Source organism: Pectobacterium colocasium (genome assembly GCF_020181655.1).
Classification (GTDB): domain Bacteria; phylum Pseudomonadota; class Gammaproteobacteria; order Enterobacterales; family Enterobacteriaceae; genus Pectobacterium; species Pectobacterium colocasium.
Genome location: NZ_CP084032.1, coordinates 3,398,380 through 3,629,065, shown reverse-complemented (window position 1 = coordinate 3,629,065; position 230,686 = coordinate 3,398,380). Strand labels below are relative to the sequence as shown.

188 protein-coding genes, 6 tRNA genes, 1 other RNA gene, 2 pseudogenes and 1 riboswitch (2 of these 198 running past the window's edge) are annotated in these 230,686 nt (G+C 52.7%); of the genes and pseudogenes, 103 read left to right on the top strand and 94 right to left on the bottom strand.

Features of this window, described 5'->3' with window-relative positions; genetic code table 11:
• Both speE and LCF41_RS16405 read right to left on the bottom strand, forming a co-directional pair.
• A protein-coding gene (gene speE, locus LCF41_RS16410) for a polyamine aminopropyltransferase (RefSeq protein ID WP_225085495.1) crosses the window boundary here: on the bottom strand, positions 1-614 show its 5' portion. It extends 250 nt beyond the left edge of the window; only the first 614 of its 864 coding nucleotides appear in the window; it begins with the start codon at positions 612-614; its stop codon lies off the left edge, out of view.
• Positions 615-725: 111 nt separating this feature from the next.
• Positions 726-1,073, bottom strand: coding sequence for a YacC family pilotin-like protein (locus LCF41_RS16405; RefSeq protein ID WP_010280797.1), 348 nt, complete (start codon positions 1,071-1,073; stop codon positions 726-728).
• A 231-nt stretch (positions 1,074-1,304) separates the two neighbouring features.
• On the opposite strand from LCF41_RS16405, the gene LCF41_RS16400 reads away from it, so the two are divergent.
• Positions 1,305-2,990 carry an ABC transporter permease gene (locus LCF41_RS16400; RefSeq protein ID WP_225085494.1) on the top strand — a complete coding sequence of 562 codons (1,686 nt, stop codon included), beginning with the start codon at positions 1,305-1,307 and terminating at the stop codon, positions 2,988-2,990.
• A gap of 4 nt (positions 2,991-2,994) precedes the next feature.
• On the top strand, positions 2,995-4,080 hold the full coding sequence (locus tag LCF41_RS16395; protein ID WP_225085493.1) for an ABC transporter ATP-binding protein: 1,086 nt from the start codon (positions 2,995-2,997) through the stop codon (positions 4,078-4,080).
• On the opposite strand, the gene LCF41_RS16390 is transcribed toward LCF41_RS16395, so the two are convergent.
• Entirely contained in the window at positions 4,081-4,512 is a 432-nt protein-coding gene (locus LCF41_RS16390; RefSeq protein WP_225085492.1) for a GNAT family N-acetyltransferase, read from the bottom strand.
• Positions 4,513-4,679: 167 nt separating this feature from the next.
• Between LCF41_RS16390 and hpt the strand changes: the two genes are divergently transcribed.
• Positions 4,680-5,213, top strand: a complete 534-nt coding sequence (gene hpt, locus LCF41_RS16385; protein WP_172644812.1) for a hypoxanthine phosphoribosyltransferase — start codon at positions 4,680-4,682, stop codon at positions 5,211-5,213.
• A gap of 58 nt (positions 5,214-5,271) precedes the next feature.
• Here the strand turns inward: hpt and can are convergent, their stop codons facing one another.
• Positions 5,272-5,913: a carbonate dehydratase gene (gene can, locus LCF41_RS16380; RefSeq protein WP_010280785.1), complete on the bottom strand. Its 642-nt coding sequence runs from the start codon at positions 5,911-5,913 to the stop codon at positions 5,272-5,274.
• 138 nt (positions 5,914-6,051) lie between these two features.
• Between can and LCF41_RS16375 the strand changes: the two genes are divergently transcribed.
• The gene (locus LCF41_RS16375) at positions 6,052-6,984 is read left to right on the top strand and encodes an ABC transporter ATP-binding protein (RefSeq protein ID WP_225085491.1); all 933 of its coding nucleotides are present in this window, start codon (positions 6,052-6,054) and stop codon (positions 6,982-6,984) included.
• On the top strand, positions 6,981-7,751 hold the full coding sequence (locus LCF41_RS16370; protein ID WP_225085490.1) for an ABC transporter permease: 771 nt from the start codon (positions 6,981-6,983) through the stop codon (positions 7,749-7,751). Before LCF41_RS16375 ends, LCF41_RS16370 begins: the two co-directional genes overlap by 4 nt.
• Before the next feature lie 200 nt (positions 7,752-7,951).
• Here the strand turns inward: LCF41_RS16370 and panD are convergent, their stop codons facing one another.
• The 9 genes from panD to thpR form a co-directional block, all read right to left on the bottom strand.
• Positions 7,952-8,332, bottom strand: coding sequence for an aspartate 1-decarboxylase (gene panD, locus LCF41_RS16365; protein ID WP_180740744.1), 381 nt, complete (start codon positions 8,330-8,332; stop codon positions 7,952-7,954).
• Positions 8,333-8,349: 17 nt separating this feature from the next.
• Positions 8,350-9,204 (bottom strand): pantoate--beta-alanine ligase, encoded by an 855-nt coding sequence (gene panC, locus LCF41_RS16360; RefSeq protein WP_225085489.1) that lies wholly within the window; start codon positions 9,202-9,204, stop codon positions 8,350-8,352.
• A gap of 82 nt (positions 9,205-9,286) precedes the next feature.
• Complete coding sequence (gene panB, locus LCF41_RS16355) at positions 9,287-10,084, bottom strand: 3-methyl-2-oxobutanoate hydroxymethyltransferase (RefSeq protein WP_225085488.1); 798 nt, start codon at positions 10,082-10,084, stop codon at positions 9,287-9,289.
• A 149-nt stretch (positions 10,085-10,233) separates the two neighbouring features.
• On the bottom strand, positions 10,234-10,722 hold the full coding sequence (gene folK, locus LCF41_RS16350; RefSeq protein WP_225085487.1) for a 2-amino-4-hydroxy-6-hydroxymethyldihydropteridine diphosphokinase: 489 nt from the start codon (positions 10,720-10,722) through the stop codon (positions 10,234-10,236).
• A complete protein-coding gene (pcnB, locus tag LCF41_RS16345; protein ID WP_225088204.1) occupies positions 10,722-12,134 on the bottom strand; it encodes a polynucleotide adenylyltransferase PcnB in 1,413 nt (470 codons plus the stop codon). Before pcnB ends, folK begins: the two co-directional genes overlap by 1 nt.
• A 106-nt stretch (positions 12,135-12,240) precedes the next feature.
• On the bottom strand, positions 12,241-13,263 hold the full coding sequence (gene gluQRS, locus LCF41_RS16340; protein WP_225085486.1) for a tRNA glutamyl-Q(34) synthetase GluQRS: 1,023 nt from the start codon (positions 13,261-13,263) through the stop codon (positions 12,241-12,243).
• Between the two features lie 131 nt (positions 13,264-13,394).
• Positions 13,395-13,850, bottom strand: a complete 456-nt coding sequence (dksA, locus tag LCF41_RS16335; RefSeq protein WP_010280759.1) for an RNA polymerase-binding protein DksA — start codon at positions 13,848-13,850, stop codon at positions 13,395-13,397.
• A gap of 390 nt (positions 13,851-14,240) precedes the next feature.
• Positions 14,241-14,945 carry a DNA/RNA nuclease SfsA gene (gene sfsA / locus LCF41_RS16330; RefSeq protein WP_225085485.1) on the bottom strand — a complete coding sequence of 235 codons (705 nt, stop codon included), beginning with the start codon at positions 14,943-14,945 and terminating at the stop codon, positions 14,241-14,243.
• Between the two features lie 35 nt (positions 14,946-14,980).
• Positions 14,981-15,511 (bottom strand): RNA 2',3'-cyclic phosphodiesterase, encoded by a 531-nt coding sequence (thpR, locus tag LCF41_RS16325; protein ID WP_225085484.1) that lies wholly within the window; start codon positions 15,509-15,511, stop codon positions 14,981-14,983.
• A gap of 92 nt (positions 15,512-15,603) precedes the next feature.
• Between thpR and hrpB the strand changes: the two genes are divergently transcribed.
• The 5 genes from hrpB (at position 15,604) to fhuB (ending at position 25,046) form a co-directional block, all read left to right on the top strand.
• The gene (gene hrpB / locus LCF41_RS16320) at positions 15,604-18,084 is read left to right on the top strand and encodes an ATP-dependent helicase HrpB (RefSeq protein WP_225085483.1); all 2,481 of its coding nucleotides are present in this window, start codon (positions 15,604-15,606) and stop codon (positions 18,082-18,084) included.
• Between the two features lie 102 nt (positions 18,085-18,186).
• Entirely contained in the window at positions 18,187-20,664 is a 2,478-nt protein-coding gene (gene mrcB / locus LCF41_RS16315) for a bifunctional glycosyl transferase/transpeptidase (RefSeq protein WP_225085482.1), read from the top strand.
• 618 nt (positions 20,665-21,282) lie between these two features.
• A complete protein-coding gene (gene fhuC / locus LCF41_RS16310) occupies positions 21,283-22,080 on the top strand; it encodes a Fe3+-hydroxamate ABC transporter ATP-binding protein FhuC (protein WP_225085481.1) in 798 nt (265 codons plus the stop codon).
• Between the two features lie 16 nt (positions 22,081-22,096).
• Complete coding sequence (gene fhuD / locus LCF41_RS16305; RefSeq protein ID WP_225085480.1) at positions 22,097-23,023, top strand: Fe(3+)-hydroxamate ABC transporter substrate-binding protein FhuD; 927 nt, start codon at positions 22,097-22,099, stop codon at positions 23,021-23,023.
• The gene (gene fhuB, locus LCF41_RS16300) at positions 23,016-25,046 is read left to right on the top strand and encodes a Fe(3+)-hydroxamate ABC transporter permease FhuB (RefSeq protein ID WP_225085479.1); all 2,031 of its coding nucleotides are present in this window, start codon (positions 23,016-23,018) and stop codon (positions 25,044-25,046) included. Before fhuD ends, fhuB begins: the two co-directional genes overlap by 8 nt.
• A gap of 48 nt (positions 25,047-25,094) precedes the next feature.
• Here the strand turns inward: fhuB and LCF41_RS16295 are convergent, their stop codons facing one another.
• A complete protein-coding gene (locus LCF41_RS16295; RefSeq protein WP_225085478.1) occupies positions 25,095-25,685 on the bottom strand; it encodes a LysE family translocator in 591 nt (196 codons plus the stop codon).
• Positions 25,686-25,820: 135 nt separating this feature from the next.
• Between LCF41_RS16295 and LCF41_RS16290 the strand changes: the two genes are divergently transcribed.
• Positions 25,821-27,281 (top strand): aminotransferase-like domain-containing protein, encoded by a 1,461-nt coding sequence (locus tag LCF41_RS16290; RefSeq protein WP_225085477.1) that lies wholly within the window; start codon positions 25,821-25,823, stop codon positions 27,279-27,281.
• Positions 27,282-27,316: 35 nt separating this feature from the next.
• Here the strand turns inward: LCF41_RS16290 and LCF41_RS16285 are convergent, their stop codons facing one another.
• Together LCF41_RS16285 and hemL are read right to left on the bottom strand one after the other, a co-directional pair.
• Positions 27,317-27,940, bottom strand: a complete 624-nt coding sequence (locus LCF41_RS16285; RefSeq protein WP_225085476.1) for a glutathione S-transferase family protein — start codon at positions 27,938-27,940, stop codon at positions 27,317-27,319.
• Between the two features lie 174 nt (positions 27,941-28,114).
• Positions 28,115-29,395, bottom strand: coding sequence for a glutamate-1-semialdehyde 2,1-aminomutase (gene hemL, locus LCF41_RS16280; protein WP_225085475.1), 1,281 nt, complete (start codon positions 29,393-29,395; stop codon positions 28,115-28,117).
• Between the two features lie 253 nt (positions 29,396-29,648).
• On the opposite strand from hemL, the gene clcA reads away from it, so the two are divergent.
• Both clcA and erpA read left to right on the top strand, forming a co-directional pair.
• Positions 29,649-30,986, top strand: a complete 1,338-nt coding sequence (gene clcA / locus LCF41_RS16275; protein WP_250160559.1) for a H(+)/Cl(-) exchange transporter ClcA — start codon at positions 29,649-29,651, stop codon at positions 30,984-30,986.
• Positions 30,987-31,065: 79 nt separating this feature from the next.
• Complete coding sequence (erpA, locus tag LCF41_RS16270) at positions 31,066-31,413, top strand: iron-sulfur cluster insertion protein ErpA (protein ID WP_225085473.1); 348 nt, start codon at positions 31,066-31,068, stop codon at positions 31,411-31,413.
• A gap of 93 nt (positions 31,414-31,506) precedes the next feature.
• Here the strand turns inward: erpA and LCF41_RS16265 are convergent, their stop codons facing one another.
• The 3 genes from LCF41_RS16265 to mtnN all read right to left on the bottom strand — a co-directional run bounded on the left by LCF41_RS16265 (position 31,507) and on the right by mtnN (position 33,548).
• Positions 31,507-31,785 carry a hypothetical protein gene (locus LCF41_RS16265; RefSeq protein WP_225085472.1) on the bottom strand — a complete coding sequence of 93 codons (279 nt, stop codon included), beginning with the start codon at positions 31,783-31,785 and terminating at the stop codon, positions 31,507-31,509.
• 231 nt (positions 31,786-32,016) lie between these two features.
• Positions 32,017-32,847 (bottom strand): vitamin B12 ABC transporter substrate-binding protein BtuF, encoded by an 831-nt coding sequence (gene btuF / locus LCF41_RS16260; protein WP_225085471.1) that lies wholly within the window; start codon positions 32,845-32,847, stop codon positions 32,017-32,019.
• A gap of 2 nt (positions 32,848-32,849) precedes the next feature.
• Positions 32,850-33,548, bottom strand: coding sequence for a 5'-methylthioadenosine/S-adenosylhomocysteine nucleosidase (gene mtnN, locus LCF41_RS16255; protein WP_225085470.1), 699 nt, complete (start codon positions 33,546-33,548; stop codon positions 32,850-32,852).
• Between the two features lie 123 nt (positions 33,549-33,671).
• Here mtnN and dgt point away from each other — a divergent pair, with 123 nt between their 5' ends.
• The 7 genes from dgt to LCF41_RS16220 all read left to right on the top strand — a co-directional run bounded on the left by dgt (position 33,672) and on the right by LCF41_RS16220 (position 42,463).
• On the top strand, positions 33,672-35,183 hold the full coding sequence (gene dgt / locus LCF41_RS16250; RefSeq protein ID WP_225085469.1) for a dGTPase: 1,512 nt from the start codon (positions 33,672-33,674) through the stop codon (positions 35,181-35,183).
• Positions 35,184-35,372: 189 nt separating this feature from the next.
• Positions 35,373-36,830 (top strand): serine endoprotease DegP, encoded by a 1,458-nt coding sequence (gene degP / locus LCF41_RS16245; protein ID WP_225085468.1) that lies wholly within the window; start codon positions 35,373-35,375, stop codon positions 36,828-36,830.
• A gap of 232 nt (positions 36,831-37,062) precedes the next feature.
• Complete coding sequence (locus tag LCF41_RS16240; protein ID WP_225085467.1) at positions 37,063-38,220, top strand: CdaR family transcriptional regulator; 1,158 nt, start codon at positions 37,063-37,065, stop codon at positions 38,218-38,220.
• A 397-nt stretch (positions 38,221-38,617) separates the two neighbouring features.
• Positions 38,618-39,622 carry a sulfate ABC transporter substrate-binding protein gene (locus LCF41_RS16235; RefSeq protein WP_369987577.1) on the top strand — a complete coding sequence of 335 codons (1,005 nt, stop codon included), beginning with the start codon at positions 38,618-38,620 and terminating at the stop codon, positions 39,620-39,622.
• Between the two features lie 152 nt (positions 39,623-39,774).
• Positions 39,775-40,587 (top strand): sulfate ABC transporter permease subunit CysT, encoded by an 813-nt coding sequence (gene cysT / locus LCF41_RS16230; protein WP_010280704.1) that lies wholly within the window; start codon positions 39,775-39,777, stop codon positions 40,585-40,587.
• 12 nt (positions 40,588-40,599) lie between these two features.
• Positions 40,600-41,481 carry a sulfate ABC transporter permease subunit CysW gene (cysW, locus tag LCF41_RS16225; protein WP_225085466.1) on the top strand — a complete coding sequence of 294 codons (882 nt, stop codon included), beginning with the start codon at positions 40,600-40,602 and terminating at the stop codon, positions 41,479-41,481.
• A complete protein-coding gene (locus LCF41_RS16220) occupies positions 41,471-42,463 on the top strand; it encodes a sulfate/molybdate ABC transporter ATP-binding protein (RefSeq protein WP_225085465.1) in 993 nt (330 codons plus the stop codon). The genes cysW and LCF41_RS16220 overlap by 11 nt, the downstream gene beginning before the upstream one ends.
• A gap of 81 nt (positions 42,464-42,544) precedes the next feature.
• Here LCF41_RS16220 and LCF41_RS16215 read toward each other — a convergent pair whose 3' ends face one another.
• The 4 genes from LCF41_RS16215 to LCF41_RS16200 form a co-directional block, all read right to left on the bottom strand.
• Positions 42,545-42,979, bottom strand: coding sequence for a DoxX family protein (locus tag LCF41_RS16215; RefSeq protein ID WP_225085464.1), 435 nt, complete (start codon positions 42,977-42,979; stop codon positions 42,545-42,547).
• Positions 42,980-43,251: 272 nt separating this feature from the next.
• Complete coding sequence (locus LCF41_RS16210) at positions 43,252-45,507, bottom strand: TonB-dependent receptor (protein WP_225085463.1); 2,256 nt, start codon at positions 45,505-45,507, stop codon at positions 43,252-43,254.
• 30 nt (positions 45,508-45,537) lie between these two features.
• Positions 45,538-46,764, bottom strand: a complete 1,227-nt coding sequence (locus LCF41_RS16205) for an MFS transporter (protein WP_225085462.1) — start codon at positions 46,762-46,764, stop codon at positions 45,538-45,540.
• Complete coding sequence (locus tag LCF41_RS16200; protein ID WP_225085461.1) at positions 46,761-47,144, bottom strand: hypothetical protein; 384 nt, start codon at positions 47,142-47,144, stop codon at positions 46,761-46,763. Before LCF41_RS16200 ends, LCF41_RS16205 begins: the two co-directional genes overlap by 4 nt.
• A 149-nt stretch (positions 47,145-47,293) precedes the next feature.
• On the opposite strand from LCF41_RS16200, the gene LCF41_RS16195 reads away from it, so the two are divergent.
• Positions 47,294-48,247 (top strand): helix-turn-helix domain-containing protein, encoded by a 954-nt coding sequence (locus LCF41_RS16195; protein ID WP_225085460.1) that lies wholly within the window; start codon positions 47,294-47,296, stop codon positions 48,245-48,247.
• Positions 48,248-48,471: 224 nt separating this feature from the next.
• Here LCF41_RS16195 and LCF41_RS16190 read toward each other — a convergent pair.
• The 5 genes from LCF41_RS16190 to LCF41_RS16170 form a co-directional block, all read right to left on the bottom strand.
• Positions 48,472-48,599: non-coding RNA, RtT sRNA (locus tag LCF41_RS16190), on the bottom strand.
• A 46-nt stretch (positions 48,600-48,645) separates the two neighbouring features.
• Positions 48,646-48,721 (bottom strand) — tRNA-Lys (locus LCF41_RS16185).
• A gap of 7 nt (positions 48,722-48,728) precedes the next feature.
• Positions 48,729-48,804: transfer RNA gene (locus LCF41_RS16180), tRNA-Val, on the bottom strand.
• A gap of 67 nt (positions 48,805-48,871) precedes the next feature.
• A tRNA-Val gene (locus LCF41_RS16175) sits at positions 48,872-48,947 on the bottom strand.
• 58 nt (positions 48,948-49,005) lie between these two features.
• A tRNA-Val gene (locus tag LCF41_RS16170) sits at positions 49,006-49,081 on the bottom strand.
• 291 nt (positions 49,082-49,372) lie between these two features.
• Here LCF41_RS16170 and gltX point away from each other — a divergent pair.
• Entirely contained in the window at positions 49,373-50,788 is a 1,416-nt protein-coding gene (gltX, locus tag LCF41_RS16165; RefSeq protein WP_225085459.1) for a glutamate--tRNA ligase, read from the top strand.
• 235 nt (positions 50,789-51,023) lie between these two features.
• On the opposite strand, the gene LCF41_RS16160 is transcribed toward gltX, so the two are convergent.
• On the bottom strand, positions 51,024-51,776 hold the full coding sequence (locus LCF41_RS16160) for an alpha/beta hydrolase (protein ID WP_225085458.1): 753 nt from the start codon (positions 51,774-51,776) through the stop codon (positions 51,024-51,026).
• A 383-nt stretch (positions 51,777-52,159) separates the two neighbouring features.
• Between LCF41_RS16160 and LCF41_RS16155 the strand changes: the two genes are divergently transcribed.
• Positions 52,160-52,235 (top strand) — tRNA-Ala (locus LCF41_RS16155).
• Positions 52,236-52,282: 47 nt separating this feature from the next.
• Positions 52,283-52,358: transfer RNA gene (locus tag LCF41_RS16150), tRNA-Ala, on the top strand.
• Between the two features lie 176 nt (positions 52,359-52,534).
• On the opposite strand, the gene ung is transcribed toward LCF41_RS16150, so the two are convergent.
• A complete protein-coding gene (ung, locus tag LCF41_RS16145; protein WP_225088203.1) occupies positions 52,535-53,221 on the bottom strand; it encodes a uracil-DNA glycosylase in 687 nt (228 codons plus the stop codon).
• A 375-nt stretch (positions 53,222-53,596) separates the two neighbouring features.
• Here ung and grcA point away from each other — a divergent pair, with 375 nt between their 5' ends.
• Together grcA and LCF41_RS16135 are read left to right on the top strand one after the other, a co-directional pair.
• Positions 53,597-53,980, top strand: a complete 384-nt coding sequence (gene grcA, locus LCF41_RS16140) for an autonomous glycyl radical cofactor GrcA (protein WP_180743908.1) — start codon at positions 53,597-53,599, stop codon at positions 53,978-53,980.
• Between the two features lie 120 nt (positions 53,981-54,100).
• Positions 54,101-55,423, top strand: coding sequence for an IS4 family transposase (locus LCF41_RS16135; RefSeq protein WP_225085457.1), 1,323 nt, complete (start codon positions 54,101-54,103; stop codon positions 55,421-55,423).
• Positions 55,424-55,459: 36 nt separating this feature from the next.
• Here LCF41_RS16135 and srmB read toward each other — a convergent pair whose 3' ends face one another.
• Positions 55,460-56,785 carry an ATP-dependent RNA helicase SrmB gene (srmB, locus tag LCF41_RS16130; RefSeq protein ID WP_225085456.1) on the bottom strand — a complete coding sequence of 442 codons (1,326 nt, stop codon included), beginning with the start codon at positions 56,783-56,785 and terminating at the stop codon, positions 55,460-55,462.
• 134 nt (positions 56,786-56,919) lie between these two features.
• Here srmB and trmN point away from each other — a divergent pair, with 134 nt between their 5' ends.
• The gene (gene trmN / locus LCF41_RS16125; protein ID WP_225085455.1) at positions 56,920-57,666 is read left to right on the top strand and encodes a tRNA(1)(Val) (adenine(37)-N(6))-methyltransferase TrmN; all 747 of its coding nucleotides are present in this window, start codon (positions 56,920-56,922) and stop codon (positions 57,664-57,666) included.
• Between the two features lie 120 nt (positions 57,667-57,786).
• Here the strand turns inward: trmN and nadB are convergent, their stop codons facing one another.
• Entirely contained in the window at positions 57,787-59,388 is a 1,602-nt protein-coding gene (nadB, locus tag LCF41_RS16120; protein ID WP_225085454.1) for an L-aspartate oxidase, read from the bottom strand.
• 399 nt (positions 59,389-59,787) lie between these two features.
• Here nadB and rpoE point away from each other — a divergent pair, with 399 nt between their 5' ends.
• The 4 genes from rpoE to rseC are packed head-to-tail and all read left to right on the top strand — an operon-like array spanning position 59,788 to position 62,484.
• Positions 59,788-60,363, top strand: a complete 576-nt coding sequence (gene rpoE / locus LCF41_RS16115) for an RNA polymerase sigma factor RpoE (protein ID WP_005973561.1) — start codon at positions 59,788-59,790, stop codon at positions 60,361-60,363.
• A 59-nt stretch (positions 60,364-60,422) separates the two neighbouring features.
• A complete protein-coding gene (gene rseA, locus LCF41_RS16110) occupies positions 60,423-61,070 on the top strand; it encodes an anti-sigma-E factor RseA (protein ID WP_225085453.1) in 648 nt (215 codons plus the stop codon).
• Positions 61,070-62,035 (top strand): sigma-E factor regulatory protein RseB, encoded by a 966-nt coding sequence (rseB, locus tag LCF41_RS16105; RefSeq protein ID WP_225085452.1) that lies wholly within the window; start codon positions 61,070-61,072, stop codon positions 62,033-62,035. Before rseA ends, rseB begins: the two co-directional genes overlap by 1 nt.
• Positions 62,032-62,484: a SoxR-reducing system protein RseC gene (gene rseC, locus LCF41_RS16100; RefSeq protein ID WP_225085451.1), complete on the top strand. Its 453-nt coding sequence runs from the start codon at positions 62,032-62,034 to the stop codon at positions 62,482-62,484. The genes rseB and rseC overlap by 4 nt, the downstream gene beginning before the upstream one ends.
• 126 nt (positions 62,485-62,610) lie before the next feature.
• Here the strand turns inward: rseC and LCF41_RS16095 are convergent, their stop codons facing one another.
• Positions 62,611-62,823 (bottom strand): hypothetical protein, encoded by a 213-nt coding sequence (locus LCF41_RS16095; RefSeq protein ID WP_047710066.1) that lies wholly within the window; start codon positions 62,821-62,823, stop codon positions 62,611-62,613.
• Here LCF41_RS16095 and lepA point away from each other — a divergent pair.
• The 7 genes from lepA (at position 62,815) to acpS (ending at position 69,427) form a co-directional block, all read left to right on the top strand.
• Positions 62,815-64,614, top strand: coding sequence for a translation elongation factor 4 (gene lepA, locus LCF41_RS16090; RefSeq protein WP_180743915.1), 1,800 nt, complete (start codon positions 62,815-62,817; stop codon positions 64,612-64,614). The two genes, LCF41_RS16095 and lepA, sit on opposite strands and share 9 nt — an antisense overlap.
• A gap of 16 nt (positions 64,615-64,630) precedes the next feature.
• Complete coding sequence (gene lepB, locus LCF41_RS16085) at positions 64,631-65,596, top strand: signal peptidase I (protein ID WP_225085450.1); 966 nt, start codon at positions 64,631-64,633, stop codon at positions 65,594-65,596.
• 307 nt (positions 65,597-65,903) lie between these two features.
• Positions 65,904-66,584, top strand: a complete 681-nt coding sequence (gene rnc / locus LCF41_RS16080) for a ribonuclease III (protein ID WP_010280465.1) — start codon at positions 65,904-65,906, stop codon at positions 66,582-66,584.
• Positions 66,581-67,486 (top strand): GTPase Era, encoded by a 906-nt coding sequence (gene era / locus LCF41_RS16075; RefSeq protein ID WP_015841243.1) that lies wholly within the window; start codon positions 66,581-66,583, stop codon positions 67,484-67,486. Before rnc ends, era begins: the two co-directional genes overlap by 4 nt.
• A gap of 11 nt (positions 67,487-67,497) precedes the next feature.
• The gene (gene recO / locus LCF41_RS16070; RefSeq protein WP_225085449.1) at positions 67,498-68,235 is read left to right on the top strand and encodes a DNA repair protein RecO; all 738 of its coding nucleotides are present in this window, start codon (positions 67,498-67,500) and stop codon (positions 68,233-68,235) included.
• Positions 68,236-68,315: 80 nt separating this feature from the next.
• Complete coding sequence (gene pdxJ / locus LCF41_RS16065) at positions 68,316-69,047, top strand: pyridoxine 5'-phosphate synthase (RefSeq protein WP_225085448.1); 732 nt, start codon at positions 68,316-68,318, stop codon at positions 69,045-69,047.
• Positions 69,047-69,427, top strand: coding sequence for a holo-ACP synthase (gene acpS / locus LCF41_RS16060; protein WP_225085447.1), 381 nt, complete (start codon positions 69,047-69,049; stop codon positions 69,425-69,427). Before pdxJ ends, acpS begins: the two co-directional genes overlap by 1 nt.
• Before the next feature lie 18 nt (positions 69,428-69,445).
• On the opposite strand, the gene LCF41_RS16055 is transcribed toward acpS, so the two are convergent.
• Entirely contained in the window at positions 69,446-69,706 is a 261-nt protein-coding gene (locus LCF41_RS16055; RefSeq protein ID WP_180743920.1) for a YfhL family 4Fe-4S dicluster ferredoxin, read from the bottom strand.
• A 471-nt stretch (positions 69,707-70,177) separates the two neighbouring features.
• Here LCF41_RS16055 and pdeH point away from each other — a divergent pair, with 471 nt between their 5' ends.
• A complete protein-coding gene (pdeH, locus tag LCF41_RS16050; RefSeq protein WP_225085446.1) occupies positions 70,178-70,969 on the top strand; it encodes a cyclic-guanylate-specific phosphodiesterase in 792 nt (263 codons plus the stop codon).
• A gap of 787 nt (positions 70,970-71,756) precedes the next feature.
• The gene (locus LCF41_RS16045) at positions 71,757-73,271 is read left to right on the top strand and encodes a sensor domain-containing protein (protein WP_225085445.1); all 1,515 of its coding nucleotides are present in this window, start codon (positions 71,757-71,759) and stop codon (positions 73,269-73,271) included.
• Positions 73,272-73,313: 42 nt separating this feature from the next.
• Here the strand turns inward: LCF41_RS16045 and LCF41_RS16040 are convergent, their stop codons facing one another.
• From LCF41_RS16040 to LCF41_RS16030, 3 genes are all read right to left on the bottom strand, one after another.
• Positions 73,314-74,675, bottom strand: a complete 1,362-nt coding sequence (locus LCF41_RS16040; RefSeq protein ID WP_225085444.1) for an HlyD family type I secretion periplasmic adaptor subunit — start codon at positions 74,673-74,675, stop codon at positions 73,314-73,316.
• Positions 74,662-76,956, bottom strand: a complete 2,295-nt coding sequence (locus LCF41_RS16035; RefSeq protein ID WP_225085443.1) for a type I secretion system permease/ATPase — start codon at positions 76,954-76,956, stop codon at positions 74,662-74,664. The genes LCF41_RS16040 and LCF41_RS16035 overlap by 14 nt, the downstream gene beginning before the upstream one ends.
• Before the next feature lie 79 nt (positions 76,957-77,035).
• Positions 77,036-78,388: a TolC family outer membrane protein gene (locus LCF41_RS16030; RefSeq protein WP_225085442.1), complete on the bottom strand. Its 1,353-nt coding sequence runs from the start codon at positions 78,386-78,388 to the stop codon at positions 77,036-77,038.
• Between the two features lie 381 nt (positions 78,389-78,769).
• Here LCF41_RS16030 and LCF41_RS16025 point away from each other — a divergent pair, with 381 nt between their 5' ends.
• Together LCF41_RS16025 and LCF41_RS16020 are read left to right on the top strand one after the other, a co-directional pair.
• Positions 78,770-93,430, top strand: a complete 14,661-nt coding sequence (locus tag LCF41_RS16025; RefSeq protein WP_431191543.1) for an Ig-like domain-containing protein — start codon at positions 78,770-78,772, stop codon at positions 93,428-93,430.
• 59 nt (positions 93,431-93,489) lie between these two features.
• Positions 93,490-93,834 (top strand): tryptophan synthase subunit beta, encoded by a 345-nt coding sequence (locus LCF41_RS16020; RefSeq protein ID WP_225085441.1) that lies wholly within the window; start codon positions 93,490-93,492, stop codon positions 93,832-93,834.
• 119 nt (positions 93,835-93,953) lie between these two features.
• Here the strand turns inward: LCF41_RS16020 and lapD are convergent, their stop codons facing one another.
• A complete protein-coding gene (gene lapD / locus LCF41_RS16015) occupies positions 93,954-95,906 on the bottom strand; it encodes a cyclic di-GMP receptor LapD (RefSeq protein ID WP_225085440.1) in 1,953 nt (650 codons plus the stop codon).
• 9 nt (positions 95,907-95,915) lie between these two features.
• Entirely contained in the window at positions 95,916-96,605 is a 690-nt protein-coding gene (gene lapG, locus LCF41_RS16010) for a cysteine protease LapG (RefSeq protein ID WP_225085439.1), read from the bottom strand.
• Between the two features lie 143 nt (positions 96,606-96,748).
• On the opposite strand from lapG, the gene murQ reads away from it, so the two are divergent.
• From murQ to tadA, 3 genes are read left to right on the top strand one after another with little or no spacing between them, the layout of a single operon-like run.
• The gene (gene murQ / locus LCF41_RS16005) at positions 96,749-97,675 is read left to right on the top strand and encodes an N-acetylmuramic acid 6-phosphate etherase (protein WP_225085438.1); all 927 of its coding nucleotides are present in this window, start codon (positions 96,749-96,751) and stop codon (positions 97,673-97,675) included.
• A gap of 48 nt (positions 97,676-97,723) precedes the next feature.
• A complete protein-coding gene (yfhb, locus tag LCF41_RS16000; RefSeq protein ID WP_225085437.1) occupies positions 97,724-98,362 on the top strand; it encodes a phosphatidylglycerophosphatase C in 639 nt (212 codons plus the stop codon).
• A 49-nt stretch (positions 98,363-98,411) separates the two neighbouring features.
• Entirely contained in the window at positions 98,412-98,936 is a 525-nt protein-coding gene (gene tadA, locus LCF41_RS15995) for a tRNA adenosine(34) deaminase TadA (RefSeq protein ID WP_039508033.1), read from the top strand.
• A gap of 17 nt (positions 98,937-98,953) precedes the next feature.
• On the opposite strand, the gene mltF is transcribed toward tadA, so the two are convergent.
• Positions 98,954-100,462 (bottom strand): membrane-bound lytic murein transglycosylase MltF, encoded by a 1,509-nt coding sequence (mltF, locus tag LCF41_RS15990; protein WP_225085436.1) that lies wholly within the window; start codon positions 100,460-100,462, stop codon positions 98,954-98,956.
• Between the two features lie 216 nt (positions 100,463-100,678).
• Between mltF and purL the strand changes: the two genes are divergently transcribed.
• The 6 genes from purL (at position 100,679) to glnB (ending at position 110,929) form a co-directional block, all read left to right on the top strand.
• The gene (gene purL, locus LCF41_RS15985; RefSeq protein WP_225085435.1) at positions 100,679-104,566 is read left to right on the top strand and encodes a phosphoribosylformylglycinamidine synthase; all 3,888 of its coding nucleotides are present in this window, start codon (positions 100,679-100,681) and stop codon (positions 104,564-104,566) included.
• Positions 104,567-104,678: 112 nt separating this feature from the next.
• The gene (locus LCF41_RS15980) at positions 104,679-106,001 is read left to right on the top strand and encodes an IS4 family transposase (protein ID WP_225084889.1); all 1,323 of its coding nucleotides are present in this window, start codon (positions 104,679-104,681) and stop codon (positions 105,999-106,001) included.
• A gap of 695 nt (positions 106,002-106,696) precedes the next feature.
• Positions 106,697-108,133, top strand: a complete 1,437-nt coding sequence (locus LCF41_RS15975; RefSeq protein WP_225085434.1) for a sensor histidine kinase — start codon at positions 106,697-106,699, stop codon at positions 108,131-108,133.
• Positions 108,134-108,168: 35 nt separating this feature from the next.
• The gene (qseG, locus tag LCF41_RS15970; RefSeq protein ID WP_225085433.1) at positions 108,169-109,005 is read left to right on the top strand and encodes a two-component system QseEF-associated lipoprotein QseG; all 837 of its coding nucleotides are present in this window, start codon (positions 108,169-108,171) and stop codon (positions 109,003-109,005) included.
• Positions 109,002-110,339: a two-component system response regulator GlrR gene (glrR, locus tag LCF41_RS15965; RefSeq protein ID WP_225085432.1), complete on the top strand. Its 1,338-nt coding sequence runs from the start codon at positions 109,002-109,004 to the stop codon at positions 110,337-110,339. Before qseG ends, glrR begins: the two co-directional genes overlap by 4 nt.
• Before the next feature lie 251 nt (positions 110,340-110,590).
• Complete coding sequence (glnB, locus tag LCF41_RS15960) at positions 110,591-110,929, top strand: nitrogen regulatory protein P-II (RefSeq protein ID WP_015841221.1); 339 nt, start codon at positions 110,591-110,593, stop codon at positions 110,927-110,929.
• A 79-nt stretch (positions 110,930-111,008) separates the two neighbouring features.
• On the opposite strand, the gene pemA is transcribed toward glnB, so the two are convergent.
• The 3 genes from pemA to hmpA all read right to left on the bottom strand — a co-directional run bounded on the left by pemA (position 111,009) and on the right by hmpA (position 115,435).
• The gene (gene pemA / locus LCF41_RS15955; RefSeq protein ID WP_431191542.1) at positions 111,009-112,115 is read right to left on the bottom strand and encodes a pectinesterase PemA; all 1,107 of its coding nucleotides are present in this window, start codon (positions 112,113-112,115) and stop codon (positions 111,009-111,011) included.
• Between the two features lie 101 nt (positions 112,116-112,216).
• On the bottom strand, positions 112,217-113,875 hold the full coding sequence (paeY, locus tag LCF41_RS15950; RefSeq protein ID WP_225085431.1) for a pectin acetylesterase PaeY: 1,659 nt from the start codon (positions 113,873-113,875) through the stop codon (positions 112,217-112,219).
• A 369-nt stretch (positions 113,876-114,244) separates the two neighbouring features.
• Entirely contained in the window at positions 114,245-115,435 is a 1,191-nt protein-coding gene (gene hmpA / locus LCF41_RS15945) for an NO-inducible flavohemoprotein (RefSeq protein WP_225085430.1), read from the bottom strand.
• A gap of 361 nt (positions 115,436-115,796) precedes the next feature.
• On the opposite strand from hmpA, the gene glyA reads away from it, so the two are divergent.
• From glyA to LCF41_RS15910, 7 genes are all read left to right on the top strand, one after another.
• Positions 115,797-117,050, top strand: a complete 1,254-nt coding sequence (gene glyA, locus LCF41_RS15940) for a serine hydroxymethyltransferase (RefSeq protein ID WP_180741746.1) — start codon at positions 115,797-115,799, stop codon at positions 117,048-117,050.
• A gap of 394 nt (positions 117,051-117,444) precedes the next feature.
• A complete protein-coding gene (locus LCF41_RS15935) occupies positions 117,445-118,605 on the top strand; it encodes a 3-phenylpropionate MFS transporter (RefSeq protein ID WP_225085429.1) in 1,161 nt (386 codons plus the stop codon).
• A 44-nt stretch (positions 118,606-118,649) separates the two neighbouring features.
• The gene (locus LCF41_RS15930) at positions 118,650-119,309 is read left to right on the top strand and encodes a DUF1007 family protein (protein WP_225085428.1); all 660 of its coding nucleotides are present in this window, start codon (positions 118,650-118,652) and stop codon (positions 119,307-119,309) included.
• The gene (locus LCF41_RS15925) at positions 119,300-120,373 is read left to right on the top strand and encodes a nickel/cobalt transporter (RefSeq protein ID WP_225085427.1); all 1,074 of its coding nucleotides are present in this window, start codon (positions 119,300-119,302) and stop codon (positions 120,371-120,373) included. The genes LCF41_RS15930 and LCF41_RS15925 overlap by 10 nt, the downstream gene beginning before the upstream one ends.
• 118 nt (positions 120,374-120,491) lie before the next feature.
• Positions 120,492-121,619 carry an ABC transporter substrate-binding protein gene (locus tag LCF41_RS15920; protein ID WP_225085426.1) on the top strand — a complete coding sequence of 376 codons (1,128 nt, stop codon included), beginning with the start codon at positions 120,492-120,494 and terminating at the stop codon, positions 121,617-121,619.
• A gap of 404 nt (positions 121,620-122,023) precedes the next feature.
• Entirely contained in the window at positions 122,024-123,691 is a 1,668-nt protein-coding gene (locus LCF41_RS15915) for a methyl-accepting chemotaxis protein (protein WP_225085425.1), read from the top strand.
• 86 nt (positions 123,692-123,777) lie between these two features.
• Positions 123,778-124,110 carry a hypothetical protein gene (locus LCF41_RS15910; RefSeq protein WP_225085424.1) on the top strand — a complete coding sequence of 111 codons (333 nt, stop codon included), beginning with the start codon at positions 123,778-123,780 and terminating at the stop codon, positions 124,108-124,110.
• A gap of 123 nt (positions 124,111-124,233) precedes the next feature.
• Here the strand turns inward: LCF41_RS15910 and LCF41_RS15905 are convergent, their stop codons facing one another.
• From LCF41_RS15905 to suhB, 4 genes are all read right to left on the bottom strand, one after another.
• Positions 124,234-125,034, bottom strand: a complete 801-nt coding sequence (locus LCF41_RS15905) for an ABC transporter ATP-binding protein (protein ID WP_225085423.1) — start codon at positions 125,032-125,034, stop codon at positions 124,234-124,236.
• The gene (locus tag LCF41_RS15900) at positions 125,031-126,113 is read right to left on the bottom strand and encodes a FecCD family ABC transporter permease (protein ID WP_225085422.1); all 1,083 of its coding nucleotides are present in this window, start codon (positions 126,111-126,113) and stop codon (positions 125,031-125,033) included. The genes LCF41_RS15905 and LCF41_RS15900 overlap by 4 nt, the downstream gene beginning before the upstream one ends.
• Positions 126,114-126,119: 6 nt before the next feature.
• On the bottom strand, positions 126,120-127,238 hold the full coding sequence (locus tag LCF41_RS15895) for an ABC transporter substrate-binding protein (protein ID WP_225085421.1): 1,119 nt from the start codon (positions 127,236-127,238) through the stop codon (positions 126,120-126,122).
• Between the two features lie 169 nt (positions 127,239-127,407).
• Positions 127,408-128,211, bottom strand: a complete 804-nt coding sequence (gene suhB, locus LCF41_RS15890) for an inositol-1-monophosphatase (RefSeq protein ID WP_225085420.1) — start codon at positions 128,209-128,211, stop codon at positions 127,408-127,410.
• Positions 128,212-128,354: 143 nt separating this feature from the next.
• Between suhB and trmJ the strand changes: the two genes are divergently transcribed.
• The 11 genes from trmJ to sseB all read left to right on the top strand — a co-directional run bounded on the left by trmJ (position 128,355) and on the right by sseB (position 137,603).
• The gene (gene trmJ, locus LCF41_RS15885) at positions 128,355-129,080 is read left to right on the top strand and encodes a tRNA (cytosine(32)/uridine(32)-2'-O)-methyltransferase TrmJ (protein WP_225085419.1); all 726 of its coding nucleotides are present in this window, start codon (positions 128,355-128,357) and stop codon (positions 129,078-129,080) included.
• A 119-nt stretch (positions 129,081-129,199) separates the two neighbouring features.
• The gene (iscR, locus tag LCF41_RS15880) at positions 129,200-129,694 is read left to right on the top strand and encodes a Fe-S cluster assembly transcriptional regulator IscR (protein ID WP_180741757.1); all 495 of its coding nucleotides are present in this window, start codon (positions 129,200-129,202) and stop codon (positions 129,692-129,694) included.
• 282 nt (positions 129,695-129,976) lie between these two features.
• Positions 129,977-131,191 carry an IscS subfamily cysteine desulfurase gene (locus LCF41_RS15875; RefSeq protein WP_225085418.1) on the top strand — a complete coding sequence of 405 codons (1,215 nt, stop codon included), beginning with the start codon at positions 129,977-129,979 and terminating at the stop codon, positions 131,189-131,191.
• A 24-nt stretch (positions 131,192-131,215) separates the two neighbouring features.
• A complete protein-coding gene (gene iscU / locus LCF41_RS15870) occupies positions 131,216-131,602 on the top strand; it encodes a Fe-S cluster assembly scaffold IscU (RefSeq protein ID WP_005970177.1) in 387 nt (128 codons plus the stop codon).
• An 80-nt stretch (positions 131,603-131,682) separates the two neighbouring features.
• Entirely contained in the window at positions 131,683-132,006 is a 324-nt protein-coding gene (iscA, locus tag LCF41_RS15865) for an iron-sulfur cluster assembly protein IscA (protein WP_010307854.1), read from the top strand.
• 70 nt (positions 132,007-132,076) lie between these two features.
• The gene (gene hscB, locus LCF41_RS15860) at positions 132,077-132,595 is read left to right on the top strand and encodes a co-chaperone HscB (protein WP_225085417.1); all 519 of its coding nucleotides are present in this window, start codon (positions 132,077-132,079) and stop codon (positions 132,593-132,595) included.
• Positions 132,596-132,670: 75 nt separating this feature from the next.
• Positions 132,671-134,521, top strand: a complete 1,851-nt coding sequence (gene hscA, locus LCF41_RS15855; protein WP_225085416.1) for a Fe-S protein assembly chaperone HscA — start codon at positions 132,671-132,673, stop codon at positions 134,519-134,521.
• Position 134,522: 1 nt separating this feature from the next.
• Positions 134,523-134,858, top strand: a complete 336-nt coding sequence (gene fdx, locus LCF41_RS15850) for an ISC system 2Fe-2S type ferredoxin (RefSeq protein ID WP_225085415.1) — start codon at positions 134,523-134,525, stop codon at positions 134,856-134,858.
• A 21-nt stretch (positions 134,859-134,879) separates the two neighbouring features.
• Positions 134,880-135,080, top strand: a complete 201-nt coding sequence (gene iscX / locus LCF41_RS15845) for a Fe-S cluster assembly protein IscX (RefSeq protein WP_010280073.1) — start codon at positions 134,880-134,882, stop codon at positions 135,078-135,080.
• A 197-nt stretch (positions 135,081-135,277) separates the two neighbouring features.
• The gene (gene pepB, locus LCF41_RS15840) at positions 135,278-136,588 is read left to right on the top strand and encodes an aminopeptidase PepB (RefSeq protein WP_225085414.1); all 1,311 of its coding nucleotides are present in this window, start codon (positions 135,278-135,280) and stop codon (positions 136,586-136,588) included.
• Between the two features lie 220 nt (positions 136,589-136,808).
• Positions 136,809-137,603, top strand: a complete 795-nt coding sequence (gene sseB, locus LCF41_RS15835; RefSeq protein ID WP_225085413.1) for an enhanced serine sensitivity protein SseB — start codon at positions 136,809-136,811, stop codon at positions 137,601-137,603.
• 369 nt (positions 137,604-137,972) lie between these two features.
• Here sseB and LCF41_RS15830 read toward each other — a convergent pair whose 3' ends face one another.
• The 4 genes from LCF41_RS15830 to LCF41_RS15815 form a co-directional block, all read right to left on the bottom strand.
• A complete protein-coding gene (locus LCF41_RS15830; protein ID WP_225085412.1) occupies positions 137,973-138,761 on the bottom strand; it encodes a MurR/RpiR family transcriptional regulator in 789 nt (262 codons plus the stop codon).
• Positions 138,762-138,802: 41 nt separating this feature from the next.
• A complete protein-coding gene (gene sseA / locus LCF41_RS15825; RefSeq protein ID WP_225085411.1) occupies positions 138,803-139,672 on the bottom strand; it encodes a 3-mercaptopyruvate sulfurtransferase in 870 nt (289 codons plus the stop codon).
• A gap of 103 nt (positions 139,673-139,775) precedes the next feature.
• Positions 139,776-141,137 (bottom strand): 6-phospho-alpha-glucosidase, encoded by a 1,362-nt coding sequence (locus LCF41_RS15820; protein WP_225085410.1) that lies wholly within the window; start codon positions 141,135-141,137, stop codon positions 139,776-139,778.
• Positions 141,138-141,150: 13 nt separating this feature from the next.
• Complete coding sequence (locus LCF41_RS15815; RefSeq protein WP_225085409.1) at positions 141,151-142,731, bottom strand: PTS transporter subunit EIIC; 1,581 nt, start codon at positions 142,729-142,731, stop codon at positions 141,151-141,153.
• 359 nt (positions 142,732-143,090) lie between these two features.
• Here LCF41_RS15815 and ndk point away from each other — a divergent pair, with 359 nt between their 5' ends.
• The 11 genes from ndk (at position 143,091) to LCF41_RS15760 (ending at position 154,389) form a co-directional block, all read left to right on the top strand.
• Positions 143,091-143,519 (top strand): nucleoside-diphosphate kinase, encoded by a 429-nt coding sequence (ndk, locus tag LCF41_RS15810; RefSeq protein ID WP_015841195.1) that lies wholly within the window; start codon positions 143,091-143,093, stop codon positions 143,517-143,519.
• 241 nt (positions 143,520-143,760) lie between these two features.
• Positions 143,761-145,020, top strand: coding sequence for a dual-specificity RNA methyltransferase RlmN (rlmN, locus tag LCF41_RS15805; protein WP_225085408.1), 1,260 nt, complete (start codon positions 143,761-143,763; stop codon positions 145,018-145,020).
• Positions 145,021-145,212: 192 nt separating this feature from the next.
• On the top strand, positions 145,213-146,010 hold the full coding sequence (gene pilW, locus LCF41_RS15800; protein WP_225085407.1) for a type IV pilus biogenesis/stability protein PilW: 798 nt from the start codon (positions 145,213-145,215) through the stop codon (positions 146,008-146,010).
• Positions 146,000-147,007: a cytoskeleton protein RodZ gene (gene rodZ / locus LCF41_RS15795; RefSeq protein WP_225085406.1), complete on the top strand. Its 1,008-nt coding sequence runs from the start codon at positions 146,000-146,002 to the stop codon at positions 147,005-147,007. Before pilW ends, rodZ begins: the two co-directional genes overlap by 11 nt.
• 40 nt (positions 147,008-147,047) lie before the next feature.
• The gene (gene ispG, locus LCF41_RS15790) at positions 147,048-148,169 is read left to right on the top strand and encodes a flavodoxin-dependent (E)-4-hydroxy-3-methylbut-2-enyl-diphosphate synthase (protein ID WP_015841191.1); all 1,122 of its coding nucleotides are present in this window, start codon (positions 147,048-147,050) and stop codon (positions 148,167-148,169) included.
• A 137-nt stretch (positions 148,170-148,306) separates the two neighbouring features.
• Positions 148,307-149,581, top strand: coding sequence for a histidine--tRNA ligase (hisS, locus tag LCF41_RS15785; RefSeq protein ID WP_225085405.1), 1,275 nt, complete (start codon positions 148,307-148,309; stop codon positions 149,579-149,581).
• 13 nt (positions 149,582-149,594) lie between these two features.
• Positions 149,595-150,215, top strand: coding sequence for a YfgM family protein (locus LCF41_RS15780; RefSeq protein ID WP_015841189.1), 621 nt, complete (start codon positions 149,595-149,597; stop codon positions 150,213-150,215).
• A 10-nt stretch (positions 150,216-150,225) separates the two neighbouring features.
• Positions 150,226-151,407 carry an outer membrane protein assembly factor BamB gene (gene bamB / locus LCF41_RS15775; protein ID WP_225085404.1) on the top strand — a complete coding sequence of 394 codons (1,182 nt, stop codon included), beginning with the start codon at positions 150,226-150,228 and terminating at the stop codon, positions 151,405-151,407.
• 180 nt (positions 151,408-151,587) lie between these two features.
• Positions 151,588-153,075 (top strand): ribosome biogenesis GTPase Der, encoded by a 1,488-nt coding sequence (gene der / locus LCF41_RS15770; RefSeq protein ID WP_225085403.1) that lies wholly within the window; start codon positions 151,588-151,590, stop codon positions 153,073-153,075.
• 87 nt (positions 153,076-153,162) lie between these two features.
• On the top strand, positions 153,163-154,122 hold the full coding sequence (locus LCF41_RS15765) for an AEC family transporter (protein WP_225085402.1): 960 nt from the start codon (positions 153,163-153,165) through the stop codon (positions 154,120-154,122).
• A gap of 42 nt (positions 154,123-154,164) precedes the next feature.
• Positions 154,165-154,389, top strand: coding sequence for a zinc ribbon domain-containing protein (locus LCF41_RS15760; protein ID WP_225085401.1), 225 nt, complete (start codon positions 154,165-154,167; stop codon positions 154,387-154,389).
• Positions 154,390-154,397: 8 nt separating this feature from the next.
• On the opposite strand, the gene LCF41_RS15755 is transcribed toward LCF41_RS15760, so the two are convergent.
• The 3 genes from LCF41_RS15755 to xseA all read right to left on the bottom strand — a co-directional run bounded on the left by LCF41_RS15755 (position 154,398) and on the right by xseA (position 157,404).
• The gene (locus tag LCF41_RS15755) at positions 154,398-154,742 is read right to left on the bottom strand and encodes a protealysin inhibitor emfourin (RefSeq protein ID WP_225085400.1); all 345 of its coding nucleotides are present in this window, start codon (positions 154,740-154,742) and stop codon (positions 154,398-154,400) included.
• Complete coding sequence (locus tag LCF41_RS15750) at positions 154,739-155,782, bottom strand: M4 family metallopeptidase (RefSeq protein WP_225085399.1); 1,044 nt, start codon at positions 155,780-155,782, stop codon at positions 154,739-154,741. Before LCF41_RS15750 ends, LCF41_RS15755 begins: the two co-directional genes overlap by 4 nt.
• 227 nt (positions 155,783-156,009) lie before the next feature.
• Positions 156,010-157,404 (bottom strand): exodeoxyribonuclease VII large subunit, encoded by a 1,395-nt coding sequence (gene xseA, locus LCF41_RS15745; protein WP_225085398.1) that lies wholly within the window; start codon positions 157,402-157,404, stop codon positions 156,010-156,012.
• Positions 157,405-157,575: 171 nt separating this feature from the next.
• Here xseA and guaB point away from each other — a divergent pair, with 171 nt between their 5' ends.
• The gene (guaB, locus tag LCF41_RS15740; RefSeq protein ID WP_225085397.1) at positions 157,576-159,042 is read left to right on the top strand and encodes an IMP dehydrogenase; all 1,467 of its coding nucleotides are present in this window, start codon (positions 157,576-157,578) and stop codon (positions 159,040-159,042) included.
• A gap of 125 nt (positions 159,043-159,167) precedes the next feature.
• Positions 159,168-160,745, top strand: coding sequence for a glutamine-hydrolyzing GMP synthase (guaA, locus tag LCF41_RS15735; RefSeq protein ID WP_225085396.1), 1,578 nt, complete (start codon positions 159,168-159,170; stop codon positions 160,743-160,745).
• A gap of 95 nt (positions 160,746-160,840) precedes the next feature.
• On the opposite strand, the gene LCF41_RS15730 is transcribed toward guaA, so the two are convergent.
• Positions 160,841-161,179, bottom strand: coding sequence for an addiction module antidote protein (locus LCF41_RS15730; protein ID WP_225085395.1), 339 nt, complete (start codon positions 161,177-161,179; stop codon positions 160,841-160,843).
• A gap of 4 nt (positions 161,180-161,183) precedes the next feature.
• A complete protein-coding gene (locus LCF41_RS15725) occupies positions 161,184-161,510 on the bottom strand; it encodes a type II toxin-antitoxin system RelE/ParE family toxin (RefSeq protein ID WP_225088200.1) in 327 nt (108 codons plus the stop codon).
• Between the two features lie 382 nt (positions 161,511-161,892).
• On the opposite strand from LCF41_RS15725, the gene LCF41_RS15720 reads away from it, so the two are divergent.
• Complete coding sequence (locus tag LCF41_RS15720) at positions 161,893-162,108, top strand: helix-turn-helix domain-containing protein (protein ID WP_010279992.1); 216 nt, start codon at positions 161,893-161,895, stop codon at positions 162,106-162,108.
• 97 nt (positions 162,109-162,205) lie between these two features.
• Here LCF41_RS15720 and LCF41_RS15715 read toward each other — a convergent pair whose 3' ends face one another.
• The 4 genes and pseudogenes from LCF41_RS15715 to LCF41_RS15700 all read right to left on the bottom strand — a co-directional run bounded on the left by LCF41_RS15715 (position 162,206) and on the right by LCF41_RS15700 (position 166,105).
• Positions 162,206-162,769 carry a YcxB family protein gene (locus LCF41_RS15715; protein ID WP_225085394.1) on the bottom strand — a complete coding sequence of 188 codons (564 nt, stop codon included), beginning with the start codon at positions 162,767-162,769 and terminating at the stop codon, positions 162,206-162,208.
• A gap of 190 nt (positions 162,770-162,959) precedes the next feature.
• On the bottom strand, positions 162,960-164,417 hold the full coding sequence (locus LCF41_RS15710) for an SEL1-like repeat protein (protein WP_225085393.1): 1,458 nt from the start codon (positions 164,415-164,417) through the stop codon (positions 162,960-162,962).
• 105 nt (positions 164,418-164,522) lie between these two features.
• A pseudogene (locus tag LCF41_RS15705) lies at positions 164,523-164,894 on the bottom strand (helix-turn-helix transcriptional regulator); the annotation flags it as partial.
• A 5-nt stretch (positions 164,895-164,899) separates the two neighbouring features.
• On the bottom strand, positions 164,900-166,105 hold the full coding sequence (locus LCF41_RS15700; RefSeq protein WP_225085392.1) for an ISL3 family transposase: 1,206 nt from the start codon (positions 166,103-166,105) through the stop codon (positions 164,900-164,902).
• Positions 166,106-166,198: 93 nt separating this feature from the next.
• Between LCF41_RS15700 and LCF41_RS15695 the strand changes: the two genes are divergently transcribed.
• Positions 166,199-166,369 carry a hypothetical protein gene (locus tag LCF41_RS15695; protein ID WP_225085391.1) on the top strand — a complete coding sequence of 57 codons (171 nt, stop codon included), beginning with the start codon at positions 166,199-166,201 and terminating at the stop codon, positions 166,367-166,369.
• A 108-nt stretch (positions 166,370-166,477) separates the two neighbouring features.
• Here LCF41_RS15695 and LCF41_RS15690 read toward each other — a convergent pair whose 3' ends face one another.
• On the bottom strand, positions 166,478-167,608 hold the full coding sequence (locus tag LCF41_RS15690; protein WP_225085390.1) for a linear amide C-N hydrolase: 1,131 nt from the start codon (positions 167,606-167,608) through the stop codon (positions 166,478-166,480).
• Between the two features lie 482 nt (positions 167,609-168,090).
• On the opposite strand from LCF41_RS15690, the gene LCF41_RS15685 reads away from it, so the two are divergent.
• Positions 168,091-168,864 (top strand): DUF3750 domain-containing protein, encoded by a 774-nt coding sequence (locus tag LCF41_RS15685; protein WP_225085389.1) that lies wholly within the window; start codon positions 168,091-168,093, stop codon positions 168,862-168,864.
• A gap of 16 nt (positions 168,865-168,880) precedes the next feature.
• On the opposite strand, the gene LCF41_RS15680 is transcribed toward LCF41_RS15685, so the two are convergent.
• Positions 168,881-169,852: a LysR family transcriptional regulator gene (locus LCF41_RS15680; protein WP_225085388.1), complete on the bottom strand. Its 972-nt coding sequence runs from the start codon at positions 169,850-169,852 to the stop codon at positions 168,881-168,883.
• A 144-nt stretch (positions 169,853-169,996) separates the two neighbouring features.
• On the opposite strand from LCF41_RS15680, the gene LCF41_RS15675 reads away from it, so the two are divergent.
• The 3 genes and pseudogenes from LCF41_RS15675 to LCF41_RS15665 all read left to right on the top strand — a co-directional run.
• Entirely contained in the window at positions 169,997-170,383 is a 387-nt protein-coding gene (locus LCF41_RS15675; protein WP_225085387.1) for a VOC family protein, read from the top strand.
• Positions 170,384-170,455: 72 nt separating this feature from the next.
• Positions 170,456-171,223 carry a sulfite exporter TauE/SafE family protein gene (locus LCF41_RS15670; RefSeq protein WP_225085386.1) on the top strand — a complete coding sequence of 256 codons (768 nt, stop codon included), beginning with the start codon at positions 170,456-170,458 and terminating at the stop codon, positions 171,221-171,223.
• 52 nt (positions 171,224-171,275) lie between these two features.
• Positions 171,276-171,812, top strand: a pseudogene (locus LCF41_RS15665) (hypothetical protein); the annotation flags it as partial.
• 53 nt (positions 171,813-171,865) lie between these two features.
• Here the strand turns inward: LCF41_RS15665 and adhP are convergent.
• The 3 genes from adhP to ahr form a co-directional block, all read right to left on the bottom strand.
• Positions 171,866-172,876, bottom strand: a complete 1,011-nt coding sequence (adhP, locus tag LCF41_RS15660; protein ID WP_225085385.1) for an alcohol dehydrogenase AdhP — start codon at positions 172,874-172,876, stop codon at positions 171,866-171,868.
• Positions 172,877-173,125: 249 nt separating this feature from the next.
• Positions 173,126-174,049 carry a GGDEF domain-containing protein gene (locus LCF41_RS15655; RefSeq protein ID WP_225085384.1) on the bottom strand — a complete coding sequence of 308 codons (924 nt, stop codon included), beginning with the start codon at positions 174,047-174,049 and terminating at the stop codon, positions 173,126-173,128.
• Positions 174,050-174,202: 153 nt separating this feature from the next.
• Positions 174,203-175,222, bottom strand: coding sequence for an NADPH-dependent aldehyde reductase Ahr (gene ahr / locus LCF41_RS15650; RefSeq protein ID WP_225085383.1), 1,020 nt, complete (start codon positions 175,220-175,222; stop codon positions 174,203-174,205).
• A 161-nt stretch (positions 175,223-175,383) separates the two neighbouring features.
• A riboswitch (TPP riboswitch) is annotated at positions 175,384-175,480 on the top strand.
• A 36-nt stretch (positions 175,481-175,516) separates the two neighbouring features.
• On the opposite strand from ahr, the gene thiM reads away from it, so the two are divergent.
• The 3 genes from thiM to psiE all read left to right on the top strand — a co-directional run bounded on the left by thiM (position 175,517) and on the right by psiE (position 177,671).
• A complete protein-coding gene (gene thiM, locus LCF41_RS15645; protein ID WP_225085382.1) occupies positions 175,517-176,311 on the top strand; it encodes a hydroxyethylthiazole kinase in 795 nt (264 codons plus the stop codon).
• Positions 176,308-177,111 carry a bifunctional hydroxymethylpyrimidine kinase/phosphomethylpyrimidine kinase gene (gene thiD / locus LCF41_RS15640; RefSeq protein WP_225085381.1) on the top strand — a complete coding sequence of 268 codons (804 nt, stop codon included), beginning with the start codon at positions 176,308-176,310 and terminating at the stop codon, positions 177,109-177,111. Before thiM ends, thiD begins: the two co-directional genes overlap by 4 nt.
• 152 nt (positions 177,112-177,263) lie before the next feature.
• On the top strand, positions 177,264-177,671 hold the full coding sequence (psiE, locus tag LCF41_RS15635) for a phosphate-starvation-inducible protein PsiE (RefSeq protein ID WP_039486479.1): 408 nt from the start codon (positions 177,264-177,266) through the stop codon (positions 177,669-177,671).
• A gap of 28 nt (positions 177,672-177,699) precedes the next feature.
• Here psiE and yegS read toward each other — a convergent pair whose 3' ends face one another.
• The 12 genes from yegS to LCF41_RS15575 form a co-directional block, all read right to left on the bottom strand.
• Positions 177,700-178,599, bottom strand: coding sequence for a lipid kinase YegS (yegS, locus tag LCF41_RS15630; RefSeq protein ID WP_225085380.1), 900 nt, complete (start codon positions 178,597-178,599; stop codon positions 177,700-177,702).
• Positions 178,600-179,010: 411 nt separating this feature from the next.
• Positions 179,011-180,372: a prephenate-dependent tRNA uridine(34) hydroxylase TrhP gene (gene trhP / locus LCF41_RS15625; RefSeq protein WP_225085379.1), complete on the bottom strand. Its 1,362-nt coding sequence runs from the start codon at positions 180,370-180,372 to the stop codon at positions 179,011-179,013.
• A gap of 212 nt (positions 180,373-180,584) precedes the next feature.
• Positions 180,585-181,544 carry a glutathione S-transferase family protein gene (locus LCF41_RS15620; protein ID WP_225085378.1) on the bottom strand — a complete coding sequence of 320 codons (960 nt, stop codon included), beginning with the start codon at positions 181,542-181,544 and terminating at the stop codon, positions 180,585-180,587.
• Between the two features lie 171 nt (positions 181,545-181,715).
• A complete protein-coding gene (locus LCF41_RS15615; protein WP_225085377.1) occupies positions 181,716-182,267 on the bottom strand; it encodes a GNAT family N-acetyltransferase in 552 nt (183 codons plus the stop codon).
• 52 nt (positions 182,268-182,319) lie between these two features.
• Positions 182,320-182,928 (bottom strand): Vat family streptogramin A O-acetyltransferase, encoded by a 609-nt coding sequence (locus tag LCF41_RS15610; RefSeq protein WP_250160558.1) that lies wholly within the window; start codon positions 182,926-182,928, stop codon positions 182,320-182,322.
• Positions 182,929-183,012: 84 nt separating this feature from the next.
• Positions 183,013-183,741, bottom strand: a complete 729-nt coding sequence (gene baeR, locus LCF41_RS15605) for an envelope stress response regulator BaeR (RefSeq protein WP_225085375.1) — start codon at positions 183,739-183,741, stop codon at positions 183,013-183,015.
• 25 nt (positions 183,742-183,766) lie between these two features.
• A complete protein-coding gene (baeS, locus tag LCF41_RS15600; protein WP_225085374.1) occupies positions 183,767-185,134 on the bottom strand; it encodes an envelope stress sensor histidine kinase BaeS in 1,368 nt (455 codons plus the stop codon).
• A 7-nt stretch (positions 185,135-185,141) separates the two neighbouring features.
• Positions 185,142-186,542: an MFS transporter gene (mdtD, locus tag LCF41_RS15595; protein WP_225085373.1), complete on the bottom strand. Its 1,401-nt coding sequence runs from the start codon at positions 186,540-186,542 to the stop codon at positions 185,142-185,144.
• Between the two features lie 547 nt (positions 186,543-187,089).
• Complete coding sequence (gene mdtC / locus LCF41_RS15590; protein ID WP_225085372.1) at positions 187,090-190,170, bottom strand: multidrug efflux RND transporter permease subunit MdtC; 3,081 nt, start codon at positions 190,168-190,170, stop codon at positions 187,090-187,092.
• Positions 190,167-193,289, bottom strand: a complete 3,123-nt coding sequence (locus LCF41_RS15585) for an MdtB/MuxB family multidrug efflux RND transporter permease subunit (protein ID WP_225085371.1) — start codon at positions 193,287-193,289, stop codon at positions 190,167-190,169. The genes mdtC and LCF41_RS15585 overlap by 4 nt, the downstream gene beginning before the upstream one ends.
• Positions 193,289-194,524 carry an MdtA/MuxA family multidrug efflux RND transporter periplasmic adaptor subunit gene (locus LCF41_RS15580; RefSeq protein ID WP_225085370.1) on the bottom strand — a complete coding sequence of 412 codons (1,236 nt, stop codon included), beginning with the start codon at positions 194,522-194,524 and terminating at the stop codon, positions 193,289-193,291. The genes LCF41_RS15585 and LCF41_RS15580 overlap by 1 nt, the downstream gene beginning before the upstream one ends.
• A 248-nt stretch (positions 194,525-194,772) precedes the next feature.
• Positions 194,773-195,963, bottom strand: coding sequence for a NupC/NupG family nucleoside CNT transporter (locus tag LCF41_RS15575; RefSeq protein ID WP_284144964.1), 1,191 nt, complete (start codon positions 195,961-195,963; stop codon positions 194,773-194,775).
• Between the two features lie 263 nt (positions 195,964-196,226).
• On the opposite strand from LCF41_RS15575, the gene LCF41_RS15570 reads away from it, so the two are divergent.
• The gene (locus tag LCF41_RS15570; RefSeq protein ID WP_225085369.1) at positions 196,227-197,192 is read left to right on the top strand and encodes an aldo/keto reductase; all 966 of its coding nucleotides are present in this window, start codon (positions 196,227-196,229) and stop codon (positions 197,190-197,192) included.
• A gap of 387 nt (positions 197,193-197,579) precedes the next feature.
• Here the strand turns inward: LCF41_RS15570 and LCF41_RS15565 are convergent, their stop codons facing one another.
• The 6 genes from LCF41_RS15565 to LCF41_RS15540 all read right to left on the bottom strand — a co-directional run bounded on the left by LCF41_RS15565 (position 197,580) and on the right by LCF41_RS15540 (position 204,918).
• Positions 197,580-197,921 carry a glucose PTS transporter subunit EIIB gene (locus LCF41_RS15565; RefSeq protein ID WP_010301002.1) on the bottom strand — a complete coding sequence of 114 codons (342 nt, stop codon included), beginning with the start codon at positions 197,919-197,921 and terminating at the stop codon, positions 197,580-197,582.
• 146 nt (positions 197,922-198,067) lie between these two features.
• Entirely contained in the window at positions 198,068-200,128 is a 2,061-nt protein-coding gene (locus LCF41_RS15560) for a beta-galactosidase (RefSeq protein WP_225085368.1), read from the bottom strand.
• Positions 200,129-200,168: 40 nt separating this feature from the next.
• Positions 200,169-201,386, bottom strand: a complete 1,218-nt coding sequence (locus tag LCF41_RS15555; RefSeq protein ID WP_431191541.1) for a glycoside hydrolase family 53 protein — start codon at positions 201,384-201,386, stop codon at positions 200,169-200,171.
• 34 nt (positions 201,387-201,420) lie between these two features.
• A complete protein-coding gene (locus tag LCF41_RS15550; protein ID WP_181829074.1) occupies positions 201,421-202,269 on the bottom strand; it encodes a sugar ABC transporter permease in 849 nt (282 codons plus the stop codon).
• Positions 202,270-202,281: 12 nt separating this feature from the next.
• Positions 202,282-203,598 (bottom strand): carbohydrate ABC transporter permease, encoded by a 1,317-nt coding sequence (locus tag LCF41_RS15545; RefSeq protein ID WP_225085367.1) that lies wholly within the window; start codon positions 203,596-203,598, stop codon positions 202,282-202,284.
• Positions 203,599-203,685: 87 nt separating this feature from the next.
• Entirely contained in the window at positions 203,686-204,918 is a 1,233-nt protein-coding gene (locus LCF41_RS15540; RefSeq protein WP_225088198.1) for an extracellular solute-binding protein, read from the bottom strand.
• 494 nt (positions 204,919-205,412) lie between these two features.
• On the opposite strand from LCF41_RS15540, the gene LCF41_RS15535 reads away from it, so the two are divergent.
• Positions 205,413-206,495, top strand: a complete 1,083-nt coding sequence (locus LCF41_RS15535) for an ABC transporter ATP-binding protein (protein ID WP_225085366.1) — start codon at positions 205,413-205,415, stop codon at positions 206,493-206,495.
• Between the two features lie 502 nt (positions 206,496-206,997).
• Here the strand turns inward: LCF41_RS15535 and LCF41_RS15530 are convergent.
• Complete coding sequence (locus LCF41_RS15530) at positions 206,998-208,305, bottom strand: maltoporin (RefSeq protein ID WP_225085365.1); 1,308 nt, start codon at positions 208,303-208,305, stop codon at positions 206,998-207,000.
• A 470-nt stretch (positions 208,306-208,775) separates the two neighbouring features.
• On the bottom strand, positions 208,776-209,786 hold the full coding sequence (gene galR / locus LCF41_RS15525) for an HTH-type transcriptional regulator GalR (RefSeq protein ID WP_225085364.1): 1,011 nt from the start codon (positions 209,784-209,786) through the stop codon (positions 208,776-208,778).
• 528 nt (positions 209,787-210,314) lie between these two features.
• Between galR and galT the strand changes: the two genes are divergently transcribed.
• Both galT and galK read left to right on the top strand, forming a co-directional pair.
• Positions 210,315-211,355, top strand: coding sequence for a galactose-1-phosphate uridylyltransferase (galT, locus tag LCF41_RS15520; RefSeq protein WP_225085363.1), 1,041 nt, complete (start codon positions 210,315-210,317; stop codon positions 211,353-211,355).
• Between the two features lie 9 nt (positions 211,356-211,364).
• Positions 211,365-212,528 carry a galactokinase gene (gene galK, locus LCF41_RS15515; RefSeq protein WP_225085362.1) on the top strand — a complete coding sequence of 388 codons (1,164 nt, stop codon included), beginning with the start codon at positions 211,365-211,367 and terminating at the stop codon, positions 212,526-212,528.
• 42 nt (positions 212,529-212,570) lie between these two features.
• On the opposite strand, the gene LCF41_RS15510 is transcribed toward galK, so the two are convergent.
• From LCF41_RS15510 to mgtE, 3 genes are all read right to left on the bottom strand, one after another.
• Positions 212,571-213,008, bottom strand: a complete 438-nt coding sequence (locus LCF41_RS15510; RefSeq protein ID WP_225085361.1) for a type II toxin-antitoxin system HicB family antitoxin — start codon at positions 213,006-213,008, stop codon at positions 212,571-212,573.
• A 164-nt stretch (positions 213,009-213,172) separates the two neighbouring features.
• Entirely contained in the window at positions 213,173-213,355 is a 183-nt protein-coding gene (locus LCF41_RS15505; RefSeq protein WP_039515475.1) for a type II toxin-antitoxin system HicA family toxin, read from the bottom strand.
• Between the two features lie 115 nt (positions 213,356-213,470).
• Positions 213,471-214,949: a magnesium transporter gene (gene mgtE / locus LCF41_RS15500; RefSeq protein ID WP_225085360.1), complete on the bottom strand. Its 1,479-nt coding sequence runs from the start codon at positions 214,947-214,949 to the stop codon at positions 213,471-213,473.
• A 220-nt stretch (positions 214,950-215,169) separates the two neighbouring features.
• On the opposite strand from mgtE, the gene LCF41_RS15495 reads away from it, so the two are divergent.
• Both LCF41_RS15495 and LCF41_RS15490 read left to right on the top strand, forming a co-directional pair.
• The gene (locus LCF41_RS15495; protein ID WP_225085359.1) at positions 215,170-215,619 is read left to right on the top strand and encodes a MarR family winged helix-turn-helix transcriptional regulator; all 450 of its coding nucleotides are present in this window, start codon (positions 215,170-215,172) and stop codon (positions 215,617-215,619) included.
• Positions 215,620-215,803: 184 nt separating this feature from the next.
• Positions 215,804-216,229, top strand: a complete 426-nt coding sequence (locus LCF41_RS15490; RefSeq protein ID WP_137740329.1) for an organic hydroperoxide resistance protein — start codon at positions 215,804-215,806, stop codon at positions 216,227-216,229.
• Between the two features lie 214 nt (positions 216,230-216,443).
• On the opposite strand, the gene LCF41_RS15485 is transcribed toward LCF41_RS15490, so the two are convergent.
• The 4 genes from LCF41_RS15485 to ppk1 form a co-directional block, all read right to left on the bottom strand.
• Positions 216,444-216,659 (bottom strand): YfgG family protein, encoded by a 216-nt coding sequence (locus tag LCF41_RS15485; RefSeq protein ID WP_015841127.1) that lies wholly within the window; start codon positions 216,657-216,659, stop codon positions 216,444-216,446.
• A 233-nt stretch (positions 216,660-216,892) separates the two neighbouring features.
• Positions 216,893-217,081, bottom strand: coding sequence for a YjfB family protein (locus tag LCF41_RS15480; protein WP_180741824.1), 189 nt, complete (start codon positions 217,079-217,081; stop codon positions 216,893-216,895).
• A 230-nt stretch (positions 217,082-217,311) separates the two neighbouring features.
• Positions 217,312-218,847: an exopolyphosphatase gene (gene ppx, locus LCF41_RS15475; protein ID WP_225085358.1), complete on the bottom strand. Its 1,536-nt coding sequence runs from the start codon at positions 218,845-218,847 to the stop codon at positions 217,312-217,314.
• The gene (ppk1, locus tag LCF41_RS15470) at positions 218,847-220,919 is read right to left on the bottom strand and encodes a polyphosphate kinase 1 (RefSeq protein ID WP_225085357.1); all 2,073 of its coding nucleotides are present in this window, start codon (positions 220,917-220,919) and stop codon (positions 218,847-218,849) included. The genes ppx and ppk1 overlap by 1 nt, the downstream gene beginning before the upstream one ends.
• A gap of 217 nt (positions 220,920-221,136) precedes the next feature.
• Here ppk1 and LCF41_RS15465 point away from each other — a divergent pair, with 217 nt between their 5' ends.
• From LCF41_RS15465 to LCF41_RS15445, 5 genes are all read left to right on the top strand, one after another.
• Complete coding sequence (locus tag LCF41_RS15465) at positions 221,137-223,305, top strand: ABC transporter permease subunit (protein WP_225085356.1); 2,169 nt, start codon at positions 221,137-221,139, stop codon at positions 223,303-223,305.
• The gene (gene pstA, locus LCF41_RS15460) at positions 223,302-224,948 is read left to right on the top strand and encodes a phosphate ABC transporter permease PstA (RefSeq protein WP_225085355.1); all 1,647 of its coding nucleotides are present in this window, start codon (positions 223,302-223,304) and stop codon (positions 224,946-224,948) included. The genes LCF41_RS15465 and pstA overlap by 4 nt, the downstream gene beginning before the upstream one ends.
• A gap of 15 nt (positions 224,949-224,963) precedes the next feature.
• Positions 224,964-225,779: a phosphate ABC transporter ATP-binding protein PstB gene (pstB, locus tag LCF41_RS15455; protein WP_180741829.1), complete on the top strand. Its 816-nt coding sequence runs from the start codon at positions 224,964-224,966 to the stop codon at positions 225,777-225,779.
• A gap of 440 nt (positions 225,780-226,219) precedes the next feature.
• Positions 226,220-227,413, top strand: coding sequence for an IS4 family transposase (locus LCF41_RS15450; protein WP_225085354.1), 1,194 nt, complete (start codon positions 226,220-226,222; stop codon positions 227,411-227,413).
• Positions 227,414-227,515: 102 nt separating this feature from the next.
• The gene (locus LCF41_RS15445; protein ID WP_225085353.1) at positions 227,516-227,884 is read left to right on the top strand and encodes a YolA family protein; all 369 of its coding nucleotides are present in this window, start codon (positions 227,516-227,518) and stop codon (positions 227,882-227,884) included.
• Between the two features lie 45 nt (positions 227,885-227,929).
• Here the strand turns inward: LCF41_RS15445 and LCF41_RS15440 are convergent, their stop codons facing one another.
• Positions 227,930-228,397 carry a hypothetical protein gene (locus LCF41_RS15440; protein ID WP_225085352.1) on the bottom strand — a complete coding sequence of 156 codons (468 nt, stop codon included), beginning with the start codon at positions 228,395-228,397 and terminating at the stop codon, positions 227,930-227,932.
• 381 nt (positions 228,398-228,778) lie between these two features.
• On the opposite strand from LCF41_RS15440, the gene LCF41_RS15435 reads away from it, so the two are divergent.
• Positions 228,779-229,216: a helix-turn-helix domain-containing protein gene (locus LCF41_RS15435; RefSeq protein ID WP_201879045.1), complete on the top strand. Its 438-nt coding sequence runs from the start codon at positions 228,779-228,781 to the stop codon at positions 229,214-229,216.
• A gap of 109 nt (positions 229,217-229,325) precedes the next feature.
• Here LCF41_RS15435 and LCF41_RS15430 read toward each other — a convergent pair whose 3' ends face one another.
• Positions 229,326-230,686, bottom strand: the 3' portion of a protein-coding gene (locus LCF41_RS15430; RefSeq protein ID WP_225085351.1) for an L-serine ammonia-lyase. It continues 7 nt past the right edge of the window; 1,361 of the gene's 1,368 nt are visible here — the last part of the coding sequence; the start codon falls outside the window, past its right edge; its stop codon occupies positions 229,326-229,328.

The window sequence follows — 230,686 nt, the reverse complement described above, 5'->3', positions numbered from 1 at the left end:
CTACCGACGGCTTCATCCTGTTGCAGGAAACACACGCCATTCTGTGCAACGAAAATTCCCCCTTCGTTCAGGCAGCGGGCGCAGCCCTGATAGAAATCGGAAGTGAACAGACTTTCGCCGGGGCCGATAGGGTCGGTGCAATCGGAAATAATGACGTCAAACTTTTCACCGCACTGTCGGACGAAATTAACGCCGTCATCAATCACCAGATTAAAACGCGGGTCGTCATAGCTACCGGCGCTGTGATTGGGCAAGTACTGGCGACAGAACTCCACCACGCCCGCATCGATCTCCACCATCGTGATCTGTTCGACGCTATGGTGTCGGCTGACTTCCCGCAGCATACCGCCATCGCCGCCACCGATAATCAGGACGCGTTTGGCGTTGCCGTGTGACAGGAGAGGAACGTGGGTGAGCATTTCGTGATAGATGAATTCATCGCGCTCGGTGGTTTGCACCACGCCGTCGAGCGCCATGACACGGCCTAATGCGTCGTTTTCAAAAATGATGAGATCTTGATGATCGGTCTTCTCGTGATACAACACGCGATCAACCGAAAAATACTGGCCAAAGTTGGCATGCAGGGTTTCATACCAAATTTCTTTCTGGGACATGTTAGGGCTTCCTCCGCGATAACAGCCATGAAAATTGGCGCGCCATCATAGCCGACTCTTTTACCGCTTGCACGGTCAAATTTCAGTCAGCGCGGAGGAGGGGGAAGGGCGTTACTGTGCGTAGGAAAGTAAACCGAGCGAATTACGTGCCAGGGACTGGCATTTTTTCGGGGTCGGGATAGCGATTTTGCTCAGGTCGCGATAGCTGTCTTCGCCCATCGCGGTCATGTCGTAGGCGCTGTAGTTGCTGAGATCCCAGCGGTTCTGCTGAGCAAAGGCGACCAACGTCCGACGAATCTGCTCATTCGGCAGATCCTGATAGCCACAGTGGTTTTTCAAATAAACAAAGATCGCGGTCAGATCGGCAAGATCTTCCGCTTCAAATTCATTCAGCGCCTTGCTGGCGGAAGAGAAGCTCATCAGGCTTAGCAGGAGCAGAGCCAGCGCAGAGTTTTTCATGGTTGAACCTGTTCCAAATGTTGTCAGATGACGTTATCACAGATATCCCATGAGGTTCCAAGTTTTCTTATGGGAAACCTCCGATTGCGATAAAAAATAGCGGTGGAAGACGCGGGAAAATGAGAAGCGTAATACATTGAAATCGCTATTTTTTATTTTATTGCCGTTCGGTGATCAAAATCACCTCGTATTAATCGCAAGATTAAAGCGCATTTATCGCTGTTTGATACGATGACGCCGCCGTCAGGCTCTGTTATTAATAACAACGATCTCATCCAATACAGTTTTTATTCTATGATCTCCGGTGTCTGGCGCGTCAGTAGTTGGTTGTTGGCGGGACTGTTGCTGCTTCCTTTAGCAACGGTTTTCTATCAGGCTTTTTTCGCCGACGGGATGGGATTTACCCAACTGTGGCAAATCGGGTTGCCCACCTACCTGATACATTCCGCGGTTATCGTGCTGGGTACGCTTTTCTTCAGTTTACTGTTTGGATTGCCTTCAGCCTGGTTTATCGCCATGTACCGCTTTCCCGGCCATCATGTGTTGCAATGGGCGCTTTGCCTGCCGCTTGCAATGCCTGCCTTCCTGCTTGCCTATCTTTATACCGATGTATTACGGCATTTTTCGCTGTTGTTGCAAGAAGGGGGGCTGTCGATAGTCTCATCATGGGTAACATCACACATTGCTGGGCTACCTGTTTCACTGGGTTGCGTAAGCCTGATACTGGCGCTGGTGTTGTATCCCTATATTTATCTGCTGGTGCGTGAAGCGCTGGTAAAACAGCCTGCGAGCCTCATCTATTCTGCTCGTTTGCTCAATCAGACGCGCACTCAGGTATTTCGCCGCTTATGTTTGCCTCTTGCGCTGCCTGCGATCGCCTGTGGGGGCGCGCTGGTGGTTGTGGAGACGCTGGGGGATTATGGCGCCGCGTCTTACCTTGGTATTCCCACCATGACGACACAGGTGCTCGATATCTGGCAGAAGCAAGGCGATTTAGGCGCGGCTGCGCGTCTTGGTGTGTTGATTTTGCCCGCAATCTTTCTCTTGATGTTTCTGGTTAATGTCTGGCGTTGGAAGCAACGAATTTATCAGGCACATGCCACGACTTCCCCTGTAGTGCCGCCCGAGTTGAATGGGTGGCGTAGCAGGGTGGTTCGTGTCTACTGCTGGGGAGTCGTTTGTTTGTCTTTCCTGCTCCCGGTTCTGTATCTGCTCTTTCTGGCTCTCCGCCACATGATGTCAGTATGGGATATGGCGTTCCTCCACGCGGTGATGCATAGCCTGTTGGCGTCTGCCACGGCGACAGTCATCATTACACTGATGGCGCTGTCGTTTATTTTCTATACGCGCACGGCTGGGGTGTTTGCCAACCAGACGCCGGTTCGGCTGGTCAGCCTGAGTTTTGCCTTACCCGGCGCGGTACTGGCTGTCGGGCTGTTTACCTTGCTATCACTGGTAGATAGCGGGATTAACCTGCTTGCCCGCGCAGCGGGGTTACCTACCGCAGATGCGTTGCTGGCGGGGTCGCTGTTTATTCTCATCCTCGCCTATAGCGTTAAATTCGGGCGCCTGATGCTGGACAGCCTTGAGCGCAGCATGGAGGCCATTCCACGCTCACTGGACAGTGCGAGCCTTGTGCTAGGGGCTTCCCCCCTCAGCCGTTGGTCACGCGTGCATATTCCGCTGTTGCGTCGCAGCCTGTTTATCGGGGCGCTGCTGATTTTTACGGAAAGCATGAAAGAGTTGAATGTCTCATTGCTGCTGCGCCCTTTCGGGATTGATACGTTGGCAACCTATGTTTTCCGCTTTGCGGCGGATGAGCAGATTGCATCATTTGCCTTTCCTGCGCTGGTGCTGGTGGCGGTGGGGCTGATCCCTGTTTTCTGGCTGCATCGTGCACTGAATATAAAAGGATAATCACATGGCCGCGTCGATAGATATTCTGAGCGTTCAGGCAGTCAGTTGTACGTTGCAGCAGTCTCCCGTGTTGGAGAATATTTCATTTACCGTGCGTGGCGATGAGACGATCTGCCTGCTGGGTAAAAACGGCTGCGGTAAAACGGCGTTATTGCAGGTGATAGCGGGTTTGCTGCCGATTACTCAGGGTAAGGTCTTGTTGGAAGGTGAGCCCGTCAGCTCGCCGCAAGCGTATGTTTTGCCTGAGCTGCGCCAGGTTGGCCTGATTTTTCAGGACTATGCGCTTTTTCCGCATCTGACGGTGGAAGGCAATATTGCGTTTGGGTTATATGGCCGCCCTGAAAGTGAGGTAAAGCCAATCTGTGTGGAGATGCTGGCGCTTTTACAACTGGATGAGGTTGCCGCGCGTTATCCACACGAACTATCGAATGAACAGCAACAGCGTTTGGCGATAGCCCGCGCGCTGGCCTGTGAGCCGAAACTGCTGTTGCTGGATGAGCCATTTCCCGGTCTGGACAGCCAAACTCGCTATCGCCTGATCACCGAATTGCGGCAGGTTCTCAAACAGCGTCATGTTGCGGCGGTTTTCGCTACACACAGCCGTGAGGAAGCCTTTGCCTGCGCTGACCACTTGATTCTGCTGGATGAAGGGAAAATTATGCAGCAGGGCTATCCCTCTGAGCTGTATCATCGTCCGAATAGCCGTTTTGTGGCTGATTTCATGGGGAATACGAACTATTTGCCCGTGAAAATTATGAGCGACCACCAATGGCAGAGCCCATTGGGCGATCACCATGCGACACATCCACTCAATCAGCAAATTGATTCAGCGTGCGACTGGATGGTGCGCCCGGCTGATGTCGCACTGGCGCTTGACCCTGATGGTCCGGCGTCAATCGAAGATCGGCTGTTTATGGGCACATCAAATTTGTATCGGGTAAAGTTAGGGGAACTGATGCTGCTGGTGCAGACGGGTAACTGGTTTGAGCCAGGACAGCAGGTGCGTTTAAGCATTAAGACAGACCCTCCGGTCTTGTATCCGGCTTTACCCGCCGTTAGCAGTCCGGCTGGCGGCCCTGAAAAGCCATGATTACGCTTCGTGCAGGTCTGCTGCTGGCATGAGCCACGTGCTATTGTGCTTTTCAAACCCTAATTTCGGGTAGTAATCCACCGCCAGCGGCGCGGCCAGCAAAATGATTTTGCAGCCTTTTTCAAGCTGCTGGGCGGTTTGTTGAATCAGCTTTTTGCCTATTCCCGCATGCTGAAAGTCCTCTGACACTGCCAGGTCGGACAGATAGCAGCAAAAATGAAAGTCCGTCACGCTACGCGCAATTCCCACCAACGTTTCCCCTTGCCAGGCGGAAACCAGCAGGTTGGCATGTTTCAGCATACCTGCAATCGCTGTCTCGTCATCTAGTGGGCGACGTGGCCCTAATGAGGTTTTCGCCAACAGCTCAACGAACTGCTGGCTGGAAAGCGGGGCGTTCACTTTGTAGCAAACATCCACAGAGGGTGTGCTCATGATGTCTCCTTCGTGGTGTGGTTTCTGATATACTTCGCGCGCCTGGGCATTGCCCAGACTGATGTAAACGTTTGTGTGTTTAAACATCAGCGTTGGCGCATCATCGATAATGAGTCTGTCATTTGCCGATGGTGCTGAATACCTTACTTCAAAGAGTTATCAGTATGATGAAACATACCGTGGAAGTCATGATTTCTGAGCAGGAAGTGATGGCGCGGGTTACCGAACTGGGGCAACAGATCAGCGAACACTACCGTGATAGCGGCAGCGATATGGTGTTGGTGGGGTTATTACGTGGATCGTTTATCTTTATGGCCGATTTATGCCGGGCGATCGACGTCCCTCACGAAGTGGATTTCATGACGGCATCCAGCTATGGCAGCGGTATGAACAGTACGCGCGATGTGAAGATCCTGAAAGATTTGGATGAAGATATTCGCGGTAAAGACGTGTTGATCGTCGAAGACATCATCGATTCAGGTAATACCTTGAGCAAAGTGCGGGAAATTCTGCAACTGCGTGAGCCTAAATCGCTGGCTATTTGTACGTTGCTGGACAAACCGGAGCGCCGTGAAGTCGCGGTGAAAGTCGAGTGGGTTGGGTTCTCGATTCCTGATGAGTTCGTCGTGGGTTACGGCATCGACTATGCTCAACACTATCGCCACTTACCTTACGTCGGCAAGGTTGTTCCGCAGGAATAATGACAAGATAAAGCCGATGCCGTGAGCGACGCCCAGCGAGTGGGCGTCAGGCAGTGAATCAGGGCAGAGAGGAAATCGCGCGGCGATAACGCTGTTCCAGCGTCTCCCGGTTGGTCGCCGTCACTTCCAGATCGCGCAGACGGCCATCCTGAATGCCGTACACCCAACCGTGGATCGTGACTTTCTGCCCACGCTTCCATGCGGACTGCATGATAGTGGAGTGGCCGAGGTTATACACCTGCTCGACAACGTTGATTTCACAAAGCGTGTTCAGGCGCTGTTCGGGAGGCAATTCCCCCAGCAGAGAACTATGCTTGTACCACAAATCACGGATATGCAGCAGCCAGTTGTTAATCAAACCCAGTTCCGGGTTTTCCACCGCAGCCTGAACACCGCCGCAGCCGTAGTGGCCGCAAATGATGATGTGTTCGACTTCGAGAACTTCGACGGCATATTGCACGACAGACAGGCAGTTGAGGTCGGTGTGAATAACCAGATTGGCGACATTGCGGTGAACAAACAGTTCACCAGGCTCAAGGCTGGTCAGACTTTCCGCAGGTACGCGACTGTCCGAGCATCCAATCCATAGAAAACGGGGTCGTTGTGCCTGCGCCAGACGTTCAAAGTAGCCAGGATCCTCTTCCACCATCGTTTTAGACCAAAGCTGGTTGTTCGCGATGAGCGTTTCAATTTCTTTCATGAAAGTAAATGACCTGTAACAAACAAGGGGCAGTGGAGAGTAATATAAGGCAACACGCGTCGTTTGAAAAACGATAGTTTATCTCCATCATAACTTCGAACCTGTAGAACTCACTGATAATAAGGCAATCCATTTCTTATGACATATGCACTGGAACTGGCGCAATTAACCAAAACCTATCCGGGAGGCGTCAAGGCGTTACGGGGGATCGACCTGAACGTGGAAGCGGGGGATTTCTACGCGCTGCTGGGGCCGAATGGCGCGGGAAAATCCACGACGATTGGGATTATCAGCTCGTTAGTGAATAAAACCGCCGGTAAAGTTCGCGTCTTCGGCTATGACCTTGAGCTGGATAAAGTGAATGCGAAGCGCCAACTGGGGTTGGTTCCGCAGGAATTTAACTTCAACCCCTTCGAAACGGTATTACAGATTGTGGTTAACCAGGCGGGCTACTATGGCGTGAAACGTCAGGATGCCTTGCAGCGTGCGGAAAAATACCTGAAACAGCTGGATCTATGGGAGAAACGCAACGAAAAGGCGATGATGTTGTCCGGTGGGATGAAGCGTCGTCTGATGATTGCGCGTGCGTTAATGCATGAGCCTAAGTTGCTGATTCTTGATGAACCGACGGCGGGTGTGGATATCGAATTACGTCGTTCCATGTGGGGCTTCTTGAAAGAGCTGAACGCGCAAGGTACGACGATTATTCTGACGACGCACTATCTGGAAGAAGCGGAAATGCTATGCCGCAACATCGGGATCATCCAGCGCGGAGAACTGGTGGAAAATACCTCTATGAAGCAGCTGCTTGGCAAGCTGAAATCAGAAACATTTATTTTCGATCTGGCAGCGAAAAGCCCGCTGCCGCAGTTGGAAGGCTACACCTTCCGTCTGACGGACACGTCAACGCTGGAAGTCGATGTCATGCGTGAGCAAGGCCTGAATGCGTTATTCAGTCAGCTCAACGCGCAGGGGATAACGATATTAAGTATGCGTAATAAAGCGAACCGGTTGGAAGAGCTGTTTGTCACGCTGGTAAATGGGACAAGCGGTAAGGGAGAAAAGGCATGATGCATTTGTATTGGGTGGCGCTACAGAGTATCTGGGTGAAAGAAGTCACTCGATTTGGGCGGATCTGGATTCAGACGCTGGTGCCGCCAGTGATCACCATGACGCTGTATTTTATTATTTTTGGCAACCTGATCGGTTCACGTATCGGCGAGATGCACGGGTTTACCTACATGCAGTTTATCGTGCCGGGGTTGATCATGATGGCGGTGATCACGAACGCGTATGCCAACGTGGCCTCTTCCTTCTTCAGCGCTAAGTTTCAACGCAATATTGAAGAGCTGCTGGTTGCGCCCGTGCCGACCCATGTGATTATCGCGGGTTATGTTGGCGGTGGTATCGCGCGTGGCCTGTGCGTGGGCATTCTGGTGACGGCGGTGTCGCTGTTCTTCGTGCCGTTACATGTTCATGCCTGGTGGGTCATTGTTTTGACGCTATTGCTGACGGCAATGCTGTTCTCACTGGCGGGGCTGTTGAATGCGGTGTTTGCGAAAACCTTTGATGATATCAGTCTGATTCCGACGTTTGTGTTAACGCCGTTGACCTATCTGGGTGGAGTATTTTACTCACTGACGCTGCTGCCGCCGTTCTGGCAGGCGGTGTCTAAACTGAACCCGGTGGTGTACATGATCAGCGGCTTCCGCTACGGTTTTCTCGGAATTCAGGACGTGCCGCTGCTGTTTACGATGTCAGTGCTGATTGCCTTTATCGTGGTGTTTTATCTGCTGGTTTGGTGGCTGATTGAACGCGGACGTGGGCTGCGGACATAGTTTGTAAATGAGAAGGCGGTGGTAACACTGTGCCTGCCTTTTGGCGGACCGATTTAAGAAACGAAAACGGTAGTAATGGAATAGAAGAGTAAAGCGTCCGCGCCAGGGATGGCGCGGCTCGAGCTTACAGGGAGGTACTTGCAGCGTCTTTACGATCTATCCATTACTACCGCTCGGGTATTTCGTCAGACGTTTAGCGATTAGGCAACCTGAACCGGAATCGCTTTAGCCTGACGTTGCAGCTCGTTATCACCAGAGAAATAGGCCACTTTCGGGCTGTGGTTTCTGGCTTCCTCATCAGACATCTGCACGTAGGAGCAGATAATCAGTTTGTCGCCAACACAGGCAAGGCGAGCGGCGGCACCGTTTACGGAGATAATGCGTGAGCCTCTTTCGCCCACAATGGCGTAGGTCGAAAAACGCTGGCCGTTATCAACGTTGTAGATATCAATCGCTTCGTATTCCAGAATGCCAGCGGCATCCATAAAATCCTGATCGATGGCGCAAGAGCCTTCATAATGCAAGTCAGCCTGAGTCACTTTTACCCGGTGCAGCTTGCCTTGCAGCATGGTACGTATCATCGCTTTGTTACCTCGGTTCATACAGTCAAATCGACCTGGTGGTTATCAATCAATCTGGCCTTGCCTAACCAGGCAGCCATCAAAATCACAGCGCGCGTGCTGGCAGCGTTCAGCGGTTGTAGCGTATCCGCATCGCGAATAAACAGTTCATCAGGCGTAAAGCCTGCATCGCGCAACTTCTCTGCCGTTTGCTCCAGTAATGTGTCTATCTGGCGCTCGCCGTTGTCCAACTGCGCCGACAGATCCATCATCAACTGGTAAAGTTTCGGTGCCAACTGGCGTTCTTCGGCACTGAGATAGCCATTACGTGAACTCAATGCCAGCCCATCTTTTGCACGTACGATAGGGACGCCAATGATATCAATGTCATAGCCCATATCTCGGACGAGTTGCCGAATCAGCGCTAGCTGCTGATAATCTTTCTCACCGAAGCAGGCTAAATCTGGCTGTACCAGATTGAACAGCTTACTGACGATGGTAGCTACGCCTCGGAAATGGCCGGGACGGCTGGCACCTTCCAACATGGAAGATAGGCCAGGTACATCGACAAACGTTTGTGATTCCAGTCCATTGGGGTATACCACATCCGGGCTCGGTGCGAAAACCAGATCGGCTCCGCGACGGTTCAATTTCTCGCAGTCTTCCTGCAATGTCCGGGGGTAGCGGGCTAAATCATCTGGCCGCTCAAACTGCATGGGATTGACAAAAATGCTGACAATAACGATATCGGCACGTGCCTTGGCTTCATCGACCAGCGTCATGTGCCCGTCATGCAAGTTACCCATGGTGGGAACCAACGCAATGCGTTTCCTTTCCTGACGCCAGCGGCGAACTTCGCGGCGCAGCAGCAGAGGGGTTTCGATTATTAACACACCCGTACTCCTAAACAAAACAGCCTGATTAACGGAATGCTCGTTTTTAATGAAACGAGTGTTCTCAATGGAATGAATGTTCTCAATGAAATGAATGTTCTTCGGCTGGGTAGACACCCTGTTCGACTTCTTGTGCATACAAACGCACTGCCGAACGGATATCCCCCCCGCTTTGCGCCAGAAAGTTCTTGGCGAACTTAGGCGTGTTGTCACCGGTAATGCCGAAAGCATCATGCATGACCAGAATCTGCCCGTCGGTCACGTTGCCGGCGCCAATGCCGATCACCGGAATCGACAGGGCGTCTGTTACGCGTTTAGCCAGCGCAACCGGTACACATTCCAGCACAAGCAACTGTGCTCCCGCTTCTTCAAGCGCAAGCGCATCGGCCAGCAGTTGATTGGCATCGCTTTCGCTCCGGCCCTGAATTTTATAGCCACCGAAGATGTTAACGGACTGCGGCGTCAGACCCAGATGACCACAGACTGGCACGGCGCGCTCAGTCAGCATTTTTACCGTTGGGGCAAGCCAGCTTCCGCCCTCCAGTTTCACCATATTCGCACCTGCACGCATTAGCTCTGCGGCCTGGCTGAACGTTTGTTCTGGCGTGGCATAGGTCATAAAAGGCATATCGGAGAGAACCAGCGCCAGTGGGGCGCCGCGGCGCACACACTGTGTGTGGTAAACGATGTCGTTGGTGGTCACGGGTAAGGTGGAATCGTGGCCTTGCACGGTCATTCCCAGAGAATCACCTACCAGCATCACGCGAATGCCTTGTTCAAAAAATAGGCGAGAGAAGCTGGCGTCGTAAGCGGTAATCGTAGCGAATTTTCGCTGATCTTGTTTCCATTGGCGCAAGTGGGAGATAGTCGTCGGTTTCATGACGGTCTTCCTATGTCAATAGGGCGAAGAATTAAGGGGGACATTCTAATGTAAGCTGACGTGTAGCGATATACCCGTCATGCTTCAAGTTGCAGATGTGAGAGGTGTTGATAAGCGGGGCGGTCAGTTGGCCTCGCGATTCCGTCGGTTTATTGTCTGTCCCATAATGTCAGACCGTTGCGATCGACATGGGTTAGCCGCTGGGCAAGTGTTTCACCGTCAGGGAACGCCAGGTCTGGGGCGATTTCCGCCAGCGGGTAGAGCATGAACTCACGATTTTTCATATCGTAATGCGGTACGGTCAGGCGTTCAGTCTGGATCTCGTCATTGCCGAACAGCAGAATATCCAGATCCAACGTGCGCGGGCCCCAGCGGTGTTCCTTGCGCTCACGGCCTTGTTCCAGTTCGATGGCTTGTGTGCGATCCAACAGCGACTCGGCTGCAAGTTCGGTTTCCAGTTCAACGACGGCATTGAGATAGTCTGGCTGATCCTGCGGGCCGAGCGGGCGACTACGGTAAAACGAGGAGCAGCAAACGACGCGAGTATGAGGAATCGCGTCTAGCGCAGACAACGCCGCGCGTACCTGTTGCAAAGGCTGGGCAAGGTTGCTGCCCAGCGCCAGATACACGCGTGTCATCAGGCTTGATCTCGGCGTGCCGCTGCTGGTTTACGCGGTCGACGAGGACGGGAACGGCGGTGTGGTGTCGGGCCGTCATCCAGCGACTTCAGCATGTTTTGCTGACGCGGCGGCGCAGCAACCTGGAATTCCCCCCACCATTGCGCCAGACGCAGCAGCTCCTGATGGTTCTCGATTTCGGCACGCAGACAAAGCAAGTCATACGCGGCGCGGAATTTCGGGTGTTCCATCAGTTTATACGCGCGTTTCCCCTGACGACGGGACAGGCGCGTTTGCAGTTGCCAGATATCGCGGACTAAAGAGGTAATACGCTTAGGAATCGCCAGAGAACGGCACTGTTCATCCAGCACATCGTTCATCGCTAGCGAGAAGGCATCAAAGTAGGCCAGACCGCTTTCCTGAGCCAGCTTTTGTGCATGTTCAATCAGCGGATACCACAGCATGGCGGAGAACAAAAATGCCGGATTGACGCGCATATTGTTTTGCAGGCGCTGATCGGTGTTTTTCAGCACCTGTGCAACCATGCGCTCCAGCGTGGAATCGCCGTTTGGTGTGAAATAGCGACTCAGCAGCGGGAAAAGCGGCTGGAACAGCTGATATTCACACAGCATTTTATAGGTTGGGTAGCCATACCCTGACTGAAGCAGCTTCAGCGACTCTTCAAACATACGCGCCGCAGGGATATCGTGCAGCAGCGAAGCTAAACGAGGGATCGGTTCAGCGGTTTCCGGGCTGACTGTCATGTTCAGTTTGGCCGCGAAACGGACTGCGCGCAGCATACGCACCGGATCTTCACGGTAGCGCGTTTCAGGGTCGCCAATCATTCGGATGACACCCTGACGCAGGTCGTTCAGGCCACCGGTATAGTCACGAACGCTGAAATCAGAAATGCTGTAGTAGAGGCTGTTGATCGAGAAATCGCGACGCTGGGCGTCTTCTTCAACCGAGCCGAAAATATTGTCGCGCAGCAGCATGCCGCTCTGAGCCTGCTGAGAAGAATTCTTGGTTTCCTGCTGTTCCTGATGCTGATCGTGGTGACCACGGAACGTGGCAACTTCAATCACCTCTGGCCCGAACATGATATGGGCCAGACGGAAACGACGCCCAACCAAACGACAGTTGCGGAACAACTTGCGTACCTGATCGGGCGTAGCGTTAGTGGTGATATCAAAATCCTTTGGCTTTTTGCCCAGCAGCAGGTCGCGTACGCCGCCGCCAACCAGATAAGCCTCGTAGCCCGCTTTGTTCAGGCGATAAAGTACTTTCAGCGCGTTATCGCTGATGTCGCTGCGTGAAATAGTATGTTGGTCACGCGGGATGACCGTCAGGTTCTGACGCGTTTCCTCTGATTCGACCATTTCGTTCTCACGATTCAGTACTTTACGACAAAAATTAGCAACTCGGGAAAAGATAATACACCTCGATAGTGATGGATAAATCAACAGCACAGCATTGGCGTCGCCCCCCAAAGGGGCGGCTAAGGATGGCGCGCCATGAAAAATAGCGGCTAATCATAGCTCACCAATGTCCCTTTGAGAATGCTGATGTGATCGCGGACGCGTTTATTGCCGCCTGTAACGGGACGATATCAAGGGACCAGTGCGCGACAGACCATGCCAGCAGTGCGGAAAGCGTCATGTCTTGCGCGTTTTCCGGCAGCGGTTGATTCAGAAATTGCAGTGCGGCAAGTAGCACGGGACGCGGATCGCTGTTCGGCAGCGCCGGGGCATGATTCTGTTTGGACAGTTTATTTCCCTCTGTATTCAGCACCAGCGGCAGATGAACATAGGTAGGGATCGCGTAGCCCAATTGCTGATAGAGCGAAATTTGCCGGACTGTCGGTTCGATAAGATCGGCACCGCGCACGATCTCCGTAACTCCCTGATCGTTATCGTCGATCACGACGGCCAGATTATAGGCAAACAGCCCGTCACGGCGGTGGATAATAAAATCTTCCTGCGCGAGAGCCGTGTCGGCATGCAGGTCGCCACGCAATCTATCGTGAAAATGAAATACTGGCGTCGTCTGACGCAGGCGTAGCGCGGCGTTGTCGGCGGGCAGGTTACGCGTCCGGCAATAGCCGTCATAGTGTCCGCCTAACTGCTGAATACGGCTACGCGTACAGGTGCAGTAATAACTCATTCCCTGTTGTTGCAGTAGCTGAAGAATCTCACGATAACGCGCATGGCGCTGTGATTGGTAAACCACATCGCCATCCCAGTGCAGGCCGTAGTGTTCTAGCTGTGCGAGTATACGGGAGGCGGCACCGGGAATTTCCCGTGGCGGATCGATGTCTTCAATGCGTACCAGCCAGCGCCCTTGTTGGGAACGCGCCTGAAGATAACTACCCAGTGCGGCAATCAGTGAGCCAAAATGCAGATCGCCAGAAGGAGAGGGCGCAAAACGCCCGACATAGCGGTCGGTTTCAGTAAAGGGATTCACTTCAGGAGAAGAGGGCGTTTCGGTAAAGCTATTTTTCTCTGTAGAACTACTTTTCTCGGTAAAACGACTTTTTTGTGTAAAACAAGCTGTTCCAGACATAAGGGGTCGGTGCTATCTCGTCAGCGTTTTATCCAGACAAAAAATAGCGTGATGAACATCATTATTCATCAGCGGTAGTGTGCCTGAAGTCGGCCCCTGCGACGGGCAGGAGCCGATTCTGAGCAGGAAGATTATCCTGCCATTTGCTTTTCGCGTATCTCTGCCAGTGTTTTGCAGTCGATACACAGATCGGCTGTCGGACGTGCTTCCAGACGGCGGATGCCAATTTCGACGCCACAGGATTCACAGAATCCGAAATCCTCTTCTTCGATTTTCACCAGAGTTTTGGCGATTTTCTTGATCAGCTTGCGCTCACGGTCACGGTTACGCAGTTCGAGACTGAACTCTTCTTCCTGCGCCGCACGATCCACAGGATCAGGGAAGTTAGCGGCCTCATCGCGCATGTGCGATACAGTACGATCCACTTCATCCATGAGTTGGTTGCGCCATGCTTCAAGAATACGCTTGAAATGAGCGAGTTGAGCATCGTTCATATACTCTTCGCCCGGCTTCTCCTGGTACGGCTCTACTCCGGCAATTGCGAGAATGCTCAGAGAAGATGTCTTACGGTTTTGCCCTTCTTGCATGTTGCTTCTCCTACATAACACGACACGCATAATACCCTTTTATGCAGTGAAGTTGCGGCATTGTTGACCAGAACTTCAGCTATCTGGGTATATCGGCCCCAAAGGGGGAAAAAACAGGCCGCTATAAATAGCAGATGGAGATGGGGTTGGCAATGCTTCCTGACACCGGCCTGATAAAGTGTGAGGAACAACCTGCTTAACCCGTCATACTTCAAGTTGCATGTGCGTTGGCTACGTTCAGTCACCCGAATCACTTACTTGAGTAAGCTCATCGAGATTCCTTCTCTTGCCGCCTTCCTGAAACTCGAATTATTTAGGGTGTACATTAAATAATAAACAATGTGTTACGCCTTTGGTGGTACGTTCGGCGTGTTATGCAATGCTTGTACGTCATCCCAACAACGGTAGTTTGTGCGTCAATGTAATACCGTCAGGGCATAATGTGGAGCCGTAACATAAAATTTCAACCCCTGCCCGCCGCGCTTCTGTAAATAATTCCGCATAGCGTGAATCGATATGCCGGGCGGGAGAAACCTGCTGGATTCCTGAATGGAGCACGGCGAAAAACAGTACCGCGCGTTTTCCATTGGAAACCATCTGTTGCAGCTCACGTAGATGCTTCTGCCCTCTGAGTGTAACCGCATCGGGAAAGTAACCACATTCATGTTGCAATAATGTGACGGATTTCACCTCAATATAGCAGCCAATCTTACCCGGCGCCTGTAAAAGCAAATCGACTCGGCTATTTTCCGTACCGTATTTCACTTCTGTTTTTACGTCTGAATAGCCAGCCAGCTCTTCTATGCGATTTTCCAATAAGGCTTCGTACAATAATGTGTTGGCACGCAGAGTATTGACACAAATCCAGTGATTTTGTTGCGTTTCAGTCAGTTCCCAACTCTGCGGATACTTACGCTTAGGATTATCAGACGTTGAATACCAGACGGTATCGCCGGGCGTGGCACAGCCCGTCATCGCTCCCGTATTGGCGCAGTGCAGCGTGAGCGTCTCGCCTTCCGGGGTCACGACATCGGCCAAAAAGCGTTTGTAACGTTTAATCAACCGGGCAGGTTGTAAACGTGGGGTATAGTCCATGCGTATCCTATTCTATTGTTTATCCGCGTGGTCTCTTATTGAATAAATGACCAACTTTCCAACTGTTGATAGCGGGTTTTGCCATTATCGAAAAGTGATTCGTAAAGCGAAAAGTGCGTCATATCAACCTGCCAACTGAAGGTCGCGGCGGGAATCGCAACGGGACGAGTCGCGCCGCGTAGTAGCGTAATGTGTGGATGAAAAGGTAATGCCGTTTGATAACAGCCGTTGCGTGCGGCCTGGGAACGCAGCAGTTCTGCCAGTTGCAGCAGCCCGCGTGGTGCGCGGCGACAGCCCAGCCAGACTACGCCGGGTCGTGGCCAGTGTCCGGCGTCATCCAGCGTAAGGGAAAAAGTGGGTTGACGAATGCGGCCTGCCAGTGTCTGTAGAACCTGCGCTTTTTGTTCGCTAACGTCCCCCAAAAAAGCCAGCGTCAGATGAAGATTGGCCGCCGCGACCGGACGACCGGCTTCTGGAGCGAAGCGCTCGGCACGCCAGCGGATAATCTCTTGCTGTGTGGTTTCCGGTAGTGATAGGGCAAAAAACAGGCGGCGGGGGGCTGACATGGCGATCTCTCTGTTCTGATTCCATCCGATGCTACATTCATCATGATGCTACAATGCTCGCCGCTGAAAGTTAACCTTATACGGAGATGTCTGTGATTTTACCGCCCGTCAGCGCCGTGCTGGATGATGTCATAACGGCGCTACATACTGCGCCTCAGGTGCTGCTCAATGCCCCAACAGGGGCGGGAAAATCGACCTTGCTGCCGTTGCAATTGCTGCAACAGGGTAAGTTGAACGGGCGCATCATCATGCTGGAGCCGCGTCGTCTGGCGGCGAAGAGCGTAGCCTGGCGGTTGGCGCAGCAGCTCGGTGAGGAGCCGGGACAGACGATAGGTTATCGCATGCGCTCAGAAAGCCGCGTGAGCGACGCAACGAAACTGGAAGTTGTCACCGAAGGGATGCTGACCCGTCTGTTACAGCAGGATGCGGAGCTGCAAGGCGTGGCGCTGATTATCCTTGATGAGTTTCATGAGCGCAGCATACAGGCTGATTTGGCGCTGGCGCTGCTGCTTGATGTACAGCAAGGGCTACGTGACGATATAAAACTGCTGATTATGTCCGCGACGCTCGACAATGCGCGGCTGGCGGCGCTGCTGCCAGAAGCCGTTTGCGTGGTGTCTGAAGGCCGCAGCTATCCGGTTGAGCGGTGTTATGCACCGCTGAATAATCAGGAAAGGTTGGAAGAGGGCGTGGCGCGGCAGGTACGACGTTTGCTCAGTGAAGAAGAAGGGTCGCTGCTGCTGTTTTTGCCCGGCGTCGCGGAGATTCGTCGTGTGCAGGCGCTGCTGGAAAATAGCGTGTCGGGCGAGACGGATCTCTGCCCGTTATACGGTGCATTGACGCTGGCGGAACAGCAAAAGGCGATTCTACCTGCCGAACCGGGGCGCCGTAAGGTGGTGTTGGCTACCAATATTGCTGAAACCAGCCTGACGATTGAAGGTATCCGGCTGGTGATGGATAGCGGTCTTGAACGTGTCGCCAGCTTTGATGTGAAAAGTGGCGTCACCCGACTGGTGACGCAGCGAATCAGCCAGGCCTCTATGGTACAGCGCGCCGGACGTGCCGGACGCTTAAGCCCCGGCATTTGCTGGCACCTGTGCTCGCGTGAACAGGCAGAACGCGCAGCGGCGCAAAGCGACGCTGAGATACTGAACAGCGATTTAAGCAGCGTCTGGCTGGATTTATTACAGTGGGGCTGTACCGATGTGGCACAGTTAACCTGGCTGGATAGGCCTCCAGCCCCCGCGCTGTATGCCGCACGCCAGCTACTGCGTCAGCTTGGCATTACCGATGGACAGGATCGATTGACCGCAGAGGGGCGCAAGATCGCCGCGCTAGGTAGCGATGCTCGTTTGGCGACGATGTTATATGCCGCGTCACAGCAAAATTCAGATGCGCTGGCTACCGCCGGATGTCTGGCGGCGATACTGGAAGAGCCGCCGCGTAGCGGGTCGATCAATCTGGCCGATTGGCTGCATCGTCCGCTACCGCACTGGCTGCGGCGGGCAAAACAGCTGACGCGTCGTTTATCGACGGCTTCGGGGCGTATCGCTGATTTTGGACATATTGACAGCGGAGAAGCCGACTGGCTGCTGGCACTGGCTTTCCCCGATCGCATCGCCCGGCGGCGCAGTCAGGATGGGCGCTACCAGCTTGCTAATGGCAGCGGTGCGATGATGTCGGCTGATGACGCACTGTCGGGTACGGAGTGGTTGTTGGCTCCGGCGCTCTTACAGAATGATCGATTAGTGCAAAACAAGCAAAGCGCGGATGCACGGATCCTGCTGGCGTTGCCACTGGATATTGAACGGCTGGAACGGCTGTTACCGGGATTAATAAATGAACATAACGTGGTGCACTGGGACGAAGAAAAGGGTACTCTGCGCGCCAGCCAGCGCGACCAGATAGGTTGTCTGACGCTGCGAACGCGTCCGCTGAACAAGCCATCCGATGAAGCATTGCAGCTGGCGCTGTTATCCTGGATTCGGGAGCAGGGGATTGATGCATTAAACTGGGACGCTGCGGCGTTACAGCTCCGCGCCCGGCTACAGTGCGCCCACCAGTGGTTGCCCGAGGTTGACTGGCCGCAGGTGGATGATGACACGCTGTTGGCAACACTGGACATCTGGCTACAGCCGTCGCTGTCTGGCGTGCGTGACTTACGCGCGCTACACCAGATTAATTTGAGTGAGGCGCTACTGCGGTTGCTGGACTGGTCACTACGTCAGCGGCTGGATAGCGCATTACCCACGCACTACACGGCACCCGGCGGCAGTTGCCTGCCTATCGCCTATTATGACGATAAGCCACCGGTGCTATCGGTGCGGATGCAGGAAATGTTCGGTGAGCAGCAGAGCCCGATGCTGGCGGAGGGACGTGTCGCGCTGGTATTGGAACTTTTATCGCCAGCGCAGCGTCCATTACAGATTACGCGGGATTTAGCAGCATTCTGGCAAGGTGCTTACCGTGAGGTACAGAAAGAGATGAAGGGGCGTTACCCCAAGCATGTCTGGCCGGACGATCCGGCGAATACGGCGCCGACGAGGCGTACCAAGAAATATCAGAATCACTAATTTCAGACGTTTCCGCTTTCCCAAAAAAGGGGCTGGAAACAGAGTAGGCGGCTTGAGCGCACTGCAGATAGCCGTGAACAACCTGATGGAGAAGTTATTGTAATGTCTGGGGATGACCGCGAACCTATCGGACGCAAAGGGAGAGCGCCAAAACGTAAACCTGAACGCAAACAGGCCATACGACGTCGCAGGGATGACGACTATGATGATGATGACTACGATGATTATCAGGACGACTATGACGACGATGATGACGACGGCGACGAAACCATGACGCGTAAATCGCAGAGAAGGCGACGTTGGCTAGGACTGGCGATTAAACTGTTCCTGATCTTTGCCGTGGCGATGGCGATCTATGGTGTGTACCTCGACAGCCAGATCCGCAGCCGTATTGAAGGCAAAGTCTGGCAGTTGCCCGCTGCCGTCTATGGCCGCATGGTCAACCTTGAACCCGGCATGGCCTACAGTCAGAAAGAGATGGTTAGTTTGCTGGAAGGCATGCAATATCGTCAGGTAAGCCGGATTACCCGTCCGGGCGAATTTAGCGTGCGCGGCAACAGTATCGATATGCTGCGCCGTCCGTTTGATTTCCCCGATGGAAAAGAAGGGCAGATTCAGGCGCGTCTGACGTTTGCCAACGATCGCCTGTCGCAGATCCAGAATCTGGACAACCAGCGCAACTTCGGCTTTTTCCGTCTCGATCCGAAACTGATCACCATGATGCAGTCGCCAAATGGCGAACAGCGTTTATTCGTGCCGCGTTCCGGCTTCCCCGATCTGTTGGTTGATACACTGGTTGCGACCGAAGACCGCCATTTCTATGAGCACGACGGTATCAGCCTGTACTCCATTGGCCGTGCGTTTTTAGCTAACATCACGGCGGGACGGGCGGTACAGGGCGGCAGTACGCTGACGCAGCAGTTGGTTAAGAACCTGTTCCTGACTAACGAGCGTTCGCTGTGGCGTAAAGCGAATGAAGCCTATATGGCGTTGATCATGGATTACCGCTACAGCAAGGATCGTATCCTTGAGCTGTATCTCAACGAGGTGTACCTCGGTCAGAGCGGTAACGACCAGATCCGCGGTTTCCCGCTTGCCAGCCTGTACTACTTCGGCCGGCCAGTGAATGAACTGAGCCTCGATCAGCAGGCATTGCTGGTGGGGATGGTGAAAGGGGCGTCGCTGTATAACCCGTGGCGTAACCCGCAGCTTACGTTAGAACGACGTAATCTGGTGCTGCGCCTGTTGCAGAATCAGCAAGTTATTGATGCCGATCTGTACAACATGCTGAGCGCGCGTCCACTGGGTGTGCAGCCAAAAGGCGGCGTGATCAGCCCTCAGCCCGCGTTTATGCAACTGGTGCGTCAGGAACTGCAACAGCGGCTTGGCGACAAGGTTAACGATCTCTCTGGCGTGAAGATCTTTACCACGCTCGACCCGGTTTCGCAGGATGCGGCGGAAAAAGCGGTTGAAGTCGGGGTTCCGGCGCTGCGCGCAGGCCGTAATGTCAGCGATCTGGAAGCGGCGATAGTGATTGTCGATCGTTTTAGCGGCGAAGTTCGCGCGATGGTCGGCGGTTCTCAAACGCAGTACGCCGGGTTTAACCGTGCGCTACAGGCGCGTCGTCCCGTCGGGTCGCTGGCGAAGCCGCCGACCTATCTGACCGCGCTGAGTCAGCCGGATACCTATCGTCTGAATACCCTGCTGGCGGACGAGCCGCTGTCGATCAAACAGCCTAACGGACAGCTGTGGCAGCCGAAGAACTACGATCGTGAGTTCCGTGGCCGCGTCATGCTGGTTGATGCACTGGCGAACTCGCTGAACGTGCCTACCGTCAATCTGGGGATGGCCGTGGGGCTGAATCAGATTACGGAAACGCTGAAGCGTCTGGGTATTCCGGAAAACGTGATTCAGCCTGTACCGGCGATGCTGCTCGGTGCGATCAGTCTGACGCCGATGGAAGTGGCGCAGGAATACCAGACGATCGCCAGCGGCGGCAACCGTGCACCGCTTTCCTCACTGCGTTCGGTGATTGCGGAAGATGGGACAGTGCTGTACCAGAGCTTCCCGCAGGCTGAGCGAGCGGTCCCCGCGCAGGCGGCCTATCTGACGCTGTATGGTATGCAGCAGGTTGTTGAACGCGGTACGTCGCGTTCGCTGGCGGTGAAATTCCCGAATTATCATCTGGCGGCGAAAACCGGTACCACCAATGACCTGCGTGACAGCTGGTTTGCCGGTATCGACGGTAAAGAAGTGGCGATTAGCTGGGTAGGGCGTGATAACAACGGCCCGGCCAAGCTGACCGGGGCGAACGGTGCGCTGACGATTTACCGTCGCTATCTGGAAAACCAAACGCCGCTGCCGTTAATGCTGACGCCACCGGAAGGAATCACGACGATGACGGTGGATGCCAGCGGTAACTTTATCTGCAACGGCAGCAGCGCCGGGCGCGTACTGCCGGTCTGGACGGATAACCCGCAGGCGCTGTGTCAGGCGAGCCAGCCACAGTCTTCCGCACAGCAGGATCAGCAAGATGGAGAAGGCGTCGCCGATTGGATCAAACAAATGTTTGGTCAATAATCTATCGTTGCTTCAACTGGTTGCCGTCTCTTAGCTATATCTTATGCAGCCTGAGAGACGGTTTCGTGCGCTTACAATACGGTTATTTTATGCTACCGCGTAGCACGCGCCCGACACGAGGCGACTCAAACGCCGCCGCCCCGTGACCCCAGGCTTTCGGCGGAAATTATGCCGCTGACGCGGTACCTTCGTCTGTATCTGGCTTAGCGGACCGCTTGCGACACGTTCCCTACGTGGCGCAAGCTTTCGCCGCGTCCTGCGGCTCATCCGAAGCCAGCTACCTCCTCAGCATAATTTTTTACGCCTGACCACGGCAAAAACCGCGATACTTCTAGACTTGTGTATAAGGGACAGGATTAATTTGGGGGTATTTTTTTGTGCCTGCTATTTTGAGTCGAGCACCGCATCCTGCCTGAGACCGCTTTTCCTGACATGCCATTCTGTTGCTGACAGGTAAAAGTCTTGCGATTGGTATTCTGTTGCGCCTATCATGCTGCCTTTATCGTAATCATTATCGTTCTCTTTTAGCCCGGTTGTTACGCGGGGAATTCGAGAGTGACGGGTGTCGCGATCGCGGCTTACTCCTGTCCTTCAGTGACACTAAAAACCAAAAACGCTATGCAAAATCAAACTGTACTGCCTGATACCACCTTCAGACTGGACGAAGTCAGCTTTTCCGTCGCCGGACGCACGCTGCTACACCCGCTCTCTATCACGTTCCCCGTCGGAAAAGTGTGCGGTCTGATCGGGCACAACGGCTCAGGCAAATCGACCTTGCTGAAAATTCTTGGCCGTCACCAGCCTGCCAGCAGCGGAACCGCATTGCTGGGAGAACAGGCGACCGGAAGCTGGGACAGCAAATTATTCGCCCGTCAGGTTGCCTATTTGCCGCAGCAGCTTCCCGCTGCCGAAGGGATGACCGTGCGTGAGCTGGTGGCCGTAGGGCGTTACCCGTGGCATGGCGCATTAGGCCGTTTCGGCAGCGCCGATCGGGAAAAGGTCGAAGAAGCCATTACGCTGGTGGGATTAAAGCCGTTTGCTAACCGTCTGGTGGATAGCCTGTCCGGCGGTGAACGGCAGCGAGCCTGGCTGGCGATGACGGTGGCACAGGATAGCCGCTGCCTGCTGTTGGATGAACCGACCTCCGCACTGGATATTGCGCATCAGGTTGAGGTGCTGGCGCTGATTCAGCGTATGAGCCGCGAGCGCGGCATCACCGTCATTGCGGTGTTGCATGATATCAACATGGCTGCGCGCTACTGCGATCATCTGGTGGCGTTGCGCGGCGGAAAAATGATTGCGCAGGGTGAGCCTGTCACGTTGATGCAAGGGGACGTGCTGGAAGATATCTACGGCATTCCCATGGGCATTCTGCCTCATCCGGCGGGTGGCGCGCCGGTCAGCTTCGTTTGTTAACTCGGTTTTCCTGCTCATGATGCCTGAATTTTCTTCTTCTCCATCCTCTCCCGATCCGCTACGCCGTCGTTTGCTGACGGCGCTGCTATTGTCCCCGCTGGTGTATTCTGCGGCGAGCCGGGGAGCCACTGCCGCGTTTCCCGATTTAAACCGCATTGTGGCGCTGGAGTGGTTGCCTGTTGAACTGCTTCTGGCGTTGGGCATCACGCCCTTCGCGATTGCGGATAAACATAACTACAACCTGTGGGTGAAAGAGCCAGCGCTGCCTGAATCGGTGATTGATGTGGGGCTGCGTACCGAGCCCAATCTGGAATTGCTGACGCAAATTCGCCCGTCCCTGATTCTTTACTCTGAAGGCTACGGCCCTTCGGTCGCGAAAATGTCCCGTATTTCTCCGCTGCTGGGCTTTGGCTTCAGCAACGAACAGGGAAAACCGCTGACGTCGGCACAGGCGTCGGTCATGAAACTGGCCGATGCGCTCAATATGAAAGCGGCCGGAGAACGGCACCTGACGGAGCTGGCGCAGTTTCTCCAGCAGGAAAAAATCACGCTCCAGCCTTACACTCAGCGGCCTCTGTTGCTCATCACGCTGGTAGACAGCCGCCATGTGTTGGTGATCGGCAAGAACAGCCTTTTTCAGGAAGTGATGGATCATATAGGGATAGAGAATGCCTGGCGCAGCGAAACCAGCTTCTGGGGCAGTACGATTGTCGGCATTGAGAGCTTGGCTGAGATCGGCGATGCCAACGTACTCTGTTTTGAACACGGCGATAGCGCCATCAGCGCTCAGCTTGATAGTAATCCGCTCTGGCAGGCCATGCCGTTTGTGCGTAACCAGCGTTTGCAACGTGTGCCAGCTGTCTGGCTGTATGGCGGAACGCTCTCGGCGATGCGCTTCTGTCGCGTATTGAATCAGGCATTGGAGGCGAGAAATCATGGCTAATCCTCTGTCTGTTGGTTCCTCGCCCGCGCATCAACGCGTGAGTCATCCGCTGTTGCTGCCGGTGGTCGTGATCGGTTTTCTACTGATCGTGATTCTGGGTATGGGCAGCTACAATTTGCAGCAGCAATTACCGGTATCACAGTGGCTTGAAGGGCTGACTCAGCCCGTCTTGCACAATATGCAACAGCTTCTTTTTCATTACAGTCTGTTGCCACGCATGGTGCTGGCGTTGTTGATTGGCGCGGGGCTGGGGCTGTGTGGCGTGTTATTCCAGCAGGTTTTGCGTAATCCGCTGGCCGAACCGTCAACGCTGGGGATTGCCACGGGTGCACAGCTCGGGATCACGGTGGTAACGTTGTGGGCGCTGCCCGGCGGCATATGGATCCAGCAGGCTGCGGCGATGATCGGCGCGCTGGTGGTGGGGGCGTTGGTTTTTGGCGTCGCCTGGGGCAAGCGGTTATCGCCGGTGACGCTGATACTGGCGGGGCTGGTGCTGAGTTTCTATTGTAGCGCGGTCAATCAACTGCTGGTGCTCTTCCACCATGAGCAGCTTCAGGGCTTGTTCCTATGGAGCAGCGGCGTACTGAACCAGCAGAACTGGAACAATGTACAGTTTGTGCTTCCGCGTCTTCTGGTGTGCTTCTGCCTGGCGCTGCTGTTGATTCGCCCGCTAACGCTGTTGGGATTGGATGATGGCGTCGCGCGTAATCTGGGGCTTGGGCTGTCGCTGGCGCGTTTGAGTGCGCTGGGGTTGGGGATTTTCCTGTGTGCCCAGTTGGTGAATGCGGCAGGCATTATCGGTTTTATCGGCCTGTTTGCACCGCTGCTGGCGAAAATGCTGGGTGCACGGCGCTTGTTTCACCGCCTTTTGCTCGCGCCGTTGTTGGGGGCGCTGTTGCTCGGTGTCGCCGATCAGGGCGTTATCTGGCTGAGTCGTGTGTGGTTTGAGGTTCCAACGGGTGCCGCGACGGCGCTGATTGGTGCACCTCTTCTACTGTGGCTACTGCCGCGCCTGCGTAATAGCGGCCAGCCCGCGATGATCGACAGCAACAGCACGCCGACGGCTGAACGGCACCTGTGGGGAATATGGCTGGTACTCGGTCTTGTACTGTTGGGCATGGTGGTACTTGCGGCTCTGATGCTAGGGAAGAATGCTGAAGGCTGGCAGTGGGGCGGTGGCGATGTATTCGCGCAATTGCTTTCGTGGCGTTGGCCCCGGGTTCTGGCGGCGCTAACGGCCGGGGTGATGCTGGCGATCGCAGGAACGTTAATACAGAAACTGACGGGTAACCCGATGGGCAGCCCGGAAGTGCTGGGAATTAGTTCCGGCGCGTCGTTTGGCGTCATTATTTTGCTGTTCTTCGTTCCGGGCAATGCATTCGTATGGCTACTTCCTGCCGGTAGCGCGGGTGCGGCACTAACGCTGCTGATTATGGTGATTATCGCCGGACGCGGTGGTTTCTCGACGCAGCGTATGCTGCTGGCGGGGATTGCGCTGAGTATGGCGTTCTCCACGGTGATTGCGCTGCTGTTAGCCAGTGGCGATCCGCGGATGGGGACGGTGCTGACCTGGCTGTCAGGCTCAACCTACGCGGTCGAGCCGGCAGACGCAATACGCACGGCGGTGATTGCCGTTCTGCTACTGTTGATTGTCCCGCTGTGCCAGCGCTGGCTGCGTATTCTGCCGCTTGGTACCACAACGGCCAGAGCGCTCGGCGTGGCTGTCACGCCAGTTCGTCTATTGGTGTTGCTGCTGGCATCGGTGCTGACTGCGATGGCAACCCTGATGGTTGGGCCGATGAGTTTTGTCGGTTTAATGGCACCTCACATGGCGCGAATGCTGGGCTTTAACCGCGTGTTGCCGCAAATCGTCAGTTCAGCATTGATTGGTGGCGCGCTGATGGTGATGGCGGACTGGTTTGGTCGCATGATCCTCTTTCCGGCACAGGTTCCGGCGGGGTTACTTGCGACGTTTATCGGTGCGCCTTACTTCGTTTATCTGCTCCGCAAGCAGGTAAAATAACGATAACGCGGGCTGAGGCGGGAAGAAAAAACCGCCTCAACCGTGTGATTAGCGGGAGAGATTGATGGCTTCAGCCAGCATCCAGCATGTGGTGAGTAGCAGAGAAAACGCCATGACGCCGTTGAAGGCTTTCAGTTTCCACGGTTCCTGAAGATGTTTGCCGATGCGATCGCCGAGCGCTGCCCAGACTAAAACGCAGGGCAGATTGAGTGCCATAAAGGCGATGACCGTAGTGAAAAGGCCACCGCTGGCGGTATAAAGCAGAGCGATGTTGCTGGCCATTAGCCAGGTCTTCGGATTCACCGCTTGAAATAGCGTCCCTTGCAGTGCAGTCATCGGCTGTACTCGCCCTTGTAATTCCGGTGCTGATGAGCGCACGATTTTCCACGATAGCCACAGCAGATAGGCGCATCCCAGCACGGTAAGAGGGAGGCGAATGACGCTCATCCAGCTCAGCAGAAGTTCCAGAGCCACACCCATCAGTGCGGTTTGTATCCCACAGCCAATGGTAATGCCCACCATCATCGGTAATGTACGACGCAGGCCAAAATTGACGCCTGACGTTGCTAACAGCAGATTATTGGGTCCCGGCGTGATGGACATGACGGTGACGTAGCTGAAAAAAGAAGGGTCGAGCATGGTGTTATCCTGATGATGGGGAAGAACACTATGGTAGGCAGAAAAAAGAAATGGTTACAGATACACAAAACGATTATTGTAATGGGTACAAAATGCATTAATCCTTAACTGTACTCATTGGCTGGCGGGGGAACTGTGTCCATTATCGACTCACAAGAAAGTACGCTCTATCAACAGCTCGCGGAAACCTTCGCCACTGCTATTCATCAAGGGACGTTAGCGCCGGGAAGCCGCTTGCCCTCTATTCGTCGCGTCGCCGGATCGCATCAGGTGAGCGTGAATACGGTATTGAATGCCTGGCGTATCCTCGAAGATCGCGGGTTGATCGAAGCACGGCCGCAGTCCGGCTATTTTGTACGAGGACGTTTGCCGTCACTGACGGAAAGTAAGCCTCATCGTGCGCAGGTGATTGTGCCGGGCAGTGAGAAACTGGATCTGATTGATACGGTGTTTGCTGCTCAGACGCACCCGGATTACACCAACATTTCTCTGGCGTGCCCACAACATGCCGATTTCTATCCAACCGAAAAGATCAGCCGTATTACCGCTTCCTTGCTGCGGCGACAGCCTGAGCTGATTGGTCGCTATGCGTTACCGCCGGGCAGTGAACGGCTGCGGCGCGAAGTGGCGCGGCGAGCCATGGACTTGGGTATGACATTGACGCGTGAAGACATCACGATCACTCATGGCTGCATGGAGGCACTACAGCTGGCGCTGCGCACCGTCACGCAACCGGGTGACTGTGTTGGACTGGAAACGCCCACCTATTTCTATCTCTTTCCTCTGCTGGCCAGCCTGGGATTGAAAACGGTAGAAATTCCCACCGATCCGCAACGTGGCCTCGCGCTGGACGCGTTGGAATTGCTGCTGTCAGAAGGGCGGCTACAGGCGATTATCGCGATGCCGAATGCCCAAAATCCGCTGGGATGCAGTATGACACTGGCGGATAAAAAGCGGCTGGCAAAGCTGGTGAATGACTATCAGGTTCCGCTTATTGAGGATGGGTTATACAGCGAACTTCAATTTACCTGGCCGCTGTCGCCGACGGTGAAAGCCTTTGATCGCGAAGGGTGGGTGATTTACTGCTCCAGTTTCACGAAAACGCTGGCACCGGATTTTCGCATTGGCTGGATGGCGTCAGGCCGTTTCCGTGCCAAAGTGGCGCGGCTGAAAGCGGTATCGTCAATGGCGGAATCGGCGCTGCTATCGGAAACACTGGCGCAGTTTCTGGAGTCCGGCGGTTACGATCACCATCTGCGTACGCTGCGCCGTCGCTATGCCGCACAGATGGATGAGGCCCGTGGGCTGATCGCCCGACACTTTCCACTGGGGACACGGGCGACGCAGCCACAGGGCGGTTTTGTCTTCTGGCTGGAATTACCGGGCAATGTGGATGGTGTTGAATTGTTCCATCGCCTACTACAAGAGCAGATTTGCGTCACGCCCGGCGAGCTTTATACGCTGAGTGGCCGCTGTAAGCACGCGCTGCGGCTCTCGTGCTGCTACCCGTTTGATGAACGCTACACGTATGCACTTAAGCGCGCGGGGGCGCTGGCGTGTGAAATGAGCGGTATCGGGCCGGGTAGCGCAACGTAGTCCTATCCCTATGAACGTAGCTGAATAAACATCGCTTATGGCGTGCCGTTTCGTCCCCAGGTCAGGTAGCCTGCACGTGCGCTTAAGCGCTCATAGTAGGCACGGACGGCGGGATAGTCTGTGTGCTCTAGCGGCGTTTCATACCAGCGATTTACCGACAGCCCGATGGGAATGTCGGCCAGTGTAAAGGTGTCTCCAGCAACGTAGTGGCCGGTTCGCTCCAGTTGTTGATTCAAAATACCCATGGTGCGTGACCAAAGATTGCAGGAGGCGGCCAGCAGTTGCGGATCCTGATGGGCGGGAGACTGGCGTACCAGTGACATAAAGGCGTAACGCCATGAAGGATTGAGCTCATTGGCCTGCCAGTCGATCCATTGATCGATCGAAGCTCGGATGCGTGGATCTTGCGGGTAGAGCCAGGCTCCGTCCTTCGCATTGGCGAGGTAACGTATAATCGCGTTCGATTCCCACATGACGAAATCCTCGTCCTGAATAACCGGTATCATGGCATTGGGATTGAGCGCTAAAAATTCCGGTGATTGCGGTGACTGATAGCCCTCACCCCAATCTTCGCGGTCGAAGGAAATCGCCAACTCATCACACAGCCACAGCACTTTCCGAACGTTGATCGACGACGTGCGCCCTAGAATCTTTAACATGATCTCTCCGCTATTTTCAGGAACATAGACTTACTCATAACCAATTTGAGACGGCTTGTCATTCTCAAACGAGAATCCTGACGAAAAAAGCGGGGAGGGGAGTTCATGGAGGCTGAAACAACGGATGAATACGACGGCGTCAGTGTTAGTGAATGACGCCGTCGAGATGCGCTTTTACAGGCGTGAGAAGCAGCGCTGCGCGGCTTCGATGGTGCGTTCGATGTCCTGTGGCGTATGCGCCAGCGACATAAAGCCAGCTTCAAAAGCGGACGGTGCGAGATAAACCCCTTCTTCCAGCATCATGTGGAAGAACCGCTTAAAGCGTTCGACGTCGCACTTCATCACATCCTGATAGCAGGTGACGCTCTCTGCATCGGTGAAGAACAGGCCAAACATACCGCCCGCCTGATTCACGACCAGCGGAATATTTTCGGCTTTCGCCGCAGCCAGCAAGCCTTCTGCCAGCTGATTGGTCAACGCGGTGAGCTTTTCATGTACGCCGGGTTTCGCCACTTCCGTTAAACAGGCGAAGCCTGCTGCCATCGCAATGGGGTTGCCGGACAGCGTGCCTGCCTGATAAACCGGACCGGTCGGTGCCAGCGCTTGCATGACTTCACGCTTACCGCCGAATGCGCCAACGGGCATACCGCCGCCGATGATTTTCCCCAGACAGGTCAGGTCCGGCACCACGCCATAGTGTGACTGTGCACCTGCCAGTGCGACACGGAAGCCAGTCATCACTTCATCGATGATGAACAGGGCACCAAACTCGTCGCACAGGGCGCGCAGGCCGGGAAGGAAATCTGGCAGCGGTGGAACGCAGTTCATGTTGCCTGCGACGGGTTCGACAATGATTGCAGCGATCTCGTCAGGGTATTGCTCAAATGCGGCACGAACGGATGACAGATCGTTATACACGCAGGTCAGTGTGTGGCGAGCAAAGTCGGCCGGAACGCCGGGGGAGTTCGGTTGACCGAGCGTCAGCGCACCGGAACCGGCTTTCACCAGCAGGCAGTCGGCGTGGCCGTGGTAGCAGCCTTCAAATTTGATGATTTTGTCGCGGCCGGTGTAACCACGCGCCAGACGGATTGCGCTCATGGTGGCTTCTGTCCCGGAGTTGACCATCCGCACCATATCCATGCTGGGCACCAGGGAGGTCACCAGACGCGCCATCTGCACTTCCATCTCTGTCGGCGCGCCAAAGCTCAGGCCGCGTTCTGCGGCGGCGATCACCGCATCACGAATTGCCGGGTGATTGTGCCCCAGCACCATCGGACCCCACGACCCCACGTAATCAATGTACGCTTGCTCGTCAGCGTCGTAGAGATAAGCGCCATCAGCCCGTTCGATGAACAGCGGAGTACCGCCAACGCCGTTAAAAGCACGAACGGGTGAGTTCACGCCACCGGGAATAAGTTGCTGTGCCGCAGCATACAGGCTTTCAGATTTGTTCATTACGCGGTCCTGACTGGTCTTGATCGTAAAATGTAGGGGTATTCTAATGAACTGACCGCCGTTATGAAATCGCTGTGCGAATACCATTGAGTTTTCTTTGTTTTGCTCTGAGCGATCATGGGCACCATTACCTTAAAAGGAGTAAGATTGACTTCTCTCTTATTCTGATGTGGCAGTACGACCTGTGGTTAAATTATCTACCGCTTCCTCGTCTTCTTTCTCTGCAACGCGCAAAGCCGCAATAAAACAGTTTATGCGGCAGGATAAAACGCCCGTATTGATTTTACTGCTGGCAGCCGCTGTCGGCTCTCTGGTGGGATTACTCGGGGTCGCGTTTGAAAAAGCAGTCAATGGGGTGATGGCGCTTCGTATGACAACGCTTGCTGAATTCTCGGACCGCAGTTTTATCTGGGTGCTGGCGTTTGGGATTTCAGCGCTGTTGGCGCTATGCGGTTACTTTCTGGTGCGTTACTTTGCACCGGAAGCTGGCGGCTCGGGGATTCCTGAAATTGAAGGGGCGCTTGAAGAACTGCGTCCTGTGCGGTGGTGGCGCGTGATTCCAGTAAAATTCTTTGGCGGCATTGGAACGCTCGGCTCGGGTATGGTGCTAGGCAGAGAGGGGCCAACGGTTCAGCTCGGCGGTAATGTTGGTGGAATGATTGCCGATTTATTTCTCCGAAAACGACAGGAAGGGCGGCATACGCTTTTGGCCACGGGGGCGGCGGCGGGGTTATCCGCTGCGTTTAATGCGCCTCTGGCGGGCATTCTTTTTATTATTGAGGAAATGCGTCCTCAGTTTCGCTATAACCCTATCTCGATCAAAGCCGTCTTTATCGGTGTGATTATGTCGAGTATTGTCTTCCGCGTGTTTAACGGCGAGCGAGCGGTGATCGATGTCGGGCAGCTTGCTTCTGCGCCGCTGAGTACGCTGTGGCTTTATTTGCTGCTCGGCATGATCTTTGGTGTGGTTGGCGTGATCTTTAACCAACTTGTGTTGCGGACTCAGGCCGTTTTTTTACGCTTTCACGGCCAGCATTTATCTCGATTTTTACTGGTTGGCGCGCTGGCTGGTGGCATCTGTGGCGTACTGTCTCTGGTATTCAATGAGGCAACCGGCGGTGGTTTTGCGTTAATTCCTGCTGCGGCGGCCGCGCATTACAGCATTGGCATGCTGCTCGTTATTTTTGCCGTACGTGTGCTGATGACATTGCTGTGTTTTTGCTCCGGGGCTCCCGGCGGTATCTTTGCCCCCATGTTGGCATTAGGAACGCTATTAGGTGCGGCATTCGGTATGACGTCGGCGCTGCTGTTCCCTGATTATGCGATTGATGCGAGTACCTTTGCGATTGCGGGAATGGGGGCGCTGTTCGCGGCCTCCGTACGGGCGCCCTTGACTGGGATCGTGCTGGTGCTGGAAATGACGGATAATTATCAGCTGATTTTGCCGATGATAGTGACCTGTCTGGGGGCGACGTTGTTAGCTCAGTTCCTGGGAGGCAAGCCGTTGTATTCGTCCATTCTGGCCAGAACGTTACAGCGCCAATTACAGGCTGAGGCGGAGATAAATTCAACAACCGCTGTCAAATCTTGAACGTTTTCTCATCCTGCCGGATAATGAGCGTATGAATGTGGGTCTATCACCTGATAAGCCCTGAGTTGGGAGTAAAAATATGAGCGACGATATAGCAGCACTGCCTCTGCAATTTACTGATGCAGCGGCAAGCAAGGTGAAAAACCTGATTGCTGATGAAGAAAACCCAGAGCTGAAACTGCGTGTATATATCACGGGCGGCGGCTGTAGTGGCTTCCAGTATGGTTTTACCTTTGATGATCAAATCAACGACGGCGATATGACGATTGAGAAGCAAGGTGTGTCGCTGGTGGTTGACCCGATGAGCCTGCAATATCTGGTTGGCGGTGCGGTGGATTATACCGAAGGGCTGGAAGGTTCTCGCTTTGTCGTGACAAACCCGAATGCGAAATCCACCTGTGGCTGTGGTTCCTCTTTCAGCATTTGATTCTGCATTGCGGTTATTGACCGACTAAAAAATAAAAACCGTGTCCTGACAACAAGACACGGTTTTTTTATCGCAGGTGTGTTTTTACTGTGATTACCATTCGACCGTAATCAAACGCGTTTCCGTACCCTGCGTTGTTTTTGCCGCAGACGTCGAAAATTTTGCCTGATCGATCTGAATACGTGACTCCGTAATCTTAGGTTGTGGTACAGAGGCTACGTTACATGTCATTTGATATTGACCGGATTGAGGCGTTACGCCGCACGCCGGTTGTATGGTCAGTTGAGCGTTAATTTGCCCGCCCTGACTCCCTGCATATGCCGTGCTACAGGCCGCCATCAGTAAGCCCGCGTAAAGCAACGCATTTTTCATAGTTAAAGCTACCTGGTGTTAAAGGAACCGATACCGATTCAAAGTTTTCTCATTTCGTATTGCTTTGGCGTTATCGCCGGGTGGTAATCAACACCATGAGTGATGCCTATAATTCCACCGTTGCGTTCAGATTATCGGCAAATGTTGGCGAAATAAAAGCCTGCTAGTGTTACAACTTGTATACTAATGAAGCTATTGTTATCGGAATGATTTCACTGTGTTAATTAACAATCACTTCGTTGACGAAAATGTGGATCTTACTTCTGCCAGCTGAGAACAAATTTGCTGGGCTGCCAATAGCAAACGAGGGCTGCTGCGGCTAAACCAGTCTTCATTGACGGTCATCACTGGCACCGCTAATTGTGGCTGCCAAAACGCCTGCACGCTGGCAATCCTTTCTGGCGTCCCACCAACAATAATGGCCTGTGGCTGCCGCCTTAACACCTGTTCGCGACTGACCTGCGGCCAGGGCACCGGGCTGTCGCTAAAGACATTTTCTGCACCGCACAGTGAAACGATTTGGCTTTGCAGCGTCGCTTGAGAAGACGTAAACAGCGGCTGAGTGCCGAATTGAATGAATACCCGCAACGGAGCGGCATTATGCCTCTCGTTAGCGTGCTGGAGTTTGCCTATTTCTTGCTGAAAATCTGTCGCAGCTTGTTCTGCTTGCTCAGGATGGCGGCTGTAGGTCGCCAACTGCCTCAATGATGCAGGGATATCGTCTAACGTTTTCGCATCCAGATAAACGATGGGTATCGAGAAGTTGGCAAGTTGCTCCAGTGGTCGCTGCGGGTTGCCCTCGCGCCAGGCCAGAATCAGATCGGGCTTGAGGGCGAGGATTCGCTCCAAATTGATTCCCTGCCAGGAAGCCACCTGTTCCAATTTTTTCGCTTCTGGCGGGTAATCTGACCAGGCACTGACCGCAACCAACTGTTCGCCCATGCCTGCCGCATAGGCCATTTCCGTCGCGTGCGGTGCGAGACTAATGACGCGCTGCGGAATGGCGTAAGCGGCGGTGCAGAGCAGTAGCCCGGTTAGCCAGCAGAAGAACCTGACTGTCACGATTAGCGTGCGGCCAGCTTAGCCAGAATCGCTTCCACCATCCGCGTGGATTGCTGTGCCGCAACGCTCAGGAATTCATCGAAACTCAGGTGTGATGCTTTATCGGCTACATCAGAAATGGCACGCACCACCACAAACGGAACGGCGAACTGGTGGCAGACATGTGCGATTGCCGTTGCTTCCATTTCCACGGCAATGGCGTTCGGGAAGGTCGTGCGGATACGGGCTAATGGTTCTGCGCCATTAATGAAGGCATCACCGCTGACAACCAGACCGCGCACGGCGTTCAGTTGTAAATCGGCAATAGTTTCCTGTGCCAGCGCGATGAGTTTTTCATCGGCAGGGAAAGCGGCAGGGCAGCCCGCCATCTGACCGGGCTCATAGCCAAAGGCCGTGACGTCGGCATCGTGGTAACGAACTTCATCAGACACCACGATATCACCCACGTTCAAGCTAGGTGCCAGCCCACCTGCGGAACCGGTGTTAATGACGACGTCTGGCTTACTGTGTTCCAGCAGCAGCGTGGTGCCGAGTGCGGCGGAGACTTTACCGATACCCGATTTCAGCAGTGCGACTTCCACGCCGTTGATGTGTCCAGTGTAGATTTCGCAGCCTGCACGCTGGAAGGTCTGACGGTTTTCAATCCGATCGCGCAGTAGCGTTACTTCTTGTTCCATCGCGCCGATAATACCGACTTTCATAAGGTTCCCCGCAAATTCTGTTATAAATGGAAGGTGTGCATCACGGACGTTAGTCTATCATGGCTAGCGGGATGAGATGGAGTGTCCATCATTGTGCTGTAGCGGGATGACATGGAGAACTGTATGTCTGATATCGATTTCGCCAAAAAAATGAGCTTTCAGCGGCATTTCAGCCGACCTAAAACGGCTGACAGTGAATATGCGATTGTGCGCCAGTTTGAGAGCGATCGTGGTCGTATTATTAACTCCGCCGCCATCCGTCGCTTACAGCAAAAAACCCAGGTCTTTCCGCTGGAACGTAATGCGGCGGTCCGTTCCCGTCTGACCCATTCGATGGAAGTTCAGCAGGTGGGGCGCTATATCGCCAAAGAGATTTTGCACCGGCTGCAAGCTGATGGCCGGCTGGCATCGCTGGGTCTGGAAGACAGACAAACGCCATTTGAAAGCATGGTCGAAATGGCGTGCCTGATGCATGATATCGGCAATCCGCCGTTTGGGCATTTTGGCGAATCCGCGATTAACCAATGGTTTAGAACATTGCTGGATAGCCATTATCTGGACAATGAATCCCTGGAACGGGTCGATGACTGTAAAGTCCCTACGCTGCGGATGCAGCAGGACGGGTTGGACGAATTGCGTGGGCAAATCCGGCAGGATCTGAGCCACTTTGAAGGTAACGCACAGGCGATCCGACTGGTACACACGTTGCTGAAGCTTAATCTGACCTACGGGCAGGTGGCGTGTATTTTGAAATATACCCGTCCCGCATATTGGCACGGCGAACTGCCGGCGGATTACCACTATTTGATGAAGAAGCCGGGCTACTATCTGGCAGAAGAAGCGTTTGTCGCCAGACTGCGTGAAGAATTGGATATGGGGGAATTTCATCGTCATCCGCTGAGCTACATTATGGAAGCGGCGGATGATGTGTCCTACTGCATTGCGGATTTAGAAGATGCTGTGGAGAAAGAGATTCTCACGATCGAAGAGCTTTACGATCGCCTGCGTGAGAATTGGGGCGAGGGGGCAGAGAAAGACATCTTCGCGAAAACGATTGAACGTGCCTACAAAGAACGCGAGCGCTTTCAATGGCGTAGCCACGACGATCAGTTCTTCATGAATCTTCGCGTTTATACCGTGGGGCAAATGGTGCCGCATGCCGCGTTGCGTTTTATTGATAACCTGCCGGAGGTGTATGCCGGATCGTTCAATCAGGCGTTGCTTGAAGACGATAGCCCACAGAATCGCTTGCTAGGGATTTTCAAACGCGTCGCCTTAAAACACGTTTTTAATCATCATGAGGTTGAACAGTTGGAGCTACAGGGAGATCGCGTGATTCGCGGCCTACTGGATATTTATAGCCCACTGCTCGACATGCCCTATCAGGATTTCAGCCAGCTCGTTCGCGAAGATACACACAGGCGTTATCCGATTGAAACGCGGCTTTACCACAAGCTATCCAGCAAGCACTGTCTGGCTTATTGCGAAGCGGTTGCCGCGTTGGAAGCCTTGCCCGAAAGTGAGCGAATCGTCCGTGAGTATTATTATCGGGCGCGTCTGATTCAGGATTACATCAGCGGCATGACGGATTTGTACGCCTACGACGAATACCGCAAGCTGATGGCGGCAGATTAACGACGAACAGACGGCAATGGAAATCGCGAGTTTTGTAAAGCCGTTCAATATTTCCTTACGCTTCACGATCTTCCCCTTGGGAACATTGTTGGTCCATATTTATCTCATACAGCACGACCACTGAGTGTACCCGGTGTCGGGTACACGGGCCGTAAGACTCGCGTGTTGATTACTATGAGACATACTCCTATGAAAAGAAAATCACTGGTTTTGAGTGCGCTGGCGTTAAGTCTGGCGATGGCGATGGGCTCCACCACGGCGAATGCGGCTGAGTCAGCGGCGTCTGCCGCGTCATCGGGTCAGCTCCCTAGTTTGGCTCCCATGCTGGAAAAGGTCATGCCTTCCGTAGTGAGCATCTATGTGGAAGGGCATACCACCAATGCGGGCAATGCGGGAAAAGAAGGTATCCCACCGCAGCTTCAGCCATTTTTTGGTGAAAACTCGCCTTTCTGCCAGGACGGATCGCCGTTCCAGTCGTCGCCTGTGTGTCAGGGAGAAGGGGACGATGATGACAACGGCCAACAGCAACCAAAACAGGAAAATTTCCAGGCGCTGGGTGCAGGTGTCGTGATTAATGCGGAGAAAGGCTATGTGGTGACTAACAGCCACGTGGTGGAGAACGCCGATAAGATTCAGATTCGACTCAGCGATGGCCGTAAGTATGACGCCAAGATGTTAGGAAAAGATCCGCGTTCAGATATCGCACTGGTGCAGTTGAAAGACTTCAAAAATCTGACGGCTATCAAGGTCGCGGATTCTGACCAGTTGCGGGTCGGTGACTATACGGTGGCGATTGGTAACCCATATGGTCTGGGCGAAACGGCGACCTCGGGCATTGTGTCCGCGCTGGGGCGTAGTGGGTTGAATATTGAAAACTATGAGAACTTTATTCAGACCGATGCGGCGATCAACCGGGGGAATTCCGGTGGGGCACTGGTGAACCTGAATGGAGAACTGGTTGGTCTGAATACCGCGATTCTTGCGCCAGATGGCGGCAATATCGGGATTGGTTTCGCTATCCCCAGCAATATGGTGAAAAGCGTCGTGGCACAGATTGTCGAATTTGGCGAAGTGAAGCGCGGCGAGCTGGGCATTACCGGGACGGAGCTGAATTCTGAGCTGGCGCAGGCGATGAAAGTGGATGCCCAGCGTGGCGCGTTTGTAAGCCAGGTTCGGCCGAAATCGGCAGCCGATGAAGCGGGCATCAAGGCGGGCGATGTGATCGTGACGCTGAATGGAAAAGCGGTCAGCAGCTTCTCCGCGCTGCGGGCGCAGGTCGGATCGCTACCGGTGGGCAGCAAGGTGGATCTGGGGCTGTTGCGCGAGGGTAAACCGCTGACGGTTGAAGTGACGCTGCAACAAAGCAATCAGGCTCAGGTGGCTTCCGGTAATCTCTACTCTGGCATTGAAGGTGCCGAGCTGAGCAACACGCAGGTCGACGGTGAGAAAGGCGTCAAAGTGGATAACGTCAAACCCGGTTCCGCCGCGGCTAAAATTGGTCTGAAGAAGGACGACATTATTCTCGGGGTTAACCAGCAGGCGGTACAGAATATTGGCGAGTTGCGTAAAATTCTCGACAGCAAACCGGCAGTATTGGCGCTGAATGTGCGTCGTGGCGGCAGCACGATTTATCTGCTGGCTCAATAACCGCACCGCTCAGTACCTAAGCGGATAATTACCTTTTAAGACACCTTGTTACGTTGACCGATCGATCGGGCACTTAGGTGCTCGACCGTTTCCTGTTTTTTCATGAACGTGCTTTTGTGAGTTCTTCCACAGATTTAATCTAATTCCCGTTTCTTTGTTAATTTGCACAATGTGTGGCGCACCGTGTGGCGGTATGCTGGTGCAATTGTCAATGTTCCTCTCAGAGGTAAAAATGGCGTCGTATCATCTCAATGCCAAGATGGCACAGGATATTGTCGCGCGAACCATGCAGATCATTGATAGCAATATCAACGTGATGGATGCTCGCGGTAAGATTATCGGCAGTGGCGATCAGGAACGATTGGGGGAGTTACATGAAGGGGCTTTGCTGGCGCTCTCGCAGGGACGGGTTGTCGATATTGATGATGCCGTGGCGCGCCATCTGCACGGCGTACGTCCGGGCATTAATTTACCTTTGCGCATCGACGGTGAAATCGTTGGCGTTATCGGCCTGACGGGCAACCCCAGCCAGCTACGGCAATACGGCGAACTGGTCTGCATGACGGCGGAAATGATGTTGGAACAGGCGAGGCTGCTGCATATGCTGGCGCAGGATAGCCGCCTGCGCGAAGAGCTGGTACTGAACCTGATTCGCACCGACGATCTCTCCCCCGCCCTGATGGAGTGGGCGCAGCGCTTGGGCATCGATCTGAATAAGCCCCGCGTCGCGGCGGTGATCGAAGTGGACAGCGGGCAGCTTGGGGTGGATTCCGCTATGGCGGAGCTACAGCAGTTGCAAACGCTGCTGACCACGCCGGAACGTGACAACCTTATCGCTATCGTTTCGTTGACGGAAATGGTGGTGCTGAAACCGGCGCTAAATACCCACGGACGCTGGGATGCAGAAGATCACCGGCGTCGGGTGGATACACTGATGTCGCGCATGGCGGAAAGCAGCCGGCTACGGGTACGGCTGGCGCTAGGAAACTATTTTGCTGGCCCTGGCAGTATCGCGCGTTCTTATCGCACGGCACGTACGACCATGAGCGTGGGTAAGCAACGTATGCCCGCTCAGCGCTGTTATTACTATCAGGATCTGATGTTGCCCGTACTGTTGGACAGCCTGCGCGGCGGCTGGCAGGCAAACGAGCTGGTGCGGCCACTCTCGAAGCTGAAAGCAATGGATGGAAATGGTCTGCTGCGTCGGACGCTGGGTGCCTGGTTCCGTAATAATGTTCAGCCCGGTGCGACGGCGAAAGCGCTGTTTATTCATCGCAATACGCTGGAGTATCGTCTCAACCGTATCTCTGAACTGACGGGGTTAGATCTGGGGAATTTCGACGATCGTTTGCTGCTATACGTGGCTTTGCAACTCGATGAAGAAGAGTAGGGCCGAAAGAAACGGCGTTTACGCCCATCCTGACTCAAGCTGGTTTTCCCGCCGCACTCACCTGATGCCTTAGGGCATCAGGGCTATCCCATCTTCCCTCACAAAACGTCGTCAACGGCGACAAAATTGCTTAGATTGAAAACTATTACATAACCATTAACAATATAACGCGATAGCATAAATTATCGCGAAACAATATTTTTGCCCCCTCCCTATATCCACTATTGTCACTTCCATGTTGTCAGCCTGATATACCCGTCCTATTTCAAGCTGCATGCGCGCTGTGCAAAACGATCGCGTTTTGTCCTGCAAGTTGAATTATTTAATTTATTAATCAGTCACATCCGTCATGATTTTATCTGATACTTTCGAGCATTAGGGAGTGATAAGAATGTCAATACGTCGTCTGGGGTTATCTGTTGCTACGGCAGCACTGTTGTTTTCCGGTGTGGCCTCGGCGGCTACCGAATTATTAAACGTGTCTTACGATCCGACGCGTGAGCTGTATCAGCAATACAATGCGGCGTTTATTAAGCATTGGAAAGCGACCACCGGTGAAGATATCACCATCAAAAACTCGCACGGCGGCTCTGGAAAGCAGGCGCGTTCGGTGATTGACGGCTTGCAGGCTGACGTGGTGACGCTGGCGCTGGCTGGGGATATCGATGCATTAAATCTGAATCAACAGCTGATCGATCCTAAATGGCAGGCGCGTTTGCCTGACAACAGCACGCCTTACACTTCCACCATCGTTTTTCTGGTGCGTAAAGGTAATCCAAAACAAATCAAAGACTGGAACGATCTGGTGAAGCCGGGCGTTGAAGTCATCACGCCAAACCCTAAAACTTCTGGCGGCGCGCGTTGGAACTTCCTGGCGGCGTGGGCATATGCTAAAGCGCAACCGGGCGGCAATGATGAAACCGCACTGAAATTTGTGACTGAGTTGTATCGTCATGCGCCAGTTCTGGATACCGGTGCGCGTGGGGCAACCATTAGTTTTGTACAGCGTCAGTTAGGCGATGTGCTGCTGGCATGGGAAAACGAAGCGTACCTGTCTCTGCAAGAGCAGGGCGGCGATCAGCTGGAGATCGTCACACCGTCTCTGTCGATTCTGGCTGAACCGCCGGTTGCCGTTGTCGACAAAGTCGTTGAGCGCAAGGGAACGCAGAAACAGGCTGAAGCCTATCTGCAATACCTCTACAGCGACGAAGCACAGCGCATCATCGGTAAAAATTTCTACCGTCCGCGCAACGCCAAGATTGCCGAAGAGTTTAAAGATCAGTTTGCCCCTGTGAATCTGGTGACGATTGATAAGGATTTCGGCGGCTGGAAAGCGGCACAGGACAAATTCTTTAATGATGGCGGCGTGTTCGACGCAATCTTTAAAGAGATCAATAAGTAAGTTTTAACGTCTGACGGATTAAGGCCGCTATCACATAGCGGCTTTTTTCAGGTTAAAAGGCTGGCGAGAGCTGCCCTAAACCCTCTGTCAGGTAGCGCGTGTCGGCAAGCAGTTGTTGGCTGGGTAGTGAGTATGAAAATTAAAGGCACGGTATGTCACAGCGTTCTTCCTCAGTGATTCCCGGTTTCGGGCTAACGTTAGGGTTCAGCCTGAGCTATTTAGGATTAATTGTCCTCATTCCGTTGGCGGGGATGTTTTTATATGCCAGTCAACTAACGTTTGGGCAATTTTGGGATTTGATAACCAGCCGTCAGGTGCTTTTTTCCCTGCGGCTTTCGTTTGGTACGGCGCTGGCGGCGGCTTTTATTAACGGCATTCTCGGGACGTTACTGGCCTGGGTGCTTGTGCGTTATACCTTTCCCGGCCGTAAAGTGATCGATGCCATGATCGACATGCCCTTCGCTCTGCCAACCGCAGTCGCGGGGATTGCCCTGACGGCGTTGTATGCACCGAATGGCCTGATTGGCTCGCTGTTTCCGTTCAAAATTGCCTATACCGGTATTGGTATTACGCTGGCGCTTATTTTCGTGACGCTGCCTTTTGTGGTCAGAACGCTGCAACCGGTGCTTGCTGATATTCCTAAAGAAGTCGAGGAGGCCGCCGCCTGTCTGGGCGCGCGTCCGCTTCAGGTTTTCCGCCATGTGTTGCTGCCTGCACTGTTGCCGGCGTGGCTGACGGGTTTTGCACTGGCCTTTGCGCGCGGTGTTGGGGAATACGGCTCCGTGGTGTTTATCGCGGGGAACATTCCGTTTAAAACCGAAATCCTGCCGCTGCTGATCGTCTCCAAGCTCGATCAGTATGACTATAAAGGCGCTACTGGGATCGGCGTGTTCATGCTGCTGGTTTCTTTCATTATGCTGCTGCTGATTAACGTGTTGCAGCGCCGCATTCAACCGAAACTGTAAGGGCTGGTCGTCATGGAACAGGTTATTTCCGCTCAGGCCAGCGCGGCTAAAAGAAAAAAGCAGCCCGCAGCCTATTACATTCTGGTTTCACTGGCGTGGATCGTCTTTTTTCTGATTCTGGTGCTGCCGCTGATGATGGTGGTGACTCAGGGGCTGGATAAGGGGATCGATGCATTTTGGGACGCAATTACTGAACCGGATGCGATCTCCGCACTTAAGCTGACGCTGCTTGCGACCGTCATTTCCGTGCCATTGAACGTGGTGTTCGGGCTGGCGACGGCGTGGTGTGTGACGAAATTCGAATTTCGTGGCAAGAGCTTTTTGCTGGCGCTGATCGATCTGCCGTTTTCCGTTTCCCCCGTTGTGGCGGGGTTGGTTTATGTGCTGCTGTTTGGCGCACAAAGCAAGATTTATCCCTTCCTGCTTGAACACGATCTGCAAATTGTTTATGCCGTGCCGGGCATCGTGCTGGCGACGATTTTCGTCACGCTGCCTTATGTTGCCCGTGAGCTGATTCCGCTGATGGAAGAACAGGGGTCGCAGGAAGAAGAAGCCGCGCGTCTGCTGGGGGCGAACGGTTGGCAAATGTTCTGGCATATCACGCTGCCGAATGTGAAGTGGGCGTTGATCTACGGCGTGGTGCTGTGTACTGCGCGCGCGATGGGGGAATTTGGTGCCGTTTCCGTCATTTCCGGCCATATTCGCGGCTTGACGAACACGCTGCCTCTGCATATCGAAATTCTTTATAACGAGTACAACATCGTTGCGGCCTTCAGCGTGGCGATTCTGCTGCTGATCATGTCGCTGGTAGTGCTGTTACTGCGCCAGTGGAGTGAAGGTCGATTGACGAAGCAAATACAGAAACAACAGGAGTTGGCCAAAAATGAGCATTGAGATTCGCAATATTAATAAACAATTTGGCCAGTTCCGGGCGCTGAACGAGATTAATTTGTCGATCCACAGCGGCGAGCTGGTGGCGTTGCTGGGGCCATCGGGCTGCGGTAAGACCACGCTGCTGCGTATTATCGCCGGGCTGGAACAGCCGGATAGCGGCAGTATTATTTTCCACGGTCAGGATGTGTCCGTCCACGATGTGCGCAAACGCAACGTAGGGTTTGTATTCCAGCACTACGCGCTGTTTCGTCACATGACCGTGTTCGATAACGTCGCGTTTGGGCTACGCATGAAGCCGAAAAATATCCGGCCATCAAAGAGTGAAATCGAAAAGAAAGTGCATGAGCTGCTGAATCTGGTGCAACTGGACTGGCTGGGGGATCGCTATCCTGAGCAGCTTTCCGGCGGTCAGCGCCAGCGTATTGCACTGGCGCGTGCCTTGATCGTCGAACCGAGCATTCTGCTGCTGGATGAACCTTTTGGCGCGCTGGATGCCAAGGTGCGCAAAGAGCTGCGCCGCTGGCTGTCTCAGTTGCATGAAGATATCGATCTGACGTCGGTATTTGTGACGCACGATCAGGAAGAGGCGATGGAAGTGGCTGACCGCATCGTGCTGATGAATAAAGGCGTGATTGAACAAATCGGTACGCCGGCGGAGGTGTATAACAACCCTGCCAGCGAATTTGTTTACCATTTCCTTGGCGACAGCAACCGGTTGAAAGTGGCGCAGACGGAAGAGACGATTCTGTTCCGTCCGCATGAGGTGTCGCTATCTGTTCAGGCACAGGAAGGTTATCAGGCGGTGACGGTACGGGATATTCGTCCACTTGGTGCCTTAACACGTCTGTCGTTGAAGCTGGGTGAACAGTCAGAGCTGATTGAAGCGGAAGTCGCAAAAGATGATGCAAGCCTGAACGGACTACAGAAAGGCGATGTGATTCAGTTCAAGCCTAAGCGCTACAGCCACGATTGGGAAATTTGATGGGTAGATCGTAGAAATAAAAAACCCGCGAAATTCGCGGGTTTTTTGCTTTTATCGGAAATGCCTGCCGTATGGTAAGGATTAGCGATAAGCGGGATTAGAGGCAACAGAGTAACGGCCGCTGCCCACCAGCATGATGATAATACCAGCAAAGAAATAGAGTGCTTCCAGTTCCAGCGCCCAGGCGCCAACGTCGGTCAGGGTGAAGAATTTACCCGTGCCAACCATCAGCGTTGCCACAACCAGCGTCAGCGCGGCAATCAGGCCGGAAATACGGGTAAATACGCCCAGAATAATCAGAATCGGTGCAACGACTTCGCCCACGTAGACACCGTAAGCGATAAAACCTGGCAGGCCTGCGCCTTGCAGCATCTGTACGATCCAACCCACACCGTGCTCAATTTTTGCTACGCCGTGAAACAGCAGCAGAATACCCACGGTTAAACGCAGTAAAAGTTTACCTGCATCGGGATGATCGGTTAAACGCGTGAACCACTGATTCAACTGAGAAATCATACTAGACAACCTCGTGAGTTAGCGAAAAGTGCTAAAGTGCTATTGGATATAAGGCGGCAGTGTCGTCGATTTAACGCCTGAATAGAAAACAAATAAATTTGATATTTTCTGTCAAAAAATTAGGTGAAGCGCGTCAACCTGGATAAGCATCACACCGCGATTTTAGAGGGCTAACGATAGATGGGCGTTCAACACCCATCTATCGCTGATGTTTGAGAAGGCACGTAATGGCAGTGCAGAACATCACGCTGCCGTATCGGCTACCTTGCGTTTCAATAGTCAATCGAATACGTCAGAGCGAATGTGCGCCCTTGTGCTGGCAGACTGGAAAGTTTGCCATAGGTGGCTTCGGCCTGCTGGCTGTAGACGGTTTTATAGTCACGATTGGCCAGATTGTAGATGCCAAAGCCGACTTGGCCGCCCAACAACGGAGCATGCGCGATGAGGTCGAACACGGTATAACCCTGAATCTTGGCTGCTGGCGTGGAACGGATGCTTGAGCTGACAGCTGCGGATTTGGCGTCATTATAAGCGCGGTCGGTTCCGCCGACGGTCAGGGATTGCAGACGTAATCCGTATCCATCAGCGAATGTCCAGTCGCTGTATAACGTGGCTTTCAGCGGAGCGACTCGGAACGCGTTGAGTTCGCGCCATTTGCCAGCGGCGTCTTTATATTCGCCTCGGGTATAGGCAAGCGTGCCGCCAACATTCCAGCTTTCAGACAGCGGATATTGCAGGTTGCCTTCCATGCCCCAAATACGTTCGTCGGTATCGGCTACTGATACACTGTAGTCACGGTTGAACTGCACCACTTTATCGGACGTGTTGTAGAACGCAGTAACGCCAGCATTCAGGCCACGGTTATCCCTCATACGCCAACCGAGCTCATAGTTGTTGACTTTGATGGAGTCGATACTGTCGCCGTTAATGGTGAATGTCGCTGGTACGTCGCGCAACATGCGCTGTGTGTCGGGCAGGCTGAAGCCTTGAGAAAAATTGGTGAATAACTGATGAGTATCGGTCAACTGGTACACTAATCCCAGGTTATACAACGTTTCGCCGTGCTTCACTTGACCGCCTTCTAACTGCCTGGCCTGATAGCCAGCTACCCGATCTGCCGTGATGGCTTCGCTGTAAGGCGTTGAGGTGGAAACCTTGTTGCGGATGATCTCGTGGCGCAGACCCGCCTGTAGGTTAAGACGTTGAGTCAGCGCATAGTCCGATTGCAAGAATAGGCCGGTTTTGTCCACTTGAACATCCGGCCCCATGGCGTAACGGTTTTCGGCTTGATAACGCAAGCCGTTACTGGCGATGAAGGTGTTGATACCGTAGGACTGCCCACTCTGGCTGTCTTTTTCCTGTTCGTAGTCAAGACCATAGGTTAACTGTAGGTCACGTCCTGCCAGACTCAGGTTCTTTTGCAATGCGGTACGCACTCCCCAGACATCAATATCCGTATTTGATTGCATTGCTACATACGTGCTGCCGCCAGGCAGCGCTGAGTGTGTGACCGCAGAGACGGAAGGGAACCAGCGTGATTGCTCTTTGCGATAATAGGCCTCAGCTGTCAGTTGCTGACCGCCCAGTATGTCTCGATTCTGGTATTGGGTATTGAAACCGTAATGCCGGGTACGGGGTTGGTCGTCAAGTTGCAGCCCTTTGATGCCCTTGAGGCTCGGCTGAAACGTTGCGGGAGTGAACAGCGCGGCCAATCCAGGGCCATAATCGGGGCCGTAGTCGCTGTCTTGCTCATCATTGTAATACCTGAACGCGCCGCTCAACTGCTGGTTGTCATCCAGATTCCAGGTTAGTCGACTGTTGAAATCGAGACTGGTCGTGTTCTGACGATCGGTTTGGGCGATTTCCGGCCCGATTCGATCGCCGTGGGCATTGCGCATGTCCCCTTGTGAGGTATAGCTCAGTCCGGCAAAACCGCTGACGTCATCGTTATGGAAAGAGGCGGTTTGCGTACCGCTGTAAGCCAGATCGGATGTAGACGGCTTATCTACGCTTTTCAATCCAAACTGACTGCTGAAAGCATAAGGTTCATCATCGGCATTACGGGTGATGATATTGATTATGCCGCCCGTAGCACCCGCGCCATAGAGGCTTGTGGCACCCGATACGACTTCGACACGTTCGATCATTGTCGGTGAGATGCTGTTGAGCTGCCGCGAACCGTCACGCGAGCCGGTGAGTGGTACGCCGTCGATCATGACCTGTACCGTGCGTCCGCGCATGGTCATACCGTAGTTACTGGTGGTCCCGGAAGCGGTAGCCAGGCCAGGTACTAACTGACCGAGAATATCGGCAGTAGACCTGCCTGCGGAGGATTGTTTGGCGATATCTTCGCGTTCAATGCTGTAAACCGTCCCGGCGATGTCGGCAATGTTTTTCACCGAGCGGGCCGCCGTTACCGTCATGACATCGGTGTCCTGTACGGGAGGCGTATCGGTCTGTGCATACGCCTGCGCACTGATGGCCAGACTCAAGAAGGTTACCCGCGCGGGGGGCGCAAGATATCGCATAATGTCTCCTGAATAACTGAATGATAAGGGTTAAATGGTTTTGGTCAGATGTTGTCTGATGAGCGGTCGGCACAGTAGAACGCTAAGTAGCGACAGCACGCCGAGCAGCAGATAATAAGCGCCATAGCCCAGCCCTGCGGCGAGAAAGCCGGAAAGCGAACCGCCAAGGAAAAATACCAGAAGTTCAAAGCACACCAGCACGGTGAAGTCGGTGCCAGCCTGTTGACGGGAGCACAGGCGCATGAACAGCGCATAAAGGCTGGTCATCGCCATGTAGCGGATCGCCAGCATCACGATGACCAGCGTGCCGAGCCCAAACCCTGACATCATGGCTGAGCCGCTGTAGAGCAGCGCGGCGAGCAACAGATAGACGCCGCTGCGCAGCCAGCCAGCGCGAACCAGCAGTACGTCGGACGAGTAACGTTTGAGCGCCCATGCGGTGATGACAGCACTCAGCAACCCGACTCCCGCTCCCGCCACCGACATCAAAAGGCCGATTTCCACCAGTGTCCATTGCTGATCGACCAGCAGCGGAGTCAGCATTGCCATGGCGGGGGCTTCAACCAGTCGGTAAAGCAGAATGAGCAGTAAAGCCCAGCGTATTTCACGACGCCTGAACGTATTGGCGAAATTGGGGCGTTCGGATGCCGGGGATAGCCGCGGACGTTCATTAATCCAGGTGACGGCGATCATGGTCAGCGCAGTTAATACCGCCAGAGACAGCAAGGCGCTGCGCCAGCCGGACAATTGATACAACAGCAGGATGCCAGCTCCGCCGATCATGCTGCCCAGCGCCACGCCGATGCTTTGCGCCATGCTGCCAAGACGATGCTCGGATTCTGCCAGTGATTCCACCGTATAGCCGTCGATGGCGATATCCTGCGTGGCAGCCCAGGTCGAGATCCATAACCCAATCAGTACGAAGGGAAGCAAGCCATAATCCAATCCGGTGAACGCCAGAACCAATACTCCGCCTGCCAGTGCGAGTTGCGTCAGCCATAACCAGGTGCGACGACGCCCCAGCACAGGCAGATAATAACGGTCAATTACCGGTGCCCAGATAAATTTGCAGGCCCAGGGTAGATAAAGCAGTGAAAGCATGCCTATCCAGCGTAGATCTACTCCCTGGCTACGCAGAATGCTCGGTAGAGCGACGTTGTAGAAATACAGTGGCAGGGCATGCGCTAAATAGAGAATCACGATCGCCGTCAGCCCTAATCGGCCGATCGGCGCGAACTCACTCGCTCGTTTCATCATTCACCCATGCCCATCATGCGTTCAGCAATCCAGTGATAGCCACTGGACCTCTCAAGTGTGACGAAGTACGGCACGCCCCAGGTTCGGTGTAGGGCGGGGACATCCAGACGAGCCTGTTCGGCTGCGTCACGGGCAATGCGCACCAGACCACGGCAGTAGTGCTGAAACGCGGGTTTGTGCTGTCGATACCAGAATGCCTGAATGGATCGGTAATCGGGAGCGAACTCGGTGTGCGCTAGCGTGCTAGCGATGAAGAAAAAGGGTTGTTTCGATTCGAGAAGCTGCTCAATGCACGCCAGCCATTCACGTATTTCCTCTGCGCTGACACTCTCCTGAAACACCGCGTCGACCAGCGCGGTTTGTGTGACACGTAAAACCATGCGTTGTTACCCTTAAAATGAAAAATGTCACAGACCTTAGACAGTCGATTGCCGTCATGTTACAAATGAGAATACTTCTAATTCAAATCGTTCGCTTAGGCTAAAAAAAGAAAAAGTTAGGCGCGACGATATTTATTCAGGTACGTTTCATGCGTGTATTCACCTGCGACCAATTAAGTCAGGCAGCCAGTGAACAGGGAGGAAAGCTGCATTTCGGCCAGGAGTTGCCGAGCGACCAGCCCGTGTTGGCTGGTTGGCAGCGGATTCAGTCCTTGGGTAATGGTCTGGTACTGTATCTGAGCCAGAGTGAAGATTTGATCGATGCGTTTAGTCAGAATTTGCTGTCACCGGGAATTACTGCCGCGTTTCTGCTTCAGGGGCAAGCGGATGTGAGTCTGGCTGGTCAGCGTCTGCGTTTCGATGCTCATTCCGCCCGTCAGCGCGCAATGTTGGTTAATCTGACGGATAGCGATCAGTTTCAACGTCATTGGCAGGCGGGCAGACGGGAAACCAAGATCTGCCTGAGTTTCAGCCCTGCCTGGTTTGAACGGTTTGCCAACGAGAGTGGCCTGTGCAGCAGCAGTTTGCTGCAATTCAGGCGTGCGCACTGGCAAAGCCTGTCATGGCAACCCGCTCCGGATGTCCTGCAACGTGCCTGTCGGCTGGTTTTCGACGATCGGTCTCCGGTTTCGCTTATCCAGCGTTTGCAATGCGAGAGTTTTGCGCTGGATCTGGCGACGGATATATTACGGAGTATTGATGCGTCGCCCCAGCAAAAGCGTTTTGGCGCTCACCTTGAATGTTGCCTGATACGCTTGAAAGACTGGCTGGATAGCGGAGAAGCCGATCGCCTGAGTATCAGCCAGATGGCTAAGACGTTGGGGACTAACCCGGTTGATTTGCAGAATGGTTTTCGTACCCGTAACGGTATCACTATTGCTGCCTACCTACGTAAGCATCGGCTGGAACGAGCCTATCAGGCGCTCCACCGACATGCCGTGTCTGTCGATGAAGCGGCCGCGCTGGCGTGCTATGAACATGTCAGTAGTTTCAGCGCCGCGTTTAAGAAGCAGTATGGATTCCCGCCTTCACAGGTCAAATAGGGTAGGGGGCACCATCATGATGGTTGGGTGGCTCCCTATCTTCAATTATTTTTTCATTTTGATTTTGGTAATACATCAAAATAGGTGAGACGTGCAGGCTGATGTTATCGCTCGACTTGCCCTTCGCGTTAATGCGAACGAGGTAGTCTGGTTTGAAAAACAGATGAAACAGAGAAATAGAATATTTGATGGATTTACTTTAGAGAGGAATCACTTTGCGGAAGTGGTGGGTCGTGCAGGATGACTCGGCCTTTGGCCTCGCCCCTTTGGGGTCAACGCTGGCGCGTTGCTGTCTCGCTTCGCTCGGCTCGAACCTGAACGCAGCTTCTCACCTGCACGATACGTGCAATAGGTAATACTTAATGGATTTACTTCAGAGAGGAATCACTTTGCGGAAGTGGTGGGTCGTGCAGGATTCGAACCTGCGACCAATTGATTAAAAGTCAACTGCTCTACCGACTGAGCTAACGACCCGCAGAAGTGGTGGGTGATGACGGGATCGAACCGCCGACCCCCTCCTTGTAAGGGAGGTGCTCTCCCAGCTGAGCTAATCACCCACTTCTGAACTACATTTACTTCTTGATTTACTTCAACTTCTAATAAGAAGACCAGCTGGTATGAGATTGGTGGGTGATGACGGGATCGAACCGCCGACCCCCTCCTTGTAAGGGAGGTGCTCTCCCAGCTGAGCTAATCACCCAATCTCAAATCTTCTTACTCTACACAGCGAGACACTTTTACATAAACTTCGTAAAGAGTGGTGGGTGATGACGGTATCGAACCGCCGACCCCCTCCTTGTAAGGGAGGTGCTCTCCCAGCTGAGCTAATCACCCCCGCTGTGTGGAGTGGCATTATAGGGATCCTTGAATGTGAGTCAACGCTTTTTAAAACTAAAATGATTGTTCGTTGTAAAATTAGGCAAGGCGTCGTATTTATCGCCGCCAGTGCTGCATCCTTGCGCAATTTAGCCTGCTATCTTGTTATTTCCGCCAGAATAAAAGCACGGTCTGCATGTTACGGCGTTGAGGAATCGAAGCAGAGTGATAGAATGTTGCCCACTTTTGTTCTCTGAGCTTATGTCGGTCTGTGCCGACAGCCGTTGCGTAATAAGGCTGTAATCCCAAATGAAAATCAAAACCCGTTTTGCCCCTAGTCCTACTGGCTATCTTCATGTCGGTGGCGCTCGTACCGCGCTTTACTCTTGGCTGTTTGCCCGTCATCAGGACGGCGAGTTCGTGCTGCGTATTGAAGATACCGATCTGGAGCGTTCAACCCAAGACGCGATTGATGCCATTATGGATGGTATGAACTGGCTGAGCCTGAACTGGGATGAAGGCCCGTACTACCAGACTAAACGTTTTGACCGTTATAACGCGGTTATTGACCAGATGTTGGAAAACGGAACGGCATATAAATGCTACTGCTCTAAAGAGCGTCTGGAAGCGCTGCGTGAACAGCAGATGGAAAACGGCGAAAAGCCTCGTTATGACGGCCATTGTCGTGGTTCTCACGAGCATCATGCTGATGATGAGCCACACGTTGTGCGTTTCCTTAACCCGCAGGAAGGTTCGGTCATCTTCAATGACCGCATTCGCGGGCCGATCGAATTCAGCAATCAGGAACTCGACGATCTGATTATCCGCCGTACCGACGGCTCACCAACCTACAATTTCTGTGTCGTTATCGATGACTGGGATATGGAAATCACGCACGTTATTCGTGGTGAAGACCATATCAACAACACGCCGCGCCAGATCAACATTCTGAAAGCGTTGGGCGCACCGGTGCCGGAATATGCGCATGTGTCGATGATTCTGGGCGATGATGGCAAGAAATTGTCCAAACGTCACGGTGCGGTTGGAGTGATGCAATACCGCGATGACGGCTATCTGCCGGAAGCGTTGCTGAACTATCTGGTGCGTTTAGGCTGGTCATCTGGCGATCAGGAAATCTTCTCTATTGATGAGATGAAGTCTCTGTTCTCGCTGGACGCCGTCAGCAAGTCTGCGAGCGCTTTCAATACTGAGAAGCTGCAATGGTTGAACCATCACTATATTAACCATTTACCAGCAGAATACGTGGCAACGCATTTGTCATGGCATATTGAGCAAGCTGGAATTGATACCCGTACCGGACCGCAGTTGAGTGAATTGGTTGGCCTGTTGGGCGAACGTTGCAAAACGCTGAAAGAAATGGCGGACTCTTGTCGTTATTTCTATGAAGATTTTGCTGAGTTTGATGCCGATGCTGCGAAGAAACATCTGCGTCCGGTTGCACGTCAACCGCTTGAGCTGGTACGTGAGAAGCTGGCAGCGATTACCGATTGGACGGCGGAGAACATTCATCACGCCATTCAGGGCACGGCAGATGAACTGGATCAAGGCATGGGTAAAGTCGGTATGCCGCTGCGCGTTGCGGTTACGGGGGCAGGCCAGTCTCCGGGGGTTGACGTGACAGTGCATGCGATTGGTCAGCAGCGTTCGCTGGCGCGTATTGATAAAGCGCTGGCGTTCATTAGCGAGCGTGAAGCACAGCAGTAATCGCTGTCGCGTAGATAGCGTTATACAAAACGAACCCCGGCCTGAGAGTCTAATGCCGATCGTTTAAAGATCGAGATACCGGGGGCTACCACGGTGCGAGGTATCCCTGCGGGAACCTCATCACCGTGTTTCCCCCTAAATCCATGTTTAAGTGAACAGCATTAGGCCTGAGAGTCGGGGTTTTTTATTGTTTTATCTGAGAACCGTTTTATCTGAGAACGGTGCTGCCTGATAACTATTGACCAGCGATAGCGACTGCTTTGCCTATGGCATCTGGGATCACATCGCCGTGTCCTTTACCGCGGAACAGAATAAAGTCAGTTTTTGTGCCCTGTTCGTTGAGCTGCGCGACCAGCGTTTTTGCCCTTTCCACCATTTTTCTTTGGCTGAGTCGTTCTGCCCGCTTTTCATCGACCGGTTTACCCGCCTGCGTTTTCACAGGCTCATCCTCATTTTCCCCCGCTGTGACAGTAATTGATAACGGCGATGTGGAAAGCAGCGGCGTTCTGGCGGGAACCACAACGCCATTTCCCCACCAGATAGATGGGCTGGCGGCAACATAACGCTGGAAAGATTCGGTGTGGTTAAAAAGCGTATAGAGCGTAAACAGACCACCGAAAGAGTGCCCAGCCAGCGTTTGTTTTTGCTTATTGACGGCGTAGTTTGTTTCAACCCACGGTTTTACCGTGGATTGCAGGAATTGGTAAAACGCTTCCGCTTCGCCGCCCGCGGCAAAATCTGGGTCGGTAATGGTGGTTGGTGGCGTGTAGTCGCGCGTGCGAGCGGGAACATCGTAAGGTTTATCGATCGGATAACCGACCGCGACAATCAGCGGTGCCGCGCCGTTTTTTGCGTTATAGCTGTTTACGGCAACAGGAAACTGGGCATTGCCATCCAGCATATACAGAACCGGATAGCCACCTTCTGGTGCGGGGTGGCGGGGAAGTGCGATGAAAAGTCGATAAGCATGTTGCGCGTCGCTTTTCATCTCGACTTGCCTGATCTCAAATTGAGCTTTTGCGTGTTCGGTAATATCAGGAATGGTTGGCTGTGCCCGGACGGGCAAAATACCAGACGCTGATACTATCAGAGAGAATACAATCATAGGAAAGTAGCGCATGTGATGGGGCTTATAGTAGAAGGCAGAAGCGTAACGTAGAGTGATGATAATAAATCGCGTTATCGTTAGCAGCTTTTTATTGTGCTTATGATGGGACAACATCGAAATTGTCGTCTGTTTTTTCTCACCTTTGGCGTCTTTTTCAGCGGTTAATCGGATTACCGGATTTAGCCGTTGACACTGTTAATCGGGTTTCATATTATGCGACGCGTTCGCACAGTACTCGCCTTTACGGTGATGCTGTAAGATACGGGGCTATAGCTCAGCTGGGAGAGCGCTTGCATGGCATGCAAGAGGTCAGCGGTTCGATCCCGCTTAGCTCCACCAAACACTCCCTCTGTTTGGTTGATTATCACGAACATTCCACACGTTGTGGGGCTATAGCTCAGCTGGGAGAGCGCTTGCATGGCATGCAAGAGGTCAGCGGTTCGATCCCGCTTAGCTCCACCAAATTCTCTTATCCTTTCTTATTATCCCGTTATCTCGATCTATTCCGATTCAATCGACATGCTTAATTTGCTCAATACGTTTGTCAGTAATTGCGTGTGAGCGGTTCTTTGTGAATGTTTCCTTATAAAGGATCGCTGGTCGCCCTCGTGCTTTGAAGGCAACCAAACCGTTATCGCTTAGGCCTCTTCTGGAAGCCTTGGCGTCCAGTCTATTGGCGATAGCCCTTGCTGCTCGAGAAGCCGGTTAGCCTGCGAAAAATGTTTGCAGCCGAGGAAACCGCGGTGTGCAGACAGTGGAGAAGGGTGCGGCGATTTCAGAATATGGTGGCGCCGTTGGTCAATAATATTGCCTTTCTTCTGGGCATGCGAACCCCACAGCAGAAAGACCAGACCTTCCCGTTGCTCATTGAGTGCCGCAATCACTCGGTCGGTAAACGTTTCCCAGCCCAGATTAGCATGCGAATGTGCCTGCCCGGCTTCAACGGTTAATACCGTATTGAGCAGTAAAACGCCTTGCTCTGCCCAGCTTTGTAAAAAGCCGTGTCGTGGAATTTCAAATCCAGGGATGTCGTTCGCCAATTCTTTATAAATATTGGCCAGAGAAGGCGGAGCGGGTACGCCTGGACGGACAGAAAATGACAGCCCGTGTGCCTGATTCGGGCCGTGATAGGGGTCTTGCCCCAGAATGACGACTTTGACCTGATGCAGTTCGGTAAAGCGGAATGCGTTGAAAACATCCTTCTGCGGGGGATAGATAGTCTTACCCGCGGCACGCTCTTTTCCAACGAATTCAAGGGTATTGATAAAATAAGGCTGCTGCTTTTCTTGTGCCAGCACGTCATGCCAGGTGAGAGAGGTCGCCATCATGCACTCTTCTTTTACAGGTTTAATGGTGTTGTGGGTAGCTTACCGATCTATCGTGCCGAGGTAAAACCGTAACCGTCGTTCTCTGGATGAAAAGGGCTTTCTTTGAAAAAAAATTGAAAATTTACAAAAATATTTGCAACTTAGCGTTCTGGTAAAATTGATATAAAACAATAAATTGCCTTCGCGTGGCGGCATGGTGGGGTTTTAAAATTGATTTAAGTCAAGGATGCTTGGCTATCAGGCTGGTATATAAGAAGGCAGATACAAACGGTTTTATACGATCGTTACGAAATTCGTCAATTTTTACCGATAACGATGTTAACTAAATCAGTTTTAACTAAGACAATAACACGCCGTTTTACGGAGGCAATTATGGTTACGGGTATTCAAATCACCAAGGCTAACGACAGCGCGCTGATCAATTCTTTCTGGTTGCTGGACGAAGAAAAATCACAGGCGCGTTGCGTGTGTGCTAAATCAGGCTATAGCGAAGATCAAATCGTTCCAGTGAGCGATCTGGGTCAGATCGAATATCGTGAAATTCCGCTGGAAATCAAACCTGAAGTGCGTGTGGAAGGCGGTCAGCACCTGAACGTGAACGTTCTGCGCCGTGAGACGCTGGAAGATGCCGTTAAGCATCCAGAAAAATATCCACAGCTGACCATCCGTGTATCTGGCTATGCTGTGCGTTTCAACTCACTGACGCCAGAACAGCAGCGCGATGTTATCGCCCGTACGTTTACCGAAAGTCTGTAAGCTGTTGTCCAAGCATTAACAGAAAGGGAGCCGAGGCTCTAATGCCGATCGTTTAAGGATTAGTTGAACGATCCAGCCGTTGGTGTAAAAAAGGTTCATGACATTCATGGACCTTTTTTTATGCAACTTTCTCAGGCTCTTGGCATTATCAATCTTACTGCGCCGGAACAGATTCACACTCTGGCTGATCTCCTACCCGTTAGCATGATTGAACAGGCATTAACGCTCACTGATACCGTCACGCTGCGCAAGCGAAAACTCCCCCTTGAGTCCATGGTGTGGCTGGTTATTGGCATGGCCGTATTCAATCAGCGCCCTCTTTCCCACATCGTTAATCTCATGGATATCGCTGATCGCTCCGGCACCCCGTTCATCGCCCCCAGTTCAGTCATACAACGGCGGCAGACGCTCGGTGAGGCTGCTGTCAGAGAACTGTTTGATATCACACAACGACACTGGAACGAACAGGCTCAGCACCCACAATGGCATGGGCTTAACCTCTTTGCCGTCGACGGTGTGGTCTGGCAAACGCAGGATACACCGGAAAATGAGGCGGCCTTCGGCAAGGCCTCCAATCAGCACGGCGACAAGGGTTACCCGCAGGTGAGAATGGCTTGCCTGATGGAACTGAGCAGTCATCTGATAACCGCCAGTGCGTTCGGCCGCTACGATGTCAACGAGATGCGGCTGGCAGCAGAGCTGACCGGAAAAACACCAGATAACAGCATTACCCTGTTCGACAAAGGGTTTTACTCCGTCGGTTTACTGCATCACTGGCGAACAGCGGGGGAAAATCGGCACTGGCTGCTGCCGTTGAAGAAAAATACGCAATACGAAGTGATAAGCAAGCTGGGCAGGCAAGACAGACTGGTACGGATAAAGACATCGCCGCAGGCGCGTAAACAATGGGCGACGCTGCCGGAGAGCATCACAGCGCGGTTGTTAACGAAGATGATAGAGGGAAAAACGCGAGAGGTGCTTACGTCACTGACGGACCCGATGCGTTATCCGGCGGCGGAGGTGAACGCCCTTTACGCTCACCGATGGGAAATCGAGTTGGGATATCGCGAGGCGAAACAAGGCTTGCTGGGTAACAGGTGGCATTTACGGAGCAGACTGCCGGAAATGGTGAGGCAGGAGTTGTGGGGCGTGCTGCTGACGTACAATCTGGTGCGTTATCAGATGGTGAAAATGGCGTTTACGCTGAAAGGAGATTACCTGCCGTATCAGTTGAGCTTCAGCGGCGCCCTGACGGAAATCTGGCGATTACTTATCGGTCTGCCGGGTTCATCACCGGGTGCGATACCAGGACATCTGAAGCATTTTTATGAGCAGGCAATCTATCTGGTATTGCCGTTAAGAAGGGAGCGAAGTTACCCCCGAGAAATCAGGGGAAGACGAGCGAAATATCCGTTAAAAAACAATGCCGGTCACCTTAAGTGACCGGCATTAGCCGAGGCTCCCTTTTTTATATCACTATTATTCGCCTGACGGCTCATCGGCTTTCTGCGTTGGCTGACGACGCTTACCGATATTTTTGCTATCGCGATAGCGAACTTTCACCTTAACTTTTTCTTTTTCCTTCGCTTTCTTCTCTTTTCTCTGAGCCAGCACTTTTTTCGACGGTTTGCCCGTGGTTTTAGGGCTTGGTGCTTTGGTCGTTGGGCGAAGTTCATCAATGACGCGCGGTTTTAGCGGTTCATTCAGGTAGCGGCTGATTTTTCCCAGCAGCAGATGATCGTGCGCTTCGACGAAAGAGATAGCACAGCCTTTACGGCCCGCGCGGCCAGTGCGGCCAATACGGTGAAGATAAGTGTCCGATGTGCGTGGTAAATCGAAGTTGAAGACGTGGCTGACATCGTTAATATCGATGCCGCGTGCCGCCACGTCCGTAGCAACCAGCACGTTGACGCGCCCGTCGCTCAGGCGTTTGATCGCTTCGTTACGTTTGGCCTGCACCATTTCACCTTCGAGGTAGCAGGCGGTAATGCCCGCTTCACGCAGCCAGGCAACCAGTTCATGCACACGCTCACGTTTGCGCACAAAGACAATAGAACGCGTCACATCCGGCTGTTTTAGCTGATGGCAGAGCAGGGCGGTTTTGTGTTTGATGTCGTCGGCGCGGTAATACCATTGCAGAATTTTTTTGCGTTCCCGACGAGATGGATCGGATTCGATTTCAACCGGATCGTTGAGCAAACGCTCGGCGAAATCTTTGATCGCGTCCCCTTCCAGCGTCGCAGAAAAGAGCAGAGTTTGCTTACGCCAGCGGGTTTCCCCGGCGATGTGTTCAATATCCTGAGCGAAGCCCATGTCCAGCATTCTGTCCGCTTCATCCAGAATCAGCGTTTCTACTGCGCGGCAATCGAAGTTTTCTTCTTTGATGTATTGCAGCAGACGACCGGTTGTCGCGACGACGATATCCTGATTTTCACTGAAGACTTCAGCGTGGTTCATGTAGGCCACGCCGCCGGTGATCGTGGCGACATCCAGATGCGTGTGTGCCGCAAACGCGCGCGCCTGATCGGCTACCTGCATGGCGAGTTCACGGGTTGGCGTGAGGATCAGAATACGAGGCGGACCTGATTTTTTACGAGGGAAATCGATAAGATGCTGCAAAACAGGTAGCAGATAAGCGGCGGTTTTACCGGTTCCTGTCGGCGCAGAACCCAGTACATCGCGGCCTTCCATCGCCGGTGGGATTGCCGCAGCTTGAATCGCGGTCGGGCGTTCGTAGCCCATGTCACGCAGGGCGTCTAACAGGCTTTCATCAAGATCGAGCTCGGAAAAATTGGTTACAGTCATGGTCTACCTCTGTTTGGGGCGCCGATTATAGACGGATTGGCCGGGTTCTTCACCTGTTTAAGCAGACAACGGCGCTTTTCCTGTACTGACGTTTCACCTATGCTACTGCGGTTTGCGTTTGGAATCTTATTTTCATGAGTCATCAGGCTGATAATAAACTGACATTGCGTCGGGATGGATTTACCTTCAAGCAATTCTTTGTGGCGCACGATCGCTGTGCCATGAAGGTGGGGACCGACGGCATTTTGCTGGGCGCCTGGACGCCGGCGTCCTCGGCCACGCGGATCCTTGATATCGGTAGCGGTTCCGGTCTTCTCGCGCTGATGCTGGCGCAACGTTCTGAATCGCATGTTCGGATTGATGCCGTCGAACTGGATAGCGCCGCGAGTCAGCAGGCGAAGGAAAACGTTGCAGCTTCGCCATGGGCCGACAGAATTACGGTCTATGCTGAGGACATCGTGGGGTTTGCTGAGACACGAATCGCCGACTACTCCTTGATTATTAGCAATCCGCCTTATTTCCCGCCGGGGATCGCGTGCGGATCGGCTGAACGTGAGCAGGCGCGTTATACCACCTTATTAACTCATGATGCCCTGTTGCGCTGTGCGCATCAACTGCTGGCCCCTGAGGGGCTTTTTTGCGTGGTGTTGCCCGTTCAGGTTGCGGAGAAATTTATTCCGCTGGCACAGCAGCATAACTGGTACGTTCACCAGCAGCTTCGCGTATCTGAACAGGAAGATAAACCCGCGCACCGTGTTTTGCTGGCGTTGTCTCGTCAGACAAGAGAATGTGTGAATGCCTCGCTCGCAATTCGTGATGCAGAAAGACGTTACTCGACGGCTTTCCAACAGCTGACAAAAGATTTTTATCTCTTTATGTAACTCTTATTCTTTTATGTAAAAAGCAGACGCCTTGTTGCTGCGTCTGCCTTTGCTGAGCGAATAATTCTCTGTGAACGACGATTTTATAAACTCTGATTTTATAAACTATGTCTTTATAAACTACGGCACTAAAATGGTTGGCGTCGGCGCGTCGAACTGTTCTGGATAATCCAGGGTATAGTGCAGCCCGCGGCTTTCTTTTCTTTCCAGCGCGCAGCGGACGATGAGTTCGGCGACCTGCACCAGATTACGCAGCTCCAGCAAATTGTTGGAAATACGGAAGTGGGCGTAATACTCATTGATTTCCTGCTGAAGCTGATGGATGCGGCGCTGTGCCCGCTCCAGCCGCTTCGTGGTTCGCACGATCCCAACGTAATCCCACATAAACAGACGCAGTTCGTGCCAGTTATGCTGGATCACCACCTGTTCGTCGGAGTTGTCGACCTGGCTTTCATCCCAATCTGGTAATTTTTTCACCGCTTTGATTTGCGGTAAGCGCTGCAAGATATCCTCCGCGGCGGACCAGCCGTAAACCAGACACTCCAGTAATGAGTTGGACGCCATGCGATTCGCACCGTGCAATCCGGTGTAGCTGACTTCGCCAATCGCATACAGGCCGTCAAGATCGGTACGGCCATGTTGATCGACCATCACGCCACCGCAGGTGTAGTGTGCGGCGGGGACGATGGGGATCGGTTCACGCGTCAGATCGATGCCGAGAGATTGCAGCTTTTCATCGATGGTCGGGAAGTGCTGTTTGATGAACGCTTTGGGTTTGTGGCTGATATCCAGATACATGCAGTCTGCGCCGAGCCGTTTCATCTCATGGTCAATCGCGCGGGCGACCACGTCGCGTGGGGCCAGTTCGCCTCTGGCGTCGAAGTCGGGCATAAAACGCGTGCCGTCAGGGCGTTTCAGGTATGCGCCTTCACCGCGCAGCGCTTCCGTCAGCAGGAAATTTCGCGCCTGTGGGTGGAATAGGCAGGTCGGGTGAAACTGATTGAATTCCAGATTTGCCACGCGGCAACCCGCGCGCCAGGCCATGGCAATACCATCGCCAGAGGAAATATCAGGATTCGTGGTGTATTGATAAACCTTGGATGCCCCGCCCGTCGCTAAAACTACCGTTTTTGCCCGGCAAGATTCGACGCGCTCGCGTTCACGGTTCCAGATATAAGCACCGACAATGCGACGTGTACCGGGCAAACCCAGCTTATTTGAGGTAATCAAATCGACGGCGTTGCAGCGTTCCATAATCTGAATATTCGGATGGGATAGCGCTTTCTGCACCAGCGTATTTTCCACTTCTTTTCCGGTTGCATCCGCCGCGTGCAGAATTCGACGGTGGCTATGCCCGCCTTCGCGTGTGAGGTGATAGCGTTCTTCGCCGCTGGTGCTGGTTTCAGTATCGAATAGCACGCCTTGTTCGATAAGCCATTGCACGCAGTGTTTGGCATTGCTAGCGATAAACTCAACGGCTTCCCGTTCACACAGGCCATCGCCAGCGATCAGGGTATCTTCGATATGGGAGTCAATCGTGTCGGTTTCATCAAAAACGGCTGCGATGCCGCCCTGAGCATAAAACGTCGCGCCTTCGTTGAGCGGGCCTTTGCTTAATACCGTCACGTTGGCATGAGAAGCCAGACGCAGCGCCAGTGAAAGCCCGGCAGCGCCGCTGCCAATGATTAAAACATCACAGACGTATTCAGTGGTCGTTTGCATGGTCGTGTCGTGGGTGCAAAAAGAAGAGGAAATCCGATGTTAGCACCCAATGCTTGATTGCTGCATTGGTTTTTAGCCCCTTCTCTGCGCTATAAATAAACGTATGGCAGATCAGGGTGAATCGTGCGAATACCCCAGATTTATCGTATCATCCCCCGGAAGTACGTAGAGCCTCAAATGAAGACCATTTTTGATAAAGGCAATGTGTGATGAAGAGAATGCGTCATGATACGCATCGCAAAGACAAGTAACGGCGCTAAGCAAAAGAAAAACGATAGCTCGGAACTTTATTGGATGTCTTGGTTCTAATGAGGAGCTTGCTCTAAACATGACTTATATAGCTGGCAGTACTATTTTACGTTTACGCGTGGAGAACGGTTTGAGTAGAGATTACCTCGGATGAGCGAGCAACTGGCAGATCAGGTTCTGGTCGAGCGAGTCCAAAAAGGCGATCAAAAATCGTTTAACTTGTTGGTCGTTCGTTATCAGCATAAGGTAGCGAGCCTGGTATCGCGGTATGTTCCTCAGGGAGACGTGCCGGACGTGGTACAGGAATCGTTCATTAAAGCCTATCGCGCGTTAGAGTCATTTCGCGGCGATAGTGCGTTTTATACATGGCTGTATCGTATTGCAGTGAATACGGCCAAGAATTATCTGGTCGCTCAGGGGCGGCGTCCGCCTTCCAGCGACATTGATGCGAATGACGCGGAAAACTATGAAAATGCGGGTGCACTGAAAGAAATATCGAACCCTGAGAATTTAATGTTGTCTGAAGAATTACGAAGCATTGTTTTCCGCACTATCGAGTCTTTGCCAGAAGATTTACGTTTAGCGATTACGCTGCGCGAATTGGACGGTTTAAGCTACGAAGAGATTGCCGTGATTATGGATTGTCCCGTCGGCACTGTTCGTTCTCGTATTTTCCGGGCGCGGGAAGCGATTGATAATAAAGTACAACCGCTTATTCAGCGCTAGCGAGCGTTTTCAGCTATCCGCATGACTAATGATGGATTTGACAAGGTAAGGGTGTCGGTATGCAGAAAGAGAAACTTTCCGCTTTAATGGATGGCGAAGCAGTAGATTCCGAACTGCTAAGCGCATTGTCACGGGATGATGCGTTGCAGCAAAGTTGGCAAAGTTATCATCTAATTCGTGATACGTTGCGTGGTGATGTCAGTGAAAACGTGATTCATCTGGACATTGCTTCTCGTGTTGCTGCTGCAATCGAGAAAGAACCTGTTCGTCTGGTTCCACAAGCGCAGCCTGAATCTCAGCCACAACCTGTCGAATGGACGAAGATGCCGTTCTGGCACAAAATCCGCCCGTGGGGCAGCCAACTGACGCAAGTTGGTGTTGCTGCCTGCGTATCGTTAGCCGTGATTGTCGGCGTACAAAATTACCAGCAGGGAAATGTATCCGAACCGGTGGTTGAATCCGGCGTGTTCAGTACCTTACCTGCTATGGGCACCGCCTCTCCTGTGAGTCTGGGCGTGCCGTCAGAAAATGTTGCCCCTCACAGCGGTCAGCAGAAATCCGATATGCAGCGCAACCGCCTTAACGCTATTTTGCAGGACTACGAATTACAGCGTCGGCTGCATGCCGAACACGCTCTGCCGCAGGACGATCAGCAAGCGGCCATTCAGGTTCCTGGTACTCAATCATTAGGAACGCAGCCTCGGTAATGAAGCGTGTTTGGTCCGCCGCCTGTTTTCTGATTGGCAGTCTGTTTTATTCTACGTTCGCCCCGGCTCAGAATGTTGAGCCGGGTGCGTTGCTGCAACAGATGAACAGCGCCGTTCGTTCTCTGAATTACGAAATTTCCTTTATCAACATTACCCTGCAAGGGTTCGAGTCGGTACGGTATCGTCATGCCGTGGTCAACAATCGTTCCTTAGCGCAATTGCTGTTTATGGACGGGCCGCGACGCGAGATCGTGCTGCGTGGTAATGAAGTGAGCTACTTCGATCCCGGTTTTGAGCCATTTACGCTCACCAGCGATCATATCGTTGACTCTCTCCCTGCGCTGGTCTTTGCCGATTTCCAGAAACTATCGCCTTATTATGATTTCATTCCCGCCGACGGACGGGTGCGTATTGCCGATCGTCTGGCATCAGGCATTCGAGTCATTTCACGCGATGGGACACGCTACAGTTATATGGTGTGGATTGATGCGGAATCGAAACTTCCATTGCGTATCGATTTGCAGGATCGCAATGGTGACAAGCGGTTGGAACAATTCTTAACGACATCGCTGATTGTTGATGATGATGTGGTGAGCGTGATGCGTCCGCTGGAAGGCATTAAACTGCCTCCTGTGTTACCCCCCACGCTTGCTGGGGAAAAAGGTGATTTTACCTGGGAGCCTGAATGGCTGCCTGCCGGGATGAAAGAACGTTCACACAGCAAAAAAATATTGCCAGGTTCGTCCGTTCCGATCGAAACTCGTCTGTATAGCGATGGTTTATTCAGTTTTTCCATTAACATTAGCCCGTCTTCTGATGTGAGTGAAGAACAGTCGCTGCTTACGGGGCGACGCTCCATTCACACTGTCATGAAAGGCAACCGCGAGATTACCGTCGTCGGTGACATTCCACCTTCTACGGCTAAACGGGTGGCTGACAGCATTATCTTGAAGGGGCAACCGTGATCAAAGAATGGGCGACAGTGGTTTCATGGCAGGATGGCATTGCAGAGCTGCGGTGTGAGCCGAGTGCGGGGTGTGGTAGCTGTAAATCCCGTTCGTCGTGTGGAACCGGCTTATTAAGTCAGCTTGGGCTTTCTGCCGACAATACGCTGTATGTCCCTTACGATCGGCCCTTAGAAGTCGGGCAAAAAGTCGAATTGGGGATTTCTGAGGGGCGGCTGCTGTTCTCCGCCACTCTGGTTTATTTCGTGCCGTTGGTCGGGTTGCTGATTGGTGCGGCGATCTGTCAAACGTTATTTGGCACCGATCTGGCTGCGGTCATCGGCGCGTTGCTGGGCGGTGGGCTGGCGTTTATCGGCGTGAAACGCTGGGCGAAGCAATTGGGTAAGAATAAACGTTATGAGCCCGTTATCCTGCAAATTGCGCTGCCTGGCACGCTCTTACAAAATTGACCTGCTTAACCGGGCGTAAATGACGCGCGGTGCGGAAGGAAACGTTGTCCACACGTAGATTATTCACACGTAGCTTGTTCACACGTTTGTGATTTTTCGACACGATGTTTGCAACGTAACGACACTTTACTTCCTGCTTTCCTCTTGTTGTTCTGCTATTCCAAATAAAACCGTCATAATCAAGGGGAATGCACCGGACATGACTAGGTTTTCACGCTTCTCGCATGTAGAATGCTGCGATTCAGGTGGAATAACATCGCTGCTGTTTTCACCTATGCGCATGCCCATCGGCAAGAATTTCAGGAATATCAAGGTAGAAAAATTTTTATAATGAAGCACATACGAAATTTCTCCATTATTGCCCATATCGACCACGGTAAATCAACGTTATCTGACCGTATTATCCAGATTTGCGGCGGTTTGACCGAGCGTGAAATGGCTGCGCAGGTTCTGGATTCCATGGATCTGGAACGTGAACGTGGAATAACGATTAAAGCGCAAAGCGTAACGCTGGATTATAAAGCGCAGGATGGCCAAACCTACCAGTTAAACTTCATTGATACCCCAGGGCACGTTGACTTCTCTTATGAAGTTTCCCGCTCGCTGGCTGCCTGCGAAGGCGCGCTGCTTGTGGTTGACGCTGGGCAGGGCGTTGAAGCGCAAACGCTGGCTAACTGCTACACCGCGTTGGATATGAATCTGGAAGTGGTGCCGGTTCTGAACAAAATCGACTTGCCTGCCGCTGATCCGGATCGTGTTGCTCAGGAAATTGAAGACATTGTCGGCATTGATGCTACCGACGCCGTGCGCTGTTCCGCGAAAACCGGGATTGGCGTGCCGGACGTTCTGGATCGTCTGGTGCGTGATATTCCTCCGCCAGAAGGTAGCCCGGATGAGCCGCTACAGGCGCTGATCATCGACTCCTGGTTTGATAACTACCTTGGCGTTGTGTCGCTGGTTCGTATCAAAAACGGCACGATGCGCAAAGGCGATAAAATTAAGGTGATGAGTACCGGCCAGGTTTATAACGCTGACCGTCTTGGTATTTTTACACCGAAGCAGATCGACCGCGATGTCTTGAACTGTGGCGAAGTGGGCTGGCTGGTGTGCGCCATCAAAGATATTTTGGGCGCTCCGGTAGGGGATACCCTGACGCTGGCCCGCCAACCGGCTGAAAAAGCGTTGCCGGGCTTCAAGAAAGTCAAACCGCAGGTCTATGCTGGCCTGTTCCCGATTAGCTCCGATGACTATGAGTCATTCCGTGATGCGCTGGGCAAACTGAGCCTCAATGATGCCTCTCTGTTCTATGAGCCAGAAAGTTCTACCGCGCTGGGCTTCGGCTTCCGCTGCGGCTTCCTGGGTCTGCTGCACATGGAGATCATTCAGGAACGTCTGGAACGTGAATACGATCTGGATCTGATCACCACGGCACCGACGGTAGTGTATGAAGTTGAGACGACGGCAAAAGAAACCGTTTATGTCGATAGTCCCTCCAAACTGCCGCCGCTGAATAATATTCAGGAACTGCGCGAACCGATCGCCGAATGTCACATGTTGCTGCCTCAGGAGTATCTGGGCAACGTGATTACGCTTTGTATCGAGAAGCGCGGCGTGCAGACGAACATGGTCTACCACGGTAATCAGGTTGCACTGACCTATGAGATTCCGATGGCTGAAGTGGTGCTTGATTTCTTTGACCGCCTGAAATCAACGTCTCGTGGTTATGCGTCGCTGGATTACAGCTTCAAACGCTTCCAGGCATCAGACATGGTACGTGTGGATGTGTTGATCAATAACGAGCGTGTGGATGCATTGGCGCTGATCACGCACCGCGATAATTCACAATATCGTGGCCGTGAACTGGTCGAAAAAATGAAAGATCTGATCCCGCGTCAGCAGTTTGATATCGCGATTCAGGCTGCGATTGGTAACCACATTATTGCACGCTCCACGGTTAAGCAATTGCGTAAGAACGTACTGGCCAAGTGTTATGGTGGTGACGTCAGCCGTAAGAAAAAACTGTTGCAGAAACAGAAAGATGGTAAGAAACGTATGAAACAGGTCGGTAACGTCGAGCTGCCGCAAGAAGCGTTTCTGGCAATTCTGCACGTCGGCAAAGACAGTAAATAAATTCTGAGGAGTTGGCATGGCCAATATGTTTGCCGTAATTCTGGCATTGGTGACGCTGGTCACGGGGATTGTCTGGTGTTTAGAGCGCTTTGTCTGGGCACCTGCTCGCCGGAAAAAATTTGCCGCCATGAGCGGTGCCGATCTGGCTGATGGTGCCGTTTCAGCGAAAGCCATTCAACAACCCGGCTGGATTGAAACCATCGCGTCAGTATTCCCGGTCGTGGCGTTGGTATTGGTTGTGCGCTCCTTCATTTATGAGCCGTTTCAAATTCCATCTGGTTCTATGATGCCGACGCTGTTGATCGGTGATTTTATTCTGGTGGAAAAATTTGCCTATGGCATTAAAGAACCCTTCACGCAAAAAACGCTGATCGAAACGGGACATCCGAAGCGCGGCGACGTGGTGGTGTTTAAATATCCGTCCGACCCTAAAGTTGACTTTATCAAACGTGTGGTGGGCGTACCGGGCGATCGTGTCAGTTATAACCCGATGACCAAGCAGGTGACGATTCGTCCATCCTGTCAGGGACAACAGGCGTGTGATACGGCGCTGGCGGTTACATACAGTAATGTACAGCCTAGTGATTTTGTTCAGACCTTCAATCAGCCTGGGCTGGAGTCGCGTAGTGGTTTTTATCAGGTTCCTGCCAATGATAACAGCGTGGATGGTGTCCGTATGGGCACGCGCAAAGAGTCACTGGGCAATGTAACGCACAATATTCTTCTGGTGCCGGGCCAACAGGATCAGCTCGGTGGTTATTACCAGCAATCGCAACAGCAGCTTGCAACATGGGTGGTTCCCGCAGGGCACTACTTCATGATGGGTGATAACCGTGACAACAGTCTGGATAGTCGCTACTGGGGCTTTGTGCCGGAGAGAAATCTGGTCGGTAAAGCCACCGCGATCTGGATGAGCTTTGAGAAACAGGAAGGTGAATGGCCTACCGGTGTTCGTTTGAGTCGCATTGGCGGTATTCATTAACCAAAGTAAGCATTAATCGAAGTAAGCATTCAGCAAAATAAGATACAGGCAGCATTCTGATGCTGTCCGTTGTAGAATATTTTTTGAAACGCTCTTTTTAAAAGAACATGCCCTAAATAATGCGAGTTGCAGAACAAAATATGTCCGTTTTCACAACGCGAATGGACAGGCAACGCGAAGTATGATGGGCAGAAAGGCAGGCTCCCTTGCGGGAGCCAATGCAAACGAAACAGTTTTGACCGCATTGGTAAGCAGGGCTGTTCCGTATGCTGCTGTTTTTGACGCATCGTTGATCTATTGGTAACACATGAATCCCATCCTGATAAATCGTTTACAAAGAAAGCTGGGCTATACTTTTCAGCAGTACGAGCTTTTGTTACAGGCGTTGACGCATCGTAGCGCCAGCAGCAAACACAATGAAAGGCTCGAATTCCTGGGTGATTCCATCCTGAGTTTTGTGATCGCCAATGCGCTGTATCATCGTTTCCCCAAGGTTGATGAAGGGGATATGAGCCGGATGCGGGCGACGCTGGTTCGGGGAAATACGCTGGCGGAAATCGCACGTGAATTCGAACTGGGAGAGTGCCTGCGTCTTGGCCCTGGTGAATTAAAAAGCGGCGGCTTCCGTCGCGAATCGATCCTGGCTGATACGGTCGAAGCGCTGATCGGCGGCATTTTCCTCGACAGCGACATTCAGACCATCGAACGTTTGATCCTGAACTGGTATCAAACGCGTCTGGATGAAATCAGTCCCGGCGATAAGCAAAAAGATCCGAAAACGCGGTTGCAGGAGTTTCTGCAAGGGCGTCACTTACCTTTGCCGACCTATCTGGTGGTACAGGTTCGTGGGGAAGCACACGATCAGGAGTTTACTATCCACTGTCAGGTGAGCGGCTTTAGCGAGTCGGTCATTGGTACAGGATCGAGCCGTCGTAAAGCCGAACAGGCTGCGGCTGAACAAGCGTTGAAAAAACTGGAGCTTGAATGAGCGAAGTACAGACACACTGCGGTTTTATCGCGATTGTTGGTCGACCAAACGTCGGTAAATCGACGTTATTGAATCAATTACTGGGGCAGAAGATCTCCATTACGTCACGTAAGCCCCAAACGACGCGGCACCGCATCATGGGCATTCACACTGAAGGGCCGTATCAGGCTATTTATGTGGATACGCCGGGATTGCACATTGAGGAAAAACGGGCGATTAACCGCCTGATGAACCGCGCCGCCAGCAGTTCAATCGGTGATGTTGAGCTGATCATTTTCGTTGTTGAAGGGACACACTGGAACGACGACGATGAAATGGTATTGAATAAACTGCGCGATCAAAAACTCCCCGTGCTGTTAGCGATCAATAAAGTCGATAACGTCACGGATAAAACCAAGCTGCTGCCGCATATCCAGTTCCTCAGCCAGCAAATGGATTTCCTTGATGTTGTTCCGATCTCGGCGGAGAAGGGGACGAATGTCGATACGATTGCCAGCATTGTACGTAAGCACTTACCGCAGGCAACGCACCACTTCCCGGAAGATTACATTACCGATCGCTCACAGCGTTTTATGGCATCGGAAATCATCCGTGAAAAACTGATGCGCTTCTTGGGTGAAGAATTGCCGTATTCCGTCACGGTCGAAATCGAACGTTTCGTGACTAACGAACGCGGTGGTTATGATATCAATGGCCTGATTCTGGTTGAGCGTGAAGGCCAGAAAAAGATGGTCATTGGAAATAAAGGCGCCAAAATTAAAACCATTGGTATTGAGTCTCGTCAGGATATGGAAGAGATGTTCGAGGCCAAGGTGCACCTTGAGCTGTGGGTTAAAGTGAAATCCGGCTGGGCAGATGACGAACGTGCCCTGCGCAGCCTGGGTTATAGCGAAGACCTGTAAGGTTCACGCCGATGGAAGGCTGGCAGCGCGCATTTGTCTTACATGGGCGACCTTATAGTGAAACCAGCTTGTTGCTGGATCTGTTTACCGAAAGCGATGGCCGCGTTCGCGTGCTTGCCAAAGGCGCGCGAGCCCGCCGCTCTAGTCTGAAAGGTTGTTTACAGCCTTTCACTCCGCTGTTGGTGCGCTGGAGCGGCCGGGGAGAAGTGAAAACGTTACGCAGCGCTGAGCCTGTTTCGCTTGCGCTACCCCTGACTGGCACGATGCTTTATAGCGGTTTATACGTTAACGAATTGCTGGCTCGTGTGCTGGAGCATGAAACCAACTACTCCGCTCTTTTCTTCGATTATCTCCACTGTTTACAACATCTTGCTGCACAGAATGCCTCCCCTGAACCGGCATTAAGACGTTTTGAGTTAGCGCTGCTGGGCTATCTGGGGTACGGCGTGGATTTCCTGCATTGTGCCGGTAGCGGTGAACCTGTGGCAGATACCATGACCTATCAATATCGAGAGGAAAAGGGATTTATTGCCAGCCTGGTGGTCGATAGTAAAAGTTTTACCGGGCATGAGCTACGCTCTCTGGCATCGCGTGAATTTCCTGACAGTGGCACACTGAAGGCGGCAAAGCGTTTCACCCGCATCGCGTTAAAGCCCTATCTGGGGGGAAAACCACTGAAAAGTCGCGAACTGTTCCGTCAGTTTGTTCCTGCTGTTAATTTGTCCAAACCCACACCTTCTGATAAATAATCCCGTCTCCTCTGTACCCTGCCGCTGTGACATCGGTGTAAACTGCCACGTAACGTGCATGACTTTACCGAGGATTTATCATGGCTGAACTGCTGCTTGGCGTTAACATCGATCACATTGCAACACTGCGTAATGCGCGTGGAACGGCGTATCCCGATCCTGTTCAGGCGGCTTTTGTCGCTGAGCAAGCGGGAGCGGACGGCATCACGGTGCACTTACGTGAAGATCGTCGCCATATTACGGATCGTGATGTGCGGATCCTGAGAGAAACGCTCCAAACTCGCATGAACCTTGAAATGGCGGTCACGGAAGAAATGCTGAACATTGCCTGTGAGGTAAAGCCGCATTTTTGTTGTCTGGTGCCGGAAAAACGCCAGGAAGTGACAACAGAAGGCGGGCTGGATGTTGCGGGGCTGCAGGAAAAAATCAATAACGCGGTTGCCAGGCTCAGTCAGGCTAACATACTGGTTTCGCTCTTTATTGATGCAGATAAACGGCAAATTGATGCTGCTGTTGCCAGCGGTGCGCCTTATATCGAGATTCATACCGGGGCCTATGCCGATGCCCTAGATGATGAAGCACGTCAACATGAGTTCGAGCGCATTCGTGATGCGGCGACTTACGCTGCGGCCAAAGGGCTGAAAGTCAATGCTGGCCACGGTTTGACGTACCATAACGTTCAGTCGATTGCGGCGTTGCCAGAAATGCATGAATTAAATATCGGGCATGCGATTATCGGGCGCGCGGTGATGAGCGGGTTGAAGGATGCGGTTGCCGAAATGAAAAGTTTGATGCGGGAAGCGCGTCGCTGATGGCGATTCTTGGGCTTGGAACGGATATTGTCGAAATTGCCCGTATTGAAGCGGTGATTGAACGTTCAGGTGAGCGATTAGCTCGCCGCGTTCTGACGGATGCTGAATGGGAACATTATCGGCAGCATCAGCAGCCTGTTCGTTTCCTTGCCAAGCGTTTTGCCGTGAAAGAGGCGGCTGCAAAAGCTTTCGGGACCGGAATTCGCAACGGGCTCGCGTTTAACCAGTTTGAAGTTTTTAATGACGAACTGGGTAAGCCCTGTTTGCGATTTTTTGCTAAAGCGGCAGAGCTGGCTGAACAGATGGGCGTCAAACACGTCCATGTGACGCTGGCTGACGAAAGACGCTATGCCTGTGCGACGGTGATTGTCGAAAGCTGATTATCTGTAACTGGATGCTTAAATTCTGTCGGCATGGTGCATGAGCACATATTTTTCCCACAGCTGTTCATTACCTTCAACATGGTTTGGATCTTTAACGATCGTGTTGTCGATCGGGCAGACTTTCTGACACGTAGGCGTGTCATAGTGACCAACACACTCCGTACAGCGAGTGGTATCAATTTCATAAATGTCCATGCCCATGGAGATGGCCTGATTAGGACATTCAGGTTCACACATGTCACAGTTGATGCATTTATGGGTGATGAGTAACGCCATGATGTTCTTCTACCTTACAAACAGGGCGCAGATTATACCCGTTGGGGCGCGTTTAAACACGCGTAACCGTCATGGATGCAGAATATACTGCCAGAATCGGTTCTGGTTGTTTTTGACCAACCCTTTTTCCGGGCGGTTTATTGCGGGTTTTACGTGTTTTCGGGGCCCTTCAGCATGTAACCGATTGGCTGCATAAATAGTGAGGTTACAGGGTAAAATTACCATCTGTTCGTTAAATTGGTTTCATACGCATGCTTTAGACTGTATGAATCAGCCAGTGCGACTGTGTTTCTTGGGTTTTAATTTATTGATTTACAATTTAAATAAATTTAGTTGTGATATTGAACCACTTATTTTTGTCATATCAATGGACATTGATTTAATCGGTATTGCCGATGAAGTTTGCATCTGGAGAGTCGATGACGGTGCATGTCCGTATGATATAATTTTATAACTAATAGTGTCAGTTTAATGGCGGAACTCATAGTGCAGCAGGAAGGTCATTTTAATCAGGTTGGGGCAGGATTTTTCCAACAGGGAAGCGAGGAGTCATTAAGCGTTGATTACTGGCATCAATGTCAACGGCGGTATACTTTTCAGCCAATTTATCGAACATCAGGTAAATTAATGGCTATTGAGTTACTGACTTCCGTTTTTTCTCCCACCCTGCCGCAAAAATTCATCTCTCCTGAAAAATACTTCGCGAATATTGATGTTGAAACCCGCCTGTTAATTATTGTAGAACAGCTGCAACTTTTATCTGAGTGGAGTTTTCGATTTACTCGCGACGATCTTTTTGCCTCCGTCAATATTGATGGTATGACGCTACTGGCGCTGCAAAATAATCTTGAAGCCAAACGCCTGATCGCGGCAATGCCCTGGATTCGTTTTGAAATGGTCGAAAATCAGGGAGGGCTGCCAAAAGAAATATTAACCAAGCTTCCTGAAGCGCAAACACTGTGGCTGGATGATTTTGGCTGCGGCATGGCGAACTTTTCATCACTGATGCTGGCTCAATACGATTGCATTAAAGTAGCGCGCGAGCTCTTTATTCTCCTGCAACAGAGTGGTGAGGGGAAGACCGTGTTTCCTGCGCTGATCGCTTTGCTATCGCGTTTTTGCAACTATGTTGTGATTGAGGGGATCGAAACTAAGGAGGAGTGGGCAATTGTGCAAGCATCTCATGCTTACGCCGCACAAGGGTACTATCTCTCGCGCCCTCAGCCATTTGAGAACTTTGAGGCACTGAAGCTCGAACTTTAAGTGGTAACCTGTTGTTTAGGCTATCACTTTTTGTATTAATGTACTGTTATATGCCCTTCTACTCTTCCCCGCTATATTCATTCATTATATTTCCTAATATGTCATTGTCGTACAAAATATCTCCTCTTTAGCTGCTCAGTATTCCCCTCTGATTTACAACGTGTAATACTGAGTTTTGTTTTAATTTTGTTATTTAATTCTTGTTTTATTTGTTATGGCAGTGTTTAATTTCAGATAGATGATAAGAAGAAGGACTGCTGATTTTGCATCAAATTATGACATATATAATCAAACGCTTGCGTTAATGATTTTATTTTTTTCTTTTAATTATTTGATTTTTAATGGTAAAAAAATATAATGTTTACTGTTAACGATCAAAAATCATTTTGTGATAGATTTTGTTGATTAAAACAATGATACTTATTGGTATAATTGATTTGCTTACAAAAAATTGATGTTCAGAATATATCGCCATGTACCCTTAGGAATATTCTTTTATTCCATTAGAGAAGCTTATAACCCGAACAATTACTACTATTAAATTAAGATACTCTTTTGAATTTGTTGTTTTTATCTGCGCACAGTCATATGCGAGGGCTTTATGCTGACGTTGCTATGTTTCTAAATACTCCTGCTTCATGGAGCGTTTTTTCTTTCATCCTTTCTGCTCTCCGGAAATGCACCAGTCCCGAAAATCGACGGGGTAGGGGTTTGTTACCGGGATTTTTCGTCATCAGCGTTGTGATTTGTACGATCAGGACCACTCGGGCCTGAGGAGAGTGTTATTGTGTATGAAATTATAATAACCCTACTATTGCTGTTGTTATTGTTTTCTTCTGTAAAAAATAGAAAAATTAAACAAAAGTTTAAAACTGAGCAGAAAAAACAAGATTTTCTCAACATGACTTTCTTTGCGATGGAATATAGTCCTGCTTCAATTATGATCGCAGATGAAAATTGTGAAATTATTTACGTCAATCGTCAGTTTATTACCATGTCAGGCTATATGCCGGATGAGGTTATCGGCAAAAAAACGAACATATTAAACTCGGGTATGACTAACGCCAGCGTCTATGAAGATCTGTGGTCTACCATAAATAAAGGTAATGTTTGGAGTGGTGAGTTCGTTAACCGACGCAAAGATGGACAGTTGTATTGGGAAAAGGCCAATATCGTTAAAATATATAATAAGGCGAGTAACACAACCCAGTATGTCGGCATTAAGTTAGATATTACGGAACGAAAATCACAGGAACATCATGATAATTCATACAATCGTGCACTGGAATTGTTATCAAGTGGCGCACCACTGAAAGATATTCTGGATGCGATCATTTTCAGCGTCGAGGAAAAAAATCCAGGTCGTATCGTTTGTTCTGTCTTGTTGGTCGATAAAGACAAAAAATGCCTGACGCTTGGATCGGCGCCGAGCCTGCCGGGCTTTTATAAAAATGCCATTCACAATGTGAAAATTGCCGATGGTGTGGCTTCTTTTGGTACCGCTGCTTATACCGGAAAGCGCGTCATTGCTGATGATATTTCTGTGCATCCGCATTGGTCGTTATACAAAGGGCTCGCATTGTATGCTGGGCTGCGTTCCTGCTGGTCTGAACCTATCATCGGTCAGAACAAAGAAATATTAGGTGTTTTAAGCGTTTACCATCGCAAAGTGTATGTCCCGGCTGAAGAGGAAATCTTCTCTATTGAGAAATCGGCACAGCTGATTGCGATAGCCATAGAGCGGTATCATGCCATTGATATGCTGCGGCGCAGCGAGGAACACTATCGTCAACTGGCGCACTATGACTCATTAACGTCATTGGCTAATGGCCTGACATTTGCCGAGCAGATGGAGCAGGCGATTCTGTTATCCAAACAAACGGGCAGGAAAATTGCGCTGATGTTTCTGGATCTCGATAAATTTAAACAGATAAACGACTCGTTCGGGCATGCTGTTGGCGATTTGCTATTGAAAGAAGCCGCGGCGCGTATGCGCGGTGCGGTTCGTGATTCAGATACGGTATATCGCCGTAGCGGTGATGAATTTATTATTCTGCTTCAGGGGCTTAAGGAAATTGACAATACGCTTTATGTGGCAGATAAAATCCATAATGCGTTGAACAAGCCTTTCGAGATCGATGGGAAAACGCTGGATATATCATGCAGTATCGGTATTGCGTTGTATCCAGAACACGGTACAGACTCTCTGACATTGGCAATTAATGCTGATTCTGCCATGTATCAGGCTAAAGCTATGGGACGTAGTCAAACTCAGATTTATCACAATATGAACGATCATTGATAAATGGAATAGAAAAAAGGCGCTTGCTGGGCGCCTTTTTTATTATCTTTCCCGTAGTGCTTCTGCTTTTGCTCGAATAATCGGTTTTAACAAATAGCTGAGGATCGTTTTCTTTCCCGTTATTATATCAACAGAGGCCACCATACCTGGAATGATAAGAAGTGGTTTATCGGCTGAGCCTAAATAATTCTTATCAGTCCGTAAGCGAATAATATAAAAGCTGTTCCCTTCTTTATCGGTTACGGTATCTGGGCTGATTTGTTCCAACTGGCCTTTTAAACCACCATAGATGGTGTAGTCATAGGCTGTTAATTTGATTATGGCATCCTGACCTGGATGCAAAAACGCAATATCCTGTGGCCGAATCCTGGCTTCCACCAACAGGTTATCGTCCAGTGGAACAATCTCCACCAGGTCGCTACCCGGTTGAATCACCCCGCCGATGGTATTCACTAAAACCTGCTGCACAATACCGCGAACGGGGGAGACGACCAGCGTTCGGTTTACCCGGTCTTCAAGTGCTTTGCCCGTGGCTTCAATTTTGTTCAGGTTGGTTTGTGCTTCACTTAGCTGAGATAACGCCTCGCTTTTATAACGGCTGCGCGTTTCCTCTATTTTATTCTCGCTCTCTTTAATCGCAGACTCCGCCCGCGGAATCGAAAGCTTGATGGAATCAAGCTGGCCACGGGTTTCGACCTCTGCGCGGCGCAGTCGTAACACTTCAACTTTAGAAATGGCACCTTCCGCGATTAGCGGTTCTGACATTTTAATTTCTTGCTGGAGCAGACCCAGACTATTGCGGAACTGAATTTCCTTGGCAGAGAAATCTCTCAGTTCCTGGCGACGCTGGATCAACTGCTCTTCCAAACCGGACACCTCATTGTGGAGCTGCTGGCGGCGGCTGTTATACAGCTCTTTTTCTCCTGCTGCGATTTTGGGCGCTTGCGTTGTAATTTCTTCCGAAAGCACCAGATCCCGATCGTTGATTTCGGCGTTCAGACGTTCAATGCGCGAGAGCAGCGCAAGCCGATCGGCCTCTGTTTCACCGACGTTGGACGCAAAACGTGTATCATCAAGACGCAGCAAAGGATCGCCGGCATTGACGACCTGGCCTTCACGTATGAACACTTCCGTGACGATCCCACCTTCCAGGTTTTGGATTTTTTGCAATCGGGAAGAGGGGATGGCTTTACCGTCACCCCGCGTGACTTCATCAATATCCGCCAGCCCGGCCCACAGGATGAAAAACAGGAAAAAAGCGCCGATAGCCCATAGTGTAAAGCGAATAGAACGTGGCGAATCTTCAGCCATTGCCCGGCTCACTTCAGGCATCGTTTGAAGGCTTTCTTCATCTCCGCCGACAAAATAGCGTTTGATTCGTTTGATATATTTACCGAGACGCATTGATCTGCCCCTTCTTCAACGCATCCATCACGATCGCCTTCGGCCCATCCGCAATAATTTTGCCTTTATCGACGATCACTAAACGATCGACCAGTGCCAGCATGGAAACCCGATGGGTAACCAGTAAAAGCGTTTTTTCCGCAATGACGGGAGCCAAAGCCTGCTTTAACCGATCTTCACTGGTGTTATCCATCGAACTGGTGGGTTCATCCAGCACCAGAATCGGCGGATCGAGCAACAGCGCTCTGGCTATCGCGACAGCCTGACGCTGCCCGCCGGAGAGCTGTTGACCGCGTTCGCCAACCTGAAGGTTGTAGCCATCCGGATGCAGACGGGCAAACTCGTTCACCCCTGAAATCTCTGCGGCTCGCAGCATCGCTTCATCTTCGACATAGCGTGCGCCACTAATCAGGTTATTGCGCAGTGAGCCACTAAATAGCTGAATATCTTGAGGAACATAGCCGATATTGTGGCGTAAATCGCTGACATCCAACTGACGGGCATCGACGCCGTCGATCAGAATATTGCCGGTGTTAGGCTGATAGAGGTTCACTATCAGTTTTTGCAGTGAGCTTTTTCCTGACCCGCTACGACCAATAACGCCGACTTTCTCGCCGGGAGCGATGGTCAGGCTGATGCCTTGCAGCGAACTGGTTTTTTGTTCTGGATAATTGAACGTCACATCGCGAAATTCGATACCGCCCCGGATGCTCTCGCGCTTCAGCGGACGTTCGTTATCGCTACGCTCTTGTGGCAACTGCATCATTTGTTCGGTGGTTTGCATCGTCAAACGCGCCTGCTGGTAACGGCTGACCAAACCAGACAGTTGACCCAGCGGCATAAGCGCTCTGCCGTTCAGCATGTAACAGGCAATCAATCCACCCATACTGAGCTTACCGTTAATCAGCATGTAGACGCCGACGACGATCATGGCAACACCGGCAAATTGCTGGAACCATTGCGTCAGGTTTACTGCCAGTGAAGACAACGCCTTGGCTCGCATTTCCAGCTTGCTCAGGCTACCAATAGTCTGTTCCCATTGGTGCTGACGTTCACTTTCTGCATTATTGACCTTGATTGCATCCAGACAGCTCAGCGTTTCGATCAGCGTAGCCTGCCGCTCGCTGGCAAGGTGCATTGTTTTTTCAATGGTGGCGGATAGCGGCTTTTGCATCGCCCAACTCGCCAACAGGGCGATAGGGTAGGCGAGGATGGAAACCCAGACCAGCGGGCCGCCGATAATGCCGATAACCAACAACAGAAGCAGCGTAAAAGGAAAGTCGATCAGTGTCGTCAGCGTCAGCGAGGAAAGGAAGTCTCTGAGCGATTGAAATTCATGAATATTCTGCGCAAAGCTACCGACACGTGGTGGCCGGGCCTTCATCGACATACCGGTAATGCGTTCAAATAGCGTGGCGGAAATAATCAGATCGGTTTTTTTACCGGCCATATCAAGGCAAATGCCGCGCAGCGTTTTGAGTATCAAATCGAAAACAAAAGCACCAGTAACGCCGATAGCCAACACCCACAATGTCGCCGTTGCCTGATTCGGCACAACCCGATCATAGACATTCATCACGAACAGCGGCGTAGCCAGTGCGATGATGTTCACCAGCAGCGTGGCGAGGATGGCATCGAGGTAGAGCGAACGTGAAAGCTTAAGCGTATCCTTGAACCAGGATTTGGTTCGGGGGATCAGCGACGGATTTTGCAGATCGAACTGGTGACGAGGCTGGGCGAACATCACCAGGCCCAGATAATTCTGTTGCAGCGTATTGTGCTCGACGGAAATTTCCCCGCCTTCTGTTTCGCTGGGCATCAGGCGTGCGCTACCGTCAGCGTTCCAGCCTAGCAGAATTGCCGCGCGTCCTTCCCGTAACAGCAACATCGCGGGGAGTGACATGTCGGAAATTTTATTCAACGAACGTTTGAGAACACGCCCTTGCAGCCCTGCACGCGCCGCAGCTCTCGGAAGCAATTTTACCGATAACCGCTGGTTGGCTAAGGGGAGCCCGGCGGTGAGTGTGGTACGGCTGACCGATTTCCCCTGCAAGGCACAGAGGATCAGTAAACTATCCAATAGCGGGTCATCATGACGGCTACGAGGGTCACTATTATTTTCATGCGCGGCAGTCGCTTCATGAACGGCCGTTGATTCATGAACAACCGTTGATTCATGAACAACCGTTGATTCATGAAAAACAGCAGACTCATGGGCGACAGGCTCCTGGGTAACTGATGTATCAGAACCATGAGTCTCTTGTACTGAATGCAACTTCATTTAACGGAACGTTCCCTTACGCAACGTAATTCCCTCGCATATAAACCATAATTTATCGCCGTCTGACCAATGAAATATATTAATTAAGGCTCGGCAACTCTGCGTGGGTGGTTACGTTTGTCAAGCTGGTACCGGCCTCAGGTGCTGGGATCGCCAAACGATTTAATAGTTCTCCCATGCGTGATGCGATCCGGTATTCGGTATAGAGTGAAGTGAAGCGAACCTCGACCAGACGGCGTTGTGCTGTGAACAGCTCGTTTTCACTGTCCAGCAAGTCCAATAGCGTCCTTTCCCCCAGGCCAAATTGTTTTTGATAGGCGGTACGCACTTTCATACTGCGGTCGGCATACTCGGCGGCGATCGGCAACTGTTGACGCGAGTTATTTAACGCTGACCAGGCTAGTTTTAGCTCTTCGCTCAGCAGGCGCAGGGCATTATTTCGCACATCCTGCGCTTCTTTTACCTGATAGGCTTTTGATTCCATATTCGCCTTGCTGCTACCGCCTTCATACAGGTTGTAGCGCATCCGCACCATCGCCTGCCATTCATTGTTTTGGCCGCGCGTCCCGTCAACGTTGTTATCCATCGTACGAGAGAGTTCAACGTTGAGGCGTGGATAAAATGTTGATTTTGAAGCCTCATATTGTTGCTGTGTGGCTTCAATATCTGACTCCGCGGATTTCAGCGCCGGGCTGTTAGCCAGCATGATGCGCTGGGCTTCTTCCAACGAGGCGGGGAGTTTTATCACAGAAGCATCGGGCATCACCAAATTATCGGGTACTTTGCCTACAATGCTCATGTAGTTGATTTTGGCATCGTCCAGATTGGTTTGCTCTGTCAGCACGTTATTACGAGCCTGTGCGAGACGAGCTTCGGCCTGATCCAAATCGGCCAATCGACCAACGCCCTGTTCGCTGCGCAGTCTGATTTGATCGTAAATACGCTCATGGCTTGTCAGGTTGGCTTGCGCCAGACGGACGAATTCCTGACGCTGTAACACATTGAGATAAACCTGAACCGTATCTAACGCTGTCGACTCACTAGTATTTAATACTTTATAGGCGCGTGAATTGACGGTGGCGCGTTGTCTGCCGACCTCACTTGAGGTGGCGAAACCATCGAACACCGTCTGGCTTAGATTAATACTCGATTCCTGACGGCTGAGTTCAACGCGCTTATTAGCGCTGGCACGTGTTGAGGGGCTATCGGTTTCTTCGCGGCCCACGCCTGCGCTTAGGGTGATGGAGGGAAGATATCCTCCTTTTGCTGCGCGTAAATCATGTTCGGCAGAAAAACGATTATTAATGGATGCACTCACTTCGGGGTGGGTGTAGAGCGTGCTTCTAATGGCTTCCTGAATCGTCTCGGCATGGAGCGCTGTGGAAAAAACAGTAATAAAAGGCAATAAAGCAAATTGGTATCTACGAATCATCAGCAGTTTTCCTTCACAAAAACTTTATTTGTGATTATTCCTATTAGAGTATTTGAATGTTATATAAACGCTTAACGAATTGATTTTATTTTATTCCATTTATATCAATGTTTTAATTTATTTTTCTGATGCATCTAAGGCGAAAAAAATAGAAATTACTCTAAGTGAGTAAAGTTCTGGAAAGAATATTCTGAATTTTTTATTATATCGTGCATTGAGTCAAGCGTTTGACGCATCACAACAACCCTATCGTAACGCTTTTTTTAATAAAATGTCAGGATGACACACAGCAAACCAACCCTATCAGGATGATAGCAAAAATCTATAGCCGCAATATCGCCACATTATAAAAATAATTATAGATATCAAGGAGAAAGTATTTTGAACAGTGTGATTGGCGTCATTAAATTCGTTATTGGACAGGTTTTTATCGTCGCGCTTGATGGGAGCCAGAGATTGCTGGTTGCTGGCGATCGGGTTTACAGCGGTGAAGAGGTCGTGACCGGGGCTAATGGCGCGGTTTCAATCACATTACCGGATGGCAAAACATTGGATCTGGGACGTGATAGCCGCTGGAGCGATGTCAGCAATGCGTCTTCTCAGAGCAGTGCGGATGTTGCGAATGATGTCGCCGCGATACAAGATGCGATTGCTCAGGGCGCTGACCCGACACAGGTGCTTGAAGCGACTGCCGCAGGTAATGACAGCACCGGAGAGGCGGGTGACGGCGGCGGCGGGCACTTTAATCCCGCGGTCGTTTTGAACTTAACAGCCGAGGTTGTGACGACCCCGATTGGGTATGATACCGCTGGTCTATCGTTTACTGACCGTGCCTCGTCCGTTCTGGATGGCGTCGATTCATCCACGCTGCTGACTGCCGCAGCGGATACTACCGATACTACACCTCCCTCTGTCACTCTTGTCATAAACAGTGACGGCACAATAAATTTCGTTTTTACAAAACCGCCCGTTGGTTTTGACCTCACGGATATCATCGTAACAAACGGCTCAGTAACGAATCTGGTGCAGGATCCTAACGATCCCACTCGCTGGACGGCGACATTAACGCCAGCCGCCAATTTTGAGGGTGAAGTTCGGGTCAGCATCCCTGATGGCAGTTACACCGATGCCGCAGGCATTCCTGGTACAGGCGGAAGTGAAGCGGTAACGGTTGATACTCTGCCTCCTGTGGCCTCAATTTCAATTGACGATGTCACGTCGGATAATGTGATTAATGCCAGCGAGTCCGGTCAGACGATAGCCGTTACCGGAAAGGTGGGCGATGAAGTCAAAGCGGGCGATGCCATTACCGTTAAGGTTGGTACCGAGACCTACCAGACGACGGTGAATGCGGATGGTAAAACCTGGAGCGTCAATGTTCCGGGATCTGTTCTTGCTGCAAACGGTGATATTTCTGCCACGGTCACCACGCGTGATGCGGCAGGCAACGTCACGACGGCTAACACGAATCACGCTTACGGTGTCGATACGGTTGCGCCGACGGCTTCCATCTCTATTGACGATGTCACCAGCGATAACGTGATTAACGCGGCTGAGTCCGGCCAGACGATATCCGTCACCGGTAAGGTCGATAACGACGTCAAAGCGGGTGATGCGATTACCGTTAAAGTCGGCACGGAAACCTACCAGACGACGGTGAATGCCGACGGTAAAACCTGGAGTGTCAATGTTCCCGGTTCAGTACTGGCGGCCAATAGCGATATCTCTGCCACGGTCACCACACGAGATGCGGCAGGTAATGTTACGACTGCGAATACCAGTCTCGCTTACGGTGTCGACACCGTTGCGCCAACGGCGTCTATTACTATCGATGATGTCACCAGCGATAACGTGATTAACGCCGCCGAATCCGGCCAGACCATTGCCGTCACCGGTAAAGTCGATAACGACGTGAAAGCGGGTGATGCGGTGACGGTTAAAGTCGGTACCGAGACCTACCAGACGACGGTGAATGCTGACGGTAAAACCTGGAGCGTGAATGTTCCGGGCTCGGTGCTGGCCGCCAATGGCGATGTGAGCGCTACGGTCACGACCCGCGATCCAGCAGGTAACGTCACCACTGCCAATACCAGTCACGCTTACGGTGTGGATACGGTGGCGCCAGTTGCTTCAATTACTATCGACAATGTCACGTCGGATAACGTCATCAATGCTAGCGAGTCAGGGCAGACCATTGCGGTAACGGGTAAGGTCGATAACGACGTCAAAGCGGGCGATGCGGTGACCGTAAAAGTCGGTACCGAGACCTACCAGACAACGGTGAATGCCGATGGTAAGACCTGGAGCGTGAATGTTCCGGGATCTGTTCTTGCTGCAAACGGTGATATCTCTGCCACGGTCACCACCCGTGATGCGGCAGGCAACGTCACCACCGCCAACACGACTCACGCTTACGGCGTCGATACGGTGGCACCAGTTGCCTCTATATCTATCGACGATGTGACATCCGATAACGTCATCAACGCCGCCGAGTCGGGTCAGACCATCGCCATCACCGGTAAAGTCGATAACGACGTGAAAGCGGGTGATGCGGTGACCGTAAAAGTCGGTACCGAGACCTACCAGACGACGGTGAATGCTGACGGTAAAATCTGGAGCGTCAATGTTCCCGGTTCCGTGCTGGCCGCCAATAGTGATGTGAGCGCGACGGTTACCACGCGAGATACGGCAGGCAACGTCACCACCGCCAATACTTCTCATGCTTACGGTGTCGATACGGTGGCGCCAGTTGCCTCGATTACTATCGATGATGTCACCAGCGATAACGTGATTAACGCCGCCGAATCCGGCCAGACCATCGCCGTCACCGGTAAAGTCGATAACGACGTCAAAGCCGGCGATACGGTGACCGTGAAAGTCGGTTCCGAGACCTACCAGACGACGGTTAATGCCGATGGTAAAACCTGGAGCGTCAATGTTCCCGGTTCCGTGCTGGCCGCCAATAGTGATGTGAGCGCGACGGTTACCACGCGTGATGCGGCAGGCAACGTCACGACGGCTGACACGACTCATGCTTACGGTGTCGATACGGTGGCGCCAACTGCTTCAATTACTATCGACGATGTGACATCCGATAACGTCATTAACGCCACCGAGTCCGGGCAGACCATTGCCGTCACCGGTAAAGTCGATAACGACGTGAAAGCGGGTGATGCCATTACGGTTAAAGTCGGTACCGAGACTTACCAGACCACGGTGAATGCCGATGGCAAAACCTGGAGCGTGAACGTGCCGGGTTCCGTACTGGCGGCCAATAGCGATGTGAGCGCTACCGTCACCACGCGTGATGCGGCGGGTAACTTCACCACCGCCAATACCAGTCACGCTTACGGTGTCGATACCGTCGCACCAACGGCGTCGATATCTATCGACGATGTGACATCCGATAATGTGATTAACGCCACCGAGTCCGGGCAGACCATTGCCGTCACCGGTAAAGTCGACAACGACGTGAAAGCGGGCGATGCGATTACCGTTAAGGTTGGTACCGAGACCTACCAGACGACGGTGAATGCGGATGGTAAAACCTGGAGTGTCAATGTTCCCGGTTCAGTACTGGCGGCCAATAGCGATATCTCTGCCAGCGTGACCACACGCGATGCGGCGGGTAACGTCACCACCGCAGACACCAATCACACTTACGGCGTGGATACCGTTGCGCCAACCGCGTCGATTACTATCGACGATGTCACCAGCGATAACGTGATTAACGCCGCCGAATCCGGCCAGACCATTGCGGTCACCGGTAAAGTCGATAACGACGTGAAAGCGGGTGATGCGGTGACGGTTAAAGTCGGTACGGAAACCTACCAGACCACCGTGAATGCCGATGGCAAGACCTGGAGTGTCAATGTTCCCGGCTCGGTGTTAGCCGCCAACGGAGATATCTCTGCCACGGTCACCACACGAGATGCGGCAGGTAATGTTACGACTGCGAATACCAGTCTCGCTTACGGTGTCGACACCGTCGCGCCAACGGCGTCAATTACTATCGATGATGTCACCAGCGATAACGTGATTAATGCGACTGAGTCCGGCCAGACCATTGCCGTCACCGGTAAAGTCGATAATGACGTCAAAGCGGGCGATGCCATTACGGTTAAAGTCGGCACGGAAACCTACCAGACGACGGTGAATGCTGACGGCAAAACCTGGAGCGTGAATGTTCCGGGCTCGGTGCTGGCCGCCAATGGCGATGTGAGCGCTACGGTCACGACCCGCGATCCAGCAGGTAACGTCACCACTGCCAATACCAGTCTCGCTTACGGTGTCGACACCGTTGCGCCAACGGCGTCTATTACTATCGATGATGTGACGTCGGATAACGTGATTAATGCGACTGAGTCCGGCCAGACCATTGCCGTCACCGGTAAAGTCGATAATGACGTCAAAGCGGGTGATGCCATTACGGTTAAAGTCGGCAGCGAGACCTACCAGACGACGGTGAATGCCGACGGTAAAACCTGGAGTGTCAATGTTCCCGGTTCAGTACTGGCGGCCAATAGCGATATCTCTGCCACGGTCACCACACGTGATGCGGCGGGTAACGTCACGACGGCTAACACGACTCACGCTTATGGTGTCGATACGGTGGCGCCAACGGCGTCGATTACTATCGACAATGTCACCAGCGATAACGTGATTAATGCCGCCGAATCAGGGCAGACGATCGCGGTGACGGGTAAAGTCGATAATGACGTCAAAGCGGGCGATGCCATTACCGTTAAAGTCGGCAGCGAGACCTACCAGACCAGGGTGAATGCCGATGGCAAGACCTGGAGCGTCAATGTTCCGGGTTCCGTACTGGCTGCGAATAGTGATGTGAGCGCGACGGTTACCACACGCGATACGGCAGGCAACGTCACCACCGCCAACACCAGTCACGCTTATGGCGTCGATACGGTGGCTCCAGTTGCCTCGATTACTATCGATGATGTGACATCCGATAACGTCATCAACGCTGCCGAATCCGGGCAGACCATTGCCGTCACCGGTAAAGTCGATAACGACGTGAAAGCGGGTGATGCGGTGACCGTAAAAGTCGGTACCGAGACCTACCAGACGACGGTGAATGCTGACGGTAAAATCTGGAGCGTCAATGTTCCCGGTTCCGTGCTGGCCGCCAATAGTGATGTGAGCGCGACGGTTACCACGCGTGATGCGGCAGGCAACGTCACGACGGCTGACACGACTCATGCTTACGGTGTCGATACGGTGGCGCCAACTGCTTCAATTACTATCGACGATGTGACATCCGATAACGTCATTAACGCCACCGAGTCCGGGCAGACCATTGCCGTCACCGGTAAAGTCGATAACGACGTCAAAGCGGGTGATGCCATTACGGTTAAAGTCGGCACGGAAACCTACCAGACGACGGTGAATGCTGACGGCAAGACCTGGAGCGTCAATGTTCCGGGATCTGTACTGGCCACCAATAATGATGTGAGCGCTACTGTCACCACGCGCGATACCGCAGGCAATGTCACAACGGCTAACACGACTCACGCTTACGGCGTCGATACGGTGGCACCAACCGCGTCGATTACTATCGACAATGTCACCAGCGATAACGTGATTAACGCCACCGAATCAGGGCAGACGATTGCCGTCACCGGTAAAGTCGATAACGATGTCAAAGCGGGCGATGCCATTACCGTGAAAGTCGGTACCGAGACCTACCAGACCACGGTGAATGCCGATGGCAAAACCTGGAGCGTGAATGTTCCGGGATCGGTTCTTGCTGCAAACGGTGATATTTCTGCCACGGTCACCACGCGTGATGCGGCGGGTAACGTCACCACCGCCAATACCAGTCACGCTTACGGTGTCGATACCGTCGCACCAACGGCGTCGATATCTATCGACGATGTGACATCCGACAATGTGATTAACGCCACCGAGTCCGGTCAGACCATCGCCGTCACCGGTAACGTCGATAACGACGTGAAAGCGGGTGATGCCATTACGGTTAAAGTCGGTACCGAGACCTACCAGACGACGGTGAATGCCGATGGTAAGACCTGGAGCGTCAACGTTCCGGGATCCATATTGGCGGCGAATAGTGATGTGAGCGCGACGGTTACCACGCGCGATACCGCAGGCAATGTCACCACCGCTAACACGACTCATGCTTACGGTGTCGACACCGTTGCACCCACCGCGTCGATTACCATCGATGATGTTACCAGCGATAATGTGATTAATGCCGCCGAGTCCGGCCAGACCATCGCCGTCACCGGTAAAGTCGATAACGACGTCAAAGCCGGTGATGCGGTGACGGTTAAAGTCGGCACGGAAACCTACCAGACGACGGTCAATGCCGACGGTAAAACCTGGAGTGTGAATGTTCCCGGTTCAGTACTGGCTGCAAACGGTGATATCTCTGCCACGGTTACCACGCGCGACGCGGCGGGTAACGTCACCACCGCCAACACCAGTCACGCTTATGGCGTCGATACGGTGGCTCCAGTTGCCTCGATTACTATCGATGATGTGACATCCGATAACGTCATCAACGCTGCCGAATCCGGGCAGACCATTGCCGTCACCGGTAAAGTCGATAACGACGTGAAAGCTGGCGATACGGTGGCCGTGAAAGTCGGCACGGAAACCTACCAGACGACGGTGAATTCTGACGGTAAAACCTGGAGCGTCAATGTTCCCGGCTCGGTGCTGGCCGCCAATAGTGATGTGAGCGCGACGGTCAACACCCGTGATGCGGCGGGCAATGTTACGACTGCGAATACCAGTCACGCTTATGGTGTGGATACCGTTGCACCAACCGCGTCGATTACTATCGACGATGTGACATCCGATAATGTGATTAATGCGACTGAGTCTGGTCAGACGATTGCGGTGACGGGTAAAGTCGATAACGACGTCAAAGCGGGTGACGCCATTACGGTTAAAGTCGGTACCGAGACTTACCAGACCACGGTGAATGCCGATGGCAAAACCTGGAGCGTGAATGTTCCGGGATCGGTTCTTGCTGCAAACGGTGATATTTCTGCCACGGTCACCACGCGTGATGCGGCGGGTAACGTCACCACCGCCAATACCAGTCACGCTTACGGTGTCGATACCGTCGCACCAACGGCATCGATATCTATCGACGATGTGACATCCGATAATGTGATTAACGCCACCGAGTCCGGTCAGACCATCGCCGTCACCGGTAACGTCGATAACGACGTGAAAGCGGGTGATGCCATTACGGTTAAAGTCGGTACCGAGACCTACCAGACGACGGTGAATGCCGATGGTAAGACCTGGAGCGTCAACGTTCCGGGATCCATATTGGCGGCGAATAGTGATGTGAGCGCGACGGTTACCACGCGCGATACCGCAGGTAACGTCACGACGGCGAATACCAGCCACGCTTACGGTGTCGATACGGTTGCGCCGACGGCTTCCATCTCTATTGACGATGTCACCAGCGATAACGTGATTAACGCGGCTGAGTCCGGCCAGACGATATCCGTCACCGGTAAGGTCGATAACGACGTCAAAGCGGGTGATGCGATTACCGTTAAAGTCGGCACGGAAACCTACCAGACGACGGTGAATGCTGACGGCAAGACCTGGAGCGTCAATGTTCCGGGATCTGTACTGGCCACCAATAATGATGTGAGCGCTACTGTCACCACGCGTGATACCGCAGGTAACGTCACGACGGCGAATACCAGCCACGCTTACGGTGTCGATACGGTGGCGCCAACTGCCTCGATTACTATCGATAACGTCACCAGCGATAACGTCATCAACGCTAGCGAGTCCGGGCAGACCATCGCCGTCACCGGTAAAGTCTATAACGACGTGAAAGCCGGCGATACGGTGGCCGTGAAAGTCGGCACGGAAACCTACCAGACGACGGTGAATGCCGACGGTAAAACCTGGAGTGTCAATGTTCCCGGTTCAGTACTGGCGGCCAATAGCGATATCTCTGCCACGGTCACCACACGTGATGCGGCGGGTAACGTCACGACGGCTAACACGACTCACGCTTATGGTGTCGATACGGTGGCGCCAACCGCGTCGATTACTATCGACGATGTCACCAGCGATAACGTGATTAACGCCGCCGAATCCGGCCAGACCATTGCCGTCACCGGTAACGTCGATAACGACGTGAAAGCGGGTGATGCGGTGACGGTTAAAGTCGGTACCGAGACCTACCAGACGACGGTGAATGCTGACGGTAAAACCTGGAGTGTCAATGTTCCGGGTTCTGTACTGGCCGCCAACAGCGATGTGAGTGCCACGGTCACCACGCGTGATGCGGCAGGCAACGTCACGACGGCTAACACGAATCACGCTTATGGTGTCGATACGGTTGCGCCGACGGCTTCCATCTCTATTGACGATGTCACCAGCGATAACGTGATTAACGCGGCTGAGTCCGGTCAGACGATAGCCGTTACCGGAAAGGTGGGCGATGAAGTCAAAGCGGGCGATGCCATTACCGTTAAGGTTGGTACCGAGACCTACCAGACGACGGTGAATGCGGATGGTAAAACCTGGAGCGTCAATGTTCCGGGATCTGTTCTTGCTGCAAACGGTGATATTTCTGCCACGGTCACCACGCGTGATGCGGCAGGCAACGTCACGACGGCTAACACGAATCACGCTTATGGTGTCGATACGGTGGCGCCAACTGCTTCAATTACTATCGACGATGTGACATCCGATAACGTCATTAACGCCGCCGAATCCGGCCAGACGATTGCGGTGACGGGTAACGTCGATAACGACGTCAAAGCCGGTGATGCGGTGACGGTCAAAGTCGGTACCGAGACCTACCAGACGACGGTGAATGCCGATGGTAAAACCTGGAGTGTGAATGTTCCCGATTCAGTACTGGCGGCCAATAGCGATATCTCTGCCAGCGTGACCACACGCGATGCGGCGGGTAACGTCACCACCGCAGACACCAATCACACTTACGGCGTGGATACCGTTGCGCCAACCGCTTCTATCTCTATCGATGATGTGACATCCGATAACGTCATCAACGCTGCCGAATCCGGCCAGACCATTGCGGTCACCGGTAAAGTCGATAACGACGTGAAAGCGGGTGATGCGGTGACGGTTAAAGTCGGTACGGAAACCTACCAGACCACCGTGAATGCCGATGGCAAGACCTGGAGTGTCAATGTTCCCGGCTCGGTGTTAGCCGCCAACGGAGATATCTCTGCCACGGTCACCACACGAGATGCGGCAGGTAATGTTACGACTGCGAATACCAGTCTCGCTTACGGTGTCGACACCGTCGCGCCAACGGCGTCAATTACTGTCGACAATGTCACGTCGGATAACGTGATTAATGCGGCCGAATCCGGGCAGACCATTGCCGTCACCGGTAAAGTCGACAACGACGTGAAAGCGGGCGATGCGATTACCGTTAAGGTTGGTACCGAGACCTACCAGACGACGGTCAATGCCGATGGTAAAACCTGGAGCGTGAATGTTCCGGGCTCCGTGCTGGCTGCAAACGGTGATATCTCTGCCACGGTTACCACCCGTGATCCGGCAGGCAATGTTACTACTGCCAACACGACTCATGCTTACGGCGTCGATACGGTAGCGCCAACCGCGTCGATATCTATCGACGATGTGACATCCGATAACGTGATTAATGCGACTGAGTCCGGCCAGACGATCGCCGTCACCGGTAAAGTCGATAACGACGTCAAAGCCGGTGATGCGGTGACGGTTAACGTCGGCACGGAAACCTACCAGACGACGGTCAATGCCGATGGTAAAACCTGGAGCGTGAATGTTCCGGGCTCCGTGCTGGCTGCAAACGGTGATATCTCTGCCACGGTTACCACGCGCGACGCGGCGGGTAATGTCACCACCGCCAACACCAGTCACGCTTATGGCGTCGATACGGTGGCTCCAGTTGCCTCGATTACTATCGATGATGTGACATCCGATAACGTCATCAACGCTGCCGAATCCGGGCAGACCATTGCCGTCACCGGTAAAGTCGATAACGACGTGAAAGCTGGCGATACGGTGGCCGTGAAAGTCGGTACCGAGACCTACCAGACGACGGTGAATGCTGACGGTAAAATCTGGAGCGTGAATGTTCCGGGCTCCGTGCTGGCTGCAAACGGTGATATCTCTGCCACGGTTACCACGCGCGACGCGGCGGGTAACGTCACCACCGCCAACACCAGTCACGCTTATGGCGTCGATACGGTGGCTCCAGTTGCCTCGATTACTATCGATGATGTGACATCCGATAACGTCATCAACGCTGCCGAATCCGGGCAGACCATTGCCGTCACCGGTAAAGTCGATAACGACGTGAAAGCTGGCGATACGGTGGCCGTGAAAGTCGGCACGGAAACCTACCAGACGACGGTGAATGCAGACGGTAAAACCTGGAGCGTCAATGTTCCCGGCTCGGTGTTAGCCGCCAACGGAGATATCTCTGCCACGGTCACCACACGCGATACCGCAGGTAATGTTACGACTGCGAATACCAGTCACGCTTACGGTGTCGACACCGTTGCGCCAACTGCCTCGATTACTATCGACGATGTGACGTCGGATAACGTGATTAACGCCGCCGAATCCGGCCAGACGATTGCGGTAACGGGTAAGGTCGATAACGACGTCAAAGCCGGCGATGCGGTGACGGTTAAAGTCGGCACCGAGACCTACCAGACCACGGTGAATGCTGACGGCAAGACCTGGAGCGTGAATGTTCCGGGATCTGTTCTTGCTGCAAACGGTGATATTTCTGCCTCGGTTACCACACGCGATACGGCAGGCAACGTTACCACCGCCAACACGACTCATGCTTACGGTGTCGATACGGTGGCACCCACCGCGTCGATTACTATTGACAATGTCACGTCGGATAACGTGATTAACGCCGCTGAATCCGGCCAGACGATTGCGGTAACGGGTAAGGTCGATAACGACGTCAAAGCCGGCGATACGGTGACGGTCAAAGTCGGTACCGAGACCTACCAGACGACGGTGAATGCTGACGGCAAGACCTGGAGCGTGAATGTTCCGGGATCTGTTCTTGCTGCAAACGGTGATATTTCTGCCTCGGTTACCACCCGTGATACGGCGGGTAACGTCACGACGGCGAATACTTCTCACGCTTACGGTGTCGATACGGTGGCTCCAGTTGCCTCGATTACTATCGATAACGTCACCAGCGATAACGTCATCAACGCTAGCGAGTCCGGGCAGACCATCGCCGTCACCGGTAAAGTCTATAACGACGTGAAAGCCGGCGATACGGTGGCCGTGAAAGTCGGCACGGAAACCTACCAGACGACGGTGAATGCTGACGGCAAGACCTGGAGCGTCAATGTTCCGGGATCTGTACTGGCCACCAATAATGATGTGAGCGCTACTGTCACCACGCGCGATACCGCAGGCAATGTCACAACGGCTAACACGACTCACGCTTACGGCGTCGATACGGTGGCACCAACCGCGTCGATTACTATCGACAATGTCACCAGCGATAACGTGATTAACGCCACCGAATCAGGGCAGACGATTGCCGTCACCGGTAAAGTCGATAACGATGTCAAAGCGGGCGATGCCATTACCGTGAAAGTCGGTACCGAGACCTACCAGACCACGGTGAATGCCGACGGCAAAACCTGGAGCGTCAATGTTCCCGGTTCGGTGCTGGCCACCAATAATGATGTGAGTGCCACGGTCACTACGCGTGATCCGGCGGGTAACGTCACCACAGCGAATATCCATCATGCATACGGTGTGGATACGACTGCACCAGAAATTGATATTACGAATTTCGCTGGTAACGATGGGTATGTCAGCCAGAGTGAGTCGAAAAATACGGTAATCAGCGGTACCAGTAACGAGAAAACGGTCGATCTGGTCTTTACCGATGTGAATGGTAAGTCGGTTACGCTGCATGATGTGCCTGTGACGAATGGTAAATGGCAGGCGAATGTCGACTTGAGCTCGTTAGCGGAAGGCAAGATTACCGCTGGCGCGACGGCGACCGATGCGGCAGGTAATCAGGCGCATGATAACAGCCAGGCGATCATGGATATTACGCCGCCAACCGCACACGACAATTCGGTGTCTGGCACGGAAGACACGCCGCTCCATATTGGCTGGGGCGATCTGGGCGTATCGAGCGATACCACAAGTATCGTGATTTCGTCTTTACCGCCAGCCAGCGCTGGCACACTCTATTTTAACGATAGCGGAAGTTGGAAAGCGGTCACGGTTGGGCAAACCTTTACCGCTGGCAACACCGATCTGCGCTTTACGCCAGTGGGCAATATCTCAGGCGCATCGCTGGGTGATATTGGTTATCGGCCCGTTGATGTCGCGGGGAACACCGGTGATAAAGCTGCGCTGCATATTGGCATAACACCTGTAGCAGATGCGCCGGTAGTGAGCCTGAGCATCACCAGCGGTGCGACAACGCCGACCTCTTCGGAAATTATTAAGGTCAATGGCGGTAGCGCCAACGGTGGCTTTGACGTACAAAATGGGAAAATTGTCGCCGTGGGCGACGGTGTCCGCGTTTGGCTAACCGAAGGGGATCCGGTACCCACGGTGGTCGGTACTGGTAAGGTCGCGTACTACAGTCAGGGCAATACCAGCGGGGATGGCAACTACAGCGATATCTTTGTTGTGCATTCCAACAGCGGGTATTTCTATCGACAGAGTGACTGGCCAGCCGATCGTAAGGATCATCGCGATCTGGATTCGTTTAACGGTAACCGGACGAATAACGGCAGCAGCGCACATTCTGACTATGTGTTCGTTATGAAAGAGACGGGTTACACCTATAACGCAACCTATAGCACGAACAACAATCAGGATACGTCGGTTAACACGCTGGACGGACTGAAAGTTAACTATACCGATAGCAGCGGCAAGTCAGGCTCGTTTACCACGCAGGTCAGTAACAATATTGAAGGCGTGATCTACAGTGACGGTACGACATACACGCCGGGCACTAATAGCGCGAAGATTGAAACGGTGCCTGGTCAGGCTGGTACGCAGACGCATACGTTGGATGTGTCGGCAGCCCTGACCGATCGTGACGGCAGTGAAACCCTGTCAGGGATTACACTCACAGGGATCCCGAAAGGAACAGTGCTGACTGACCACATTAACAATGTGACGTATACCGTTGGTGACGATGGATCGTATCTCATCAAGAACGCCAACAATGCCCAGACGCTGGCTGGCAAGATTACGCTCGAAGTGCCTGTCGATGCGGGTAAATTCAACGTGGTGGCGCAGGCGACATCGACAGAAATTGCCAACCATGACACGGCGACGGGTTACTCTGCCGGAGGCGTTGAGCAGTATGGCATGAGCGTTGGTACGATAGGCGATGACAACATGTCCGGTACGCACAGCCACGATGTGATGGTCGCGGATGTGTCTGGTTTGCAGATCATTGAAGGACAGAATTACAACATTGCCTTTATGGTCGATTCATCCGGCAGTATGTCGTCAACGGATATTGAGAATACGCGTACGTCGTTGAGTAATGTGTTCAAAAGCCTGATCAACAGCGCAAGTGGTGTGAATTCCGGTACGGTGAACATTTTCCTGGCTGACTTTGATACGCAGGTGGGGAAAACCGCATCCGTAAACCTGAGCGACACCAATGCGCTGAATAAGCTGACCGCTGTATTGAACTCAATGGTTGGCGGATCGGAGAAAGGCGGTGGAACCAACTATGAAGATGTATTCAAGACGACGGCTAACTGGTTCCAAAGCGATGCGGTGAAAAAGAATGTGGGTAATAACCTGACGTACTTCATTACCGATGGTGAGCCAACGTTCTATCAGAAGAATGAAACCGATGTCGTGAAAGTGAGTGACTGGAACCAAACGCTGAACATCGATAGTTTCGCCTACAAACCCGGGCAGTCCTACTCTATGGATGTTCGCGGTGCAGTGCGTGAAGTGATTGATAGCAAAGGGAACGTCTATCAATATGCATGGAGTGATAAAAGCAATCAAGTCACGGGTACGGTGATTGGTCAGGTACACGCACAGGGGGATGGAACGTATGAAATCTCCTCTCTGGGCGGCGTGGGTAATAACAGCAGCTACTGGGCGCAGGACTACCGCGGCAAATGGTACTGGGTCGATAACTCTGGTAACCGTGATGTCAGCAACACCAATGCGACTGAGGCTTTCAGTTTACTGAAGAAGCAGTCAACCATTGAAGCGATCGGTATTGGTGCGGATTTAAATGGTAATACGCTGAAGCGCTATGACACCGATGGCGTGGTTCAGGATCATATTGACCCTGCTAACCTGAATAAAGCGATTCTGGGCAGCAGTGAGTCAATGCATGCAGGTAATGACCAACTTAATGGCGGATTGGGGAATGACATTCTGTTCGGCGATGTGGTGTCGTTTCCTAATATCGACGGCAACGGTATCACCGCCTTGCAGAACTACATTGGCAAGCAGTTAGGTATGCAAACCGGCGTACCGACGGCGAAAGAGATGCATAGCTATATTGCCACGCACGGCGCGGAGTTTGATCTGTCGTCTGCGAAAGATGGCAACGACACACTCAACGGTGGAGCGGGGAACGACATTCTGTTCGGTCAGGGCGGAAATGACACGCTGATTGGTGGAGAAGGGAATGACCTGCTCTACGGTGGTGCGGGGGATGACATCCTGATCGGTGGACCGGGGGGCGATACGCTCATCGGCGGCGCGGGCGCGGATATCTTTAAGTGGCAGGCTGGCGATATCGGCAACGATGTGATCAAAGACTTCAATGCCAAAGAAGGTGACCGGATTGATTTAAGCGATCTGGTGGGCGAACTGGAGGAAGGGACCGATATTAGCCGCTATATTCGTATCACCGATAATCATGGTTCACCGACGATTGAGGTTAGCACGGCGGGGAACTTTACGGCGGATAAAGGCGGAACGGTTGCAGTGTCGATTACGTTGGAACACTATAACGGTGCATTGCCGTCGCTTGAAAGCCTGGTCAGCAAACCAGAACAGTCGAGCTGACGAAAAGGGGGAGCCTGTCCGGCTCCTTTCTTTATCAAAAATTTAAAAGGTCTCCGAGAATGTTTTATATCCAGCGCGACAGTGATGGCCACCTGATGAAGGTAGAAAAGCGTCCTTTTCCTGAAATGAATGGCGAGTTGCCGGATGATTCGCGCGAGGCACAGGCCTGGTTCCGCAGCCATCAGGCGGCGATGTCCAGTTTGGAGCAGCTACGGCAAAGCGATCTGGAAATGGTACGCGTGCTGGAGGATTTAATTCAGGTGTTGATTCAGAAAGGTGTGGTGAGCATTACTGATTTCCCTCAGGCGGCACAGCTGAAGTTGATTAATCGCGCGCAGGCGCGTGAAGCGTTAAATGGCGGATTGAACAAGCTGATTGGTGACGACGAAGAGACCATGTTTTGAATAGACCATGTTTTGAATAGACCATGTTTTGAATAAACCATGTCTACCGTTTCGTTCAGCCGTTTCCGGCTTCTCAACATCGTAGCGAGAAGCCGGGGGCATTAAACGCGGTTAGCCAATCAGACTCTAACCGCAGGTGCCGGTTCACCCAGCAGCCGTCCCATCGCGCCCTGTAAACCCATCTCCTGAAGTACTTTCATCTCACCTGCAGTTTCAACACGTTCGGCGATGAGCGGCAGAGCAATGCTGTTGGTGGCGCGATACAGCGCCTCGATAAACATTTGCTTATCGTCTTCCTGGTCGATATTACGGATGTAGCTGCCATCGACTTTCAGATGCGCCAGCCCCCACTGGGACAAGTTGCCTATCATATTAAAGCGCCCACCAAAATGCTGTAGCCCCAGCGCACAGCCATGTTCATTCAATAACTTGATTAAAGCTTCCAGTTGGGCGCTGTCTGGCAATTGGTTTTCATCCAGCTCCAGAATCAGTCGGCTGGCGACATCCGGCTGATGTTTTAGCGGAGCAAGCAGATCGGCGAGCAAATGAAGATTCAGGACGGTAGTGCCGGACAGGCTTAATGCGAGGTTGCCATTGTGCTGGCGAAGGTAGTCCAGCACTTCACGCAGCATCGTCTGGTCCAGACGCGTATCCCAGCCAAAGCGCTGGATCCACGGCAGGAAACGACCTGCGGCGATACTGTTTCCTTGCTCATCCTGAATGCGAGCCAGCACCTTGTGATGGAGAACTCGACTGGGATCGTCACAGGCGACGACGGGCTGCAGGAAAAGCTGCAAACGTTCCTGTTCAAGGATAGGGTCGAGCAGGTTAAACCATCTATGGCGATCGGTTTCGACCTGTTCGGCACTGACGGACGGAATCTCATGAGGAGCGCTGGTATCGGTATTGCTTTCGGCTCGCGTGAGCGCCTGATCGCCCTGGATAAATAGCGATTGTGCGGTATCGCCGGGACGGAAAGGCACCATGCCGAATTGGGCGACAGGGGAAACGTCGGTTTCGCCTGTCAGATGCAACGTTTCGATATTGCGCGTCAGTTCGCCAATGAGCGCATAGGCTTCTTTATCGACCAGCCCTGGGCAGAATAGTGCAAATTCTCCCCCGCGGATGCGCGCCAGCAGGCTCTCTGCATTCGTATGCTGTTTCTGTGTGTTACGCAGGATATGCCCGACGGAGGCTAATAGCGCATCGGTACGCTGACCGCCCAGCCGTTGGTTCATTCCCGCCAGATCCTGAACGCGAATCATGATAAGGAATCCAGGTGCCGTTTCCTCATCAGCCAGCTTATCGTTGAACTGCATGTCAAACGCGCGGCGGTTATTCAATCCGGTTTGAGGATCCTGATAGGCTTCCTGACGTAAGCGCTCGCTTCGTTCCGCTTCCTCTTCGAACAGCGTTTTGAGCTTGCTGACCATCAGATTCATCGCCTGTGCGACGCGGCGAAATTCCGGCGTATTGGGTAAATCTGGCTGGCTAAGGAATTCGCGGCGGGTAATTGCCAGCGATTGATCGACGATATAATCGAGCGGACGTAACTGACGGCGCAAGAACAGCGCGCCGATAAACACGCCCAGCGTGCCACAGCCGAGCAGCCACAGGAAAGACGCGGTACTGCTGCGCCACAGGCGGGTGACTGCGAACATCGGGTGGCTGATGACTTCAACTTTTGCCGCCTGTTCCCAGCCGCGCATCACGATGGCTTCGCCTGCACCGGGTTGCAGGTTCACTAACTGGACAAACCAGGCCGGTACGTCAGGGATATCTGGCGAGGCGGTACGCTCCAGCGTGACGTTGCCGGTTTTTAAATCTCGCACGCGAATACTGGAAAAATAGCCGCTGTCGAAAATTGAGCTGACCATCAGCTCTACCATTGCCGGGTCATCAATATTTGGCGTCAGGGAAAGCCCAAGCGCGGTGGCGGCATCCTGCGCGTGAGAGTGAAGCTGGTTATTGTACTGTTCACGCGAATTTTCCAGGCTGACGAAAAAACTCCCGCTGAAAATAATTAGCACAAACAGGCAAATGGCTATCAGTAATTGTTTGTATAGAGACATAGCCTACCCTTACTCCTCAATTGAAAACCCTTCGGCACGCATTTTGGTTAATACGTCCTGCCAGCGTGAAAGTCGTTTACTGTCACCGACGCGTTTGTTGCTGCCGCTGGCACCGGGCAGCCATAGCCCGCCGCCATTAAAGGCGTACACCGGCACTAAATCATTGCGTTCTGTCGCCGGTTGGATCTTGTCGGTCAGATTATCCAGCACCAGTGGAATCGAGGTGGGCGTGGGATAATAAGTCACCACCATATGCGCCTTATTCAGACGCACGGCTTTAACATAGGTAATACGTAATTTATCCGCCGGGACGCCTAAATGGCGCAGCGTAAAATACTTGGCGAGCGCGTAATCTTCGCAGTCCCCGGCACCTTTACGCAGTGCTTCAATCGGGGTTGCCCAATAATCTTCCTGATTCCAGACGACGATATCATCGCGAAACAGCATATGGTCATTGAAAAATTGGTTCACGCTGCTCAGCAGCGCCTTTTCCTCTTTATTGCGGGAATTGACCAACAGCGTCTGCCATTCATCTATTCGGCGACGAGCATCGGGCGTTGCCGGGCCATAAAGCTGCTCGGTTCGCTGATTAATGGTAATAAAATCCCAGTCAGCACGTAGCGAACCCGCCAGCAGAAACAGCAGACAGCTAATAAAGAAGAGCTTGTAACTGGAGAGTCTGAACCCGAGGAGCCGCACTGAGGTTTCTCTGTTTACCTTGCGAGATAAATGTGGAGAGTGAATTCGATGCAGAATAGCGTACTTTCACAGGCCTCAAAAGCAGTATAGTGGTGAAAATAGTGGTTTGTCATAAACATGTAGATAAAGCATGAGGTAGTGGAATGCATTCAGATGTGATGAATGGCGATAACCTTAATTTAGGGAAACTGGTTTCCGAAATGCGCAATCCGGCAACGATGGCGTTGGATCAGCTCTCTACGCTGGAGATGATGCACGCGTTTAACCAGGAAGATCGGAAAGTGCCTGAAGCCATTGCGCAGGTTTTACCTGCGATTGCCGAAGCGGTCGATCTGGCGACGGCGTCGCTACAGGCGGGTGGGCGGCTGATCTATCTGGGTGCGGGCACCAGTGGCCGTTTAGGTGTACTAGATGCTTCAGAATGTCCGCCAACGTTTGGCGTACCACACGGGTTGGTGATCGGCCTGATTGCCGGTGGGCCGGGCGCGCTGCTGAAGGCTGTGGAAGGCGCGGAAGACGATCCCGCACTCGGTGAAGCGGATTTGAAAGCACTGGATTTAACCGCTGTGGATATGGTGATCGGCCTTGCGGCATCAGGCCGGACGCCGTATGTGATTGGCGCGCTACGCTATGCGCGTGATGTAGGCTGCCGGACGGCGGCGATCTCCTGCAATCCACATTCACCTATCGCGCAGGAGGCGCAGGTGGCGATTTCTCCGGTGGTTGGCCCGGAAGCGTTAACGGGCTCGACGCGGCTGAAATCAGGAACGGCGCAAAAACTCGTTCTGAATATGATTTCTACCGGCGTAATGGTTAAGCTGGGAAAGGTGTACCAGAATTTGATGGTGGATGTGAAGGCAACCAACGTGAAGCTGTTGGATCGCGCTTGCCGCATTGTCGTTGAAGCGACGGGCGCCGAGCGGGAAAGGGCGCGGCAGGCGCTGGTGCAGGCGGATAACGAAGTGAAGCCTGCGATTCTGATGCTTCTGGCGAATATTGATGTCGACGCGGCGCGTGAGCGCCTGAAACAGCACAACGGCTACCTGCGTGAGGCGCTGATTGGCGGATAAGATTATTTTGGTGTCGGTGCTATTTTGAGGTAAATCGGGAGAAACGTTTTGAGTGATAAGCGAGAGCAACGCATTGTTTTTTTTGATCTGGATGGCACGTTGCATCAGCAGGACATGTTTGGCAGCTTTTTGCGTTTTTTACTTCGCCGGCTGCCGTTAAACCTCGTTCTGGTTATCCCGCTATTACCTATTATTGGACTGGGATTGTTGATTCGTGGTCGCGCGGCGCGCTGGCCGATGAGCTGGCTGCTGTGGGCGATTACGTTTGGGCGCTCTGAAGATGAACTGGTTCAACTGGAAAAGCAATTTGTCGGTGCGTTTCGCCATGATGTCATCCCGTTTCCACAGGTTCAGCAGCGGCTGAAAACCTATCTTGAAGACAGCGATGCGCAGGTTTGGCTGGTGACCGGATCGCCGCAGCGGCTGGTGGAACAGGTCTATTATGATTCACCTTTCCTACCCGGCGTTCGCCTGATGGGTAGCCAGATTACACGCCGCTACGGCGGCTGGGTGTTGACGCTGCGTTGTCTGGGGCATGAAAAAGTCGTTCAGATGGAGCAGCGTTTAGGCGCGCCGCTCAAGCTCTACAGCGGTTACAGTGATAGCAAACAGGACAATCCGCTGCTCTATTTCTGCGAACACCGCTGGCGAGTCACCCCCGAAGGTAGCCTGCAACAGCTGGAGTAACGCCTTCAATACGCCATCTAGATAGGTATAATGCGCCGCCAAAATATGAATGTTCGAGAGAGGAAACGTGGTTAGCCTGCCTAACGATGAATACTGGATGCGCTATGCATTAACGCTGGCTCAGCGTGCTCAGGATGAAGGTGAAGTGCCGGTTGGTGCGGTGCTGGTGCTGGATAATGAAGCGATCGGCGAGGGGTGGAACCGGCCGATAGGGCATCACGATCCTACTGCACACGCTGAGATTATGGCGCTACGGCAGGGAGGGCAGGTGTTGCAGAACTATCGCCTGCTGGAGACAACGCTGTATGTCACGCTGGAGCCGTGCATCATGTGTGCGGGTGCGATGATACACAGCCGTATTGGTCGTCTGGTTTACGGCGCGTCAGATGAGAAAACGGGGGCGGCGGGGTCGCTGGTGGATATTCTGCGCCACCCAGGAATGAATCATCAGATTGTGATTGAATCCGGCATTCTGGCTGATGAATGTTCTGCTACGCTCAGCGCCTTCTTTCGCCTGCGCCGTGAGCAACATAAAGCCCGTCGTGCCGCAGTCAAAAACGCCGCGCAGGAGTAGCGGCGTTTTATGCAGGTTTATTCCGGCACCTTATTGATAGGAACGGCAGGGTAGCCTTGTGCGATCTGGGTCTGTTGCTGCGCTTTCGCTTCTTTTTCTATCAGGTAACCTTCCAGACTCACCATATAGCGCCGAATGTTTTCCACGTAGTTATAGGCTTCGTGTCCGCGCGCGTAGCCGTAGGTGGTTTGCGTGTAATAGCGCTTTTGACTTAGCATCGGCAGGCGCATTTTCACATCGACCCAACTGTCGGGGTTACCTTTCTGTTTTTCCGTCAATTTACGCGCGTCAAGCAGATGGGCGTACCCCATATTGTAGGACGCCAGCGCAAACCAGATTTTTTCATCCTCTGGGATGGTGTCCGGCATTTTCTGCATCATGTGTGACATATACTGCGCGCCACCGCGAATACTTTGTTCAGGATCGACGCGATCGGTGACGTTCAGGCTTTCTGCGGTGTTGCGTGTGAGCATCATTAGCCCGCGTACGCCGGTCGGTGACGTCGCCAGCGGGTTCCAGTGTGATTCCTGATAGGAGATGGCGGCCAGCAGCTTCCAGTCGATATCGGTGGCGTATTTTTCAAACAGCGGGCGTAGGTCCGGCAGTGTGTCATCAATTGCACTCAGGAATGTGGTGGTATCGACATAGTCAAATTCGCCCACGTGACCGAGATATTTCTCCTCCAGACGCGCAAGCGTGCCGTCTTCGACAATCTGGCTGAAGAAGTCCAGCAGCGCGGCAGACAGGCTATCATCGTGCGAACGGCGCATATACCAGGTGACGGGTTCTTCGTCGCTGAGATCGAAGGCGACGGCGAGCTGCGGGTGAATGCGTTGCATCAAGCCAATCGTGACCGAATCACCCAGCGTGTAGTCCAGCCTGCCGTCAGCTACCTGCTTCAATAATTCCTGCGTGCTCTGGTCCGAGGCGGATTCCCAGTTCAACTGCGGGTACTTCTCTGCTTTTAGATCGCGTAGGGTTGCCGCGTGCGCGGAACCGGATGTAACGACGAGCCGGCCTTGCAGTTTATCCAGCGTTTTTGGACGGGGCGAGCCGAGGCGATAGACTATTTGCTGTGAAATGGAATAGTAGGTTGGGCCAGCACGGAAGCGTTCCAGACGCTCATGATTATAAATCAGCCCGGCAGCTAGCAGATCGGCGTCATCACCGTCCAGATCGTCAAACAGTTCGTCAAGGTTCTTACGTGACGACACCACCAGCTTGACGCCGAGGTAATCAGCGAAACGTTTTGCCAGTTCATAATCCAGACCTGTCGGGGATCCGTTGCTCAATGCATAAGTCAGCGGTGAATTAACGGTGCTGATACGCAACTCACCGCGTGAGAGGATCTGCCTGAGCTGAGCATCCTGGCTACTGCGCCAGGGAATGCTAGGCCATAGCGCTAACGCCAGCAGTAACGTGATAATCCCGATGAAAAAATAATTTAATTTTAAAGGCTTCAAATAGTTATCTCTCGGCGGCCGTGCGGCCTGTCTGTCTGTAACGGCAGTTTTTTTATACGTCATTTCCCAGAGTGGGGGCATTTTGCTTAACAAACCGCCAGTGTGCAACTTTTATTGATTTGGTCACCGATTAATCATTCTCCGGATACGATATGAAATTATCGCCACGCAAACGGTTTCGTCCGGGGGAAGGATTCTCTATAATGTGCGCGTTTCCCCCCTGTTGTGCCCAATGGCTGTATCGCAGCCAGAGCATCGAAGACGAGAGAACTTTAGATTATGGAAATACTGCGTGGTTCACCTGCTTTATCGGCTTTTCGTATTAATAAATTGCTGGTCCGCTGCAAAGAGCACGTTTTGCCGGTTAGCGATATCTATGCTGAATACGTACATTTCGCCGATGTCAGCGCCCCGCTGAACACCGATGAACAGGCCAAACTGACACGTTTGCTGAAGTATGGTCCTTCTCTCGCGGAGCACGAGCCGCAAGGCCATCTGTTACTGGTCACGCCGCGTCCCGGCACGATTTCACCGTGGTCTTCCAAAGCAACGGATATCGCCCATAACTGTGGATTAAGCAAAGTGCTGCGTCTGGAACGCGGTCTGGCTTTCTATATTCATGCGCCTACGCTGAGCGATGAACAGTGGCAGCAACTGGGGGCATTGCTGCATGATCGGATGATGGAAAGCGTGTTTAGCGACCTGAAACAGGCCGAAGCGCTGTTCTCTCATCATCAGCCTGCACCTTTCAAACGCATCGAAATTCTGCTGCAAGGGCGCCAGGCGCTGGAAGAGGCTAACGTCCGTCTGGGGCTGGCATTAGCGGAAGATGAGATTGATTATCTGCTGGAAGTCTTCACCAAACTGGGGCGCAATCCTAACGATATCGAGCTGTATATGTTCGCACAGGCGAACTCTGAACACTGCCGCCACAAGATTTTTAACGCTGATTGGGTGATCGACGGCGTCGCTCAGCCGAAATCACTGTTCAAAATGATTAAAAACACGTTTGAACATACGCCCGATCACGTTCTCTCCGCCTATAAAGATAACGCCGCCGTCATGGAAGGATCCGCCGTCGGTCGTTTCTACACGGATACCAACGGGCAATATGCTTACCATCAGGAAGATGCACATATCCTGATGAAGGTTGAAACGCATAACCACCCAACCGCGATTTCGCCGTGGCCGGGCGCCGCAACAGGATCCGGTGGTGAAATTCGTGATGAAGGCGCAACAGGCCGCGGCTCCAAGCCGAAAGCGGGTCTGGTGGGTTTCTCCGTCTCGAACCTGCGTATTCCAGGCTTTATTCAGCCGTGGGAAGAAGAAGAGTTTGGCAAGCCTGAGCGTATTGTCAGCGCGCTGGATATTATGACCGAAGGCCCTCTGGGCGGCGCGGCATTCAACAACGAATTCGGTCGTCCTGCACTGACGGGCTATTTCCGTACTTATGAAGAACGCGTCGATAGCCACAATGGCACAGAACTGCGCGGTTACCACAAACCGATCATGCTGGCGGGCGGCATTGGCAACATCCGCGCCGATCACGTCAAGAAAGGGGAAATTAGCGTTGGTGCCAAACTGATTGTTCTGGGCGGGCCGTCCATGAATATCGGTCTGGGCGGTGGTGCTGCTTCCTCTATGGCATCGGGTCAGTCTGATGCAGACCTGGATTTTGCTTCAGTACAGCGCGATAACCCGGAAATGGAGCGCCGCTGTCAGGAAGTGATCGACCGCTGCTGGCAGTTGGGTGAAGCCAACCCGATCCTGTTCATTCACGATGTCGGTGCGGGCGGTTTGTCCAACGCCATGCCGGAGCTGGTGAGCGACGGTGGCCGCGGTGGCCGCTTTGAACTGCGCGATATTCTGAACGATGAGCCGGGCATGAGCCCGCTGGAAGTTTGGTGTAATGAATCGCAGGAGCGCTATGTTCTGGCTGTTGCGCCAGAACAGTTGGCACAGTTTGATGAAATTTGTCGTCGCGAGCGCGCACCTTATGCGGTGATCGGTGAGGCGACGGAAGAACTGCATCTGACGATGAACGATCGTCATTTTAACAACAAGCCTATCGATTTGCCGCTGGATGTGCTGTTGGGTAAAACGCCGAAGATGCTGCGTGACGTTGAGCGTAAGCGGGTTGAAGGTGCACTGTTACAGCGTGACGAAATCTATCTGGCCGAAGCGGTCGAGCGCGTGCTGCATTTGCCTGTGGTGGCAGAAAAGACCTTCCTGATCACCATTGGCGACCGCTCTGTTACCGGCATGGTGGCGCGCGATCAGATGGTTGGCCCGTGGCAGGTGCCGGTGGCTGACTGTGCGGTGACTACCGCCAGCCTGGACAGCTATTACGGTGAGGCAATGTCTATCGGCGAACGTGCCCCCGTGGCGCTACGTAACTTCGCGGCTTCTGCGCGTTTAGCCGTCGGTGAAGCACTGACGAACATTGCTGCTACGCACATTGGCCCACTGACTCGCGTGAAGCTGTCCGCGAACTGGATGGCGGCTGCGGGGCACCCAGGTGAAGATGCCGGGCTGTACGAAGCGGTGAAAGCCGTGGGTGAGGAGCTGTGTCCGGCGCTGGGTCTGACGATCCCGGTCGGTAAAGATTCCATGTCGATGAAAACTCGCTGGCAGGAAGGCAGTGAAGATCGTGCGGTCACCTCGCCGATGTCGCTGGTGATCTCTGCGTTTGCCCGTGTTGAAGACGTGCGTAACACGGTAACGCCACAGCTGCGTACCGGGCAGGATAATGCGCTATTGCTGATCGATCTGGGCGCAGGCAATAAAGCGCTGGGCGCGACGGCGCTGGCACAGGTTTATCGTCAGTTGGGTCGTAAGACGGCTGATGTGCATAGTCCAGAGCAGTTGGCGGGCTTCTTTAACGCTATGCAGCAACTGGTCGCGGACAAAGCGCTTCTGGCTTACCACGACCGTTCAGATGGCGGCTTGCTGGTGACGCTGGCAGAGATGGCTTTTGCTGGCCACTGTGGCATTACCGTCGATATCGCCTCTCAGGGTGAAGATACGCTGGCGACGTTGTTTAACGAAGAGCTTGGCGCCGTCATCCAGATTCCTGCTGCACGTCGTGCTGAAGTGAATGCCGTTCTGGCGCTGCATGGGTTAGCCGACTGTGTGCATTACCTCGGTCACGCTGAGGAAGGAACGCGTTTTACCATCAATAAGGGTGCGGAAGCGGTCTATCAGGAAAGCCGTTCAACGTTGCGCCGCTGGTGGGCAGAAACCAGCTGGCAGATGCAGCGCCTGCGTGATAACCCGCAATGTGCCGATCAGGAACATATCGCCAGACAGGATGATAACGATCCCGGTCTTAATGTGTCGCTGACCTTCGATCCGCAGGAAGATATTGCTGCACCTTATATCGCTAAGAATGTCCGCCCTAAAGTGGCTGTCCTGCGTGAACAGGGTGTGAACTCTCATGTCGAAATGGCGGCGGCATTCCACCGCGCTGGCTTTGATGCGATCGATATCCATATGAGTGACCTGCTGGCGAATCGTCGTAATTTGCAGGATTTCCAGGCGCTGGTTGCTTGCGGCGGCTTCTCTTACGGTGATGTGTTAGGCGCGGGTGAAGGTTGGGCTAAATCCATTCTGTTCAACTCTCGCGTGCGTGATGAATTCGCGGAATTCTTCATACGCCCGCAGACGCTGGCGCTGGGCGTATGTAACGGTTGCCAGATGATGTCCAATCTGCGTGAACTGATTCCGGGTGCCGATCTCTGGCCGCGTTTTGTCCGCAATAAATCTGACCGTTTTGAAGCGCGCTTCAGCTTGGTTGAAGTGGAGAAAAGCCCGTCGCTGTTCATGAACGACATGGCTGGCTCGCGTATGCCGATTGCCGTTTCACACGGTGAAGGGCAGGTTGAAGTCCGTGATGATGCACATTTAGCGGCGATTGAAGAGCACGGCCTGGTGGCGCTGCGTTATATCAATCACTACGGTCAGGTAACCGAAAACTATCCGGCTAACCCGAATGGTTCACCAAACGGTATTACGGCGGTCACCAGCACCAGCGGTCGGGCAACGGTCATGATGCCGCATCCTGAGCGTGTGTTCCGTACCGTTAGCAACTCCTGGCATCCGGAAGAGTGGGGCGAGGATGGTCCGTGGATGCGTATGTTCCGTAATGCACGCAGACAGCTCGGCTGAGTGAGTGTCTGATAGTGAAGGGGCTTCGGCCTAATGCCGATCGTTTAAGGATTAGTTGAACGATCCAGCCGTTGGTGTAAAAAAGGTTCATGACATTCATGGACCTTTTTTTATGCAACTTTCTCAGGCTCTTGGCATTATCAATCTTACTGCGCCGGAACAGATTCACACTCTGGCTGATCTCCTACCCGTTAGCATGATTGAACAGGCATTAACGCTCACTGATACCGTCACGCTGCGCAAGCGAAAACTCCCCCTTGAGTCCATGGTGTGGCTGGTTATTGGCATGGCCGTATTCAATCAGCGCCCTCTTTCCCACATCGTTAATCTCATGGATATCGCTGATCGCTCAGGCACCCCGTTCGTCGCCCCCAGTTCAGTCATACAACGGCGGCAGACGCTCGGTGAGGCTGCTGTCAGAGAACTGTTTGATATCACACAACGACACTGGAACGAACAGGCTCAGCACCCACAATGGCATGGGCTTAACCTCTTTGCCGTCGACGGTGTGGTCTGGCAAACGCAGGATACACCGGAAAATGAGGCGGCCTTCGGCAAGGCCTCCAATCAGCACGGCGACAAGGGTTACCCGCAGGTGAGAATGGCTTGCCTGATGGAACTGAGCAGTCATCTGATAACTGCCAGTGCGTTCGGCCGCTACGATGTCAACGAGATGCGGCTGGCAGCAGAGCTGACCGGAAAAACACCAGATAACAGCATAACCCTGTTCGACAAAGGGTTTTACTCCGTCGGTTTACTGCATCACTGGCGAACAGCAGGGGAAAATCGGCACTGGCTGCTGCCGTTGAAGAAAAATACGCAATACGAAGTGATAAGCAAGCTGGGCAGGCAAGACAGACTGGTACGGATAAAGACATCGCCGCAGGCGCGTAAACAATGGGCGACGCTGCCGGAGAGCATCACAGCGCGGTTGTTAACGAAGACGATAGAAGGAAAAACGCGAGAGGTGCTGACGTCACTGACGGACCCGATGCGTTATCCGGCGGCGGAGGTGAACGCCCTTTACGCTCACCGATGGGAAATCGAGTTGGGATATCGCGAGGCGAAACAAGGCTTGCTGGGTAACAGGTGGCATTTACGGAGCAGACTGCCGGAAATGGTGAGGCAGGAGTTGTGGGGCGTGCTGCTGACGTACAATCTGGTGCGTTATCAGATGGTGAAAATGGCGTTTACGCTGAAAGGAGATTACCTGCCGTATCAGTTGAGCTTCAGCGGCGCCCTGACGGAAATCTGGCGATTACTTATCGGTCTGCCGGGTTCATCACCGGGTGCGATACCAGGACATCTGAAGCATTTTTATGAGCAGGCAATCTATCTGGTATTGCCGTTAAGAAGGGAGCGAAGTTACCCCCGAGAAATCAGGGGAAGACGAGCGAAATATCCGTTAAAAAACAATGCCGGTCACCTTAAGTGACCGGCATTAGGCTTCGGCCCCTTTTTTACGTCTGTTTTCTCCGTTTGTCGTTTTTTTGCGACGTACTGGTTTTTTGTTGTCTCTAATTGGTGACACTTAACTGATTGATTTATAGTGGTAACATGGTATTGTTATAAAGCTGTCTGTTTTTAGCGACATAAATGGCTACTTTCGCGCGTATTTCCGTTATTGCTATCCTGGATAATGATTTTTTTCGACAAGGAATTAGTTAAATATCATTTATAATCATTGTCTTAAATTAAATCATTAATGATTGGCATGATAAGTGCAATATAATTCATGTTGCTCATTCAACTGGTTATGATTGCGTTGCTGACTGGCAAATATTTTCGCTCATAACATCTGGAATGATGCCAAAAGAAAGGGTGCCTATCGTCCACCAGACCGATAACCGGGCGTGAAAACGAACGTTATCAAGCATCGGGCGACACGTTGAGTGAGGCACCGCCTATTCAGTTATGCGGCCAGAGGGAGCGATTCTTCTGGCCGCGTGACGTTTTACCTCCCGTCACCTCTAGAATCCAATCCCTCTGATTGCTTTTTACTGCGCTACTTTTTCACGACGTTACATTGGCATTCATACCGTATTGCGAAGCGTTGCGCATGTCACAAGGGAAAACGTTGAACTTTTATAAGACTCGGTTAGCATCAATGCGGATTCGATAGGTAACGAGATGATTTCTTTGAAACGATGGCGTTTATTCCCGCGTTCCCTGCGGCAATTGGTAATTATGGCGTTTTTGTTGGTGCTGCTGCCGTTGTTGGTACTGGCCTATCAGGCTTACCAAAGCCTGAACATGCTGAGCGAACAGGCTGCCGATATCAACCGGACAACGCTGGCGGATGCTCGCCGCAGTGAGGCGATGACCAGCGTGGCGCTGGCAATGGAGCGTAGCTACCGACAGTACTGCGTATTGGACGATCAAACGCTGGCAACGCTCTACCAGAATCAGCGTAAACAGTATTCGCAAATGCTGGACTCTCATGCGCAGGTGCTGCCCGATCCCCGCTATTACCAGACGTTGCGTCAGCTTCTTACTCAGCTTAGCGAAATACGCTGTCATAACAGCGGTCCGGAACAAACCGCATCGAGTCTGCTAGAGGGATTCTCTCGCGCCAACGGACAGATGGTGCAGGTGACGCGTGACGTTGTTTTCTCTCGCGGGCAACAGCTCCAGCAGGCTATTTCCGAACGTGGCCAGTTCTTTGGTTGGCAGGCGCTGATCTTATTTCTGGTCAGCGTGATGCTGGTGGTTCTCTTTACCCGGATGATTATCGGTCCGGTTAATGGCGTAGAGCGGATGATTAACCGCCTTGGTGAAGGCCGATCGCTGGGGAACACCAGCACCTTCAAAGGCCCGCGTGAGATTCGGACGCTGGCGCAGCGCATTATCTGGCTGAGTGAACGTCTGTCCTGGCTGGAGTCGCAGCGACATGAATTCTTACGCCATATTTCCCATGAACTTAAAACGCCGCTGGCGAGCCTGCGGGAAGGCACTGAACTGCTGGCTGATGAGGTGGTGGGCCCATTGACTGCCGATCAAAAAGAGGTTGTCGCTATCCTCGATAGCAGCAGTCGCCATTTGTTACAACTGATCGACCAACTGCTGGATTATAACCGTAAGCTGGCGGATACGCCGACCGAACTGGAACGGGTTGAAATTGAAGAGATCGTCGATATTGTCGTGTCGTCCCACAGTCTGCCTGCCCGCGCCAAAATGATTCATACCGATGTGGCGCTGACTGTTGGGCACTGCTGGGCGGAGACGACCCTGCTGATGCGAGTGATTGATAATCTCTATTCCAATGCGGTGCACTACGGTAAGGAATCCGGTAACATTTGGATTTATAGCCGTCAAATTGGCAATCGCATTCAGATTGATGTCGCCAACAATGGTACGCCTATTCCTGAGGCAGAACGGAGCATGATTTTTGAGCCTTTTTATCAGGGAAGCCATCAGCGCCGTGGTGCGGTTAAAGGAAGCGGGTTGGGGCTAAGTATCGCGCGTGATTGCATTCGTCGTATGCGTGGTGAATTGAGCCTGATTACCGTGGATTATGCTGATGTGTGTTTCCGCATTGAGCTACCCTTATTGCCCGATAACGAATAGTCCGATAATGAATAAAGTCTGAGAATGAATAGATAATGAATGCATGGGTTATGAAGGGATGGCTTACGAATAGCGTATTTTCCCGTCTTTTGAAGGCGGCGCTTATGTCGTCGCCACTCGTTTTGGCAGCGTGTAATAGCCATGTGAATCATGGTTCGGCGCTGCTGGAAATAGAAGCTACTCCGCCGAAAGAGCAGGTTGCGGATTTCCGTATCGCGCAATGCGAGCACCTGTGGCAGATAGACGATCGTGAATCCATGAATAACGCCCTTTATTGGTTACGGGCGATGGATTGTGCCGGGCGTTTGACGCAATTCCAGGCTCGCGAGGAAGCCGGGCTGGTTGCGGGGGATAGTTGGGATCGCGTGTTTAAGCAGGGCATTCTGCTGGATAATGCCGGTATTACTCAGGCCGAGCGACGTCAGGTGTTGGAGCAGATCAATTTATACCGTCTGGCTTTTCCTGCGGCGCTGCGCCCGCTGATGCAAACCTGGCGTGACAGGCAAACGCTATTTCTGGCGCTGTCGGATGAGCGCCTGCGCTATAAGCGTTTACAGGAGTCCAGCGACAAGCAGTTAGATGCCCTGCGCGTTCAGCAAAGTCACCTGCAATACCAGTTAGAAACGACCACGCAGAAACTGGAAAATCTGACGGATATTGAACGTCAGCTGTCGTCGCGTAAGCAACTGTCGGGAGAAATGCCGGATAACGATACCGATCGCCGTGGCGGGGCGGGGGCGAATAGAGACGGTTCACGTAATTCGGCAGTGAAATCCAGAAGTGAGCCAGTGGATGCGGATGACACCTATACGCCGCCGATGGAATCGCATACGGATAAACCGACGACGAAGAAGGAGTCAGCAAGACAATGACAGCCCGAAAAACGGCGAATTTATTGCTCGTGGATGATGACCCCAGTCTGCTGAAGCTATTAGGCATGCGCCTGACCAGCGAAGGATTTAGCGTGATGACGGCGGAGAGCGGCCAAGAGGCGCTGCGGCTGTTAACGCGCGAGACGTTCGATCTGGTGATCAGCGATCTCCGCATGGACGAGATGGATGGCATGGCGCTGTTTTCTGAAATTCAGCGCTATCAGCCGGGGATGCCGGTGATTATTTTAACGGCTCACGGTTCGATTCCCGACGCCGTTGCTGCCACGCAGCAGGGGGTATTCAGCTTCCTGACGAAGCCGGTAGACCGTGATGCGCTTTATAAAGCGATAGACGAAGCGCTGGCGCTGTCCGCGCCAGCGGGTGATGAAGGCTGGCGCGAAACTATCGTGACGCGCAGCCCCATTATGCTGCGCCTGCTGGAACAGGCTAGAATGGTCGCACAGTCGGATGTCAGCGTGTTGATTAATGGCCAGAGCGGAACCGGGAAAGAGGTGCTGGCTCAGGCCATTCATGCGGCCAGCCCGCGTGCGAAGAAAGCGTTTATTGCCATTAACTGTGGTGCGCTGCCGGAACCACTCCTGGAATCTGAGTTGTTCGGTCATGCAAAAGGCGCTTTTACCGGTGCGGTGAGCAGCCGTGAGGGGCTTTTTCAGGCGGCGGAAGGTGGTACGCTGTTTTTAGATGAAATCGGCGATATGCCGCTGTCTCTACAAGTTAAACTGCTACGCGTGCTGCAGGAGCGAAAAGTCCGTCCGCTGGGGAGCAACCGCGATCTGGATATCGACGTGCGGATTATTTCCGCTACGCACCGAGACTTGCCGAAGGCGATGGCGAAAAATGAATTCCGCGAAGATCTGTATTATCGACTCAACGTGGTGAATATGAAGTTGCCCGCGCTGCATGAACGTGCCGAAGATATTCCTCTGCTGGCAAATCATCTGCTGCGTGAATCCGCCAATCGCCACAAGCCTTTTGTGCGCACTTTCTCAACCGACGCGATGAAGCGCTTGATGACGGCAAGCTGGCCGGGTAACGTGCGTCAACTGGTGAATGTCATTGAACAGTGTGTGGCACTGACCAGCGCTCCGGTCATCAGTGACGCGCTGGTTGAACAGGCGCTGGAAGGTGAAAACACGGCGTTGCCAACGTTTGTTGAAGCACGCCATCAGTTTGAACTGAACTATCTGCGAAAATTATTACAGATGGCAAAAGGCAACGTGACACAGGCTGCGCGAATGGCTGGGCGTAACCGAACAGAATTTTATAAACTGTTGGGTCGCCATGAACTGGATGCCAACGATTTTAAAGACTAGCGTTGAGATAGCTGGCAGCACGCTTGCAGCGTGATGCGAGGTGGGGTAATCCTAAATAATTCGAGTCGCGTAAAGGCGGCAACCGTCCGAATCCTCAAAAGCTTACATCAGTGACAGAGGTGAGTAAGCGCAGTCAACGCATAAGCTGCTTGAAGTATGACGGATATGGATTGTCTGCCTGAGTTCTGACATGCTGTTTATTTGCTGATGCTCGGCTTTGGCCGCAACATAGATAACACAAAGGTTCCTCCATGAAGAAAATTGATGCGATTATTAAGCCGTTCAAACTGGACGATGTGCGTGAAGCGTTAGCTGAAGTGGGCATCACAGGGATGACGGTAACAGAAGTGAAAGGCTTTGGTCGTCAGAAAGGTCACACAGAGTTGTATCGTGGCGCAGAATACATGGTCGATTTTCTGCCAAAAGTAAAAATCGAAATTGTTGTGGCGGATGATATTGTCGATACCTGCGTGGAAACCATCACACAGACTGCGCAGACAGGTAAAATCGGCGACGGTAAAATCTTTGTCTTTGACGTGGCACGCGTTGTCCGTATTCGTACCGGCGAAGAGGACGAGGAAGCGATTTAATCTCTCGCCTCGCGTTGTTCGGTTCCAGAAGCCAGCCTGATGAGGGCTGGCTTCGTCACATTGATTTCTACTCTAACGTCTACTTCCCTTTAGGTGCGGTAGGAACCCAGCCTGCCAACACTTTGCTTGCGGTGTATTCTGCGGCTTCCGCGTCGCTTAACTGACGGCGCAGAGCGTTTTTCTCTGCTCCTTTACCACTGGATTTATACTCGAAAAAGCGTGAGTCCTGCGGATAGAACCAGATTGTTTCACCTTGTTTATCTTTACCGGACATTTTGTCCCAGCCATAGATGTGGTCGTCCATGCTGGTGTTCAGGAAGACGGTTTGGCCAATCGCGTTAGGATCGGCATAGCGACCATCGTCAAAGGTGGTCGTTGGGTGCCACGGGCGGCCCAGACCATAGCTTTTCGCCGGAACGTCTTTCTCTTTGGTCACCCGACTATTGGTAATGACCAATCCATATTTTTGCTTAATGTCGGTGCTTGGTGCGGTGAGATAGCCAAGCGGCTGATCTTTCACATCGGTGCGGTTACGCGCGACGATGTCACAGTCGTCAAACAGCGCAGTGCCGTTGCCAAAGATGAAATCAACGGTACCGCTGATCCGACATTGTGAGAAGAAGCTACGTCCGCCCTTCACATACAACGTGTCTTGGTAGCCGACCAAACTGACATCATGGAACCATGCACGATCGCTATTTTCGGCAACCAGCAGCGCAACGGCCTGTGAGTCTTTTAGTTTAGTCGGGTCGTCACTGGCTTTAGCCTGATTGGCGGGGTAATCAAAATCATTGCGGATGGTCAGCGAACGGGCACTGAAGTCAGGCGCATCGACTTTCACCGTGTTGCTGCCGTAAGTCCCCCATTTGCTGCCATCGGGTTTGAGCATTCCGGCTGCGGTGGTCGCGGTGATCACGGTGCCGTTACGGCTTTCGCCCTTTAAATGAATGTTGGGGCGCGTAATTGTGAGGCGTTCGTGGTATACGCCATTTTTGACATAGATAACAAACGGGGAGCTGTCTGCCGGGGCGCTGGCAATGGCTTCAGTAATGGTTTTGTAGGCCTTGGCGTCCGTTGCATTGGCGGAAACCAGCGCATTATAGTCGGCTGCCTGTGCTAATGCCCAGGGGGAAGAAATTAACATGGCTAAGGTCAGCGTCTTGCAGAGGTGTGGGGTGTTTATCATGTCCAGAGTCCTGTAATCGGTAAAGGAAAGAGGAAGGTCTATAACGCGCGGCTAAATAACGCCGCGCGTGGTTCTGTCTTATCGTTTTGCCTGACTGATAACTACTTATGCTTGCTGACGGTTTTCTCCGCCAGAGCAGCTAAAGCGGGCTCCTGCCGAATGGCGTCAGCGACAATCTCTGCCACGGCAATCGCGCCTTTTTTCTGAAAATGGGTGGTATCCGGTTTGCTCAGGCTACCTGCCTGATCGCTATAGTAAGGGTATTGTTTGGGATCGATCACTAACCAATACTGTTTCCAGTGGTCGCTGTTGCCCTGATTCGCCAGGGCGATAGTGGCAGGTTCCACGTCCAGTAAAATCACCTTGTTATCCGCTGCCGTATCCCTGATGGTCTGGCTGTAATCGCCAATGAACGCGTAGCCGTTATCTGAATTTTGCTTGGTAAAATGGCTGTGTACGGCGGGTGTACCCTCTTTGCCTTCAGCCGTTTTCACTCGGGTGGTTGGCGTCAGCAGAACGGGCGTGAGTTTGTGCTGGCGGGCGAAGGTGATGTAGCGTTCCAGTGACGTCTGGAATGACATATCGGCTTTGCCCTGCGGTGCCTGCTTTTTCCCTGCTGCATCGTTTGGGTAAGTGCAGAGGTTAGCGACATCAGCAGGGCCACGTACCGCTTTGGCCCCATTGCAGTTTTGATCGTTGTGTCCCATTTGGATAAACAGGAAATCGCCTTCTTTCATCAGTGGCTGCATCTGACGGAACCAGCCTTCATAAAAATAGTCACGCGAACTACGACCTGCGCGTCCGCCGTTAACAACTTTTACGCCGCTGTTCTTGCTGAACTGTTGTTCAAAAACCTGTCCCCATCCCATGCGCGGGAAGCGCATTTTTTCGTAGGTTGCCGCAGTTGAGTCGCCGACGATGAAAATACGGGTTTGCGCTTTCTGGATCGCGTCCAGACTCTGGCGAGCCGCGCGATAATCTAACGGTTCATAGTTGCCTTTATCGTTCAGGCCGACAATCGGGTGGAACGCGCTGTCGGTCAGCACCGTATGGCCTGAGTAGCCCGTATTGTTATGATAATTGCGGTTATGATTAATGACGCTGACGATTTTGGTGACCGCGTCCTGCTGAGCGGCAGGGTAGGTAAGGGGATCGAAACGGGTAGGTGCACTGATGCCCACCTGTTTTAATGCGTCATTAAAGCCTGCGTGGAAATCCGCGTAGGCTTTTTTCCAGGCTGCGGCGTCCAGTTTTGGTGATGCTGTATCGTCCGTGAGCTGCTGTGGGCCAATGTAGCCTGCCGCTACCGCGATATCAGACGTAATGCGGTCAGTCAGCGGGTTGATATTGGCGGTGTTTTCTTTGCCGTCATGTAATGAAGGGGCGACAGCGGACAGGCAAATGGCACGGGAGATATTATTCAGCAGGCAATTATTGCCGCCGGATTCGATGGCTAACAGACGTAGTGGCGGCGTGAGGCCCGAGATATCAAGGTGGTATTTTCCTTGATCATCGGTCTGTGTCTGCCGCTTCTGGCCCTGCTGGTCTCTGATAATGATGGTGGCAGGCAGGTGGATATCCCGTGCGGTGACATTACCGGATAAACCGGTTTTCTCACCCAGTGTTGAACCCGACAGTAATTTAACGCTGTCTGTTGCGGTGGTTGGGTGTGCCGCAGCGGGGGTTTTAGCATGTACCAGTGTGAAAGGGGCGGAAAGTATCAGAGCTAAAGCGACACTTTCTGAAAAACGTTTTGCCATGGTCAGACATATCCCTTGTTGGTTAATCGAAAACGGTTAATGGACCCAAGCGTTATCAAAGGAAGGTCGCTGTTTTTTATCGTTCTTGTCACGGCCTTTAGAGAAACGTCGGGGCTTTTATTGTGCACCCAAGCCGACTCAAGGGCGATGCCTAAACGCAGGTCCTTTTGATGAAATAGTCATTCATTAAAAATGAAATGTTATTTTAATAAGCTGTGATTTTTTGTGACCGACCTCTTTTTTAGCAGAGAGCCTGTGTATCAGCGCATAAAAGTGTGATCGATAAAGTGTTTCTGAGAAGGTGATTCTCTAAAAGATGAAAAAAGGCCGCAAAAGCGGCCTTTGGGTTTGATCCAGAATCAATGAGGGTTAGACAACTTTATGTGGACCAAAACATTCGTAATGTAGCTGCTCCGCCGGGATCCCCATTGCCAGCAGTTGCTGAGCGATAAACTGCATGAAAACCACAGGGCCGCATAAGTAATAGTGCATAGCAGGCGTGGTTAACTCTTCTTTTAGCGAGGCCAACTGCATTAGTCCGCTATGGTGATAATCTTCCCCTGGACGATCGTTCTGCTGCGGTTCCCGATACCAGATGTGCTGCTGGAACTGCGGCAGCGGCTGCCCCGTCTGTTTGATTTCATTCGCAAACGCATGCGCTGCACCGTTTTCTGCCGCATGCAGCCATAACACTTTTGCCTGATGATCCTGTTGTTTGAGCGTATGCAGCATGCCCAACATGGGGGTTTGCCCCACGCCGCCGGAAATCAGGGCAACTGGTGTGGAAGAGGAGATATCAAGGAAGAAATCGCCGTGCGGTGCCGCCAGATGAATAATGTCGCCTTCGCATGCGGTATCATGCAGATAGCCGGAAACGGTGCCCTGTGCTTCACGTTTAACCGCAATCCGGTAGGATTTTCCATTTGGCGCGTGGGTCAGAGAGTATTGGCGAATCTCCTGATTGGCAAAACTGTCATGTTTGACGTAAACCGCCAGATATTGACCTGCTTGAAAATCAGCAATAGGTCGGCCGTCGGTGGGTTCCAGCGTGAAGCTGGTAATGACGGAACTTTGCGGCTGTTTGTTCACAATGCGGAAAGGTCGTACACCGCTCCAGCCGCCGTTTTTCGCTTCGGTGTTGCGGTAGATATCGCCTTCGCGCTGAATGAAGACATTCGCCAGCACGCCATAGGCTTTACCCCAGGCGTCCAGCACGTCTCGCCCTGGGCTAAACATTTCATCCAGCGTTGCCAATAAATGATTACCCACGATCTGATACTGATCGGCCTGAATGTTAAAGCTGGCGTGCTTCTGGGCGATACGCTCAACCGCAGGCAGCAGCGCGGCCAGATTTTCAATATTCGTCGCATACGCACAGATGGCATTGAACAGCGCTTCTCGCTGATCGCCATTGCGCTGGTTGCTCATGTTAAAAATATCTTTGAGTTCAGGGTTATGGGTAAACATGCGATCGTAAAAATGCGCGGTCAGTTTCGGGCCGGTTTCCGCCAGCAGAGGAATGGTCGATTTAACAATGGCGATAGTTTGGTTATCCAGCATGGTGACTCCTTATTATTGGTATGACTTATAAATTGCATTTTAAATGCACCTTATTGGGTTTGTCCGTCACTGTAAATTACCTTTTTAGTGGTAGGGCTTTTTTAGGTGGGAGCTAAAGGGAATAACATGAAGAAAGAGCAGGTTGAGAATGAAGAAAAATCCGTTTACCACCACGCGACTCATATTTGCTGAAGCCTTGTGCTGCCTGTAGCTAATCGTTTGCGTAAAAACCTCTGTCAAGACCTATCTTCATTAGTGAAAAACGGTTTACACTATACGACATTCCCCAAGAGGGTAGCCCAATTCCCAAACGGGCCATTAATTCCCAGTATATTTATGTTAGCTGAGTCAGGAGATCCGGATGTTAAAGCGTGAAATGAACATTGCCGATTATGATGCCGACCTGTGGCAAGCAATGGAGCAAGAAGTGGTGCGTCAGGAAGAGCACATTGAACTGATTGCGTCAGAAAACTACACCAGCCCACGCGTTATGCAGGCTCAAGGGTCTCAGCTGACGAACAAGTATGCTGAAGGGTATCCGGGCAAACGTTACTACGGCGGCTGTGAGTATGTTGACGTAGTTGAGCAACTGGCGATCGATCGTGCGAAAGCGCTGTTCGGTGCAGATTATGCCAACGTGCAGCCGCACTCCGGCTCTCAGGCGAACTTTGCCGTTTACACCGCGCTGCTGCAGCCGGGCGACACCATTCTGGGTATGAACCTGGCGCACGGTGGTCACCTGACGCACGGTTCTCCGGTTAACCTGTCAGGCAAACTGTATAAAGTTATTCCTTACGGTATCGATGAAAGCGGCAAAATCGACTACGACGAAATGGCGGAACTGGCGCGTACGCACAAGCCAAAAATGATCGTCGGCGGTTTCTCTGCCTACTCTGGCGTGGTTGACTGGGCGAAGATGCGTGAAATCGCTGACAGCATCGGCGCTTACCTGTTTGTCGATATGGCCCACGTTGCCGGTCTGATTGCCGCAGATGTTTACCCTAACCCGGTACCTCATGCTCACATCGTGACCACGACGACGCACAAAACGCTGGCTGGCCCACGCGGTGGCCTGATTCTGGCGAAAGGCGGTGACGAAGAGCTGTACAAAAAGCTGAACTCAGCTGTGTTCCCTGGTGGTCAGGGTGGCCCATTGATGCACGTTATCGCGGGTAAAGCGGTTGCGCTGAAAGAAGCGATGGAGCCTGAATTCAAGGTGTATCAGCAGCAGGTCGCGAAAAACGCCAAAGCGATGGTTGAAGTATTCCTGTCACGTGGTTTCAACGTCGTTTCTGGCGGAACCAGCAACCACCTGTTCCTGCTGGATCTGGTTAGCAAAAACCTGACTGGTAAAGAGGCTGATGCTGCACTGGGTCGTGCGAATATCACCGTGAACAAAAACAGCGTGCCTAACGATCCGAAGAGTCCGTTCGTGACTTCCGGTATCCGTATCGGTACACCGGCGGCAACCCGTCGCGGCTTTAAAGAAGCGGAAGTGCGTGAGCTGGCTGGCTGGATCTGTGATGTGTTGGACAACATCAACGACGAAGCGACCATTGAGCGCGTGAAACAGAAAGTGCTGGATATCTGCGCTCGCTTCCCTGTTTACGCATAATTCGGTCGTTTCTCTGACATCACTGTCGGAACATGTCCTGAACGCCAGCCCGTGTGCTGGCGTTTTTTTATGGCGGCCATCCCTGGCCATCACCCTGCGGGCCGTCGTAGGCGACGTTGAAAAACGTTCCCCACGTTTTTTTATGGCGTGCGATTCCTCGCCGTGCTCTTACAAGCCGCAACTGACAACACGTTAAGAGCGTTGCCCGGAAATTATTATGCCAGTTGGGCGGGTCGATACCCTCGTTTACGTTTCATGGTGAATAACGCGTTGCGCCGTCGCATGCTCTCTGACAGAGTAATCGGCAAAAAAGAGTAACCAGTAAAGAAACATCGCATTTGCGACGGTTCGCAGGATGGTGAACGGGAGTCTTCGCCATCGAAAGGGAGACATCATGGTTTTGCAATCGACGCGCTGGTTGGCGCTGAGCTATTTCACCTACTTTTTTTGCTATGGCGTTTTCCTGCCATTTTGGGGAGGATGGCTGAAAGGCGAGGGGCTGTCCGCCGAGTCGATCGGGATGCTGCTGGGAGCGGGGCTGGTGGCGCGTTTTGTCGGCAGTCTGGTTATCACGCCCAGCGTAAAAGATCCGTCCAAATTGATTACAGTATTACGCGGGCTGGCGTTGCTGTCACTGGCGTTAGTCGTCGGTTTCTGGCTGGGAAATGCCTGGCTGTGGCTGATGATCGTGATGATTGGGTTTAACCTGTTTTTCGCGCCGCTGGTGCCGCTGACCGATGCATTAGCCGCGACCTGGCAGCGGCAGGTCGTGATGGATTACGGTAAGGTGCGGGTTTGGGGCTCGATCGCGTTTGTTATCGCTTCTGCGGCGACGGGCGAACTGGTTGCCATTTGGGGACACCCCGCGATTTTGGCCATTCTCAGCGCGGGGTTGGTTGTCATGCTGTTAGGCATGCTGCTCCGCCCCAGCGTGATGCCGCAAGCGGCAGCGTCAACCGCGCAGTCGGTTAGCGTGACGCCGTGGAAAACCTTGCTGACTGAACCGGCGGTATGGCGTTTCCTGCTTTGCGTATCCCTGCTACAGGGCGCACACGCGGCGTACTATGGTTTCAGCGTCATTTATTGGCAGGATTCGGGTTATTCCGCCTCGATCATCGGTTATCTCTGGTCGTTAGGCGTGGTCGCGGAAATTATCATCTTTACCTTCAGCCAGCGTCTGTTCCGACGCTGGAGCGCCAGACAGCTTCTGCTGCTCTCTGCCGTGTGTGGTGTGGTGCGCTGGGGGCTAATGGGCTCGACGGTGGCTCTGCCGTGGCTGATTGTGATACAGATATTGCACTGTGGCACGTTCACCGTGTGCCATCTGGCTGCTATGCGCTTTATCGCCGCGCGTTCCGGTGGTGACATCCTGCGGCTACAGGCGGTGTATTCCGCGTTGGCAATGGGGGGAAGCATCGCGGTGATGACGATGGTATCCGGTTTCCTGTTTGAACATTTACAGGGCGGTACGTTCTGGGTGATGGCGCTGCTGGCGGTGCCAGCACTGTTTATCCGGCCTTCCGTCAGTCACCGTGCCGCAGTCGAAAAGGTCTAATAAAGTGGTATCTACTGTCAAGATAACGTCGTGTGGTAAAAATAATGTTACATTATAACGCTTTAAAACGCAGGTGCGGACGGATAACGTTGCTGATGGCAGGCTTGGCATTCGGCCAACCCGTTTTCGCTCACCCACACAGTTTTATTGATATGCAGACCACAGTTGAGAGCCAGAACGACCACATCACCGGTTTACGTATGCAATGGACAATGGATCCCATCACGTCGGCCGATTTGCTGTATGACGCAGGAAAGGCGAAAACGGATTCTGAAATCTGGAAAAAACTGGCGGCGGAAGTCATGGCTAATGTCTGGGGGCAGCACTATTTTACTGATATCTATCGTGATGGTCAGCCCGTGAAATATACGCCGCTGCCAACCGAGTATCACCTTTCTCGCAAAGGTAATCAGGCGGTGCTGGAATTTGTACTGCCGTTGGCACATCCACAGCCGCTGGCCGGAAAACCTTTACTGATTTCTACTTACGATCCTACCTATTTTGTCGATATGTCCTATCAGAACGACAACGCTGTGAAGCTCGCACCTGAGTTAGCTGCGCGCTGTAAAACCTCGCTCGTCACGCCGGAACCTAACGCTGACCTGCAATCCTATGCGTTGTCGCTGGATAAGAACGATACGCCGGACGAAGATATGGAGCTGGGTAAACAGTTTGCACAGCGGGTGACGTTGCAATGTCAGTGAACCTGGGTTCGTTGCCGCGCCAGCGTTCGTTGTTGAATCGGCTGCGCGATCTGTGGCCGCTATGGCTGTTTTTGGCACTGTTGGCTTCGGCGCTGCATTACATCGTAGGGTACTGGCCGCAACTCGTGCTGCAAAGCGCGATTTGGCAGAAATCGCTGCATCAGCAAATGTCGCATCTGTTGCAAATGGTGGAACAGCAGCCGCATCAGGCGGGGCTGAGTCTGATGATGTTCAGCCTGGTCTATGGCGTACTCCATGCCGTCGGGCCGGGGCACGGTAAAGTGGTCATCATGACCTATCTGGCGACACACCCGTCGAAGCTCAAAAGCAGCCTGAAGTTGACACTTGCGGCGTCGCTGGTTCAGGGGCTGGTGGCGGTGGCGCTGGTGACCGTGGTATTAGGGATCTTGCAGCTATCCAGCCGAACGTTGCATAACAGCAGTTTCTGGATGGAAAAGGGGAGCTTTGTGCTGGTCGCGGGACTGGGGCTACTGCTCTGTTTTCGTGCGTTAAAACAGCTGTATACCGCCCTCGCACAGCAGCCTAAACCCGCGACTATTTTGCGTGTCACTCCGCTTCATCCCGCCACGGATAGACCGATGACGCTTCGCCCTACGCCCGTTCTATCCCATTCTTTGCATCAGCACGATGCCGACTGTGGCTGCGGGCACCGCCATCTCCCGAGCAATGAGGAACTGGAGCGCGATAGCCGTTGGCGCACGCGCCTGATGATTGTGCTGGCGATGGGAATGCGCCCGTGCTCAGGCGCTATTCTGGTGCTGCTTTTCTCTAAAGTGATCGGCGTTTATCTGTGGGGCGTCGCCTCTGCGCTGGTGATGGCTGCCGGAACGGCGATCACGATCTCGGCGCTGGCCGTATTGGTTTTTTACTGCCGCCGTATCGTTGAGCGTTTAGGTGCAAATCGTGCATCGCCCGTATGGCAACGCGCGACGTTTTCTCTTCTGGCGTTTGCTGGCGGGCTGATTTTGGTTGGCTCCGGCGTCCTGCTTTATCTCAGTGCACAGCCTGCGATGATGGGCGGTATTCGGCCATTCTCCGGCTAATTTTACCTTTTATTAACCTCGCGCTAAAAATCCATTGCTTCCGATAATCACGGCGGGATATCATTTCAATAATGATAACCATTATCATTTATGACCGTAATCTCAGAAGGGAATAATAATGAAGAAATGGCTGTTCTCAGTCGTTGTTCTGTTGGGGCTGAGTGCGAGTGCTATCGCCAGCGCTAACCCGATTGTTATTGAAGATGTTAGTGGCAGGAAGGTAGAAATTAAATCCGAAGTGAAGCGGATTATTTTGGGTGAAGGCCGACAGATTTATCTGCTGGCTGCCTTTGATACGGAAGCCCCGTTCCAGCGTGTGGTTGGTTGGCGTGACGATCTGCCAAAAGCGGATTACGACGGCTATCTGGCTTATGAAAAGCAATACCCGGAAATCAAAAAGCTGCCGACCTTCGGCGGCGCGAAAGACGGTACCTTCAACGTTGAGCAGGCACTGACGCTGAAACCAGATTTGGTGTTGATGAATCTGGAGTCAAAAGCGGCGACGGATGAAGGCAAATTGATCGAGAAACTCAATTCGCTGGGTATTCCGGTCGTGTTTATCGATTTCCGCGAGAAGCCGTTTGAAAACGCTGAGAAAAGCATTCACATCATGGGTCAACTGGTGGGTAAACCACAGCGTGCGGAAGAGATTATTAAATTCCGTCGTGAGCAGATTGAGCTGGTCACCGATCGGTTGAAGAACTATCAGGGCCCGCGCCCGAAAGTGATGATCGACCGCGCGGGCGGCTATGATGAAGAGTGCTGTATGTCATTCGGTGATGAGAACTTTGGCCGTATGGTTGAGGCTGCTGGCGGTGACAACATTGCCAAGAACATCATCCCCGGCACGTTTGGTACGCTGAACCCTGAACAGATTATCAGCTCGCGCCCGGATGTGGTGGTGGTGACAGGGGCGAATTGGAAAAACTACAACACGGCGAATGGTTGGGTTGGCGTTGGGCCAGGAGCCGATCAGAAAGAAGCGCTGCAACGCCTGCAAAAACTGATGGAACGTTCAGCATTTAAAACGCTACCTGTTGCGACCAATGGCAATGCTCATGCAATCTGGCATCAGTTCTATGACAGCCCATATCAGTTTGTAGCGATTCAGGTATTAGCAAAATGGATGCACCCGGAGCTGTTTAAGGATATCGATCCTGACGCGACGTTCCGTACCTTCCATGAGAAGTTCCTGCCGCTGCCGTATCAGCCTGGCTACTGGGTTACGTTGCCTGCGAAGAAATAACGCGATATTTGCCATACACTAAATTCTGTAATAAAAAAGCACTGAATCTCATCGTTCAGTGCTTTTTTATGCCTTTTTTGCTGGTTCAACTCCCTATTGACTTCTCCGCATTCTTTAGTTTGGCGAGAGAGCAAAGCAAATTTTTACTTTTCTACTTACTTGGTTACAGGATCGTCAGTTGTTTTTGACGATCAATTACCTTTCTTTAATAGTTATTATTTATTATTTTGGTATTTTTTAATTTGTTTTTGCTATCAAGCTGCTCGCTTCTGTGTCGATAACTGAAAGTGGTAAAGGTATGTCTGATTTTTACTCAATATGCCATATACGGAGGACGACATTGTTTATTTGACATATAGGAATCAGAAAAAAATACGCTATATAAACTCAAAAATGGAGCGGTCATGAATATCACGCAACGCCTGCTGCTGACGTTTTCACTAATGTCATTAGCACTTCTCTCATCAGTTATAGTCGCTTTATCATTGTTATCGGGGTTCCAGTCCCGTTTTGAATATGTGCAGGACAATGCAATTCCGAGCATCAAAGATTTAAATAGTTTGGTGGATAAAAGCAATTCGCTGGTGCTTTTTCTGTATCGCCATCAGACTGCGGGTGACGATCGTAAGCTGCCGGCGATCGAGCAGGACATCACTAAAACCATTGAGGAATTGAAGGCGCTTAATGAGTATTACCTGAAGAATGACATATCGAGTGAAGAAGATCTTCAACTGACAAACAAGGCGATCGATCTCATCGGAAAATTGCAGGCCTCACTGCCTGCCTTTTTGAATGCATCACGTGCAAATCAAAATGACACTGCGCTTGGCCTTCTCCAGGGCATGGGAGGGCCAGGTGAGGCCGTACGTAATTTGATCGCCAACTATCGCAAACAGTTTGATCTGAATATCAAGATTGGCGATGACCTGCGTCAGGTGAATCAACGGATCTATGAACAAACGTGGTTTGGTCTGCTGTCCGGAACCTTATTGGTGTTGTTGTTGATCGGCTTTTTCGCGGTGAGAACCATTCTGGGCATCAGAAAGAGTTTGAACAATATGAGTCAAACGATGGAAAGCGTTAGCACTACTCTCGACCTGACGATTCAAGCTGACGATCGACGCAAGGATGAAGTGGGAGATACCGCCCGTGCCTTTAATAACCTAATGAATCGGGTCTCTTCTGCACTGGCTTCGGTGAGTGCTTCATCGCAGTCCGTGAGCAGTGCGGCAACGCAGATTGCAGCAGGCAATGAAGATTTGTCATCTCGCACCGAAGAGCAGGCCGCGTCGCTGGAACAAACCGCTGCCAGTATGACGGAAATCAGCGAGACGGTGCGCCAGAACGCCGAGAACACGCAACAGGCGAGTCTGCTGGCAGGGAACGCCAGCCGGATTTCCATCAATAGCGCGGATTCAGTCAGTACGATGCTGAATACGATGGAACATATTCGCACCAGCTCAGGCAAGATCACCGACATTATTGCGCTTATCGAAGGCATCGCATTCCAGACCAATATTCTTGCCCTGAATGCGGCGGTAGAAGCGGCACGTGCCGGGGAACAGGGGCGTGGCTTTGCGGTGGTTGCGGGTGAAGTACGCACGCTGGCACAGCGTTCGTCCACGGCGGCGCGTGAGATCAAGGATTTGATTGACGCCTCAAACTCGCTGGTATCGGCAGGGGTTGAACAAGCCAGCGATGTAGGGAAAAACATGTCGGCGATGAAAGACGCGATCCAGCAGGTGACGGATTTGGTGAATGAAATCGCGGCGGCAACCGACGAACAAAGCCGGGGCATCAGCCAGGTGCATCAGGCTGTTAACCAGATGGACGATGTCACTCAGCAAAACGCCTCATTGGTGGAGGAGGCTTCTGCGGCATCGCAGTCGCTACAAGAGCAGGCGAGTACGCTGAGCCAGTTGGTGGGGCAGTTTATTGTAGGGCAGGTGCCTTCTCTGGCGCTGGCTTCCGCCTCGGCATCCGTGTTACCGGGAATATCCACGCCGCGTCTTTCGCCCGTGAGGAAAAAAAGTGCTGTTGCTCAGGATGAAGCAGACTGGCAGCGTTTCTGATCCCTCAAATCGCATGCTGTGAGGTGAAACGGCATGCGGTTATTGGCTCAATTGGCCCGTGGTGAAAAACCCAGGGAGATAACGATATGGAATCGACTGAGCACAGAGCGGAAAATCTGGAGGATTATGCGTCGCTGCTGACGGAATTCGAACATATGACCGCGTTGCTTACTCAGCTAATGAAAAGCGATTACCGCACGCTCGATCTCTACCTCAATAATTGCCGTCACCTTATTTTGCGCTTTACGGCAATTTATAAGCTGCTCGATAAACCAGAGTTCGAACATTATCTGAAGCATTATGACGCGCCGTTATACTACAACGTAAACAGCGTTGGTCTGGCGCTGCGTTTGTTTGAGAACATGCTGACGAACATGCGCGATATGCTTGGTTCTGAACGCCTGTCTTGTGTTGAATAACGGCATTGTCAGAGTAAGCGCTGCGAGATCGCTTTGACGCTGTCAATCACGCGTCGTAGTTCCAGATAAACTAAGGAAAGAAGACGGTGAGGGAACTCACCGTCTGTTCATTCAACGACGTACTTAGATGGTCGGTTCGCTTACCAGCCCGTCGATAATCACCTGCGGCACGCCCTGTGAACAGCGCTCGATGCGTCCACGAACGCCATAGACTGCAGACAGGCTTTCCGAGCTGATGACCTCAGCCGGCGCGCCGTTGGCAATCAGATTGCCGTTTTGCAGCATCAGTACGTGGTCGCCGTGACGCAGTGCGATATTGATGTCATGTACCACCACCACAGTGATGATGTTGCGCTTACGTGTTTCCTTGCGCACCAAATCCATCACGTGGAACTGATAGTTCAGATCCAGCGCGCTGAGCGGTTCATCCAGCAGGAGCAGCGAGGGTTGGCGGATCAACGATTGCGCTAATCCAACCAGTTGTTTCTGTCCGCCGGAGAGCTGATCGAGATAGCTCAACGCCAGATGCTCAATGCCCAACTGACGCAGCAGGCTCATCACCTCATCCTGCTTTTCGACACTGTGCATGCCGCCGGAGGCTCGCTGGGCGACGATGATCGATTCCAGCACGTGCAGGTGAACGCCTGCGGGCAGTGACTGCGGCAGATAAACGACTTTTTCCGCCCGCTGAGCGAACGGCAACGTCATCAGATTGGTGTCATCCAGCCACAGTTCGCCTTCAGAAGCGTTCAGACCCGCCATTGCACGCAGCAGCGTGGATTTACCGCTACCGTTGGGGCCAAGCAGCACGGTAATTTTCCCGCGCGGCAGCTGTGGTACGGACAGATCGCGAATCACCTGACGCTTGGGGTAACCGGCGCGAAAGTGGGAAAGGCGTAATCCAGAAGAGGTGTGCTGGCTCATACGTTTCCTCTGTGGCGCAGGATAATACTCAGGAAGAAGGGCACGCCCACCAGTGATGTGACGATACCAACCGGGATAATGACGCCGGGGATGAGGTTTTTCGAGGCCACGGACGCCATCGACAGCACCAGCGCGCCAGTTAACGCGCTGGCAGGCAGATAGAAGCGGTGATCTTCACCGAAAATCATACGTGCGATATGCGGAGCAACCAGACCGATAAAGCCTATGGGGCCGACAAACGCGACTGAAATAGCGGACAAAATACTGATGCGCAACAGCGTCGCCAGACGCAGACGGCGAACGTTAATGCCAAAACTCACGGCGCGATCTTCACCCAACCGCAGTGCGGTCAATTTCCAGGAGCTCATCAGTGAAATTGGCATCACGATAGCGAGCACCAGCAGCAGGATACCCAGTTTTTCCCATGAAGCGCGGGCCAGACTGCCCATCGTCCAGAACACCAGACCTTGCAGCGTGTCTTCGTTGGCGATGAACTGGAGCATGGAAACCAGCGCGTTGAAGGTGAATACCAGCGCGATGCCGAACAGCACAACGCCAGAGGTGGCGACCTGCGTCCAGCGCGTAATTCCATCAAGCAGCAAGGCTGCCAGCAGCGCAAAGATAAAGGCGTTTGCAGAGATAAACCACTGAGCCGGAATACCGGGGATACCGATGCCGAGGACGATAGCCAGCGCGGCGCCGAATGCGGCCGCGGAAGACACGCCGAGCGTAAACGGGCTGGCCAGCGGGTTGTTCAGGATGGTTTGCATTTCTGCACCCGCCAGCCCGAGCGACAGCCCGACAATAATCGCCATCAGCGCGTAAGGCAGACGAATATCCCAGACGATTACGCGCGTACCCGCATCGGCGCTGGCCGGATCGGTCAGCGTCTGCCAAAGCACATCAAGCGTCAGGCCTGAAGGCCCCATCGTAAAATCCAGTAACAACGAGCCGATGATGATCAACAGCAGTATCGCCATAACACTCACACGGCGTCGAATGATGCCGCGATAGTTGTCCATAACGGTGTTGGCATCCGCTATAGGCTGGCGGATGCCCGGTTCAGTGGTTGTACTCATGAAAAATTACTCACCTTGTTTCCAGGCAAAGATAAAGTCACTGTCAGGCAGCGAGGTAAAATTTTGAATGATATGGTGATAGGTGTCATCAGGATTCAAACTGGTAAACGCCTGAGGATAAATATCCTTTGCCAGATATTCCATACCGACAATGTTGTAGGGATGGTTGTAGAAATGGTGGTAAATGCCATAAACGTGTTTCGCCTCAACAGCCGGAATCTGGCTAATACCGGTACGGCTTAACAACGTATTGGCCTGAGCGCGGACATCGTCGACGCTGGCGCCATAGCCTAATGGCAACACCTGACTGTTGCCACGTTTAGAGCCCGTCATGATGTAGGCGTCAGGTTTCATGCTGATGATTTTTTCCAGCGAGACAAAACCCGTTGCGCCCGGCAGCAAATCTGAACCAATATTTTTCGCGCCGACCGCTTCAACTAATCCGCCCCAGCCGCTTTTGCTGTGTGTGAAGCAGCAGGAGTCCGAGTTTCCGGCAATCGGCTCAACAAAGACGCTCGGTTTTGGCGTGATTGCAGCGGTTTTCTGCTGAATGTCGTTGAGGTGTTTACGGTAGAAATCGGTATACGCTTTGGCATTGGCTTCACGGTTCAGAACCTGACCTAACAAGTCGATGCTGGGGGCGGTATCCTGAGCCGGATTGACTTCATAGTCGACAAACAGGACAGGAATATTGAGCGCGTTGAGCTTGTCGATTACGCCGCTTTCTTTCAGCGCCGCTTTGGCACGCAGTTGGGCAATCATCAGATCCGGTTGTTTTGACAGCACGCTTTCCAGATCGACATTGCCTTTGTCACTGAACCCCATATCCAGAATACCGACGGACTGAGGCCATTTTCCTTTCAGCATGTCCCAGGTTGCGGTGTCCTGCTTTTTCGCCAGATTGTTCCAGGCGACCAGACGCTGGAAAGGATTATCGCGATCGAGCAATGCCATCGCCATAATATCGCGGCCATCTTGCAGAATGATGCGCTGTGGTTCTTGTTTAATGGTGACACTTTTTCCGGCGAGATCGGTGACGGTAAGAGGATATTGGGTAGCGTAGCTGAAGAATGGCGCGGTGCAGAGTGCGGTCAGAAAGAGCGATCTGACTGATTTTCTTAACATGGTGGCGATCCTAATTCACAGTTTATCAATGTGATGAAGTTATCAGTGTAATGCGGTTGATAATTATTATCGTATAAGGATAAACAATGCGTATACAGGATTCATATGTAAAGAAAAATAACAACTCCAGCCCCTTGCATTTTTATGTAGGAGCCGGAGTCGATCGAAATTAGCGTTTCAGCGCGTCGCTCAGTTCTTCACGGATGGTGCCCAGCATCGCTTTCACCACACGTGGATTGCCTGCAACCAGGTTGCCGGACGCCATATAGTTATGGCCGCCCACGAAGTCCGTTACGATCCCGCCTGCTTCACGCACCAGCAGCTCGCCGCCAGCGAAATCCCACGGCTTCAGGCCGATTTCAAAGAAGCCGTCAACGCGACCCGCTGCAACATACGCCAGATCCAGTGCGGCAGAGCCCGTCCGGCGGAAATCCGCACAGTGGGTGAACAGGGCGCCGATGGCATTGATATAGCTTTTGCTGTGTTGCTTTAATTTGAAGGGGAAGCCTGTTGCCAGTACGGTGCCTTCCAGATCGCGGGCAGTGCTGCTGCGCAGACGATAGCCGTTCAACTGCGCGCCTTGACCACGAGTCGCGGTAAACAGTTCATTGCGCATAGGATCGTAAACGACGGCAACTTCGGTACGGCCTTTAATGCGGACCGCGATAGATACAGCGAAGTGAGGTAAACGTTTGATGAAGTTGGTGGTGCCATCCAGAGGATCGATAACCCATTGTACTGCCGGATCTTCACCAGCCAACTCGCCACACTCTTCACCAATGATGGTGTGCTGTGGGTAAGATTTGCGGATGACTTCAATGATCAGACGTTCTGCATCCCGATCGACGTTGGTTACAAAATCGTTGCTGCCTTTTTGGCTGGCTTCGACGGCGTCTGGCGTTTCATAGTTTTTGGCAATCAAATTACCGGCTTTACGCGCAGCGCGTATAGCGATGTTGAGCATCGGATGCATGGTATCGGTCCACTGGAATGTTAAAGAACGGAAAGCGGCGCAGAGTATAGCAGCAGAAAAGTAAAATAGCTAAGTTTGTGTTAAGGTATGGCGATTTCCTTTTCGCACCACTTCCTTCTATCTATTCGCACAACAGAGTTCATATGTTAGACAATATTCGCATTGTTCTGGTTGAAACGTCGCACACTGGCAATATGGGGTCAGTGGCCAGGGCGATGAAAACCATGGGGTTAAGCAAACTTTATCTGGTCAACCCGTTGGTTAAGCCTGATTCACAGGCCATTGCGTTGGCGGCAGGCGCCAGCGATGTTATCGGTAATGCCACCATTGTTGATTCATTCGATCAGGCGCTCGAAGGATGTGGCCTGGTCGTTGGCACCAGCGCGCGTTCCCGAACCTTACCTTGGCCGATGCTGGAACCGCGTGAGTGTGGCGTTCGCAGCGCACAGGAAGCGGAGCACGCGCCAGTGGCGCTGGTGTTTGGGCGCGAGCGTGTGGGGCTGACGAATGATGAGCTTCAGAAATGCCATTACCATGTGGCGATTCCCGCGAACCCGGAATACAGCTCGCTCAATCTGGCGATGGCGGTGCAGATTATCGCTTATGAAGTGCGCATCGCGTATTTGGATCGGTTACAGGCTGGGCAGCCGAAACACGAAGAATCCCCGTATCCGCTGGTTGACGATCTGGAGCGGTTTTATCAGCATCTTGAACAGACGCTGCTGCAAACCGGATTTATCCGACCGGCGCATCAAGGCCAGGTGATGAACAAATTGCGCCGCCTGTTTACCCGCGCCAGGCCTGAAGCTCAGGAACTTAACATCCTGCGTGGCATATTAAGCTCGGTACAAAAAACACACGACGAATAATACTTGAGTATTTTGCTCGGTTAAATAGTTGACTAAAATACTCAGGAATGTCAGACTCGCGGTATGTTCTGCCAATACATGTTTTCATAATACATGTTTTACCTACAGGTACCACTATCATGAGACTGACATCCAAAGGCCGTTACGCCGTTACCGCCATGCTCGATGTGGCTCTGCATTCCCAGGAAGGGCCAGTTCCATTGGCGGATATTTCTGAACGCCAGGGTATTTCGCTGTCCTATCTGGAGCAGTTGTTTTCGCGCCTGCGCAAGAATGGACTGGTTGCCAGCGTTCGCGGTCCGGGCGGCGGCTACTTGCTGGGTAAAAACGCGAATGAAATCGCTGTCGGCATGGTCATTTCGGCCGTCGATGAATCCGTTGACGCCACGCGTTGTCAGGGTCGTGAAGGCTGCCAGGGTGGCGATCGCTGCCTGACGCACACGCTGTGGCGCGATCTGAGCGACCGTATCACTGATTTCCTGAATAACATCACGCTGGATGAGCTGGTGAACAATAAGGAAGTGCTGGATGTGGCGGATCGTCAGGATGCGGACATTCGCCGCACCGCTAATGGACGTATCCAGGAAACGATCAACGTTAACCTGCGCGCCTGATACACCTTCAACGTGACAGGTACTTTGTGGCGAGTAGCCCTTACTCGTCACGTTTTGTCTTTCCGATAGCCGCATAATCCTGACCACATTGTCCAATGTGGCGTTGGTGCTAGCCCGACTATCACGGCGTGTTCTGACGATAATGTGTTCCGACGATAAATTGTGCCAACAATAACATCGTCAGAGTTTTTGCATTGGCCCGAGAGGTTGCGGGTATAAACAGCCTGTCAATAAAACAAAACGCATTGTACGTTTTGAAGTGATGTACGGAGTTTATGAGCAATGAAGTTACCTATCTATCTCGACTACTCAGCCACTACGCCAGTTGATCCGCGCGTCGCTGAGAAAATGATGCAATTTTTGACTTTGGACGGCACGTTCGGTAATCCGGCCTCCCGTTCCCACCGTTTTGGCTGGCAGGCGGAAGAGGCGGTAGATATCGCCCGTAACCAAATTGCTGAGCTGGTCGGCGCCGACCCACGTGAGATCGTCTTCACGTCAGGCGCGACCGAAGCCGATAACCTCGCGATTAAAGGTGTTGCCAACTTCTACCAGAAGAAGGGCAAGCACATCATCACCAGCAAGACCGAACATAAAGCCGTGCTGGATACCTGTCGTCAGCTTGAACGCGAAGGCTTCGAGGTGACTTATCTGGCGCCGCAGCGTAATGGCATTATCGATCTGGCGGAACTTGAAGCGGCAATGCGTGAGGACACCATTCTGGTTTCCATCATGCACGTCAACAATGAAATCGGTGTTGTGCAGGATATCGAAACGATCGGCGACATGTGCCGCAGTCGCGGTATTGTGTTCCACGTCGACGCCACGCAGAGCGTAGGCAAACTGCCTATCGATCTCAACCAGTTAAAAGTGGATCTGATGTCTTTCTCCGGCCATAAAATCTATGGGCCGAAAGGGATCGGGGCACTGTATGTTCGTCGTAAACCCCGAATTCGTCTTGAAGCGCAGATGCACGGCGGCGGCCATGAGCGCGGCATGCGTTCTGGCACCTTGCCTGTGCACCAGATTGTTGGTATGGGCGAAGCCTACCGCATCGCGAAAGAAGAGATGACCGCGGAAATGGATCGCCTGCGCACGCTGCGCGATCGTCTGTGGAACGGGATTAATGATATTGAAGAAGTCTACCTGAATGGTGACATTGAGCAGGGCGCGCCTAACATCCTGAACGTCAGCTTCAACTACGTTGAAGGCGAATCGCTGATTATGGCGCTCAAGGATCTGGCGGTGTCGTCCGGTTCTGCCTGTACGTCGGCCAGTCTGGAGCCCTCCTACGTGTTACGTGCGCTGGGCATGAATGATGAGCTGGCGCATAGCTCGATCCGTTTCTCGCTGGGGCGTTTTACCACCGAAGAAGAGATCGACTACACCATCGAACTGGTGCGTAAATCCATTGGTCGTCTGCGCGATCTTTCTCCGCTGTGGGAAATGTTCAAGCAGGGCGTGGATATCAGCAGCATCGAGTGGGCGCATCATTAATTCACCCGATCGGGGACGACTATCATGGCTTACAGCGAAAAAGTAATTGATCACTATGAAAATCCACGCAACGTGGGTTCATTTGACAACGCCGATCCTTCTATCGGCAGCGGCATGGTCGGCGCGCCAGCGTGCGGCGATGTGATGAAGTTGCAGATAAAAGTCAACAATGAGGGTATCATCGAAGATGCCCGCTTCAAGACGTACGGTTGTGGTTCTGCCATTGCCTCCAGCTCGCTGGTTACCGAGTGGGTAAAAGGCAAATCGCTGAATGAAGCAGAAGCGATTAAGAACACGCAGATTGCCGAAGAACTTGAGCTACCGCCGGTGAAGATTCACTGCTCCATTCTGGCGGAAGACGCTATCAAGGCAGCGATTGCGGATTACAAAAGTAAACGCGACGCGCAGTAATCTCTGCGGCTGAACTCGGCGGGGCACCGTTTCTCCCGGTGCCTGTTCCCGTCGAGGTGGCGAACGATCGAGGTAACAGTATGTCGATTTCTCTGAGCGAAAGTGCGGCACAACGCGTGAGCGCTTTCATCGCAAACCGGGGCAAAGGCCTTGGACTGCGTCTTGGCGTACGAACATCCGGCTGTTCCGGTATGGCGTATGTGCTGGAGTTTGTTGATGATTTGAACGATGGCGATACGGTCTTTGAAGACAAAGGCGTCAAAGTCATCGTGGACGGCAAAAGCCTGGTCTATCTTGATGGAACCGAGTTGGATTTCGTCAAAGAAGGGCTGAACGAAGGCTTTAAGTTCAATAATCCTAACATTTCCGGCGAATGCGGTTGCGGCGAAAGTTTCAACGTCTGACCCCTCTTGGGTAGTCGCGTGCTGTCAGTGAATGATCGGCGCAGCTACCCAGCACTCCCTGAGTACCACTATGGATTACTTTACGTTATTCGGGCTGCCGATTCGCTATGATGTGGATGGCGGCCTGCTTGCATCCCGTTTTCAGGAGCTGCAACGTCAGTTCCATCCTGATCGTTATGCTGCCAGCCCGGAGCGCGAGCGTATGCTGGCGGTGCAACAGGCGGCGACGATCAACAATGCTTATCAGGCGCTCAAGCATCCGCTGAAACGCGCGGAGTATATGTTGTCGCTGCACGGTTTTGATGTGAACAACGAACAGCATACGATGAAGGATACGACATTCCTGATGGAACAGCTGGAATTGCGCGAAGAATTGGATGCGATCTCGCAGCGTTCTGATGCGGATGAGGCGCTAGCCGCGTTTTCCGAGCGGTTGCAGGCAACGATTGTCAAACGCCGTTCGCAGATGCGTGATGAACTCAATAGTGAGACGTGGACAGACGCCGCAGACACCGTGCGCAAGCTACGCTTTTTAGACAAGCTCCAGCAACAAGTTGAAGCACTCGAAGAACAACTGCTGGACAAATAACGGGTTAATTCGGCGGGAAACCCGATGGCCATTGCCAGATTGGATTTTTCGCTAGCCAATTGATGGAAGCTCAATATGGCCTTATTACAAATTAGTGAGCCTGGCCTGAGTGCCGCACCGCACCAGCGCCGTCTGGCTGTCGGTATTGATTTAGGTACCACCCATTCTCTTGTTGCTACTGTACGCAGTGGCGAAGCCCAGACGCTGGCAGATAGCGACGGGCGCGATCTGCTGCCGTCGGTTGTCCACTACCGCCGCGATGGTCACAGCGTTGGCTGGCACGCGCGCGATAATGCTGCACACGATCTGGAAAATACCGTCAGTTCAGTTAAACGCCTGATGGGGCGCTCTCTGGATGATATTCAGCAGCGCTATCCTCATTTGCCGTATCGTTTTCATGCCAGCGATAACGGCCTGCCGCTGATTCAGACTTCAGCTGGCAACCTCAATCCTGTACAAGTGTCGGCGGATATTTTGTCCGCACTGGCCGCGCGTGCGGAAGCGGCATTAGGCGGCGTGCCGGATGGCGTGGTGATTACGGTTCCTGCGTACTTCGATGACGCACAGCGTCAGGGCACCAAAGACGCAGCACGTCTGGCTGGGCTGCACGTATTGCGCTTGCTCAATGAACCGACCGCTGCGGCGATTGCCTACGGGCTCGATTCCGGTAAAGAGGGCGTGATCGCCATTTACGATCTCGGCGGTGGCACCTTTGATATTTCCATTCTGCGCCTGAGCCGCGGCGTCTTTGAAGTGCTGGCAACGGGCGGGGATTCTGCGCTGGGCGGTGATGATTTCGATCATCTGCTGGCGGAGTGGTTGCGTGAGCAGGCTGGTATTCACGATCGTGGCGATCGTCAGTTGGATCATGCCTTTCGCGACGCGGCAGTGAAAGCCAAGATTGCACTTAGCAGCGCCGAGTCAGCCCGTGTAGATGTGGCAGGCTGGCAGGGTGATGTGACTCGCGAGCAGTTTGATTCGCTGATCGCTCAACTGGTGAAACGCACGCTGCTGTCCTGTCGTCGTACGCTGAAAGACGCGGGACTGACGCCAGAAGACGTGCTGGAAGTGGTGATGGTGGGCGGATCGACGCGCGTTCCGCTGGTGCGTGAGCAGGTAGGGACGTTTTTTGGCCGTACACCGCTGACGTCGATCGATCCAGATAAAGTCGTGGCTATCGGCGCGGCGATCCAGGCGGATATTCTGGTGGGTAACAAGCCAGATAGTGACATGCTGCTGCTGGATGTTATCCCCCTGTCGCTGGGGCTGGAGACGATGGGCGGACTGGTGGAAAAAATCATTCCGCGCAATACCACGATCCCGGTTGCCCGCGCACAAGAATTTACCACCTTCAAAGACGGCCAGAGCGGCATGATGATCCACGTCTTACAGGGCGAGCGTGAAATGGTGGCGGATTGCCGTTCGCTTGCGCGCTTCTCGCTGCGCGGCTTGCCGCCGTTGCCTGCCGGTGGAGCCCACATTCGTGTAACCTTTCAGGTGGATGCGGATGGCCTGCTGAGCGTGACGGCGATGGAGAAATCGACGGGCGTTGAGGCATCCATTCAGGTGAAACCGTCATACGGCCTGAGCGATACAGAAATTGCCACCATGATCACCGATTCGATGCTGAACGCGAAGGAAGATGTCGGCGCGCGTCGTCTGGCAGAGCAAAAAGTGGAAGCGGCACGCGTGCTGGAAAGTTTGCAAAGCGCGCTGGTGGCCGACGCCGAGTTATTGAGCAATGACGAAAAAGGCATCATTGTCGCGGCATCCGAACACCTGCACACGATAATGCAGGGCAGCGATCCCGTGGCGATTGAAGCCGCGATTAAAACAGTCGATCAACAAACCCAGGAATTCGCGGCTCGTCGTATGGATGCCTCTATCCGTCGCGCGCTGGCAGGCCATTCTGTGGATGAGGTGTAACATGCCTAAGATAGTTTTTTTACCGCATCAGGATCTGTGTCCTGAAGGTGCGGTGTTGGAAGCGGAACGCGGTGAAAGCATTCTGGAAGTCGCTTTGCGTAACGGTATTGACGTTGAGCACGCCTGCGAGAAATCCTGCGCCTGCACCACCTGCCACTGCATCGTGCGTGAAGGGTTTGACTCGCTGGCGGAAAGCACGGAAGAAGAAGACGACATGCTGGATAAAGCCTGGGGGCTGGAATCGGAAAGCCGTCTGGGCTGTCAGGCGCGTATCGCCGGGGACGATCTGGTTGTCGAGATCCCGCGCTACACGATCAACCATGCACGCGAGCATTGATCTGAATAAGGAGAAACCGCGATGGGATTAAAATGGACAGACAGCCGGGCTATCGGCGAAGCGCTTTACGATCAGTTTCCCGATCTCGATCCGAAAACCGTGCGTTTCACAGACATGCACCAATGGATCTGCGAACTGGATGAATTTGACGATCGGCCGGACGCTTCCAATGAAAAAATTCTGGAAGCGATCCTGCTGGTCTGGTTAGATGAAGCAGAATAGAAATATGGCGGGGCTGCCTTTGGTGGCCCATTTTATTTCATGCCAAAATTCGTAACATTTTCATGTCATGATGCACAGTTTATTTATCGGTAAGCTGAATATTGATAAACAAGCACTGATAAATAACGTATCTGCAACTATGAAAAGCACCTGCAAACATGAGAAGTGGCAGGCATACCCATTATCGGAGAAGCACTATGACGAACAATACCATGCTGATTTCACTCTCCACTCAACCTGCTGATGCGCGCTGGGGAGAAAAAGCGACGCTGAGTGTGAATGAGCAGGGGTTTACCATCCATGTTGGAACGACGTCGCTGAATGGTAAAGCTGCACTGGCGGTGATCCAGCGTGCTGCCCGCAAAATCGACGGGCAGGGGATCAAACACGTTAAACTGGCAGGTGAAGGCTGGGATCTGGCAAACAGCTGGGCATTCTGGCAGGGTTATCGCGGGCCGAAAGGGCAAAGAACGGTTGAGTGGGCGGAACTGAATGAGGCCGATCAGAAAGAGTTTAATGATCGGCTGAAGATTGTGGACTGGGTGCGTGACACCATTAACCTGCCTGCTGAAGATTTGGGGCCAGAGCAGTTGGCAACCCGCGCGGTCGATCTGCTGTGTGACGTTGCCTGTGATGCTGTTAGCTACCGCATCACCAAAGGTGAAGATCTACGTGAGCAAAATTATGCCGGCCTGCACACGGTCGGCCGCGGCTCTGAACGTCAGCCGGTGCTACTGGCGCTGGACTATAACCCAACGGGTAATGCGGATGCGCCAGTGTTCGCCTGTCTGGTGGGGAAAGGGATTACGTTTGATACCGGCGGCTACAGTCTGAAACCGAGCAGCTCTATGGATTCCATGAAATCAGATATGGGCGGTGCAGCTACTCTGACTGGCGCACTGGCGCTGGCGGCGGCGCGTGGTTTGCAACAGCGCGTGAAACTGTATCTGTGCTGTGCGGACAACATGGTGAGTGGCAATGCATTCCGACTGGGCGATATTATTCGCTACCGCAACGGCAAGACGGTTGAAGTCATGAACACCGATGCGGAAGGGCGTCTGGTACTGGCGGACGGCCTGATCGATGCCTCCGAGCAGAACCCGCAGTGGATTATCGACTGTGCAACGCTGACGGGCGCGGCGAAAACGGCGCTGGGCAACGACTATCACGCGCTGTTCAGCTTTGATGACGAGCTGGTGGCGGCATTGCAGGACAGTGCGAAAGAAGAGAATGAGCCGTTCTGGCGTCTGCCGCTGGAAGAGTTCCACCGTAGTCACCTGCCGTCCAGCTTTGCCGATCTGAACAATATTGCCAGCGGTGCGCACACCGCCGGTGCCAGCACGGCGGCGGCTTTCCTGTCGCACTTTGTGAAAAATTACCAACAGGGCTGGCTGCACATCGACTGTTCCGCGACGTACCGTAAAGGCGCGGTGGATCAGTGGGCGACAGGTGCAACGGGGCTCGGCGTACGCACGCTGGCGAATCTCTTGCTGAGCAACGCCAAATAGTCGTTTCAGACTTATCTGCCATTTACCGAATGTGTTGAGACATAACGCCGCGCCTCATGCGTAATGCTAGTCACTTAAGCATGGGGTTAGGGGGAAACACAGTGATGAGGCTCCCGCAGGGATGCCTCGCATCGTGGTAGCCCCCGGTATCTCGATCCTTAACCGATCGGCATTAGAGCCTCACGCGTCGGTTTTTTAACGTAATCATGTTGAGGAAAGTATGGAGTTTTCGCCACGTAATAAACTGGAAGAAGTGCTGATTCTGGCTGCAACGGAACCCGCACATCGTCCTGAGTTTTTCAGTGAACTGATGGAAGCCACGGTGTTTGTGTTGGGCACGACCGATGACGGGGATGAATCCGGTGAGGTGGTGTTGCATGCGGGCAGTAATGTGAATATCCAACACTGGGAAAAAGACGATGGCTCATCTGCTATTCCTTTCTTCTCTTCTCTGGAAGCTTTACAGAGCGTGATTACGGAAGAAGCGTCTTTTCTGGCTCTACCGACGCGTTCGCTGTTTGAAATGACACAGGGCGTCACGCTGTTCCTCAATCCTAAACTTTCGTATGGCAAAGAGTTTTTGCCGCAGGAAATTGAACATATTCTGTCTGGCGAAGGTCACGGTTTTGTTCAGCAGCGTATCGTCGAAGAAGAGATGCAGGTCTTGCTGAGTCAGCCAGCCGAGATGCCAGCACAGATGATTGATTCCCTGACGCAGCTGTTTACCAAGCATCGCCATGTAAAACGAGCGTTTTTGGCGCAGATTCAGGAGCCGGGCGAAGAACAGCCCCACCTGCTGATTGGGATTGATGTCGATCAGGATGAAGAAACCATCATCCGTGAAGCGGGCAGCGTCGCCAGTGATACCTTGCCGGACGAGCGTCCTGTCGATCTGTGTTTGGTGAAAGAAGGTGAGCCGGGGATCAGCCACTACATGATTAAACACACCACGCCGTTCTATGAACGCAAGTGGGGGAGTTTCCTGAGGGAGTTTAAGGCCACCGGCAACGCCTGATACCCGTCATACTTCAAGCTGCTTGTGCGTTGGCAATACTCGGCTCATCCTTAGCCTCGCCCTGAAGGGCCGCCGCAAGCGGCGTTCAAATCGGCTAGGCCGATTTGTCCTTACTCACCCCAGTCACTTACCTGTGTAAGCTCCTGGGGATTAATGAGGTTCATAGAGGCTCACCCTTCGGGTCAGTGCTAGCGCTGTTCAAATCGATTAAAACCGATTTGTCATGCGGTTGCCGCGTTACAAAGCCATAAATGGGCCTTGCCCTAAAGGGTCAACGCAGAGCGTTGTTCAAAACGATAACGTTTTGTCACGCAACTCGAATTATTTAGGGTATATAGGGTATATAAATTTGATAGAGGCGACAGCGGATTACGATTTTTCCGCTGTTGCCTGCAACAACAGTAAATCGATCAGCATCACCATATTCGATTCAAATGAGCTAATCTCGCCAGCTTCCGCCGCATAGTGAACCGCATCATCGTAGAGCCGGAAGTGTAAATCGGCCAACTCGCCTAATGAATTCAACGACGCTCGGGTAAACGCGATCACTTTCATGCCAATGTTTTTGGCGATACGCGCCTTATCCAACACTTGTTCGGTCTCTCCACTGCGGGAGATAGCGATAAACACCTGATATTTCGGTGCGTTATTAAGAAAAATGCCTCGGCTGTCTCCTAGCCCGGAAGAGAACGCATCTTTCCCCAACACCTGTAACTTCTTCGCCAAATACTCGGCAAACAGATGGGAGAACCCCGCGCCATAGAGGAAAAAATGGCTTTCCTGTCGCAGGATAGCGCTGAACGTCGCTCTATCCTGATGGCTAATGTAGGCAAATGTGCGGCGGTAATTGTCGACAAAATGCGGGAAGGCATCGGGAAGCGAAGCGTCATCAGGCGTGTCGACGGGCGAGGGAGCCAGACGCGGATTATCCGTGAGCAGCGTTTTACAGTGATAAATGAATTCGCTGTAGCCGCTAAAGCCGATTTTCTGGCACAGCCGCATGATGGTGGCGGTGGAGACATAGGTCTTCTGCGCCAGTTCACGCACCGTTATTTTGCCTATCAACGACGAATGTTCGGCGATAAAAGCCAGCACGCGATACTCCGCGCGCGTCAGTACCTGACCATGCTGCATTAAGGATGCCAGCCGATTATCCACCCGCTACCCCTGATTGACGGCAAATAACACACTGAACGGGATTAATCGCGCGCAATCGGAACATCATCGCGGCTACCCCAATCACTCCATGAACCGTCGTACAGCGTCACATTCGGGACATTTAACTGCGTCAGCGCCAGCACAACGACAGATGCCGTGACGCCGGAGCCACAGCTAGCGACGATAGGGCGAGTGAAATCCACCCCATTCTTATGCAGAATGGTTGCCAGTTCAGCGTTGGGTTTCAGCGCACCGTTATGTACTAAATCGGTCCACGGCACGTTCAGGCTGCCGGGAATATGGCCGCGATGCAGGCCGGGACGCGGTTCGTCCACTTCGGCATGAAAGCGCGGCGCGGGACGGGCATCGACAATCTGTTCTGATTTATCCCGGCTGATGGAAAGTACATCATCGCATGAGCGAATCGCGCTTTCATCCAACGTAGCGTGAAACGTGGTTGGTTTCGGTGTCACATCACCCTGTTCCAACGGCATATTTTGCGCTTTCCAGCCTGCCAGACCCCCGCTCAGGATTGAAAGGGATGTCGCACCGAAGGTGTGCAACATCCACCACGCGCGCGGCGCTGAGAAGAGATTTCCTTCATCGTAAATCACCAGATGCTGCTGGTTATCAATCCCCAACTCGCCCATCGCCCGTGCGAAGTTTTCGCGAGTTGGCATCATATGCGGCAGATCGGTACTGTGATCGGACAGGGTTTCAATATCAAAAAAAACCGCGCCAGGTAGGTGACCGGCGCGGTATTCGGCATGAATATCACGGGTGGTGTTGCCCGGTGGCAGCATTCGGGCATCAATGAGTGTGATACTGCTGTTATTCAGGCGGCTGGCAAGCCAGTCTGCGGAAACAAACCGCTCATGAGAAACGGGCAAATCAGAAGACGATGCTGACATAGATCCTCCACGTTGGGGCCGACGAATTCAGCCCCGAATCTACCATTGATATTCAATGGTAGATTCATTGTCAGCGATTTTCCCTCATCCGACAAGTCGCAGATTATTGGGCGATACCGTCTCTATATGCTTGTTTTAATTGCGGCCAGTAATCCTGATTGGCTTCAATCATCTCATCCAGAATGGCTTTGGCGTGCTGCATCGTCGGCACGGTACGGTTCAGGGTAAATGCCTGCAAGGCCTTCTCGTAGCTGCCTTCCAGCGTGGCTTCTACTAGCAATTGTTCGGACGCCAACTGCTGTTCCAGTAAGGCACGATGGAACTGCGGTACGTTCCCCATCCGCACCGGCTCCGGCCCTTGCGCGGTGATATAGGCGGGCACTTCGACCATCGCGTCGTACGGCAGATTGGCGATGGCACCTTTATTCTCGACGATCACCAGATGACGCTGACGCAGATCGAACGCCAGCGAGCAGGCGACATCAACAATGAACGCGCCGTGTACGCCAACGTGGAACGCATCCGACAGAATACCGGTGTCTTTGTAGCTGGCGGCAGCCGCAAACAGCTTCTTCTCACGCCCGTCCATCACTTCATTGGCGCGCGTGTAGTCAGGATCCTGATGTTCCACGATCTGATTCGGCATCAGGTAATACTGCAAATACGGATTCGGCACGAACTCAGGGAAATGATCCATGATGGGTTTGATGTTGCGCCAGGTTTTCACCCACGATGGATCGGCGTGTTGTGGGTCAGTATCGGCGGCATCGGCGGTCAGCAGGCCGTAGCGGGCGATGTGTTCGCGCAACTCCGGCATACGATCGACACCATCGACCAGCACGCGGGTAAACCAGCCGAAGTGGTTCAACCCGAAATAGTCCACCGTGATGTCGTGACGATCGACGCCCAGCACGGCGGCAATGTTACGCATCGCGGCAACCGGCATGTCGCAGATATTCAGCACGCGGGCGTTAGGACGCAGGCGGCGTACGCCTTCGGCAACGATCGCGGCAGGGTTGGAGTAATTGACGATCCACGCCTCTTTATGCGCATAGAGCTCAGCCAGATCGATAAGCTCAGCCATCGGCAGAATGGTGCGCAGGCCGTAGGCCAGTCCGCCGGGGCCACAGGTTTCCTGCCCGACGACGCCGTGACGTAGCGGGATTTTCTCGTCCTGCTCGCGCATCTTGTACTGCCCGACACGCATCTGGGCAAAGACAAAGTGGGCGCCGCTAAACGCGGTCTCCGCGTCGGTCGTGACGGTAAAAACGATGCTGTCACTGTGGTCACGAATGACCTTTTCCACCACCGGCGCGATGATGTCCTGCCGCGGGCCGTCGATGTCATACAAACGAATCTCTGCCAGCGGGAAATCCGCGAGACGTACCATCAGACTCTTTACGATGCCTGGGGTATAGGTGCTGCCGCCGCCGGCAATGGTCAGAATGAATGGGGGTTTCGTCATGGTCAGTCTCCTGTTAAAGCGCGTTTTCAACTGCTTCGCGTATCGTTTTGACGTGAAGTCCGTAAACCACCTGTACGTTGTTACCCTGCCGGATAACGGCTTTCGCACCGGTGTTCTTAAGCTGTTGTTCGTCTACCAGCGTTGGGTCGATCAGCGTGACCCGTAAGCGGGTGTAACAGTTATCCACTACCTCGATGTTTGGTTTACCGCCCAGTCCGGCGATAATGGTAGCGCCGACAGGCGGATCATCGTTCTTCACTGCGTCCTGCGTTTTTACCTGGCTCTCGGCTTTCGCCTGATATTCGTTTTTAGAGTACAGGCGCGTCTCTTCCTCATCGGTTTCACGTCCGGGTGTTGGCATATCGAAATACAGAATCAGGAAGCGGAAGACGAAGAAGTAAATCACCGACATAGTCAGCCCAACCGCGATGTACATCGGCCAGTTAGATTTCTCGATGCCCAGCGGCAGGTTATAAAGCAGGAAGTCGATGACGCCGTTGGCACCAATGGCATGCACGCCCATGATGGAGAACAGCATCATGCCTATGCCAGTTAGTACGGCGTGGACGGCAAATAGCATGGGCGCGACGAACAGGAAGGAGAATTCCAGCGGCTCGGTGACACCCAGCAAGAAAGAAGTAAAAGCGGCCGGAATCAGAATGGCTTTGGCTGCCAGACGCTTTTCTGGCTTCGCTGTGACGTACATCGCCAACGCGGCGGCAGTCAGACCAAACATTTTACTGATGCCACGTGCGTCCCAGACTACGGTGGAACTCAGTTGTTTGACATCCTGACAGGCCATTTCAGCAAAATAGATGTTGCGTGCGCCCTGATACAACTTGCCGCATACCTCTGCGGTGCCGCCCAGTTCGGTGTACAGGAATGGGGTGTAGACCAGATGATGAAGCCCAGTGGGGATTAGCACGCGTTCCAGAAAACCATAAATGGCGATGCCAACAGGGCCTGCACCTTTAATCGCGAAGGCCAGCCAGGTAATGCCCTGTTGAGCAAACGGCCACAGCGCGCTCATCGCAAAGCCCAGCGCAATCGCCAGCGGAATAACCAGAATGGCAACGAAGCAGTGGCCGGAATAAATCGCCATGACACCGTTAAACTGTTTACTGGAATAGCGGTTATACAGATAGCCTGCGAATCCGCCGATCAGGATACCGGCGAAAACGCCCATTTCCAGCACCTGAACGCCTAGCACCATGCCTTGCCCGGCGGCGCGCATCTCTGCGGCTGGCACGAGTTTTCCCTGTAATTGCAGCGTGATATTCATGGCGTTAATGAAGATGATGAACATCACCAGACCGATCAGCGCAGCGTAGCCCTTATCGCGTTTTGCCAATCCAATCGGGATCCCAACGGCGAATACCAGCGCCAAATTAGCCAGAATCGCTACGGCAGATTTGGAAACCAGTTGACCAAAATCCTGAATTAAAGGGTGATTAAGTAAAGGGATATAGCCCGCTAAGTTGCCGTTACCAAACACGTTCCCAAATGCGATGAATAGCCCGACAATCGGGAGTATCAGCACTGGCCCATACAGGGACTTGCCGAAATTTTGCAATGCATTGACCGCTCTTTTCATTATCAGCCCTCTTACTGGCCATTATGGTGGGTACAACAGCAAGGCTAGCAGTGAACGATAAGGAAATTCTAGTTATCTTATTGTTTTAAAAACAAATAACCTATAACGTTACAAGTAACCTTCAGAACTGTGATCGCTGATGATTTGTTACATCCCGCGCAAAGGCTGTGGGGGACGAAAAAGTGCGAGGCGTAATCGTTAATGAAGAGGAAATGAGAGGTAACATTTTTTTAATAAAATGTTATTTCCTTGGTAGGCAACAAAGGTCTCTGCACCTATAATTTGCGCCACTTTCACTGGCTGGGTAGACAATTCTTATAATCCGGCTGCAATCTGACAGTTTAGTTAATGAGGTCAATATGACGATAGAACGTACCTTCTCCATCGTAAAACCGAATGCGGTTGCCAAAAATGCCATTGGTTCGATTTACGCACGCTTTGAAAGCGCCGGTTTTACCCTTGTTGCGGCTAAAATGCTGCGCCTGAGCCGTGAGCAAGCGGAAGGCTTTTACGCTGAGCATAAAGGCAAGCCGTTCTTTGATGGCCTGGTTGAATTCATGATGTCTGGCCCAATCATGGTGCAGGTGCTGGAAGGTGAAAACGCCGTTCAACGTAACCGTGACATCATGGGTGCCACGAACCCGGCAAATGCACTGGCGGGCACGCTGCGTGCGGATTACGCTGACAGCTTCACGGCGAACGCGGTACACGGTTCTGATTCTATTGAATCTGCTCAGCGTGAAATCGCGTATTTCTTCAGCGATGATGAAATTTGCCCGCGCGCGTAATGTTGCGGGTAATAAACAGGTTAGCGCGTGTGATGTTGCTTCTTTTTCGTTGCGTTAATGTGCCGTGTCGAAGCAATGACACAGAAAAAAAGCGGTGATGGTAGCTTACCTGTTTTAAACTTTGTACAATGCTGCGCCCCGGATGAGCCTGCACTTATCCGGGGCGTTTCTTTGGTCATAACCATCGAATTCAACCTTCTTTTTAGCGCCATAACGTGTAATAACGAGGCCAGGATTGACAATGTCTAAGCAAATCGCGTCTGAAACCGTCGTGCCTGAAACGACCGCATCTACGACTGTCGCATCTACAACAACTACCGTATCCGAGCAAACCGTGTCCGAATTCTCTCCGGCGTCCGCTGATGCCTCTCAATCCGTTAAAACCAGTGCGGAAAAAATCAACCTGTTGGATCTTAACCGCCAGCAAATGCGTGACCTCTTCATGTCGATGGGAGAGAAACCGTTCCGCGCCGATCAGGTCATGAAATGGATTTATCACTACTGCTGTGATGACTTCAACCAGATGACGGATATTAACAAAGTCTTCCGCAGCAAATTGCAGGAAGTCGCTGAGATTCGCGCGCCTGAAGTCGTAGATGAACAGCGTTCTTCTGACGGCACGATTAAGTGGGCGATTCTGGTAGGCGGCCAGCGCGTAGAAACCGTTTATATTCCCGAAGAAGATCGCGCCACGCTGTGCGTATCGTCTCAGGTAGGTTGCGCGCTGGAGTGCAAGTTCTGCTCAACGGCGCAGCAGGGCTTTAACCGCAACCTGCGCGTATCGGAAATTATCGGCCAGGTGTGGCGTGCGGCGAAAATTATCGGCGCTTTTAAAGTCACCGGCCAGCGTCCCATTACCAACGTGGTGATGATGGGCATGGGCGAACCATTGCTGAACCTGACTAACGTGGTGCCAGCGATGGAAATCATGCTGGACGATTTCGGTTTCGGTTTGTCCAAGCGTCGTGTGACGCTGTCCACGTCTGGTGTCGTGCCTGCGTTGGATAAACTGGGCGATATGATTGATGTTGCGCTGGCGATTTCTTTGCATGCGCCGACCGACGACATCCGCAACGAAATCATGCCGATCAACAAAAAGTACAATATCGAGATGTTTCTGAGTGCGGTTCGTCGCTATCTGGAAAAATCCAATGCGAATCAGGGTCGTGTTACCGTTGAGTATGTGATGTTGGATCATATCAATGACGGTACCGAGCACGCGCATCAACTGGCTGAATGCCTGAAAGATACGCCGTGCAAAATTAACCTGATTCCATGGAATCCGTTCCCAGGCGCGCCGTATGGCCGTAGCTCAAACAGCCGTGTTGACCGTTTCTCCAAGGTATTGATGGAATATGGCTTCACGACGATCGTGCGTAAAACCCGTGGGGATGACATTGATGCTGCCTGCGGCCAGTTGGCTGGTGAAGTCGTGGACAGAACCAAGCGTACGCTGAAGAAGAAAATGGCGGGTGAACCTATTGCGGTGAAAGCGGTCTAAGATCGGATGGCGCGCGGGTTAGCGTGGAAGCGCTAACCCGCTGTCTGCTGCTGAGGTAATTTGCAGGACAAACGTGAGCAAATTGCGAGGCGCGCCGCGTTGTTACCCGATCTGACTGCCACTCTGCTCATATTCAGGTAACCTCTCTGACAAAAGGATGTCTGGCAAGGATGACAGCGAGGGGGAACAGGGATGGTAAAGGTTCTATCACAGGGATTGTCTCTGTCACAGAGAATCGCGTTATTACGTGGAGCGTACTGGCTGAGTGGCCTGTTCGCGGTGCTGTTGCTGGCGGGATGTGTGCATTCGCCTCAGGAAGCGACAAATCCCGCGGTTGCTCAAACCCGCTTGCAGCTGGGGCTGGCGTATCTGGCGCACAACAATTTGGATTCGGCTCGGCAGAATCTTGAAAAGGCGGTGGCGATTGCTCCGCAGGATTATCGAACACAATTGGGGATGGCGCTCTACGAGCAGCGGATAGGTGAAAACCGTCTTGCCGAACAGCGTTATCAGCACGTGTTGAACATGGCGCCGGAAAATGGCAGCGTCATGAATAATTACGGTGCGTTTCTGTGTAGTTTAGGGCAGTATGTAGCGGCGCAGCGACAGTTTAGTGCGGCTGCACAACTTCCTGATTACAGTCAGGTTGCTGATGCGTTGGAAAATGCGGGATACTGCTTTTTCCATGCCGGACAGACTGAAAACGCGCGCAATTTATTAAGTCGGGCGCTGAAATATGACCCGACGAAAGGCAGTGCCTTGCTGGCGGAAGCAAACAAACAGTTTGATGCCGGGAAAAATGAGCAAGCGCGGCTGCTGCTTGATGTTTATCAGCATATTCTTCCGGCCAGTGCCGAAAGCTTATGGTTACAGATTCGTTTCGCCGCGTTGGCGGGCCATGATGGCGATAAAGAACGTTATGGCAACGTGCTGGCGCGAAGTTTTCCACAATCTAAACAGTACCAGCACTTCTTAGCTAATGAATACTGAAGCCACCCAAGATACAACAGAAGCAAAACTACCCGGCGAACGTCTGCGTGAGGCGCGTGAACGTCTTGGATTTACCCAGCAAACTATTGCCGAGCGTTTGTGCCTTAAAATCTCCACCGTTCGTGATATTGAAGACGGTACGACGCCTGCCGATTTAGCGCCGACTTTTCTGCGCGGCTATATCCGTTCTTATGCCAAGCTGGTTCATTTACCCGAAGATGAGCTGCTTCCCATCGTGGATAAACAGGCCATACCTAAAACGATCTCTGTCTCGCCGATGCAGAGTTTTTCGCTGAAAAAAAGCCGCAAAAAGCGTGATGGCTGGTTGATGACAATCACCTGGCTGGTCGTGCTGGTTGTTCTGGGGCTAACGGGCGCATGGTGGTGGCAAAACCATCAGGCTCAGCAGGCGGAAATCAATAGCATGGTCGATCACGCCAGTTCGATGCAGGCACAAACGGAAGGGCAACCTGTTCCGCTGATGGACAACAGCGCCCCGCAGGAAACAGCGGCACAAAATTCTGCTGCGGCACCCGCTTCTACGCCAGTCGACCTGTCTGCGACTGTCACGGCGACACCTTCAACGCCTTCTTCTTCTGTTTCCTCAACGACGCCGTCAACGGCACCTTCCAGCCAATCGCCTTCACAGGCGAATACTGCACAGCATCAGACTGCGGGTAATGGACTGTTAGGCGCTGGGGCAGTTGCTCCTGCTGCGGGTACGGTAACGGAGAGCAATCCGGTCTCTGCTGCCCATGCATTGGTTATGACTTTCACGGCCGATTGCTGGCTGGAAGTGACGGATGCCAGTGGCAAGAAACTGTTCAGCGGCATGCAACGTAACGGCGGCACGCTGAATCTGGATGGTCAGTCGCCCTATAAACTTAAAATTGGCGCACCTGCTGCGGTACAGATTCAATTTCAAGGCAAGCCGGTTGATTTAAGCCGATTTGTGCGCAGTAATCAGGTTGCACGCCTGACGCTGACCGCAGAATAACGTCTTGTTCAGGTAAGACTGCAATGTTGGAGATGAAGTAATGCATAACGCTGCACCCATAACCCGTCGAAAATCAAAACGGATTTACGTCGGCAAGGTGCCTGTAGGTGATGGCGCGCCGATTGCGGTGCAATCCATGACCAACACCCGAACCACCGACGTTGAGGCTACCGTCAATCAAATCAGATCGCTGGAACGTGTTGGCGTCGATATTGTTCGCGTCTCCGTGCCAACGATGGACGCGGCGGAAGCCTTTAAGCTTATCAAACAGCAAGTGAATGTTCCGCTCGTCGCCGACATCCATTTTGACTACCGCATCGCGCTGAAAGTCGCGGAGTACGGCGTTGACTGTCTGCGTATCAATCCTGGCAATATTGGTAACGAGGAGCGCATCCGCTCGGTTGTCGATTGTGCGCGTTACAACAATATCCCGATCCGTATTGGCGTGAATGGCGGTTCGCTGGAAAAAGATTTGCAGGAAAAATACGGCGAGCCAACGCCGGAAGCGCTGCTGGAATCGGCGATGCGCCATGTCGATATTCTCGATCGCCTGAACTTCGATCAGTTTAAGGTCAGCGTCAAAGCCTCGGACGTTTTCCTTGCCGTGCAGTCTTATCGCCTGCTGGCGGCCCGTATCGATCAGCCGCTGCACCTCGGCATCACCGAAGCGGGTGGCGCGCGTAGCGGTGCGGTGAAATCGGCTATCGGCCTTGGACTGCTGCTGTCTGAAGGCATTGGCGACACGCTGCGTATCTCGCTGGCGGCCGATCCGGTTGAGGAAGTGAAAGTCGGCTTCGATATTCTGAAATCGCTGCGCATTCGTTCACGCGGAATTAACTTCATTGCTTGCCCGACCTGCTCTCGTCAGGAGTTTGACGTGATCGGGACGGTGAACGCGCTGGAACAACGACTGGAAGACATCATCACGCCGATGGATGTGTCGATTATTGGCTGTGTGGTGAATGGTCCTGGTGAAGCGCTGGTGTCGACCATTGGTGTTACTGGTGGACACAACAAGAGCGGCTTCTATGAAGACGGCGTGCGGCAGAGAGAGCGCTTCGATAACGAACAGATGATCGATCAGTTAGAAGCCAAGATCCGCGCGAAAGCCTCCATGATGGACGAAAATCAGCGTATTACCGTCAATCTGGTGGATAAATAACCCTGACGGCGTGGCGGTATGCCGTCACCCGCCTAATTCACGATTCCTGAACCCGATGGGGATGCCCCGCATTGAAGATGCGACGATAATCCCTCTATAATCGGGTTTATTTTTTGAAAAACGCATAGAGAACTGACGTGGCAAAAAATATTCAAGCCATTCGCGGCATGAACGATTACCTGCCAGCCGAAACGGCATTGTGGCAGCGTATTGAAAACAGCCTGAAACAGGTGCTCAGCGGCTACGGCTATAATGAAATTCGTTTGCCGATTGTCGAGCAAACGCCGCTGTTTAAGCGCGCTATCGGTGAAGTGACCGATGTCGTCGAAAAAGAGATGTATACCTTTGACGATCGCAATGGCGATAGCCTGACCCTGCGTCCGGAAGGGACGGCAGGCTGCGTCCGCGCCGGTATTGAGCACGGTATTCTCTATAACCAGGAACAGCGTCTGTGGTATGTCGGCCCGATGTTCCGCTACGAGCGTCCGCAGAAAGGGCGCTATCGCCAGTTCCATCAGTTGGGTTGTGAAGTGTTTGGTCTGCAAGGGCCGGATATCGATGCTGAACTGATCCTGATGACGGCTCGCTGGTGGCGGGTGCTGGGCATTGCCGATCATGTGAAGCTGGAACTGAATTCGATCGGTTCATTAGACGCGCGCGCGCGCTATCGCGAAGCGCTGGTCGCGTTCCTCGAACAGCATAAAGATCAACTGGATGAAGACTGTCTGCGCCGGATGTACACCAACCCGTTGCGCGTTCTGGATACGAAAAATCCGCAGATTCAGGTGCTGCTGAACGACGCGCCAGTGCTGACGGATTATCTGGATGACGAATCGCGTGAACACTTTGAGGCGTTAGGTGAACTTTTAACGCAGTCTGGTATCCCATATACCGTTAATCCGCGTCTGGTTCGTGGTTTGGATTACTATAACCGCACGGTATTTGAATGGGTCACCACCAGTCTGGGCGCGCAGGGCACGGTCTGTGCCGGTGGGCGTTATGATGGTATGGTGGAACAACTGGGCGGGCACGCAACGCCAGCGGTCGGTTTTGCGATGGGTCTGGAGCGTCTGGTTCTGCTGGTTCAATCTGTGAACCCAGATTTCAACGCGCAGTCAGGCGTAGATGCTTATCTGATTTCTTCCGGTGCGGGAACGCAGGTTGCCGCAATGCAGCTGGCGGAGAAATTACGTGACGCGCTGCCGCAGTTGAAACTGATGACCAACTACGGCGGTGGCAACTTTAAGAAACAGTTCGCTCGCGCGGATAAATGGGGCGCCCGCGTCGCATTGGTATTAGGCGAAAATGAAGTGGCGGCCGGTCAGGTTGTGGTTAAAAACCTGAGCAATGGCGAGCAGGATACATTGGCACAGGCCGACGTCGCATCGCGGCTGGCAACGTTACTGGATTGAGGAGAGAGACACCGTGGAAGTCTATACCACAGAGAATGAACAGGTTGATGCACTACGTCGTTTCCTCGCGGAGAACGGAAAGGCGTTAGTTGTCGGTGTTGTGCTGGGTGTTGGCGCACTGGTTGGCTGGCGTTTCTGGCAAAACCACCAAAATGATAGCGTGATGGCAGCGTCCGCATCCTATCAGCAGGTGACGGAGCAACTGGCCGAAGGCAAAACCGACGCGATTGCGGCAACAGAGAAATTTACGGCCGAGAATAAAAACGCCTATGGTGCGCTGGCTTCTCTGGAATTGGCTCGTCATTACGTCGATCTGAAAGATTTTGCGAAAGCAGAACAGCAATTGGTACAGGCGCTGTCACAGACGAAAGATGCCGACCTGCTGGCGGTGGTTAACCTGCGTCTGGCGCGGGTTCAGCTACAAGAAAACAAAGCGGATGACGCGCTGAAAACGCTGGATGCCATCAAGCTGGAAGGCTGGGCGTCACAGGCTGCGGAAGTTCGTGGCGATATTCTGGCGAGCAAAGGGGATAATCAGGCTGCGCGTGATGCCTACAACAAAGGGTTGTCTTCCAATCCATCGCAGGCACAGCAAGCGTTACTGCGCATGAAACTGAATAACCTGTCCAGCTAAGAGGAATTCCATGCAATTGCGTAAAACACTGTTGGTAGGACTGGTTTCTGTTGCCCTGCTGAGCGGATGCTCGCTGTTTAACAGCGAAGAAGATGTCGTCACTATGTCTCCACTGCCGCAGGTGGAAAACCAGTTCACGCCAACCAAGGTGTGGAACAGCTCGGTTGGGAGTGGTATTGGCGAGTTTTACTCCAATCTTCATCCCGCATGGCAGGATAACCGCGTTTTTGCCGCCGATCGTCGTGGCACCGTGAAAGCGATGGATCTGAGTGACGGTAAAGAGATTTGGCGCGCCGATCTGTCTGAGAAGACCAATTTCTTCTCCCGCAATAATCCGGCGCTGCTGTCTGGTGGCGTAACGGTTTCTGGCAACCACGTCTATGTTGGTAGTGAAAAGGCGCAGGTCTATGCGCTGAATGCAGAAGACGGTACGCCGGTATGGCAGACGAAAGTGGCAGGCGAAGCGCTGTCTCGCCCTGTCGTCAGCGACGGTGTGGTGTTGATTCATACCGGCAACGGTATGTTGCAGGCATTGAATGAAGCGGATGGCGCCATCAAATGGAGCGTCAATCTGGATATGCCAACGCTGTCTCTGCGCGGCGAATCAGCCCCGACAACCGCATTTGGTGCGGCGATCGTGGGCGGTGACAACGGCCGCGTGAACGCCGTGATGATTAATCAGGGCCAGCTCATCTGGCAACAGCGTATTTCACAGCCGAGTGGCGCGACCGAAATCGATCGTCTGAACGATGTTGATACGACGCCAGTTGTCGCAGGCGAAGTGGTTTACGCGCTGGGCTACAATGGCAACATGACCGCGCTGGATCTGCGTTCTGGTCAGATTCTGTGGAAACGTGAATTGGGCTCAGTGCATGATTTCATCATTGACGGTGACCGTATCTATCTGGTCGATCAGGACGATCGCGTTGTTGCATTGAACACTAACGGCGGTGTGAGCCTGTGGCGTCAAAGCGATCTGCTGCACCGCAACTTAACGGCTCCAGCGCTGTATAATGGTTATCTGGTGGTGGGTGATGCTGAAGGGTATCTGCACTGGCTGAATACGGCGGATGGCCGCTTCGTGGCGCAGCAAAAAGTGGATAGCTCCGGCTTCCTGAGTAAGCCTGTGATTGCCAGCGACAAGCTGCTGATTCAGGCGAAAAACGGTGACGTCTACGCGTTCACCCGCTAGGTAACCCCGTATTGATGTGGAGCACCGTGCTTTTGAATGTGCTCGTACTTTTGAATGTGTTACCACTTTTGCATGTGTAACCACAACGGCTCCTGACACTATCAGGGGCCGTTTCGTCTTTTTATCGTCAGCGAGTATTTCGCTGTAACGTATTGAAATATAAGTAATGAGGTTGTAACAATGATACCTGTCGTCGCGCTGGTCGGGCGCCCGAATGTGGGGAAATCCACGCTATTTAACCGCTTAACGCGCACTCGTGATGCATTGGTGGCGGATTTCCCAGGGCTGACTCGTGACCGCAAGTATGGTCGTGCAGAAGTGGAAGGGCATGAATTTATTATCGTTGATACCGGTGGGATCGACGGTACTGAAGATGGTGTGGAAACCCGTATGGCGGGCCAATCGCTGGTGGCGATTGAAGAAGCAGACATCGTGCTGTTCATGGTGGATGCCCGCGCGGGGCTGATGCCTGCGGATGAAGGCATTGCCAAGCATTTGCGCAGCCGTGAAAAAACGACGGTGCTGGTCGCGAACAAAACTGATGGCCTTGACCCGGATATGGTCACGGCAGATTTCTACTCGCTCGGTATGGGCGAAGTGTACCCTATCGCCGCGTCTCACGGCCGTGGTGTGACCTCATTGCTGGAAACAGTTCTGCTGCCATTTGTACAGGATGAAATCGAAGAACCGGTCGAATTGACTGAAGAGGAAGAGAACGCGGCTTACTGGGCAGAGTTAGAAGCGGAAGGACAGGCCAGCGAAGAAGAAGCCGAAGATGATTTCAATCCTGAAGATTTGCCGATCAAATTGGCGATTGTCGGGCGCCCGAATGTGGGTAAATCTACGCTGACTAACCGTATTCTGGGTGAAGAACGCGTGGTGGTATACGACATGCCGGGTACGACGCGCGACAGTATCTACATTCCGATGGTGCGCGACGAACGCGAATACATTCTGATTGATACCGCTGGTGTGCGTAAGCGCGGTAAAGTAACGGATACGGTAGAGAAATTCTCCGTTATCAAGACGTTGCAGGCGATTGAAGATGCCAACGTGGTACTGCTGGTCATCGACGCGCGTGAAGGTATTTCCGATCAGGATCTCTCACTGCTGGGCTTTATCCTCAATAGTGGGCGCTCACTGGTGATCGTGGTGAACAAGTGGGATGGCCTGTCACAGGAAGTGCGTGAGCAGGTGAAAGAGACGCTGGATTTACGCCTCGGCTTTATCGACTTTGCCCGTATTCACTTCATTTCCGCGCTACACGGCAGCGGTGTGGGCAACCTGTTTGAGTCCGTCACCGAAGCCTATGCGTGCGCTACCCGTCGCGTGAGCACGGCGATGTTGACCCGTATCATGCAAATGGCATCAGACGATCACCAACCGCCGCTGGTGCGCGGTCGTCGCGTGAAGCTGAAATATGCGCATGCTGGTGGCTACAATCCACCGATCGTGGTGATCCACGGTAATCAGGTGAAAGATCTGCCGGATTCTTACAAGCGCTACCTGATGAACTACTATCGTCGTTCGCTGGACGTCATGGGCACGCCGATTCGTATTCAGTTTAAAGAAGGGGAAAACCCTTTTGCAGACAAGCGCAACACGCTGACGCCAAACCAGCTACGCAAGCGTAAGCGTTTGATGTCACACATTAAAAAAGGTAAGTAATTTATTAACGGGGCGAATAGTGATATTCGCCCCGTTTTGTCATAGACGAAGCCTGGTTAACAAAACCAATAATCATCAAGGAAAGTCATGTCCTGGGAAACCTGGAGTTTTGCCTTCAACGTCACGATGCCCAATGTGCTGATGTTGTTGATAGGTATCGCGTTACGCAAATTCAATCTGCTGAATGATGCGTTTTGTGATACGGCAATGCGGGTGGTATTTAATCTTTCTCTTCCCTGTCTGCTGTTTTTTAGTGTTGCAGGCAATCACCAGTCTTTCGCGAGCCAGTGGCCGCTGGTGGTGTATGGCACGGTAGGGACATTGGCGACATTTCTGCTGCTGGAAATCGCGGCAGTGAAGTTGGTCAAGAATCCAAAAGAACGCGGTATTTTTGTACAAGGCGGGTTCCGCTCGAATACGGGTGTAATGGGGCTGGCGTTTGCGATGAGTGCTTATGGCGATGAAGGTATTGCTGTTGGCTCACTGTATTTGATGGTGACGGTCATTATGTTTAACGCCCTGTCTGTCATTACGCTGACGCGCAGCTTGCAGCGGCAATCGCCTGAACAGAAGATTCCGGTAAGCCAACTGCTGCGGGGCATTGTGACCAATCCGCTGATTATTGGTCTGCTGCTTGGTGCGGCCTACGGGCAAAGCCAACTGCCAATGCCGAGCGTCATCAAGCAGACCGGTGGCTTTATTTCCTCAATGGCGTTACCGCTGGCGCTGCTGTGTGCCGGAGCCAGTCTGGAGTGGCGCAGTATGTTTCGTTCGTCCAATGTGGCCGTGCTGTCTTCGGTGGCGAAGATATTCGTTGTGCCGGGGCTGCTCACGCTGGGCGGATGGCTTGTCGGCTTTCGCGGTGTTGAGCTGGGGATTATTTTTCTGTTTTCCTCAACGCCAACCGCAGCAGGTAGCTATGCCATGACTCGCGCGATGGGCGGAAACGCCACGCTGGCAGCGAATATTATCGGATTGACGACGGTTGGCGCGTTTTTCATGATTGCTATTGGGCTGTATGTGCTGCGTTCACTCGGTGTGATTTAACGTCTGACACCGCTTGTTATATAGCACAATGGAGGAGAAAAGATGGATGCACATTGTCCTGATTGTCACCACATGATGCTGTGGCAGCCTGATGGTTCATTCCGATGTGAAGAGTGCCAACAGCGTTATCTGCGTGAGGCTGTGTGCCCTGAATGTAAGCACTTGCTTCAGGAACTGAAAGCCTGTGGTGCGGTAGATTACTTCTGCCAGCAGCACGGGATGATTTCCAAACGGCGCGTTGTGTTCAGCTATTTACCTGCCGATTAAGCCTATTGCTACGCTTGTGCGCCGTTACGCCACAGCTCGGTCAGTTCCGGCGGCGCGCGGTCTTCGGGGATCAGCAAAATGACATCGGCATACTGGTTCTGTTGCGGATGACGGTAGCTGATATGGATGCGGTAATAGAACTGGTCGCCACGCCCCGGGCCATCTGGTTCGCCGGGTTCGCGAGCCTGAGGAAAGGCATTACGGATCGCATGACAAATGCGTTCCCGTTCGGATGACGGCACGCTGGCGAGCGCGAAGCGTCGCGGCCCCGCCAGCTTGGGGATCCAGGCGAATCCCCCTTCACGCGCCAGCTCAATGATGGCGTCCTCGTTGAGCTCCGGCAGCGTCTTCATAAGAACTCCTGACGAACCTCCACGCCCACGGTTTCCCACGACTGCATGACGATGTCGGCAACGGTGTGGTTAAAACGCTTAGCGGCATGCTGAATGGTATGGCGCGCGAAAATCTCGAAGTCCGCATTTTGCGGCAGCGCTTTATCGCAGAGTGTGTCGTACCAGATGCGACCCGCTTTTTCCCAGGAATGCCCGCCCAGCGCGATGGCCGTCAGATAAAATGCCCGGTTGGGAATGCCTGAGTTCAGGTGCACGCCGCCGTTGTCTTCGCGGGTGTTCACATATTCGCTCATATGAGAAGGCTGGGGATCGATCCCTAGCAGTTCATCATCATATGCGGTGCCTGGGTGAGACATAGACCGCAGCCCCATCCCGTGAATACCGTCTGCCAGCAGATCGGCACCGATAAACCAGTCCGCCTGCTCAGCGGTTTGCCCTAAATGGTACTGTTTGACCATGGAGCCAAAGACATCGGATAGTGATTCGTTCAGCGCGCCGGACTGACGAAAATAAATCAGTCCTGCCTCATGTTCGGTAATGCCGTGAGCGAGCTCATGCGCGACCACATCAAGCGCAATCGTGAAACGATTAAAGATTTTGCCGTCGCCATCCCCGAATACCATCTGCTGCCCGTTCCAGAAGGCATTCTGGTAATCCTGACCGTAATGCACCGTGCCAGTCAGCGGCAGTCCCTCGGCGTCCAGCGAGTTTCGTTGGAAAATCTTCCAGAAGAAATCATAGGTCACGCCCAGGTAGCTGTAGGCTTCATCGACGGCGATATCGCCGTTGCCGGGCTGGCCTTCTGCACGGACTAGCTTGCCGGGTAACTGTTGCTGCTGTTCGGCATCGTGGATGCTGCGCTTAGCCTGTCCTGCGGGGAATTTCTCATGGGGTTCCGGGCGTGGATTGTGGCTGACCATTAATGACTGAACGTGCATCAACGTCTGTTGCGCGCAGTGACGCTGCTCATCTGTGCCGTTTGCAATAATACGATGCAAAATATAAGGGGGAATTACGCTACAAATCGGTCTGGACTTCATACCTCATCTCCTTGAAAGGCAACCATTGGGGTAACACAGACGATCAATAAAGCTCACTATTTTTATCCTATCCGTGTCACCGCGCAGAGGCCGGAGCCCGTGTGGTGAAAACGGTTAATATGAATTAGTGAACTGGAAATGAGTATAGTTCAGATGGCGGGGTCAAGAATGGGGGATCGCCGTTGTTTTAGGACAAATCCCCATTCATGCATTTTATGCCGATCGCGTTATTTTGGCGTCCGGGATGAGGGTTTTCGCTGCTTTTTCACGGAATCTGGATTCGGCATTAGCGTCGTGACCTGACTTTCTATCCAGCCGTCCTGCAAACGGGTTTTCAGCGTTTCACCGGGGGTAATCTGCGTGACGTTTTTCAGCACTTTACCGTCCGGGGCTGTGGTGACGTTGTAGCCGCGCGCCAGCGTTGCCAGCGGGCTTACACCTTCCAGTCGCGAACAGGCGATGCCCAGTTTTTGTTTGTTCTGATTTAACTGGCGCTCCACCGCGCTTTGCATCTGATAGCTCAACTGCTGCAAACGCTGCTGTGCACGATGAATACGGGCCTGCGGCTGTTGTTGCATCAAACGCTGTTGTAAGCGTTCACTCCGGCGTGACGTCTGCCGTAGCTGCTGCTGCATAGCATCATCCAGCCGTTGACGCAGTTTGACCAACTGTGCCTGCTGACGTGCCAGCCGCAGCTGCGGGTGCTGCTGCTGTAAACGGTGGTGCAGACGGGTGAAGTCTCGGTTGCGCTGGGCAAGGTAATAATCCATTGCCATTTCCAGACGCTGGCGCTGGGACTGTATCTGGCGCAATAGCTCCAGTTGGTTACGACTCACTAACTCGGCAGCAGCGGACGGTGTGGGCGCGCGCAGGTCACCGACGAAATCGGCGATGGTGACATCGGTTTCATGGCCGACGGCGCTGACGATAGGAATGTGGCTGGCGAAGATGGCACGTGCGACCCGTTCATCATTAAAGCTCCACAGATCTTCCAGAGAACCGCCGCCGCGCCCGACGATTAACACGTCACACTCATCTCTCTGGTTAGCCAGTTCAATAGCGCGAACAATCTGTAGCGGCGCGTCCGCGCCTTGCACCGAGGTGGGATACACGATCACCGGCAGCGACGGATCGCGGCGCTGCAATACCTGCAAGATATCGTGCAGGGCGGCACCGCTGGCGGACGTAATCACGCCGACCTGTCTGGCGGGAGAGGGAAGCACTTGTTTAAATTGCTGGTCGAACAGCCCTTCGGCAGCAAGTTTCTGCTTGAGCTGTTCAAACTGCTGCTGCAACAGACCGTCGCCGGCAGGCTGCATACTTTCTGCCAGCAACTGATAGTCGCCACGCGGTTCATACAGCGTAATGGTGGCGCGAATCAGTACCTGTTGGCCGTTTTGCGGACGGAACGTCACCCTGCGGTTGCTGGTGCGGAACATCGCGCAGCGCACCTGCGCACGCTCGTCTTTCAGCGTGAAATACCAGTGGCCGGATGAGGGCTGAGAGAGGTTGGAGATTTCGCCGGAGAGCCAAATCTGGCCCATTTCCATTTCCAACAGTTGTCTAACCGTCTGATTCAGTCGGCTAACGGTAAAAATTGCAGAGGAGGGAAATTGAGACATTGTGAGCCAGATCAAATTTTAAAACAGTCACTTAATTGATCGATACTACCTACCTGAAACAGGTAATCAAGCATTTTAGTAAAATAATGCTGGAGGCAACCGATTACGCTCTGTATAATGCCACGGCAATATTTTATCTATTCTTACATCCACCTTGGTGAGATATTGCCCATGCTACGTATCGCTAAAGAAGCACTGACGTTTGACGACGTCCTCCTGGTTCCCGCTCATTCTACCGTTCTGCCTAACACTGCCGATCTGTCCACGCAGTTGACGAAAAACATTCGCCTGAATATTCCTATGCTGTCCGCAGCGATGGATACCGTTACCGAATCCGGCCTGGCTATTGCGCTGGCGCAGGAAGGCGGTCTGGGCTTTATTCACAAAAACATGTCAATTGAGCGTCAGGCTGAAGAAGTGAGCCGCGTGAAAAAACATGAAAGCGGCGTGGTGGTTGATCCACAGACCGTTACTCCAGAAACGACGCTGCGTGAAATGAAAGAGCTGACCGAGCGCAACGGCTTCGCGGGTTACCCGGTTGTCGCGAAAGACAACGAACTGGTCGGTATCATCACCGGTCGTGACGTGCGTTTTGTGACCGATTTGGAAAAACCGGTTAGCGCGTTCATGACGCCAAAAGAGCGTCTGGTCACCGTTAAAGAAGGCGAAGCGCGTGACGTCGTGCTGCAAAAGATGCACGAAAAACGCGTCGAGAAAGCGCTGGTTGTTGACGACAAATTCCACCTGATCGGCATGATCACGGTAAAAGATTTCCAGAAAGCAGAACGCAAACCTAACGCCTGTAAAGACGAGCACGGTCGTCTGCGTGTAGGCGCGGCGGTGGGTGCGGGCGCAGGTAACGAAGAGCGTGTTGATGCGCTGGTTGCCGCGGGCGTTGATGTTCTGCTGATCGACTCCTCACACGGCCATTCCGAAGGCGTATTGCAGCGTATTCGTGAAACGCGTGCGAAATACCCGAACCTCGAAATTATCGGCGGTAACGTCGCGACGGGCGCAGGTGCGAAAGCGCTGGTTGAAGCGGGCGTTAGCGCGGTGAAAGTGGGTATCGGCCCTGGCTCTATCTGTACGACGCGTATCGTAACGGGCGTCGGCGTACCACAAATTACGGCGATCTCCGATGCGGTTGAAGCGCTGGAAGGCACGGGCATTCCGGTCATCGCCGACGGCGGTATCCGTTTCTCTGGCGACATCGCTAAAGCTATCGCCGCAGGCGCAGCCTGCGTCATGGTCGGTTCTATGCTGGCGGGTACGGAAGAATCTCCGGGTGAAATCGAACTGTATCAAGGTCGTTCATTCAAATCTTATCGCGGCATGGGTTCACTGGGCGCGATGTCTAAAGGCTCATCAGACCGTTACTTCCAGACCGATAACGCAGCCGACAAACTGGTGCCGGAAGGTATCGAAGGCCGCGTAGCCTATAAAGGCCGCCTGAAAGAGATCGTTCACCAGCAGATGGGCGGTTTGCGCTCCTGTATGGGGCTGACCGGTTGCGCGACTATCGACGTACTCCGCACGCAGGCTGAGTTTGTACGTATCAGCGGCGCGGGCATTCAGGAAAGCCACGTTCACGACGTTACCATTACTAAAGAGTCACCGAACTACCGTATGGGTTCATAAGGTGATTTAACGCGATAAACCCTGTACTATTTTGCGCCGCTCTGCCTTTGTGTAAGGCCGAGCGGCCAGATGGGTTTACTTTTTTTCTTTCGCTTTTGTCTTTTGCTTTTTGGAACATGCTCCTCATGACTCAAAACATTCATCAACACCGCATTCTTATTCTGGATTTCGGCTCGCAGTACACGCAACTGGTGGCACGTCGCGTGCGTGAACTGGGCGTTTACTGTGAACTGTGGGCATGGGATGTCACGGAAGCGCAGATTCGCGGGTTTAATCCGAACGGGATCATCCTGTCCGGCGGCCCGGAAAGCACCACGGAGTTTGGCAGCCCGCGTGCGCCAGAATACGTGTTCAACGCTGGCGTACCGGTATTAGGCGTGTGTTACGGCATGCAGACGATGGCGATGCAGCTGGGCGGCCACGTTGAAGGTTCCAACGAGCGTGAGTTTGGTTATGCGCAGGTAGAAGTGAAGACCGAGAGCGCGCTGGTGCGTGATATTCAGGATGCGTTGAGCGCCGCAGGTGCACCGCTGCTGGATGTCTGGATGAGCCACGGCGACAAAGTGACGGCAATCCCTGAAGGGTTTACCACTGTAGCCAGCACCGATACCTGTCCGTTTGCCATCATGGCGAACGAAGAGAAGCGTTTTTACGGCGTGCAGTTCCACCCAGAAGTGACGCACACCCGTCAGGGCCAGCGCATGTTAGAGCGTTTCGTCCGTGACATCTGCCAGTGTGAAGCACTGTGGACGCCCGCCAAGATTATCGACGATGCGGTAGCCCGTATTCGTGAGCAGGTCGGCAACGACAAGGTGATTTTGGGCCTGTCTGGCGGCGTGGATTCTTCTGTGACCGCGATGCTGCTGCATCGTGCGATTGGTGACCGCCTGACCTGCGTGTTTGTCGATAACGGCCTGCTGCGCCTGAACGAAGCCGATCAGGTACTGGAAATGTTCGGCGATCATTTCGGTCTGAACATTGTGCATGTGGCGGCGGAAGATCGCTTCTTAGGCGAACTTGCTGGCGAAAATGATCCAGAAGCCAAGCGTAAAATCATCGGTCGCGTGTTCGTTGAAGTGTTCGATGAAGAAGCCAGCAAGCAAGTAGACGTGAAATGGCTGGCGCAAGGCACCATCTATCCTGACGTGATCGAATCCGCAGCCTCTGCGACGGGCAAAGCACACGTCATCAAGTCCCACCACAACGTGGGTGGCTTGCCGAAAGAGATGAAGCTGGGTCTGGTTGAGCCGCTGAAAGAGCTGTTCAAAGACGAAGTGCGTAAGATCGGTCTGGAACTGGGTCTGCCGTACAACATGCTGTACCGTCACCCGTTCCCAGGTCCAGGTCTGGGCGTGCGCGTGTTGGGTGAAGTGAAGAAAGAATACTGTGACCTGCTGCGTCGTGCGGATGCGATCTTCATCGAAGAACTGCACAAAGCCGACCTGTACAACAAGGTTAGCCAGGCATTCACCGTCTTCCTGCCAGTCCGTTCCGTGGGCGTGATGGGCGATGGCCGTAAATACGATTGGGTTGTCTCGCTGCGTGCGGTAGAAACCATCGACTTTATGACCGCGCACTGGGCACACCTGCCATACGACTTCTTAGGCCGCGTCTCCAACCGCATCATCAACGAAGTCGACGGCATCTCCCGCGTGGTTTACGACGTATCGGGCAAGCCACCGGCGACGATCGAGTGGGAATAAGCCTGTATCTGAAATAGCGTTGTGCTAAACAGCAAAAACCCGCGTGACTGCGGGTTTTTTTACGTCTTTTTTGCGCTCTTGAGTGACTGATATTTTTAGTTATTGTGAGTATAGGGAATCAGTCGAACGCCTGCGGCTCTGGTGATTTCGGTGAGCGTCGTCAGCGTCGGGTTGCCATTTTCAGACAATGTTCTGTATAGCTGTTGGCGAGACAGACCCGATTTTTTGGCTATCTCGCCCACTCCGCCACGCGCTTCAACAACGCGGCGTAATGCTGTCAGGAATGCCGCGATGCCACCTTCCTCATAAATATCCTCTAGTGCTGTCTGGAGGTATGTTTCTGCGTATTCAGGATTTTCTCGTAATTCCGCAACCATTGCATCATCGTGGCTAATGGCTTTTTCGAATGTAGTGGATTGGGTGATGATTGCCATGATATTACCTCTTTTGATAATCCCGCCAGTATTGCACCGCTTTATCTAAATCTTTGCTTTGGCTTGATTTATCGCCACCGGTGAAGAGCAAAATCATCTTATCGCCTTCTATCGCGTAATACACTCGATAGCCTGGACCATAATCAACTCTGAGCTCCCAAACACCGTCTCTTTCAAATTTATGGTCGCCGAAATTTCCCTTTTCTGCGCGGTCTATTCGGATATCTACTTTTGAAGCAGCGCGAGGATCTTTCTTGCGTAGTTTCTGTATCCATTCAGTGTAAGGGACTTTACCGTCACTGCATTTGTAACGTTTTACTGCATACAAGATAGCGTCCTCGCAAGTCCTTAGTCCTTTAATGTTTGTAACTTAAAAACGACAATCTTGCAAGGATGCCTTCGAGCGTATTGGTGCATTAGGTTTTGGAACTAAGTTTTTTATTTACGAACAGGGAAGGCTTCGTGCGTGATAGATAATGAATTGCTTTGTTGCACAAACGCGCCTTGTCGGGCGTGTGATGAAATGACAGAAAAATACGGCGGTTAGTACGCACGAAACTTTTGTATCTACTCGCATAAATAGATAGTCAGAATCATAACACTCGTCTAACGCCTTAAAATTGTGACTCATCGTCCGTGGTCTTACGCATTACAACACGCGATCCTACCCACTCGGAAATCAAAAAGGGCTTTTGATAGGTGGAGGGAATGGAATGAATCACACTGACTGGCACCCGGCGGATATCATCGCGGGATTACGGAAGAAAGGGACGACGCTGGCGGCGGTTTCCAGAGCGGCGGGGTTGGCGTCATCTACGCTGGCGAATGCGCTCACCAGACACTGGCCGAAAGGCGAACGGCTGATTGCCGAAGCGATGGGGAAAAGGCCGGAAGAGATTTGGCCGTCGCGTTATTCAGGCGTGAAGTGAGGGCGGGAGTAGGGGAAATAAGCGAGAAAGCGCCATCGAATGGCGGCGCTTTGTTTAAATGACTCAGCCACATGACTGAGTCATGCAGAGACCACCGCTATGGCGTTGCTTCTGGGTTCCGCATTCTTTCTTCAATAAAAAGAATGAGTGACTCAGCTTCTTTTTCATCAGAAAAATTACGAAGCGAAATAGGGATAGCAATTATATTATCAACGAATAAAAATAAATCATTATCGATTTTATTAAGGTGAGAAATCGCATGCCATTTATAGAGACTGTATGAGCTTTCCGTTTCTCCGTAGATACCATCATTGTTTATCGTTATTTTTACCTTTGTTGGAAATACCCCTGAAGGATAGCTTTTTATTTTTCTGGTGAGTAATGAAAGTAAAATATAAAGTACGACTAGTGAAGCCGTAAGGTAAGAAAATAATTTTATGATTGGGTGGGCTTCATGTTCGCTGGATAAGAAAATGATCGCCAGTAATATAAAGAGCGAAAAAAGTAAAAAAACAAATGAAAGCATTGACAGGGAATTAATTATTCTGTGCTTATAACTCTGTCTCTTTTCATTCCAGCTAGATATCGATTTAATACTCTTTTCATAGTCGTTTTGTGTTAACGTCCGATGAATAATGAATTCTTTATTGTCTGTTTCCATTTTCTTTACGATCTCTGTTATCCATACAATATTATATTCACATCGTGCATGAGATGTAGAGGATTTTTCTGTCTAATTTCCTCTCTGTTCGTGAGAACTAACTGTAGCCACGTCGGCGAATGCGCTGAAAGGTTAAATAGCCCAGATCTCTGGGCTATCAGTAGGGAGAATCAAGCATTCATCGTGAGCGCTAACGCTTTTCCAGTTGCTTCAAAATCCCCGCCTTAAGCACATCGACCTCCTCGCCGTTGATCGTAGCGGTAGCTGCGGTGACCTGATATTCCAAAGCGTGGAACTGGCAAAAATCGGATTGGTACTGCGGGAGCAGGGTTGATTCCTGGGAAAAAATGAATTTTTCTCCGATCATTCCGGCATCAAGGCTACTCAACCCAAAAGGCGGGAAGGCGAGTGTTTGTTCGGCCGAAGCACCTTCACTATTTTTGAGTCGCAGCGTGGCGCGAAAATTGGCGACTTCGCCTAATTTATTCGTATTGATAGAGAAATTAAGCTCGCATTTATAGGGATTATTATTCCCACCGTATGGGCTAGATTCATGTTTTAACGTTAAAAACGGTAATACGTCGCGGGTCGCTATTCTCTCGCGTTTATCTTTTTCACACTGGCGAAGATAATTATTATCTGTGCTCCCTGCGTATTTTTGAGCCTGATGGCAATCTACGTCAACGTATTGCCCACTGTAATACATCTGAGATAAATAGCGGCTGGCACCAGTCAGGTCACGCTTATAGGCTTGTTCAAGTAAGGTATAGGCCTTACTGTAATTGGCCTTGATAAGCACACTGTTATAATACATTTTTCCCAGATTCATTAATGCATCATCATCGCCTTGCTTTGCTGCACGCTCATACCATTTTTCAGCTTCTACCCCATCAGGGAAAACACCCCAACGCCCTTTTTCGTAGACGAACCCAAGTATATTCTGTGCTTCTCGATGGCCACCTTCAGCGGCGACACGGAACCACTTTAACGCCTCAATATTCTCATTTTTGATATCGGCATAGCCAAAATTATAGAAATGACCGACATGGAAATTAATTTTTGGATCGCCATCCTTTGCCCAGAATGTCGCGAGTCGCAGAATATCCTGCTTGCTAAAACCAATATGGGTGAAGAAGCGTTGAGTATCGGCATCACCGCTCGTCAAATATCGTCTCACTGCTCGAATCAATTTAGGACGATAGGATATATCACTGTCGGCATCGGCTTTCGCGGAATAAATGTAGTCGACAACCTTATCCATCACATCAACGGGTATTTTTATGTCGGTTCGGTTCATTTTTTCTGCGAACTGTTTGGCACGTGCCTTATCCTGTTCGACACCTTTGCCGTATTGATAAAAATACCAGACGTTGTAGCAGCCAAAATTGCCGTCTATTTCACAGGCCTGCTGATAATACTGGCGCGCTTGCATCGTATTTTGCGGGACGGTGATGCCGTATTCATAGATGAACCCCAGCGTGCTCAATGCCTGCGGGTCGTTGTCTTTTGCTAGCGCCGTCAACGCGGTTAATGCAGTCGCATCCTGCTGCGTGAGGCGTTCGTAGAGCGTATCTATCTTGTCATTTGCCTGGCTGATGGATACTGCCGATAGGCCGATCAGCGTGGCAATAACGGTTTTCCTTATCATCGATTTTATGTCCTTAATACATTCCCTGAGTGAATAGCAATGTGTACCAAAGGCGCCAATCAAGACGGTGGTTTACCGTAAGTCGTGTCTTTCAGAGTCATCGCCTTAATCATCATCCTCATGATCCAGCGCTGTCTGCTGATTATTCCTCAACAGCGCCCATTTCCTGAACTGGGTTGGCGTCATCTCCATCTGCTGGGAAAAGGCGCGCCGGAAGGCGGTGTCTTCACTGTAACCACATTCGGCGGCGACCTGCTTGATATTGGTCATCGGGTTTTCAAGCAGCCGGCAGGCCATTTCGATCCTGACGCGGGTAATAAAGTTTTTCGGGCTTTCTGTCGTGAGGTCTTTCAGTTTTCTATGCAGCGTCCGGTCGCTGAAATTCAGGGCGCTGGCTAATTCTTCTGCGGTAATTGCCGGGTTCTCATAGCGGATGAGTTGTTCAGCACGCAGCAGCAAGGGGTGTACGGTATTAATAAGGTTCATCGCGCTTTACCGGGGAACGCTGCTTTAATTTTCAGGAAGAAGTAGTCGTTATCCCGGTATCCATAAGCCATTCGCTTTAGTACCTTGATTTTGTTATTCATCCCCTCCAGCACACTCGTATTCAGACGATGTTCAGCACTGGCGATTATCCCGCTCACGTAGCCCTTGAGCTTATCTGCGAACTGCTGCAGCGCTTTTATATCGCTCTCCTGAGACTGCCTGTACCATTCATCCCAGCGATGCCGGGCCACCTCCTTATCCGGCGCATACCACAGCTCTTTCAGCGCAGTTTTCATCACGTACACGGTGTTCAGCGGCTGGTTGGCCTCCAGCAACTCTGCCAGCTTTACATCATGACCTGCTGGCAGATTTTCAGCGTTACGCAGCAACAGCCAGCGGCTGCGCTTGATAACCTTCCGGGCTTTCGCGTTGTCACGTAGCTGATTCGCCTGGTCAACCCGCACCCTGTCGATGACCTCGCGACCGAACTTCGCCACCACGTGGAACAAATCATAGACCACTTCCGCCTGTGGGCATTGCTCCCTGACTTCAAGGTCCAGCGCCGTGTTCATGTCCATTGCGACAGACTCGATAGCCGCGCAGCCTTCCGGTCCCAGCCAGGTGAAGAACGGGCGGAAGGCCGCGCGGCTGCGACCTTCCCCGACCCACAGCACCTGCTGCGTATCAGCGTCCACGACCACAGTGGCATAGCGATGGCCTTTAAACAGGGCGAACTCATCCATTATCAGGCGGCGAAGTGTATGTCGCTCTGGCTCCTGCAATTCCCGACGCAAACGGCGGAGGTCGATATTCTTGATGGTGTGCCAGTGCAGGCCTGTCAGCTGTGCTACGTGCTTCACGGGGAGTAGACGGCTAAGAGACTCAACCCAGACGGATAATGTAGAGGTGTAACGCTGCCTCTCAGGCAACCAGGAGATACGTTCGGTGGCAACACCGCAGCAGGCGCAGCGAAGACGACGAACAGGAACCAGAAGGGTGACGCGCCAGTGCAGCAAATCCCGCTCACGAACCTGACGTACAGAGACATCATGAACGGCACAGTCTCTTCGGCCACATCGGCGGCACTGGGGTGCAAAACGGGGGGCTGGGCGAAGCGTAATAAGCAGCGTATCAGATGAGGAATGGGAAAAGGAGTCAACGGTAAAGCCTTCCCAGAAAAGGGAAGAGAGGTTAGCATTCATGGCAGACGGCGGTTGAGTGGTCGGTTAGTGTTTTGGCGAATACAAAACTAACCACTTTTACCGCCGTTTTCTATTGGTTCACGCTTAAGCGCGATGAACCTTATTTTAGCCTACGGGTTAGATAGTGCTGACATGGAAGACATTCTGGCGGACGATCCATTCATCAATCTGGGATTAGTTAAGACAGAGATAAAGGCAATCGAACCTGGAATCTGTTCGAGCCATTTCTATGCCGAATGGGTAGGGAATGCGAAGGTGCTGTAAATAGCCTATCGATATCCTTATTTATTATAATTGTGCGAAAGCGCCATGCGAGCATGGCGCTTTAACATTATCGTGGAATAAAAATAATATCGTAAATAATCTTATTATTTACAGCCCAGCAAATTTAAATGGCGTAGCGGGCTTAAAGTGTGCCGAAGCCTGACCAGAATAAATGGTGCTTTGGTTTGGCCCTAAATCTAATTTGCTGGCGTTATCTCCACGCGGAGCAAAGTCGATTTTTTTCAAATCAACCCAAAAAATATTGGGGGAGACGGCAGATTCAAAAAAGTACTGTAGCGATTTATGATCGATGACCGTGCGCCAGCGTGTTGAGGCAATGTTTGGCATACCCGGTAAGGAATAACCATAAGGAACCGATGCATTACGTATAATACTGAATGCGGTGGCTAAGTCCGCTTTATCTTTTTCTATTTTACTTTTTTCTGCTACCCCGGGAATGAGTTTATTGGGAGCAACACTTTTCACATAGAATGAGGCACGAACAAAGCGGTCGGCCGCGCGATTCGTTCCCGGTAGCATCACATTCCCCCCAATCTGATCCCAGTAGGCAGTCAGCGCCAACTGTTGATCGAAGGTTGGAGAATTGGTCATTACCTGATAATCCTTATTGTGGTGAATAACCTGTTTGCCGTCGATGTATTCAATAATGGCACTATCGCCAGACGAATCTGACAAGGACAGATGGAGCGTTGCCATGCGATCCTGTCCTGGTACGTCTTTGGTTACCAGTATAAATTTTTCCTGTTGTAGCGATTTCACGGCTTCATCGACCGTAGCAAAATTATCCAGCACATACTGTGCCCATGCGGCGACGCTTAAGCCCGGTTTTTTCGCGGTCGGCTTGGTTTTAGGGTATTCAGACTCCGCCAGCCAGAGCACGTTAGCCGCCAACCCTTTCTCATTCAGGCCATCGGTTGTGGAAGCCATTTTTTCGTTGCCATCAAAAGCAGAGGCAATAACACTGCCGTATTTTGATGTCCATTTCAGAGAATACTGACCAGCGGCACCAGAACGTTTTAGTTCTCGTGGGAAAATCCAGAGATTAGTATGCGTATCTTCGGCCCAGTCCATTGATCGGGCGGTAATAGGGTAATCAGGATTATTGATATCTTTATAAACGAGCCGTGTACAGGCAAGCGAAACCGCTGAGCCTAGCGTTAATGCGACTAATGATAGTGCACATACCGTAGACTTAATCTGCTTATTATTTTTTTTCATTTAATTACTCCATTCTCTATTTCCAGAGGTGTGTCGTTAATAGAACTCGCCCATTGATTATAGTCAGCGATTATTTAATGACGTTAAAAATCGTAAAATAGATAGAGGAATGTTGATTGATTATTTAATGAATATGTTTTTTGAATATATTATTTTCATAGTAAGTTATTTTACACGCCATGATATTGCTTGCTGAGATGAAATTTTTCAGCGTTCGATAAAAATCATGCGGATCCCCGAGCGCAATTGGTTTCATGCGGAACATCGGGGATAGAATGTGGTATGCGGTCTGAATAAGGAAGGCTCTCGCCTATAGTCCCCACGCAACGTAAAAATAGGTCAATATTTCACCCAATGTCTTAACCTTACCGACAACAGGCAGTAAACTGGTGAAATGCTTTTTTTGACCGATCTTCACTGTGGGCGCTCGCCCGCGGGCGTATCGATTCCGTTCCATCTCTTTTCTGTGAGCTATCTGGCCTATGACGTACCTCAAATTCTTGGGGATTGGGTTTATTTGTGTGCTGTTGCTGTCTTTTTGGCAAAGCTGGGCGCAGTCAACGCGTAACGGTGAAACGTTTAGCGGGCAAAGTTGGTGGTCTGCCAAGCGCGATTCTTCCGGCTTAGCGCCGAATCCTGTGCAATTTCGCCAAACGGCGATCGTGCAGGTTTATGCTGCACCGACCTACGGCTGGCGCGGGCTGGTGGCCGTACATCCGTGGATCATTTTCAAGAAGGCGGGGGAAACGCAATATCGCCGCTATGAGGTGGTGAGCTGGGGGAGCGATAACGTTGTCCGCCTGAACCGTTCGGTGGCGGATGCGTATTGGTACGGGGCGATGCCGAAGCTGTTGGTGGAGCACCGTGGCGACAAGGCGCAAGCCATGATCCCGCAGATTGAGGCTGCGATTAAAAGCTATCCGTGGCCAAAGACTTACCACGCCTGGCCGGGGCCGAATAGCAATACGTTTCTCGCACACATTGGCCGCGAAGTGCCTGCGCTCAAACTGGACATGCCCGCTAACGCTATTGGTAAGGATTACCGCCCGATCACGCGTCCGGTTGGGTTATCGCCATCGGGAAGCGGCGTGCAGATCTCGCTGTTAGGCGTGCTGGGGATCACGATGGGGGTTGAAGAGGGCATCGAAGCCAATATTCTGGGGCTGAACATGGGCGTGGATATGAACCCGCCAGCGCTGCGCTTGCCTTTTGTTGGCCGTCTCGGCTATGAGAAAACGGGCCGCGAAGAAGGCTAAGCGTAGCATCTCTTCCTTACGTTCCGCATTGTCGCAGGTGTGTCAGCAGATTGGCGACTTCGGGTTGCAGAATCGCGCCGGATTTCACGCCCAGCCAGAGCTGGCGTGAAGCCCACTCATCGGTGAGGTTGATGGCACGTAACCCGGTCCCCAGCACTTCCGGGCGAATCGCGCCTTCCGGCAAGACGCTGATACCCAGTCCCGCTTCTATCATCCGGCAAATACCGTCAAAGCTGCTGAGCTGCACCCGCAGGCGCAGCACTCTCCCTAGTTCATCCGACGCATCTCTCAGCTGTTTCAGCAGAGAGCTGCCGCTATTGAGGCCGACATAATCGTAGTGCAATGTGTCGTTAAAGCTCACTTCTGACCGTGCGGAAAGCGGATGTTGAGGAGGAACGAGAACAACCAGCTTGTCCTGACGGTAAGGAATTTTCTCGACGCCCTGTGAGCCGACATTGTCCGCGAAGATGCCGATATCCGCTTCCCCCATCGCCAGCGCGGTCACCACGGTTTTACTGAGCTTTTCCTCCAGGTTAATACGGATGAGTGGGCGAGTCTGAAGGAATGACGCCAGATCCTGTGGAAGAAACTGAATAACCGCCGAGGTATTTGCCCACATATGCACGTGGCCGCGCACGCCAACGGCGTAGTCGTTCATTTCGCTCGCCATGCGCTCGACGTTGCTCAACACATTGCTTGCAAGATTCACCAATTCTTTGCCTGCTGGGGTTAGCGCCAGGCCGCGCGGCATGCGGACAAATAGCGCACAGTCCACGGTACGCTCCAGTTCGGCGATTCGCTTGCTCAGGGCTGAAAGCGTGATGTGAAACTTCTCTGCGGCTTTCGTCAGGCTTCCCGTCTGGGCAACCTGCAAAAAGATGCGGAGCGACTGAAGGTCAAAATGCGCAGGATTAATCATGATGTATTGAGAGCCCTCAGCAGAACTGGAAACCAGCACAATAGCTGGCAGTTTGATTCCGCGCAGCATGTCGTCACATGGTTTATGTCAATCTATACGTTAACACAGCTGGAGGTTTTCCTGACAGGAAAGGGTCATTGACTATTCAGGGATTATCAAAAGACCGCGTTACTCCTAGGATGTGGGGAATATCATTAAGGATAGGGCTTATCAATGTCACTTATCGATCATATCGATCACCTTGTATTGACCTGTGTTGATCTTGCGGCGACCCGACATTTCTATGTTGATGTGTTGCAAATGCGGGAGGAAACGTTTGCAAACGGGCGCATTGCTTTTCATTTTGGTCATCAGAAAATCAATGTGCACCTGCGCGGAGCGGAGCATGAACCGAAAGCGCACCTGCCCGTCCCGGGAGCGCTCGATCTGTGTTTTATTGCATCGGTACCGCTAGAGCAGGTTATGGCGCATTTGGCGCACTGCCGTTGGCCAATTAGCGAAGGGCCGGTGATGCGAACCGGTGCAACGCAGCCAATCCGTTCTCTCTATCTGCGCGATCCCGATCTGAATTTGATCGAAATCGCGGAATATTTACCCTAAATACATTGTCTGCCTACCTGCTTGAAACGCAGTTCTCCAGATAGTCTTATGATATATAGGTCTGCATTTTCTATGTTTAGCTTAATGATGTTCAGCGATATCTTGTTGTGTTTGCTTTTGGGGATTGGGCTGGGGTTTTGCGGAGGTATGTTGGGGATCGGCGGTGGGCTTATTGCGATTCCTATTCTGGGTGTGCTCTTCGGGATGGATCAGCATATGGCACAGGGAACCGCGTTAGTGATGATTACGCCTAACGTGCTGATTGGTTTTCTACGCTATCGTCAACGTAACCGTATTGATACGCGAGTCGCGTTAACCCTGTGTGCTTTTGCGACGGGATCTGCCTACCTTGCCGCTCACATTGCGTCATCGATTGATGTTCACCACCTACAGCGTGCGTTCGCCACTTTCTTGCTGGTGCTGGCCGCGTACTATATGTGGCAGTGGTATAACAAAAAACGCAGCCAAACGCCGGAGAAGGTACTGTCGACCAAATATCTGCCGCTGCTTGGTGTCGCGAGCGGGTTTATGTCGGGCATTTTTACCGTTGGCGGCGGTTTGGTGGTGGTTCCCGCGCTGGTCACGCTGTTTGCCTTTGCGCAAACGCAGGCGCAGGGAATGGCGTTGATTCTCGTGGTTCCGGGGGCGCTGGCGGCACTACTGTCTTATTCGCAGGCGGGTAATGTTGACTGGAGTATCGGTTTACCACTGGCGCTGGGAGGGATCATCAGTGTGTCCTGGGGTGTCGCTGTTGCTCACAAACTTCCGGTCGCTTATTTGCGCGGCGCGTTTTGTCTCATGCTGGTCGGCGTGGGTATCACGATGTTGGTGCTGAAATAATGGTGTGAAACATCATCGTTATCGCTCTTAATTCCTATTTATTCCTTTAAATAGAGAGTGCCAGCTTTTACACGGTTTCACCCCTGTGCAGGATATCCGCGAGCCGGGCTACCAGTTTCCACAAGATAATCGCCCGTCAAAGCCGGTACCACTGACGCCGATGGTCGATTTTCCTCCAACGGAAAAGCAAGATTTCACTAATAAGGTCGGCGTGCTTATTACGATGGCGGAAGAGCAGCCACATACTACGGTACTGGCGTTCCTGTCCTCTGTGGATAACGATATCTTCCTGATTACGTTCCCTGAAACCTTTAAATCTCAACTGCTGAAACGCAATCCGCACTGCTTTTTTGCGATGGATGAGCGCAGCCATTATACCTTCGAGCGGGCAATTGAATGGAATTACACCCTTATTGAAGGGGAAGCGTTTATTATCGCACAGGACAATCCGCTCTACGAAAAAGTGCGCCATGAATTCGTCACCAAGAATCCGTGGGAAATCGCCTTTTTCACGCGCCCTGACGTCGAGGTTTACCATATTAAAAGTAAGCAGCTCGTATGCCCCGGTAATACCCAAGCGTTTGGCTAAAATATAAAAAATGGGATAGCGCGGTGCTATCCCGTTTATATAAAAAACGCCGTTTACATTGACAGATCAATCACCATGCGACCGGTGATTTTTCCGCCTTTCATTTCCGCAAAAATGGCGTTGATGTCTTTCAGCGGGCGACGCGTCACTTTCGGTTTCACTTTCCCTTCGGCTGCAAACTGGAACGCTTCTTTCAGATCTTCACGCGTGCCGACCAGCGATCCCAATACCTGAATGCCGTCCAGCACCAGACGCGGAATATTCAGATCCATGGATTCCGGCGGCAGGCCGACGGCGACAATACGCCCGCCGGCGCGAACGGCATCGACCGCGGAGTTAAATGCTGCACGCGCCACGGCAGTGACCACGGCCGCATGTGCTCCACCTACTTTTTCCTGAATGATTCTGGCGGCATCGTCTTTAGCCGGGTTGATGACCAGATCTGCGCCCATCTCTTTAGCAAAGGCCAGCTGTGCATCGTTGACATCAATCGCGATGACCTTCGCGTTAAAGACGTTCTTGGCATATTGCAGCGCCAGATTGCCCAATCCGCCTAGACCATAAATGGCGATCCACTGTCCTGGTTTGATTTGCGAGACCTTCACCGCTTTGTAGGTTGTCACGCCCGCGCAGGTAATGCTGCTGGCGGCGGCAGAATCCAGACCCTCCGGTACTTTTACCGCGTAATCGGCAACGACGATGCACTCTTCAGCCATCCCGCCATCAACGGAGTAGCCCGCGTTTTTTACTTCGCGGCACAGGGTTTCGTTACCGCTATTACAATACTCACAGTGGCCACAGCCCTGATAGAACCAGGCGACGCTGGCGCGATCGCCGGGTTTCAGTGAGGTTACGCCGGGTCCCACTTCTTTGACGATACCGATACCCTCATGGCCGAGCGTGATGCCGGTAACATCGCCAAAATCCCCGTCTTTGACATGTAGATCGGTATGGCACACGCCGCAGCATTCCATTTTCAGCAGGGCTTCTCCGTGCTGGAGGGGGCGCAGTTTTTTGTCCTGAATCTCAACGGAATGGTCTTTCGTTACGATGGCTGCTTTCATTCGTCTTCCTTTTACTGAATGTGTTGTGGGGGGAATGTGTTGTAGAGGTAATGTATTGGGTTCTACCTATAAAAGGGTACACGCTGGCCGAAAAGTTGATTAATCAGGAAGTATTTAATTTTGTTACAAAATGATAGCTGGCGGAGGAGCGAGTAAAGGCGAGGGGAATATCGTTTTCAGTAGTTTTTATGATGATTAGCTGAGTGGCGCGTCCGTGCGGCCGTATTGTGGGAATGAAACTACGTCGGGCTACTGGGTTTTTTCTTTCGGCTCAGGAGCCCATTCCACTTTGCCTTTACCGGTGTTTTTAGCCTGGTAAAGTGCGACATCCACGCGTTTCATAAAGTGTTCAGTGGGTTCCTGCGGCTGTTTTTTACCCGCGCCAATGCTGACAGAAAGGTGGTGCATATTCTTGATAATGATTTTGTTCGCGTTTTTTAATACCGACCTTGCCAGCGTTTCTGCCCGCTCTTGCGTTCCGGCATACAGAATAATCGCGAACTCTTCGCCCCCGATTCGGGTTGCTACGATCTCACTGTTATCGAAACGGGAAAGAATATGGCCGAACTTACTTAATATTTCATCGCCTTTTGCATGGCCATATTTATCATTAATGACTTTGAAATTATCGATGTCGATAATAAATAAATAGGGTGTTTTCGCTTCGAGTTTTTTTAATTCGTTAATAAAAAACCGACGATTAGGGAGCTGTGTGAGTTCGTCGCTGAATGACTGTATTCTGGCTTCGACATATTTATTATTGATTTGCTGTATCAGGGTATAGACACCAAATCCGACGCCAAACATCCCAATGATTCTCAGCAGATCTTCAACATAATACCCAACCAGTCTGGGCTGATAGATGAACTCATCCATAAAATCAAACGTGGCGGCGCATATCCAGACGTGCAGCCCGAGGCGAATGGATAACGCGGAGGTATGGTTCAGTGATATTTTACTGGTACAGGACAGGATAAAAAAAAGCAAAACCAGCGCAATCGAATCGGTATAAGACCCTGGATTATTGTGCAACTGTTCTTGAAAGTCACGGTGCTTGAAGAATACAAGGTTGAATATAATGACCAATGCAGACAATAGCAGGGCGAGCCTTACAGACGAGGAGGCTTTCTTATTTCTATCAATAAAATCGTGGTCATATTCTTTAAAAGGCATTGCGGCTCTCCTCTTGCATCACCTTTCAATCCTATCATGAAACCGATTGAATACATTCAGCATCGTTGTACGGGGCGGTGTAGTCCAGAGAATGGCGTTGGCTGAGCTGATGTGCAAAAAGCAGACGCCCGATTGCTCAGGCGTCTTTACCGATTAGAAATCGGCTTTCAGTACGACTCGGTAGCGGGCTTTGCCGTCGCGTACGTGCTGGATGGCCTCGTTGATTTTTGACATCGGGAACAGCTCTGTCTGCGGCTTCACGTTGGCACGCGCGGCGAGCTTCATCAGAGAACGCAGTTCATGCGGTGAGCCGGTAGAAGAGCCGGAAACGCTGCGGTCACCTGCGATGAGCGTAAAGGCCGGCACGCTAAATGGCTTCATCACCGCGCCGACGGTATGGAATTTCCCGTTATAGGCGAGTGCGTTGAAGTAGGGTTGCCATTCCAGATCGACGCTCACGGTGTTGATGATGAGATCGAACTGACCCGCTAATGCCGTCAGCGCTTGAGGATCGCGGCTGTTGACGACCTTATCGGCACCCATCGCCAGCACTTCCTGCTCTTTGGCTGGGTTTGAGCTGAACGCCGTGACTTCACAACCCATTGCGTGCAGGAGCTTAATCGCGATATGCCCCAGACCGCCGATGCCGATCACGCCGACGCGGCTGGTTGCGGTGACATGGTGCATTAACAGCGGTTTGAAAACGGTGATGCCGCCGCACAGCAACGGGCCTGCAGATTCGATATCGATGGAATCAGGAAGCGGGATAGCCCACTGCCAGTTCGCACGGATCTTATTGGCAAAACCGCCTTTATTCAGGATGGTCGGCACGCTGCCTTGCTGGCAGTTGGTTTGGCTGCCGCTGATACAGGCATCGCAGTGCCCACAGCTACGTGCCGTCCAGCCAATACCGACGCGCTGACCAACCTTTAATCCTTTGTTCTTCGCCGCGTTGCCCAGGGCGTGCACACGGCCAATTACTTCATGCCCGGCAACCAGCGGATAGCTCGATATGCCCCATTCGTTATCGATCATCGAGAGATCGGAATGGCACACGCCGCAGTAATCCACCACAACTTCTACGTCTTCCGCCTGTAGTTCACCCGCATCAAACTCATACAACTCCAGCGCTGCGCCTGCTTCCGGTGCGGCATAACTCTTTATCATCGTCATCACAATCTCCTCAGTATGGGTTTGATTAACCAGTCTAAAGGGTTATGGCGTTTTTCTCTATGTCACAACGTGCCTGTGGTTTTTCATTGGGTGTCGGGTGGGCAAGAGAAGCGGGGGAGCGCTTGCTTTACGTTACCCACTTACTTATGCTGCAAAGCGTAGTACATGACTCGGGGTGCCCTTCTTTGTGAAGGCTGAGAAATACCCGTACCACCTGATCTGGATAATGCCAGCGTAGGGAAGTCACGGTATGCCCACCGGTTGCCGCCTTCTTCCACGCCGGTTGGGAGACCTATGAACACGCGACCCACCGACCTTTCTGCCGCTCAGGCAGCAACCTCACTCACCCAATTCCGTTCTGCCTCGCCGCTGGTGCACTGCCTGACCAACGACGTGGTGCAATCTTTTACCGCTAATGTGCTGCTGGCGCTGAATGCGTCGCCGGCAATGGTGGTCGATCCTGAAGAAGCTGCGCAGTTCAGCGCGGTGGCCGATGCGCTGCTGATTAATGTCGGGACGCTGGAGCGCTCGCGCGCCGAGGCGATGCGAGCGGCGGTAAACCGCGCGCATCAGGCGGGGACGCCGTGGGTGCTCGATCCGGTTGCCGTAGGCGGGTTGACCTTTCGGCGTGAATTCTGTCGGGAATTGCTGGCGTGGAAGCCCGCGGCGATTCGCGGCAATGCGTCTGAAATCATGGCGCTGGCGGGCTTAGCCGCACAGGGGCGGGGTGTGGATAGCACCGATGACTCGCTGGCAGCGCTTCCTGCTGCACGCGAACTGGCGCGGCAAGTGGGGACGATCGTCGCGGTGACCGGCGTGGTGGATTATGTCACGGACGGCGTACGTGATATCGCGGTGACTGGTGGCGATAGCATGATGACGCGCGTGGTTGGTGCGGGCTGTGCGCTGTCGGCAGTCGTCGCGGGTTTCTGTGCTCTGGAGGGGGAACGCTTATCCCACGTAGCGGCGGCGTGCTATGTCATGGCTTTCGCGGGGCAGCAGGCGGCTTCGGTGTCTCAAGGTACAGGCAGTTTTATCCCCAACTTTCTCGACAGGCTCTATACCCTGCGCGCGGAGGATCTGGCATGAAACGTATCAATGCGTTGACGATTGCAGGCACCGATCCGAGCGGCGGGGCGGGTATTCAGGCGGATCTAAAAGCTTTTTCCGCGCTGGGGGCTTATGGGACGTCAGTCATTACCGCGCTGGTGGCGCAAAATACGCGCGGCGTGCAGTCCGTCTACCGAATTGAGCCGGATTTTGTCGCGGCGCAGTTGGATTCCGTGCTGAGCGATGTACGCATCGACAGCGCCAAGATTGGGATGCTGGCGCAGACCGATATTGTTGACGCGGTTGCCGAGCGCCTGCGTCACTACGCGGTGCCTTTTGTGGTGCTGGACACCGTGATGCTGGCGAAAAGTGGCGATCCGCTACTCGCACCCGAGGCGGTGGAATCGATCCGCCGTGAACTGCTGCCGCTGGTGTCCCTGATTACGCCCAACTTGCCCGAGGCTGCGGCGCTGCTGAATACGTCACCGGCCACCAACGAACGGGAAATGCGTGAGCAGGGGGAGGCGCTGCTGGCAATGGGCTGTCAGGCGGTGCTGATGAAAGGCGGTCACTTGAGTGAAGCGGAAAGCCCGGACTGGCTGTTCAGCCGACAGGCCGAACCGCAGCGCTTTAGTTCCCCGCGAGTGAATACCCGTCATACGCATGGCACCGGCTGCACGCTGTCTGCCGCACTGGCCGCGTTGCGACCGCGCCACGATAGCTGGAGCGAAACGGTCTACGCCGCGAAGGATTATTTGCAGCAGGCATTACAACAGGCCGACACGCTGGAGGTCGGGCACGGCATCGGCCCCGTTCACCATTTCCATCGCTGGTGGTAAAACCATAAGTAAATTGACTTGTACTTTGCGTGACATCTTTGCCAGTAATTTCAAACTAAATTAAGCGTATTTTGGCGTGACAGTGTGGGGGCATCCGGTTACTTTGCTGTGAAATCTTGGCGTTAATGTGAAACAGGGTGTGGGGATAACATATGGCAGGTTCTGCTCGCAGTGCGATGGCTGCCAAAGCGCTTCAGACGATACTCAATATCGGCCTGCTGGTGCTGGCGACTATTCTGGTGATTTTTTTAGTCAAAGAAACGTTTCATCTGGCGAAGGTGCTGCTGATCTCCAATGAGAAAGATTCCTCCTATCAGCTGATAGAAGGCATTGTAATTTATTTCCTGTATTTTGAGTTTATTGCGCTGATCGTGAAGTATTTCCAGTCCGGCTATCACTTCCCGCTGCGCTATTTTATCTACATCGGCATTACGGCCATCATTCGCCTGATTATTGTCGATCACAAAAGCCCGTCGGATACGCTGGTGTATTCTGCGGCGATCCTGCTGCTAGTCGTGACGCTGTACCTGGCAAACAGTAATCGCCTGAAACGGGAATAGGAGAAACAGGAATCGTCGAAACGCACCGCTATTCCAGCAGAGAGCACTGGGGCGGCAGCCGGCAGCGAATCGCGGCGGGAAGCACCTCGATACGGAAGCGTTTGGCGGTGAGCGGCTCGCCGTCCAGATTAAATGTCATATCATCCGGCGCGGTGATCTCCAGCCAGGGCAGGGTAGCGGAAATCATGTTCTGATTTTCGCTGCCGGTAAACCAGGCCTGAAGCATATTCGGCAGCAGCTCGGTTGCCGATAGTACGCTCAGTTCCAGCAGCCCATCATTGACCAGCGCTTCAGGGCAAAGCTGTTGTCCGCCGCCTGCCTGACGACCATTCCCCACCGCAATGACCAGCGTATCGCCTGACCAGTGAAAATCCGGCCCGCGAATCTCACAGCGCTCGGCTTGCAGCATGTCCATGCGAAATAGCGCGTGCAGCACGTAAGACGCACTTCCCAGTGCGGCCTTCATCTTGGCGGGTGTCTCGGTGGTAATGCGCGTGGCGAAGCCGCCCGTTGCCATGTTGATGAAATAGTGACTGTCGTTCACGTTGGCGACATCAATGGCGGTGACGCGGCCTTTGATCGCCAGCGTTAGCGCGTTGTGCATCTCCATCGGAATCTGACAACTGGTGGCGAAATCGTTGGCCGTACCCAGCGGGACAATCCCCAAACACGGGCGCACCGCTTCCGGCTGTACCGCTAATGCGGCGGCGACTTCATTGACGGTGCCGTCGCCACCGGCGGCGATCACGTTATCCGCGCTGAGCTGAATCGCCTCTTCTACATAGCGTTTGGCATCGCCATATTCCCAGGTCACGCGGACATGCAGCGTATAGCCGTCCTGTCGCAGCGTATCAATGGCCTCGCGGAGTTCTTCATTACCCGCACTCTTCCCATTCAGAATTAGCAGTGTGATTGGATTTTTTTCCATGGCCATTTCTCCTAAGCAGGATCGTGGGATTAATAATAGTCACTAAATCGATAGGTAGACATCAGAAGAGTCGGTGAATGTGCGGTGGGGAAAATGCGCGGGCGGGAGAAAAAGAAAAGCCAGCTCAAGGGAGATTGAGCTGGCCAAGGAGGTGGTTCCTAGTAGTATCACTACGCTTATTTTTCGTTCTATGTTTTCTCAGCGACGCAATACTAACCACAAGACCGGTGAATTGATGTGATCTGTTTCTAATATTCGTTAAAAACCCTGAGCTTTGTAACGATACCGTCGAGCGATTGACGTACTGAGTCGCGGTTGAGAACGGTCGAGAATAGGGGGGCATACGAGAAGGAAGGGATCGCTTGTGGGAGGCATTGCCGGATGTACGGGACATCCGGCGGTATGACCGGTTTATTCCGCGTTAGGGTTACGCGTGGTAGTGCCCGGCAGATTGCGAAGCAAGAGCGCATAGTCCAGCGAGATATCGTCCGGCACGGGCAGGTAAACGATATGGCCGTTACCCGGCGCCACATCGGCGGGTTGCCCTTTGGCGTTCTGCATGGAGTCGATGGTGAATTGAATATTGCCGTTTGGCGTCATCATCTCCACGCTGTCGCCGCAGGAAAATTTGTTCTTCACCTCGACTTCCGCCAGCCCATCGCGACGCATGCCGGTGAATTCACCGACAAACTGCTGACGATCGGAGACAGAATAGCCGTAATCGTAGTTCTGGTAATCTTCATGCACGTGGCGACGCAGGAAGCCTTCGGTGTAGCCACGGTGCGCCAGCCCTTCCAGCGTTTCCAGCAAGGTTGGATCGAACGGTTTACCCGCCACGGCATCGTCGATGGCACGGCGATAAACCTGTGCAGTACGGGCACAGTAATAGAATGACTTGGTGCGGCCTTCGATTTTCAGCGAGTGCACCTGCATCTGCGTCAGGCGTTCAACGTGCTGGATGGCACGCAGATCGCGGGAGTTCATGATGTAGGTGCCGTGTTCGTCTTCAAAGGCGCTCATGTACTCGCCGGGGCGCATGCTTTCTTCCAGCATAAAGACTTTGTCAGTCGGTTCGCCGATGCCCAGCGCGGGCTCAACATTCTTCACCGCGATAGGTTCGTGCTGATGGACGATATTGCCGATGTCGTCTTCTTTACCTTCCTGAACCTTATATTCCCAGCGGCAGGCGTTAGTGCAGGTACCCTGATTCGGATCGCGTTTATTGATGTAACCGGACAGCAGGCAGCGGCCAGAGTAGGCCATGCACAGTGCGCCGTGAACGAAGATCTCCAGTTCCATATCCGGCACGTTCTGGCGGATTTCTGCAATTTCTTCCAGCGACAGTTCGCGGGACAGAATGACACGTGTCAGCCCCATTTGCTGCCAGAATTTCACCGTCGCCCAGTTTACCGCGTTGGCCTGAACGGAAAGGTGAATATCTATCTGTGGGAAGTTTTCCCGCACCAGCATAATCAAACCCGGATCGGACATGATCAGCGCATCCGGCCCCATTTCGATGACGGGTTGCAGGTCACGCAGGAAGGTTTTCAGTTTGGCATTGTGCGGTGCGATGTTAACGACCACGTAGAATTTCTTGCCCAGTTCATGCGCTTCGTTAATGGCTTGCGCCAGCGTCTGATGGTTGAATTCGTTATTACGCACGCGCAGGCTGTAGCGGGGTTGACCGGCATAAATCGCGTCCGCGCCATAGGCAAAGGCGTAGCGCATATTTTTCAGCGTACCGGCCGGAGAAAGCAGTTCCGGTTTAAACATGGTATCTCTCGATTCTGATCACAAGTCAGGCTGCTCCGCGGCGGGAGCAGTAAAGGCGGAGGATTCTAGCGCTAATAGGGGAAAATTGCAGTAGACGACACACGAAAAGTGGGGCCTTTGTTTGACATAAATCAATCGTTTGATGCAAATCAATTTTTTGACCTAAATAAAGAATGGCCTGCCATTAATCGAGCAGGCCAGATAAAGCCGTATTAACGCGTGGCGATACGGGATTTTCCGAACGCTTCACGGTTATGGGGCTGAGATAAATCGACGAATGGGCCAACCGGCACAATTTGCGTCGGGTTCAGCCAGGCAATGCCGTAATAGCCCGCTTTGATGTGGTCGATATTGACCGTCTCTGCGACGCCCGGCCACTGGTACAGCTCGCGCAGATAATTCGACAGGTTCGGGTAGTCGGCAATACGCTTCAGGTTGCATTTGAACGCGCCGTGGTAGGCCACGTCAAAACGTACCAGCGTCACAAACAGACGCCAGTCGGCTTCGGTCAGCGTGTCACCGAGCATATAGCGATGGTTGCCCAGATGTTCGTCCAACTCGTCCAGCGTAGTGAAGAGCGTCGTGACGGCAGCGTTATAGTGTTCCTGTGTTTTGGCGAAGCCGGTTTTATACACGCCATTATTGACGTTGTGATACACGGTTTCGTTCCAGCGATCGATCTCAGCGTGCAGTTCTGACGGGTAGAAATCGAGGTGATTACCAGTCAGGTCGTTAAATTCGCTATTCAGCATGCGGATGATGTCCGCCGATTCGTTATTCACGATGCGGCCTTCCACCCGATCCCACAGCACAGGCACCGACACCTTTCCGGTATAGTCGGGCACGCTGGCGGTGTACAACTGGTGCAGGTAGTGAATCTCGCCCACGTGCTCGCCAGCATCCTGCGGGGTGGCAAACTCCCAGCCGTTATCGGCGATGCGTGGGTTAGCAACGGAAAGCGAGATGATGTTCTCCAGCCCTTTCAGCTTGCGGAAAATCAGCGTGCGCGACGCCCACGGGCAGAGATAGGAGACAAAAAGCTGGTAACGACCCGCTTCTGGCACCAGCTCGGTTTGCCGAAATTTGGTTTCTTCACGGTGGAACGCGCCGTTTTTGATCTCTTCCGCCGCGACATCGCCGTTAACCCATTTGCCGTTCACTAAACCTGACATATGCTTTTTCCCTTATCTGTGCTGTTGCAGGTGACCCATCTCCCGCACTGCGTGCGAGGTGATACCCGTTATTATTGTAGGCTTAAAAGAGTAACAGCCTTGGGAAAAGAGAAAATGACAAAATTTTCATTAAGTCAGACAGTATTTTTGACCAGTCTGGGAATGAGGTCGCTAGCGTTTGGCTGCCAGCAGGCCGTACAGCGCGGAATCTGACACCTCGCCGTCCACAATCCAACGCTGCTTTAACAGCCCTTCCTGCGTGAACCCCAGCCGCTCCAGCGATCGGGCTGAGGCCACATTGCGGGGATCGATTTCCGCTTCCAGTCGGCTTAGTCCCGCCGTTTCAAAGGCAAAATCCCGCAGTGCAGAGAGCGCTTCCGCCATATAACCTTTCCCTTGCGCACTTGCCGCCAGACAGTAGCCGATCTCGGCGCGTTTAGAGTCAATCTCAAGGTTGAACAGCACACAGGTACCGATCAGTTCGCCGCTCGCTTTTACTTCCAGACCTAGCTTCATGTATTGCCCGGCGCACAGTGCGCTCCAGTATTCGTCAATCGCATCATGCGCCTGTTCGAGGTGCTGCCAGGGCGGATGATTCCAGAAACGCATCACGACGGGATCGGACATAAAAACGAACAGCGCAGACGCATCATCACGATAGAGTGGGCGCAGCAGCAGGCGAGGTGTCTCGATTTTGGTCGTTTCGGAAAATAGCCTGGTCATTATCGCGAAAGCCTCTTCTGTGTGGTACGGATTCGTATGGAATGGAAGACGGTTACTCTGACAGATGGCACGCTTGTAGTGCCGCAATATCACCCGCGGCGATGATGTCCAGATGACGCGTGATTTTTTCTATCGGCCAGTCCCACCAGCACAGCGCTTCAAGCGTATTGATGACGTCTGGCGTAAAACGGGATTTCAGGATTTTTGCCGGATTGCCGCCGACGATCGTATAAGCGGGCACATCGGCGGTGACCACGGCGCGTGACGCAATGATGGCGCCATTTCCGATGCGGATGCCGGGCATGATCAGTGCATCATAGCCAATCCAGACATCATTGCCGATGAACGTGTCACCTTTATAAGGCAGTTCCTCTGGCTTCGGCGTCACTTTTTCCCAGCCGTTGCCAAAAATCTGGAAGGGATACGTCGACAGGCCGGAAAGCCGATGATTTGCGCCGTTCATGATAAATTTTGCCCCGCGCGCGATGGCGCAAAATTTACCGATGATTAATTTATCGCCGAGAAACGGATAGTGGTAGAGCACATTTTGCTCGAAATTTTCCGCGCCGTCGGGATCGTCATAATAGGTGTAGTCGCCAATTTCGATATTCGGGTTGGTGGCAATATTCTTGATGAAACACACTTGGGGAAAACCGGCCATGGGGTAGCGGTTATCCGGATCGGGTCCGTTCAAAATGGCCTCCGTAGCAGCATAATATCCAATAACAGCATCGCGCGATTGGTGTTATACCTCATTGCAGGGGGCGGCTTCCCAGCGATAGCCTATGCCGTATACCGTGCGGATAAATGAGGTCTCTTCGTCCAACTGCTCTAACTTACGACGCAGGTTTTTGATGTGGCTGTCGATGGTGCGGTCGGTCACGACGCGATAATCGTCGTAGAGCTTATCCAGCAGCGCCTCGCGGGAAAACACCTTCCCCGGCTCGGTAGAAAGCGTCTTGAGCAGGCGAAACTCGGCTGGCGTCAGGTCAAGGTTCTGCCCCAGATAGCTGGCCTGAAAGCCGCTTTTATCAATCAGCAGAGCCGTTTCGGTTTTCTCGATGGCTTTCATACCCTCGTTCTGCCAGCCGCAGCGACGCAGCAGCGTTCTGACGCGCACGACGACTTCGCGTGGGCTGAAGGGCTTACAAATATAGTCATCGGCACCAATTTCCAGCCCCAGCAGGCGATCGATCTCCTCGCTACGGGCGGTGACCATAATAATCGGCACGTTGGAGAACTGGCGGATGGTGCGGCAGAGCGTCAGGCCGTCGCAGCCCGGCAGCATTAAATCCAGCAAAATGAGTGAAGGGGAATGCAGCCGCACCCACTCGACGACATCGTTACCGTCGGACAGCCAGTGCGTGGCGTAGTCCGCTGCCTGAAGATAATCCACCAGCAGTTGCCCCAGCTTGGGCTCATCTTCGACAATCAGAATAGGTGATGCCATAGCGAAATCGGATGCGGTTGTCATAGCTCTGCTTATTTAGGTGTGGATCTTAATCAGATTCGTGCAAGGGAAGCTCAATAGTAATCATCACTCCCCCTAGCGGCGAATGTTCAGCATACAGTCGTCCGCTATGCGCCTCAACGATATTATTACAGATAGCCAACCCCAGCCCGGAGCCGCCGCTGGCGCGGTTGCGCGAACTTTCCGCACGGTAAAAGCGCTCGAAAATCAGCGTGAGTTGCTCGTCGGTCACGCCGGGGGCGCTGTCCTGCCAGATAATAGCCCAGTGTTTATGCTGCTGCATGAGGGTAATGATCAACTGTCCCTGCTCGTCAGTGTAGCGCAGGCTATTTTCCAGCAGATTGTTAAATAACTGGCTTAACCGATCAGGGTCACCAAAGACGCCAGCCTGAGCGGGTAGATCCGTGGTGATCGTAATCTGTTTTTTCTGGAAGCGTTCATGAAACGCGGCGATAGCAATATGCAGAAGTTGCACCACGTCCACCGCCGTTTTGCGGTAGGCCAGCGCCCCGCGATCGGACAGCGTAAGCTGATGCAGGTCATCCACCAGTTTAGTGAGCGTCGTCACCTCAGACTGGAGCGAATGCAGCGAATGCGCGTCAGGCTTGCGTACGCCATCCTGCAAGGCTTCCAGCTCACCGCGCAGCACCGCCAGCGGCGTGCGTAATTCGTGGGAGACATCGGCCATAAACGCACGACGCGACTGCTCGTTTTTTTCCAACGTGCTGGCAAGCTGGTTGAAATCCTGCGCCAGCCTGCCCAGTTCATCGTGTGAGCTTGCCGTCACGCGGGTGCTGAAATCTCCTGAGGCCAAACTGTGCATGCCGTTGACCAGCCGTTTGACGGGCGCGAGCAGGCCACGCGCGGTCAGCCAGGTGGCGATGATCGCGAGCAGTGTCGAGAGCGCGACAATCAGCCAACTGGTGCGCTGCTGCTGTTGATCGAAACTGATATCGGCGTTGCGGGTCAGGCGTTCAACGGGCGAGGCAACAATCCAGCCGACCGTCTGGTTTTGCACCTGAATCGGCTGCCAGGTGCCTTCGTTCGGTATCGGTGCCGGAGAGCCGAACAGCTTGCGCTTGCCGGTATCGAGCACCCACAGGCGCACGCGTAGCCCCTGCATATTGTTGTCGGTGTCGTTGTTCTGATCCAACGAGTGCAGCATTTTGAACACCAGCCGGTCATTGTTGCGCAGGAATGACCAGTCGCCGTGCTGCTGATATTGTTCCGCCAGCGCATCGCGCAATTGCGTGACCCGCTGTTCGTTGCCGCGCTTAATGTAGTCGATAAAGCCGCGTTCGAAGCTGACGCGCACACCCCAATGCATGGTAATCAGTACCAGCATGCAGGTGGCGAAAATCGCGAGAAACAGTTTGGCGGTGATTCCGAATTTCATAACGACCTCACGATTTACTCGGCAGCACGGACTGCTTGACGCTGTCCGGTGGAACGCGGTTAAAAATTAGCACTGGCAGGGCGATGATCACGATCATGCTCAGGTAGGTGTAAATAAACACCATGTGGGTTTCTCCGCTCCCCGCCGCCATATGCGGTTGGGAAAACATGCCCAGCAGAATGCCTGCGATGCTGACGCCGAGACTGGTGGACAGCTGCATCGTCATCGACAGCAGGCTATTGCCGCCGCTGGCCAACGTATCCGGCAGATCTTTCAGCGTCAGTGTATTCATGGTGGAAAAACGAATGGCGTTCACCATGCCAAGGAAGAACAAGACAATCGGGATCATCCAGATCCATTGCATCAGCGCGACCAGCGCGAACAGTGCCGTGACCAGTGCCAGCAGCAGCGTGGAGACAATCAGTACGTGTCGGTAACCGAGCCGATTAACGACCTGTACCACGATCCGCTTCATGCCCATACTGCCTAATACCATCGGCACCATCATCAGCCCGGCGTGGAAGGGAGAAAACCCCATTCCCAACTGCAAAAATAGCGGCGTCATAAACGGTAGCATACCGCTGCCGATGCGCGCCAATAGCCCGCCAGTCAGGCCGATAGAGAAGGTGTGGGTATCGAATAGATGCAGATTAAACAGCGCGCGTTTGTTGTGGCGAGCGTGCAGCCAATAGCTTAACAGGGCGATCAGTCCGATAGCGATTAACGCGAAAATGGCAATCGGTGGAATGCCCAGACTGCGGTTGCCGTCCAGCGCCAGTGTTAAGGTGGCCATGCCAACCGCAAGCCAGAGGAAGCCGCTGATGTCAAAGCGCTGCGTTCGCATAGTGTAATTGGGCATCAGGAACCAGGTTGCCAGCGCGCCGATAATGCCGACGGGCAGGTTGATAAGGAAAATCCAGTGCCAGCTGGCATATTCCACCAGAAAGCCGCCGAGCGCGGGCCCCATCAATGGGCCAATCTGGCCGGGTAGCGTTACGAATGTCATTGCCGCCATATACTGATCGCGCGGGACGATCTTCATCACCGTCAGCCGTCCTACCGGCACCATCATTGCGCCGCCGACGCCCTGAATAACGCGTGAGGCCAGCAGTTCATTCAGCGTTTCCGAACGGGCGCACAGCAGTGAGCCGAGCGTAAACAGCAAAATCGCGGTGAAAAAGATGTTCTTCACACCGATGCGATCCGCCAGCCAGCCGCTGGCAGGCAGCATCACCGCGACCGTCAGCACATAGGAAACAATCACCGAATGCATATGCAGCGGGCTTTCATTCAGACTCGCGGCCATTGAAGGCAGCGCGGTATTCACGATGGTGGTATCCAGCGTCTGCATAAAAAAGCCAAAGGCAACAATCCAGAGTTGCCAGCGGACGGAAGCTGGTTGGGTCATCTTTCATGACCTTCTTGATTGTTGAATACATTGGGCATAGTCGGTGGTGTCCTCACATTGTGAATATTTTTATCTCGGCGAGGTTTCGTGCGCTCAAGCATCACCGTTTTTCTAGTAGCGTTCCGAACGCGCCCGACCAAGGGCGGCTCAATTGCCGTCGCCCTTGGAACCCTGGCTTTTGGCGGGAAATTATGCCGCTATGCGGTGCCTTCGGGAAAAGCATCCTCTTTGCGGACCGCCGCTGACGCGTTCCCTACGCGGCATCGGCTTGCGCGGCATCCATGCCGCTTATCCGAGAGTATGCTTTTCCCTCAGCATAATTTACGCCAAGGTGGGAGTACGTTGCGAGTTAAGCGCACGAAACCTCCCCAGAAATAGCATGTTATTAGATCGTTATCGTTGTTCATGTTCAGTCATGATAGTGACACATCTTGTCGCTCCGCTCATCCGAGAGAGCATCTTCTCCTCAGCATAATTTACGCCAAGGTGGGAGTACGTTGCGAGTTAAGCGCACGAAACCTCCCCTGAAATAACATATTGATTATTATCACGACAGTGACAAATCCTTCTCCGGGGCTTTGCGCCGAATATGCCTCAGTTTGTCGAAAAACAGATACACCACCGGTGTGGTATACAGCGTGAGGATTTGGCTCATCACTAGCCCGCCGACAATCGTGATGCCGAGCGGCTGTCGCAGTTCTGCACCGTCGCCGCTGGTCAGCACCAGCGGCAGAGCCCCAAACAGCGCGGCTAATGTGGTCATCATAATCGGGCGGAAACGCAGCAGACAGGCCTGGAAAATCGCATCCTGTGCGCTCAGCTTGCCGCTGCGCTGTGCCACCAGCGCAAAATCTACCATCATGATTGCGTTCTTCTTCACGATCCCAATCAGCAACATGATACCAATCAGTGCCACCAGACTAAACGGTGCGCCAAACCACTCCAGCGCCAGCAGCGCCCCCACGCCCGCCGAGGGCAGGGTCGACAGAATCGTCAGCGGGTGCACATAGCTCTCATACAGCACGCCCAGCACGATATACACGGTGATAATCGCCGCCAGAATCAGCAACAGTTGGGAAGACTGCGACTGCTGGAACGCCTGTGCGGTACCGGAGAACTGACCGCGCACTGCTGACGGCACGCCCAGCGACGTCATGGTTCTTTCTATCGCTGCCGTGGCGCTCGACAGATCGGTGCCTTCCGGCAGGTTGAAAGAAATTGTTGATGCGGCAGACAACCCCTGATGGTTCACCGATAGCGGTGCATTGATCGGCTTCCAACTGGCGAAATAAGAGAGCGGGATAGGCTTACCTTCGTTATTGATCACGAACATCTTGTTCAGTGAACTGACATCCTGCGTGTAGGCGTCGTCCACTTCCATCACCACCTTGTATTGGTTTAACGGCTGGTAAATGGTCGAAATCTGGCGCTGTCCGAAGGCGTTATTGAGCAGCGCGTTAGCGGCAGAAACGCTGATGCCGAGCTGCGCCATCGCATCGCGATCGTAAGTGAGCGCCATTTCCGCGCCCTTATCCTGCTGATCGGAGTTCACGTCGGCCAGCTCAGGGAGTTTGCTGAAAGCAGCACGAATCTTGGGTTCCCAGGTGCGCAGCTCGCTTAGATCGTCAGACAGCAGCGTGTACTGATACCCAGCGTTCGCTTCCCGCCCGCCGATACGAATATCCTGCACCGGCATTAAAAACAGGTTGGCACCGGGTTCTTTTGCCAGCTTGACGCGCAGGCGGCTGATCACCTGCTGTGCCGATACATCACGTTCGGACAGCGGCTTAAGTGAGATAAACATCGAGCCACTGTTAGTGCGCGATCCGCCAGTAAACCCGTTCACGTTATCCACCGCCGGATCGCTGCTGACAATGGTCATGAAGTTCTGGAGTTTCACCGTCATGGCCTGAAAAGAAATGCTCTGGTCGGCCTGAATGAAGCCCATCAATCGGCCCGTATCTTGTTCCGGGAAGAAGGTCTTCGGGATGCTGATATACAGCCAGACGTTGAGCGCAATGGTGCCCAGCAGGAGCAGCAACACCCAACGTGCATGGTTGAGCACCCACTTTAGCGATTGCCCGTAGCCTTGCTGCATGGCGAGCAAGACACGATTAAAGCCACGGGTGCGCGGCTGGCTACGCTTGGGAACAGCACGCAGCAGGCGGGCGCACAGCATCGGCGTCAGCGTCAGCGAGATCAGCAGCGAAATCATGATCGCCACCGACAGCGTGACGGCGAATTCGCGGAATAACCGCCCCGGCAAGCCATCCATCAGCAGGAGCGGGATGAACACCGCCACCAGCGACAGACTCATTGATAAGACGGTAAACCCCACTTCGCGCACGCCCTGAAGCGATGCTTGTACCGGCTTCATGCCAGCTTCGATGTGGCGGGAAATATTCTCCAGCACCACGATGGCGTCATCCACCACGAAACCGGTGGCAATAGTAAGCGCCATTAGCGACAGGTTGTTCAGACTAAAACCGCACAGGTACATGGCCGCGAAGGTGCCGATAAGCGATACCGGTACGGCCAACGCCGGAATGGCGGTCGCACGGCCGGAACGCAGGAACAGGAAGACGACCAGAATCACCAGCGCGACGGCAATCACCAGCGATCGTTCCACTTCCGCCAGTGAGGCGCGGATGGTGGGAGAACGGTCCTGTGCAACATCAAGCTGTATTTCGGCAGGCAGGCTAGCGCGCAGTTCCGGCATCGCGGCGCGGATATTGTCTACCGTGGTGATAATGTTGGCATCCGGCGCGCGGCGAATCATCACCAGAATTGCAGGCTTCGAGTTCGCCATCCCTGCGTTACGTGAGTTCTGGACTGAATCTTCTACCGTGGCGACGTCGCTCAGGCGGACGGCGGCCCCGTTGTTGTAGTGGATAATCAGCGGCGCGTAGGCATCGGCGGTTTTTAGCTCATCGTTGGTTTTTATCTGCCAGCTTTTCTGGCTGTTTTCCACGTTCCCCAGCGGCTGGCGCACGTTCGCCTGCGCGATGGCCTGCCGTACCTCATCGAGGGAAATACCCTGATTAAACAGCGCCACTGGATTCAGCGCGACGCGCACGGCGGGCAGTGAACTCCCGCCGATGGAGACATCGCCAACGCCTTCCATCTGCGAAATTTTCTGCGACAGCTGGGTAGAGGCAAAGTCGTACAGCTGTCCCTGACTGTAGGTGTCCGAGGTCAGCGTCAGGATCATGACGGGTGCGTCGGACGGGTTGACCTTGCGGTAGGTCGGGCGGCTGGACATTCCGGACGGCAGAAGGTTCTGTGCCGCGTTGATGGCCGCCTGCACATCGCGCGCTGCGCCGTTGATATCCCTGTCGAGGTTAAACACCAGAATGACGCGCGTGCTGCCGAGCGAACTGGTAGAGGTCATTTCGCTGACGCCCGCGATCCGGCCGAGTGCCCGTTCCAACGGCGTCGCGACCGCAGAGGCCATGGTTTCCGGCGAGGCACCGGGCAGCGAGGCGCTGACCGAGATCACCGGGAAATCCACCTGCGGCAGCGGCGACACCGGCAACAGGCGGAAACCCAATACGCCACAGAGCGCGATGGCCAGCGTCAGCAGCAGGGTGGCGACGGGGCGGTGGATGAACAGGGCGAAGAACTTCACTCGGTTTCTTCCTCCTGACGCGGCGTCCGGCGGAAACGCGTCGCCAGACGGTCAAACAGCAGGTAGATCACCGGTGTGGTAAACAGCGTCAGGACTTGGCTCATGATCAGGCCGCCGACCATACAGATCCCCAGCGGCTGGCGCAGTTCCGCGCCGACGCCGGTGCTCAGCATCAGCGGCAGCGCACTCAGCAGCGCCGCCATAGTGGTCATCAAAATCGGCCGGAAACGCAGCAGACAGGCCTGATAAATCGCGTCATACGGTTTCATGCCCTGTTCTCGCTCTGCCGCCAGCGCGAAGTCGATCATCATGATGGCGTTCTTCTTCACGATCCCGATGAGCAAAATGATCCCGATAATGGCGATCACATCCAGCTCATTCCCCGCCATCATGAGCGCCAGCAGTGCGCCGACGCCCGCCGTTGGCAGCGTAGACAAGATGGTGATCGGGTGAATAAAGCTCTCGTACAGCACGCCAAGCACAATGTACATCGCGACAATCGCTGCCACGATCAGCCACACGGTGCTGCTCAGCGCTGACTGGAACGCCAGCGTACTTCCCTGAAAACGAGTGGTGATATCCGCAGGCAGGTTCATCTGCTGTTCGGTCTGGGTAATGGCATCCACCGCTGCCCCCAGCGCATAGCCGCTGGCGACGTTGAAGGAGATCGTCGTCGATGGGAACTGGTCGATATGGTTGATCGCCAGCGGCCCCTGACGCTCTTCAATCGTGGCAATACTGCTGAGCGGGATCGTACCGCCGTCGCTGCTGATCAGCCGCACATCGTTCAGCGCGTCCAGACCCGTGTTGTTGGTCGTATCGTGTTCCAGCACCACGCGGTACTGACTGGCCTGCGTATAGATGGTAGAGACCAGACGCTGGCCAAAAGCGTTGTACAGCGCGCTATCGACCTGCGACATCGTGATGCCCAGACGGCTAGCGCTGTCGCGATTTACGTTGACGTAGGCAACGGCGGCGCCGTCTTGCCAGTCGCTGCTGACATCCTCTAGCTGCGGCAGCGTTTTCAACTCGGTCATCAGCTTTGGCACCCACTCGCTCAGCTCGTCCAGCGACATAGCTTGTAACGTAAACTGGTACTGCGTGCGGCTAATCTGGGTGTCGATGGTGAGATCCTGCACCGGTTGCAAATACAGCTGAATACCGGGAATTTGTGCCGTTTGCTGTTGCAAGCGGCTGATGATCTCTGGAATACGTTCGCTGCGTTCACTGAGCGGTTTCAGGTTGATTTGCAGTCGGCCGCTGTTCAGCGCGGCATTGGTGCCGTCAACGCCGATGAACGAGGACACGCTTTCCACCGTCGGATCTTTCATGATGATGGAGGCGACGCGCTGCTGGCGGTCGGCCATATTGCTGAAGGAGACCGTCTGTGGAGCCTGCACGGTACCCTGAATGATGCCGTTATCCTGTATCGGGAAGAAGCCTTTCGGGATCCAGATATAGAGCAGAACCGTTAGCAGCAGCGTACCGAGTGCGACGCTGAGCGTCAGCCACGGATGATTCAGCACCTTGCGCAGCCAGACGCCGTAGGCATCAATCAGGCGAGTGAAGAAACGTTCGCTGGCGCGGGTAAAGCGGTTCTGTTTACGCAGCGACTGATGGCTCAGCATTCGAGCGCACATCATGGGCGTCAGCGTGAGCGACACGACGGCGGAAATCAGGATGGATACCGCCAGCGTGACGGCGAATTCGCGGAACAGGCGTCCGACGATATCGCCCATAAACAGCAGCGGGATCAGCACCGCGATGAGCGAGAAGGTCAGAGAGATAATGGTGAAGCCGATTTCCCCCGCGCCTTTCAGCGCCGCGTTAAGCGGCTTTTCCCCTTTTTCGATATAGCGGGCGATGTTTTCAATCACCACGATGGCATCATCCACCACGAAACCGGTGGCAATGGTCAGCGCCATCAGCGTCAGGTTGTTGATGGAGAAACCGAGAAAATACATCGCGGCAAAGGTGCCAATCAGCGACAGCGGCACGGCAATGCTGGGGATCAGCGTGGCGACGGCGTTACGCAAGAACAGGTAAATCACCATCACGACCAGCGCGATAGCCAGCAGCAGCTCGAACTGGACGTCTTTCACTGAGGCGCGAATGCTGGTGGTGCGGTCAGTCAGCGTGGTGACTTCGACAGAGTTTGGCAGGCTGGCTTTTAACGCGGGCAGCATCTTGCTAATGCTGTCCGTGGTCGTGATGACGTTGGCACCCGGCTGACGCTGAACGTTGATAATGATCGCCTGCTGCCGATTCGCCCAAGCTCCAAGATGAATATTCTCGGCGGCCTGCTCGATGGTAGCGACATCCTGAAGCCGCACTGGCGCGCCATTCTTCCACGCGACAATCAGCTTGCGGTAATCATCAACGGTTTTCATCTGATCGTTGGCGGAGAGCGTGACCGAGCGCGTTGGGCCGTCCAGACTCCCCTTGGCCGAATTCACGTTGGCGGCGGTAATCGCGGTGCGGATTGTTTCGCTGGTCAAGCCGTATGCCGCCAGCGCGGGGGCGTTCAGCCTGACCCGCACAGCCGGACGCTGCCCACCTGCTAACGACACCAGACCGACGCCCGCCACCTGCGAGATTTTCTGCGCGATGCGGTTGTCCACCATGTCCTGCACCTGCGTCATCGACATGGCGCTGGAGGTGACGGCCAGCGTCATAATCGGCGGATCGGCCGGATTCACTTTGCTGTAGGTCGGCGGGTAGGGCAGGTCGTTAGGCAGCAGGTTGCTGGCCGCATTGATGGCGGCCTGCACATCCTGTTCGGCGACGTCCAGCGACAGTTCAAGCTGGAATTGAAGCGTGATGACGGATGCGCCGCCGGCGCTTTGCGTCGACATCTGTTTTAGCCCGGACATCTGGCCGAACTGGCGCTCCAACGGCGCGGTAATCGCAGACGTCACCACATCGGGGCTGGCACCGGGATACAGGGTAATGACCTGAATCGTTGGGTAATCGACTTCGGGCAACGCGGATACCGGCAGCGCCCGATAGCCGATAATACCGGCCAGCAGAATGGCGATCATCAGCAGCGTCGTGGCGACCGGGCGCAGAATGAACAGGCGTGACGGCCCGCCGCCGCTGGCTGGAACGGTATCCTGCATCAGGATTTCTCCCCGGTGATGGCAGGCGTTTTCTCCGTCAGCGTTGAGGGCACGACTTCCACTTTCGCCCCTTCGGTCAGGCGGTCGATACCGTCAGTGACAACTTTCACATCGGCGTCTAATCCGGCCGTCACCACAACCAACTGGCCGTACTGAATACTGGTGGTAACCTGACGCTTACTGACTTCGTTTTTATCATTCAGAATCCAGACGAAACGGCCTTCATTCCCCATTTGCACGGCGGCGGAAGGGGCGACGACGGCGTTTTTCAGCGTATCGACCTTCATGCGGATATTCACGAACTGGTTCGGGAACAGAGCATCGTCCAGATTGTCAAAACGCGCCTTGAGTTTGATCGTGCCCGTGGTGGCGTCGATTTGGTTGTCCATGCTCAGCAGGATGCCCTGCGAGAGTTTCGTTTGATTGGCGCGATCCCAGGCTTCTACCACGGGCGGCTGGCCTGATTTCTGCGCGCTCAGAATGGTGGAAATTTCCGCTTCCGGTACGGTAAAGACGACATCAATCGGGTAGGTCTGTGTGATCACGACAAGGCCATTGGTGTCGCTGCTGGTGATATAATTCCCGACATCGACCTGCTTTAAGCCGATCCGACCGCTGATAGGCGCAGTGATCTTGCTGTAATCCAACTGGAGCTGTGCGCTGGCGACGGCACCTTCATCGGCTTTTAGCGTGCCTTCCGCCTGACGAACGGCGGCGGTCTGGGCATCCAGCTCCTGACGGGAGATCAGATTGGTTTTCACCAGTTGCTGGTAGCGTGCCAAATCCTGTTGAGCATTAGCCAGCACGGCCCGATCTTTTGCCAACTGCCCTTGTGCTTGCGTCAGTTCAACCTGAAAAGGACGAGGATCGATTTCTGCCAGCAGGTCACCAGCCTTAACCTGTTGCCCTTCCTGAAAGTGGAGCGCCATCAGTTGACCGTTCACCCTGCTGCGCAGCGTCACGGTGCTGGCCGCTGTCACGGTGCCTAAGCCGGACAGATAATAGGGCACGGAAGCGGATTGCGTCATCGCCGCCTGCACTGGGGCCAGCGTGCGCATAGCGGCGCGGCGTCCACCGCCACTGGTACTATTTCCCGAATGTGATGTACGGGCGGCATGCTGTTCACCTGCACCAGAAGCGGCAGGCGACGTCTGGGTAAAATGGCGCCAGATCAGCACGGCAATAGCGATAACGGCGGCAAGTACCAGCAGGCCTCGGATACGTTTGGCATTCATAGTGATGGATTACTCTCTCCAGGTTGCGCGGGAAGCACGGTGTACCCGTCATACTTCAAGCTGCACGTGCGTGCGTTGTCACTTTAGCAAGCAGGTTATGGGACCATGGCCTTATTTTACTAGTTTAAACAGGAGATGCCGGACAAAAATGAAGGAAATATGGAAGATATGTCAGGGTTTGTAGGGAAAAAAAACCGGCAGCGCGAGGCTGCCGGATAGAGATAAAAATTCTATAACACGATGAAGGGTTACAGCACCAGACCGGCGATAGCGGCGGAAAGGATGCTCACCAGCGTGGAACCGTAAACCAGTTTCAGACCGAAACGGGAAACCACGTTGCCCTGTTGCTCGTTCAGGCCTTTAATCGCGCCAGCAATAATCCCGATGGACGAGAAGTTGGCGAAGGAGACCAGGAACACGGACAGAATGCCCACGCTGCGTGGAGACAGTTCGCCTGCCACTTTTTGCAGTTCCAGCATCGCAACAAACTCGTTAGAAACCAGTTTGGTCGCCATGATGCTACCCACCTGCAGGGCTTCATTAGAGGGGATACCCATGATCCAGGCAAACGGGTAGAACGCGTATCCGAGGACTTCCTGGAAGCTGATGCCAAAAATGGCACTGAAAATCGCGTTGACCGCGGCAATCAGTGCGATGAAACCGATCAGCATGGCTGCCACGATAACGGCGACTTTAAAGCCCGCCAGAATGTATTCGCCCAGCATTTCAAAGAAGCTCTGATTTTCATGCAGATTACCCAACTGCAATTCCGGCTCTTCACCGACTTTGTAGGGGTTAATCAGCGACAGCACGATGAAGGTACTGAACATGTTCAGAATCAGCGCAGCAACGACGAATTTGGCATCCAGCATAGACATGTACGCCCCGACGATAGACATCGACACGGTCGACATGGCAGTTGCGGACATGGTGTACATGCGCTTTTCAGACATCTTGCCCAGAATATCTTTATAGGCAATGAAGTTTTCGGACTGGCCGAGAATCAGTGAACTGACGGCGTTAAAGGATTCCAGTTTACCCATGCCGTTCACTTTGGACAGGAGCGTACCAATGGCGCGGATGATGATCGGCAGCACTCTAATGTGTTGCAGGATACCGATCAGCGCGGAAATGAAGACGATAGGGCAGAGCACTTTGAAGAAGAAGGAAATCAGGTTCTTCTCACTATTCACCATGTCACCGAATACGAAGTCCGTCCCCTGGCCTGCAAATCCGAGTAATTTGTCGAATACCGCTGCGAATCCTTTGACGACACCTAACCCAATGTTTGAGTACAGGAAGAAGTAAGCAAGCAGAATTTCGATGACGAGTAGCTGAATAATAAAACGAATACGAATGCTTTTACGATCGCGGCAGACAAGCAGCGCCAGCGCCGTAACAACAACCAGCGCCAGAATAAATTGCGCGATATGGGACAGGGACATGTGTGCTCCAAATATGAGGCAGGCCAAATTTTCCACGTCATTTTATGTAACGCGTGCATTAAAAATGAGAGGAAGAACGCAAAAAAACAATTATACCTTGGGATTTTATCTAAACTAAATGCTACGTCTCGTTATTCGCACTTTTCTGGTCATTCATTATTCTTATCCCAAACGGAAAGTGGCATTGCCCTGCTTTAGGTTGCAGGTTGGCGAGTATTTTTATGATGTTTTCTGCATGATTCAAAAGGAGAGTGATTATGTCAGTATCAAATACCACACGTGAGCTTGGACGTTCTGGGATCGTGGTTCCACCTTTCTCGTTCGGCGGTAATGTCTTTGGCTGGACGGTTGACCAGCCGACATCATTCAGTCTGCTGGATGCGTTGCTGGCGCATCGGCTGAATTTTATTGATACCGCCGATGTTTATTCGCGCTGGGCACCCGGTAATCAGGGGGGGGAATCTGAAACGATCATCGGTAACTGGCTGAAAAAAAGCGGCCAGCGTGACAAGGTCATTATCGCGACCAAGGTGGGGATGGACTTGGGGGACGGCAAGAAAGGGCTGTCTCCTCGCTATATTCGTCAGGCGGTCGAGGCTTCATTACAGCGTTTGCAAACGGACTATATCGATCTCTATCAGGCACACACGGACGACAAAGATACGCCACTGGAAGAAACGCTGGCCACGTTTGATGCGCTGATTAAAGAGGGAAAAGTGCGCGCGATTGGCGCGTCTAACTACAGCGCGACACGTCTGGCTGAGGCGCTGAAAATTAGTAAAGCCAACCATCTGGCACGTTATGAAACGCTGCAACCGGAATACAACTTGTACGATCGACAAGGCTATGAAGCCGCGCTGGAACCGCTGGTGCGCGAACAAGGGATCGGGGTCATTAACTATTATTCGCTGGCGAGTGGGTTCTTGTCTGGCAAGTATCGTCAGCCGAAGGATGCCTCGAAAAGTGCGCGCGGACAGGGCGTGGTAGAGAAATACCTCAACGAGCGCGGCCGCACCATTTTGGAGGCATTGGATAGCGTGGCGAATGCACACCAGACGACGCCGTCGCAGGTGGCGCTGGCCTGGTTGATTGCACGTCCGAGTATTACCGCCCCGATCGCCAGCGCGACATCGCTGGAGCAGGTAGCTGAACTGGCGAGCGCCACGCGACTGGTGCTGCCGGCAGAAGATATTGAGTTGCTGAATCGCGCGAGTCGTTATTAGGAAGCGGCTTTCTTCGTCACATTTTATGCAGGCTTGGAAATGGTTTCGTGCGCCACAAATGTCGTGACTTATGATGACCTTGTTGTTATCCGGCGTAAAAAATTATGCATCGGTAGGCTTGACCGCCGAGTGAGCGGCATGGACGCCGCGAAAGCCAGTGCCGCGTCTGGAACGCGTCACTGGCGGCTCGATTAGCGGGCATGAATACCGATGGGACCGCGTAGCGGCATAATTTCCGCCAAAAGCCTAGGGGTCACGGGGCGAGTGGCGTTTGAGCCGCCCCGTGTCGGGCGCGTGCTAGGAGGTAGCATGAAAATGACGGTATTATCGCGCACGAAACTGCCCCAATAGTGGCATAGAAACAGCGACCAAGCAGGTTTAAAACCGCTACCGCGCTTCTGCGCCATCATCCTCAAACCAGGCGGCCAGTTCGCGGCGCAGGTTATCCGACTGTGTGCCGAAAATAGCCTGTACCTGATGACCGACGATGATCACGCCGATAGCGCCCAGTTTTTGCAGACTGTCGCTGTTAACCAGCCGCAGGCTGTGAACCTCGACGCGCAGGCGGGTGATGCAGGCATCCAGACTGACGATATTTTCTTTGCCGCCAAAGGCGGTTACCAACTGCTGCAAGTTTTCTTTGTCTAGCGGTGAAGCGATTTCAATCTCGGTAATTTGCTTACCCAACATTGACGCGAACAATTTCCGAAAATTGTGAATCTTGCCCATCGTAGTCACCTCTTCGTTTGTTTATCAGCGTGCGTATGATAATGCGGTTCACGTAACATTACTGTTAGGCGACACACGGTGATGAGGTTTCGTCGGAATACCTATCACCGTGACCGCCCGTGCTTAACCGGCAAGCAGGCGTATTTTTACTGCAACGCGCGGCGTAGGATCCGACAGCCGTAGCCTGACAGGTCGATAGACCCTGAAAGCGTGCTACCGGTGGTCATTTCTTCGTAGGTGGCAGGCAGCGTGACCTGCTGCGGCGTTGCCGTGTAGTTCTGTACGAAGATAAATTCACTTTCCCCGTCATCGCGACGATGGGCGACAATCCCGTAAGGCAGATCGGTCGGCAGCGCACGCGGTAAATCCAGCGCCTGTATCAGCGTGGTGAAGAAATCCCGCTGGAAGGCGAGGTCGTTGCGTGAGGCGATGTAATAGGCCTTACCCTCGCCGTAATCATTGACTGTAACGGCGGGACGCCCGGCATAGAAATCGCTGTCATAGGTCGCCAGCGCTCGCGCACCCTCAAGGTGAATCAGCTCGCACAGGTGCGTGACCTGATACGGACCGACCAGACGCTGCTCGTTACCGCTCAGGCCGCTGATGCTGTTGCTTTCATGATCGTACAGCCCGTCAATTTCTTCCGCCCAAATGCCCATGATAGGACGAAGCGGCCCAGGGAAACCGTTCAGATGGCACAGATCGGTTTCGTTGACGACGCCAGACCAGTAGGTGGTAACGAAGCGGCCGCCCTGTTTGACGAATGCATCGACGCGTTCGGCAAAGCCATCGCGTACCATGTAGAGCATCGGTGCAATCACAAGCTGATAGCCGCTGAGATCGACATCGGCGTTGATGATATCCACCGCCACGCCCTGTTCCCAGAACGTACGATAATGCTCGGTGACGGTTTTTTCATAGAACAACCCCGCGTTACGCGGCCCTTGAGCGTTGTCCATCGCCCAGCGGCTTTCCCAGTCGAAAATGATGGCGACTTTGGCGTCAACCCGGCTGCCTGCCACCGGTGCGAGTTTGTTGAGTATGTCACCCAATTCCTGTACTTCACGCCCGACGCGGGTGTCGATATGTCCGACATGATCGACGACGGCACCGTGGAATTTCTCAACGGAACCGCGGCTCTTACGCCACTGGAAATACTGTACGGAGTCTGACCCGTGCGCGACAGCCTGAAGCGAAGACAGGATGTGCATTCCCGGCTTTTTCAGTTTGCTGATCGGCTGCCAGTTGGTCAGGCTCGGCGTTGACTCCATCAGGTAGAAAGGCTTCCCGCCTTTCAGCGTACGCATCAGGTCGTGATACATCGCGGTATAGGCACCCAGCGTGCAATCATCTTCCGCGTTATGCCACAGCGGATAGCTGTCCCAGGAGATGAAGTCGATTACCTTCGCCAACTGCCAGTAGTCGTAATCATAGAAGTATTCCATGAAGTTCGTCGTGGTTGGCAGAGACGGATTTTCGGCCTTGAGCGGGGCAATTTCTGCGGCACAGAAATCGCTGACCTGTGAGGTGTTAAAGCGTTTCCAGTCCAGATTCAGGCCGTGAATGGAGACTTCACCAATGGGCGACGGCGGTTCTAGCTGTGACCAATCGGTGTAGGTATGGCTCCAGAAGCTGCTCCACCACGCTTTATTCAGCGCGTCTATCGTGCCGTAGCGGGCTTTTAGCCAGTTCTGGAAGGTACTGCGGCAGGTATCACAGTGGCATTCGCCGCCGTATTCGTTGGAAATATGCCAGCCGATCACCGCAGGATGATGTGAATAACGTTTTGCCAGCTGGGTGTTGATTTGTTTCACTTTTTCGCGATAGTTCGGCGAGCTCAGGCAGTGATTGTGGCGACCGCCGTGCAGTGCCCGTACGCGGTTGCTACCTACGCGCAGCACGTCGGGGTATTTCTGCGACAGCCAGGCAGGGCGCGCCCCGCTGGGCGTGGCCAGAAAAACGAAAATACCGTTGGCATACAGCGTGTCGAGGATGCTGTCCAGCCAGCCAAATTCGTAGCGACCTTCTTCCGGTTCAAGCCCGGACCAGCTGAAAATCCCCACGGACATGACGTTGCACTGGGTCTGCTTCATCATTTCAATGTCTTTTTCCAGCACTTCCGGGTTATCCAGCCATTGGTCAGGGTTATAGTCAGCACCGTGTAGCAGAACAGGGACTTTGCTGCTTAGCGGGGGGAATTTGAACATCGTTCTCTCCTAAACGGGTTGTCAACGTGTTGAATTCGGTTTACGGCTTAAACGCTTTGATGGAAGGCAGGACGTTGCCTTTGCAGTCGAACAGCGCCTGATTTTCTCGCGCGTTGCCTTCTTTCCATTCGTCGTTGTTGTATTTCATACCGGCTTTCGTCGCCCAGGTTGCGCCGGGAGTCGGCAGCCAGATCGGCTCCCAATAGAAGATGCCTTTGCCGCGTTGATTGGGGACGTTGATGATGCTTTGCATCAGATCGTGCAGGTAGTTGGCCTGACCCTGTACGGAAGCCGGATAGCCACCCGCATCCTGCTCTTTTTGCTGGAAGCTGTTCTCCGCGTTATCGCAGTTTTCCAGCGTATAGGCGTAGGCGGCTTCCACCACGATGATGTCTTTATTGTAGCGTTTGGTGACGTCGTTCATGTTGTACTGCAACGCGCTGATAGGGCCGTTCCAGTAGGTGTAGAACGAGGCACCGATGACATCGAATGGCACATTGCGTTTGACGATTTCATCGAACCACCAGATAAAGGTGTCGTTTTTGGTGCCTTCTGCCAGATGCAGCATGATCTTAACGTTATTCGCGCCCTGTACGTCCTTAACGCCCTGAATACCGGCTTTCAGCAGTGCCGCGAGACGATCGAATTCGCCACCGCCCTGACCCCAGCTTTTTCCTTCCGGCCACAGCATCCCGCCGTTTAGTTCGTTACCGATCTGCACCATATCCGGCATGACGCCTGCTTTCTGGAATTCGCTAATGGTGGCTTTGGTGTAGTCATGTACGGCCGTTGTGAGCTGCGTTATGTTCAGGCCAGACCAGGCTTTAGGCTTGTTTTGGTGAGCCGGATCGGTCCAGAAATCGCTGTAGTGGAAATCCAGCAGCACTTTCATACCGTTCGCTTTGGCGCGCTTAGCCAGCGCCAGCGTGGTCGCCAGATCGTTGTTACCGCCGCCGTAGGCGTTGCCCGCCGCATCTTTCGGATCGTTCCAGATACGCAGTCGGATGTAGTTAATCCCGTTCTCTTTCAGAATCAGCATGGCGTCTTTCTGTTTGCCGTGCTCGTCATAAAATTTTCCGCCGTGCTTTTCCACCTCGTTCAGCATGGAAATATCCGCGCCCTTAATGAAGTCGGCAGGGACGTTCGTCAATTTATTGATTGTCACATTCTCAGCAGCATACAGGGCTTGCGGCAGGGAGAAGGTCAGCAGGCCCGTTGCGAGCATGGCAGCCATCAGTACGCGTTTTTTCATTTTCATTTTACGTTCCTGGAGTTGTACAGATGTTGAATAATTACCCTTTGGTCCCGCCTGAGGTCAGGCCGGAGACAAAGTACTTTTGCAAGGAAAGATAAAGAATGGCGACCGGCACCGCGATCAGCACGGCTCCCGCGGCGTAGGTGGTGTAGCTCGCCCCCATTTTCTGTGCGACCAGGTTGTACAGCCCGATGGGGAGCGTGTACTGATCCGGCGTACGCAGAATGGTGCTGGAGAGAATGAAGTCGCCCAGCGGACCGGTAAATGAGAACAGGGCAATCACCGCGATGATCGGCTTGGACAGCGGCATAATGATCTCAATAAAGATGCGGAAGTTGCCTGCGCCGTCCATCCGTGCGGACTCATCCAGATCTTTCGGAATGGCATCCAGATAGCCTTTCATCAGATAGGTATTCATCGGGATCATCCCGCCGACGTAAACCAGTACCAGCGCAATATGACTGTTCACCAGCCCTAACATCTGCGCCAGCACGAAGATGGCAATCAGTGCCGAGAACTGCGGGATCATCTGCAATAGCAGAAACAGCATCAGCCCGTTCTGGCGACCGCGAAAGCGGAAACGGGAGAAGGAATACGCGGTGAAACTGACGCTGACGAGCGTCAGAATCATGGTCAGGAAACTGATTTTCATCGAGTTCCAGTACCAGGCGGCGTAGTCAATCTGGCCGTTAAACAGCTCCTCATAGTGAATGAAGGAGAAGTTATCCGGGATGATTGACGTATTGAGCAGGCTGCTGCCGGGATTCAACGACGCGCCTACCGTCCAGATCAGTGGATAGATAATGATGATGGCGACTATCGTCAGCAGCAGGTAGGTCAGGCCGAGTTTGATAAAATTCTGGCGTTTAACGCTGTGTTTTTTCATCTGCGCGCTTTCCTATGCCATGTTGTCTTGTTTGAAGGAATTGGTGGCGCGGAACTGCCACAGCGCGATTCCCACGACAAAGATCGACAGCAGAATGGTGATGCTGGCTGCGATCGCATATTGGGAAGAAGACATGGTCAGCTTATAAATCCAGGACACCAGAATATCCGTTCCGCCAGCGTTGGAACCGATTACTGCCGGTCCACCGTTGTTGAACAGATAGATGATGTTGAAATTATTAAAGTTGAACGTGTACTGCGTGATGATGATCGGCGCAATGGAGTAGAGCACCAGCGGAAGCGTGATGGTGGTCAGCTTGTACCAACTGCTGGCGCCGTCAATCGTCGCGGCCTCGTACAAGTCGTCAGGAATCGCCTGCAAGACGCCGGTGGTCATGGCGAACACAAACGGGAAACCTAACCACGTTTGCATCAAAATCAGTGCGGTCTTGGTCCAGAACGGATCGGTCATCCACGCCTTGGGTTCAATCCCCAGCGCAGCCAGAATGCCGTTATTAATTACGCCAAAGGTTTCGTTAAACATCCCCGCGAAGACCAGAATGGTGACGAAACCCGGTACTGCCCACGGCAGGATCAGGATGGTGCGGATGAGTGGTTTGAAACGCAGGCCTTTTTGGTTCACCAGAATCGCCAATAGGATGCCCACGGCGCACTGAAGCGTGGTCGCAATCAGCGTCCAAATAACCGTCCATTGCAGCACGTCAAAGAACGTCGATCGCCAGAGATCGAGCCGGAAGATGTTGATAAAGTTCTTCATCCCGACCCAGTCGACCAGCTTGGCGGGTGGCGTGTGGTAGAGGTCGTAATTGGTAAAGGCGATGGAAAAACCGAAAATAATCGGGAAAACCACGACAAATACCAGCAGGATGAAGCCGGGCGTGATCATCAGATAAGGGAAGCCTTCGCTCAGCAGCATCTGATATTGCTTCTTCACGCTGTTCAACGGCAGACCTTTATCGCGTCGGGTGCCGCACACATAGGCATCGCGCAGGCTGCAATAGTAAACACCGACGCCAAAAGCAGCGACGATCAGGCTGATAATGCCTTTTGCCAGCAGAAAAATAGAGTGATCGCGCGGTAGCTCGGTGCCCAGCGTAATCAGCCCCCACGCGCCGTTTCGCAGGAAATCATGGAATATGCTGATGAAGCAGACCATGACGATAAAGAAAAACGCGCCTTTGACGATCTGACGGTTATAAATCTGCCCAAGGCCGGGGACGAGCGCCAATAATACCGCTGTTCTGGCATGGCGACGTCCTCTCTCTTGTGGCGCAAGGCCGCTGGCGTTGACGGTCACATCTACCTCCATTTTCTTAAAAACATGGGTATCCCCACACCCCGAAATTTATTGGGGGAAAAGGAGGAAACCCATGTTGACCCACGGTGGAGCAGGGGATTACTGGTTACTGTGGTTAGCTTCGATCTGCATTTTTATGACTTTCACGGCGGATTCCAGCGCCGCTTTGGTGTCCTGCTTGCTGGTCACGCTCAGTTGCAGCGCGCTGTTCGCTGGCGTCCAGACTTCCTGCATTTCCGGTACGCTCGGCATAGGAACGGCATAGCCAGACTGGATCGCGACAGCACGGGATTTTTCGTCATCCTTAATCAGCGGATCGTCAATCAGCGCGGCGATCGGTGGGATTTCACCAGTTAACTGGAAGCGAACTTTGGCGTATTCAGGCTGATTGATGAACTCAATGAATTTCTGCGCTAACGCTTTGTTTTTGGAGTAGGTAGAAATGCTGTAGCCTTTCACGCCCAGCAGCGAACGTGGATGCTCACCGTTTGGCAGCAGCGGCAGTGGCGCCACGCCATAGTTTACGCCGGCGTTCTTGTACGGCTGGAACGCCCACGGGCCGGTAATGACGGCGGCGGCCTTTTTCTCGGTAAACAGAGAATCGATGGCGTTAGCGCCGGTTTCACCGACGATGCCTGGTGGGAACAGGCCATCGGCATAGAATTTCTTGATGTAGTTCACCGCATCGATGGTGGCTGGCTTATCCAGACCGATATCTTTTACATTCGGTGAACCGTTGCTGTTCTGTCCGAAAATGTAGCCGCCCATTCCGGCGATGACGCCATAGGCGTAATAAATTTCGTCAAATTTTGCCAGCAGGCCGTAGCGGCCTTCCGCTCGTTGCTGTTTGGAGAAGGTGAACAGGTCGTCGAATTTTTCCGGCGGCTGCGGCATCAGGTCTTTGTTGTACACCAGCACGGTGGTTTCAACGGCTTTCGGCACGCCGTACAGCTTCCCGTTATAGGTCTGGGCTTCCAGAGCCGGTTTGGTGAAGCTCGACAGGAACGTCTGATCCAGTTTCAGTTCGCTAATCAACCCCTGAACGACGGCGGTGCCCACCTGATCGTGCGGCATGACAATCACATCCGGGCCGATACCCGCCGGGCCGTCCAGACGGAGTTTCTCAATCTGCTGAGCATAAGGCGTTTCCAGCACAGTGATTTTGACATTATTCTGTTTTTCAAAGGCTTTGATCGCATCGGCGATGCCGTCGGATTTCTTGATATCTTCCCATACCAGAAGCGTTTTATCGGCTGCCAGCGCTGATTTGCTGAGTACGCCAGTGATACCCAGTGAAATCATAATGACGGTGGTCAGTGTTTTCATTTTCATCATTAATCCTCAAAGCCCTGGTGGGCCCATCATGGTCGGAAATCGTCGCGTACTCTGTTCTCTTTTGCCCTTTTTGCGGCCTCTGTGCGGTGTTGGTGTAACGTTACACCGCACGGCACGACAAAGCAGGAAATGAAGCATCTGACGGTACGTGTTTTCTGGTCATCGTCTCTGTATGGCGGCTGGCGCTTTATTGCGCGTTTGCCACAATGTAGGGTAACGGTTACACCAGTTGCGATTACATTAAGCAGAGTGCGCCACGTCTGCCAGCGAAACATGTAAAGGCTGTGATCTCATGCACAAAAGTAACCCCCTGTTTGTGCAAACGGTTACACCATGCTGTTATATTGAGATTATGACCAGCGTACAGGCCAGCCTGACCAGATGTTGACGCGTCTGGAAGGGCTGTCGAGCCATTTTGAGTGGGTGAGCATCAGGCTATCTCGACTCAACGCTTATATACTGAAAAGTAAAATTATCAAGAGGTTACCGTTATGGCGTCTATCCAGTTGGATAAAGTGAGTAAGCATTTTGGCAAAACGATTACGCTTCACGATGTGAATCTGACGATTGCAGATGGTGAGTTCGCTGTTTTTGTCGGGCCCTCTGGCTGTGGTAAGTCGACGTTGCTGAGAATGATTGCCGGGCTGGAAGATGTCACGGGCGGTGAAATCATGATTGATGATGCGGTGGTCAATGATGTCGCCCCCGCTCACCGTGGCGTTGCGATGGTGTTTCAATCTTATGCGCTGTATCCGCACATGACCGTCGCTGAGAATATGGGCTATGGCCTGCGCGTGAATGGCGTACCGAAAGACCAGATTAAGCACCAGATCGAGATGGTGGCGAAGACACTGCAACTGTCTCATCTGCTTGAGCGCAAGCCGAAAGAGCTGTCCGGCGGCCAGCGCCAACGTGTGGCGATCGGGCGCGCCATCGTGCGTAATCCGAAAGTGTTCCTGTTTGATGAACCGCTGTCGAACCTGGATGCTGAGCTGCGTGTGGATATGCGGTTACATATTGCCAAGCTGCATCAGGAATTGAAAACGACGATGATCTACGTGACGCACGATCAGGTCGAGGCCATGACGCTGGCGGATAAAATCGTGGTCATGAATTACGGCAAAGTTGAGCAGGTTGGATCGCCGATGGCGCTTTATTATCATCCGGTTAATCAGTTTGTAGCGGGTTTTATCGGTTCGCCGAAAATGAACTTCCTGCCTGCGCAGGTGATCGACTGGACGCCGGAATGCCTGACGGTGAATATTGCCGAACAGCTACAGCTTGAACTGCCGGTTCGTACTGGCGAATTGCGCGTTGGCAGCACGGTAACGCTGGGGCTGCGGCCGGAACATGTGTCACCGGAAGGCGAGGGCATTCGCTTGTCATTCGGCTGTGAGGTTGTCGAGCGTTTAGGTAACAGTACCTACCTGTTCGGCCAATGCTGCGGGATTGATAACTTCAAACTGCTGCTGGCGGGCGACAGTGCCTTCAAGCCTTATGAGCATATTGAGGTGTTCTTCTCCCCGAATAACTGTCTGGTGTTCAACGCCGATGGTTTGCGTATCAGCGCCTAGTTAAGCAGCGGCATCGCTGAATCTCAGCCCAAATCCCTACTAAACATAAACAGCGCCCTTAGCGGGTGCTGGCTTTGCTTCCGCTGTCTACGGCCTCTTGTAGAAACTGTTTTTCTTTATGCTGATGCGGTGTAAGTGTTTCGGGCGTGTTAGGCATCTTATTTCTCTGTAACATCGTTACACGCCCGACAAGGCGCGCTCAATCGCCGCAGCGCCTTGACCACTGGCTTTTCGGCGTGATTCGCGCCGCTATGCGGTTCCTTCGGTGTTCATGTCCGCTGCTCGGACCGCCTGCGACGTGCTCCCGGCACGGCGCAGGCTTTCGCGGCGTCCATGCCGCTCATCCGACGGCCATGTACACCTCAGCGCGACTTTTTACGCCGATATAAGAAAAACAGCGAGTGCGTAGATATCGGAAACGGAAAAAGGCCTTCTACCGAAGGCCTTTTGGGAAATGCCCGGCGGGAATGATGAGCCCGCCGGGCTGAGGGTTAGAGCCGTATTACCACCAGGCTTCTGCCTGAATACCGAAGTTCACTGCATTGCTGCGATCGTCGTTGAAGCGGTTTTTGTTTTCGTTCCCGCCGTTCAGGTAAGAAACAAAGAAGCGCAGTTCCGGGCGGGTCAGCATCGGAATATCGGCGCTGAAGGCGTGGGCCAGCGTGTATTTTTGGCCGCTATATTTGCTTTCCGTACCGCTCGTCCAGCTATCTTTTTTCTGATAGGCACCCGCTTCCAGATAGGTTTTCTGGTTCTTGGTCCAGGCATATTGGCCGCGACCTACCGCTGACAATAATTCTGTGCTGTCGCGCCAAAGGCTGATTTCATCCGCTTTGCCGTAGGTCAGAACATGGCTAAGAGAAATAGCATCGGTGATCGGCAGGTCACCGGCCTGAATGACGCGGTAGCCTTTGGCGTTGTCGTTGATGCTCCAGACGTCATACCAGCCGCCGCCCTGATCGACCATGTTGTGCGCCAGCCCTTTGTCGGCATATTGCAGCACCAGTTTCTGGCTGGATTTGAGGCCAGAGAAGTAGTGGCTGAGTTCACCCGTGATCATCATCGAGTTTTTAGGATCGAATTTTTGGCCTTCTGCGAGGAAGATATTTTTCTGAGTGTCCGCTTCATTCGGCATCGCGTAGGAGATACCGAACTCTGTCCACGCGCCGTCCCACGGCTTCCAGCCTGCATAGCGTGCATCCAGATAGTTGATATTCAGATCGTCATAGGTGTCTCTTCTGGATGTACATTCCTGACTGTTCTGGCTGTTGCTACAGTCGACGTTCATGTTTTCTGCATCGGCGCGGATCCAGGCAAACGAGAACGCGCCTTCACCGGCTTTGACGTTTTCGATCCCCGCACCTGCACCGGAGATATTCCAATATTTGGTATCAATGATGTGCAAGTCATGGCGCTGGTAGTAACGTTTCCCCGCCCAGACCGTGGCATCCGGCAGTCCAGGTACAAAGCCTTTCGCCTGAAGATTCAACTGGCGTAAACCAAACTCGGCATCGTCATCCTTTGTCGTTTCATTATCGTTCGAGCCATTTGAGAACATGGAAATCATACTGTCGAAGTAAAACGTTTTCCCATTTTCGTTATACAGCTGCTGCCCTAATTGGATTTCGCCGTAGGTGTCATCTTCGTTACCTAATCTTCCCACATAATTTTTATCGGCAGTTTGTTGTTTCCCGTGGTTTGATACACCCACGCCAGAACGGAAGTACCCTGAAAAATCAACAGAATAAGAAGGAGTTGCCAGCATTGCCAAACTCAGCGCAATGGACGTTGTCAGCAGTTTTCTTTTCATAATATACCTTTCGCTTATTCGGGTAAGAATGTGGATGTTCCAAATAACATGACGTGAACGGAGGTAAAACGCTTCCACTCATGGCGAGGGATTATGGGGGAATAAAACGGTGCGTGACATGATTGTTCTCACAAAATACAAAAGAGTTACACCAAAATTTACACTGAATTAACGATGTTACAGGCTACGTTTTGCATATTTGTTAGTCTTATTGTGATGTTATTCGCTAGGTAATGCTGTGTAACTGGTTACAAATTTTGTCTGTATACTTCAAATACAGCATAAAATTTTTTTATAGCAGAGTCGGAAACGTTGCATAAAAAGTGTGGCGCGATGCCGAATAGGAAACGTTTCTGGAAAATAGAGAAAGATATCTGATGAAGGGAAACAGAAAACAAGAGGGTTCAGAAGCACCACTTGTCTGATGCGAGGACGTTCGGTATCAGGCAAGTGGTGTCGATAAACGGTGGTTACTTCTTACGGGTTGGGGGGCTGACGGAATGGCGGCGTACCAGCGTCGGGCTAAACATGTTCGTGGTTTCGCTAAGCTCTTTACCGTGGGATAACGCGATGGCAAGTTCTGCCGCCTGAATGGCCATGGCGGAAACCGGATAGTGCACGGTTGTCAGGCGAGGACGAAGGTAACGGGCGATCAATACGTCATCAAATCCCACTACCGACATATCCTGCGGTACACTGATGCTGTTGTCGCTCAGGACTGAAAGGGCGCCCGCGGCCATAGAATCGTTATAGCACACCACCGCCGTCATATTGCCGCCTCGGCTCAGCAGTTCCATCATGGCGGCTTCGCCGCCCACTTCGTCCGGTGAGGCGCGCGCAATGAGCCGTTCATCCCGTGGGATGCCATGCTCTTGCAGCGCATCCATATAACCTTGCAGGCGATCGGTGGAGTCGGAAATTTGGTGATTCGAACAGAGGAACCCGATCTTCTGGTGCCCTTCCTGAATTAAATGACGCGTTGCCAGCCAGGAACCATAGCGATCATCGAGCGCAACACAGCGGTTTTCATAGCCGGGCAAAGTACGGTTGATCAGCACCATATCAGGAATGTGACTCATCAAGGCAGCCAGTTCTTCATCTGAGAGCATTTTTGCATGCACGATAAGCCCCGCACAGCGGTGACGAATCAACTGCTCAATGGCTTTCTTTTCCTGCTCGGCATTGTGATAGCCGTTGCCAATCAACAGGAAATTGCCGGTTGCCTGGGCAATTTGTTCGACAGATTTAACCATCGTCCCAAAAAAGGGATCGGAGACATCTGCAACAACCAGCCCCATAGTTTCTGCACTCTGGTGCGCGAGCGCTCTGGCATTGGCGTTCGGATGATACTGTAGTTCCGCCATGGCCTTGTGTACGGCTTCCCTTGAGGCGGTACTGGCTTTGGGCGAATTATTAATTACGCGCGAAACCGTAGCGACTGATACACCTGATAGACGAGCGACATCCTTTATTGTGGCCATTGGCATTCCTGAACGGTCAAATGTGTTATCCCCGCCATACTTCAAGCTGCATATCTTTAGGCCTTCCAGCAAGCCGAATTATTTAGGGTATTAAGGCGAGTCGTCGCCTAGTGCACAAGTTAAAAGAAAAAATCGATTACTTAATATTTATAAATGTACAGGTTTTTGGGTGATGTTACCTATCCGACCTCCTTGCCTTTTTGATCCAGACCGTACTTATGTGATCGCTATCAACAATCATCGGTCATTTCTCTCTTCCAAAATACCATTCTGAGGTTTAAATTTAGGGTAACCGATTACACTTATGTGATGGCTAAACGATAGCGAACTATCGGTATTCGGCTTTTTTACAGCTATTTTATCCATAATATATAGTGAAACTGATTACATTTAGGGGTTTTTCTGGCTGTGTTTACCGGCTGGCCGGATGCCTCTTCCAGGCCGCTGACGGGCTGTTAGCGCCATACAATTGGCCGCGGATGGTGACGCCGTTGTACCGAATTTGTGTTTTGTATTGAGGAATAGCTTATGCAGTTTGAGCCAACTGAACATCCGCATCGTCGTTTCAATCCGCTGAAAGGTGAGTGGATTCTGGTTTCGCCACATCGCGCGAAGCGCCCCTGGCAGGGACAGCAGGATGAACCGGATCGTTCCACGCCGCCGTCTTACGATCCGACCTGCTACCTGTGTGCGGGCAACAAACGCATTACTGGCGATATCAACCCGCACTATCAGGGCACCTTTGTTTTTACGAATGACTTCTCGGCACTGATGGAAGAGACGCCGGATGCACCGTCGGGTGACGACGAGCTTTTCCGCGTTCAGCAGGCCCGTGGTATCGGCCGCGTCATTTGTTTTTCTCCCGATCACAGTAAAAGCCTGCCGCAACTTTCGCTGCCAGCGCTGAAAGTGGTGATTGATACGTGGAGCGATCAAACCGAGGAACTGGGCAAGCGGTATCCGTGGGTTCAGGTTTTTGAGAATAAAGGAACGATGATGGGGTGCTCGAATCCCCATCCGCACGGGCAGGTTTGGGCTAATGACTTCCTGCCGAATGAAGTACAGCGTGAAGATGATCAGCAGCGCGTCTATTTCTTACGTCATGGTTCGCCGTTACTGCTGGACTACGTTCGCCGCGAACAGGCTGACGGCTCGCGCATCGTGGTGGAAACAGATCATTGGCTAGCGGTTGTCCCTTATTGGGCGTCGTGGCCGTTTGAAACGCTGGTCCTGCCCAAGTTCGCCGTACAGCGGTTGCCACAGTTGAATGACGTTCAGCGTGACGATCTGGCGCTGCTCCTGAAAAAGCTGACCAGCCGTTACGACAACCTGTTCCAGTGTTCATTTCCCTACTCGATGGGGTGGCATGGCGCGCCATTTAAAGATGGCGACATTGCGCACTGGCAACTGCATGCCCATTTTTATCCTCCGCTATTACGTTCCGCCAGCGTGCGCAAATTTATGGTTGGCTATGAAATGCTGGCCGAAGCACAGCGTGATCTGACGGCAGAGCAGGCCGCTGAACGTTTACGCAGCGTGAGTGATATCCATTTTCGTGAGCAAATTTGAGGTCATTTTATGAGCCGTATTGATTCTCTACGTCAGTTAACCGAGTCTGTTTTTGTCCGATTATTTGGCTATGCGCCGCACGCGGCTATTCAGGCTCCCGGCCGGGTCAACCTGATTGGTGAGCACACCGACTATAACGATGGTTTTGTCTTGCCTTGTGCTATCGATTACCAAACGGTAGTCAGCGCGGCGGTACGTCAGGATGGTATCGTACGGGTGGTGGCGGTGGATTTTGACAACCAGCAGGATGAATTCGATCTCGCCAACGCGATCGTGCCTCATCCAGAATATATCTGGGCTAACTATATCCGCGGCACGGTGAAATTTTTGCTGGCGCGCGGCCTGCCGCTCAGCGGCATGGATATGGTGGTTTCCGGCAATGTGCCTTCTGGCGCAGGGCTAAGCTCATCAGCCTCGCTGGAAGTGGCGATCGGGCAGACGTTCAAAGAGCTGAATAATCTGGACATCAGCCAGTTGGATATTGCGTTAAACGGGCAGCAGGCGGAAAACGATTTTGTCGGCTGTAGCTGCGGCATTATGGATCAGTTTATTTCCGCTCAAGGGCGTGCGGGGCAGGCGATGTTGATCGACTGCCGCTCTCTGGAGGGACGCGCGGTGCGTATGCTCGACGGCGTTGATGTTCTGATCGTGAACTCTAACGTGCGTCGTGGGTTGGTGGACAGCGAATACAACACGCGTCGCCAGCAGTGTGAAGCGGCAGCGCGTCACTTTAACGTTAAAGCGCTGCGTGATGTTTCACTGTCGCAGTTTGAAGCGGGAATCGAGGGGCTGGATCCGGTAGCGGTACGCCGTGCGCGACATGTTATTACCGAGAACCGCCGTACGCTGGAAGCGGCTGATGCGCTGGCGCGTCAGGATGCTCACCGTTTGTTTACGCTGATGGCGGAATCCCATGTCTCCATGCGCGAGGATTTTGAAATCACCGTGCCGCCGATCGATACACTGGTCGCGCTGATTCAGGATTATGTCGGCGAGCGGGGCGGTGTGCGCATGACTGGCGGTGGTTTCGGCGGCTGCATTGTCGCCCTTATCCCTTCAGCGCTGACTGACGAAGTCAAACAGGTGATTGAACGTGAATATCCGGCGCGCACCGGGCTTCAGCCGTCCATCTATCTGTGTCAGGCATCCGGCGGTGCCAGGCGCGTAAGCTAAGTTCTGGCTGGGGAAAGGTGAGGGGAACCTCACCTTTTCAGTTTATTGTCGAACTTGTGGGGAAATAGAGACATTAACATCACGGTTAAGCTGGCGCAGAGCTAGCTCTATCGTTTCAACTTTTGATGAATGTTCAACGTCCAAAAGGCGATCGATTTGCGGACCTTTTTGGCCTAACCGTCTGGCAAGTTCAGCTTTGCGCGTTCCTGTTTCAATCATTGCATTATGTAATGCTGCCTTCATCGTCACTAATACTGGGATCGTGACAACGTGCTCTCCTGCTATTGGCGCGCTAGCGTAAGGAACAGGGCGGCGTTCTTCAATTTCGATGGCTATGGCGGTAACAATTCCGTCAACAGATTCCAGAAGGGCTGAGTCAACGGAGTCACCAACCGAATTCATTAATGGCAAATCGCGGCAAGAAACCACGTATTGTCCGGTTACTTCGTCGAGTTCCAGTTTTACGGGATAGTTGAACATACTTTTACCTCTAAATGGGGTTTCCCCCTATGTAACGAGAATCGCACTTACATAGATTATAGTGGTATCAACTTAATCATATTAGTGGTTCTTCTAACCAATTCGCTGAATTTACAGAAATTTTGGTATATAAAAAAGCCAAATTGGCTGGTAAGCCTTAAGTATCATAGTCCCAAATCTTTCATGATTTTCTTACGAAGAGGCTCAGGTATTTCTTTTGCGCCATGAAAAGGCAGAACGGATGCTTTTCCGTTTAATTTAACTTTAAGGTGGCTCCCACCTCCTGATGCTTTAGTCAATTCTGCTCCTTGTTGCAGAAGCCAGCGTCTGAATTCAGAGTATTTCATTTGGCATCCCGCCATGTTGCTCAGTTTTCACCCTATAGCTACATTAACTTATTTGTATAAAATGACAACTTATATGTTTCTTAATGAAACACAGGTGTTAACTTAAGTGCTTTTATCAAGGCAGCAGAAACAGGGTTGCCAGCCCAAGAAAGATAAAGAAACCGCCGGTATCGGTAATGGCGGTAATCATTACGCTGGAGCCGATGGCCGGATCGCGGCCGAGTTTCATCATGATCAGTGGGATCGCAACGCCCATTAGCGCGGCGAGCAATAAATTTAGCAGAATCGCCAGCATCATTACGCCACCCATAGCGGCGCTGCCGTAGAGCAGGAAGGTCACCACGCCCATAATCGTGCCCCATATCACCCCGTTAACCAGTGCGACGCCGAGCTCTTTGAGCAGCAGGTACGATTTTTTACCATGTTCAAGCTGATGCAGCGCCAGTGCACGCACAATCATGGTGATCGTCTGGTTGCCGGTATTCCCGCCAATTCCCGCGACAATCGGCATCAGCGTCGCCAGCGCCACCAAATGAGATAATGTGTGCTCAAACAGGCCAATGACCCGCGAGGCGATGAGCGCCGTACAAAGATTGACGGCCAGCCATGCCCAGCGATTGCGGAACGATTTATACACGGGAGCATAAACATCTTCAGAGGGCGTCAACCCCCCTGAACGCCGCAGATTGCTGTCGCTTTCCCGGTTCACGACGTCGAGGATATCCTCAATCGTCAGGCGTCCCATGAGTTTTCCTTTGCTATCGACCACGGCGCTGGAAATTAAATCGTAACGTTCAAACGCCCCCGCGGCTTCTTCGACTTTATCTTCAGGCTGAAACCTCAATGGCTGATCGTCCATGACGTCATTAACCCTTGTCTGAGGTGCGTGAAGCAGAATACTGGCCAGCGACAGCTCACCGATCAGCGTGTTCTTGCGATCGGTAACGAACAGTTTGTCGGTCGATTCGGGGATGGCTTTGCGGTAGCGCAGGTAGCGCTGTACGGCTGCGAGCGTGACGTCGGCGCGCACGGTGATGAGTTTGAAATCCATCATGTGCCCGAGGCAGTCTTCATCATAATTGATGGCGGCGCGTAGCTGCGCACGCTGCTTCGGCTCAAGCGAGGTCAGTATTCTGCCCAACAGGTGACGAGGAACGAGGCGAGAGAGCTGGGCCTGTTCATCGACATCCAGTATTCGAACGGCTCTCAGTATTTCTTTATCCTGCATATCGCCGATCAGGTCGTCGGAAATGCTGTCTGAGGCCTCAATCAACACGCGACCGCGCTTCTCTATGGGGATCAGTCGCCAGAGCGCCAGACGTTCATCCTGCGGTAAAGACTCCAGTAAATCGGCAAGGTCAGCGGCATGCAGCCCGATGATAAGCTCGCTGATTTCTGCGGTTTGGTCGAGCAGAATGCTTTTTTCACGCAGCCCGATGTTGTTACTTAATACGTCGCTGTCGCTTAACGGTGCGCCATCGCGCTCTGTCACGCGCGGCTGCCGGTTGATAATGTCTTCAACCAGTTCCTTGTTTTCCAACAGCAGAAGGGAGATGCGGCGCCGGAGGTCGGTAAGTTTTTTTACACTCGACATAATGTTTTATGCTCGATCTGTTTTTTGTCCGTATTTTATTAAACGTAGCGCAAAATCAGTGGATTAAGAATAGGATTACTGGCGAATCGCAGTCTGAAAAGCAGGGTGATGGTGTCCTGAGGCGTTTTTTTATTGTGGTCTTCGTCTAATGAGTTATTAAATCGTTTGCTATTTAGTTTTTAGCGATATATAGTCAGTGCAAGAAACGTAACCAACACCGATGGCAGAGACGATGAATGACAACGCTTACAAACTGGATGGACAGCTGTGCTTTGCGCTGTATTCAGCCAATCTGGCGATGAATAAACTGTATCGTCGTTTGCTGTCTGACTTGAACCTGACCTATCCCCAATATCTGGTGATGCTGGTGCTGTGGGAGCGTGATGGTTTGACGGTGTCTGAGTTGGGTGAACGCCTGTATCTGGATTCCGCTACGTTGACACCGCTGCTCAAACGTTTACAGAGCGCCGGTTTAGTGGTGCGTAACCGGGGAACAGAAGATGAACGCCAGGTGCTGGTTGGCTTAACTGAAGCAGGTCGAGCACTTCAGCAACAGGCGCGAGAGATTCCTGAAAGCGTGTTTTGTGCGACGGAATGTCATCTCGAACAATTACAGACGATCAAAAAAGATTTGGAAACGCTGCGTAAGAGCCTGATCGGACATCTTTGACGATGTTAGCGGTTGGTTTGTACACCGCGAAGTCAGTCAGTCAGTCAGTTAGCTTGCAGCATCTTGTTGGCGTCGCTTTTTTTAAGTAAATAAGTAGTTTGCGATTTAATTTTTCACTATATAAATAACGCCTGAGTTCTATCGACACTCTCTTAGGCCATTCCTAACTATCTGGAGTCACATTATGTCTATTGAAAAAGTATTATACGTTGCTCATGCTCAGGCCACGGGTGGTCGTGATGGTCGTGCAGTATCTTCCGATAACGCGGTTGATATTAAATTGACGACCCCACGTGAGTTGGGTGGCGCTGGCGGTGAAGGCACGAACCCAGAACAGCTGTTTGCCGCGGGTTACTCTGCCTGCTTCCTGGGCGCGATGAAGTTTGTTGGCGCACGTGAGAAAATCGCCGTACCTGCTGATACCACAGTAAATGGCAGCGTAGGCATCGGTGCCATCCCAACCGGATTTGGTATCGAAGTCGAACTGAAAATTTCCCTGCCGGGCTTGGATCGCGCGGTGGCTGAAGATCTGGTGCAGAAAGCCCATATCGTTTGCCCATACTCCAATGCAACGCGTGGCAACATCGACGTGACGCTGACTATCGTCTAAGCCCGGCTTGACGTCAGTCTATTATTGATTGATGAACACGATTAATTGATGAAAACGGTGGCTGCGAAGATTCGCACTGCCGTTTTTTTATTTGTACGGTGTCGTCTGAATAGGCAACGGGAGCGGACGTAAACGTAAATAGCGAGCACAAGAATACGTAAGCAATAAGCCCGATGAGGAAAAGGAAAAATGTGAGGTGCGGATGGGTTAAGCGCTACTCTTTCTGATTGACGAGTACGTTGGCAGGAAGCAGTAATTGTTCAGCACGCTGCTGCTGTTTGTCTTGATGATGACCAAACGCGGTGATGGTGGAGTAAGCAAAACGGCCTAAAAGAATAATGAAGCTGATGAGTAAGACGGCACGAGCAATACGAGAACCACTTCGTCGTGGGCGTATCGATAATCGCCGTTTGTGGATAAGTGTGGACATTATCAGTGAATCCTCTGTGAAAGCGAACATTCGCTGTTGTTTATTTAGGCACAAGCAGTAGGAGAGGTCAATCTGCCGAAGTGAAAAAGATGATGGCTGATTTGGTTTTCGCACGTTCGGTACAAAGAAAGAGGGGGGTAAGCACGAAGAGGCGGGAGCCTGAGGGAAATGAAAGATACACCAGAAACCCGCTCAAACCACAGCGGGTAAGCGGGTTGAGTAGTGCAAGGGAATTACGCCGTGGTATTGACGTTACGCCCAATCGCCGGATTTGCTGGCAGAGGTGGTAATGCCTTCAGAATACCGGAAACGACAGCTTCTTGATTATCGATCGCTTTTTTCGTCATAAGCGCGCTGGCCTCACTGCTGGTACGCATGGTGCTGAGGTCACTGGCGAATGATGCAATCTGTGATACATCCATTTTACTCTCCTCATAGCTGAGTGGGGAGCCCTATCCGACGAAAAGGAAGTACACCTTTTCGCCGAGGTTGTATGATGGTAGCGAAAATTCTCGCCAGCCATCAATTTGGTATCGGCCCTATCCCTATAAACTTTACGTTAACCAGGCTTCATCAGACAGCCCGATTGCACAATTTTTCGTCACGCTGCGGTTTGGCGTATGCGCGTATTACCCGACAACATTTTCAGTCATCAGGCTTTTTCTTCCTCGATCATCAGCTTCCAGCCGGTGACGTCCTGCCAATATTCCTGTTCCCGTTCCAAATCCAGTTGTACCAGCGTGTTGTTGCTAAAGAAATCGTGTGGGAACGTCAGTGTCCAGTTGTTGTCATCGGTATGCAGCTGTAACGATTCCGGCGTTGTCGTTGCCTGGCGCTGGTTGTTCAACAGCGTGGCCAGACGCAGGAGCTGTACCAGCGGCAAATATTGTTTCTTTTTGAACAAGTTCAGCCGCGGCAACTCTTCCAGCTTGATCGCCTTACGGTGCAGCCGCACGATCATCGACAGCACAAGCTGCTGTTCCTGATTAAAACCGGGCAGGTTGGTATTTTGCAGAATGTAGGCGGAATGGCGGTGCATACCGCTATGGTTAATGCCCAACCCGACCTCATGCAGCATGGAAGCCCAGTTTAAGATCGCTTCCAACTGGGGATGTACCAGATTAGGATTCTGCTGTGCCCATTGCGCGTAAAGCTGCTGCGTGGTTTCCCGCACGCGTCGCGCCTGCTCGCGGTCGATATTGTAATGGGTCGCCAGACTCTGCGCGGTACGGATGCGAATATCCTGATGGCGGAAACGCCCTTCCATTTCGTACAGCACGCCTTCACGCAGCGCGCCATCGGACAGGCGTAGCTCTTTGATCGCCAGCGCATCGAAAATACCACACAGAATAGCCAGACCGGGCACCAGCACCGACTGACGATCTTCGGACAGACCCGGTAGGCTCAGTGATTTGAAATGCTTAAACTGCAAGATCTGCGTGCGTAGCATTTCCAGCCGTTCGGGGGTAATCAGGCCGTCTTTCTCTCCCATCTCCACCAGAATTTCGTGCGTGGCTTTGATCGTTCCAGACGCGCCGAGGGCGAATTTCCAGCCGTATATACGGTATTCCCAAGACAGTGTCTCCAGCTTTTGCGCCGCAGCCAGTCGGGCGCGCTTAAAGTTGGCTTCGCTGATTTCACCGTTCGGGAAAAATTGCTGTGCAAAGCTGACGCAACCCATACGACGGCTTTCCACCAGCATCGGCTCGAAATCTTCACCGATAACCAGCTCGGTAGAACCGCCGCCGATATCGATGACCAGCTTACGGCCTTTTTCCGGCTGCGTATGCTCCACGCCCATAAAGATCAGACGGGCTTCTTCGTGGCCGGAAATGATCTCTATTGGGTAGGGGATGATGTCCGCCGCGCGGCGCAAAAATTCCTGCGCGTTGACCGCCTGACGCAGCGCGTGCGTGCCGACGATGGACACGTTCATGGCGGGGAAGCCTTGCAGGCGTTCAGCAAACAGCGCGAGACAGCTCAGGCCGCGTTGAATGGCCTCTTCGCTGAGTACATTTTTGTTGTCCAGCCCATCGGCCAGATGTACCCGCTGTTTTAAACGCCCCAATACCTGAAGCGCACCGTTTACCACGCGTGCGATCACCATGTGAAAACTATTGGAACCCAGGTCGATGGCCGCGAATTCTTGCGGCTTCATCTCGGTTTTTTCATTGTTCGTTAACGGCATTATTCAGGCTTATCTCCAGGTTGCTCCAACGCCTTGATGTAGTCGTAAATGGCATTTTGCGCGCGTACTTTACGCTTGTTACCGCGGGATACATAGCGGTTGCTCGATTCTTTATCAACGATACGGGCTTTCACCGTATCGCTGAACAGGATATCCAGCGTTTCCAGCACGCGAGTTTTCAACGTGGGGTCAAGAATTTCCACGGCGACTTCAATGCGATAATCAATGTTGCGTGTCATCCAGTCTGCGGAAGAAAGATAGACTTTCTTGTCCCCGCCGTTGTTGAAGACATACACCCGATCGTGTTCCAGATAGCGGTCAAGAATACTGATGACCTGAATATTTTCACTGATCCCCGGTAAATTAGGAATCAGTGAGCACATGCCGCGCACCAGCAGATTAATTTTCACGCCCGCAGAGGAAGCCTGATACAGCTTTTCCGCCAGCCCTTTATCCACCAGATTATTTACCTTAAGCGTAATGCCTGCATCACGATTCGCCAGCGCGTTCTCGATTTCGGTGTCGATCAGTTGGTAAAGCTTGTCGCGGGAGTTTTGCGGCGACACCAGCAAATGCTCGAAGCTAACCGGACGGTAAGGGTTTTCAATGAAGTTGAAGACGCGGCGCACTTCGTTGGTAATGCGTTCGTCGGCGGTCAGCAGCGAATAGTCCGTATACAGGCGGGCGGTTTTCTCGTTGAAGTTACCGGTACCGATGTGCGCGTAACGCACAATCTTTTCCCCCTCACGGCGGGAAATCAGGAACAGCTTGGCGTGAATCTTCAACCCAGGCACCGAGAAAATCACGTGCACGCCAGCTTCCGTCAGGCGCTTGGCCCAATGGATGTTGGCTTCTTCGTCAAAGCGTGCCTGTAGTTCGACCACCACCGTCACTTTCTTGCCGTTATGCGCCGCATGGATCATTGAGTTAATGATGCGCGAGTCTTTGGCGACGCGGTAAATATTGATTTTGATGGACAGCACATTGGGGTCGAAAGAGGCTTGTCGCAGCAGTTCCAATACGTGCTCGAAGGTATGGTACGGATAATAGAGCAGCACGTCGCGCTCACGGATCGCATCAAACCCGTTGCGGAAATGGTTGAATCCGGTGTGTCGCAGACGTGGCAACGGTTTGTTGACCAGATTGGCGCGTCCGACGTTCGGGAAAGAGATAAAGTCTTTGAAATTATGGTAACGCCCGCCGGGGATGACGGAATCGTAGGAAGAGATGCCCAGTTTATCCAGCAGCATGGCAACCATCGCGTCCGGCATGTCACGCTGATAAACGAATCTCACCGGCTCGGCGGTTAAGCGCTGCTTCAGGCTGGAAGACATCAGCTCCAGCAGGCTGGATTCCATTTCCGTCACCAGATCGTATTCCGCATCGCGCGTCATTTTCATGGAGTACGCGTTCAGCGCATCATAATCGAAGAAGCCCTTGAAGATATCATCCAGACAGTAGCGCAGAATGTTATCGATGAGGATCATGGTCTTACGACGGCGCGGCGCTTCCGCTGGCAGGTTGACGAAGCGCGGTATTTTATCTGAAGGAATTTCCAGCAGGGCGTAGTTGATCTCATCGCCACGAATAATCTCGACGGCAAGATAGGTATAACTGTCCTTCAGGAATTCCACCAGATCGGTTTCATCAAAGATCAGTATCGGCGTGATGTGCGGGCGCAGATATTGCCGGAAGTAATCTCTCAGCCACTCTTGCTGATTCGGAGAAACCTGACGTTCGTTGACCAGAAAAATCTGGTTACGCGCCATCTCCAGCAGCAGTTCATTGTACAAGCTGTCAAAAATTTGATCGGTTTTGAGAACACGCGCCTGAATTTTGCCTAAAAGATGCCGTAGATTGCCGTCCAGACCTTGTTCTTCATTAATCAGAATGCGTCTTTTCAAATCGGCAAAACGGACTTTATAAAATTCATCAAGGTTGCTGGAGTAGATGCCCAGAAAGCGCATGCGTTCGATTAACGGATTGCTTTTGTCTGCTGCTTCCTGAAGTACTCGCTCATTAAAGGATAACCAACTTAGTTCTTTCTCTATGTAGAGTTTGTCCTGACCCATTGTCACTCCGCTCAACTCATGTACTGAAGGTTCATCCAATATTCATACCCTTCCGTTGTGGAGATAGGGTACAACAACATTATGGCGTGTTGATGACGATAAAATCTAATTCATAGACAGACTTACCATTGTCATATTATGGGCGTAAAGGCAACATATGCTACCCGCAATACGTTAACAACACGACTCTGGCAGCTTCACTCTAACGGCGAGAATAATGGTAAAAACAGTCAACACATCACAGTATCGGGATCGTCGACGAGCGTGGGTAGATCGTTTGGTTCACCGCATTATGGCGGGCAGCGGGCTGCTGGTATTGGCTATGCTGTTGTTAATCTTCTTTTATCTCCTGTATGTGGTGACGCCACTGTTCCTCTCACCCACGGTTAACAGCCAAAAAACGGTGCAGCGCCACGCAGGGGAACCGTCGCTGGCGTTGGGGCTTAGCGACAACGGGCTGATTGGGTTTCGCATCGACCGTCAGGGCTATGGGGAGTTTATTCCGTTTGCGGAAAACCAGCCTATGTCGCGCATTCGACTGATTCCTGCGCTGAGTTTAGTGGCGCAAAGTCAGGGAGATCGACAGACTTACGCCCTGAGCCAGCCTGATGGTCGTTTGGTTTTTGTGCAGCCCGTGTTATCGCGTACGGAAAACCGTTCTCCCGTCTGGGTTTATCCGCTGGGTGAGCAGGCCTATTCGCTTGGGTTGCCTGCGCAGCCGTTGCGTCATTTGGCAGTGGCGGCAGTGGATGAAACCCATGCCGTTGTGGCAGCTATCGGGCAGGAAAACACGTTGATTATTGCCGATGTCGATGAGAATGGCGTGCGGCAACGGGCACAGATTGCGCTTCCGGCTGGCGCGGTGAGTCAACTGCTGCTGACGCCAGACGGACAGCAGGTCTATTTGCTCAGCGGCAACACATTAACGCTGTGGCAGGTGGAAACAAACGCGCTGACGCTGCGGGAAGAGCGGCAATTGCCGTTGGCGGAACCGTTGCATCTGGCGCTGTTATCCGGCGGGCGGTCGTTGCTGGTACAGACTGCTGACGGGCAGATTAGCCAATGGTTTGAGGTGCCGGGCGAAAAGGGCGCTACGCTGACGGAGATTCGCCAGTTTCCGCACGTTGCGGGAAAATCGGTGCTGTTGGCAACGGAGGCGCAGCGGCGAGTCTTCGCCACATTGAATGCACAGGGTGAACTGTCGCTGTTTGCCAGCAAGCAGTCGCATGCGCTGCTGACGCAGACGTTACCGGCTCATGCGCAGAGACTGGCGTTTTCGCCGCATGGATCTGCCATGCTGGTTGAAACGGCGCAGGGGTGGCATCGCTATCAGGTTGATAACCCGTACCCTGATATCGGCTGGCGCGGGCTGTGGCAAAAATTGTGGTATGAGAATTACCCGGAGCCTGCCTATATCTGGCAATCCACGTCTGCGGATGACAGTTATCAAGCCAAATTCAGTATGATGCCGCTGATGCTGGGTACGATGAAAGCGGCGATCTACGCCATGCTGTTTGCCACGCCGCTGGCGCTGTCTGCAGCGGTTTATACCGCCTGCTTTATGTCGCCGACGCTGCGACGCTGGATTAAACCCACGCTGGAAATCATGGGGGCGCTGCCGACGGTCGTCGTTGGCTTGATTGCCGCCATCTGGCTGGCTCCGCATTTTGCGACATACTTGTCCGCCATTCTGGTTATGCCGATTTTATGGATGCTGGCGGTGCTCGGCTGCGGCTGGCTGATTGAATGCCTGCCGACGCGCTGGCGTCTCCGCTTCCCTGTCGGCTGGGACGTACTCTTCCTTATCCCCACGATCCTGCTGACATTTGTCGTCGGCTGTTGGATTGCGCCACGCATGGAAATCTGGGTATTAGGGCAGCCGCTGTACAAGTGGCTGGGTGATGACTTTGTGCAACGTAATACGCTGGTGGCGGGCGTCGCTCTCGGCTTCGCTCTGATTCCGCTGATTTTTTCGCTGGCGGAAGATGCTCTGTTCAGCGTACCGGCGCGTTTAAGTCAGGGCTCGCTGGCGCTGGGCGCGACGGCGTGGCAAACCCTGTGGCGCGTCGTGCTGCCGTCCGCCAGTGCCGGGATTTTCGCCGCGCTGATGCTGAGCTTTGGCCGCGCCGTGGGGGAAACCATGATTGTGCTTATGGCGACGGGCAACACGCCGATAATGGATGAAGGCCTGCTTCAGGGCTTGCGTTCGCTGGCGGCGAATATTGCCATCGAAATGCCGGAAGCCGTAACGAATAGCGGTCACTATCGGGTGTTGTTTTTAACGGCGTTAACGCTGTTTGTTTTCACATTCATTGTGAATACGCTGGCTGAAACTATCCGGCAGCGTTTGCGTCAACGCTACCGTGATGAAGGAGAAAACGCGTGAAGCGCTGGTTCCGTTCGGGAAGGCCCTGGGTGTGGCTGACCGCATCGTCCATTTCCATTAGCCTGCTGGCGATGCTGGCAATCATCGTGCTGCTGGCGGGGCAGGGCATGCGCTATTTGTGGCCGCAGCCTGTCTGGCTACTGACGCTACAGCCGGAACAGGGTGTGCAGCGCGCGCTAATGGGGGAAATTTATGCCGAGCAGACGCTTTCACCTCAGCAGTTAGTACAGGCAGGTCTAACCTCTGCGTCTGGGGAAACTGAAACACGCTATTTGATTAAGATTGGCCAGCGTGAAATTCATGGTCAAAGTTTTCGTTCGTTGCTGTCACGTGACATTGTCCGTTTTGATAAACCTGCCGACATTCTGGTGTTAAAGCGAACCAACAACGGCACCGCCTATGGTTACCTTGCCGGCATGTTGGAGGGCGAACAGCCGCTGGTGGCGACGGATCTCCCGGCGACCTTACAGCACCGTGTCGAGCAGGTGCAGGGGTTGCTCGCGAAGGCGCAGGCCATCCGCATGGGGGAGATGGCGAAGATCAATCAGCAGTTTGAAGCGCTACGGCTGGAGGAGAAAAAGCGGCAGCAGACTCGAACGTTAGATAATCAGGCGCTGGCTCGTCTTCAGGCTGAACGTATTGAGCTGCAACGCCGCTTCGATGAGTTGTCGCGTCAGTTAACGGCACTCAATCTGGATATCAATCGCGATACCGTGCAGCTACGGGATGCGAACGGCAGCGTTCATCTTATCCCGCTCAGGGACATTGAGCAGGCCTGGTATCCGAATGCGATGAACCTGTGGAAAAAAATCAGCCACTGGGGCAGCCAGGCGAAATATATGCTGGCGCACTACTCGCCGGACAGCAACAGTGCAGGCCACCTTTTCCCCGCCATCTTTGGCACCGTTTTGATGGTGGTGCTGATGTCTATTGTGGTGATGCCGCTTGGCGTGATCGCGGCGGTTTATCTACATGAATACGCAGGGAAAAACAGCCTAACGCGTTGGGTGCGGGTTGCCGTGGTCAATCTGGCAGGGGTGCCTTCCATTGTTTACGGCGTGTTTGGATTAGGTTTTTTTGTTTATCTCATCGGTGGCACGCTGGATCAGCTGTTCTATGCTGAAGCGCTGCCAAATCCGACATTTGGTACGCCGGGGCTGCTGTGGGCGTCGCTGACGCTGGCATTGCTGACGCTGCCGGTGGTTATTGTGGCGACGGAGGAAGGATTGTCACGTATCCCGATGTCGGTACGTCACGGCTCACTGGCGTTAGGTGCCACCAAGGCCGAAACGCTGTGGCACGTCGTGTTGCCGATGGCGGTTCCTGCGATGATGACCGGTTTAATCCTCGCCGTGGCGCGTGCCGCAGGGGAAACGGCGCCGCTGATGTTGGTCGGCGTGGTGAAGTCGGTGCCGGTGTTACCGGTTGATGACATTTTCCCTTACCTGCATCTTGAGCGAAAATTTATGCATCTGGGATTCCAGATTTACGATTTGGCGTTCCAAAGCCCGGACGTGGAAGCCGCCAGGCCGCTGGTATACATTACTGCGCTGCTACTGGTGTTGATTGTCGTCGGGTTGAACCTTGCGGCGATTGGAATCCGCCACGTTCTGCGTGAGAAATATCGTTCGTTATCACTTTGAAAGTAGGATGAAGTTATGGGATTTATGACACAAAAGGAGATGGCACCGTTACCTGATGTTCATCAACTGAGTGATGAACAGACGATGTTAACCGTGGAACATCTGAATTTGTACTATGGTGACAAGCAGGCGCTGAACGATATTTCGATTCGTATTCCGAAGAAGCAGGTCACGGCGCTGATTGGGCCGTCGGGGTGTGGTAAATCCACGCTGTTACGCTGTTTTAATCGTATGAACGATCTGGTGGACGACTGTCGTACCGAGGGCGATATCTGGTTGAACGGCATGCCTATTAACGATCCCCAGTTGGATGTTGCTGTGTTACGTCGCCGGGTCGGCATGGTTTTTCAACGCCCGAATCCGTTTCCCAAATCGATCTATGAAAACGTGATTTATGGCCTGAGATTACAGGGGCTACGCGATCGCCGCTTTCTGGATGATGCCGTTGAACGGGCGCTGCGGGCGGCGGCGCTGTGGCATGAAGTCAAGGATCGGCTGAGCGACAACGCGTTGACGCTATCCAGCGGGCAGCAGCAGCGCCTGGTGATAGCCCGGGCGATCGCGATTGAGCCGGAAGTGCTGTTGCTGGATGAGCCGACCTCCGCGCTCGATCCCATTTCGACGCTAGTTGTCGAGGAACTGATGGGAACGCTAAAGCAGCATTTCACACTGGTGCTGGTGACGCACAACATGCAGCAGGCGGCCCGCGTATCGGATTACACCGCATTTATCAATCAGGGCAAATTAATTGAGTACAACCGTACGGACGATCTGTTTACCTCGCCGACGCAGCGCCGTACTGAGGATTATATTACGGGTCGCTTTGGTTAGAATCGTACTTAAATAATAGAATGCAATATCATTTCTATGCGTATCATTTTATTATGAATGGTAATGATATTGCGAATATTTTTAAGTTTTCATAAAAATAAATAACCGATTAATTATTGTTTTTTAATTTAAAAGTTTTTGTTTTTTTGTGATCTAATTACTGAAAAAAATAAAATTTTGATTCATAGTTTATATGCAGCGATTGGCTGTATTTAAATGGAATTACTCAGGATGAGAAAGAAAATATATATTGGTGTTGCATTCAGTATGTTGGTTAGTGTGATGTTTCCGGTTTATTCTCAGGCTCAGGAAGAGCCAGTAGCGGAGGTAATTACAGCATTCGACTCCCCCCTTCTGGCTGACGAATCCCCAGAAAACAAGACAGGCATAGAGTTTTATGATCTACTGATTTTCGCCAAAAAATTCAATGAGATCACCCTATGCCTGTCCGTAAAGTATGCCAGACTTTTTTCCATAACGCTTTAGCTTCAACGCATCAATACCGACAAAACGCGCTCATTGACTCAACCACTGCGTTGATAAACGGTGCGACGCTTTCGCTCACCAGTATCGGGCGCCATTTGCCCGGTGCGGCTCGTGTGAAAGATAAAATAAAACGGGTTGACCGCCTTTTGGGAAATTCTGCGCTTTATAACGATATTCCGAAAATATTTAATCAGATTACGTCCATGATGACCAAAAACATGCCGTGGTGTGCTATTGCCGTTGACTGGAGTGGCTATCCCTCTCAGGAATTTCATGTCCTGCGTGCCAGCCTTGTCTGTGATGGTCGTGCTATCCCCTTGATAAGCCAGATTGTTCCGTCGAAAAAGCAAAACAATGTTCTGATACAGAATGCCTTTCTTGACGCGCTTGCCAGTGCCATCGCTCCGCAAACGAAAGTCATCATCATCACCGACGCGGGCTTCCAGAGTGAATGGTTTCGGCGTATCAAATCACTGGGGTGGGACTTTATTGGCCGCATCCGGGGAAACGTAAAATTTTGCCTTCATCATGACAAAGAAAACTGGCTGAGCGTGAAAGACTGCAAGGAAACGGCATCTGCGGAATATCTGGGAATAGGTACGCTGGCGCGTTCAAAAAAGCGCAATGCAACGGATATTTTTATCTTTATAAAAAAAACGCCGAAAGGCCGAAAAAGCCAACGTCGCAAAGGGAAACCGAGCCATCCCACAACAGAAAAAGAGCAACGAGCCTCAGCCAAAGAGCCGTGGCTGATATTTACCAGCACAGAGGAATTTAAGCCCCGTGAAATCATGAAGCTCTACAGCAGACGCATGCAGATTGAACAAAACTTTCGGGATGAAAAGAGTGAGAGATTTGGCTTTGGCTTACGCGCCTGTGGAAGCAAAACAGGTGAGCGGCTTTGGGTGCTGAGTCTGCTGGCGACACTGGCATCCATTGTACTCTGGTTATTAGGATATCATTTTGAAAATAAAGGACTTCATCTTCATTATCAAGCGAACAGCCTTAAAAGTCGAAGAGTGATATCGTTTTTGACACTGGCGGAAAATGTACTGCGGCATTCACCGCGAATAATCGGGCGGGTGAAACTGGAGAGTATTTTAGCCCAACTCACCAGCACCTACCGAAGCATGGTGCTGGTTTATTAGCGATGATTTTGTGGGGATCCCTCAGCCCTTCTGGAGAACCCAACATCAGCAAATGAACCCTCTTCTCAGGACTATAAGCCACTTCGTGCGCCAGCGCCTGCTTTGAGTTCTGTCTATGTCTATGCTGTGGCGTCAACACAGAATGGCGGAGCCTGGGAATATATTGGCCCAAATAAACTTGCGACAACTCAGGATCATGGTGGAGCGCAACTGCGAATTGCAGTGCTGGAAGTGGGCTATGGTAATAACCGCTTTGGCTGGGTGAATGGTACGCAAAAGAGTCCCTATCAGGTTAATGGCGTCTGTGTCGTCGGTGGTTATTATACCGAGTCATGCCCTGTAGGCTCGACTTATGTGGGATGGATGGCTTATTTCAATGGCGATGGTATGCAGTCAGGTCCTTTCCGCTATCAATCTACTTCGACTAATGCACCTTTTAGAACGCTCAGTACTTCACTGAATATTCGATAATACCGCATTCTCAGCAGGTTCCCTTAAAAGAGAACCTGCTTTTCATTATGCCTTTACGCTAATCGGCGTGTAACTAAGTTGTGCTAGTTTATCTAATACTGTTTTTTGCTGTTCTGCATGTAAGTGCTCGCCGCGTGATAGCGAACCGCTTATCCCATTTTTTAGCATTTGTATAAAATTGATTTTCCGATTGGGATCGGTGGAGGAGACATCGTCAACAGGAGGGTGCAAAATGAGTAGTGCCGCCATACCGATTTCCAAACTTTCTTCAAATGACATATCGCCGGAGGCGGTGAGCTCTCTTGTCGCATCAATCGCTTCCTGTGGCGTCATATTGGAAAAATCATAACGCTTGCTTGACTGAGTCGTGGAAGGGGGATTAGTCATAGTAGAAACTGAATGGAGGTTTGACTTTGATGTGTTGCCACTGAGTGAAAACGCATTTTCCGCAGATTCCTTACGGTTCAGCGAGGGGACTGAGTAGTTGATACTATTAAGGTTCGTGATGCTCATTACGGAAGTTCCTTTCCTATGGGATTGAGGTTCAATAGTAGAGAATCAGCGTACGGTGCAATCGTACGAATATGGAATAAAGTTTACCTTAATTTATGTGTTTTTGTTTGTTATTCACACTCGAAAATCAATATTGTTATTTTAATCATACAAATCAATTGATTATTTTTTTTAGTGATTTATTAATGGTTTTAATTATTCAATTAATTAATGTTTTGAGCTAAAAGCAATCAGTACTGACAGTGAGATACGGTAGTCTCCTTGTCAGTGTGTATCGACCATAAAAAAATTATGGATACCGTTCATCAATTTTCCGTGCCATTTGAAAAATTGATGATAAAATGCGCGCAAATTTTTTGACTCTGGCAAGTGGCGGGTAAGATGAAATTCAGTACCATGAACGAAGGCGAAATTATTACCGAACTGTGCCGGAGAATAAAAGACTCCAGAATTCAGCAACGTCTATCGCAGGTCGATCTCGCCGAACGGGCGGGGCTGGGGATTGCGACGATCAAGCGTGCAGAAATGGGCGAATCTATTACGCTTAGCAGCCTGCTCTCTATTTTGCGTGGGTTAAATCGTCTGCATCAGATTGAAGGCGTGCTTTTCGATGCCGAAGTGGAATCCTTCCATGCGCAGATCAGCGGTGAGAAAAAACAGACGCCGCTGCGTATCAGAAAGAAAGCCGCCACGTTTCCTGCCAAATCACTCACTAAGCATGAAAATATCAAGAAGCCGGCTAATAGCACGGTAGATTGGTATATCGCGGCGGCTGAAAACAACATCGTCTGGTCGCTGCCTGAAAGCGATAAAAAATAAAGGGTTAATGCCAATGCATTAACCCTTATGTATAAATCCCTACGCATGAACCCTGATTGTCGCGTTAAGCCGCTTGGTAGTTAACGCGGCAAGGCGGCTTTAGTATTCGCTATTCGCATAAGACCACTTTAATCGCCAACCCCCCGCGAGAGGTTTCACGGTACTTGGCGTTCATGTCTTTGCCTGTTTCATACATGGTTTCAATCACCTTATCGAGCGATACGCGTGGCTCGCTGGCGCGGCGCATTGCCATTCTTGCAGCGTTGATGGCTTTCACGGAGGCAATGGCGTTGCGTTCGATGCACGGCACCTGAACCTGACCCGCAACCGGATCGCACGTTAGCCCCAGATTATGTTCCATACCGATTTCTGCCGCGATGCACACCTGCTCCGGGTTAGCGCCGAGTAGCTCAGCCAGACCGGCCGCGGCCATCGAACAGGCCACGCCGACTTCTCCCTGACAGCCCACTTCCGCACCGGAAATAGAGGCGTTCATTTTGTAGAGCATGCCGATAGCGCCGGATGCCAGGAAGTAGCGTAGGTAAGATTCTGGGGTGACTGGTTGAACGTAGCGATCGTAATAGGCCAGCACGGCGGGAATAATGCCGCACGCACCGTTAGTGGGGGCAGTGACCACGCGTCCGCCTGCCGCATTTTCTTCCGACACCGCCATTGCGAACATGTTAACCCAGTCCATCGCATCCATCGGGTCGTTAGAAAAACGATCGTTGATGAACAGCAGACGATGCAGCGCCGATGCCCGGCGGGGAACGCGTAACGGGCCAGGCAACACGCCTTCCGTATTCATGCCGCGATGCATACAGTCCTGCATGGTTTTCCACACGTCGGCAAAGTAGTGCTCAAGCGCTTCCCGACCATGCATCGCAATCTCGTTTTTCAGGACGATAGCGGATAACGACAGGCAGTGATCGTGGCAATGTTGCAGTAGCTTCTGGGCAGAAAAGAACGGATAGGGCGCACTTTCCTCCGCCAGATTAGGTTTGCCGAAGTTCTCCTGATCGACGACGAATCCACCCCCGATGGAGTAATACGTTTTGCTATAAACCTGCTCTTGTCCGCTGTAGGCACGAAGGGTCATACCGTTTTCATGCAGTGGCAGGTTCTCAGGCTGGAAACGCAGGGACGTATCCAGAGGGAAACTGACCTCATATTGACCGTTGAGTATCGGTAATCGCTGAGTCTCTTTCACCTGTTGAATAAACGCCGGAATGCTATCGATGTTGACGCTATCTGGCAGGTTGCCAGCTAGCCCCATAATGATGGCGATATCGGTATGGTGTCCCTTTCCTGTCAGGGAGAGCGAGCCGTAAATATCAACGACGATGCGTGTCACCGATGAGATAAGCCCACGATTCACCAGATCGTCGGTGAACATTTTGCCCGCTTTCATTGGGCCAACGGTATGAGAACTGGACGGGCCGATACCGATTTTGAAGATATCAAATACGC

Coding starts and splice junctions, on each gene's coding strand:
- trmN (WP_225085455.1), top strand. CDS start 56,920: ATGAGTCATCAGGCTGATAATAAACTGACATTGCGTCGGGATGGATTT.
- LCF41_RS16375 (WP_225085491.1), top strand. CDS start 6,052: ATGACATATGCACTGGAACTGGCGCAATTAACCAAAACCTATCCGGGA.
- degP (WP_225085468.1), top strand. CDS start 35,373: ATGAAAAGAAAATCACTGGTTTTGAGTGCGCTGGCGTTAAGTCTGGCG.
- LCF41_RS15580 (WP_225085370.1), bottom strand. CDS start 194,524: ATGAATGCCAAACGTATCCGAGGCCTGCTGGTACTTGCCGCCGTTATC.
- sseA (WP_225085411.1), bottom strand. CDS start 139,672: ATGTCAGCATCGTCTTCTGATTTGCCCGTTTCTCATGAGCGGTTTGTT.
- nadB (WP_225085454.1), bottom strand. CDS start 59,388: ATGCAAACGACCACTGAATACGTCTGTGATGTTTTAATCATTGGCAGC.
- ung (WP_225088203.1), bottom strand. CDS start 53,221: ATGGCGACCTCTCTCACCTGGCATGACGTGCTGGCACAAGAAAAGCAG.
- cysT (WP_010280704.1), top strand. CDS start 39,775: ATGTCACAGCGTTCTTCCTCAGTGATTCCCGGTTTCGGGCTAACGTTA.
- LCF41_RS15610 (WP_250160558.1), bottom strand. CDS start 182,928: ATGGCCGGTTTTCCCCAAGTGTGTTTCATCAAGAATATTGCCACCAAC.
- LCF41_RS15980 (WP_225084889.1), top strand. CDS start 104,679: ATGCAACTTTCTCAGGCTCTTGGCATTATCAATCTTACTGCGCCGGAA.
- LCF41_RS15895 (WP_225085421.1), bottom strand. CDS start 127,238: ATGTTAAGAAAATCAGTCAGATCGCTCTTTCTGACCGCACTCTGCACC.
- LCF41_RS15720 (WP_010279992.1), top strand. CDS start 161,893: ATGAATCACACTGACTGGCACCCGGCGGATATCATCGCGGGATTACGG.
- der (WP_225085403.1), top strand. CDS start 151,588: ATGATACCTGTCGTCGCGCTGGTCGGGCGCCCGAATGTGGGGAAATCC.
- ahr (WP_225085383.1), bottom strand. CDS start 175,222: ATGACGATGATAAAGAGTTATGCCGCACCGGAAGCAGGCGCAGCGCTG.
- LCF41_RS15910 (WP_225085424.1), top strand. CDS start 123,778: ATGGAATCGACTGAGCACAGAGCGGAAAATCTGGAGGATTATGCGTCG.
- LCF41_RS16285 (WP_225085476.1), bottom strand. CDS start 27,940: ATGTTAAAGATTCTAGGGCGCACGTCGTCGATCAACGTTCGGAAAGTG.
- hscA (WP_225085416.1), top strand. CDS start 132,671: ATGGCCTTATTACAAATTAGTGAGCCTGGCCTGAGTGCCGCACCGCAC.
- LCF41_RS15905 (WP_225085423.1), bottom strand. CDS start 125,034: ATGAGCCAGCACACCTCTTCTGGATTACGCCTTTCCCACTTTCGCGCC.
- fdx (WP_225085415.1), top strand. CDS start 134,523: ATGCCTAAGATAGTTTTTTTACCGCATCAGGATCTGTGTCCTGAAGGT.
- sseB (WP_225085413.1), top strand. CDS start 136,809: ATGGAGTTTTCGCCACGTAATAAACTGGAAGAAGTGCTGATTCTGGCT.
- LCF41_RS16135 (WP_225085457.1), top strand. CDS start 54,101: ATGCAACTTTCTCAGGCTCTTGGCATTATCAATCTTACTGCGCCGGAA.
- LCF41_RS15565 (WP_010301002.1), bottom strand. CDS start 197,921: ATGGGCAAGATTCACAATTTTCGGAAATTGTTCGCGTCAATGTTGGGT.
- LCF41_RS15450 (WP_225085354.1), top strand. CDS start 226,220: ATGCCTGTCCGTAAAGTATGCCAGACTTTTTTCCATAACGCTTTAGCT.
- srmB (WP_225085456.1), bottom strand. CDS start 56,785: ATGACTGTAACCAATTTTTCCGAGCTCGATCTTGATGAAAGCCTGTTA.
- LCF41_RS15495 (WP_225085359.1), top strand. CDS start 215,170: ATGGCAGAGACGATGAATGACAACGCTTACAAACTGGATGGACAGCTG.
- cysW (WP_225085466.1), top strand. CDS start 40,600: ATGGAACAGGTTATTTCCGCTCAGGCCAGCGCGGCTAAAAGAAAAAAG.
- panD (WP_180740744.1), bottom strand. CDS start 8,332: ATGATACGTACCATGCTGCAAGGCAAGCTGCACCGGGTAAAAGTGACT.
- LCF41_RS16035 (WP_225085443.1), bottom strand. CDS start 76,956: ATGAAGTTGCATTCAGTACAAGAGACTCATGGTTCTGATACATCAGTT.
- gltX (WP_225085459.1), top strand. CDS start 49,373: ATGAAAATCAAAACCCGTTTTGCCCCTAGTCCTACTGGCTATCTTCAT.
- ppx (WP_225085358.1), bottom strand. CDS start 218,847: ATGCCGTTAACGAACAATGAAAAAACCGAGATGAAGCCGCAAGAATTC.
- guaA (WP_225085396.1), top strand. CDS start 159,168: ATGACTCAAAACATTCATCAACACCGCATTCTTATTCTGGATTTCGGC.
- pdxJ (WP_225085448.1), top strand. CDS start 68,316: ATGGCTGAACTGCTGCTTGGCGTTAACATCGATCACATTGCAACACTG.
- hemL (WP_225085475.1), bottom strand. CDS start 29,395: ATGAACAAATCTGAAAGCCTGTATGCTGCGGCACAGCAACTTATTCCC.
- galK (WP_225085362.1), top strand. CDS start 211,365: ATGAGCCGTATTGATTCTCTACGTCAGTTAACCGAGTCTGTTTTTGTC.
- LCF41_RS15690 (WP_225085390.1), bottom strand. CDS start 167,608: ATGAAAAAAAATAATAAGCAGATTAAGTCTACGGTATGTGCACTATCA.
- acpS (WP_225085447.1), top strand. CDS start 69,047: ATGGCGATTCTTGGGCTTGGAACGGATATTGTCGAAATTGCCCGTATT.
- pdeH (WP_225085446.1), top strand. CDS start 70,178: ATGGCGGAACTCATAGTGCAGCAGGAAGGTCATTTTAATCAGGTTGGG.
- trmJ (WP_225085419.1), top strand. CDS start 128,355: ATGTTAGACAATATTCGCATTGTTCTGGTTGAAACGTCGCACACTGGC.
- recO (WP_225085449.1), top strand. CDS start 67,498: ATGGAAGGCTGGCAGCGCGCATTTGTCTTACATGGGCGACCTTATAGT.
- LCF41_RS16295 (WP_225085478.1), bottom strand. CDS start 25,685: ATGCTCGACCCTTCTTTTTTCAGCTACGTCACCGTCATGTCCATCACG.
- galR (WP_225085364.1), bottom strand. CDS start 209,786: ATGGCCACAATAAAGGATGTCGCTCGTCTATCAGGTGTATCAGTCGCT.
- rlmN (WP_225085408.1), top strand. CDS start 143,761: ATGTCTAAGCAAATCGCGTCTGAAACCGTCGTGCCTGAAACGACCGCA.
- LCF41_RS15615 (WP_225085377.1), bottom strand. CDS start 182,267: ATGACCAGGCTATTTTCCGAAACGACCAAAATCGAGACACCTCGCCTG.
- pstB (WP_180741829.1), top strand. CDS start 224,964: ATGGGATTTATGACACAAAAGGAGATGGCACCGTTACCTGATGTTCAT.
- iscX (WP_010280073.1), top strand. CDS start 134,880: ATGGGATTAAAATGGACAGACAGCCGGGCTATCGGCGAAGCGCTTTAC.
- LCF41_RS15975 (WP_225085434.1), top strand. CDS start 106,697: ATGATTTCTTTGAAACGATGGCGTTTATTCCCGCGTTCCCTGCGGCAA.
- era (WP_015841243.1), top strand. CDS start 66,581: ATGAGCGAAGTACAGACACACTGCGGTTTTATCGCGATTGTTGGTCGA.
- LCF41_RS15670 (WP_225085386.1), top strand. CDS start 170,456: ATGTTTAGCTTAATGATGTTCAGCGATATCTTGTTGTGTTTGCTTTTG.
- lepA (WP_180743915.1), top strand. CDS start 62,815: ATGAAGCACATACGAAATTTCTCCATTATTGCCCATATCGACCACGGT.
- LCF41_RS15540 (WP_225088198.1), bottom strand. CDS start 204,918: ATGAAAATGAAAACACTGACCACCGTCATTATGATTTCACTGGGTATC.
- LCF41_RS15505 (WP_039515475.1), bottom strand. CDS start 213,355: ATGAAATACTCTGAATTCAGACGCTGGCTTCTGCAACAAGGAGCAGAA.
- LCF41_RS15535 (WP_225085366.1), top strand. CDS start 205,413: ATGGCGTCTATCCAGTTGGATAAAGTGAGTAAGCATTTTGGCAAAACG.
- fhuD (WP_225085480.1), top strand. CDS start 22,097: ATGATGCCTGAATTTTCTTCTTCTCCATCCTCTCCCGATCCGCTACGC.
- dgt (WP_225085469.1), top strand. CDS start 33,672: ATGTCTGATATCGATTTCGCCAAAAAAATGAGCTTTCAGCGGCATTTC.
- iscU (WP_005970177.1), top strand. CDS start 131,216: ATGGCTTACAGCGAAAAAGTAATTGATCACTATGAAAATCCACGCAAC.
- suhB (WP_225085420.1), bottom strand. CDS start 128,211: ATGCATCCGATGCTCAACATCGCTATACGCGCTGCGCGTAAAGCCGGT.
- mtnN (WP_225085470.1), bottom strand. CDS start 33,548: ATGAAAGTCGGTATTATCGGCGCGATGGAACAAGAAGTAACGCTACTG.
- LCF41_RS16390 (WP_225085492.1), bottom strand. CDS start 4,512: ATGAGCACACCCTCTGTGGATGTTTGCTACAAAGTGAACGCCCCGCTT.
- folK (WP_225085487.1), bottom strand. CDS start 10,722: ATGACACGCGTGTATCTGGCGCTGGGCAGCAACCTTGCCCAGCCTTTG.
- rnc (WP_010280465.1), top strand. CDS start 65,904: ATGAATCCCATCCTGATAAATCGTTTACAAAGAAAGCTGGGCTATACT.
- LCF41_RS16265 (WP_225085472.1), bottom strand. CDS start 31,785: ATGAAAAATGCGTTGCTTTACGCGGGCTTACTGATGGCGGCCTGTAGC.
- LCF41_RS16020 (WP_225085441.1), top strand. CDS start 93,490: ATGTTTTATATCCAGCGCGACAGTGATGGCCACCTGATGAAGGTAGAA.
- LCF41_RS15680 (WP_225085388.1), bottom strand. CDS start 169,852: ATGCTGCGCGGAATCAAACTGCCAGCTATTGTGCTGGTTTCCAGTTCT.
- LCF41_RS16195 (WP_225085460.1), top strand. CDS start 47,294: ATGCGTGTATTCACCTGCGACCAATTAAGTCAGGCAGCCAGTGAACAG.
- hscB (WP_225085417.1), top strand. CDS start 132,077: ATGGATTACTTTACGTTATTCGGGCTGCCGATTCGCTATGATGTGGAT.
- LCF41_RS16200 (WP_225085461.1), bottom strand. CDS start 47,144: ATGGTTTTACGTGTCACACAAACCGCGCTGGTCGACGCGGTGTTTCAG.
- LCF41_RS16405 (WP_010280797.1), bottom strand. CDS start 1,073: ATGAAAAACTCTGCGCTGGCTCTGCTCCTGCTAAGCCTGATGAGCTTC.
- mgtE (WP_225085360.1), bottom strand. CDS start 214,949: ATGTCGAGTGTAAAAAAACTTACCGACCTCCGGCGCCGCATCTCCCTT.
- LCF41_RS15480 (WP_180741824.1), bottom strand. CDS start 217,081: ATGGATGTATCACAGATTGCATCATTCGCCAGTGACCTCAGCACCATG.
- pemA (WP_431191542.1), bottom strand. CDS start 112,115: ATGATAAACACCCCACACCTCTGCAAGACGCTGACCTTAGCCATGTTA.
- LCF41_RS15465 (WP_225085356.1), top strand. CDS start 221,137: ATGGTAAAAACAGTCAACACATCACAGTATCGGGATCGTCGACGAGCG.
- LCF41_RS15490 (WP_137740329.1), top strand. CDS start 215,804: ATGTCTATTGAAAAAGTATTATACGTTGCTCATGCTCAGGCCACGGGT.
- LCF41_RS15730 (WP_225085395.1), bottom strand. CDS start 161,179: ATGGCAATCATCACCCAATCCACTACATTCGAAAAAGCCATTAGCCAC.
- LCF41_RS16220 (WP_225085465.1), top strand. CDS start 41,471: ATGAGCATTGAGATTCGCAATATTAATAAACAATTTGGCCAGTTCCGG.
- trhP (WP_225085379.1), bottom strand. CDS start 180,372: ATGTTTAAACCGGAACTGCTTTCTCCGGCCGGTACGCTGAAAAATATG.
- qseG (WP_225085433.1), top strand. CDS start 108,169: ATGAATGCATGGGTTATGAAGGGATGGCTTACGAATAGCGTATTTTCC.
- glnB (WP_015841221.1), top strand. CDS start 110,591: ATGAAGAAAATTGATGCGATTATTAAGCCGTTCAAACTGGACGATGTG.
- clcA (WP_250160559.1), top strand. CDS start 29,649: ATGCGGCAGGATAAAACGCCCGTATTGATTTTACTGCTGGCAGCCGCT.
- hpt (WP_172644812.1), top strand. CDS start 4,680: ATGAAACATACCGTGGAAGTCATGATTTCTGAGCAGGAAGTGATGGCG.
- murQ (WP_225085438.1), top strand. CDS start 96,749: ATGCATTCAGATGTGATGAATGGCGATAACCTTAATTTAGGGAAACTG.
- LCF41_RS15620 (WP_225085378.1), bottom strand. CDS start 181,544: ATGTCAGGTTTAGTGAACGGCAAATGGGTTAACGGCGATGTCGCGGCG.
- grcA (WP_180743908.1), top strand. CDS start 53,597: ATGGTTACGGGTATTCAAATCACCAAGGCTAACGACAGCGCGCTGATC.
- guaB (WP_225085397.1), top strand. CDS start 157,576: ATGCTACGTATCGCTAAAGAAGCACTGACGTTTGACGACGTCCTCCTG.
- LCF41_RS16160 (WP_225085458.1), bottom strand. CDS start 51,776: ATGAAAAGCGACGCGCAACATGCTTATCGACTTTTCATCGCACTTCCC.
- LCF41_RS15715 (WP_225085394.1), bottom strand. CDS start 162,769: ATGGAAACAGACAATAAAGAATTCATTATTCATCGGACGTTAACACAA.
- LCF41_RS15915 (WP_225085425.1), top strand. CDS start 122,024: ATGAATATCACGCAACGCCTGCTGCTGACGTTTTCACTAATGTCATTA.
- mltF (WP_225085436.1), bottom strand. CDS start 100,462: ATGACGTATAAAAAAACTGCCGTTACAGACAGACAGGCCGCACGGCCG.
- LCF41_RS16215 (WP_225085464.1), bottom strand. CDS start 42,979: ATGATTTCTCAGTTGAATCAGTGGTTCACGCGTTTAACCGATCATCCC.
- LCF41_RS15685 (WP_225085389.1), top strand. CDS start 168,091: ATGACGTACCTCAAATTCTTGGGGATTGGGTTTATTTGTGTGCTGTTG.
- erpA (WP_225085473.1), top strand. CDS start 31,066: ATGAGCGACGATATAGCAGCACTGCCTCTGCAATTTACTGATGCAGCG.
- pepB (WP_225085414.1), top strand. CDS start 135,278: ATGACGAACAATACCATGCTGATTTCACTCTCCACTCAACCTGCTGAT.
- rseB (WP_225085452.1), top strand. CDS start 61,070: ATGAAGCGTGTTTGGTCCGCCGCCTGTTTTCTGATTGGCAGTCTGTTT.
- LCF41_RS15750 (WP_225085399.1), bottom strand. CDS start 155,782: ATGAAGTCCAGACCGATTTGTAGCGTAATTCCCCCTTATATTTTGCAT.
- LCF41_RS15920 (WP_225085426.1), top strand. CDS start 120,492: ATGAAGAAATGGCTGTTCTCAGTCGTTGTTCTGTTGGGGCTGAGTGCG.
- fhuC (WP_225085481.1), top strand. CDS start 21,283: ATGCAAAATCAAACTGTACTGCCTGATACCACCTTCAGACTGGACGAA.
- ispG (WP_015841191.1), top strand. CDS start 147,048: ATGCATAACGCTGCACCCATAACCCGTCGAAAATCAAAACGGATTTAC.
- ndk (WP_015841195.1), top strand. CDS start 143,091: ATGACGATAGAACGTACCTTCTCCATCGTAAAACCGAATGCGGTTGCC.
- rodZ (WP_225085406.1), top strand. CDS start 146,000: ATGAATACTGAAGCCACCCAAGATACAACAGAAGCAAAACTACCCGGC.
- LCF41_RS15440 (WP_225085352.1), bottom strand. CDS start 228,397: ATGAGCATCACGAACCTTAATAGTATCAACTACTCAGTCCCCTCGCTG.
- glyA (WP_180741746.1), top strand. CDS start 115,797: ATGTTAAAGCGTGAAATGAACATTGCCGATTATGATGCCGACCTGTGG.
- hmpA (WP_225085430.1), bottom strand. CDS start 115,435: ATGCTGGATAACCAAACTATCGCCATTGTTAAATCGACCATTCCTCTG.
- rseA (WP_225085453.1), top strand. CDS start 60,423: ATGCAGAAAGAGAAACTTTCCGCTTTAATGGATGGCGAAGCAGTAGAT.
- yegS (WP_225085380.1), bottom strand. CDS start 178,599: ATGGAAAAAAATCCAATCACACTGCTAATTCTGAATGGGAAGAGTGCG.
- tadA (WP_039508033.1), top strand. CDS start 98,412: ATGTTCGAGAGAGGAAACGTGGTTAGCCTGCCTAACGATGAATACTGG.
- LCF41_RS15930 (WP_225085428.1), top strand. CDS start 118,650: ATGTTACATTATAACGCTTTAAAACGCAGGTGCGGACGGATAACGTTG.
- LCF41_RS15935 (WP_225085429.1), top strand. CDS start 117,445: ATGGTTTTGCAATCGACGCGCTGGTTGGCGCTGAGCTATTTCACCTAC.
- iscR (WP_180741757.1), top strand. CDS start 129,200: ATGAGACTGACATCCAAAGGCCGTTACGCCGTTACCGCCATGCTCGAT.
- LCF41_RS16395 (WP_225085493.1), top strand. CDS start 2,995: ATGGCCGCGTCGATAGATATTCTGAGCGTTCAGGCAGTCAGTTGTACG.
- iscA (WP_010307854.1), top strand. CDS start 131,683: ATGTCGATTTCTCTGAGCGAAAGTGCGGCACAACGCGTGAGCGCTTTC.
- fhuB (WP_225085479.1), top strand. CDS start 23,016: ATGGCTAATCCTCTGTCTGTTGGTTCCTCGCCCGCGCATCAACGCGTG.
- LCF41_RS16055 (WP_180743920.1), bottom strand. CDS start 69,706: ATGGCGTTACTCATCACCCATAAATGCATCAACTGTGACATGTGTGAA.
- LCF41_RS15700 (WP_225085392.1), bottom strand. CDS start 166,105: ATGAATGCTAACCTCTCTTCCCTTTTCTGGGAAGGCTTTACCGTTGAC.
- LCF41_RS15925 (WP_225085427.1), top strand. CDS start 119,300: ATGTCAGTGAACCTGGGTTCGTTGCCGCGCCAGCGTTCGTTGTTGAAT.
- glrR (WP_225085432.1), top strand. CDS start 109,002: ATGACAGCCCGAAAAACGGCGAATTTATTGCTCGTGGATGATGACCCC.
- thpR (WP_225085484.1), bottom strand. CDS start 15,511: ATGTCAGCCCCCCGCCGCCTGTTTTTTGCCCTATCACTACCGGAAACC.
- LCF41_RS15695 (WP_225085391.1), top strand. CDS start 166,199: ATGAACCTTATTTTAGCCTACGGGTTAGATAGTGCTGACATGGAAGAC.
- LCF41_RS15820 (WP_225085410.1), bottom strand. CDS start 141,137: ATGACGAAACCCCCATTCATTCTGACCATTGCCGGCGGCGGCAGCACC.
- LCF41_RS15510 (WP_225085361.1), bottom strand. CDS start 213,008: ATGTTCAACTATCCCGTAAAACTGGAACTCGACGAAGTAACCGGACAA.
- LCF41_RS15585 (WP_225085371.1), bottom strand. CDS start 193,289: ATGCAGGATACCGTTCCAGCCAGCGGCGGCGGGCCGTCACGCCTGTTC.
- LCF41_RS15485 (WP_015841127.1), bottom strand. CDS start 216,659: ATGTCCACACTTATCCACAAACGGCGATTATCGATACGCCCACGACGA.
- mrcB (WP_225085482.1), top strand. CDS start 18,187: ATGTCTGGGGATGACCGCGAACCTATCGGACGCAAAGGGAGAGCGCCA.
- LCF41_RS16030 (WP_225085442.1), bottom strand. CDS start 78,388: ATGATTCGTAGATACCAATTTGCTTTATTGCCTTTTATTACTGTTTTT.
- LCF41_RS15755 (WP_225085400.1), bottom strand. CDS start 154,742: ATGAAGACGCTGCCGGAGCTCAACGAGGACGCCATCATTGAGCTGGCG.
- pilW (WP_225085407.1), top strand. CDS start 145,213: ATGGTAAAGGTTCTATCACAGGGATTGTCTCTGTCACAGAGAATCGCG.
- bamB (WP_225085404.1), top strand. CDS start 150,226: ATGCAATTGCGTAAAACACTGTTGGTAGGACTGGTTTCTGTTGCCCTG.
- baeS (WP_225085374.1), bottom strand. CDS start 185,134: ATGAAATTCGGAATCACCGCCAAACTGTTTCTCGCGATTTTCGCCACC.
- LCF41_RS15570 (WP_225085369.1), top strand. CDS start 196,227: ATGTCAGTATCAAATACCACACGTGAGCTTGGACGTTCTGGGATCGTG.
- LCF41_RS16400 (WP_225085494.1), top strand. CDS start 1,305: ATGACGCCGCCGTCAGGCTCTGTTATTAATAACAACGATCTCATCCAA.
- LCF41_RS15875 (WP_225085418.1), top strand. CDS start 129,977: ATGAAGTTACCTATCTATCTCGACTACTCAGCCACTACGCCAGTTGAT.
- LCF41_RS15530 (WP_225085365.1), bottom strand. CDS start 208,305: ATGAAAAGAAAACTGCTGACAACGTCCATTGCGCTGAGTTTGGCAATG.
- LCF41_RS15545 (WP_225085367.1), bottom strand. CDS start 203,598: ATGGAGGTAGATGTGACCGTCAACGCCAGCGGCCTTGCGCCACAAGAG.
- adhP (WP_225085385.1), bottom strand. CDS start 172,876: ATGAAAGCAGCCATCGTAACGAAAGACCATTCCGTTGAGATTCAGGAC.
- LCF41_RS15560 (WP_225085368.1), bottom strand. CDS start 200,128: ATGTTCAAATTCCCCCCGCTAAGCAGCAAAGTCCCTGTTCTGCTACAC.
- gluQRS (WP_225085486.1), bottom strand. CDS start 13,263: ATGTCTGGAACAGCTTGTTTTACACAAAAAAGTCGTTTTACCGAGAAA.
- LCF41_RS16370 (WP_225085490.1), top strand. CDS start 6,981: ATGATGCATTTGTATTGGGTGGCGCTACAGAGTATCTGGGTGAAAGAA.
- thiD (WP_225085381.1), top strand. CDS start 176,308: ATGAAACGTATCAATGCGTTGACGATTGCAGGCACCGATCCGAGCGGC.
- ppk1 (WP_225085357.1), bottom strand. CDS start 220,919: ATGGGTCAGGACAAACTCTACATAGAGAAAGAACTAAGTTGGTTATCC.
- paeY (WP_225085431.1), bottom strand. CDS start 113,875: ATGGCAAAACGTTTTTCAGAAAGTGTCGCTTTAGCTCTGATACTTTCC.
- dksA (WP_010280759.1), bottom strand. CDS start 13,850: ATGCAAGAAGGGCAAAACCGTAAGACATCTTCTCTGAGCATTCTCGCA.
- LCF41_RS16205 (WP_225085462.1), bottom strand. CDS start 46,764: ATGATGAAACGAGCGAGTGAGTTCGCGCCGATCGGCCGATTAGGGCTG.
- baeR (WP_225085375.1), bottom strand. CDS start 183,741: ATGACAACCGCATCCGATTTCGCTATGGCATCACCTATTCTGATTGTC.
- lapD (WP_225085440.1), bottom strand. CDS start 95,906: ATGTCTCTATACAAACAATTACTGATAGCCATTTGCCTGTTTGTGCTA.
- LCF41_RS15765 (WP_225085402.1), top strand. CDS start 153,163: ATGTCCTGGGAAACCTGGAGTTTTGCCTTCAACGTCACGATGCCCAAT.
- rpoE (WP_005973561.1), top strand. CDS start 59,788: ATGAGCGAGCAACTGGCAGATCAGGTTCTGGTCGAGCGAGTCCAAAAA.
- LCF41_RS15655 (WP_225085384.1), bottom strand. CDS start 174,049: ATGCCTTTTAAAGAATATGACCACGATTTTATTGATAGAAATAAGAAA.
- mdtD (WP_225085373.1), bottom strand. CDS start 186,542: ATGACCCAACCAGCTTCCGTCCGCTGGCAACTCTGGATTGTTGCCTTT.
- xseA (WP_225085398.1), bottom strand. CDS start 157,404: ATGTCTCAATTTCCCTCCTCTGCAATTTTTACCGTTAGCCGACTGAAT.
- can (WP_010280785.1), bottom strand. CDS start 5,913: ATGAAAGAAATTGAAACGCTCATCGCGAACAACCAGCTTTGGTCTAAA.
- LCF41_RS15710 (WP_225085393.1), bottom strand. CDS start 164,417: ATGATAAGGAAAACCGTTATTGCCACGCTGATCGGCCTATCGGCAGTA.
- LCF41_RS15435 (WP_201879045.1), top strand. CDS start 228,779: ATGAAATTCAGTACCATGAACGAAGGCGAAATTATTACCGAACTGTGC.
- LCF41_RS16240 (WP_225085467.1), top strand. CDS start 37,063: ATGGCGTCGTATCATCTCAATGCCAAGATGGCACAGGATATTGTCGCG.
- lepB (WP_225085450.1), top strand. CDS start 64,631: ATGGCCAATATGTTTGCCGTAATTCTGGCATTGGTGACGCTGGTCACG.
- LCF41_RS15675 (WP_225085387.1), top strand. CDS start 169,997: ATGTCACTTATCGATCATATCGATCACCTTGTATTGACCTGTGTTGAT.
- LCF41_RS15550 (WP_181829074.1), bottom strand. CDS start 202,269: ATGAAAAAACACAGCGTTAAACGCCAGAATTTTATCAAACTCGGCCTG.
- LCF41_RS16210 (WP_225085463.1), bottom strand. CDS start 45,507: ATGCGATATCTTGCGCCCCCCGCGCGGGTAACCTTCTTGAGTCTGGCC.
- thiM (WP_225085382.1), top strand. CDS start 175,517: ATGAACACGCGACCCACCGACCTTTCTGCCGCTCAGGCAGCAACCTCA.
- LCF41_RS15760 (WP_225085401.1), top strand. CDS start 154,165: ATGGATGCACATTGTCCTGATTGTCACCACATGATGCTGTGGCAGCCT.
- sfsA (WP_225085485.1), bottom strand. CDS start 14,945: ATGGACTATACCCCACGTTTACAACCTGCCCGGTTGATTAAACGTTAC.
- psiE (WP_039486479.1), top strand. CDS start 177,264: ATGGCAGGTTCTGCTCGCAGTGCGATGGCTGCCAAAGCGCTTCAGACG.
- LCF41_RS15900 (WP_225085422.1), bottom strand. CDS start 126,113: ATGAGTACAACCACTGAACCGGGCATCCGCCAGCCTATAGCGGATGCC.
- purL (WP_225085435.1), top strand. CDS start 100,679: ATGGAAATACTGCGTGGTTCACCTGCTTTATCGGCTTTTCGTATTAAT.
- galT (WP_225085363.1), top strand. CDS start 210,315: ATGCAGTTTGAGCCAACTGAACATCCGCATCGTCGTTTCAATCCGCTG.
- LCF41_RS15555 (WP_431191541.1), bottom strand. CDS start 201,386: ATGAAAATGAAAAAACGCGTACTGATGGCTGCCATGCTCGCAACGGGC.
- LCF41_RS15815 (WP_225085409.1), bottom strand. CDS start 142,731: ATGAAAAGAGCGGTCAATGCATTGCAAAATTTCGGCAAGTCCCTGTAT.
- LCF41_RS16040 (WP_225085444.1), bottom strand. CDS start 74,675: ATGCGTCTCGGTAAATATATCAAACGAATCAAACGCTATTTTGTCGGC.
- panB (WP_225085488.1), bottom strand. CDS start 10,084: ATGAAACCGACGACTATCTCCCACTTGCGCCAATGGAAACAAGATCAG.